Source organism: Bordetella genomosp. 5 (assembly GCF_002261315.1).
Taxonomy (GTDB): Bacteria; Pseudomonadota; Gammaproteobacteria; order Burkholderiales; family Burkholderiaceae_B; genus Bordetella.
On record NZ_NEVP01000009.1, the window covers coordinates 1 to 230,686 of the forward strand.

Here is a 230,686-nt window from a genome sequence, read left to right on the forward strand (position 1 = left end):
GACTGCGGTGGATGTTGCATTGCCACCGGAGCTGACGGTCTGCGTACCGCCTGAGCTAACGACAGTGGAGTTGGCATTGCCGCCTGAACTGACGGTTTGTTTGCCACCGGAGCTTACGACCGTGCTCTTGGTCGAGCCGCCGGAGCCCACGTTCTGCTGACCGCCGTTACCGACCTGCGTATTCGAGGCATTGCCACTGACATTCTGCGTGCCGCTGACTTGTCCGTTGTTGGCCGAGCCGCCGCTGTTGACGTTCTGTGTGCCGCCACTGTTGACCACGGTGGAGTTGGCGTTGCCGCCGGAGCTGACGGTCTGTGACCCGCCGGAGCTCACGACCGTGCTTGTGACCGAGCCGCCGCTTCCGACGTTTTGCTGGCCGCCGCTGGAGACTTGCGTACCGGAGGCGTTACCGCTGACGTCCTGCTTGCCACCGCTGCTGACGACGGTGGAGGTGGTATTACCACCCGAGCTGACGGTTTGCGTACCGCCGGAGCTGACGACGGTGTTCGTGGCGGAGCCGCCGCCGTCGACGTTTTGCTTGCCGCCATTGCTGACGACGGTGGAGTTGGTGTTGCCACCCGAGCTGACGGTTTGCGTGCCGCCGGAGCTGACGACCGTCTTCGTGGTCGAGCCGCCGGAACTCACGTTCTGCGTACCACCTGAGCTGACCACTGTATCGCTGGTTGTGCCGTCATTGCCCACATTCTGCTGGCCGCCGTTGCCGATCTGCGTGCCGGAGGCATTGCCGCCACTACTGACGTTGTGCGTGCCGCCACTGCTGACGATGGCGCCGGTGGTGATGCCGCCCGAGGCCACGTTTTCCTGGCCCCCGGCCTGCACGACCGTGCCGCTGGTGTAGCCGCCCGAGCTTACCCATTGATTGCCGCCCGAGCTGATAACGGTATGGATCGCGCTGCCGCCAGCCTCAACGGTCTGTTTCCCGCCGCTCGAGATCTGGGTGGACGTTGTCGATCCGCCAGACTGAACGGACTGCGAACCGCCGGTGTTGATGATGACGCCGGAAGCGTGGCCACCGCTGCTCACGGTTTGTTGGCCGCCGCTATTGATCACTGTGCTGTTGGCAACGCCGCCCGAATGGAGGTTCTGTACACCGCCGCTTCCGACGCTGGTCTCGGTGACAGTCCCGCTGACGTTCTGGGTGCCACTGACTTGCACGTTGCTGGCCGAGCCGCCGCTGTTGACGTTTTGCGTGCCACCGCTGCTCACCACGGTGGAGTTGGCGTTACCGCCCGAGCTGACGGTTTGCGAACCGCCGGAGCTGACGACCGTGTTGGTGGCCGAACCACCAGAGCCCACGTTCTGCTGGCCACCGTTGCCGACCTGCGTGCCCGAAGCATTGCCGCTGACGTTTTGGGTACCGCCGCTACTGACGGCGGTGGAGCTTGCATTGCCACCGGAGCTGACGGTCTGCGTACCGCCTGAGCTGACCACAGTGGAGTTGGCGTTGCCGCCCGAGCTGACAGTCTGTTTGCCGCCGGAACTGACGGCCGTGCTCGTGACCGAACCACCGGAGCCCACATTCTGCTGGCCACCGTTGCCGACCTGCGTGCCCGAAGCATTGCCGCTGACGTTTTGGGTACCGCCACTGCTGATGGCGGTGGAGGTTGCATTGCCACCGGAGCTGACGGTCTGCGTACCGCCAGAGCTGACCACAGTGGAGTTGGCGTTGCCGCCCGAGCTGACGGTCTGTTTGCCGCCGGAACTGACGACCGTGTTGGTGGCCGAGCCACCGGAGCCTACGTTCTGCTGGCCACCATTGCCGACCTGAGTGCTGGAAGCATTGCCGCTGACGTTCTGCGTGCCGCCGCTGCTGACTGCGGTGGAGGTTGCATTGCCGCCGGAGCTGACAGTCTGCGTACCGCCTGAGCTGACAACGGTGGAGTTGACGTTACCGCCCGAGCTGACGGTCTGCGAACCGCCGGAGCTGACCACAGTGGAGTTGGCGTTACCGCCCGAGCTGACAGTCTGTTTGCCGCCGGAACCGACGACCGTGCTCGTGACCGAACCACCGGAGCCCACGTTCTGCTGGCCACCGTTGCCAACCTGCGTGTTGGAGGCATTGCCGCTGACGTTCTGGGTTCCACTGACCTGCGCGTTGTTGGCCGAGCCGCCGCTGTTGACAGTTTGCGTACCACCGCTGCTGACCACGGTGGAGTTTGCGTTGCCACCCGAGCTAACGGTCTGCGAACCGCCGGAGCTGACGACCGTGTTAGCGGCCGAACCACCGGAGCCTACGTTCTGCTGGCCGCCGTTGCCGACCTGCGTATCTGAAGCATTACCGCTGACGTTTTGCGTGCCGCCACTACTGACGGCGGTGGAGGTTGCATTGCCACCGGAGCTGACGGTCTGCGTACCGCCTGAGCTGACCACGGTGGAGCTGGCGTTACCGCCCGAGCTCACAGTCTGTTTGCCGCCGGAACTGACGACCGTGCTCGTGACCGAACCACCGGAGCCCACGTTTTGCTGGCCACCGTTGCCGACCTGCGTGCCGGACGCATTGCCACTGACGTTCTGCGTGCCGCTGACTTGTCCGTTGTTGGCCGAGCCGCCGCTGTTGACGTCTTGGGTGCCACCGCTGCTGACCACAGTGGAGTTGGCATTACCGCCCGAGCTGACGGTCTGTTTGCCACCAGAGCTCACGACCGTGCTCGTGACCGAACCGCCGGAGCCCACGTTTTGCTGACCACCGTTGCCGACCTGCGTGTTGGAGGCATTGCCGCTGACGTTCTGCGTACCGCTGACCTGCGCGTTGTTGGCCGAGCCGCCGCTGTTGACGTTCTGCGTGCCGCCGCTGCTGACTACCGTGGAGTCGGCGTTGCCGCCCGAACTGACGGTCTGCTTGCCGCCGGAGCTCACGACCGTGCTCGTGACCGAACCGCCGGAGCCCACGTTCTGCTGACCGCCGTTGCCGACCTGAGTATTCGAGGCATTGCCACTGACATTCTGCGTGCCGCTGACTTGTCCGTTGTTGGCCGAGCCGCCGCTGTTGACGTTTTGCGTGCCACCGCTGCTGACCACGGTGGAGTTGGCGTTACCACCCGAGCTGACTGTTTGCGAGCCACCGGAGCTGACGACCGTGTTCGTGACCGAGCCACCGGAGCCCACGTTTTGCTGGCCACCGTTGCCGACCTGCGTGTTGGAGGCATTGCCGCTGACGCTCTGCGTGCCACTGACCTGCGCGTTGTTGGCTGAGCCGCCGCTGTTGACGGTTTGCGTACCACCGGAACTTACGACCGTGAAGTTTGCATTACCCCCCGAGCTGACGGTCTGCTTGCCACCAGAGCTCACGACCGTGCTCGTGACCGAACCGCCGGAGCCCACGTTCTGTTGACCGCCATTACCGACCTGCGTGTTGGAGGCATTGCCACTGACGTTCTGTGTACCGCTGACTTGTCCGTTGTTGGCCGCGCCGCCGCTGTTGACGGTTTGCGTACCACCGCTGCTCACCACGGTGGAGTTGGCGTTACCGCCCGAGCTGACGGTCTGCGAACCGCCGGAGCTCACGACCGTGCTCGTGACCGAACCGCCAGAGCCCACGTTCTGCTGGCCACCGTTGCCGACCTGCGTGCCCGAAGCATTGCCGCTGACGTTTTGGGTACCGCCGCTACTGATGGCGGTGGAGCTTGCATTGCCGCCGGAGCTGACGGTCTGCGTACCGCCTGAGCTGACAACAGTGGAGTTGGCGTTACCGCCCGAGCTGACGGACTGCTTGCCACCGGAGCTCACGACCGTGCTCGTGACCGAACCACCAGAGCCTACGTTCTGCTGGCCACCGTTGCCGACCTGCGTGCCCGAAGCATTGCCGCTGACGTTTTGGGTACCGCCACTGCTGACGGCGGTGGAAGTTGCATTGCCACCCGAGCTGACGGTCTGCTTGCCACCAGAGCTCACGACCGTGCTCGTGACCGAACCGCCGGAGCCCACGTTCTGCTGACCCCCGTTACCGACCTGCGTGTTGGAGGCATTGCCACTGACGTTCTGCGTGCCGCTGACTTGTCCGTTGTTGGCCGAGCCGCCGCTGTTGACGTTTTGCGTGCCACCGCTGCTGACCACGGTGGAGTTGGCGTTGCCGCCCGAGCTCACGGTCTGCGTGCCGCCGGAGCTGACGACCGTGCTCGTGACTGAGCCACCGGAGCCCACGTTCTGCTGGCCACCGTTGCCGACCTGCGTGCCGGAAGCGTTACCGCTGACGTTCTGCGTGCCGCTGACCTGCGCGTTGTTGGCCGAGCCGCCGCTGTTGACGGTTTGCGTGCCACCGCTGCTGACCACGGTGGAGTTGGCGTTACCGCCCGAGCTGACGGTCTGCGTGCCACCAGAACTCACGACCGTGCTCGTCGCCGAGCCGCCGGACCCCACGTTCTGCTGGCCACCGTTGCCGACCTGCGTGCCCGAAGCATTGCCGCTGAGATTTTGTGTACCGCTGACTTGTGCGCTGTTAGCCGAGCCGCCGCTGTTGACGTTCTGCGTGCCGCCACTGCTGACGGTGGTGGAGTGGGCGTTACCGCCCGAGCTCACGGTCTGCGTGCCGCCGGAGCTGACGACCGTGCTCGTCGCCGAGCCGCCGGACCCCACGTTTTGCTGGCCACCGTTGCCGACCTGCGTGCCCGAAGCATTACCGATGAGGTTCTGCGTGCCGGTGACTTGTGCGCTGTTAGCCGAGCCGCCGCTGTTGACGTTCTGGGTGCCGCCACTGCTGACGGTGGTGGAGTGGGCGTTACCGCCCGAGCTGACGGTCTGTGTGCCGCCGGAGCTGACGACGGTGCTAGTCGCAGAACCGCCGGATCCGACATTCTGTTGGCCACCGTTGCCGACCTTCGTGCCCGAAGCGTTGCCGCTGACGTTCTGCGTGCCGCTGACTTGTGCGTTGTTGGCGAAACCGCCACTGTGGACGTTCTGTGTACCGCCGCTGCTGACGACGGCGGAATTGGCGCTGCCGCCGGAACTGACGGTCTGCGTGCCCCCGTAGCTGACGATCGTGCCGAGGGCCGCCCCGCCTGAGCTGACGTGTTGCTGCCCGCCGCTCGATACCTGGGTGCCCGAAACGTAAGTCCCGCTGCTGACGTATTGATTACCGCCACTGCTCACCACGGTACCCGTGGCGCTGCCGCCAACGGCGATGTGTTCCTGGCCGCCGGCCTGCACGACCGTGCCGCTGGCTTGCCCGCCCGAGCTCACCCACTGATCGCCGCCCGAGCTGATGACGGTATGAATCGAGCTGCCGCCCGCGTTCACGGTCTGTTGTCCGCCGCTCGAGATCTGGGTGGACGTCGCCGCGCCGCCAGACTGGACGGACTGCGAGCCGCCGGTACTGATGATGGCGCCGGAAGCCTGGCCGCCGCTGTTGATGGTTTGCGTACCACCGCTGCTGACGACCGTGGAGTTGGCGTTACCGCCCGAGTTGATGGTCTGCTTACCGCCGGAGCTCACGAAAGTGCTGGTGGCAGAGCCGCCTTCGCCCACGTTCTGCTGACCACGGTTACCGACCTGCGTGTTGGAGGCATTGCCACTGAGGTTCTGCGTGCCACTGATCAGCCCGTTGGTGTCCGAACCGCCGCTGTTGACGTTTTGCGTACCGCCGTTGCTGACGACCGTGGAGTTGGCGTTACCGCCCGAGTTGATGTTCTGCGTGCCGCCGTAGCTGACGACGGTGTTCGTAGCAGAACCGCCCGAGCCCACGTTCTGCTCCCCCTCGTTGGCGACCTGTGTGTCGACGGCATTGCCCATGACGTCCTGCGTGCCGCTGACCTGTGTGCCGCTGGCATTGCCGCCCGAGCTGATCGTCTGCGTGCCGCCGTCGCTGACGACGGTACGGGTGGCCGAACCACCGCTGGAGATGGTTTGCTGACCCCTGTTGGAGACGTTCGTGTCCCACGCCCTTCCGCCTGAGGTGATGGTCTGCGAACCGCCCGCCAGTACCCGAGTCGATAGTGCGGAGCCGCCGCTGTACACACGCTGATCGCCGCCAGAGCCGACGTTGGTGGAGGTGGCGGTGCCGCTGTCCTGCAGATACTGTCGGCCCCCGGAGGATATGACGGTATTCGTGGCCGAACCGTCCCTCTCGACCCATTGTGCGGCTCCGCGGCCCGAGATCTGTGTGCGATGCGCGCTCCCTCCGGAGGACACGCTCATTGTGCCGCTGGCGTTCACCACGGTGTCTCGCGCGGCGCCGCCCGAGAGGGTCATGATGCCCGCCGAGTTCACCGTTGTGTTGAGTGCCCACCCGCCCGAATCGACGATCTGGAAGCCGCCGCTGTCGAGGAAGGTCGACGTCGCCTGCCCGCCGGACGCGATGTTCTGAAAGCCCCTGCCGCTCGCGGCGAGGGTGCCGGAGACTGTAGTGCTCAGTGCCGAACCGCCGGACTGGATGTTCTGCGTGCCGCTGTTCACGGTGGTGCTGAGCGCGCGACCTCCATTTTGAATCGTCTGTGTGCCACCGGCGCTCACGGTCGTGCTTGTGGCAGACGCACCGCTCCCGACGTTCTGCTGGCCACCGTTGCCGACTTGCGTGCCGGAGGCGTTGCCACTGAGGTTTTGCGTGCCACTGATCAGTCCGTTGGTGTCCGAACCGCCGCTGTTGACGTTCTGCGTGCCGCCACTGCTGACGGTGGTGGAGTGGGCGTTAGCGCCCGAGCTCACGGTCTGCGTACCGCCGGAGCTGACGACGGTGCTTGTCGCAGAACCGCCGGAGCCGACGTTCTGCTGCCCCCTGTTGCCGACCTGGGTGCCGGAAGCATTGCCGCTGACGTTCTGCGTGCCGCTGACTTGTGCGTTGTTGGCGAAACCGCCACTGTGGACGTTCTGTGTACCGCCGCTGCTGACGACGGCGGAGTTGGCGCTGCCGCCGGAACTGACGGTCTGCGTGCCCCCGTAGCTGACGATCGTGCCGAGGGCCGCCCCGCCTGTGCTGACATGTTGCTGCCCGCCGCTCGATACCTGGGTGCCCGATACGTAAGTCCCGCTGCTGACGTATTGATTACCGCCACTACTCACCACGGTACCCGTGGCGCTGCCGCCAACGGCGATGTGCTCCTGGCCGCCGGCCTGCACGACCGTGCCGCTGGCTTGCCCGCCCGAGCCCACCCACTGATCGCCGCCCGAGCTGATGACGGTATGAATCGAGCTGCCGCCTGAGTTCACGGTCTGTTGTCCGCCGCTCGAGATCTGGGTGGACGTCGCCGCGCCGCCAGACTGGACGGACTGCGAGCCGCCGGTACTGATAATGGCGCCGGAAGCCTGGCCCCCGCTGTTGATGGTTTGCGTACCACCGCTGCTGACGACCGTGGAGTTGGCGTTACCGCCCGAGTTGATGGTCTGCTTACCGCCGGAGCTCACGACCGTGCTGGTGGCCGAGCCGCCATCGCCCACATTTTGCTGGGCACCGCTGGCGACCTTCGTGTCGGAAGCGCTGCCGCTGACATTCTGCGCGCCACTGAGTTGCACGTGGCTGGCCGAACCGCCACTGTTGACGTTTTGCGTACCGCCGCTGCTGACGACCGTGGAATCGGCGTTACCGCCGGAGTTGATGTTCTGCGTAGCGCCGGAGCTGACAACGGTGCTGGTGGCCGAGCCGCCATCGCCCACGTTTTGCTGGGCACCGCTGGCGACCTTCGTGTCGGAAGCGCTGCCGCTGACATTCTGAGTGCCACTGACTTGCACGTGGCTGGCCGAACCGCCGCTGTTGACGTTTTGCGTACCGCCGCTGCTGACGACCGTGGAAGTGGCGTTACCGCCGGAGTTGATGTTCTGCGTAGCGCCGGAGCTGACGACGGTGCTGGTGACCGAGCCGCCACCGCCCACGTTTTGCTGCCCACCGCCGGCGACCTTCGTGTCCGAGGCGTTGCCGCTCACGTTCTGCGTACCACTGACCTGCACGTTGCTGGCCGAACCGCCGCTGTTGACGTTTTGCGTACCGCCACTGCTGACGACCGTGGAAGTGGCGTTACCGCGGTTGTTGACGTTCTGTGTACCGCCGGAGCTCACAACGGTGCTCGTGGCCGAGCCGCCATCGCCCACGTTTTGCTGCCCCCCGCTGGCAACTTTCGTGTCCGAGGCGTTGCCGCTCACGTTCTGCGTACCACTGACCAGCACGTTGCTGGCCGAACCGCCGCTGTTGACGTTTTGCGTACCGCCGCTGCTGACGACCGTGGAGGTGGCGTTACCGCGGTTGTTGACGTTCTGTGTACCGCCGGAACTCACAACGGTGCTCGTGGCCGAGCCGCCATCGCCCACGTTCTGCTGCCCCCCGCCGGCAACCTGCGTGTCGGAGGCAGTGCCGCTGACGTTCTGCGTGCCGCTGACTTGCGCGTTGTTAGCAGAACCGCCGCTGTTGACGTTCTGCGTGCCACCACCGCTGACTACCGTTGAATTGGCGTTGCCGCCAGAGCTGACGGTCTGCGTACCTCCGGAGCTGACAACCGTGCTCACGGCCGAACCGCCGGACCCCACGTTTTGCCGGCCACCGTTGCCGAGCCGCGTGCCGGAGGCATTGCCGCTGACGTTCTGTGTGCCACCGGAGCTCACGGTCGTACTCGTTGCAGACGCTCCGCTTCCGACGTTCTGCTGGCCACCGCTGTTGATCCACGTGCTGGAGGCGTTGCCGCTGAGGTTCTGTGTGCCGCCGTCACCGATGAATGTGGAAACGGCGGTGGCGCCCGAACTGACGTTCTGGGTGCCGCTATCGTAGACGTATGTGGTAGTGGCGCTGGCACCCGAACTGACCGTCTGCGAGCCGCCAGCAAGTGCGTTTTGGGTGGCGACGCCGCCTGAATTGACGGTTTGCTTGCCGCCCGAGCTGACGGTGGTGTCCGCGGCGGAGCCGCCGCTGCCGATGTCCTGGTGACCTCCGCTCGTAATGGTCGTCCTCAACGCGAGGCCACTGACATTCTGTGTGCCGCTTGCATTCACCCTGGTGTCGGTTGCCGTGCCTCCCCGTACAACGATTTGCAAGCCGGTCTGGACGACAGAGCCGGACGCCGAGCCGCCGCTGTGGACGTCTTGTCGGCCAGAGTTGGTCACCAGCGTCGAGATCGCTAGTCCCCCAGCTCTCACGACCTGGACGGCGCGCGCGGACCCATTGTTCGTGAGCAACATCTGCGTTCCCCTGGCGACGGACCCAGAGTTGACGATTTCTTGCCCACGCAATTGGGTGTTTCTGGTATTCCCACCCTCCAGACTCAGGTGGTTGCCGAATTGAACGACCGTATCCAGGAGCTCGCCACTCGTGAGATGCACGATCGCGTTGTTCCCGGGAAACGAGGTCAGAAACCCGGTGCTGCCGCCCACCCAGAAGCCTGCTCCGATCGGCTGTTCGTCCGCCCATCCCACCTGCGCCGCGGCATTCTGCATGACGGATACCGATGCAAACGCGATCATCATGTTCAGCATGAGCGGCCGCAGGCGAGTGGGACGGGGGCGGCTCCTCAATGCTTTCGCCACCACGACCGCCGAAGCCACCTGGATGGCTCGACTGACAGACAATCTCCGTCCGCCGCTGCGGACCAGTTCGGACACCACCAGCCAGCATTGACGGGCTTCGGACCAAACGATGTTGAAGATCTTGTTCATGGTTTCAGCGATATGTGAGGTCAGGCCGCACTGGCAGGTGGGATGGCTGACGTAAAGAGAGAATGGGTCAGGCCGCTACATGGACAGAGATGAGCCATTGCGCGGCCTGGTGGTCGATCAGGCGACGTTTGGGATTACCGGCCCGCGTGTGATCGCTCGGGCGCCTTCGAATGGGCGACGCGGATCTTGGGCGGGCGGACACAACGGCCGGTCGTGATGATCGAAGCTCTCGTGGGTGACCTCCGTGCCGCCACGGCAGGCGGCCTCGTACAGGCAGTCGCCTGATTCGGTGTCGATGAGCGCTGGCTTCCTGTGCGCCTCGCGCAGGTACGCGCGTGCCCGCGCGATGACGTAAAGGCCCATGACCTCAGGGCCGAGCTGAGTTGGAAGGCGAGCGGATCGATGAATGGCGTCATGCAGTACGAATGAAATGTGAGCGTTGTCGACGAGTTGCGGATACCGGGTCGTGGCTGGAACTTTATGTAGGAGAGCCCGACCGGAGAATCGCTAACCTTCGAGTGTTTGCTCATCGCGGATCGTCGGACTTCGTAGAAGCGACGACGCGGGAGAATCGTGTTGCAAGAGGCAGGTGGGTTTGCGCACTGAAAACCGAAGAATTTCTATATTCCGCGGGCTGATGTCTCAATAGGCTGCGCATGTTCACTAAAGCTTTGGAGCATCGCCATTCTTCGCGGTCAGCCGGACACGTTCGCCCACGTCGTCAACCGGCCCTTTATTTCAGCGTCTCGACATTCGGCCCGCGATTTCGCCCAGGCTATGAGGCTGGGCGAGCTGATCCTGGTCTATCAGCCGATTCATGACGTCGCCTCCGGCGCCATGGTGGGGCTCGAAGCGCTGGCCAGATGGCGCCGTGACGGTGCCGATGTCGCCACGCCCGACACCTTCATCGCCCTGGCCGAGCAAAGTGGGCTGATCGTCGAATTCGGGCGGCAGGTTCTGCGCATGGCGTGCAGACAGCTGGCGCTCTGGTCGGGCACCCGCTACGAGTCGGTGCCCGTCAGCGTGAACATCTCTCCGCAGCAGCTTCAAGATCCCGACTTCGTACAAGACGTCTGCGGCAGCTTGCAGGCCCATGCCGTCGACGCGCGCCGCCTGGTGATCGAGATCACCGAACGGGAGCCCCTGGGCGACAGCCTGTACGCCGCCAGCGCGATCGCGGCACTGCGCGAGATAGGCGTGAAAGTCGTGCTCGACGACTTCGGCGGGGGATACATGAACCTTGCCGTGTTGCTGAGATACGGCATCGATGGCCTCAAGCTCTCGCTCGATACGCCGTGGGGCGAGGGGGCTCAGACCGATCCACGTGCCTGGGAGGTGATCAGGGCGGTCGCCCAGATGTGCAGGGGCATCGGCATCTCACTGGTGGTAGAGCGGGTCGAGACCCTGCGCCAGTGGGTGTTGTTGCAGGGCCTCCCCGAGGTGCGGGCGCAAGGTTACTTGCTCGGGAAACCCACGATGCCCGACGCCTTGCCGTAGGGTCGCATCGCCGCTCGACGATGATCCGCGCCATTCGCAAATGTTTTCAGTCCACACCCCGATAAGCCCCTGAGCGCGGAGAAAGCCTTGATCGTCAATAGAAGGTCCTATAACGAGCGGCGCTGGATCAGAATCTTCGACAACGAATGGGACCGCCTCGGTTTAAAGAGGCAGCGGCGCGCAAAAAGAAGCTTGCTACCGGGGTGGTCTTCCGCGTGTCGCGTGATCATCGCCGACGACCATCCGCTGGTGCCGGTTGCCGTGGCGAAGTCTTTATCGTCGTCAGGCGACTTCTGCATCGTGGCCATCGTGAATTCCGGTGATGCGCTGCTGGAGCGCCTGGCCATCTCGGCCGCGCCGTGCGACCTGATCGTGACAGACTTCGCGATGCAGTCCGACGAAACCGAACGAGTGGGCCTCGATGGCGCCCGATTGCTCGGCCTGCTCCAGCGCAACTATCCCGACATTCCGGTCGTGGTGCTCACCATGATCAACAATGGTGGCATGCTCCGGTCCATGCTGCGCGAGGGGGTACATGGCATCGTCAGCAAAGATGAACCCCCCAATGTCCTTGCCCAAGTTTGCGCAAAGGTCATGATCGGGGCGCAGGTCCCCGTCCTCAGCCCAAAGGTGGCGAATCGCCTGGAGCCCGAATCGGGAGGCGTCTCGGTGCGGCGCGGCCGAGAGCCCGTGTTGTCGCAGAAAGAGAGCGAGGTGGTGCGGCTGTTCGCCCAGGGCTATTCGCTGACCGATATCTCGCATCAGCTCAGCCGGGCCATCACCACCGTGGCCACGCAAAAGCGCTCGGCCATGCGCAAACTCAATCTGAACACCAACGCCGACCTGATCCGCTACGCCTCCGAAGCCGGGATGGTCTGACGGGCAGTCCCAGCCAAGCGTCCGCCCCGGACGGCACTAGTCGAATGTCACTACCCGGACGTCACTGTCCGGGCGTCACTCCCCGGGCGTCACTGCCCGAGCGTCACTCCCCGGGCGTCACTGTCCGGATGTCACTGCCCGGTCGGGCTCTCCCGACGCGCCGAGTGTGGCCAGGCGAACGGTTCAATTTCTGTCTTGACAGAAATTTCAGAAATCAAATACAGTGTCTCCATGACACTGACACCGATCGCCGAACGATTCATTCTGCACTGGGGAGAGATGGGTTCTCGCTGGGGCGTGAATCGCACCGTGGCCCAGATCCATGCCTTGCTATATCTGGTGGGCAAGCCCCTGCATGCGGAAGAGATCGCCGAGACGCTGGGTGTGGCGCGTTCGAATGTCAGCACCAGCATCAAAGAGCTGCAGTCCTGGAAGCTGGTCAAGGTAGTGCACGTGATGGAAGATCGTCGCGATCATTTCGAGACCTCCACCGACGTCTGGGAACTGTTCAAGCTGATCGTGGAAGGGCGGCGCCAGCGCGAGGTGGACCCGACGCTCACCGTGCTGCGCGATAGTCTCGTAAGCCCCGAGATCAAAGACGAACCCGAGACCGAGGAGCGCATTCGCAAGACGCTCGAGTTCATGGAGATCCTGACGACCTGGTCGGACGAAATGCTGCGCATGAAGCCCGAAACCCTGATGAAAACGCTGGGCATGGGCGCCAAGATCAGCAAGACCATGCGTCGCGGCAAGTGAGCGTGGCGTCCGGCGCGTAGGCAGGAAGCAGACGCAGGACACGCAGCGAGCAATGAGAACGACCAGGCGAACTCGATTCGAGCGAGCAATGAGAAGGACCAGGCGAACTCGATTCGAGCGAGCAATGAGAAGGACCAGGCGAACTCGATTCGCCTGTTTTTGGGTCAACAATTTCTGTCTATACAGAAATAACTGAAACGACAGACGAGCGATGGACCTGAGCGGAGCGGGATCGTGAACATTCTGGTGTGCGGGGCGAGCGGGTTTATCGGGACGGCGATCTGCGCGGCGCTTGCGCGGAACGGGCATCGTGTCGTGCGCGGCGTGCGCCACGCGACCCTGCCGGACGAGGTCGAGGTCGACTTCACGCGCGACGTCGAGCCCGCGCATTGGCAACCGTTGCTCGAGGGCGTTGACGTTGTCGTGAACGCCGCCGGGATCCTGCTGGAACGAGGCGCGCAGTCGTTCGAGGCCATTCATCGGCGCGGGCCGATCGCGTTGTTCGACGCGAGCGTGGCGGCGGGTGTACGCCGCATCGTGCAAGTGTCGGCGCTTGGCGCCGATCAGGGCAGCACCGCTTACTTTCGCAGCAAGCGTGCCGCCGACGAACATCTGCTCGCGCTGCCGATCGCGCACCACGTCGTGCGGCCGGCGCTGGTGTATGGAGAGCAGGGCGCGTCCGCGCGGTTTTTCCGGCGGCTCGCATCGCTGCCGGTTCATTTTCTGCCCGGGGCGGGCGAGCAGCGGTTGCGGCCCGTGCATGTGGCCGAGCTGGCGGAGGTCGTGTGCCGCCTTGTCGAGAACAGTGCGAAGGCGCCCGCCATCCTCGATCTGGTGGGCGGCACCGAAGTGTCTTATCGCGACATGCTGGGCACATATCGCAGCGCCATGGGCTTCGCGCCGGCATGGCGCATCGCGGTGCCGGCGTGGCTGATCGGTGGAGCGGCGGCGCTGCTGGATCGTGTGCCGCGCTCGCTATTGACGCGGGATACCTGGGCCATGCTGCAGGCCGGCAACACGGCCGATGCCGAGCCCACCGCCCGTGTGCTGGGACGACAGCCTGCCGGCATCGCGGATTTCATCGGGCCCGCGGATGCGCTGCGCCTGCGCGCGGCGGCCCTCTCGGCGTGGCGGCCTGGCGTGCTGCGCGCGGCGCTCGCCTTCATCTGGATCTGGACGGCGTTCTGCAGCGCGGTCTGGTATCCGCAGCAAGACAGTCTGGCGCTGCTGGCACCCCTGGGGCTGCATGGCACCGTCGCGCTCGTTGCACTGTATGGCGCGAGCGCCCTCGATCTGCTGCTGGGCGTGCTCACGCTATGGCGGCCCGGCCGGCGGCTCTGGGCGTTTCAGCTCGGGCTGGTCACCGTCTATTCCCTGATCGTCGCGATCGCCCTGCCGGCGTTTCTCTGGCATCCGTTCGCGCCGCTCATCAAGAACGCAGCCGTCATTGCGCTGCTGGTCACGCTGCTCAGCGAGGAGGTTGAATCATGAACATGTATCTCACCGTCAAGACGTTGCACATCATCTCGTCGGTGCTCATGGTGGGCACGGGCTTCGGCACGGCGTTTTATCTGTTTTTCGTGAACCGCACGCGGTCCGTGCCGGCCATCGCGGCGGTGTCGAGGCTGGTGGTGCGCGCGGACCTGTGGTTCACCACGCCGGCGGTGATTTTTCAGCCGCTGTCGGGCCTGTGGCTGGCGCATGCGGTGGGCTGGTCGTGGACCACGCCGTGGCTGGCGACCTCGATCGGGCTGTACATCCTGGCCGGCGCGTGTTGGCTGCCGGTGGTGTGGCTGCAGGCCGAAATGGCCAAAATGGCGCGCGTGGCGCACGCCGAGGGCAAGAGCGAGCTGCCGGCCACGTACTGGCGCTACGCAAAGTGGTGGGAGGGCCTGGGCTACCCCGCGTTCGTCGCGATGGTGGTGGTGTACTTCCTGATGGTGCTCAAGCCGGCGTTCTGAGCGGGTGGAAGCGCGATTGCTCGATCGCAACCTCGCACCCGCGACATCGGCGCACGCAGCGTCCGCGACATCGGCGCATGCAGCATCCGCGGCAGCGGCTCACGCGGCGCACGCGGCATCCGCGGCAGGCCCGCGGGCCTGACCGGCTCAGACCGGGGTGACCGCGCCCCGGCCCGAGAAGTGGCCGTCGACGTTGTCCAGGAAGATGCTGAACTGCGCCGCGATCGCTTCGGGAGACCAGCCCGCCAGGTGCGGCGTCAGGATCAGGCGATCGAGGTCGATGAGCTCGGCGGGCGCATCGGGTTCACTCTCGTAGACGTCGATGCCGGCGCCGCCCAGGGTGCCGGCGCGCAGCGCTTCAGCGAGCGCCTGCGTGTCGACGATGCTGCCCCGGCCCACGTTCACCAGGAAGCCTTCGGGGCCCAAGGCCTTCAGGACGGCGGCATCGACCAGGTGATGCGTGGACGCACCGCCGGGCGCGGCGCAGACCAGCACGTCGCACCATTCCGCGAGTGCCAGGACATTCTCGAAGTAACCATGCGGCGATCCGGGCTTGGCATTGCGGTTGTGATAGCCGATGTCCATCCGGAAGGCGCGCGCACGCGTTGCGATTTTTTCGCCGATGGTGCCCATTCCCAGGATGCCCAGCCGCTTGCCCGAGACGTTGGGCGGCAGCGCAATCTTGGTGCGCCATACGCCCGCGCGGCACAGCTGGTCGAGCTTGCGGAAGTCGCGCATGCAGGCGATCAGCAGCCCCATCGCGTGGTCCGCGACGCATTCGTCGTTGGCGCCCCGGCCGTTCGTGACCACGATGCCGCGCGCCTTGGCGGCGTCGACGTCGACATTCTCGTAGCCGGCGCCGTGGCACGACACCAGCTGCAACGCGGGCATCGCGGCCATTTCGGTCGCCGTGAGTCCGATCGTGCCGATCGTCAGCACGGCCTGGATGCGCGCGCCGTGGGCGGCGATCGCATCGCCACGTTCGGCGGCGGTGGGTGCGTAGACGAGGTCATAGCGCTCCGCAAGCACGTCGAGATTGTCGGCGTTCACGGGGCAAAGGACGAGCAGGGGAGTTTTCATCGCGGTGCTACCTGAGGCGAAATGCGCCGCGACGAGGCGCGGCGGGAGAGGGTGTGGGGCGCGCGGCGCGGGCAGGGCGGGCACGGCAGGGCCCGAGACGGGATGCGGCAGGCATCGGGTCTCGTGCCGTGCGGCTCACGGACGCCAGCCGAGCTTGTGAGAGATCTCCTGCGCGCAGGCAAGCAGCGGGCGGGCGATCTCGCCATTCCAGGAAACGTCGAACAGCCCGGACGGGCCGATGCTCGTCAGGGCCAGCACGAGGTTGCCGGTGTTATCGAACACGGGGACCGACAGCGCGTCCACGCCGGGCAGGGGATTGCCGACGGCGCGCGCCATGCCATGCACCCGGATGTCGGCCAGCACGGCCTGCAGCGTCGTGGGATCCGTGGTGATCTTGGGGCTGTGGCTCGCGATCACCGCGGTATCGCCTTCTTCGCGTGCGATGTAGTGGTCGGCCACCTTGGGCGGCAGCCAGGCCGCGAACACCAGGCCGGTTGCAGTGTGCAGCATCGACATGACCGTGCCCTTGCGCATGTTCACGTGCACCGGGTAACTCGCCTCGGTGATGTGGATCATGGTGGGGCCGTGCGAACCGAGCACGGCGATGCCGAGCGTGTGGCCGATCCGCGTTTGCAATTGCGCGACCTCGGGCATGGCCACGCGCACCGGGTCGAGGCGCTGCAGACTGACCAGGCCCATTTGCAGGGCAAAGGGGCCGAGCTCGTAGTGGCTGGTGATGGCGTCCTGCTGCACCAGGCCCACGCGCACGAAGCTCACCAGATACGGGTGGGCCTTGGCGGAGGTCATGCCGGCGCCGGCGGCCAGATCGCGCAGCGACAGGGGCCGCCCGGCGTCGACGAGCGCGGCCAGCAGCGGGAAACCTACTTCGACCGACTGGATGCTGCGCCGGCCGTCGTTGGCGGCGTGCGCAGCGGCGTGCGCAGCGGCGGGCCTGGCGGCGGCCGCGTCGCTGGCTGCCGAAGTGGTGGCCCCACCGGCGGCCGCCTTTTTCACGGCCTTTGCGGGCGTTTTGGATGCGGGCATGGCGAAGGCGCGGATTCAGCGGTTGCGGCGCGCGGCCAGCAGGCGTTCGGCCATTTCGACGAAGCCTTCACCGCCGCGCTCGCTCGCCACATAGGCGGGGCGATGCTTGATGCGATGCAGCTGCGACTGAATGTTGGCCACGCCGACGGACAGCGGGAAGAAATGGAACATGGGCTCGTCGTTGGGCGAGTCGCCGATGAAGAGGGTGGAGTCGAGCGCCTGCTCGACCGTCTGGCCGAGCTCGCGTTCGAACAGCGTGCGCGTCATGGACAGCTTGTCGTAGTCGCCGAACCAGCCGTTCACATGAATCGAGCTCACCTTGGCTTCGGCGCCCGCGTCGCGGAAGATCTGCACGATCTTGTTGACGGCTTTTTCGGGCAGGGCGGGCACGTCTTCGCAGAAGTCGATGGCAAGGTCGGCCACGCGATAGGCCTGGTCGCTCGCGAGCGCGGTGCCCGGCACTTCCTGGAGCACGCGGTCGCGGATTTCGTCCAGGCGCAGCCGGTCCGCGGCGCGGGTGGCCTCGTCGGCCCAGTAATGCGTCTTCATGCGGTGGGCGCTGCGGTCGTAGGCGAAATAGAACGCGCCGTTTTCGCCGACGACGGCGCGCACCGGCCACATGCGCACGAAGTGGTCGCACCAGCCGGCGGGGCGGCCGGTGATCGGAATCACACGGATGCCGGCGAGCTCGAGGCGCTCCATGGCGGCATAGGCGGCGGCGGGAAGCCGGCCGTCGGTGGTCAGGGTGTCATCGATGTCCGTCAGGACGGTACGTACCGAGGCTGCGACGGAGGCAGGCATGGCCGCCAGGGCTTGCATGGGGAGATCCTTGGTTATGCGTTTTCGTTCTGGGAAGTTTCCTGGGCGCAGTGTAACCGTGGCGAGTGCGCCCGCGCGCGAGGTGCCGCGAGGCGGTAAAATCCGTGTTTTCCCGCCTAGACCAGGTCCTGCCGTCCATGTCTGCCCAGATTTCATCCGTTGCCCCGGTCGCCGCGCCGGATTCGTTCGGTATCGTGCCGGTGCCCGAGATCATCGCCGAGCTGCGCGCCGGCCGCATCGTGATCCTGGTCGACGAAGAAGACCGCGAAAACGAGGGCGATCTGGTCATGGCCGCCGAGTTCGTGACGCCCGAGGCGATCAATTTCATGGTCACGCATGGCCGTGGCCTGGTCTGCCTCACGCTCACCGAAGACCGCTGCCGCCAGCTCGACCTGCCGCTGATGGCCAGCCGCAACGGCACGCGATACGGCACCAATTTCACTCAGTCGATCGAAGCCGCCGAAGGCGTCGAGACCGGCATTTCGGCCGCCGACCGCGCCCGCACCATCCAGGTGGCGGTGGCGCGCGACGCCAAGCCCGCCGATCTGGTCCAGCCGGGTCATATTTTCCCGGTGCGTGCCGTGCCCGGTGGCGTGCTGGTGCGTGCCGGGCACACCGAGGCGGGCTGCGACCTGACCGAGATGGCCGGCCTGACGCCCGCCGCGGTGATCTGCGAGATCCTCAAGCCCGACGGCACGATGGCGCGCCTGCCCGACCTGGTCGAGTTCGCCCGCGAACACAACCTCAAGATCGGCACCATTGCCGACCTGATCCAGTACCGCAGCGAGCACGAGTCGATCGTGCAGCGCGTCGGCACGCGTCTCATGCAAACGCCTTGGGGCGAGTTCGAGGCGATCGCCTACCGCGACGACGCCACGGGCGCACCCCATCTGGCGCTGGTGCATGGTAATGTCGAAGCCGAACGCGAGACTCTGGTGCGCGTGCACGAGCCCGCGTCGTTGCTCGACGTGCTCGACACGGGCGCCAGTTCCCACAGCTGGACGGTCGGCACGGCACTGCAAACCATCGCGGCGTCGCCCGCTGGCGTGCTGGTGCTGATGAATTGCCAATCCTCGGTCGAGCATCTGTTCGGTCAGATCGCCCACTGGACCGACCCGGCGCAGCGCCCGGCCCAGCCCGACGGCGAGCGTTTCGGTCTTCGTACCTATGGCATCGGCGCGCAGATCCTGCGCGATCTGGGCGTGGGTCAGATGCGCCTGTTGGCGCGGCCGCGCAAGATGCCGAGCATGGCCGGCTTCGCCCTCACGATTACAGGTTACGATTGCGCCCCTGCGCAAGCTTCCCGCAACAACGAATAAGGCCGACTCATGAACCCCTATATCCTCACTCCCGACCTGAACGGCGAAGGCCTGCACATCGGCATCGTGCGGGCGCGCTTCAATGAAGAGGTTGGTCAGGCCGAGCTGGCCGCCTGCCTCGAAGAACTGGCCAAACTGGGCGTCGACGAGCGCGACGTCATGGTCGCCACCGTGCCGGGCGCACTCGAGCTGGGCGTGGCGCTGGCCCGCATGGCCGAGTCGTTCGAGTTCGACGCCCTGATCGCGCTGGGCGCGGTCATCCGCGGCGAAACCTATCATTTCGAAGTGGTCAGCAATGAGATGGCCACGGCGATTTCCCGAATTTCCCTCGAGACCGGCATCCCGGTCGCCAATGGCGTTCTGACCGTCGACACCGACGAGCAGGCCCAGGCGCGTGCCGAAGGCAAGGGCCGCGATTGCGCCCAGGTCGCGGTCGAAATGGCCAACCTGTGCGCCGCGCTGGAGCCCGAAGAGGAAGACGAAGACGAAGACGAGGACGAAGATTTTGACGACGAAGAAGACGACGACGACGACCAGCGCTGATAGCGCCGTCCAGGCACGCGCCAACGCGCGCAGCGCGCGCCGCCGTGCGCGCGAGTTTGCGCTGCAAGGTGTGTACGCCTGGCTGCTGCGTGGTGGCGAAGGTACCCAGGACGCGGGCGAGATCGATGCGCACCTGCGCGACGCCGAGGATTTTTCCGAGGCCGATGCGCAGTGGTTCAAGACCTTGCTGCACGGCGTGCTGCGCGAGGCGCCCACCCTGCGTGAGCGTTTCACGCCCTACGTCGACCGCCCGCTGGCCGAGCTGTCGCCGGTCGAGCACGGCATTCTGCTGATCGGCAGCTTCGAGCTGGTGCATCACGTCGAAGTGCCGTACAAGGTCGCCATCAACGAAGCGGTCGAACTGGCCAAATCGTTCGGCGGCACCGACGGCTTCAAGTTCGTCAACGGCGTGCTCGACAAGCTGGCCGCCGACGTGCGCCCGGCCGAGGTCGAGGCCGCCGCCAAGCAGCGCCGCTGATTCAGTGAGGGCCGGCTCGCGCCGGCCCGCGCTGCCTTCGGCCATGGCCGACTCACCCCCCGGAGTCCCCGTGCCATCCGAATTCGACCTGATCGCCCAGTATTTCACCCGCCCCGCGCCCGATGGCATGTTGGGCGTCGGTGACGACTGCGCGCTGTTTCCGGTGCCGGCAGGCATGCAGGTGGCCACGAGCAAGGATCTGCTCGTATCGGGCCGCCACTTCTATCCCGACGTCGATCCCCGGGCGCTCGGACACAAATCGCTGGCGGTCAATCTGTCGGATCTGGGCGCCATGGGCGCGCAGCCCATCGGCTGCCTGCTCGGCCTGGCCTTGCCCTCGGCCGATGCCGCGTGGCTCGCCGCGTTCGCCGACGGCTTTCATGCGCTGGCGGCGCGCCATGGCTGCGCGCTGATCGGGGGCGACACGACCCGCAGCCCGCAGGATCTGGTCATCAGCGTGACGGTGTTCGGCGCGGTCGCGCCGACGCGTGCGCTGCGGCGCGACGCGGCACGTCCCGGCGACGATATCTGGGTCTCGGGCGAGCTCGGCGCGGCGGACGTCGCCTACCGGCTTCTCGACGGCCAGATACCCCCGGACGCCACGCTGCTGGCCGCTACCCGGCGGGCACTCGAATGGCCCGAACCTCGCGTCGCGCTCGGCCAGGCGCTCGGCGGCATCGCCCATGCCGCCATCGACCTCTCCGATGGTCTCGTGCAGGACCTGGGCCATATTCTGAAGGCGAGTGCCGTGGGCGCTCGCATCGACTACGCCGCATTGCCTGTCGCCGCCGCGATCGCGGCGCTGCCCGAACCGGTGCGCCGACGCGCCATCCTGGGCGGTGGCGATGTCTACGAACTCTGCTTCACGGCCCCCGCGTCGGCCCGCGACGCCGTGGCCGACGCCGCCAGGCGCGCCGGCGTGCCGGTGAGCCGGATCGGCGCCATCGTGCCAGAGGCGGGCATCGAGGTGCGCGAGGCCGACGGCCGCCTGATGGAAGCGTTGCCCGGCGGCTTCGATCACTTCGGCGCCGGGTAGGCCTGCTACCATCGCGCCACGGCGTGTGCCGTGCCATCCTGCCCCGCCAATGTCTGCCTCCAACGAGCCGAAGTCTCCGTCCATGCGCGAACGCGCGCGCGCCATCTATCCGTCCTGGCTGTGGGTACGCACGGATCCACACCGGCTGCTCGCGTTCGGTCTGGGCAGCGGACTGGTGCGGCCGGCCTCCGGTACGTGGGGCACGCTGCTTGCTTGGGCGATCTGGGTGCTGGTCCCTGCCATGCCCGACGCGGCGATGGCTGTCCTGCTCGTCCTCACCTTCGCGTATGGCTGTTGGGCGTGCGAGCGGGTCGGCCGGGAACTCGGCGTGTCCGATCACGTCGGTATGGTATGGGACGAGATGGTGGCGTTCTGGCTGGTGTTGTGGCTCACCCCCGCGACATGGACCGCGCAGGCCCTGGCCTTCGGGTTGTTCCGGCTGTTCGACATCGTCAAGCCCCCGCCGATCAAGTATTTCGATGCGCGCCTGAAAGGTGGGTTCGGCGTGATGTTCGATGATCTGCTGGCCGCCGCCTACACCTTGCTGGTGATGGCGATCCTGTTACGTACCGGAGTGATTGCATGACCGTGCTCGACAATAAAACACATGACGGATTGGCACCGGCTTCGGTGAGTGAGGCGACCCTGAACGGGCTGGCAGAAATGCTGGGTCAGGCCTTGATGGAAAACGATTGGATGATGGGGACGGCCGAATCGTGCACCGGTGGCCTCGTGGCCGGCGCCGTGACGGCGGTGGCGGGCTCGAGCAACTGGTTCGACCGCGGTTTCGTCACCTACAGCAACCAGGCCAAGATCGAACAGCTCGAGGTGTCGGCCGAGACCCTCGACCTTTTTGGCGCCGTGAGCGAACCGATCGCGCTCGAGATGGCCAACGGCGTGCTGCTCGCGAGCGGCACGGCCCACGTGTCCGTGGCGACGACCGGCATCGCCGGTCCCGACGGGGGTACGCCGGGCAAGCCCGTGGGGATGGTGTGCTTTGGATTCGCGATGCGCGCCGCGGGCGGGATCTCTTCGCGAGCGGTCACGCATGTGTTCGAAGGCGACCGCACGCAGGTGCGGCGTGCGGCGGTGGAAGTCGCGCTGCGCGGCCTGCTCGAACTGGTGGGTTCGCCGGCGGACCGCCGCTGAAGCGCGATTCCGGTCAGCGCACCGCGTTGATCGCGTCGCGCAGGCCCTGAGCGGCCTGCGCGGCCGCTTCGCGCCAGTCGTCGCCATTGCTGGCGTAGATGATTGCGCGCGACGAGTTGATCATCATGCCGCTGCGGGCCTGGTTGGCCCCGGCATTCACGGTGGCGTTGATATCACCGCCCTGGGCGCCGATGCCGGGCACCAGCAGCGGCACGTCGTCGCCGATACGTTGGCGCACCGCCGCGAGCTCGTTCGGGAAGGTGGCGCCCACCACGAGGCCGCACTGGCCCTGCGCGTTCCAGCGATCGGCCACCAGGCCGGCCACGTGCAGATAGAGTGGCTCGCCGCTTTCCATCTTGAGGAATTGCAGGTCCGAGCCACCGGGGTTGGAGGTGCGGCACAGCACGATCACGCCGCGGTCGCCCCAGGCCAGGTAGGGCTCGACCGAGTCCAGCCCCATGTACGGGCTGACCGTGACCGCGTGCGCCTGATAGCGTTCGAATGCCTCGCGGGCGTAATTTTCGGCGGTGGAGCCGATGTCGCCGCGCTTGGCGTCGAGCACGATGGGCAGGTCGGGATGCTGGCTGCGGATGTGATCGCACAAGGCCTCGAGCTGCGCTTCGGCGCGATGCGCCGCGAAGTACGCGATCTGCGGCTTGAAGCTGCTGGCGTAAGGCGCGGTGGCATCGACGATGTCGCGACAGAACTGGAAGATGGCATCGGGCTTGCCATCGAGTTCGCGCGGAAAGCGCTGCGGATCAGGATCCAGGCCCACCTGCAGCAGGGAGTTGCGGGAGGTCCAGGCGTGGTCGAGGCGTTGTTTGAAATTCATGGGTATCGGGGCAACGGGGCAGATGGGCCGGGGCGGACCCCGGCCGGGCTCAGTGCAGCTTGACGCGCGGACGGGTACGCCGCATCAGCAGGCGTGCCAGGGCCAGGGAGGCCGTGCGCGAAACACCCAGCACCGCGCGGTGGTGCATCAGGTGCAGGCTCATGTACATCAGGCGCGCCAGTGTACCGCTTACAAAGAGACCCCGTCCGGCCAGCTTGCCCATCAGGCTGCCGACGCCGGCGTCCTGGCCCAGCGAGACCAGCGAGCCGTGATCGCGGTAGACATAGGGTTCGTCGGGTTCCGGCTGGTTGCGCAGGCGCGCCGTGAGCTTCTTGGCGAGGTAGTCGGCCTGCTGGTGCGCGGCCTGCGCGCGGGCCGGCACGGTGCGCTCGGCACCCCACGGCGCCGCGCAGCAATCGCCCAGCGCCAGGATGTGGGGATCGGGCGTTTCGAGGCGATCGGTAACAATGACCTGCCCTGCGCGATTCAGCGGCATGTCGAGCGTGGCCAGCAGGGCCGGGCCCTGGATGCCGGCCGCCCACATGCACAGCGACGCCGGGAACGCCCGGCCGTCGGCCGTCTTGACCGAATCGGCGGTGATCTCGGATACGCGGCAGCCGGTCTCGACCTTGATGCCGAGCTCGAGCAGCCGCGCCGTGGCCGCCGCGGAGATTTTTTCGGGCAAGGCCGACAGGATGCGCGGCGCGCCTTCCACCAGCGTGATCGCGAGATCGCGTTCGGCGCGGAAGTTGGGCAGGCCGTAGGCGCTCACCACGTGGCTGGCTTCGGTCAGCTCGACGGCGAGCTCCACACCGGTGGCGCCGCCACCCACGATCACCAGATCGAGGCGGGCCGCGGGATCACGCACCTTGGCCTGATCGACCAGCGCCATGGCCTTGAGCATGGTGAGGCGGAACTGCTCGGCGTTTTCGGTGGTGTCGAGCGTCACGGCGTGTTCTGCCGCACCCGGGGTGTTGAAGAAATTGGACGTGCTGCCCAGTGCCAGCACCAGCGTGCCATAGGCCAGATCACGGCGCGGCAGCACCTCCTGGCCGTGCGCGTCGGACACGGCGTCGATCGTGATGCTGCGCTGTTCGCGGTTGACGCCCAGCAGGCGCCCCTGCGCGAAGCTGAAGTGCGCCAGGTGGGCCAGCATCAGGTAGGACAGACCTTCCTGGTGGATGTCGAGCGTGCCGGCGGCCGCTTCGTGCAGGGAGGGCTTCCAGATGTGGAAGGGGCGGGCATCGACCAGCGTGACGCGGTCACGGCCGTGTTTGCGGCCAAGCTGGGCGGCCAGCTCGAGGCCGCCGGCGCCACCGCCGACAATGACGATACGGTCGGTATTTGAAGTCGCGTTGGGCATCATGTAAATCAGTATAAGTGGGCCACGCGACGATGGGGAGCCTACGCAAGTGTGATTGCGCTCGAGCTCCCGACCTCAGTTCATGACGAAGCGGCTGATGGCGACGCCCACCCACACCGCAATGGTGAACAGGAGCATCAGCATCACCGCGGCGCTGCCAAGATCCTTGGCGCGGCCCAGCAGGGGATGAGTTTCGACCGACAAGGCGTCGGCCAGTGCCTCGATTGCCGAGTTCAGCAGCTCCACCACCAGCACCAGGATCACCGAGGCGATCAGGAAGAACACCTCGTCGGTCGTGCGTCCCAGGAAGAACGCCGCCGGAATCAGCAGGATGGCCAGCGCCAGCTCCTGCCGGAACGCCGCCTCGTACTTGATCGCCGCCTTCAGGCCCTGCAGCGAGTAGCGCAACGCATTCAGGATGCGGCGCAGGCCACCGGTGCTTTTGTAGGGCGAGGGATGCGGCGAGTGCGTCATGGGCAGGAAAAATTTTGGCCAGGGGTGGCGGCTTTTTACCAGATAACCATGGCACCCGTATTGGAATGCGGGCGGGGGCGGGCGGGTGGAAAGGCTGAAGCCCGGATCGATCGAATTAGTATAAACCCTAATATGACGCAGATTCGGACGAGCGCAAACTTCCGGTCAATTGGTAAGGCCACTTTACCGAAATCGGGGCAGTATCTCCGCCCCTTGCAGCGCCGTCTCACGCAGCACGCCGTTCGCCATCCCGTACCTCCTGTACCGCCCGTACCGCCCGTTTCGCCCTTTCCGCCCGTAGCGCCTCACGTCGTTTGCAGTCCTGCATCGCCCGGTCCGTTTCACGTCGTCCCCAGTCCCGCCCCATGCCTATCCAGACCATCGAACCTCGTCGCCTGTACCGCCAGATCGCCGATCAGCTGCGCCTGCTGATCGAGGCGGGCGAGTTTCGCGAGGGGGCGCGCCTGCCTCCCGAGCGGGATCTGGCGCTCAAGCTGGGTGTGTCGCGGCCGTCGGTGCGCGAGGCGCTGATCGCGCTCGAGGTCGAGGGCTGGGTCGAGGTGCGCATGGGCTCGGGCATCTATGTGAAGCGCTCCACCGAACGCGCAGGCGACAGCCTGGTGGCCGAGAGCCCGCTCGAGACCATCCGGGCGCGTCAGATGGTCGAGGGTGAGCTGGCCGCCGAGGCCGCGCGGCTGATTGCGCCCGGCGCCGTCGCGGGGCTGCGCGACGCGGTCGCGCTGATGCAGGACGAGGCGGACAGCGGCAACGTGCCGATACGCGGCGACCGGCTGTTCCATGTGCGGGTGGCCGAGATGGCGCACAACTCGGTGTTGGTGCGCGTCGTGGGCGAGCTGTTCGATGAGCGGCACAACCCGATATCGATGAAGCTGGGCGACTACTTCGAAAACCCCGCGAGCTGGGCCGCCGCAATCACCGAGCATCGCCGCGTGATCGATGCGATCGCACGCGGCGACGCGGCCGGCGCGCGCGAGGCGATGCGCCATCACCTGTCGTGCTCGCACGATCGTCTTACCGCCAATTGGGCCGCGCCCGATGGCGTTCCGGCCGTTTCAGGCCGCGCTGCCGCGGAGTCTTCATGATGAGCCTGACCTGTCGCATTCATGGCGCGCGCGATCTGCGCCTGGAGTCGGATTCCGCCGGCGCACCGCTCGCGCCGCACGAGGTGGAGCTGCGCCTGGGCGCCGCCGGCATCTGCGGTTCGGATCTGCATTACTTCCTGCACGGCAAGGTCGGGGCATTCGTGATTCGCGAACCGCTGATTCCGGGGCACGAGGCGTCGGGGATCGTGCTGCGGGTCGGCGAGGCCGTGACCCGCGTGGCACCCGGGATGAAGGTCGCCATCAATCCCTCCCACCCCTGTGGCCAGTGCGATTACTGCCGCGGCGGCCGCGACAACCTCTGCCGAAATATGCGTTTTCTGGGGAGTGCGAGCGTCTATCCCCACGTGCAGGGCATGTTCCGCGAGCGCTTCGTCATGGGCGAACGTCAGCTCACCGCGGTGGACGAAGACATCTCGCTGGGCGAGATCGCCTGTGCCGAGCCGCTGTCGATCGGTCTGCATGGCGTGAACCGCGCCGGCAACCTGCTCGGCAAAACCGTGCTCGTGACCGGCGGCGGCACGATCGGCTGCATGAGCGTGATCGCAGCGCGGCTCGCGGGCGCCGCCCACATCATCGTGAGCGACATCGCCGACCGCGCGCTCACGATGGCCGCGCAGGTCGGCGCGGACACCTGCGTGCGCGCCGACACCGGCGAGCCGCTCGCCGACGTGGCCGATGTCGCCATCGAAGCCGCCGGCAGCCCGGCCGCGCTCGCTACCTGCCTGAGTGCCACGCGGCGCGGCGGGCGCATCGTGCAGGTGGGCACGCTGCCCGCCGAAGGCGTGCATTTTCCGGCCAACAACATCATGGCGCGCGAGCTCGATTACGTGGGTGCCTTTCGCGCGGGCGTGGAATTCGATTGGGCCGTCAGCTACCTGCGCACGCGCAAGGTGGATGTGCGGCCGTTGATGAGTGCGCAGCTGCCGCTGGAACGCGCCGCCGAGGCGTTCGAACTGGCGGCCGACCGTACCCGTAGTACCAAGGTGCAACTCGTATGTGAATCATGACCTCAGCGGGGCCGGCGGCGCATAACGACCCGACAAGGGCAGGCCGCCGGCGACCAACACCTCAGGAGAGGAGACAACATGAAACAAGGCAACGCCAAGGTGCTGTTCGCTATCGCCGTGCTCGCCCTGTCGGGTAGTGCGCTGGCGCAGAACAAGTTGAAGTGGGCCCACGTGTACGAGACCTCCGAGCCCTTTCATACCGCGTCGGTATGGGCGGCGCAGGAGATCGGCAAGCGCACGAACGGACGCTATCAGATCGATGTCTATCCGGCCTCGCAGCTCGGCAAGGAAAACGACATCAACCAGGGCCTGACGCTCGGTACCGTCGACATGATCATTTCCGGGTCGAGCTTCGCGGCCAAGACCTTCCCGCGCATCGGCGTGACCTACTACCCCTACATCTTCCGCGATCCCGAGCATCTGCTCGCCTACACCAAGAGCGATATCTACAAAGAGCTCACGCGCGGCTACGACGAAAAGAGCGGCAACCACATCGTCGCGACGACCTACTACGGCACGCGCCAATCGACCTCCAACCGGCCGTTCAAGACGTGTGCCGAGATGAAGGGCCTGAAGATGCGGGTGCCGGACGTGGCCGCCTATCTGGCGATGCCGCGGGCGTGCGGCGCGAACACGGCGCCGATTGCCTTCGCCGAGGTCTATCTGGCCCTGCAGAACGGCACGGTCGAGGCGCAGGAAAACCCGCTCACCACGATCGAGGCCAAGAAGTTCTACGAGGTGCAGAAGAACATCATCCTGACGGGGCACATCGTCGATCACCTCAATACGGTGATCTCCGGCAAGCTCTGGAAGAGCCTGTCGGACGAGGACAAGAAGGTGTTCACCGAGGTGGCGCAGCAGGCCGCCGAGAAAGCCTCCAAGGAGGTGGCCGAGAGCGAGAAAAAGATGGTGGCGGTGTTCAAGCAGCGTGGGCTGACGGTGACGGAGGTCAACGTGGAGGACTTCCGCAAGACGGTGCTGGATAAGGTGCCGTTCAAACAGTACGGCTACGAAAAAGCCGACTGGGATCGCATCCAGGCCATCAAGTAAGGGGGGCGGCGCGGGTCCGCCCCGCGCCGTGCCGTCATGCCACCCGAGGGGGAGCCCATGTACTCCAATGCCAAGACGGCCGGTCTGCCCGGTCATGAGCCGGCGCGCCTGGCCGCGGCCGACACCACCGCCACGCCACAGGGCGCGGCGCACCCGACCGCGTCGGTGCAGGACATCGTGCAGAGTTTCGAAGAGGCCGACGAGGTCGTGCAGCACGTCGACCTGTCCGGCTATCGCTTCGAAGACTGGGTCTGCCTCGCGCTGTTCTGGTCCATGGCCGGATTGGTTTTCCTGCAGTTCTTCTCGCGCTACGTGATGAACGACTCGTACGCATGGACGGAAGAGCTGGCGGTGTACTGCCTGATCGGCGTGGTCTTTCTCGGCGCCTCGATGTGCGTGCGGGCCTGCCGCCACATCCAGGTCGACTTTCTCTATCGCTACCTGCCCAAGCCGGTCGGGCGCGTGTTGTCCACGCTGATCGACGTGATCCGCACGGCGTTCTTCGCCTATGCCATCTGGCTCGTGTACCGCTACATCTCGCTGGTGGGCGACGAGCCCATGACCACGCTGTTCTGGAACAAGGCCTATGTGTACTGGCTGGCATTCGCCGGCTTCGTGATGATGTTCGTGCGCTCGGTGCAGGTATCGGTGCAGAACTGGCGTCAGGGCTATTCCATTCTCGAAAACCCCTCGGCCTACGACGCGGTCGACTGAGCCCGGCCGCGACGCCACCCACCCATTCGGTGCCATTGCGGAGCGAACCATGGCAATACTGATCGGTACCTTTCTGCTGTTGATGATCTTCGGGCTGCCCGTGGCGGTCTCGATGGCGGGCGCGGCCCTGCTGTTCGTGCTGGTGTCGGGCAGCGTGCCCGACGTGGTGGTGGCGCAGCGCATGATCGCGGGCGTCGAGTCGTTTCCGCTGCTCGCCGTGCCGTTCTTCATCCTGGCCGGCAATCTGATGAACATCGCCGGCATCACCGGCCGCATCTACAACTTCGCGGTCGCGCTGGTGGGCTGGATGCGTGGCGGCCTGGGTCAGGTCAACATCATCGGCTCGGTGGTGTTTGCCGGGATGTCGGGCACTGCCATCGCGGATGCGGCGGGCCTGGGCACCATCGAGATCAAGGCCATGAAAGACCATGGCTACGAAACCGAATTCGCCGTGGGCGTGACGGCCGCATCGGCCACGCTGGGCCCCATCATCCCGCCGTCGCTGCCGTTCGTGATCTACGGCATGATGGCCAACGTCTCGATCGGCTCGCTGTTTCTGGCCGGCTTGATTCCAGGCGCCGTGCTCACGGTGCTGATGATGTTCACCGTTGCCTACTACGCACGGCGCAACAACTGGGGCGGCGACGTTGCCTTCAGCTGGAAGCGGCTGGGCGGCGCGGCGCTCGAAGTGCTGATCGTGCTGGCGTTTCCGTTCTCGATCTGGGTGATGGTGGAGATGGGCGTGACGCCCAACATCGCCACCGGCATCGCGTTCGCGGCGCTGCTCATCCTCGACTGGACGTTCAACTTCTCGGCCGTGATGGCTCTGATGGCGCCGGTGATTCTGATCGGCGGGATGACGCTGGGCTGGTTCACGCCCACCGAGGCCGCCGTGGCCGCCGTGATCTGGGCGCTGTTCCTCGGTCTGGTGCGCTATCGCTCCATGACGCTGCGCACCTTGGCCAAGGCATCGTTCGACACCATCGAGACCACGGCATCGGTGCTGTTCATCGTGACGGCGGCCTCGGTGTTCGCCTGGCTGCTGACCACCACGCAGGCGGCACAGACGCTCACCGACGCCATCCTGAGCGTGACGCAGAACAAGTGGGTGTTCCTGCTGATGGCGAACCTGCTGATTCTGATCGTGGGCTGCTTCATCGACACGATCGCCGCGATCACGATTCTCGTGCCGATCCTGCTGCCCATCGTGCTGAAGCTCGGCATCGATCCGATTCACTTCGGCCTCATCATGACGCTCAACCTGATGATCGGCCTGCTGCACCCGCCATTGGGCATGGTGCTGTTCGTGCTCGCGAGAGTGGCGCGGCTGTCGGTGGAGCGCACCACGATGGCCATTCTGCCGTGGCTGGTGCCGCTCTTCATCGCGCTGATCGCCATCACCTACATCCCGCAGATCACGCTGTGGCTGCCCACCACCATGGGTATGGGAGCGAAATGATGCCCGGACGCCTGCAAGGAAAGACGGCGCTCGTGACCGCGGCCGGCCAGGGGATCGGCCGCGCGACCGCCGAGGCCTTTGTGCGGGAGGGCGCGCGCGTGCTGGCGGCCGATATCAACCCCGACCTGCTCGCCGGGCTGCGCGAGTGCGACACGCGCGTGGCCGACGTGACCGATCCGGGCGCGGTCGAAGCGCTGGCGCGCGCCGCGGGCCCGCTCGACATTCTGTTCAACGGCGCGGGGTACGTGCACGCGGGCACCATCCTCGAATGCGACGACGCCGCCTGGGATTTCTCGTTCGAGCTGAATGTGCGTGCCATGTATCGGCTCATCCGCGCCTGCCTGCCGGGCATGCTCGAGCGCGGCGGCGGTTCGATCATCAATATGGCCTCGGCGGCATCGAGCGTGAAGGGTGTGCCGAACCGCTTCGTGTATGGCACCACCAAAGCCGCGGTGATCGGGCTGACCAAGTCGGTTGCGGCCGACTTCGTCGCGCGCGGGATCCGGGCCAACGCGATCTGCCCCGGCACGGTCGAGTCGCCGTCGCTGCGGTTGCGGATGGCTCAGCAGTCGGCCGCGAGCGGGGTGCCGATCGAGGCCGTGGAGGCGGCGTTCGTCGCCCGCCAGCCCATGGGCCGCATCGGCCGTACCGAAGAAATCGCCGCGCTGGCCGTGTATCTTGCGAGTGACGAATCCGCGTTCACTACCGGCACCGTGCAACTGATCGACGGTGGCTGGTCCAACTGACTCACGAGAAGGAGCTCACCATGAAATTGCTGCGCCATGGCGCCAAAGGCCAGGAAAAGCCGGCATTGCTCGACGCCGAGGGTCGTGTGCGCGACTTGTCCGGCGTGATCCCGGACCTGACGGCCGCGGGCCTGGGCCGCGCTGCGCTCGAACGCCTGCGCGCGCTCGACCCGGCCAGCCTGCCGCTGGTGGAGCGGCCCGGCCGCATCGCACCGCCCTGGTCGGGCATGGGCAAGTTCATCTGCATCGGCCTGAACTACGCCGACCACGCGGCCGAGGCCGGCCTGCAGGTGCCGGCCGAGCCGGTCGTGTTCATGAAGGCCACGTCGGCGCTGGTCGGCGCGAACGATGCGGTCGTGCTGCCGCAGGACTCGGTCAAGACCGATTGGGAAGTCGAGCTCGGCGTGGTCATCGGCGAGCGCGCGCGTTATGTGTCGGAGGCCGATGCGCTGGCGCACGTGGCGGGCTATTGCGTGGTCAACGACGTCTCCGAGCGCGAGTTCCAGATCGAGCGGGGCGGCACCTGGGACAAGGGCAAAGGCTGCGACACCTTCGGCCCCGTCGGCCCCTGGCTCGTGACGGCCGACGAGGTGGCCGATCCGCAGGCGCTCGACATGTGGCTGGAGGTCAACGGCAAGCGCTACCAGAACGGCAGCACGCGCACGATGGTGTTCGGCGTGGCGCAGCTGGTGAGCTACGTCAGCCGCTTCATGACGCTCTATCCGGGCGACCTGATCAGCACCGGCACCCCGCCCGGCGTGGGCATGGGCCAGAAGCCGGCGCCCGTGTATCTCAAGGCGGGCGACGAGATGAAACTGGGCATCGCGGGCTTGGGCGAGCAGCATCAGCGCGTGCATGCCTGGGATCCGGCGCGCATCGACGATTAGCTGGCCCTGAGGGGGCGCCATGACGACACAGACACAGCAGGCGGCGGTGATCCGGATCCATCCGGCGGACAACGTGGTGATCGCCCGGCGTCAGCTGGTGTCGGGCACCCGGATCGAGGCAGAAGGCGTGACGGTGTCCGGCCTGGTGCCGCCCGGCCATAAGGTGGCCGTGCGCCCCATCGCGGCCGGTACGCCGGTGCGGCGCTACAACCAGGTGATCGGCGTAGCGCGCCAGGACATCGCGGCGGGCCAGCATGTGCACAGCCACAATCTGGCGTTCTCGGATTTCGAACGCGACTACGCCGTGGGCGCCGACGCGCATCCGACGGATTTCGCGCCGGTGCCGGCCACGTTCGACGGTATCGTGCGGGCCGACGGCCGTGTCGCCACGCGCAACTACATCGGCATCCTCACCAGCGTGAACTGCTCCGCGACCGTGGCGCGCGCGATTGCCGACCATTTCCGGCGCGACGTGCATCCCGGCGCGCTCGCGGCCTATCCCGAGGTGGACGGCGTGGTGGCGCTGACCCACGGCGCGGGCTGTGCGACCGGCAGCGAGGGCGAGCCGCTGCGCGTGCTGCGCCGCACGCTGGGTGGCTACGCGCGGCATCCCAATTTCGGCGGGCTGATGGTGGTGGGGCTGGGCTGCGAGACCAACCAGATCGGCGGGCTGATGGCGCAAGAGGGCCTGCACGAAAGCGGGCTGCTGCATACGTTCAACATCCAGGACACCGGCGGCACCCGCAAGACCGTGGCGCGCGGCATCGAACTGGTGGAGTCCATGCTGGAAGCGGCCAACCGCGTGCGCCGCGAGCCGGTGCCCGCGCGCCATCTGGTGGTGGGCCTGCAATGCGGCGGCTCGGATGGGTACTCGGGCATCAGCGCGAATCCCGCGCTGGGCGCCGCGGTCGACATCCTCGTGAAGAACGGCGGAACCGCCATCCTGTCGGAGACGCCCGAGATCTATGGCGGGGAGCACCTCCTCACACGGCGGGCGCAGAGCCAGGCCGTCGCCGACAAGCTGCTGGCGCGGGTGCGCTGGTGGGAAGGCTATTGCGCGCGCAACGATGCCCAGATGGACAACAACCCGTCCGCCGGCAACAAGGCGGGTGGCCTCACCACCATCCTGGAAAAGTCCTTGGGCGCGATCGCCAAGAGCGGCACCACCAATCTGACCGACGTCTACGAGTACGCCGAGGCCGTCGGCACGCCGGGGCTGGTGTTCATGGACACGCCGGGCTACGACCCGGTGTCGGCCACCGGACAGGTGGCGGGTGGCGCCAACCTGATCTGCTTCACCACGGGGCGCGGCTCGGCGTACGGCTGTGCGCCCGCGCCTTCGCTCAAGCTGTCGACCAATACCGCGCTGTGGGAGCGGCAGGCCGACGACATCGACATCAATTGCGGTGAGGTGGTCGACGGCGCGCAGAGCGTGGCGGAGATGGGCGAGCGCATTTTCCGGTTGATGCTGCAGACCGCGTCGGGGCGCCGCAGCAAGAGCGAAGAACATGGTTATGGCCAGAACGAGTTCGTGCCCTGGCAGTTGGGCGCGGTGATGTAGCAACCCTCATTCATCGAAGGCACGTCTATTCATGAAGATCACTCAAGCCCGCGTCATCGTCTGCAGCCCGGGACGAAACTTCGTGACCCTGAAGATCGACACCGACGAGGGGCTGTCGGGCATCGGCGACGCCACCCTCAACGGCCGTGAGCTCGCGGTCGCAGCCTACCTCACCGAGCACGTGATTCCCTGCCTGATCGGACGCGACGCGCACCAGATCGAGGACATCTGGCAATACCTCTATCGCGGCGCCTATTGGCGGCGCGGGCCGGTGACCATGTCGGCCATCGCCGCCGTCGATACCGCGCTGTGGGACATCAAGGCCAAGGCGGCTGGCATGCCGCTGTATCAATTGCTGGGCGGCAAGAGCCGCACGGGGGTGATGGTGTACGGCCATGCCAACGGGCGCGACATCCCCGAGACCGTCGAAGCGGTGTTGCGCTACCGCGAGATGGGCTACCGCGCGATCCGGGCGCAGAGCGGTGTGCCGGGCCTGAACGCCGTGTACGGCGTCGGGCGCGGGCGGATGTTCTACGAGCCCGCCGACGCGGATCTGCCCTCCGAGCACGACTGGTCCACCGAAAAATATCTGGACCATACGCCGCGGCTGTTCGAGGCCGTGCGCGACGCGGTCGGGTGGGACACGCATCTGCTGCACGACGTGCATCATCGGCTCACCCCCATCGAAGCGGCGCGGCTGGGCAAGTCGCTCGAGCCCTACCGGCTGTTCTGGATGGAAGACGCGACGCCGGCCGAGAATCAGGACGCCTTTCGCCTCATTCGTCAGCACACCGTCACGCCGCTGGCGGTGGGCGAAATTTTCAACACGCTGTGGGACTGCAAGGACCTGATCCAGAATCAGCTGATCGATTACATCCGGGCCACGGTCGTGCATGCGGGCGGGATCACGCATCTGCGCCGCATCGCCGATCTTGCCGCGGTGTATCAGGTGCGCACCGGCTGCCATGGCGCCACCGATCTCTCACCGGTCTGCATGGGCGCCGCGCTGCACTTCGACCTGTGGGTGCCGAACTTCGGTGTGCAGGAATACATGCGCCATACCGAAGAGACCGATGCCGTGTTTCCGCACGCCTACACCTTCGACGACGGCATGATGTTTCCGGGCGACGTGCCCGGCCATGGCGTGGAGATCGACGAGGCCCTGGCCGCGAAGTATCCGTATCAGCGTGCCTACCTGCCGGTGAACCGGCAGGCGCACGACGGCACGCTCTGGCACTGGTGAGCGCGATGGCCGTCCGTCTCTCGCCCACCTCACTCGCGCTCCTGGCCGCCGGGGTCGAACGGCCCGCGCATGCGCGCGAACGCCTGCGCCCCGGTATCGTGCACCTGGGGATCGGGGCCTTTCATCGCGCCCACCTCGCGGACGTGACCGACCGCGTTCTCGCCGATCCGGCGCAGGGCGACTGGGGCATCATCGGGGTGTCGCTGCGTCATGCCGACACGCGCGATGCCCTCGCGCCTCAAGGCGGGCTCTACACGCTGGCGTTGCGCGAAGGCGCGGCGGGTGGCGCGATCCGCGAGCGATTGCGGGTGGTGGGCTCGGTGCTGCAGGTGCTCGTGGCGCCCGAGGATCCGCGGGCCGTGCTGGAGCGCATCGCGCATCCGGATACCCGCATCGTGAGCCTCACGGTCACCGAGAAAGGCTACGCGCACGATCCCGCCACGGGCCAGCTGCGTTGGGAAGACCCGGACATCCAGCACGATCTCGACGCGCCCGACGCGCCACGCAGCGCGATCGGCATGATCGTGCATGGCCTCGCGTTGCGCGAGGCGCGCGGCCTGCCGCCCGTCACGCTGCTCTCGTGCGACAACCTGCCGGCCAACGGCGCGACGCTGCGCGGCCTGGTGCTCGCCTTTGCGCAGGAGTACGACCCGGATCTGGCGCGGTGGATCGGATTGCATTGCACGTTTCCGTGCAGCATGGTGGATCGCATCGTGCCGCGTACGACCGAGGCCGACCGCGCGCGCATCTCGGCGAGTCTGGGCGCCGACGATGCCTGGCCCGTGGTCGGAGAGCCCTATCTTGCATGGGTGATCGAAGATCGCTTTGCGCAGGGGCGGCCGGCCTGGGACCGCGTGCCCGGCGTACGCTTCGTGCCGCATGCCGAACCCTACGAACGCGTGAAGCTGCGCATGGTGAACGGCGCGCATTCCACGCTGGCCTATCTGGGCGCGATGGCCGGACACCAGACGGTGCCGCAGGCCGTGGGCGATCCGCATCTGCACGCGTTGATCGACCGCATGCTGAATGACGAGGTCGCGCCCACGCTCGGCGTCGTCGACGGCCTGGACTCGCGTGCCTATGCCGCCGAGCTGATGGCGCGATTCGCGAATCCGGCACTGCCGCATCGCACGCGGCAGATCGCCATGGATGGATCGCAGAAGGTGCCGCAGCGGCTGCTGAATACCTTGCGCGACCGCCTGCGCGCCGGTCAGCCGGCCACGCTGCTGGCGCTGGGCGTGGCGGGCTGGCTGCATTATCTGCGGGGCTACGACGAAACCGGTGCGCGCTATGAGATCGACGATCCCCTGGCCGGCGAGCTGGCCGAGCACCTGGCCCTGGCCGCAGCGCAGGCCCAGGCGGGGCCGCTGGCCGAGGCCGCCTGTCTGCTGACATTCCGTCCGGTGTTCGGTGATCTGGAAGGTAACGAGGCGCTCGCGAATCTGCTGGCGCGCCATCTCGGCGCGCTGCGCGTGCGCGGCGTGGCCGCGACGGTCAGGGAGGTGCTGCCATGAACGAGGCGTTGATACGCCGGGTGCCGGCCGCGGCGCTGCGGGACTGGGCCGTGGGCTGCCTGCGCGCGCACGACCTGGATCAGGACGATGCCGTGTGCCTCGCCGATAGCCTGGTGCAGACCAGTCTGTGGGGGATCGACTCCCATGGCATCGCACGGCTGCCGCACTATCTCAATCGTCTTTCGCATGGCTCCATCCTGGCGCGGCCCCGTATCCGCGTGACCCGCAGCGGGCCCGCCACGGCGCAGGTCGACGGCGGGCAAGGGCTGGGCATCATCGTGGGGCACCGTGCCAACGCGCTGGCCATCGAGCTCGCGCGGGAAGCGGGTGTGGCCGCCGTCGGCGTGAGCGACAGCTCGCACTGCGGAGCCGTCGGGCTGTACAGCCGCCGCGCCGCGCAGGCCGGCCTGATCGGGCTGGCCTTCACGCATTCCGACGCGATCGCCGCGCCCTTTGGCGGCCATGTGCCGTTCTTCGGCACCAACCCGATCTCGATCGCGGTGCCGCGCGAGGGCGGCGAGCCGCTGTGCCTCGATATGGCCACTACGGCGATTCCCTGGAACCGCGTGATGAACGCGCGGCGCGAGCAGCGGAGCCTGCCGCCGGGTGTGGCGCTGGACGAGGCGGGCGAGGACGCGACCGACGCGCAGTCCGTGCGGGCATTGCGTCCGCTCGGCGGGACCGAGTACGGCTACAAGGGCTACGGGCTCGCCATGATGATCGAGGTGCTCTGCGGGCCCTTGAACGGCAATCCCTTCGGGCCGCATATATCGCCGATGTACGAGCGGCTGGATGAGCCGCGTCGGCTCGGCGCCTTTTTCATCGTGATCGACCCGCGGCGTTTCGCGGGCGGCGCCGTGCTGGCCGGTGTCGTGGCGCTGATGGCGAGCGAGCTGGCGCAACAGCCCGGCGCCCCGCAGGTGCCGGGCCAACCCGAGGCGCATACGCAGCGCGAGCGCGAAACGGGCGGCATTCCGGTGGAGGCCGGGCTCTGGCGCGAGATCCAGGCGTGGAGCGCGCGATTGCGCGTGTCGCCGCCCGCCTGAATCAGGGCAGGTCTTGGCGTGGCGGCGCGGACGGCGTCTGGGGCACCGTGTTCGTCTGCGGGTGGGCGGTGCCCGGTGCGGTCTCCGGCGTCATGGGGCGGGCGGTTGCGGGATCCGCGGCGGGCGATCCTGCTGGCGGCACCGGGGTCGCCCCTGTGGGCGCGTCTCCGGTGGCCGCGCCTTGTTCGAGGCGCTCGGCCCGCAGCGAGTACTGCCGCGTGAATACCGCACCGAAGAAGAAGATCTGCGCGGAGTAATAAATCCACAGCAGCAGGGCGATCAGGGAGCCGGCGGCACCATAGGCCGAGGTGGCGGCGCCGTTGCCCAGGTAGAGCCCGATGCCCCATTTGCCGATCAGGAACAGCGCGGCCGTCACGACGGCGCCGGGAATGACATGGCGCCACAGCACATTGGCGCTGGGCAGCAGCTTGAAGACCACCGCGAACAGCGCCGTGACCACCGCGAAGGAAAACAGGCTGGAGATCCATTCGCCGATGATGGCGACGTAAGAGTTGGTCCAGAGGTCGCCGTAATAGCCGCGCGCCACGCCCATCGCGGCGTTGACCATCAGCGACAGCAGGAGGAAGAGGCCCAGCACCAGCACCAGCCCGAAGGACAGCATGCGGCTGCGCACCAGGCCCTGGATGCCGCTGCTCTGGTCGGGGTCGGCCTCCCAGAGTTCGTCCAGACTGGCCTTGAGTTCGGCGAACGCCGTGGTGGCGGAGAACACCAGCACCGAGATCGAGAACAGGGCGGCAAGCCAGCCCTTCCCCGACTCGTGGGCGCTCGCCAGCACGGTCTGAATCACCTCAGCGCCACGCTCGCCGGTCAGATCGCGCACCTGGCCGAACAGCTCCGAGCGCACCGCCTCTTCGCCGAAGAACGCGCCCGCCACCGCGATCACGAGGATCAGCATGGGCGCGAGCGAGAACACCATATAGAGCGATAGCGCGGCACCTTTGCTCGAGGCCCGATGACGGGACCACTGATTCGCCGAGTCTTTCAGCAAGCCGAAGAGCTCTCTGGGGCGGAGGAAGCGGAGCAGGGTGGGCGCGCGCAGTCGCATGGGTACAGTCCGTGTTTGCTGCAATGCTGCAGGGGCAGGCTTGAATCAAGCCGATCTGAGTCCAAGCCCCATTTTAGGGAAGCCGATCCGGCTTCGTGTCAGCCTGCCCAGCACGATGCGTGCCCGGCCCCTCAACGCTGCGATGACGCCGGGGTGGCAGCGGTGTCGGCGGGCGGCGAGCGGTTGTCCCACTGCACCACCGCCATGCCCAGCAGAATGAGCGTCACGCCCGCGAGGCGCGCCCCGCTCGTCGGCCGCACCGGCAGCCCCATCAGACCGAAATGGTCCAGCACCAGCGATGCCAGCATCTGGCCCGCGATCACGCAGACGATGAAATTGGCCACGCCCAGGCGCGGCGCGAGGACGAGCGCCGCCGTTACGTAGACCACCCCGGCGACACCGCCCAGCCACAGCCAGGTCGGCCCGCCGGTGGCCTGGGCGAGGGTGGGGGCCGACACGCGGGCGGCGAGCAGCACGGGCGCCAGTACCGCCACGCTCACCAGCAGCGAGCACAGCGTGGCCCACAGCGGATGGCCCAGCGCGCGGCCGAGGGCGGCGTTGCTGGCCGCCTGAAGCGGGACGGCGGCGCCGGCAAGCACGGCGATGAACAGAGGCACGAGCGCGGGCATGAGGGATTTCCTGGTTCGGTTTCGACCCAGACAGCGTGAACGATGCTCCACATGAATGGAAATTCTTATTTCTAACGTGCATTATTCGTCGCATGGATGAATTGCGACGCATCGACCTGAATCTGCTGCTCACGCTGCATGCCCTGCTGACCGAGCGCCACGTCACGCGTGCCGCCTTGCGGCTGCACAAGAGCCAGCCGGCCGTGAGCCACGCGCTGGCGCAGCTGCGCGCCCATTTCGGCGATCCGTTGCTGGTCAGGCGCGAGGGCGGCCTGCAGCTCAGCGCGCGGGCTCAGGAGCTGTTGCCGCCGTTGAGTCAGGCCTTGTCGGGACTCGACGATGTGCTGCGCACGCCCGCCTTCGAGCCCGGTGCCGCGCGGCGGCGCCTGCGGCTCGGCATGTCGGATTACGCGGCCCGGCTGGTACTGCCGCCGCTGATGCGTCAGTTGCGCGCGCAGGCACCGGGCATCGATCTGGCCGTGAGCCAGGCCGGGCGCGCCACCATGCTGGGCCAGTTGGACGATGGCGAGCTGGATCTGGCGCTCGGCGTGTTTCCGGCGATGCCGGATCACCTGCGCCGCCAGGTGCTGTTCGAGGAGCATTTCACGAGCGTGGCCGACGCCGCGACCCTGCCCGCGCGTGGGGGGCTGTCGTGGGGGCCGTGGCTGGCGCGGCCGCATGTGCTGGTGGCGATGCGGCCGGATGGCGACAACGACATCGACGCCGCGGTGGCCGCGCGCGGCGGGCGCCGCCATGTCGCGCTGGTCTTGCCCCACTGGAGCGCCGCGCTGGATGTCGTGCCGGGAACGGATCTGGTGCTGACCGTGGCCGCGCGCACCGTGGCGGCCGGCCGCTTGCCCCAAGGTTTACGCCGCTTCGCGCCGCCTCTGGCGCTGCCGGCCTTTGCGTTCGAGCAGGTGTGGCACCCGCGCCGCGATGGCGATGCGGCGCTGGGTTGGTTGCGCGCACAACTGGCCGGACTTTGCGGCTGAGCCGATCTCAGCGAGCGGCGCGCACCACGCCCCGTAGCGGCGTGCCCGCGGCGAGCGCGCGGATGTTGTCGGCGATGAAGGCGTAGCGGCGTTCGAGCAGGCCGGGCGTGAGCGCGGACACATGGGGCGTGCAGCGCACATTGGGCAAGGCATGAATGGGAAACGCCGAGGGCGCCACATCGACCTCGCCTTCCGCGGGATAGCGATACCAGACATCGAGCACCGCCCGGCCGAGCCGGCCGTCGGCGAGGCACGCGTAGAGCGCCTGTTCGTCCGCGACCTCCGCGCGTGCCACGTTGATGAGCAGCCCGTCCGGACCCAGGGCCTCGAGCGCGGCCGCGCCCACGCGTCCGCGTGTTTCGGGCGTGAGCGGGCAGCAGAGCACCAGCGCCGCGCAACGTGGCAGCACGTCTTCGAGTTGGGCGGTCGTGACGATCTCATCTGGCACGATGTCGGCATCGACCTTGCCGCTGCGCGTGACGGCGATCACGCGCATGCCCAGCGCGCGCACGCGCCGCCCGATCTCTTCGCCGATGTGGCCGTAGCCCAGGATGGCGACGGTGCTGCCGGCGGCCTCGCGGTGATAGGGCCGAGCGGCATACACCGCCGGCCATGCGCGCGCGTCGAGTTCGGTCGGCAGGCGCCAGGGCTGCAGGAAATGATCGAGCAGCGCGTGCGTCACATACTCGGCGATGGGGATTTCGTGTCCGTGCACGTTGCAGACCGGGCAGGCCGCGGGCAGGGCATCCTGCGAGATCGCGTCGACGCCCGCGCCGGGCACATGCACCAGACGGCCCTGGAACCGCGCGGCTTCGTCGGCGCCGAGGCGGTTGGTGACCAGCACATCGGCTTCGATGGGCCCTTGCGCGGGCAGGGCGCTGGCGGCCTGCACGTCGTGGTCGGCGCCCAGCAGGGCGGCCAGGCGCGGTGCGTTGGGGGCATGCAGCCCCGCAACCAGAATCTTCATGTCGGACGTCCTCAGGAAACGTGGCTGGCGCGCACCAGGAGATCGGTGCGTGCCTTGAAAGCAGGAGACAGGCGCGTGCCCAGGCCATGGCCCGTGGGCGGCAGGGCCACGCCTGCGTCGATATGCGGCAGGTCGGTGACGAGGTCACGGTACCAGGTGGCCAGCGTGGCGCGCACGACCTCCTGGTAGATCGCCGTGGGCGCATGCAGCGCCAGATGCAGGCCGGCCATCAGCGCGACCGGACCGGTGCAGTCGTGCGGCGCGAGCGGCTTGGCGTAGGCCTGGGCCAACGCGGCAATCTTGCGCGCGGTGGTGATGCCGCCGCACCAGCACAGATCGAGCATCACCACGTCGAGCGCATTGGCGGCGAGCAGGTCGCGGAACACCGGCAGGCCGGCGAGCGATTCGCTGCCGCAGATCGGCGTGCGGGTGCGGCTGCGCAGGTCGGCAAGCGTATGGACGTCGTCCATCTTGGAGATCGGATCCTCGGCCCAGAATACGCCGTAGTCTTCGAGGGCCTGGCAGATGCGCAGCGCGGCGTGGTTGCCCCACAAGCCATGCAGCTCGCACATCACCTCGATGTCGTCGCCCACCGCGTCGCGGATGCGCTTGAAGGGCTCGAGCCCGGTTTTCAGGTCTTTGAGGCTGATGGTCTGGCCCTGCGTCTTGGGCGCATAGATGTCGAACGGCCAGATCTTCATCGCCGCGTACCCTTCGTCGCGCAGGCTGGTTGCCAGGGCGCCCGCGTCGCGCATGAAGGCGACCTGATCGTCGTAAGGGCCGGTCGACACATCGGCCGCGCCGATGTCGCGGCGCTTGCCGCTCGTGTTGAAGGCGTAGCCCGCGCAGGTGTTGTACACGGGGATGCCGGTGCGGGCGGCACCGCCCAACGCCTGATACAGCGGCACCTGCTGGCGCTGGCCGGCCAGGTCCCAGAGCGCGATATCGACGGCGCTGGCGGCGCGGATCTCGGCGCCGGAGGCGTTGTAGCCCACATAGGGTTGGGTCAGCAGCGCGTTGATGCTTTCGATGGCGCTGGCGTCGCGCCCGAGCAGTTGCGGCGCGATTTCTGCGTGGATCATGGTCTCGACCGTGGCCGCGCCGCGGAAGGTCTCGCCCAAGCCGGTGAGGCCGTCGTCGGTGTCGATCTCGAGCCAGAGCAGGCTGGGCCGGTCGGGGTGGCGATACGTGCGCAGTTGGGTGATGCGTGACATGGCGAGACGGCCTGATCGGGGAAGCGGGCTTGTAGTGTCGGCAATGCTGTAAAATCTGTCAATAGAAGTTCGTTTTGCTTTACAGCTTTTGGCGCGGCGCCTTGCTCGCGGCAGTGGCTTGCTTCAAACTCCCGCCCCATGAATCACGCATCCACCGACCGGCTTCTCAGCGACAAGGTCTACGAACAACTGCTGGCGCTGCTGGGCAGCGAGGGCTTCGAGATCCACGCCCGCCTGCCCGGCGAGATCGAGCTGGCGCGCCGCCTGTCGGTGTCGCGGCCGGTGCTGCGCCAAGCCTTGGCGCGCCTGCGGGCCGAGGGGCGCATCTCCGCGCGCAAGGGCTCCGGCAACTATGTCGAGGCGCTCAAGCCGCAGGCCGAGATCGTGGAGTTCGGCTCGCTGTCGAGCATTCCGGACATCCAGTCGTTCCTGGATTTCCGCTGCGCCCTCGAAGGCGAAATCGCCGCGCGCGCGGCGGCCCGCCGCGATCCGGAGGCGGTGGCCGAGATCGTGCGCAGGCATGCGGGGTTCGAGCGCGCGCTCCAGGCGGGCAACCCCGGCATCGACGAGGACATCGCGTTTCATGCCGCCGTGGCGGCCGCCTGTGGCAATCGCTTCTTCGAGATGACGATGACGGCCTTGGTGGCGCAGACGCGCTTCAGCATCGATCTCGTGCGCCAGCTGTCGGGCCCCTTCTCGGCCGAGCGGCGCCAGCGCGTCGTTGCCGAGCACGGCGCCATCGTGCAGGCCATCGAGGCGGGCGACGCCGAGCGCGCGCGGGCGGCCATGGTGGCGCATCTGCAAGGCGGGATCGCGCGGCTGTTCGGCGGCCGTGGCGCTGCTGGATAACCCGCATTCGCGCAATCAGCTATTGACAGATTTTACAGCTTAAGCGGAAGATGTCTCCGCCGTGTCCTCCAGGGCCGGCACGGGCACACGCCGTCTCCAGTCGGCCGCGCCCGCATAACGACAAGGAGACATCATGTTCTTGCCTTCCCGGCCGGCCGTCGTGCCCGCCAAGCGGCGCACGCTGGCGCGCCTGGTCGCCGGCCTTTGTGCGGCCCTCGGCGCCAGCGCCGGCAGCACCGCCTTCGCCGCGGATCCTGCCGCGGCCTATCCCCAGAAAGTCATTCGTATCGTCGTGCCCAACCCCGCGGGCGGCGCGTCCGACGTAATGGCACGCCTGATCGGCAAGAAGCTCACCGAACGGTGGGGGCAGGCCGTGGTGGTCGAGAACAAGGCGGGCGCCAATGGCAGCATCGGCGCCAGTTACGTGGCCAAGTCGGATGCCGACGGCTACACGCTGCTGTTGATGGACTCGGGCAGTCTCACGATCTCGCCGAGCATCATGAAGCTGAACTACAGCCCGACCGAAGACCTCGCGCCGGTCTCGGTGGTGGCGTACTCGCCGCACATCCTGGTGGTGAGCAACAAGCTGCCCGTGCACAACGTGCAGGAGCTGATCGATTACGCAAAGGCCAACAAGGGCCGTCTCAATTTCGGTGAAACGCCGGGGTCGATCACGCACCTGGCCGGCGTGTTGTTCGCCAGCCAGACCGGCATCGACTGGAACTACATCGGCTACAAGGGTGGCTCGCAGGTCCTGTCGGACCTGGCAGGCGGACAGATCGACGTGGCGATGAACAGCTTCCTGGCCACCTATCCGCTGGTCAAGGGCGGCACGATCCGCATGCTGGCGGTGGCGAGTCCGGAACGCTTCGCGCCGATTCCCGACACACCGGCTTTGTCCGAGCGCCTGCCGGGCTTTGTCACCGGCTCCTGGCAGACGCTGATGGCACCCGCCGGCACGCCGCCCGCCATCGTCGAGAAGCTGCACGCGACGATCGCCGAGATCGTCAACGAGGCCGACACGAAGCAGCGCTTCGCGGAGCTGGGTTCCGAGCCGGTGAAGATGACGCCGGCCGAGATGGGCCAGTGGCTGCGCAAAGAAACCGATCACTGGGCGCGTGTCGTGAAAGAGGGCGACATCAAGGTGTTCTGAGCGGGATCGTCGGATCACCGCCTCGGCCCGCGCTTCGCGCAATGAAAAAAGCCTCGCAAGGCGAACCTTGCGAGGCTTTTTGGTGCTTGGGCTGCCCCCGGTGAGGCGGGGGCGCCGGCAGTGCAGCGGGACTTAGAAGTCCATGCCGCCCATGCCGCCCATGCCACCCATGCCGCCGGGCATGGCCGGAGCAGCGGGCTTGTCTTCCACCAGCTCGACCACAGCGGCTTCAGCCGTCAGCAGCAGGCTGGCCACCGACGCGGCGTTTTGCAGAGCGGTGCGGGTCACCTTGGTGGGATCCAGCACGCCTTGCTCGACCATGTCGACGTACTCGCCGGTCGCGGCGTTGTAGCCGTAGTTGCCCTTGCCGTTCAGCACGTTGTTGACAACGACGCTGGACTCTTCGCCGGCGTTGGCGACGATGGTGCGCAGGGGCTCTTCGACAGCGCGCAGGATCAGCTTGATGCCGGCGTTCTGGTCGGGGGTGTCACCCTTCAGGTCGGTGATGGCTTGCTTGGCACGCAGCAGAGCCACGCCGCCGCCAGCCACAACGCCTTCTTCCACTGCGGCGCGGGTAGCGTGCAGGGCGTCTTCGACGCGAGCCTTCTTTTCCTTCATTTCGACTTCGGTGGCAGCACCGACGCGAATCACGGCAACACCGCCAGCCAGCTTGGCCACGCGCTCTTGCAGCTTTTCACGGTCGTAGTCGGAGGTGGCTTCTTCGATCTGGGCACGGATTTGCTTCACGCGTGCTTCGATCGAGCGGCCGTCGCCGGCGCCGTCGATGATCGTGGTGTTTTCCTTGGCCACTTCGATGCGCTTGGCTTGACCCAGTTCTTGCAGGGTGGCCTTTTCAAGCGACATGCCGGTTTCTTCGGAGATCACCGTGCCGCCCGTCAGGATGGCGATGTCTTCGAGCATGGCCTTGCGGCGGTCGCCGAAGCCAGGCGCCTTGACGGCGGTGGTCTTCAGGATGCCACGGATGTTGTTGACCACCAGGGTCGCCAGGGCTTCGCCCTCGACGTCTTCGGCGATGATCAGCAGCGGACGGCTCGACTTGGCGACTTGCTCCAGCACCGGCAGCAGATCACGGATGTTGCTGATCTTCTTGTCGTAGATCAGAACGAACGGATCGTCCAGAGCGGCAACTTGCTTCTCGGGCGAGTTGATGAAGTAGGGCGACAGGTAGCCGCGGTCGAATTGCATACCTTCGACGACGTCCAGCTCGTTTTCCAGCGACTTGCCGTCTTCGACGGTGATGACGCCTTCCTTGCCGACCTTGTCCATCGCGTCAGCGATGATCTGGCCGATGGAGCTGTCGCTGTTGGCCGAGATCGAGCCAACTTGAGCGATTTCCTTGCTGGTGGTGACCGGCTTGGAGATCTTTTGCAGTTCGCCGACGGCGGCGGCAACCGCCTTGTCGATACCGCGCTTCAGGTCGATGGGGTTGAAGCCAGCGGCAACGTACTTCAGGCCTTCTTGAACGATGGCTTGAGCCAGCACGGTGGCGGTCGTGGTGCCGTCACCGGCGTTGTCCGAGGTCTTCGAAGCCACGTCCTTGACGAGCTGGGCGCCGATGTTTTCGAACTTGTCCTTCAGTTCGATTTCCTTGGCGACGGAGACGCCGTCCTTGGTCACGGTCGGGGCGCCGAACGAGCGCTCCAGCACGACGTTGCGACCCTTGGGGCCCAGGGTGGTCTTAACAGCGTTGGCGAGAACGTTCACGCCACGCACGATGCGCACGCGGGCGTCATCGGCAAACAGAACTTGTTTGGCAGCCATTTTGTCAGCTTCCTTCTTGAAATCGGTTTCGCAGTTACTGGATCACGGCGAGGATTTCTTCCTCGCGGATGACGAGCAGCTCTTCGCCATCGACCTTGACGCTCTGACCGGCGTACTTGCCGAACAGGACCTTGTCGCCGACCTTCAGGTCGACCGGCAGAACCTTGCCGTCTTCCGTCTTCTTGCCGGGGCCGACAGCCACGACTTCGCCTTGATCAGGCTTTTCAGCGGCGCTGTCCGGAATGACGATGCCCGAGGCGGTTTTGCGCTCGTTGTCCAGGCGTTTGACGATCACGCGATCGTGCAGGGGACGCAGGGCCATGAGGAACTCCTGTTTCTAAAGAAGAGAGAAATGATCGGTTTAGCGCGGGAGCGCTGTTAGCACTCACCGGCGACGAGTGCTAATTATAGGGATGAGTTCTGAGGGTTCAAGGGGGAGGGGCGGTGCTGTTACATCTTTGGTGGGGCGGGGAATTGGGGTCGGTGTCGAAGTTCATTGAACTTGCGATTTGGTTCACAGAACTTGGAGCTCCAAAAATGCGGTGGGAGCCCTATCCATGCGGGCCCACACGACTTTTTGCGGTCGAGGTCCCACTAAGCCGCCGCAGGGGGGCCGTGATCTACCCTATGAGATCTCGGGTTTTTGGTTCACTGAAGTTGGTTTTCGGCGAGAAAAGTTCACTCAAATTGAAGTTCTCCCCAAAAAGTTCATTCAACTTTGACGCTCATTCGCAGAAATCTGTCCCCTCCCAGCGGCAACCCGCGCGACGCCACAGCTTTAGTTAGCTGCGAATGCCTCTGGATGCGCCACTCCATACGCAGCGCCTGTCCACTGGGCTCGATCCCATAGGTCACTGGTGTCGCACAGAGGGCTGTCGTGCTTCTTGGTCTGATTCCAATCCGAATCCACGGCGCGCAAGTGGGACGCATGCGTGCGTTGTTGCGACCGTAGAGTTGACGGGATGAGCGGAAATCAGAGGCTACAAAACACCAATCCGACGCAGCTCCGCTATCCGCACACTGTCCAGGCCGAGTTCAGCCAAAATCTCTTCATTATGCGCGCCGAGGGCGGGCGGGGCGGTTTCTCCCGACACCGGCCCGCCGTTGTAATGAAAAGGCGCTCCCACATACTTGATGCCCGACGCCTCCGGAACCTCTACCAGCACCTGCCGATGAGCGACCTGGGGATCTTGCGTGACCTCCGGAATGCTGTTGATGGGACTGCACGGCACATCGGCCGCTTCAAGACGTTCCAGAAAGTCGTCCCGCCGCCCTTGGGAGAAAACGGCATTGAGCAGCGGCTCCAATTCCGCGTGCCGCGCGGCGCGCATCGGACCATCTGCAAAGCGCGGATCGTCTAGTAGCGCTTCCACCCCCAACGCGTGACAGAAGCGGTGCCATTGAGGTTCGGTATCCACGCAAATGGCAATGGGCTGATCGGCCGTATTGAAGGACTGGAACGGCGCGATCAGCGGATGGCGGCTGCCCAGGCGGACAGGGACTTCGCCAGCATTCAGATACCGCGAAACCGCGTTCTCCATCAGCGCCAGCTGGCAATCCATCATGGATACGTCGACGAACGCGCCTTCGCCGCTCTTATGGCGGCCCTCGACGGCCGCAAGCACCGCGACGGCGGCGAACAGTCCGGACGCGATGTCGCCGATGGACACGCCGACGCGAGCGGGAGGCCCGCCCTCCTGGCCCGTGATGCTCATCATGCCGGACACCGCTTGTGCGATCACGTCAAATGCCGGCTTGTGCCGGTACGGTCCGGTCTGGCCATAGCCGGAGATAGACGCGTAGATCAGTCGGGGATTGATCGCGCGGGCATCCTGGTATCCCAGACCTAGTCGGTCCATGACGCCGGCGCGATTGTTCTCCACGAGAATGTCGCTCTGCGCGATCAGGTCGCGCAGGATCTGCTTGCCTTCTTCCGTCTTGAGATTGAGCGTGATACTGCGCTTGTTGCGGTTCACGCTCATGAAGTACAGGCTTTCGTCATCCCGGAACGGCGCAATGGCACGGGCAAAATCCCCTTCGCCCGGCCGCTCGACCTTGATGACGTCGGCCCCCATCAGGCCGAGCATCCATGTGCAGTAGGGGCCCGCCAACATATGGGTGATGTCGAGGACCTTCAGCCCTTGCAGCGGCTTGTCTTGTGCAATCTGTGCATTCATTTTGCGGTATGGAGCGCGATGCCCCGTGAGGTGTACATACAGGCATGTTGAGGCTATGCACAGATGACAACAATCGCTTAGTTTGCAAGGAACCGTGCATGAAAAGCACGGATTCGAAAGCCGCGTGATTGCCCGAAGCCGACGGGGCGCGACGAGCCCATCGTGGGCTGCCGGGCTATCTGCCTTGCCAGACGGGACGCCGCTTCTCCATGAACGCGCGAACGCCCTCCTGGAAATCCGCCGACATGTAGCAGGCGGACAAGAGGTCGTCGTCCTGGACACCCAGCAGCGAGGCATCGCGCAAACGAAGCAGGGAGGTCTTGGTGGCCCATAGCGTCAGCGGCGCCAGGGTCTGCACGTGCTCCGCAATCTCCTGTGCTCGCGAATGCAGTCGGTCGTCTTCGACGACTTCGCGGATCGTGCCGGCTTCGCGCAGATCGTTCGCACTGAGCAGGCTCGCTGAAAACACCATGTCGCGGACACGCGCCACACCAAGATTTACCGTTAGGCGAGCGTAGTTCTTCGCGCTCAGGCAATTGCCCACGGTGCGCGCGATCGGGAATCCGAACTTCAACGAAGGGCTAGCAAGCCGAATGTCGCAGCTCATGGCAAGCAAGGCGCCTTGGCCCACGCAGGCGCCTGCGATAGCAGCGACGGTGGGCTTGCGCAGGCCTTCGATGGTCTCGAGCAGCGTCTCGCTGCTGCGCTCCAGCGCCACGAACTCTGCAGAAGTGGTGGCGGATTCGAGCTCGCCGAAGTCTGCGCCGGCCATGAAGGCAGGTTTTTCCGCCGGCGCACCGGCGAAAATCACCGCCTTGACGGCCTCATCATCGGCCGCGCGCTGGCACAGAGAGAGGATCTGATGTTCCATGTCCGTTGTCATGGCATTGCGCGCCGAAGGGCGGTCGAACATGATCCACAACGCGCCGTTCTTCAGCTCGCTGCGAATGTGGGAATGCGGGACAGTCAACATTGACTCCTAGGTCGCGGAAAAGCTCAAAAGCTGGCAGTGCGAAATCGGCAGGCTCACTTCGGTCTGCTGGCCCATTTCGATGTTTGCGGCTGGGTCGACAAATGCACGAACCATCAGGCCAGGGCGCACCTCGATCAGCACGTCGCGGTACTCGCCAAGATAGGCGACGCGCGTTACCGTGCCGGAAAGTTGGTTCGCGTGTTCGTGCCGTCCCAAGCGCACGGCCGAGGGGCGGATGCAAAGGCATGCGTCGCCGCCGGGACGGGCGTTGCTCCGATCTTCGCCGTGCAGCGTGATATCCCCGCATTGCAGCGTGCCAGGCGCGGACAGCGTGCCGCGCAGTTCGTTGTTATTGCCGATGAATGACGCCACGAAGGTGTTTGCGGGCCGCGTGAACACGTTGACCGGACTGTCGAACTGCTGGACCTGCCCGCCCTGCATGACGGCGATCTTGTCCGCCGTCACCAGCGCCTCGCCCTGATCGTGGGTGACGTAGACGGTCGTCAGGCCCAGCATGTCATGCACCTGACGGATTTCATGGCGCATTTCCTCGCGCAAGTGCGCATCCAGATTGGACAAGGGCTCGTCGAGCAGCAGGATGTCCGGCTCGACGACCAGCGCTCGTGCGAGCGCCACGCGCTGCTGCTGCCCGCCGGAAAGCTCCGAAGGGTAGCGGTGCGCCAGCGCCGTAAGCCGTACGGTGTCCAGCGCCTTCTTGACGCGCGCCTCCAGATCGGCGCCGGAGACCTTCCGCACCTGCAGGCCAAAGGCGACGTTCTCGAATACGGTCTTGTGCGGCCACACCGCGTAGTTCTGGAACACCAGAGAGATGTTGCGGCGCTCGGGCGGGATCATGACGCCTTTACCTGACACTTGGCGTTCGCCGATCCAGATCGCGCCGTCGGTGGGCTGATCGAAGCCCGCCAGCATCTGCAGCGTGGTCGACTTGCCGCAGCCCGAGGGCCCCAGCAATGCGAGCAGCTCGCCCTGTGCCAACTCCAGGTCGATGCCGCGCAGCACCTGATGCGCGCCGAAGTTCTTGGTAAGTCCTTGAATTCGAATAGCCTTCACGAGCCGACTCCGAGAGAAACAGGTGCGGCACGACGGCGGCGTGCCAGATCCGACAGTACCCTGCCCAGCAGGACGATGAACATCGTGCCCACCAGCAATACGATGCTTGTGGCGCACACGGCTTCGTAGTTGCCGCCGTCCTTGTAGTTGTAGATGAGCGTGGTCATGACATTGGTCTGCGGGGTGATGAGAAACACCGCCACCGACAGCTCGCGCATGACCGGTATGAAGATCAGCATCCAGCCCGAGACCAGCCCGGGCTTCATCAGAGGCAGTGTGATGCTGCTGAAGGTCCGGACCTCGCCGGCGCCAAGAATGCGCGAGGCTTTTTCCAGATCGGGGCCGATGGTCTTGATGATCGAGCCGCCATGCGAGTACGCGATGGGAAGGAAGGTCGCAATGAATGCGAGCACAAGCAGGGCGCCGCTGCCGTACAACCCATAGATGGGTTGCGTGAAGGCGGAAAAATAGCCCACTGACAATACGATGCCGGGAATGATGATGGGCAGCGTTGCCGTGGCGCCCAACAACGAGGCTCCGCGGAAGAGCCGGCGCTCGACCATGTACGCCACCACGACGCCGAGCAGCAGGCAGAACGTTGCCGCCACCGTGGCGTAGCTCAAGGAATTGACGATGGCCGATTGCGTCTGGGGATTGTCCAGCACGGCCCAGCGATACCAGTGCAGCGTCAGGTTGTCCCATGACGGTCCCTGGCCCCAGGCCTTGCTCAGCGACACCAGCGCCAGCGCGGCGTAGGGCAGGAACACCGTCACCAAGGGAACGATCAGTGCCACAGCCAGTGCCGGCCAGCGCCATTTGCCCAGGCCGACCAAGCGCGATCCGCGTGCCTTGCCGCCGATCATGACGTACTGCCGGCGCCCGAGAATGCGTTTGCGCAGGTAGAACAAGGCGCCGGTCATCAGCAGCATCGGCATGCAATAGGCCGCAGCCAGGTTCAGTTCAGGCGGAAAGGTCTGATAGAACTCCGCCAGCTTGGTCGTCACCACCGGCACGCGAGCCGGCGTCAGGAGAAATGCTGGCACCCCGAACAACGTCATCCCCTGGATGAACGACAGGATGAATCCGACCACGATGGCGGGCATGACCAGGGGCAGCGTGATGGTGCGCATGGTGCGCAGGATGCCGCCGCCCAGCATGGCCGAGGCGTCCTCGAGTTCGACCGCCATTTCATCGAGCGCAGTCGCCGCAATGGTGAACGTAAAGGGAACCGTGTACACGGCGCATACGAAGACCGCGCCCCACATGGAATAGATGTTGAGTGGCGATTCTCCCCCGAACAACGGCCGTAGCAATTGATTCAGCCAGCCCGAATTGGGCGCGGCCAGCAGGATCCAGCCCAGTGCGCCAATGAACGACGGTGTGATGAACGCTGCAAGCACCAGCACGCGCACGGTGCCTCGCCCTGGCAAGTCGGTGCGCGCGACCAGCCAGGCCATCGGTACGCCCAGCAGCGTGGCCAGGACCGCCGTGCTGCCCGCCAGAATCAGCGAGTTGAGCATCGGCTCGATCAGCGCAGGCGAGCTGAAGATGCGCGCATAGTTGACGATCGACCAATCGCCCGTGAGGTCGTCGCGCCATCCATTGAGGACGATCCAGCCAACCGGCTGCAACACCAGCAGCGCCAGCGCGACGGCCACGACCAGCGCCACGAGTGCGGCGGGATTGAAGCGGTGCGAAGTCCGGGCGGCCTGTGCAGGCCTCCCGGTAAGTACCATAGACATGGATTTCCCTCTTGTGTCTTGAGGCAGGGCGGGTCAGCCTACCGTCGAGCGCCACAAGGCGATCGTGTCGTTGACCTGGCGGGCCAGATCGTCCGTCGGATTGCGGTACCACTTGATGTTCTCGAGGCTGCGGCCATCTGCCCAAGGGACATCCGCGCGCAAGGTCGGCCAGAAGTTGCGCGAAAGGATTTGCGAGACCTCGGTCGTGTACAGAAAATCCGTAAACAGCTTGGCGGCATTAGGGTGCGGCGCCTTGGCTGGTATCGCGGTCAGGCCCAGATTCAGAATCGCGTCATCGGTCGGCACCTTGACGTCGACGGGCTGCCCGGCGGCCTTCTGCGTCAGGGAATAGCTGAACGGCGCGGCGGCGCCCACCACGCGCTCGCCTGCCAGGATGTCGGTCACCGTGTCCACATTGGACTGGCCCACCTTGGGCTTCTGCGCGGCGAACTTCTTGAAGAAGTCGTCACCGTACTTGTGACGCATCGCCAGCGCCCAATGCGCCACGTCGCCTGACGAAGCCGGACTGCCCACGGTGATCTTGCCGCGCCACGCCTCATCCAGAAGCGCCTGCCAGCTGTCCGGCGGAGTGGCGACCTTCTGCGGCTGAAAGTTGATCGACGTCAGGCTGATCGCGCCCACGTGGAACATGTTGTCCGGATCCAGCGCGCGGAAGGCTTGCGGCAGATGCTCCACACCTGCGGGCTGATAAGGCATCAGCGCATTGATCTTCTTGAGTTCGGTGTAGTGAAGCAGATTGGTAGTGCCGAGCGAGTCGCAATTGGCGGCGTTGTTCTGCAGCTCGAGCCTGAGACGCGTGTAGACGGTTTGCGATCCTTGCCGGAGCAGATTCACCTGGATACCCGGATACCGATTGACGAACGCATCGCGGATGTCTTCGATCGTCTTCTGTTCGTACGATCCCCAGTACAGGTTCAGGGCGCCTTCCTTGCGGGCAGCCTGGTACAGCGGATTGTCCTGAGCGCGAACGGGCAGCAGCGCGCTGCCCGCCATGACTGCCGTTGCGGACATCCCAAGCCGCAACACTTCCCTGCGCGTGTAGTGCTTCATCATTTTTCCCTTTGATATCGTTAGAAGTGGCTTTCAGTAATCGCCGGTGGTGGCGCCACCGTCCACAACCAGGGTCTGGCCGGTCATGTAGCTGGCATCGTCCGACGCCAGAAAGGCGATGACCGACGCAATTTCCTCGGGCTTTGCAGTGCGTTTGAGCGGCATCTTCGCCTGCCAGCCCGCGCGGACTTCCGCAGGGACGTCGGCCAGGATCGATGTCTCGACAATGCCGGGCGCCACCGCGTTGACCAGAATGCCGCGCTTGGCGCCTTCGAGCGCCGCCGTCCGCGTAAGACCGACGATGCCCGCCTTGGCAGCCGAGTAATTGGCCTGGCCGTACGCACCGAAGATCGCGGTGGAGGCCACGTTGACGACTCTGCCCCAACCGCGCTCCGCCATCCAGAGAAACGCGTGCTGGCAGCCCAGCCAGGTACCGCGCAGGTTGACTTCGATGACGGCGCTCCATTCCGCGTCCGACATCTTAAGGAGCGACCGGTCGCGGACGATGCCTGCCACGTTGACGACGATGTCGACGTCCCAGCCTTGTGCGTCGATCGCGCGCTTTGCGGCGCCCCAGCTGTGCCGGTCGGCCACGTCGAGAAAAATGCCGATTGCGTCGTCGCCCAGCTCGGCGGCTGCAGTGGCGACGCGCTCCTCACCGATATCGCCGACGACGATACGCGCGCCTTCATCGCGCAACCGCCGGCACACGGCCAGGCCAATCCCGCCCGCACCACCCGTGACCAACGCTACCTTGCCTTTCATGCGTTGCTGCAACTGCATTCAATTCTCCTCGGCGTTGGCGACCGCGAATACGTCTTCGCCTTCCTGCACCACGACGCCGTCCTGGTTCTTCAAACGGATGGAAACCCGGACCACGCCAAACGGTTTGCTGCGGCTGGGTCGGACCTCGGACACTTCGGCTTCGTAGTTCACGGTGTCTCCGGCAAGGATCGGCGCGGTGAAGCGGCGCCGTGTTTCCATGAAGGCGACAATCTCCCAGTCATCGATGGGCGAGCGCAGACCGGTGCTGAGCGAGTGTCCCAGCATGCCGTGGGCGATGCGTCTGCCGAATCCGTTCTCGCGGGCGGCAACTTCGTCCATGTGCAAGGGATTGAAGTCGCCGGTCAATCCCGCAAAGCCGACGATATGGCTTTCGGTGACGGTGACGCGAGAGGAAACGTAGCGTTCCCCGACTGTGATGCGATCGACGGATACGCGCATTCAAGACTCCACGGGAGCAAAAACGGGCAAATGGAGGCCGTCGCCCAGCGTGGCGAACTGCACCTGCATGGGCATGCCGACGCGAAGGCCGTCCAGGACGGGGCAACGGGTGAGCATGAGCGGACCTTCTTCTAGCTCGACCAGCACACAGGCATACGGCGCCTTCTGGACGCCGCCACGATGAATGATCGTGTACGAGAACAAGGTGGCGCGGCCGCACGCCGGCACCCACCGGGGCGCGACTCTCGGATCCGTCACGCTGTGCGCGCGGGGATACCATTGATAGACCCCGGTCGAAGGGCATTGCTGAATCAGGAGACGCGCTTCATTGGCGGCGTCCCAGAACGGCTGACTAGTGGCATCGCGTACCGGAACATGGCTGATGTCGAACATGGCTGTCTCTCAAATTGTCAGGATGGCGGTCGCGGCGGCGCAGAACGTGCCACCCAGGCCGTGTACGAGCGCGGTCCGCGCGTCCGGCACCTGCACGCCGGGGCCTTCACCGCGAAGCTGGCGCGCGCCCTCGATCAGCGCGAAGATGCCGCGCTTGCCGGGATGATTCGACGAAAGGCCGCCGCCATCCGTGTTGCAGGGCAGGGCGCCGCCCAGCGTCAGCTGGCCGGCTTCGGCGAAGGCGCCGCTTTCGCCGCGCTGGCAGAACCCCAGGTCCTCCAGCGCGAGAAGTGGGGTGATGGTGAACGCGTCATAGAGCTGCGCGACGTCGATGTCGCTTGGCTTCAGGTTCGCCATGGCGAATGCCGCTGGGCCGGACAGCGCCGCGGGCGTCTTCAGGTCAGTATCGATCTGGCTGAGCTGCGTGCGCACTGTCGCGGAGCCAAATCCCGACAGCAGCACCGGCTTCTGGCGCAGATCGCGGGCGCGCTCGGCGCTGGTCATCACCACCGCGCCACCGCCATCTGTCACGACGCAGCAGTCCAGGCGATGCAGCGGGTCGGCGATCATCGGGGAGGCCAGCACTTCGTCCACGGTGATCGGGGCGCGCAGCCTTGCGTCGGGATTGGCTAGTGCGTGGGACCGAAACGTGACTGCCACGCTCGCGAGTTGCTCTGGCGTGGTGCCGTAAAGGTGCATGTGCCGGCGTGCATATAGCGCGTAGGCCGAGATCAGCGTCGGACCATAGGGCAGCTCATACTGGCCCGGTCCGGCGGGCAGGACGAAGGGGTCGAACGAGGGGGTGGTGAGCGGCCACCAGCGCGGCGTCGCCGCATAGCTGATCACCACGACCTCAGCCAGGCCGGCCGCAATCGCCGCCGCGGCGTGACCGGCATGAACGATGTAGGAGCAGCCGCCCACGTCCGTGCTGTTGAACCAGGTAGGACGCAATCCCGCGTACTCGGCAAACTCGGTGACGCTGTTCACGCCGCCGCCTTCCGCCCAATCTCCCGCGGCCACGCACAGTCCGTCGACATCGGCCAATTCCAGGCCGGCATCCGCCAGCGCGCCCATGACGCATTCCATCTGGATCTGATACGGATGGACCTGAGGCGCATCGCGCCGGGCAGATTCGTACACGCCAACGATGGCTGTCCGACCGGAAATGTTCATGACTTCCCCCGATAGGTGCTTTGGTGGTCTCGAGTGGGACCTAGCATGGCGGCAAGAATGGCGGAATCCAAATAGGCCAACAAGCAGTTTGGAGATCACGAATTGGTGCTTCTGATGAACACGATATGCAGCCCTATTGCTTTTAGGGGATAACACCTATTGTGAGGAGGTAGCGCGAAATGGCTGTATATAAGGCTTTCCCGGTGTCCAAGATTCAAAATGAGCTATCGACGTCTGCCGCCATTGATCGCGGTCCGTGCATTTGATGCGTTCAGTCGCAGTGGTAGCGTGCGGGCAGCAGCCGATATGCTGGCTATCTCACATACCGTGGTGTCGCGCCATATCCAGAACCTAGAGGAGGCGGTCGGAACCGAATTGGTCAGAAAGGATGGTCGCGGTCTGACCTTGACGCGTGAAGGCGAGAGATTTGCCGCGAAGACGCAACGCGCGCTCGACCTCATCGCCGACGCCTGCGGCGAACTCGTCCACGGCCGGGGCGACGCCATACACGTCTGCTGCATGGCCGGGCTTGCGTCGCGCCGCCTTCTGATGCGTTTGCCAGAACTTGAGAGCCGGCTGGACGGGAAGGAATTGATTCTCCAGCCGACCACCGCGCGTCCCGATTTCAGCAAGGATGAGGCCGATGCCGAAATCATTTATCTGGAGCAGCCTTTGATTGGCGAAGGCCTGCGTGCCGAGATATTCGCAAGACCCCGCATCCTGGCAGTCTGCAGTCCGGCGTTTCGCGAACGCTTTCCCGAAGTCGATGACCCGCAGGACCTCGTGACGGTGCCGCTGCTGCACGAACAATCGACCGACCAGTGGGAGAAATGGCTGCGCGCCGTCGGCGTTTCCCAGTTGCCCATCCTTCGCGGGCCCAGGTTATGGCACGGGCACCTGACGATGGAGGCCGCGCAATTGGGGCAGGGCGTGGCGCTTGTGAGCGAGCTGCTCGCCAATGACAGGATCGCCCGCGGCGATCTGGTGGATATCCTGCCGAATATCTCGGTGCAGATGGGAGGCTATTACTTTGTCGCGCCGGAACGCAAATGGAATGATTCCGCCATTGCCGCCGTCAGGCAATGGCTCACCGAAACCCTTGCATGAAGCCCATGAGCACATTACCTACGCTTGATTTGACCGTCGACCCGCAGTGGATCGACGAGTATGGCCACATGAACGCCGCGCATTATGTCGGCGTATTTGACCGGCACGGCTTCGAACTGCTCAAGGCGTTCGGCGTCGGGCTGGACTACACCGCAGCGTCGAATTGCGGCATCTACACGATGCGCATCGATGTGAACTACCTGCGCGAGGTCGTCTTGGGAGACCCCTTGCGGTTATGCGCAAGGGTGCTGGAAGCGGACGACAAACGGCTGCTTTGCCTGCTGGAGCTATGGCAAACGCGCGGAAACTATCTGGCCGCCACGATGGAGCAGTTGTCGTTGCACGTTGATCTGAGCGCCAGGCGCGCAATCCCCTTCCCGCTGGAGTTGGCAGAGCGGCTGGCCCGACTGGCGCGCGAACATGCGCATCATTCCCTGCCAATCGGGTTTAGAAGGAGTTTGCCGCTGGCCAGGCAGCCCTAACGCCACCAGCAGACGCATGCGAAAGGGTAGGAAAGTTAGAAGCAGCCCAGCCCGGGGCGTGAGGTGGCCGGAGGCGGGGGGCGGGGCGACGGTACCGTCTTTATGGTGTCAGACTGCGTTTTCGATGAGTCGCAAACGAATCGAAAACGCATGCCGACACCTTATTTCCGCACCTCATTTCTTTGCGTTCAGCTTGGTCTGGAACAGCCAGTCGCGGTAGTCGTCGAGGTCGCCGTCGAACGGGGCGACCTTGCCGTCGGCGACGATGACGAACTGGTCTGTGGTGGCACGCAGCAAGTGGCGGTCGTGCGAGACCAGCACCAGGGTGCCCTCGAACTGCGCCAGCGCCATGGTGAGCGCTTCGCGGGTTTCCAGGTCCAGGTGATTGGTCGGTTCGTCCAGCAGCAGCAGATTGGGCCGTTGCCAGACGATCAGCGCCAGGGCCAGGCGGGCTTTCTCGCCGCCCGAGAAGGGCGCGATGCTGCTGGTTGCCATGGCGCCAGCGAAGTTGAAGCCGCCTAGAAAATTACGCAGCTCTTGTTCGCGCGTGCCGGGGGCCAGCTTGACCATGTGCCACAAGGGCGATTCGTCATGGCGCAGCATCTCGACCTGATGCTGGGCGAAGTAACCGATCGACAGGCCTTTGCCGAAAATCGCTTCGCCGCCCAGCGCCTGCAGTTCTCCGGCGATGGTCTTGATGAAGGTGGACTTGCCCGCGCCGTTCACGCCCAGCAGACCGATACGCTGGCCGCCCTGGAGCGAAAAATTGATGTCCTTGATGATGATCTTGTCGGCACCGCCGTCGTCCGCGGCGGGGTAGCCGGCCAGGACGGCGTCCATGCGCAGCAGTGGATCGGGGGCGCGGTCCGGCTCCCGGAATTCGAACGAAAACTCTGCCGCGGCGCGCAAGGGGGCGAGCTCTTCCATCTTCGCCAGTGCCTTGATCCGGCTTTGCGCCTGGCGCGCCTTCGAGGCCTGGGCCTTGAAGCGATTGATGAACGATTCCAGATGCGCGCGTTGGCGCAGCTGCTTTTCCATGGCGCCGGCCGCCAGTTCGAGTTGCGCGGCGCGCTGGCGTTCGAAGGCGGAGTAGTTGCCCGCGTAGCGCTTCAGTTTGCGCTCATCGACGTGAACCACCACGTTGACCACTTCATCGAGGAAGTCGCGGTCATGCGAAATCACCAGCAACGTGCCGGGATAGCGCTTCAACCAGTCTTCCAGCCACAGGATGGCGTCCAGATCCAAGTGGTTGGTGGGTTCGTCCAGCAGCAGCAGTTCGGACGGGCACATCAGCGCCTGCGCCAGGTTCAGCCGCATCCGCCATCCACCCGAAAAGCTGGTCAGGGGCTGGTCCATCTGCTCCATCGAGAAGCCCAGGCCGGTCAGCAGCTGTTCCGCGCGCGAGCGCACGGTGTAGGCGTCGGCATCCGCGAGGGCGCCGTACAGCTCACCGATCAGCAGGCCGTTTTCGGGCGTGTCGTCAGCGGCTTCGACCTCGGCCAGCCGGGCTTCGAGGCGGCGCAGTTCCACGTCGCCGTCGATCGCGTAGTCGATCGCCGAACGCTCGAGCGCAGGCGTTTCCTGCGCCACGTAGGCCACGCGCCAGTTCGGGGGATAGCTGAGATCGCCCTGGTCGGCGTGCAGTTCGCCGCGCAGCAGGGAGAACAGGCTGGACTTGCCGGCGCCATTCGCGCCGATCAGGCCGATCTTGTCGCCGGGGTTGAGGATGAGATCGACTTTTTCCAGCAAGGGCTTGACGCCTCTTGCTAGCGAGACTTGTTGAAACCGGATCATGCAGGGAGGGGCCGCGAGGGCATAGAAGTGATGCCGCAAACCGGCGGGAGCGAGGATAACCGATTCAGGTGAGGGCTGCCCGTAACGTGTCCGGGTAATGGGCGTGCCGCATCAGGTCGTGCGGCATCGAAGGCGTGAACGATGCGCGGTCGTGCGAATACGGGTTCGCGTCGAGGCCATGAAATTCGTCGCCTGAAGGCGAGTACCAAAAGAGGCTATCGATTTGCTAAGGTGTGCCCCCCTGCGACTCTGTTTCCTCACCGGACCATGAACGACAAAAAACGCCCGTCCTTGCGGGGTACCGCCATTCTGATCATGGCGCTTACCGTTCTTATTTGGGCGCTGGCCTACCCTATCGGGGCAAGCTTGCCCGAGAACTCGCTGAAAGAGCCGCTCAACTCTTCGTATGGAGTGTTGAACGTCCTGTTCACTGCGTTGGCGTTCGGCGGTGTCGTTATTACCCTGATTTTCCAGGTGAACCAGGCGAAGGAGGCACAGCAGGAGTCGGTCGAGCGATCGATCTCCGAGATGTTCCAGATCTTCACGAGCGCCGAATTCCAGGAAACCAAGGATGCGGCGTTCCGGGTGTTGATCCCCGCGATCAGGCACAGGGCGTATGCGGAATTTGTGGCGAGCCGCCTGTACGCGGTGGCGCAGTTGCCGTTTCCCGCTTCGGAGTCGATCAAACAGTCCATCATGGATCTGGAGGGAAACGCCGAGCGAGCCAAAACGATGGAATTCTGGAAGATGGAGCGTGCGGACCGGCTGAAGCTGGACGACATCTTCAACTTCTTCGCGATGCTGGCGCAGCGGAACTCGGCATCGGACGTCATCAAGCACGTGGACTTTGCCTATGACTGGTGGCGGCCCGCCCTGCTGTTGATTGCGCAGATGCAGGTGGAGCATCGGGAGCGGCACCCGGAAATCGGGGAGTACTGCAAGGGACGACCGGTGATCGAGACGGTGCAAAGGCTGGACGTGGTGTTTGGCCACAAGCCTTTGACGTCACGGAATGAAATCTGGGCCTATCTGGCGAAGCATCCCAAGATGATCGGGTTTGGAATGGACGCCTGCTTTTCGGCGGCACCTGGCGAGGCGGGGTCTACGAGGAAATCGTAGTCTGACTCCGATTTGCCGATTTGCCGATTTGCCGATTTGCGCGATTTGGTCGAATTTTCGGCGGCACCTGGCGAGGCGGGGTCTTCGAGGAAATCGTAGTCTGACTCCGATTTGGTCGGGTCGACGCCCACGCGCCTTCACCGGCTCAGCGCGGCACTCGTTTTTGCATGGCCACACCCAGGGCCACGACGGACAGGGCCAGCGGGATGAACGATACCCAGAGGACAGTGTTCCAGCCGAACGCCGACAGCAGGCCGCCGGACGAGAAGGAGCCGATCGCCATCAGGCCGAAGACGAGGAAGTCGTTGAGGGACTGCACGCGCGTTTTTTCCTCGGGCCGGTGGCACTCCAGGACCAGCGCGGAGGCGCCCAGAAAGCCGAAGTTCCAGCCGACGCCGAGCAGGATGAGCGACCACCAGAAGTGCATGACGTCGATACCGCCCAGCCCCACCGCGGCCGACACGCCGATCAACACCAGCCCCGAGGTCGCGACGCGTCCCGCGCCAAAGCGGGAGATCAGCCTGCCGGTGAAGAAGCTCGGCGCGTACATGGCGATGACGTGCCACTGCAGTCCGAGGTTGGCGGACTCTTGTGAGTGGCCGCAGATGTGCATGGCCAGCGGGGCTGCCGTCATGAGGAAGTTCATGAGCATGTACGAGACGGCGCCTGCGATCACCGCGCCGATGAAGCGCGGTTGCAGCGCGATCTCGGACAGCGGGCGTCCGCCTGCGACTTCCGCGGCGGTGGGTGGGGGCAGCCTGACCCCGAGAAGGATGAACGCGGCGATGGCGGCAACCGCCGCTTGCGCCAGAAAGGTGGCGGCAAACATGTGCGGCTGCCATAGGTTCATGGTCCAGGTGACGAGCTGTGGCCCGACGACCCCGGCGGCGACGCCTCCCGCCATGACCAGCGAGAGCGCGCGCGCCCGCCGCTTGGGCTCGACGCCGTCCGCGGCGGCGAAGCGGAACGACAGGACCACGGCCGCATAGATACCGCCGAAGAACGTGGCCAGGCTGAACAGCCAGAAGCTTTCGATCATGACCGCCAGCATCCCCAGCAGGCCGGTGAGTATGCCCGCGCCGGTGCCCAGCAGAAACGCCGCGCGCCTGCCGTGGCGTCTGGCGACGGCGCCCAGGGGCAGCGTGCATGCCGCCATGCCCACCACGAAGATGGAGATCGGGAGCGTCGCCAGCATGGGCGTCGGGGCGAGCATATTGCCCACGATGGATCCTGTCGCGAACACCACGACCGAATTCGCGCCGGCCAGTGCCTGGGCGGTGCTCAGCCGCCAAATGTTGCCCTGTTGAACGCTTTCGGGCAGAACATCGGGGCGATCATGCCCGGGAGAGACGTGACTTTGGCTCATGGCTGAGAACGGCGTGCGGCGGGAACAGGGAAGCTGGCATTACAACGCAAGCTTATATTCTTGGTCTATCGACAGATTGCCAAGCTATATAGAATCCGCGACATATGAACGCGCTCATACCGTGGGAAGCCATCACCGCGCCGCCGGATGTCCTGCCGCCTGCACCGATCACCCTGAGGGTGCAGTCGATCGGCGCGCGCAATTACTTCGCGCCGCATACGCACGCGTGGAACCAGGTCGTGTACGCGGTCTCGGGCGTCCTCATGGTGACGGCGGACGGGCAGTCTTTTGCGATATCGCCGAACCAGGCGGCGTGGATTCCCGCCGGGACCGTCCATCGCGTCGGTTCTTTCCTGGGCGCCGAATACCGTAGCCTTTGGCTCGCCGATCATCCCGGCGGAACGCTTTCCGCGAGTGAGGTCGCGGTGTTTGGCGTGTCTGCGCTACTGAAGGCGCTCGTCGTCGAGGCGGCGGCAGTTCAAGGGCAGACGGACGAGGATGGCTATTTCGGCCGGTTGTATCGGCTGCTACTCGACCAGCTCCGCCGTGCGACGCCGATTTCACTGGTCCTGGCATGGCCGACCAGCGCGCCGCTACTGACGCTGTGCGAGACCTTGTACAACCACCCGGCCGATTCCCGAGGGCCCGATGAGTGGGGCCGCGAGCTGGGGATGTCCGGCCGGACACTGGCCAGGAAGTTCGTCGCGGAAACCGGCCTGACGTTGAGCGATTGGCGTCGCCGGCTGAAATTGTTCAGAGCCATCGAGCTGCTGGAAAGTGGTCGCGACGTAACCGGGATCGCGCTCGAGCTCGGCTACAGCTCCGCATCGTCGTTCATCTTCGCGTTCCGCTCGGAAATGAAGTGCAGCCCGATGGCTTACAAGCGGGAGCGGGCGCCAGATCGTGCCGCCGGGCCCGTCGACGACGTGCCGCCGCACGTGGATCTGCCCCGGCCGCTGAAAAGATAACCGCGTGCGCATACCGCCGGTGCGGGCGCGACAAGTGGCTGTGCGTCCCGCAGCCAGGTCGTGGTCGCTGCGCCGCTCGGCGCGCGGCATGGCGCGGGTAGTGCGCCGACCCGCGCCGACCCGCGCCGACCCGCGCTGGCCACCCGCTACCGCGGGTGGGCGAGGGCCGGCAGGGTTACGCGAGCGTCAGGCGCCCGCGTAATCGCGGGCCAGCCGCACCACCGTTACGCCGGGCTTCAGCTGCCGCAGCGACGGCATGATCAGCGTGCAGTTGTCGTAGGGCGTGACGACCGGTTGCTCGTCGGCCCAGCCGATCAGCGAGCCGGCCTGTTCGAAGGTTTCCAGGCCCGACCAGGGGCCGGCAAAACGCACGTTCATCGACGGGGCCACCACGGCGTCGGTCACTTCGAGGATGCGTTGTGCGTCGGGGGCGGGCAGCAACCAGCCGGCCGGCAGGTCCGAGGCGTCCAAGACGCCGGATTCGACCAGCATCCGAGCCACCATGTCGCGTGCCACGTCGCGCGATGAGAGGTCGCCGTGGAAGCCGCATTCGATCAGCAGCGCGCACGCGTCGTCGCGGGCGGGGTCGCCAAAGTGTTCGAAGTCGCGCATGCGCACGCCGTCCTTGTGGCCGGCGTCCACGATGACGTGCTGCGGCGCCTTCAGGCGGCGCGCCAGCGCGATATTGCGCGGCAGGACGCCCGTCAGCAGCAGCGGTGCGCCCGGTTCGTGCATCGAGTGCAGGTCCAGCAGCCAGTCGGCGCGCCGCACCCAGGGGCGCAGCGCCGCGCCGCGCTGGCGATCGGGCGTCGTGGGCGAGTCCAGGCGCTCGGTGCTCCAGACGCGATTCATGTCTTCCTGCACGAAGCGCGAGGCGTCGTGGTTCGCGTGATCGAAGCGGTCGAACGCCTCCAGATTGCAGAAGGCCAGTATCAGCTTGCCGCGACGCGGGCGCAGCCCCGACGCCAGCAGATCCTTCAGCGCCCACGCGCCGCACAGCTCGTTGCCATGCACGAGTGCGCTCACCATGAGCGTCCGTCCCGGGACTCCCGATTCGAAGTGCCATACGCCGGGGGTGTCGGTGTTGCCGACGCTTTCGGCGGAGATGTCGGGAACGGGAAGCTTGAATTCCATGGTGTATCCGGTGGGTGCTGGGTCGGTCGGTGGCGTCGGGGCGGGCCGCGTTATTGCGCCTCGATCTTGGCGGCGGTGACCAGCGCGCCGTACTTCTTGGTCTCTTCGGCCTGGAAGGCCACCGGGTCCACGCCCGGCTTGGCGACTTCGCCGCCGGCGTCCTGCATCTTGGCGCGGAACGTGTCCGACGTCAGGCTCTCGTTCAGCGCGGTGCGCAGCTTGGTCGCGACCGGCTCGGGCAGGCCGGCAGGGCCGTACAGCGCGAACCAGAGATTGATGTCCACCGATTCGAAGCCCGGCGTCGCGGCCAGCGGCGCGATCTCCGGCGCGGCGGGGGAGGCCTTGTTCTCGGTGAGGCCCAGCGCGACGATGTTGCCGCTGCGCACCTGCGGCAGACCCGAGGACAGCACCAGCATGCCGTAATCGAGCTGACCGCTCATCAGGTCGGTCACCAGCGGCGACACGCCGCGGTAGGGCACGTGCTCGGCGCGCGTGCCGGTGGCCTGATTGATCATCTCGCCGGCCAGGTGCAGCGTGGTGCCCACGCCCGACGATCCGTAGTTGAACGCGCCCGGCGCGGCGCCCTTGAGCTTTTGCAGGTAGTCGGCGGCGGACTTGACGCCCGAGTTCTTGCTGGCGGCCAGCAGCATGGGCTGCGACGCCACGATGCCCAGCGCGGTGAAGTCCTTGGCGCTGTCGTACTTCACGGCGGTGTTGATCATGCGGGCAATCACCATTTCATTGGTCGAGCCCAGGAAGATGGTGTAGCCGTCGGGCGCGGCGCGCGCCACACGCTGCGCGCCGATGGTGCCGCCTGCGCCGCCGACGTTCTCGACCACGACAGTCTGGCCCAGACGCTTGCCCAGCTCTTCGCCCAGCAGGCGCGCGGTCAGGTCCAGGCTGCCACCGGCGGGGTAGCCCACGACCAGCGAGATGCTGCGGGCCGGATAGTCGGCCGCGCTCGCGGCAGGCGCCGCGGCGAGCGCGGACACGGTGCACGCTGCGATCAGCGCCGCGCGCAGCGGATTGAAGATGGATTTCATGACTTTCTCCCTGGGGTGCTGTGTGGACGGCGAAGCCGTCTCATTGGAATGAGGGGCCCATTTTCGAGCCCGCCCCAGGGTCGGTCCGTGCCAAAACGGCACATTCTCGTGCTAATAGGATTCTTGGCCCGCGATTACGCTTTGCGATTGGCCGTGGCTTCCCATGCGGCTTCCGCCAGGTCCGTCAGCCGGGCTCGCGAGCGGTACAGGCGCACTTCGAAGCTGATTTCGTCGCTGCGGCCGCCCAGCTCGGCCAATGCGCCGCGCCGGCAATCGGCCGCGACCATGGACCACGGCAGCCAGGCGACGCCGATCCCCTTCGCCACGGCGCCGTGCGCCGCGTCGAGCGAATCGCTGCGCACGAAAGGGGTAAGCGCATAGGGCGTGGCCTCGAGCCGGTCGCCCACGATGCGCTCCATTGCGAGGCCGCCCGTGTAGGTGATCAGCGGCACGGGGGCGCCGCCTTCGCGCAACAGATAGCGGGGCCGGCCGCGGGCGTCGACCTGGCTGACGGGTACCAACTTGTCGGTCGCCAGCGTCATGTAGCGGTAGCGCGAGGGGCTGAGCGGCACGGACAGCGCCGGATGCTCGTAGCAGCACAGGAGATCGACCTTGCCCTGTTCGAGTCGCACCACCAGATCCTGCGCCTTGCCGGTGTACAGCTCCACCTGGGTGCCGTCTCGCAACACTTTGGGCGTGCGGTGGCGCAGCCGTGCGATCCAGTCGGCCACCAGCGTGCGGGCCAGGCTGCGTCCGGTCGCGATGCGCAGCACGGCCTCGCCGCCGGCGCCCGAACTGCGGATGCGATGGCGCACCAGTCCCATTTGCTCGATGACCTGGCTCGCGGTCTTGAGCAGCGCTTCGCCTTCAGGCGTCAGCGTCACCGGCAGCCGCTGGCGGTCCACCAGCGGCGCGCCTGCCCACGACTCGAGCGCGCGGATGCGCCGGCCGAAGGCGGGATGCGTGACGTGCCGCAGCTCGGCCGCGCGCACGAAGCTGCCGGTCTGCGCCAGCGCGATCAGGTCTTCGAGAAGTTTCAGGTCAGCCATGGGCGACAAGCTTACGGCATTGGGCTCAAGGATCGCACCCGTGATCCTGGCATGATGCTGCCCGCATCACCATGTGTACTTCACGCCGATCCTGCCCACGTATTGACGGTAGTCTTGTGCGCCCCAGCTGCCGGAGGCGTTGACCCAACCGGCCCAGCCTTTGCGGAAGTCGGCATGCAGGCCCAGCTTCAGCTCGTATCGATCCCTGGGGTACAAGTCGCCGACGGGGAGTTGATTGAAGGATACGGAGCTGTCGACGTTGCTGCGCCACCAGTTCACGGTCGCGAAGGGTTGGACCGTGCGCTTGTTGCCCAAGTCGAACGTGGTGAAGGTGCGTACGCCGAGTCGGGTGATGGCGCCGTTCGCGTCGGCGCGATCCACGCGGGTGCCGTTCTGTTCTGTGATGCTGTCGGTGTCTGACTTCACGTAGATGAGTTGAGCCTGCGGTTCCAGCGTCCAGTTTTCACGCAGCTTGAATGCGTAGCCGGCCTCCGCCGATATCGCCCAGGCCCGCGAGTCGTAATCCACGCGCGGCAGTTCGTCGCCTTGCACGCGGTTGTTGAACCATCCGTACTGGAACCAAGTGTCCACGTAGGCGCCGAGTCGGGTCGCGTCGTTCTGGAACCATGTCCCGTACACGCCGGCGCTGTAGCCGTTGACGCGGCCTTTGGCCTTGTACGGATTCCCGTCGGCGCGGGCAGTGCTGTCAGCCGTGCCGTAGCCGAGCATCGCCCCCAGGTGCAGGCGATCCGTTTCTGAGAAGAGCTTCCATTGCGCAAGATCGCCGCCGCCCTGCAGCAGGAAGAGGTCGGTGCGCACGTCGAAGTTGCCGTCGCGGCTATGGCTGCGTTCCCACTTTCCCGACGTGCGCAGCCAGAGCGAACTGCGCCGGCTGCCGTCGGCCGCGAACGGCTGCGACTCGATGAACTGCGGTTCACCCAGACGGTCGTGCATGCTCTGCACGAACATCTCACCGACCAGTCGCTGATTGGCCAGGTACGCCGCGACCTCGGGTCGATAGAGGGGTTCGGGCGCCGGGCCGGGGCCGGGATCCGGATCGGGCTCGGGACCAGGATCAGGGCCGGGATCGGGATCCGGACCGGGGTCCGGGTCCGGGTCCGGGCCAGGATCAGGATCAGGATCAGGATCGGGCGGCGGAGGCGGTGGTGGCGGCGGAGGAGGTGGAGGCGGGGGCGGTGGCGGCACGTCCTTTTGGGACCGCAGGTACCAGCTCTGATCGGACGGCGCAGCGGCGGTCCCCTGGTACAGCCGATACTCGTAGGGGCCGGCCACCGCGCGGCCGGACAACGCGAACGCGCCCGCCGCGGAGGTTCCGCCGTTGACGACTTCGACCACCTGAATCCCGCCTGCCGTCGTCAGCGCGCCGGGACCGCCCGCGTTCTTGATGCGCAGTTGCGATGCGCCGGTGGCGCTTCCCCCATCGATGATGAGTTTGTCCGTCGGGGAGCTGTCATTGCCCAGATACGTGTTGAGCGCGATGACGCCGTTGCCGCCGTAGTTCTGCGTCGTGATGGTCTTGTAGCTGCCTGCCTGCGGAGGCGCGAAGTCGATGAGGCTGTCGGTGTTGAGCAGGTTCGTCAGGTTGGAGTTCCCCGTCACGACCCAGGTGCTGTCGTTGCTCATGGACAGGTTGGTCGTGCTGCCCGGCTGCGTCAGCACGCGCCCCTGGATCGAGGTTCCGCTGGCGGTGACGTCCGCGGAGGCGGCCGATGTGGCGCCCACGTTGAGGGCGGCGTTGCCGCCCGTGATGGCGGAGCCCGTCAACGATACGAGGGCGGGGCCGCCCGTCAGGTGGATGGCGTCGGCTTGGGCCGAGGTGATGGTGGTGTCGACCAGGCTGTACGTCTTTGCCGCGGCGCCCGTCGTGCCGGTCAGATGCAGGCCCTGGGCATTGGCGCCGGCGGTTTGCAGCGTCGCGCCGGTGGCGCTGAAGCGCGTGGCATTGGCCGACACGCGTACGGCATCCGCGTCCGCGCCCTGGGTGTCGACCAGGCTGCCCGTCTCGCCGTCGCGGCCAAGATTGACGGTGCCCCAGCCCTCGACGTGTATGCCGTACGCCGCCTGGCCCAGCGTGCTTATGCGGGTGCCATTGATGTTCGCCACGCCGCCGGATTGGGTGCGCACGGCCACCGAACGGTCGGTCGCCGTCAGGATCTGCCCGCCATCCACGGTCCCGGGTGTCCCGCCGTTGACGAACAGCGCGAACGAGCCGGTGGCCAGCGTGGTGACTTGCGTGTTCTTCAGTGCAAACGTGCCGCCGTTGACGTACATGCCGTAAGCGCGATCGGACTGGATGCTCATCCCGTCGGCCTGGAATATGCCGTTGGTGAAGACATAAACGCCGATCGCGTTCTGCGCGCGTACGGATGTCCCCGTGCCCGCAAAGGTGCCGTAGTCCTGCACCAGAACGCCATAGGACGTCGTGCCTGCGGTCGTGATCGAGCCGTTCGTGGTGCGCAGTTCGCTGCCGGGCTCGAAGACGTGCGCGCCGTGCGAACTCGCGCCTTGGGTCAGGATGACGGTGTTGCGCAGGTCGGCCTTGGCGCCCCGCCACACCTCGGCGCCTTTCGAGCCGCTCTGCAGCGTGGTCAGGGTCGAGTCCCGCATCAGGGTCCGGGCGTCTGCGCCATACGTACGCAGGGCATGGGAGGCGGCGAAATCCGTGGTGATGTACGCGTTCGCGCCGTCGAACTCCGAGGCCTGACCCAGCGACCCGACGTTGTAAAGGCCGCGCACGCTGCCGCCGGTGGCATAGACGTACACGCCTCCCGGCCTGAGCACCATCTTGCCGCCGCTTTTGACATACAGGCCATCGATGGCGTCGCCGTTGACGCTGATGCGGATGGGCGTGCCGTCGCCCAGCGAGGGATCGAGAATGGCGAGGCCGCCCTGGACCTGAATACCCGTGCCGCCCAGTTGCAGCGGGTAGGGCGGCTTGGGCGTGATGACCGTGCCGCCGACGAACGTCAGTTCCTGGCCGGCCCTCACCTGGAAGGGGATCGTGTAAGTGTCCTGCGGGATGACTTCAGCAAAGGTCGCGGAGCCGCCGAGCGTCGCGGCAAGCCCGACCGCGACACGCGCCGCGAGCTTGGGCGAGGGAAGATCCGGGGGAACGATTTCATGTTCTGCGCATTTCACGAGCGGCTCCTGCCAGACGAAAAGTGACCGGGAAGTCAATCTGGACGCTGCAGGAACATCGATGCGTCGTCCTTTCGAGCAGACACAACATGAACGCGATGAAAAGCTACTACTACTTTGTGATTAACGCAAATATGCGATTTACAGTAGCGCGTGTTTATGGATCAGAAAATTGAGGCGTGGGTTGGATGATGAGGTGTTGAACACGGCATTTATGCCGCGGACACCGAGACCTCCATGAATCGGGGAAGGCCACCGTCCCGTCACTGATGGCGCGTTCTCGTTTTTCCATAACGCGAGCCGTCAGGTCGGCATGAATTTCGGAGATTCGATGTGCGGTAGGATGCGCACACGGCTGTCCGGCAGACCGGTCCTTTGACGCGAGTCTGACCGACAGAGTGATTATTCTTGCGAGCCTTGCGCCGCGAGGGAAGCGGCCGCGTTCGCTGGTTCGGATCGCGAGGTGATATCAGTACTGGTGAAGGGGATGTGATGGCTTTGAAAGCAGTTGCGTTTGATGCCTTTGGAACGCTCGTCCACATTGGCAAGCGGCGTGCCCCATTTCGCAAACTGATGCGTTGGGCGCAGGAGCAGGGACATGCGCCGCAAGACGGCGCTGCGGAGGTCGTGATGGCTCGCGCGCTGGATCTTCGTGCGGTTGCCACTGAGCTCGGTGTAATGCCTCCTGCCGAGCTGCTCGAACAGTGGGAACATGAAATCCAGGAAGAGTTAAGCAGTATCCGCCTGTACCCGGAATCGCTGGACGTCGTTTATCGACTGCAGCAGTCGGGGCATCGGGTGGGCCTGTGCTCGAACCTGGCCTTGCCTTATGGGGCGCCGGTTCGCGCGCTGCTGCCCATGCTCGATGCTTACGCCATGAGCTATGAGGCTGGTGCGGTGAAGCCACAGCCGCGCATTTATCAGTTCCTGCTCGAGCAGTTGGGCTGCGAGGCCGATGAGGTGCTGTTTGTCGGGGATACCGCTGCCGCCGACGTGGAAGGGCCGCGCGCCTGCGGCATGCAAGCCGTCCTTCTCAAGCGCGCATCAGGTCAAACGCTTGCCGATGTCATGCCCGCCGACATGTGCGTGGGCGGGTAGCTGGAGCCGCGCCTGGCAGTGCCGACGCTGGCGCCTCTTTCGGGGGCGGTCGGAGGCCGGGCGGATGTGGCCGATGAGCGAGCACTGTATATCAGCGCCGTCTCATCGGCCCGCAACATTAAAACTGATAGCGCGCCGACAGCATGAAGTTGCGCGGATCGCCGTAGACGTTGCTCGGGAAGCCTACGCTGCCGGAGAGGGCGTTGTAGTACTTCTTGTCGAACAGATTGTTCACGTTCAACTGCAGGTCCAGCTGCGGCGTGGCCTGCCAGCCCACGACCAGGTCCGCGATGGTGTAGCTGCCCTGACTGATCCGGAACGGCACGCCGCTCGTGACGCCTTTGTTGTAGATGGCATCCTGGTGGTAGATCGAGCCGCCGACGCGCCAGCCCTGCAGGGGCCCCGACAGCCTGTACATGGTCGAGAGCTTGAACAGATGGCGGGGCGTGTCGGTATCGAACAGCGCGCCCACATTGCTGGCGTTGGCATCCTTGCGGTAGCGCGCGATGGCCACCGTGTAGCCGAGGCTCACCTGCCAGTTGGGCGTGACCGCGCCCTGAAGTTCGAACTCCACGCCCTGGCTGCGCACCTCGCCGGCGGCCGAGTAGCAGGTGACCGTGGGGTAGCCCGCGCACTGGCTCTGGTCGGTGCTACGGAAGGCGCGGTTTTTCTGGTCCATGCGGAACAGCGCGGCGGAGGCGTTCAGCGCGCCATCGAAGTACTCGCCCTTGATGCCGACCTCGTAGTTCTGCCCCACCACCGGGTCGAGCAGCTTGTTGCTGGCATCCAGGTAGTTCTGAGGCTTGAAGATGTCGGTGTAGCTGGCATACACCGAATGCTGCGCGTTCAGGTCGTAGATCAGCCCGGCGTATTTCGTGAATTGGCTGTTGATGCTGTAGCGGTTGCGGGCGGTGACAGACGGCGTGTTGGCGGCGAAGTTCGGGTAAGTGTTGACGGTGTCGTCGTAGTCGAACCAGTCCAGTCGGCCGCCCAGGATCAGCTTGAGCCGGTCGGCCAGATTCAGGCGTGTGGTGGCGTATACGCTTTGCTGGGTGATCTTGGCGTCCATCCAATCCCGCAGCGGGATGTGGGGATCGGCCACGGCGCTCGGGTCGAAGTGGTAGAGATCGAGGTTGCTGTTGAGCACCAGGCCTTGACGGCTGTTGCCGTCGAAGTCGACGTTGCGATAGCTTGCCCCGAGTACGAGCTCGTGCGTGCGGCCAAACAGATCGACGGGCCCGTTCGCAAAAAGATCCACGCTGCTCTGCTTTTCTTTGTGCGCGTTGCGCGCGCCAAGCTGGCTGTACCGGCCGGTGGCCATGGCGTAGCTCAGGTAGTGGCCTTCCATGTCGACGTCGGCCTGCGCGTAATAGGCCGAGAGGTGCACGCGCCAGTCGTTGTCGAATCGATGGTCGAGCCCCGCGAAGGCCGAGTTGGTCGTCTTGTTCCAGTGTTCCCAGTCGTTGGCATACGACGTGGACCGGGGCAGCCCCAGATCGCTGCCGTCGCGGCCGACGGGCAGGCCGGTGAAACCGTTGCCGTGCAGCCGGTTCTCCTGATGCAGGCCGCTGAGCGTAAGCGTGGTGTTGGCGCCCAGATCTTTCTCCAGGATGCCGTAGAAGGTCTGGCCGTTACTGCTTTCGCCGCGCTTATAGCTGCCGTAGTCCTGCGTGGCCACCACGCCACGGCCGCGCAGGCTGCCGTCTTCGGACAGCGGGCCCGAGGCGTCGACCTCCGCGCGGTAGCGATCCCAGCTGCCTGCGCTTACGGCGAGGGACACTTGCGGCGCTGCGGTCGGCCGCTTGCGCACCAGATTGATGGCGGCCGACGGGTTGCCCGCGCCCTGCACCAGGCCGGTGGCACCGCGCACGATTTCCACGCGGTCGTAGATGGCCATATCGGTGGCCAGCAGGTCCTGCGACAGGTTGGAGCTGTCCAGGCCCACGGGCAGGCCGTCGTACATGATGTTGTCCACGTACATGCCGCGAGAGAAGAACGATGCGCGCTCGGGCCCGAAGCGTCTGAAGGTCAGGCCGGTGGCGGTCTGCACCACGTCGTTGACGGTCGCGAGCCCCTGATCCTGAATGCGTTGGCGCGTGACGACCGTGACCGATTGCGGCGTCTCGCGCATCGACAGATTCAGCCGCGTGGCGGTGCTCATGCTGCCGGTGGTGTATGACTGCGTGGCCTCGGTCGTGCCGTCGGCCGCACCGGCGCCGGTGACCATCACGGCGGGCAGCGTGGCGGCCTCGGATGCGCCGGACGCGGGCTTGGGAGCAGGACGCAGAACGAATGCGCCGGTGTCCAGTTGCACGGCCTCCAGCCCGCCGCCCGCCAGCAGTCGAGCCAACGCCTCGGTGGCCGAGTATCTGCCGTTCACGCCCGCCGTGACTCTGCCCTCGGTTTGTTCCGCGGTGAACGTCAACATGATGCCGGCCGTGCTGGCCAGCTGGCGCAGGGCGGGCGCCAGCGGGCCGGCGGCGATCCTGAAGTCGGCCACGGCGGTCTCCGCATCCCGCGCGGCGGATTGGGCGCGCACGGACTCCGGCGCGGCGGCCACGAGGGCGACGATCAGCGCCAGCGGGGCAAGCGCGAAGCGGGATGGATTTGGGCGCCCCGAGGCTCGGGTGCGGTGCGGGTTCGGCATGTGCTTCCTCTTGATTGGACCTCCGGAAATTCCGGTCCCTCAGTAGGTAGGTGCCGCGAAAATGCCGATCGGGCAGTCGATGCGAAAAAAAATTTCGCCCGAGCCCTAATCGGCCGGTACGACCGTCGCCCAGAAACGCGTTCGCCACTGCACGCGCACGGGCAGCACGCTGGGCAGCGTGGCCAGAATACGGCCGGTATCCGCCAGGGGAAACACGCCCGAAAAGCGCAGCGCGGCGATTCGCGGGTCGACCCGCAACACGCCCGACCGGTAGCGTTCCAGCTCCGCCAGAAAGTCGTCCAGGCGCTGTTCGTCGGCCACGAGCTGTCCTCGGGCCCAAGCGTCCGCGTGCTCGCCGGCCGGGCGCGGCGGCTCGATCGCGTCGCGGCTGAACCGGGTTTGTTCGCCGGCGCGCAGCAGGCGCGTCGTGCCGGATGCGGCCCACGGCGCAATCTCCACGGCGCTTTCCAGCACCGCCACCCGGGTGTGACCGGCACGTTGCGATACCGTGAACCGGGTGCCCAGCGAGCGGATGGTGCCTTCGGCGGTCGCCACCAGCAGCGGCCGCGCATCGGTCTGCGCCGGCCCGTGGCGCGTGGCGATCATGATTTCGCCCGCCACCAGCAGGATGCGGCGCTCGCGCGCATCGAAGCGCAGATTCACGGCGCTGTTCGTATTCAGCGTGAGCTGGGTGCCGTCTTCCAATGTCAGGTCGCGTCGCTCGCCGGTGCCCGTGCGCAGATCGGCCGTGGCGGCCTGCCAGGTGCCGGTGCGTGTTGCAAACAGGCCGGCACCGGTGGCGATCCCGCCCCAGAGCAGCAGACGGGTCGCCCGGCGGCGTGCGGCGGAGCGCGGCTGGCCCGCCGCGCCATACGACGAGAGGGCGGCGTAGGCGGGCGCGCGCTCCAACGATTTCACGCGGCCCGTGAAGGCCTCCAGATGCTGCCACGCGGCTTCGTGGTCGGCATGCGCCTGACGCCATTCGCGCCACTGGCGTTGCTGTTCGTCATTTGCCTCGCCCGACATCAGCAGCGTGAGCCAGTCCGCCGCGGCATCCGCGGTGGCCCGGCTGATCAGCCGTCCACCGGGCAGGGTCAAGGTGTCTGCGCGCGCGGCCACGAGCTCAGGCCGCCCACGCGAACATGCATTCCCGGTTGGCCCGGGTCAGGTATTGCTTGACCGAGCTGGTCGACACGCCCAGTCGCTCCGCGATCTCGGCATAGCTCAGCTCCATCAGGTGCGCCAGCAGAAAGGCTTCCCGCACCTTGGGAGGCAGGCCATCGAGCACTCGGTCGATCTGTTGCAGGCTCTCAACCGCGATTAGCCGCGCTTCGGGCGAGGGCGCCACTTCCTCCGGCAGGCACGCGAGCGCCTCGAGGTAGGCGGTTTCGAGCAGCTGCCGGCGGTGCCGGTGCGCGAGGAGCCGCCCGGCGATCGTCGCGAGGAACGGGCGCGGACTGCGGATCTCGGTCGTTGCGGTCTTGCGGTCGAGCAGGCTGAGGAACGTGTCCTGTGCCAGGTCGGCCGCGGCGAAGGTGTCGCCCACGCGCCGGCGCAGCCAGCCCTGGAGCCAGTTGCTGTGCTCGACATACAGCCCGGCCAAATCATCGGTGGCAGGTTGATTCTGGGCGGGCATGGGGACCGGACGATGGCTAAGTGCAATGAGAATTGATCTCATTGTACATAAAGCATGGTCCGGTCAGTGGCTGCGTGGGTCGGTGGCTGGTCAGGTTCCTGCCTCGACGGGCAGGGCGACGCTCACCTGCCGCGGGGCGCGGGCGGCTGCTGCAGGCCGCGCGGGCTGATCGGCGTCGACATCACGATCGACGTGCGCGTCTCGCCGTAGAGATTGATGCGGCCGATGAGGCGTTCGAGATCGGCAAGGCTCAGCGCCACGAGCCGCATCACATAGGAGTCCGCGCCCGTCACGTGATGGCATTCGAGTACCTCCGGTATCGCCTCGAGAAACCTCAGGAACTTTGCCTTGGCGGGCTGGGGCACCGTGATGCCGATCAGGGCGCTGACCGCATAGCCCGCGGCGGCGACGTTGATCCGTGCGGTGTAGCCCTCGATGATGCCCGCCTCTTCCAGGCGTTTGACGCGGTCCGTGACCGCGGGCACCGATAGCCGCACCTGGCGGCCAAGATCGGTGTAGGTCATGCGCCCGTTTTGCTGTAGCAAGGCAAGCAGCTTCCAGTCCAGATCGTCCATGGCGGCGTCTTTATTAAGGTGGAATCCGCATCTTCCCTTAAAACCTCTATTCCTGCACGCGCGCCCGCTGCCTACCATGCGTAGGCATATGTAGCGTGTGTCGAGGTGAAGCGATGTTGTTCATGCAATCAATGGCGATCGGTCTTTTTATTGCCGTGCCGGTCGGGCCCATCGGCATGCTGTGCATTCAGCGCAGCCTGAGCCGGGGTTTTCGGGCGGGCTTTGCAACGGGCATGGGGGCGGCGTGCGCCGATGCCGTCTATGGCCTGCTTGGCGCGCTCGGCGTGGCCGGAGTGGTGACCGCGCTGCCGACGCTGGGCGTGGCGCTGAAAATCGGCGGGGGCCTGTTTCTGCTGTGGTTGGCGTGGGGCATCGCGCGGGAAGCGCCGCCTGCGCGCGACGTTTCGCGCGCCCTGCCGAAAACAAGTGCCGCGCGCGATTTCCTGACGACCTTCGGCCTGACCCTGTCCAACCCGATGACGATTCTGTCTTTCGTGGGGGTCTTTGCCGCGCTCGGCCCGATGACGGATTCTCAGGAAGGTCTGGGCGGGGCTGCGGTGCTGGCCATGGTCGGCGGGGTACTCGTGGGCTCGGCCGCGTGGTGGCTGTGTTTGAGCACCGCGACCGCGACGGTGCGCAAGGCCATACCCGACGCCTGGCTGCGCCGGTTCTCGGGCATATCGGCCCTCGTCGTGGCCGTGTTCGGAGCGGCGCAGATCTACTCCGGGGTGGCGAGCCTTCTAGAATGAAGGCAAGCCGATGAGTGCCGCCCCGATGACTGTCGATCTGCGGGTGGCGACCAAGAAGGAGCATCAGAAGCATGAGCCAAGCTGTAGCGCGGCCCTCGTCCCAGGGCGTGGACACGATCATTTTCGACCTGGGTAATGTCCTCATTCAGTGGGACCCCCGCCACCTGTACCGAAAGATCTTCGGTGCCGACGAGGCCGCCATGGAGCGCTTCCTGTCCGACGTGTGCAACGCCGAATGGAACGAGCGGCAGGACTGCGGCCGTCCGTGGAAGGAGGCGATCGCCGAGGCGGTGGCAAGGTATCCGGAGCATGAATCCAACATCAACGCCTATTTCGATCGCTGGTCCGAGATGATGCCGGGCGCGATCGAGGAGACGGTGAAGGTGCTCGATCAGTTGCGCAATGTGAATGTCCGCCTGTTGGCCCTGACCAATTGGTCGGCCGAGACTTTTCATTTCGCCGAAGCGCGCTTTCCGTTCCTGACCTGGTTCGAGGGCATTGTCGTGTCCGGCCGGGAGCGCCTGGTAAAGCCGGATCCCGCCATCTTCAGGTTGATCATCGAGCGCTACGATCTGCGGCCTGAAACCACGGTGTTCATCGACGACAGCCTGCGCAACGTGGAGGCGGCAGAACGCGAGGGACTACGCGCCGTGCATTTCGATAACGCCACCGCGTTGGCGGGCCGTCTGCGTGCGATGGGAATCGATCTGCCTTGAGTCGGGTACATAAGGCGCAATTCGTGCGAGGCGGGCGGCTCGCCCGTGCCAGCGCTCGCGGGGTATCGCGACCCGGCATCGATGGCGCCGGCGCGTGACGCAAGACGGCCTCCAGATGTTTTTCCTATGGCTGCATAGGAAAGCGGTATTTGAACCGGCAAACCGAAGTTCCTAGGATGACGATCCAAGCTGATCGCAGCCAATACAAGAACGCCTCGACGCGTTTATCCAAGGGAACACTATGCTGGTCGTCAACATTCCGCGCGCACTCTGCCAGGCTCTTTTGACCGGCGCCATCAGCGCAATCGCGTTGCCGGCCTCGGCGCAGGCCACCTTTCCCCAGCATCCGATACGCCTGGTCGTGCCGCAGTCGGCGGGTTCGGGCGGCGATGTGGTGGCGCGCCTGCTGAGCGAGAAGGCGGGCGCCGCCCTGGGTACCTCGATCGTGATCGAGAATAAGCCCGGTGCCAACGGTATCGTGGCGGCCTCGTCGGTGGCCAAGGCCGCGCCCGATGGCTATACGCTGATGCTGACCGGCGTGTCGCAGATGAGCTTCAATCCCAAGCTCTACAAGCAGCTGCCCTACGATCCGGACAAAGACTTCACCTATGTGGCGCCCGTGGTCGATACGCCCTTCGTGCTGGTGGCGGGCAAGGTCAGCCCTGACAAGACGATGGCGCAGATGCTGGCGCGGGCGAAGGCAGCGCCGGACACGATTACCTACGCCAGCGCCGGCGCCGGCAATTCCACGCATCTCTCGACCGAGATGATCGCGTCGGTGGCGGGCATCAAGCTCAAGCACGTGCCTTACAAGGGCTCCGGTCCGGCGCTGAATGCCGTGATCGGCGGGCAGGTGGACCTGATGACCAGCGTGCTGGGCTCGGCGCTGCCCCAGATCCAGGGCGGCAACGTGATTCCGCTGGCGGTGCTGGCGCCGCAGCGTGCCGCCGACCTGCCGCAGGTGCCGACGCTCAAGGAGGCGGGCGTCGACGCGCCCACCATGCCTGGCTGGTTCGCCGTGGTCGGGCCCGCCGGGCTCGACGGCGCCCTCGTCGCCCGGCTCAATGCAGCCTTCCAGCAGGCGATCGCGGATCCCGAGACCAACAAGAAGCTCAAGGACCTGTATTTCATTCCGCTGACCGGCTCGGCCGAGCAGATGCGCGATCGCGCCCTGGCCGATGCCAAGGTGTGGGGCGAGTTCATCGATCGCACCGGCGTGCGGGTCGACTGAGTATGGCGTCACGCTGGATGCGGTCGACCGCTACGTGGCGGGCGACTCCGTCGAACAGGGGCGTGTGTTGCGGGCCGGGATTACGCCGGAATGAGCGTCGTGTCGGAACCCGCCTGCCAGGTCACGCCACGCCAGGCGCCGCTGGTCACGAGCTCGTGCGCGACGTCGATCACGGCCTGATGGACATGGGTGCACACCACACTCTTTTCGTTCGAGAGCGACATGCACAGCGAAACCCTGCGGGAAAAGCCGGGCGAATCGATGCGGGTTGCGACGATGCGCTTGTCGGGCAGGCCGGCCAGCGCCGACCAGGGCAGCAGCGTCCAGCTCCTGCCGTTGGCGACCAACGCCAGCAGCACCGATACGGCGCTCGTCTCGACCACGAGGTTGACCGACAGCATGGCCTCGGCCAGCGTGCGCGCCATCAGCACCCGGATCGAGTTCGGAAAGCTGGGCAGCACGAGGGGCAGGTCGCACATCTGCGCCAGGCTCACCGAGCCGGTCTTGAGTTTCTTGCCCACCAGGTACACCTCTTCGACCAGCAACGGCGTGGTGGTCATGCGGGCCGGCTGGGGCTGCACGTCCATTGCGATCGCCAGATCCATGCGATGCAGCGACACCGCCACCGCGAGGTCGGCGCTGCTGCCCTCGATGATCTCGAGCAGCACGTCCGGATAGCGTCGCGCCACCTCCTCGATCAAGGGCACCGCCAGCACACGCGAGGTGCTGGTGGGCAAGCCGATGGTGACCTTGCCGGCCGGCGTGTCGCGACCGTGGCGCAGCGCCGACTTGGCCTCGTCGATCTGGCGCATCACCATCTTGGCGTGACGGTAGAGCAGCTTGCCGGCCTCGGTGGGGCGCACGCCGCCCGGGCCCCGCACCAGCAGCCGGGTCTCGAGCTCGGCCTCGAGATTCGCCACGTGCTGGCTGAGCGAGGGCTGCGCCACATGCAGGGTTTCGGCGGCGGCGGTGATGCTTTCGACCTCGACGATCCGGGTGAAGTACTTGAGTTGTCGCAGGTCCATATGTTTTCGCTATACCCAATTCGAATCCGCCTATTCAAACCCAGCGTGGCGGTGCTGGCGATCCGAACTATCCCGAGTTTTGCGGGGGCGCCCGGCGACATCGCCGAATCCTATGGCTGCCATGCCAATCCTTTTCGGGCATGGCCGCAAAGCCTGCCCGCTCTGACATTCAATCCGGATCAGCGCGTTCCGGTCCTCTGAAGGAAGTCTCGAAGTGCCACAGTCCTCCACCTCCGGCGCCTGGCGCGTCTCGCCCCAGCAATATGCGGCCCAGCGCCCCGCGGAATTCGCCGTGCCCGAGCCGAGCTCGCGCTATCTGCCCATGCGCGACGGCTGCCGGCTGGCGATCGACGTCTACCTGCCCGCACCGGCCGAGTCGGGCCGACGTTTTGCCACCATCGTCCTCTTCACGCCGTACTACCGCCGCTTCGCCCTGAAGGCCGGTGGCAGCGGCGAGCGCGCGCCCAACATTGCCAAGCTGCGCGACTACTTCGTGCCCCGCGGCTATGCCGTGGTGGTGATCGACGTGCGCGGCACGGGCGCGAGCTTCGGCACGCGTGACAGCTTTCGGTCGCCGCGCGAGCGCGAGGACAGCAAAGAGGTGGTCGACTGGATCGTCGCGCAGCCCTGGTCGAACGGCGTGGTCGGTGCCACCGGCATCTCTTACCTCGGCGCCGCGTCGGACTTCCTGGCCAGTACCCGCCACCCGGCCGTCAAGGCGATCGCGCCGCTGTTCTCGGTGTGGGATACCTACACGGACAACTACTATCCCGGCGGCATTCTGCTCAAGTCGCTGACACAGAGCTACGACGATCTGATGGTGGCGCTGGACCACGACCGGCGCGAGATGTTGCATCGCTTCGTGTATTACGCCAATCCGGATTTCGCGGGCCCGCAGCCGGTCGACGAAGATGCCGATGGCGTGCTGGTGCAGGCTGCGGTGCACGAGCATCTGGGCAATTTCCGTCAGACCGAGTTCATGCCGGAGTTCCGGTTCCGCGAAGACCCGCTGCCCTACGATCCGGATTTCAGCTCGGCGACGTTCAGCCCTTACAGCCTGGCGGCGCAGATCCCCGAGCACATCGCGGTGCTGTCCGTGTCGGGTTGGATGGACGGCGCGGGCTACATGAACGGCGCGATCTCGCGCTACCTCACCCTGGCCAAGAATCCCCGTCATCTGATGTTGGGCCCCTGGGACCACGGCGCGCGCATCGATGTGTCGCCCTGGCGAGAGACCATGATGGCCGAGCCGGTCTGGCTGGCCGAGGTGTTGCGCTTCTTCGATCATTACCTGCTGGGCTTGCCCACCGGCCTGGACGCGGAATCGCCGGTTCACTACTTCGCGCTGCATGCCGAGCAATGGCGCGAGGCGAGCCAGTGGCCGCCGGTGGCGGACGCCGGCGCGCTGCATCTGCGCGCGGACCAGACCCTGGGCGCGGCCGCGGGCGAAGGCCTGGATGATCATGTGGAACATCAGGTCGATTTCTCGATCGGCACGGGTGCCGAGACCCGCTACGAACGCATCGCGGCGATCAACAGCACGCAGTACTACACCGACTGGCAGGGCCGCACCGACCGCATGTGCAGCTTCACTTCGGCGCCGCTGGCCTGCGCGCAGGAGCTGGCGGGTCATCCCGTGGCGGAGCTCTGGGTGGCGTCGAGCGAGCGCGATGGTGCGCTGTTCGTCTACCTGAGCGAGATCGAGGCCGACGGCAGCGAGCGCTACGTGACGGAAGGGCTGCTTCGACTGCTGCATCGCCAGACGGCGCCGTGTCCGCCGACCTATCGCACCACGTGGCCGTTCCGGTCGTTCTCGCGGGCGCAGGCCCGGCCCATGCAGCCGGGCGTGTTCGAACCCGTGCGACTGGCGCTGTTGCCCACGGCCTGGCGGTTCTCGGCCGGCAGCCGCATTCGTGTGTCGATTGCCGGCGCCGACAAGGACCACTGCGGCCAAGTGCCGCACGGGCGGCCGCCGCGGCTCAGCATCGGCACCGGCGGCGACATGCGTTCGCAGCTCGTGCTGCCGCTGCGCGACGTGTCGCCGTGAGCGATTCCATTATCGCGCTCGCGTAGGCGCGCGGCGGGGCCTCGATCGCCGGGATTCAGACATGCGGTCCGGTGCGAGTGCAGGCAGGCATGCAGCGCGTTGGTGGCTCCAGGGGCGATGCTAAGATCGGATGCATTCGTCAACAACCGAAGGCCCTCGAGCGGGCCTTCTCTTGGAGCGACGGGCTTCTTTCATGAATGTCGAACTGATTCCCGCGGATTACGCGCCCTATGCCGCGCCGGGGCTGCCGCCGCTCTACGGACCGCGCCAGGGATGGTGCGTCTGGATGACGGCGCTGCCACTCACGCACCTGGCGCGCTTTCGCGCTGCCGGGTCGCCAGCGCCCTCGAAGGGATATGCGCGCGACGACCTGATCGCCGAGGCGGGCGAGGTGATCGCCTATTTCGAGAACGATGATGGCTCGTGCGATGCGCCCGAGCGCATGATGCTCGACGCGGCCCGCTGGCTGGTTGCCCACGATGCCGCGTTCCATCGCGCCGTGCGCGACACGCTGCTGGCCGACCTGCCGCGCCTGCGTGCGGAGCAGGACGGCATCGTGCTGCCCGACGACGCGTTCGTGTTGCCGCCCAAATGGGACGAAGCCACCCTCTACGGCTTGATACGCCTGAACAGCGTCGCGTTTCACGCTGTCGCCGGTGCGCCCTATATCGGCCTGGATTTTGGCTGCGTGTGGGACCCCGAGCACGGCTACGGCATGATGATGGCCGGCACCGATATCGTGGAAACGGGCGGCGCGGATGTCGGCGGTTTGTCGTGGATAGCCTCGCGCCATGCCGAGTCGATAAAGACGGCGCCCTGACGCTCCGCTCACGCCGCTTTTGCTCCTGCGCCTTACTCACTTTCTGGCGCCACGGCCTCGTGGCGCCGCGATGACGGATTGACCGATGCGAATTCACGTTGCGCTTCTCCTGTTGGCATTGAGTTCGCCGCTGGCTCACGCCGCCGCGCCGACATCGAGCGACGATGCGTTCGCTCGGGGCTACGCGGATTACCGGGCTGCCAACTACGCAGGTGCGCTCGAACACTGGCGCGCGCTCGCCGAGGCGGGGCATGCCAAGGCGCAGTACGGGCTGGGCCTGATGTACGCGAGCGGGCAGGGCGTGGAGAAGGACGAGGCGCAGGCGGTGCAGTGGCTGCGCCGCGCCGCCGAGCAATCGGAGGCCAACGCGCAGTTCAACCTGGCCGTGATGTACGCCAACGGGCGCGGCGTGGCGCAGGATTATGGGCAGGCCGCGCAGTGGTGCGAGAAGGCCGCGGCGCAAGGCAATGCGCAGGCTCAGACCATGCTGGGCCAGCTGTACAGCCGTGGACAGGGTGTCGCGCCTGACGATGCGAAGGCTTTGCAATGGTGGCGTAAGGCCGCCGAGCAGGGCCATGCCGAGGCTCAGTTTCTGCTGGGCGACCATTATTTCGATGACCGCTCCGGCGCCCGCGATGATGCGCAGGCGCAAAAGTGGTTCGCCCTCGCCGCCGCGCAGGGGCACGCGGAGGCGCAAAACAACCTGGGCACCATGTATGCCGAGGGCCAGGTCAAAAGCGGTCAGGACTACGGCAAGGCGGTCGAGTGGTTCAAGCGGGCGGCCGAGCAAGGGCTGGCCAAGGCGCAGATCAATCTTGGGGCGATGTACGTGGAAGGGCACGGCGTGCCCCGCGACGATGCCGCGGCCGCCGCCTGGTGGCGCAAGGCGGCCGACCAGGGCAACGCCGAAGCGCAGGACCTGCTGGGCGCCGCCTATCTCGCGGGACGCGGCGTGCCCGAAGATGCCGCGCAGGCCGCGACGTGGCTGCGCAAGGCCGCCGAGCAGGATCATGCGTCGGCCCAGGACATGCTCGGCATGCTTTATTACCAGGGGAAGGGCGTGCCGCAGGACCAGGACCAGGCCTTGCATTGGTTTCGCCGCGCCGCCGAGCAAGGCCTGGCGTCCGGGCAACTCCATCTCGGGCAGCAATACGATGAGGGCCGCGGCGTGCCACGCGACCTCGCGATCGCCCGGCAGTGGTACACGAAGGCGGCCGAGCAGGGGCATCCTTCGGCGCAGTTCAACCTGGCCGCGATCTATGCCAACGGCGACGGCGTGCCGGTGGACGATGCGCAGGCCATGCGTCTCATGAGGCTGGCGGCCGCGCAGGGACATCGCGAGGCCACGTTCAGCCTGGCGGTGCTGTACACCGAGGCCCGCGGCGCCCCGCGCAATTTCCCGGTTGCTTACGCGCTGGTGGCGGCGCTTCCTTCGCCGGACGCGCCGATGACGGAGTACCGCCAGCGGCTCTTCGTGGAGATGACGCCGGAGCAGCGTGAGCGGGCGCAGAAGCTTGCCGATGCGCTGCGCGCCGACGGGATCAACGAAGAGACGCTGCGCCGCATCGAGCGTTGATTGCGGGGCGAACGCCATGCCACCGAGCGGCTGGAAACGCGAAATTGCAGTCTGACACCTTAAAGGGGTGCGGCGCGGGATAGGATGTCTGCTCCAACAACGGGAGGCATCATGGATTGCTCAGTCGAAGGCAAGGTTGCGTTTGCGGATGGTCGTTCGTATCACTTCGCCACGGTGGACGCCGCGCTCGCGTTCGCCGAATGCGTGAAGGGCGGCGGCAGCCCCGGGCAGTGTGCCTCGCAGCATGGCAGCACCAGCCAGGTCAAGCTCGAAGACGTGGCGGCACAGGAAGAGGCCGAGCGCCGCGAGGACGAGGGGCCGCGCGCTTGAGGCGTGCGTAAGCTCTCCTGCACCTGCCAACGAGGGCATCGACTGTCCTGCTCGCACGCGCGTTCAGACCGCGCCGTGGTAGACGGCTTCGACGTTGTAGCCGTCGGGGTCGAGGATGAAGGCGCCGTAGTAGTTGGGGTGATACTTCGGGCGTACGCCGGGGCCGCCATTGTCACGGCCGCCCGCGGCGAGCGCTGCGCGATGGAAAGCGTCGACCTCATCGCGATTGCGCGCGCGAAACGCCACGTGCACGCGCGGCGTGCTGGGCGTGCCTTGATGGATCCAGAATTCGCCGCCCGGGTCGCCGGCGTCGTCGGCCTCGCCGGCCTCGCCAACGCCGAAGCCGGTGCCGGTCGGCAGCGTTTTGCGCGCGACGTAGCCCAACGGCGCGAGCGCGCTCAGGTAAAAAGCCCGGCTACGCTCGAAGTCGCTCACGTGAATTTCGAGATGGTCCAACATGTCGCCTGCTCCATAAGGAGGCCGCCACGGCCGATCAGGTCAGCATAGGCCCATAGGGAGGGCGACCAGGCTTCGATTTGCAACCGGGCGCGCGGCTCCGGGATACACGCATAAAGCCGTGGCGGGCGCGGTTGCCGCGCCCGCCACCACCACGACTTCGTTTCGTCAGCGCACCGCGAACCATGCGCCTTCGAGGCTGCCGTTCATGCCGCAGAAAGGCGGTCCGAAACCGTCGGGTGTCACGCCAGGGGGCGGCGTTTCGTGCGTGACGATCACGGCGCCGCGGCGAGTGAGCGTGAGCGTCCAGGGCTTGCCGTCCTGATAGGTGATCTTCAGCGTGTCGCCGGAGACCTCGGCCTTGCCGCTCAGATCGCAGACCCAGCGGCCGCTGTAGGGCCGGGCGGAGTTGGCCGCGACCTGCAACTGTCCGTCGGCGCCTTTCGTGATCTCGATTTCCCCTTCGACGTTGCGCCATTTGCCGACGAAGCCGGCGGCCGGCTTGGGGGCGATGGACTTCAGGAAGGCCAGGCGCGAACGCATGAGGGTCGTGATCGCCTCGAAAGGCGTGCTGTTCACGTAGGGCTCCTCGTAGGCGTTGTCGCGCACGCCGAGGAAATACTTTTGATCGGCGGTCAGGGCTTTGGCGGCTTCCGGGTCGAGCTGTTCGCGCACCGCCTTGTATTGCTTCGCGATGGCGGCATCCTGATCGCCCAGCTTCGAATTGCCGCAAAGGGACTTCTCGACCGGCGTGGCGGCCTTGGCGCAGTCGAACGAGGGGGCCGCCGCGGCACTGCCTGCCATGGCCAGTGATGCAACTAAGGCCAGATGACGAATCATGGGTGAAGCTCTCCGGAAAGAATGTGAAGCCGGTCAGGCGGGCACCGGCCGGCGCGTCGTGCAGCGCTGCGTGCGCGCCGACGTCGCCGTGGTTATGGCGGGGCGATCTCGTACCGGCCGATACAATAGCGGCCATTCGTAAGCGCATGTTTTCTGGTTGTGACAGGGCCCGACAGTGACAGTATTCCCCGACGATGACAGCACCCCGCGACGACGTGTCGCGCCGGATGCCGCGGCATGAAGGGCCGCCAGGAAGGAACGATCAAAAGCTGGAATGACGCCCGCGGGTTCGGCTTCATCGCGCCGGCCGAGGGCGGCAGGGCCGTGTTCGCGCATATTTCCGCCTTCGAATCCGGGCGGCCGCGGATGGCGCAGCGCGTGCGCTTCGTGGCCGAGACCAGTGCCGATGGCCGGTTGCGGGCGAGCAAGGTGCAGTTGCTCGATGTGGCCTTGCCTCCGGCGAGCGAGCGCATCCGTGCGGCGACCGGCCTCGATCGCACCAGCCAGCTCGTGCTTGCCCTCTTGGTGGCGTGTCTGGCCGCGGCGATCGGGCTGGGCGGTCTGCCCTGGTGGATTGCGCTGGTGTATGGCGGCCTGAGCGGGCTGACGTTTCTGGTGTACGCGGCCGATAAGTCGTCCGCCCGCGCCGGCGCACGGCGCATTTCAGAGAGCACGCTGCATCTGCTGGCGCTCGCGGGCGGCTGGCCCGGCGCGCTCGTGGCGCAGCAGGTGCTGCGCCACAAGTCATCCAAGACTTCATTCCTGGCGGTGTATTGGGCCACCGTTGCGCTGACTGCGCGGGCTGTGCGCTGCTGGTGCTGCCGGCGGGAAGGGCGTGGCTCTGGTCGTGGGCGCAGGCGCTGCCGTGACGCCTTCACGGCAATCACCGGCCCGGTGCGAGGTGTCTCGGAAAGAGTCGGAGCCGAGTCAATAAGGATGCAATGGAAGATCTGCTTCGACCGAGCGAGCCCATAAAAAAACCGGCCGCTGCGCAGCGGCCGGTTGGCTTCTGTCGTCGCGGGCAGGGCCCGCTCGTGCTTTAGAAGTCGATCTGCGCCGACAACAGGAACGTGCGCGGGGCGGCCGCGGTGGCGACGGTCAGCAGCGTGCTGCTGGAGAGCCAGTAGTTCTTGTTGAACAGGTTTTCGACGTTGGCGCGGAAGGTGACGGGCTTGCCCATCACTTCGGTGCGGTAGCGTGCGCCGAGGTCGTAGCGCGTCCACGAGGGCAGCGTGAGCGAGTTCTCGGCATCGTACGGCGACGAGGCGGTGTGGATGGCGCGCGCGTTGACGCTCAGGCCTTGCACGCCGGGGATGTCCCAGTCGACGCCGAGGTTGTAGGTGCGCTTGGGTACGCCCGGCGCGCGGTTGCCCTGGTTCAGGCCGCCGGCGGTTTCGGTCAGCTTGGCGTCGTAGAACGTGGCGCTGGCCATCACGCGCAGGCCCTTGGTGATCTCGCCGACGGCGGCGAGCTCCAGGCCGCGGTTGCGTTGTTCGCCGTCGAAGCTGTAGACGTTGGTGATCGGATCGGTCAGCGAGTTGGGGCGGTCGATCTGGAACACCGAGACGGTGGTCATGACCTTGCCCCAATCGACCTTCACACCGGCTTCGTACTGCTTGGACTTGTACGGTGCGAACACTTCGCCGGCGTTGGCCGCGGTCGCCGGTGCGGTGCCGCCGCGGGTCAGGCCCGAGGTGAAGTTGCCGTACAGCGCGACGTTTTCCCAGGGCTTGAGCACGATGCCGGCGATCGGCGAGACGGCGCTTTCGTCGTACGACGACGTCACGCTGCCGGCGGCATTGAAGTTGTCCAGCTTGACGTTCTGGTGGCGCAGGCCGCCGGTCAGCAGGATGCGGTCATTCGCGAACGACAGCGTGTCGGTGATCGCGAGGCTGGCCAGATCGGTCTCGGAGTTCTTCGTGCGCGCACCGCGATGGCCGGTCATGGGCGTGAGCTTGACCGGATCGTAGATGTTGGAGTTCTGCGCGGAGCTGGCCGGTGCCGACAGGAAGAAGCTGCCCGCTTCCATGGCCAGGATCGAGCCCGAGACGCTGAGCGTGTGTTTCACGCCGAAGGTGTCGAAGCGCGCGCGTGCGCCGATCTCGGCGGTCTTGTTGCGGGCATAGGCGTCGTACCAGGCGTTGGTCACGCGGAAGTTGCCGTGCTCGTCCAGGCCGTTGATCGTGCGCGCGGAGGGGAAGTCCTGCTCGGTGCCGCCGTAGCGATAGCCCGCGGCGCCGTAGACCATGAGGTTGTCGGCGATGTCGTACTCGATACGCGAGGCCACCACGGAGTCGTAGCTCAGCAGATCGGCGCCGTCATAGATGGCGCGATGGCCGGACGGGGCCGACGGCAGGTACGAAATGCCGGGGGCAAAGCCCGTTTGCGCACGGAAGTTGTCGAGGTTCTCGCGTTGCGAGTAGGCATCGAGCGACCAGCGCAGCTTGGGCGAGCGGTAGTCGAGCGCGACCGCGCCCATGCCCATGGCCTGGCGGCCGCCGTCGAGGCTGGTCTGGCCGTTGCGGTACTGGCCGTTGACGCGGATGCCCCATTGATTGTCGTCGCCGAAGCGGCGGCCCACGTCGAGCTGCGTGCCGAGCACGGACTTGCTTTCGTAGGTGGTGGTGAGGCGCGTGAGCGGCGTGTCGCCCGCGCGCTTGGTCACGATGTTGATGTTGCCGCCGATGCTGCCGGTCGGGCTGATGCCGTACATCAGCGTGCCCGGGCCCTTGAGCACTTCCACGCGTTCCATCAGCGCGGCGGGCATGCGGTTGCTGGACGTCAGGCCATACAGACCGTTCAGGCCGATATCGCCACTGGGCACGTTGAAGCCGCGGATCTGGAAGTCTTCGCTGAAGCTGCCCGTGGACGTCATGACGCGCACCGACGCCTCGTTCACGACCACGTCGGCCAAGGTGCGGGCCTGCTGGTCCTGCAGCATCTGCGAGGTGTAGTTGGTCGTGCTGACGGGGATGTCCATCACATCGCCCGTGCCGAGAATGCCGAGGTTGCCACCGCGTGCGACCTGGCCGCCGGCGTACGACTCGGGCAGTTCGTTGAGCAGCGGCGCGGACACGGTGACCGACGGCAGGGTCGACACATTCGCGGTCGGGGTCTGCGCCTGCGCGGCGCTGCTCGCGACGAGGCCCCAGAAGGCAGCGCTCAGTGCCGTGGCCAGGGCGGTTCGTCGGTGAGTGAAGGGGCTGGTGCGTGCGGACGCCGCGGCAACGTGCATGGTCAAGAATCCTGGGTGAGTGATGTGTTCACTAGCCATGACCCGCGAGATCGAAAAAGGGATCAGGATTCTCATTCTCATCGATGAAACAATATGTATCTGGCGGATGGCGTCGGACGGAACCCGCGGGCCCATGTCGTTACTCACCTGTATTCCGCCACGCCAGGTCCCGTCACCATGTCTCATCGTCGATCGAAGTTCTCCGCCCCCCGCTTCACGCCGCGGCCGCTGACGTTGGCGCTCGCCGCCGCGCTCAGCCTGGGCGCGGCTGCCACCCCGGCCAAGGCGGGCAATCTGCTGATCGGCGAGGGCGGCGACGGCGGCGCCGCCGACCTGTCGTCCTTGTATGTCGGGGGCGGTGGCGGCGGCGGCATTGGCGGCGGGGGCGGCGGGGGCGGCTATCTGAAAGCGGGTGGCCGAGGTGGCGACAGCCTCGTGGGCGGGGCCGGCGGCGCGGCGGTCATCGGCGTGGCGGCCACAGGCGGCAGCGGCGCCATCGGCGGCCGGGGGGGCGCTGGCACCCTGGCCGGCGGCGACGGCGCGCCATTGCTGAACCTCTCGGGAATGCCGCCCGATACCCACGCGGGCGCAGGCGGCGGTGATTGGTCCACCTATTCATTGCATGGCGGCGTCATTTCCAACCCGGTGGGGCAGTTCGACTACGTGGGGATAGGCGGCGGTGGCGGTGGCGGCGGCATCTCCGCAGGCAGCGCCGGGACATCGGGCACTTTCCTTGTCGACGTCGGTACCCTGAGCGTCAGTCGTTCGATGTTCGTGGGCGGCGCGGGCGGTGGTGAGGGCGGCGCGTACAACCTGCCGGCGACGGCGGGCGGCGATGGCGGCACCGGCGAGCTCAGCCTGCAACAGGCGCGGGTGTATGTCGACGGGAGTCTCTACATCGGGGGCGCGGGGGGCGGCGGCTTTGCCGGCGGGCGTGGCGGCATCGGCACCGTGACGCTGACCGCCGGTTCGACGCTGCAGGCCGGCGTGAGTGACCCGTCGGCCTCGATCGTGGTGGGCGGAGGCACCAACGGCGGCGCGGGCATTCTGAACGTAAGCCAGTCCACGGTGGCGATCTCCGGCGCCAACCAGCGCCTGTTGATTCAGAGCAACGGCGTACTGAACATCGGCAATGCCACACGCGCCGGGGCGACGTCGGGGGGCATCAGCACGTCCAACGCGATCACCAATCACGGTCAGATCAACTTCAATCAGCAGGACGCGGCCTACGAATTCTCGCCATCCATCGAGGGCTCCGGCTCGGTGACGGTAAATGGATTCGGCTATACGCGGCTGACCGGTACCAACGTCCACACCGGCGGCACGACCGTTCGGTCTGGCAGCGTGCTGCAGATCGGTAACGGCACGAGTGGCTCGGTCGCGGGTGACATCGTCAACCAAGGCAGCGTGGTGTTCCGTCGCACCGATAACGTGACGTATGCCGGCCAGATGAGTGGCGGCGGCCTGCTCGTGAAGGACCAGGGAGGCACACTCACGCTGACCGGCGATAACACCATGACCGGAGGCATCCGCATCGATGGCGGTACGCTGGCGCTGGCGGGGACCGGCGCGCGCCTGGGCTCGGCAATATCCACGCTCGACACGGCCTACACGGCGTCGTCCAACCTGGCCTTGTCGGACGGCGCCGCTCTCACGACGAGCAGCGCGTTCATCGGCCGGCAGGCGGGCGCGTCGTTGCTAAGCGCCATTACCGTGGAGGGTCTGCTCACGACGTGGAACACGCAGAGCCTGGTGCTGGGCCATGCGAGCGCCGGTGAGTTGACCATTCGGTCGCGCGGTCGCGTTCAGGGCGGTAACGCCATCATCGGAGACACGGCCCGCGGCACCGTTTCCATCGAAGGATCGGGATCCTCGCTGGAAATGGCCAACACGTTTGTCATCGGAAACGTGCCAAACAGCGTGGGCACGGTGAACCTGCGCAATGGCGCAACCCTCCAGACGAGCGTTCTGCGCATGGGTGCGAACGGAGGCGCAGGGCATCTGACCCTGACACGTTCCGGCGCCGGCGACGCGCCGGTCGTGTTGGCCTCTCAGATCATCAGGCAGGGCGGCGCGAGCGCCGCCACGATCGACGTCGACGGCGGCATCTTCCGGGTGCTGTCCGCGCAGCCCCTGTTTTCGGGGTTCTCCGCCGGAGACATCACGATCGGCGCCGGCGGCATGACCCTCGACAATAACGGCCGGACCGACGTGCATATCGCGACGCCGCTTGCCGGTGCGGGCCGGCTCACGCTGGTCGGCGGCGGCTCTTTCAGCCTGACCCTGCCCAACACGCACACCGGCGGCACGTCGGTGGAAGACGCTGCGCTGGTCGTCTGGGGCGCAAATCTACTCGGTCCGGGCAACCTGACGGTGCAGGGCAGCGGGATCGTGGACCTGCGTGATTCGCAGAACGTGAGCTCGCTGGCCGGGACGGGTGCGATCTTCGGTTCGGCGGCCAACCTGCTCACGGTGGGCAGCGACAACACCTCCTCCACGTTTTCGGGGCAGATCAACGGCGTATCCAGCCTGCGCAAGGTGGGCACGGGCACGCTCACGCTGTCGGGCACGAACGCGTATGTGGGCAGCACTGCCGTCGACGCGGGCACGCTGTATGTCAGTGGCTCGGCGGCACAATCCAGCTTCACGATCGGCAACGGCGCCACGCTGTCGGGTACCGGGCGCGTGGGCAGCATCACGGCGCAATTGGGTGGCACGCTCGATCCCGGGGCGGCAAACGCCAACCTGCGCGTCGACGGCTCGCTGAGTCTGCTGCCCGGCAGCACGCTGGTGCACACCCTGGGCGCGGCAGGCACCACGCCCTCGCTGGGCGCAAGCTCGCATCTGGCGGTGGCCGGCAACGTATCGCTCAACGGCACCCTCGCGTTGCGGGATCCGGCGGCTTTGGCAGGGCCGGGCTACTACCGGCTCATCAGCTACGGCGGCAGCCTGCTGGCCGACAACCTGACCGTTCCGGGCACCTTCGCGGGACAACCGCTGAGCGTGGTGAGCAGTCTGCCGGGCTTCATCGACCTGCGCCTGGGCAGCGTGGGCTCCGATCAACTGCAAACCTGGTCGGGCGGCAGTGGCACATGGAGCGACACGTCGCTGCAATGGACAAACGAGAATGGCAATGTGGCCCAGCCCTGGGGTGCCAAGACCGCGGTGTTCAACGCGGCGGGTGGCGGCACGATCACGGTCGAGGGCAACCAGGCCTTCGATAGCCTGCAGTTCGTGGCCGATGGCTATCGGCTCGAGAGCGCCGTGCACGGCAACGGCACGCTGGGCGGCCTCGATGTGCGTGCCAGCGGCGGCGCGGTCTCCGTGCTGGCGGGCGTGAGCGCCGATATCGGCGCGGTGATCGGGGGCGCGGGTGGCCTCGACAAGACCGGAGACGGCACGCTGGTGCTGTCCGGCTCGAACATCTATCAGGGCGAGACGCGCCTGTCCGGCGGCACGCTGGCCGTGGCGAGCGATGCCAGCCTCGGGACGGCGGGGGCGTTGCGATTCGAGGGGGGCGCGCTGCGCATTCTCGGCAATCAATATGCCTCGACCGGCCGCGCCATGCACTGGAGCGCGGTGGGCGGCGGATTCGACGTCGACGATGCCTCGCACACCTTCACGGTCGGGCAGGATCTCGTCGGCGGAGGCAACCTCGTCAAGCGCGGCGCGGGCACCCTGATGTTGACTGGCGCGAACAGCTACGGCAACACGGTGATCGAGGCCGGCACGCTGGTGGGCAACGCCGACAGCATCAGTGGCGCGGTGGCCAACGACGGCACTGTGATTTTCGACCAGAGCAGCAACGCGATACGCACGAACGACGTGCTCGGCGCAGGCACGTTCAGCAAGCGCGGCATGGGCACGCTGCTGCTGCAGGGCGATGCGCGCCAGCAGTCGTGGCGCGTCGAGGCGGGCGAGCTCGGCGTCATTGCCAACCGCTTCGCGGGCAACGCCGATCTCTCGGCCGGCGCGACGCTGCGCCTGGACGGCGCGATCGATGCCACCTACGCCGACCGCATCACAGGCAGCGGCACGCTACTGAAGCAGGGCGCGGGCGGGCTTGCGCTCACGGGCGACAGCAGCAGCTTCGCCGGCCACACCGACGTGCAGGCGGGCACCCTGAGCGTGGGCATTGCGGGCGCCGGCAAGCTGGGCGGCACGCTCGCCATCGGCGACGGCGCGACGTTGCAAGGCACGGGCCAGGTCGGGTCCACCACGCTGATGAGCGGCGCCACCATCGCACCGGGCAACTCGATCGGCACCCTGACCGTGGCGGGAGACCTGACGTTCGCGCCGGGATCGACCTATCGCGTCGAAGCGGATCCCGCATCGAGCCTCAGCGATCGTATCGATGTGAGCGGCACGGCGCGGCTTGCCGGTTCTGTCGTGCATGTGGGCACGGCGGGCGGGTTCTCGTCGACGCAGCGCTATACCATTCTCACAGCCAACCAGATCCAGGGCACGTTCTCGACGGTGGCGTCGGACTACGCGTTCCTGACGCCGGCGCTGGCCTATGACGCTCAGCAGGTGACGCTGGAGCTCGCGCGCAAGCAGGTCGATGGCGGCTCACCCAATCCCCCGAACCCCACCGAGCCGGGCGCGCCGCCGACGCCGACCGAGCCCGGTGTGCCCACCAACCCGGGCAACCCCACCGAGCCGGGCACGCCCCGGCCGCCGACGCGTCCCATCGCATTCGCCGATGCGGCGATCAGCGGCAATCAGCGCGCCACGGCCCGCGCGTTGGACACGCTGCCCACGGGCAGCGCGCTGCACGAGTACATCCTGACCCTGCCCAACGGTGCGCCGCCCGCGGTGTTCGACAGCCTGTCGGGCGAGGCGCATGCCGGGATCGCCGGCACGTTGATGGGTCTGGGTTCGACGGTGCGCAGCGTGCCGCTCAATCGGCTGCGCGCCAATCTGAATGCCGGCATGCGGGCGGGCGCGCCGATGGCGCAGGCAGGCTCGGCCGCCATGCCGGCGTCCGGGCTTCCGGCGTCCAACGCGCTGCCGGCCTGGGCGGAGCTCGTCGGCAATTGGCAAACGATCTCGGGCAACGACAACAACGCCGAAGTGCGTCAGCGCACCACGGGCGTGTTCATCGGCACGGACCAGCCGGTGGGCAACGGCTGGCGCGTGGGCGGCGCGCTGGGCTACACCGATGGCAAATCGCGGGTGGACGGCCGGGCTTCGCAGGCCGATGTGTCGAGCTACAGTGCCGCGCTCTACGGCGGCAAGTCGTTCGAGGCAGGCCGGGGCCGCCTGAACGTGATGGCCGGCGCGGCCTACACCTGGCACGACATCAGCACCGAACGCACGACGAGCGTGGCCGGCGCCACCGAAAAGCTGAGCGCGGATTACGGCGCGAGCACGGCGCAGGTGTTCACCGAACTGGGCTACGAGATCGCCGTGTCCGACCGTGCCAGCGTCGAGCCGTTCGTCGGCGTGTCGTACAGCGATCTGCGCACGCGCGGCTTCAACGAATCCGGCGGCCTCGCCGCGCTGAGCGGCCGCGGCGAGAGCCAGGATCAGGTGGCGAGCACCGTCGGTCTGCGTGGCCGCACGACATTCAAGCTGGGGAGCACCGAAGGCACGCTGCGCGGATCGCTGGGCTGGCGCCACGCCTTCGGCGATGTCACGCCGCAGACCACGATGGCCTTCGATGGCAGCCAGGCCTTTACGGTGGCAGGCGCGCCGATCGCACGCGACGCGGCCATCGTCGAGTTCGGCGCGGACGTCGCCGTATCGCGCGCCGCCACCATAGGCGTGTCGTACTCGGGCCAATACGGCAACGGCAGCCGCGAACACGCCGGCTCCCTCAACCTCCGCTGGAGATATTGAGCGGCCGGCGATCCGCGGGCCGGCGGACCGGGAGCTGTCCGGCTGCCGTGATCCCCGCGGCGGGACAATTGGCAACATATCTACGAACAGTTTCATGGCACGATGACTTCGTGACCGTCGCGAAACATGTCGTTGTTCGAGGCGGCCCTGATCAGCTTCCGGTCGCGTGCGCCCGCCGCCCCACGGATGCTTTCACCATCAGGAGCGAGCCGTGGGTCCCATGCCATCCGACTTCGAGCGCGCTGCCCACCTGGATGCAGAGCAGCGGCAGGCACTGCTGCTGGTCGCATCGGGCGCGGCGATGGAGACGTGCCTGGATGCGCTCACGGACGCGGTGGCTCGTCTCGTGCCCGGCACGCGCGCCTGCGTGCTGCTTGCGAATCCCGATCGCTCGGCTATCGGGAATGGTTATTCCGCGCACTTCGCCCCGTCTTTTGCCGAGGCGGTCAGGGGCTTGCCCATCGGCGAGGCGCTGATCGGCACCTGCGGCGCGGCGATTTACGCGGGCAAGCCGGTGGTGTGTGCCGACGTCGAGCACTCCACGCAATGGGCCGCGCCCTGGCGCTCCCTGTGTCTCGCCAACGATATCCGTGCGTGTTACTCACACCCGGCGATCGGGCCGAACGGGCTGGCCGTCGGCTCGTTTTTCCTGTGTCTGTCGGAAGCGCGCGAACCCAATGACTGGGAGAAGCGCGTGGCCGAGTTCGGTGCACTGACCGCCAGCATCGTGGTGGAGCGCGACCGGTCGACCGCGTACATGAACACCGAGTTGCAGTCGCTCATTCGGCTGCAGGCACTGAGCGCAGAGGTTGTCGGACCTGGCGCGTTCGAGCCCATGCTCAAGAAAATCCTGGCGGCGGCGGCGGATATCTCGGGCACCGACAAGGGCAACATTCAGATCTTCAATCCTGCCACGCAGACCCTGCGCATCGTCGTGCATCAGGGCCTGAGTCAACGGCTGGTCGAGCATTTCGCGGACGACGGCTGGGACGCGAGCTGCGGCGAGGCAGCGCGACAGATACAGCGGCTCGTGGTGCACGACGTCGAGAAGCTCGATGGCCTGCAGGGCACCCTCGGGCTCGAGATCGTGCTCGAAGACGGCATTCGTTCGATTCAGTGCACGCCGCTCATGAGCCGCGACGGTCGGCTGTTGGGCATGCTCAACAATCATTACCGGTGGGCGGGCGGGCCCAGCCCACAGGCCTTGCGCTACATTGATTTGCTGGCGCGACAGGCGGCCGAGTTGATCGAGCGGCATCAGGTCGACGCCGAATTGGCGCAGGAGCGTCTGCGCAAGGACGAATTCCTCGCCGTGCTGGCCCACGAGCTGCGCAACCCGCTGGCGGCGTTGCGCAATATGCTCGAGGTGCAGAGGCGCGCAGCTCAGGACCCCGCCATGACACGGCGCGCGCAGGACGTGATGGATCGTCAGGTGCGGCAGCTGGTGCGCCTCGTCGATGACCTTCTGGATGTGAACCGCATCAATCGCGGCAAGCTCGAGTTGCGGCTCGAGTCTCTCTCGCTCGACGTCGTGCTGCGCCATGCCGTCGAGGCGTGCAGGCCGCTGCTGGATCAACAGGGGCACCGCCTGAAAGTCGTGCAGCCTGAGACCGACATCACGTTGCGAGGCGATCCGGCCCGCCTGACTCAGGTGTTCGGCAACCTGCTGTCGAATGCGGCGAAGTACACACCGCCCGGTGGGGACATCGAGCTGCGGGTGATCCGGCCCGATGGTCACGTCGAGGTGCATATTCAAGACAACGGCTCAGGCATTCCGCCCGATCAGCTGGATCGAATCTTCGAGATGTTTACGCAAGTCAACCGCACCGAAGAACGGGCCCAGGGAGGCCTGGGCATCGGGCTGATGCTGGTCAAGCGCCTGGTCGAAATGCATGGCGGCACGGTGCGCGCCGAGAGTGCCGGCCTGGGGCAGGGCAGCGACTTCATTGTCTGGTTGCCGGTGACCGAGGTGCCGGATGTCGAGCCGCTCGCCGGGCCCCACGCGCGCGCGAGCGAAGCGCGCCGCGTGCTGGTGGTCGATGACAACCGTGATGCGGTCGAGTCGCTGATCGCGCTGCTCGAACTCGAGGGGCACGAGGCCCGACTGGCCTACAGCGGCGCCGAGGCCATCGAGATCGGCGCAGTGATGCGGCCGCAGGTGATTCTGATGGACATCGGCATGCCGGGCATGAGTGGTCACGAAGCCTGCCGTCGCATCCGCCAGCTCGATTGGGGCAAGGACGTCACGATCGTGGCTTTCAGCGGCTGGGGACAGGAAGAGGACCGTCGCTCCTCGCACGAAGCCGGTTTCGATGCGCATCTGGTCAAGCCCGTGGACCTCGACGCGCTCATCACACTGCTGGCGGACGTGTCGCCCGGCTCGACATAGCAGACCGCGAACGCCCGGCGCGAAACGGCCCTCGCACGACGGCCACGCGTGTCAGACCGCTTGCACCAGCGCATCCCAGCCGCGCATCGCGAACATCGCGGTGCGCGCCAGCTCGTCCCGGCTGACGCCGTCGCGCGCCTGGATCGACATGCCGTACTGCACCGTCTGCACATAGCGCGCCAGCGCGGCGATGTCGGTCGATGGCGGAATCTCGCCATCGGCCACGCCGCGCTCGAAGCGCGCCTTCAGGAGTTCGAAGCCTTCGTTGCGCGCCGCGCGCACCTGCGCTCCCAGCCCGGCATGGCCTTCATCGCCGACCGCCGACAGGGTCACCATGCAGCCACGCGGGATGTCGGCGCTGCAGCCCGTCAGGGCCGCGGCCGAATCCATCAGGAATGCCGCGGTCGCCTCGCGGGCCGTCGCCGCGTTCGCGAAATTACCCCACACCAGGCACGAATACTTCTGCGCGTAGTGCTGCAGCGCCTCGGCGTAGAGCGCTTCTTTGGAGCCGAACGCCGCGTACAGGCTGGGCGTGCCGATCCCCATCGTCTGCGTCAGGTCGGCGATCGACGTGGCCTCGTAGCCCTTCACCCAGAACAGGCGCATGGCCTGCTCGAGCGCGGCCTCGCGATCGAAGGCGCGTGGACGGCCGCGGCCGCGGGCAGGCTTGGCGGACGAATCGGGGACAGGGGCGGATGAATTCTGCATTGATCGTTATATAAACCCTCGCAACCGGCTTGGCAAGTGCTATCGACAAATATATATCGATCACTATATTATTTTGACGCGGCGGGACTTTCCCTCTAAGATTTGTGTATCGATCGATACATAAATAGTCCCGCTCGCCAGCCAGCGCCCCTTGCTGATGGCGGGTCTCCGGGTTCGGCGCCTCCGGCGCGGCCCGCCCTACCGTCAACGCGTCGTGCAGACGCAAGCAAGGAACAACCATGAACGACCTCATCGGAAAGCGCGCCCTCGTCACCGGCGCCTCGCGCGGCATCGGCGCCGCCATCGCCCGTGACCTGGCCCGCCGTGGCGCGGCCGTCGCCATCACCTACGAACACTCCGCCCAGCGCGCCGCCGAGGTCGTGCAGACGATCGAGAAGGCGGGCGGCCGCGCCGTGGCCATCCAGGCCAACAGCGGCGAGCCCACCGCCATGCGGCAAGCGGTCGATGAAACCGTGCGCGCGCTCGGCGGTCTGGACATCCTGGTCAATAACGCCGGCATCGCGCGTCAGGGCTCGCTGGAGCAGATGAGCCTGGCCGACATCGACGCGCAGCTCGATGTGAACGTGCGCGGCGCGATCCTGGTGGCCCAGGCCGCCATTCCGCATCTGAACGCGGGCGGCCGCATCATCTTCATCGGCTCGTCGCTGGCGGACCGCATCGTGTCCACCGAGGTCACCGTGTACTCGGTCACCAAGTCGGCGCAGGTCGCCCTCACACGCGGTCTGGCCCGGGAACTGGGCCCGCGCGACATCACCGTGAACCTGGTGCAGCCCGGCGGGACCGACACCGACATGAATCCCGCGGTGGGTGAGCACGCCGATGCGCTGCGCGCGCTGACCGCGCTGGGCCGCTACAACGAGCCCGAAGATGTTGCCGCCGCGGTGAGCTTCCTGGCCAGCCCCGCCGCGCGCCAGATCACCGGCACGGCGATCACGGTGGATGGCGGTCTGAACGCCTGACGACGTGGGCGAGGCGGTGCGCCCTGACCGGCGCCGCCTCGTTCGTTGCGTGCGCAACCGTCGGCAAAGCGCGTGGGCCGTCGCACGACTTTGCGCGGGGCGTTTCAGCGCGCTTTGAAGTAACGCGCTGGCGTGTTGCCGAACATCGTTCTGAAGGCGGCGACAAAGCTCGACGCGGATTCGTAGCCGACATCGAGCGCGACGTTCGTCACACTCTCGCCGTAGGCGAGGTGTTCCATCGCCGTCAGAAGACGTTGGCGCTGGCGCCAACTGCCGAACGACAGACCGGCCTCTTTTCGGAAAAGGCGCTCGATCGTGCGGGAACTCGATCCCACGCGATGCGCCAGGACGTCGAGCGGCTCGCGGTTGGCCGGATCCTCGCGCAGGATGTTGGCCAGATGGACCGCGCGCGAGTCGGCGGGAAACGGCAGGTCGACGGAGGCATGCTCGACGGCGCGCACCTGGTCGATCAGCACGGTGGCCAGGCGCGCCTCGGGCGAGTCGATCGCATAATCCCAGGGGGCAGCGGCGCAGGTCGCGATCAATTCGCGCAACAGCGGGTTGATCGCGACGACGTAGCAGTCTGGTCCCGGCGGCGCCGGATGCGCCTGGGGATCGATGTAGAGCACGCGGGTGTCGGCGGGCCGTCTGACACGGGTGGCGTGCAGCGTGCCACTGCCGATCCAAAGGGCGCGTGTGGAGGGCAGCACCCACTCGCCGAGCGAGGTCGTAACGTGGATCACGCCGCTTGCCGTGCACAGGAGCTGATGCCGGCGGTGGCTGTGAGGCGCCTGGTGGCCGGGCACCCAGGGTTCGATGAGACCGACGACAGCCGCCGTGGCGCGGTCGGGGTCGCGGGGCTCGCGGTGTCGGGTCGCGTGTTGGCGGGTTTTCGACATAATCCGGCCAAGTATAGACAGAATGTGCTGCGTGCTCTTGATATGGTCTAGGCCTCTCGGCTAGGCCTTGTTCTCAGGAGTTTGTTGTGTCGCAGGTCGATGTGTTCACGCGCAGGGATTCCCACGTCGCTCCCGTCCCGCTTTCCACGCTGCGTGCGCCCCGACGCGCGACGCAGCTGTCGTTCTTCATTGCGGGCTTCGGCCTCTCTTCGTGGGCCCCGCTGGTGCCCTATGCGCAGCAGCGGCTGGGTGCCGATTCGGCAACGCTGGGCACCGTGCTCTTGTGTCTGGGCCTGGGCGCCGTGATCGGCATGCCGGGAGCGGGTGCGTTGGCGGGCCGCGTAGGCTGCAAGGCCTTGATCGTCGGCGCGGGTGCCGGGTTGGCGATTGCGCTGCCATTGCTCGCGTTGGCGCCCTCGCCCTTGCTGTTGGGCCTATGCCTGATGCTGTTCGGGGCGGTCATCGGTGCGATCGATGTGGCGGCCAACGTGCACGGCACGGAGGTGCAGCAGCGCGCCGGGCGGCCGCTCATGTCGGGATTTCACGGGCTGTACAGTGTCGGCGGGCTCGTCGGGGCTGCCGCGATGACGGGTGTCCTCGCGGCGGGTCTGAGTGCTGCGCTCGCCGCGCTGGCCGCGGGCATCGTGATCGCCGGGGGCGTGTGGGTCGCCGCGCCGGGCTTTCTTGCGACTGCATCCCCGGAGAAGGTTCCTCTGCTGGTCATGCCGCGTGGACGCGTGCTCGCGATCGGCGTGCTGGCCATGGTGATTTTTCTCGCCGAGGGCGCGATGCTGGATTGGAGCGCGCTCCTGCTGTCGCAGGAGAAGGGGATCGATGTCGACTACGCCGGGGCGGGGTTTGTCGTGTTTGCGAGCACGATGACCTTGATCCGGGTCGTGGGCGACCGCATCGTCTCACGCGTCGGCGAGCGCGGCGTGTTGATGGCGGGCTTCGTGCTGACCGCGGGGGGCCTCGCGCTGGCGGCGTCGAGCGGCCATCTGGTCGTGGTGTTCACCAGCATCGCCTTGGCGGGCGCCGCCGCCGGCAATGTGGTGCCCATCCTGTTTTCCTTGGCCGGCCGCCAGACCATCATGCGGCCGTCCCATGCCATTGCGGCGGCCAGCATGCTCGGCTACCTGGGCGTGTTGCTCGGCCCCGCGCTGCTGGGCTATGCGGCGCATGCGGCCGGACTGGTCGCGGCCTTCCAGGGAATGGCGCTGCTGGTCGTGCTGGCGGCTTGCGGGATTCCGGCGGTGTTGCGGGCCAGGAAGCCCGCCTAACCGCCGTTCATCGGTTACAGATCCACCTTCACCTTGCCCGCCTGCACCAGCCCTGCGACGGCGCGGATTTCGGCCAGCAAAGCCTCCTGCAGCTGCGCCGGCGTGCCGCCCGTGGGCTGGAATCCCTGTTCGGCCAGCTTGCCGCGGATCGCATCGGTTTTCAGCGCTTCGTTCACGCCGCGGTTGAGCGTGGCGATCGTGGCTTCGGGTGTGCCGGCCGCGCAGTAGGTGCCGAACTGAATCTGCGCAGAGAAGTCCGGGAAGCCGCTTTCCGCCACGGTGGGAATGTCCGGGTACTTCGGCAGCCGGGTGGCGCTGGTCACGGCCAGCACGCGCAGGCGGTCGCTCTTGAGATACGGCTCGACGGCAGCGACGGTGGCCACCACGACCTGGATCTGGCCGCCGAGCAGGTCCGTCATCATCGGGCCGGTGCCGCGATAGGGCACGTGCAGCATCTCGATGCCGCACGCGGCCTGCAACAGCTCGGTGGCCAGGTGCTGCGGCGTGGCGTTGCCCGGCGTGCCGAAGGTCAGCCCCTTCGGACTGCGCTTGGACAGCGCCAGCAGGTCGGCCAGCGTGCGGGCCGGCACGTCGCCATTGACGGCCACCATGTAGGGCGAGCGTGCGATCGGGCAGACGGGCGCCAGCTGCTTGAGCATTTCTTCGGCGGGCTGCGCGTAGTAACGGACCGAAGGAACGAGGCCGGCAAACAACAGGATGCTGCCATCCTTGGCGCCGTTCGCCGTGAAGTCGGCGCCCAGCATGCCGCTCGCGCCCGGCTTGTTCTCGACGACGACCGGGCGCGCCATCGTGTCGCCCAGCGAGGCGGCGATGACGCGGCCGAGCACATCGGTGCCGCCGCCCGGCGGGAAGGGCACGATCACGCGCAACGGTGTCTCGCGCGCCACGGCATAGCGGCTGGCGGTGGCGGCCAGCGATGCGATCGGCAACGCGGCCAGGGTCTTGATCAAGGTTCTGCGGTTCATGTTGTTGTCTCCGTTTCCACCTGGGTGGATCTTGCGCCGATCGTCTCTATGCGGCGGACGATTCGGGCGTGCGCGCCAGAAAGAAGCTGCGCAATGCGGTGGCCACGAGAGCGGGCTGCTCTACCGGCAGCATATGCCGTTGGCCGGGCACGATGTGGGCGCGGCCATCGGGCAAGGCCTGGGCCAGCTCCCGCGTCATGCGAGGATTCGATCCGACGTCGTCCGCGCCCGTCATCACCAGCACGGGGCAGGTGATCCGCGGGGCGGCCTCGGCCAGAATGCGGTCGCCGCCCGCGAACAACGCATACGCGGACAGGAAGCTCGCGCGGTCGTTCTCGAGCAGGCGCCGTCCCACGCGGTCCACGCGCTCCGGCCGCGTCACCTGGAAGTCGGGGGTGAACCAGCGTGCCAGCGAGACCTGCGCGGCGGCGTGGGGATCCTGCGTGGCCGCCGCCGCCAACCTGCCCTGGACCGCGGCGGACTCCTCGGCGGTACGCCGGAACACGGTGCTCAGCAGGGTGAGCCGCCGGACCCGCGCCGGCCGGGCCGCCGCATAGGCGCCGGCGATCAGGCCGCCCATCGAATAGCCCAGCACATGCGCGTCGGCCCAGCCGGCGCGGTCGAGCTCGCCGTCGAGCTGCGCGATGAAGTCGTGGATATCGGCGGTGCCGCGCAGGGCGGGCGCCTTACCGTGTCCGAGCAGGTCGTAGCGCAGCACGTCGAAGTCGGGTTTCAGCTGCGGTGCCAGGTCGTCCCACAGGGTGTGGTCGAGACCGACGCCATGCAGCAGGACCAGCGGCTCGCCCTGGCCGGAACGCCGCGATTGCGCGTTCATTTGGCTTGCGCCTCCTGCGCCAGTTCCTGGAGGTCGGAGTAGCGATTGCCGATCCGATGGTGGGGCCGGCCGGAGGTGGCGGCGCCCAGGGCGATCACGATCTCGTCGGGCGCGGGCGCATCGTTGATGGTGGTCTGGACGGTGAGGTAATGCGAGCGCAGGCCTTCATCGAGCTTGTGCATGAGCGGAATCGAGATCACGCAGCCCGGCCCGCCACGCATGTTGGTGAAGCTCAGGTAGCTGGTGCCGCCCACGGCGTTGCGATAGGCGTTGCCAAAGCGCAGCGTGTGGATCAGGGCCGAGGCGTGCTCGACCTCACCGGACGTGCCCACGACGGCGGCCTTGCCGTAGGCCTCGACCTTGTCGGCGGAGCCGGCCTGGCGCAGGATTTCCGCGACCAGCAGCTCTCCCAGCGGTGGGGCGGCCTCCAGGATGCCGGGGCGCAGGTCTTCCTGGAACGGCAGGCCCGCCCACGGATTCTTGATCACGGCGGCCGCCACGATCATCACCAGCGGCTGCGGCGCCTCACGGCCACCCTCGATGAGGGTCTTTTCGACATAACTCACTACCTTGCGCACTTGCAGAGACATCGCGCTGCTCCCGATCCAATGTGGAAAAACGATGGCTCATTGTTGGGTGCGGGGACGAATTTTGACAATCCAAATTAACGCAAGTTAACTTCGGAAAACCTGAACTCGATGCCGACCGCCGCCATGTCCGTTCCTCTGAAGATCCAGCACCTGCGGCAGTTCCTGATGGCCGCGGATCACGGCAGCTTCCGGCTGGCCGCCGAGGGCACGTTCCGGTCGCAGGCGGCCGTGTCGGCGGCCATGCAGGATCTCGAAGCCAGGATCGGCGCGCCGCTGTTCGAGCCGGGCAAACGCGCGCAGCTCACGCCCCTGGGCATTGCGGTGGCGCCGCTGTTGCGCGAGCTGCTGCTCACGCACGATCGCGTGCTCGACGCGGCGCGGCGTCTCGGCACGGGGCATCAGGGGGCGGTCGCGTTGGCGGTCATGCCCTCGCTGGCCGACGAGTGGCTGCCGCGTCTGCTGGAGCGTTATGCACGCGGGCATCCGGACGTGCGCATCCGCGCCGTCGACGAGCCGTCGCCCGACGTGCACCGGCTGGTGTTGTCGGGCGAAGTGCAGGTGGGCGTGGCGGGTCAGGTGCCGCGCACGGCGGAAGTGGCCTTCACGCCGGTCGCGCGCGACGCCTACGGACTCGTGTGCCGCAAAGGGCATGCGCTGGCACGCCGTCGCGGGCCCGTGACCTGGGCCGCGCTTGCCGGCGAACGCCTCATTGGCAACGCCACCTTCGAAACCCTGAAGAACCGGCAGCTGGGCAGCGCCATCGATGACCCGGCCATGGTGATATCGAACCGCGCCTCGCTGCTGGCGAGCGTGGTGGCCGGGCTCGGCGTGACCATCCTGCCGGTACTCGCGCGGCCCGCCGCCGACAGCGGGCTTGTGTTCGTGCCGCTGGCCGAGCCGACGGTGGAGCGCATCGTCGGCGTGCTCACGCGCAAAGAAGAAACGCTGCTGCCGTCGGTGGCGGCGATGCATGCGCTGGCCCTGCAGTCGCTGTCGCAGTTCACCAGGCGCAAGGGGGCCGTGCGGGTGTAGCCTCGGCCGCCAGACAGGAATGGTTGCGGACGCGACAATCGGTTGCGCCGGCGGCGAGCAGGTTTGCTGCGCAGGGATTAAGATTCACGCCACTTCCGACTCCGCCCTCCAAGGACCCCTCATGAAGTCGTCGACAATGCGCGTTGCCCTGTCACTCCTCACGCTTGCGCTCGGGCTGTCGGGCTGCGCCGTGCCTGAGCCTTCCGGCAAGGGCACGCCGGACGATCCGCGCTATGCGAAGCTGGTGGACCTCATCGGTGAGGCGCTCAAGGCGAATATGTCGGTGGTGCTGGTCGCCGACCTGAACCCGCACAAGTCCCTGAAGTATGCGGAGTCGTTTGCCGAGTGGACGCCCAACGTGATCTGGACGCATGCCGACAAGCCGGAGATCACCTTCGGCCGCAAGTTCCAGAACAATTATCTGCAACGCGATCCGAACACGACGTACCTGTTCAAGGCCTTCGAGGTCCACATTCTGCCGCCCGGCAAGTATCTGCTGACCGGCGGCGACGACTATAAGCTCGACGCCTCGCTGGACAAGATCAAGGCTGCCAAGGGCGCGGCCGGCTCGGGGCGCGGCGCCTATGGCACGGCGTTCCTGTCGGCCGAGCTCTACCGCGAATACTACAAAGAATCCAACTGGAAAGACGCGACCCAGCACACGCAGATCAAGTCGCGGCAGGTCTGCACGGCCGTGCATCGCGCGTCGGGCAACTGCGTGGCGTGGGGCGAGGAGCAGTACAGCGAGACCACGCAAGGGATGGGCGCGGGCTACTACGAAGAAACGGCGTCGCGTGACGTGCCCGTCATCAAGGTGCAGACGCGCGTGCCGCCGCAGCACGCCCTGGCGAGCTTCTCGCTCAAGGGCGGCCAACTGGTGCTGGCGCAGCGCATGCATCTGCGCACGCCGAGCTACAAGTTCCGGCAGGCGGGCTGCCGCGCCACGGACAGCGTCAAGATCGAATGCCCGCTCGAAGACTTCACGGTCTACACCGGGCCGGCGCCGATGGACTTCACGCAGCGCTATCTGGCGCAGCGCACGCTGAGCGACGCGCACCGCGCGTTGCTGTCGCGCATCGAGCCGATGAAGATGACGCCGCTGGGCAGCGTGGGCACGGAAGACCCCGTCTGGGGCGTGCCGCTCTCGCTGCGCAAGGGCCGATAGCCCCTGCGTGACCGGGCCTGGCGGTTTTAAGCGCGCGCCCCGCGTCGTGCGAGGCCGCGCTGACGCAGGGATGTCTGCGGCAGCGCGGCCGTCGGCCCGTCAGGCGCGCGGCTTGTCCAGGACGTCCGGGTCGCGCGCTTCCTGCGCGTCCCGGGCCTCGCCTTCTTCCCGTGCCTCGAGCTCGTTGCCGAGCACCTCGGCCGAGTCCGGCGCGGGTTCGGCGCGTTGCAGCGGGCGCCGCGTGTGGCCCGCGGCGCGGGCATTCTCGCCCTCGTCTGCGCGTTCCTGCTGCACGGCCACGTTGGCCGGCGGCGCGTAACCCCGCTTGTCCTGCCCGAAGTAAACGACGGTGTGCGGGTAGGGCAGCTCGATGCCGGCGGCGTCGAAGTGCTTCTTGAGCAGGCGGTTGTAGCCGCGCTGCACCGCCCACTGCATGCCGGGGGTCGTCTTAATGAGGATCCGGATGGTCACGCCCTTGTCGTTGACCGCCGTGACGCCAGCCACCGTCATGTCTTCGAGAATCTCGGGGCCCAACACCGAATCGGTCATGAGCTCCGCGAACGCGGCGCGCAGATGATCGATGGCGTCGTCCACGCTCTCGCGATGCGCGATGGTGTATTCGCCCAGATGGTAGGAGAAGTCGCGCATGTGGTTGGCCACGACGTCGACCGACGAGAACGGCACCAGGTGATAGCCGCCATCGAGCGTGCGGATTCCCACCGACCGTATCGTCATCTTCTCGACCGTGCCGAACACGCCCGCCACTTGGACCACGTCGTTCTCGTTCATGCCGTTTTCGAGCTGGATGAAGACGCCGGTGATGATGTCCTGCACCAGCTTCTGCGCGCCGAAACCGATGGCCAGGCCGACCACGCCGGCGCCGGCGATGAGCGGGCCCACGTCGATGCCGATCTGCGAGAGCAGCACCATCAGCGTCATCGTGACGATGACGATCAGGGCGGCGTTGCGGAACAGCGCCAGCAGCGTGCGCTCGCGCGCGGTGGGCATGCCGCGCCCCTCGCTCTGGCTCAGGCGGTGCTCGATGATGCTGGCGATGACGGTCCAGGCCAGCGCCGCGATCAACAGCACGATGGCAATGTTCACCACCATCTTGATGGCCGCCGCGCCTGCATCCGAGGCCAGCCAGCGCGACAGGTCGAAGGCCTGCCAGGCATCGAGGATGAGCAGCACCATCACGATTCGGATGATCCAGCCCACCATTTTGAGCGTGGCCGGCACATAGGCGTTCACGCGCGCCTCGAGCAGCGGCAGGCGGCGGCGCATCTCAGCCGAGAGCTGGATCGGCTTGGCCAATATCGTGTTCAACAGCAGAATCAGCAGGCTGCCCACGCCGATGACCAGCAGGGTCTGCGCCGTGGCGCGGGCCATGAAGGGCAGGGCGTTGTCGGGGTCGATCTGACTCACCACCAGCAGAATGGTGAAGTACAGAATGCCGAGGATGTGCCAGACGCGCGACAGGAAGCGCAGCCGCGAGCCCATGAAGGTGGCGGCGCCGGCGGCGCTGCGATCCAGCCGCTCGCGCACGGTGCGGCGGTTTTGCCAGATCACGCGGACGGCATACACGTAGACCGCGAGCATGATGATCATGCTGGTCAGGCGCCCCAACGCGGGCGAGAGCGCGGCCGACATGACGGGATCGATGAGCAGCGTGCCGTAGCCGGCCGCCGTCACGATGCGCACCAGCCAGGCGTTCCAGTATTTCGCCAGTTCGTCGGACATCGGCAAGAGGCGCAGATGCGGATGACGGACGGCGAACACCGTACGGATCAGCACCTTGACGATCTCCACCGCGACGAAGGCCTGAATGAAGATGGCCGCCAGCGCGTCCAGCGTGCCGCGTCCCGGCGTGCTCCAGAGCGCGGCGGTGCCGCCCGCCATGGCGGCGAGCAGCACGACGCCGACGTCGATCGCCAGCGCGCCCACGATGGCGCCCGCGCGGCGCCACAGCACACGCATCGACAAGGGCGCGCCGCGCTGCGGCGTCGGTTCGGTGACGCAGGTCTGCTCGGCCACCCAGTGATCGATGCGGGCGTAGATGCGCATGGCGATCATGCGCAGCAGGATGAACGCGAGAATCGTGGCGACGGCGGCCAGCCCGAGCGGCAGCAGGGCGTTGCCCGCGGTGCCGCTGTCCATCCGCAGGCTGCCTCCGGAGGCCAGGGTCCGCATGTCGTCCACGCCCTGGCCCATATCGGCGGCCACGCCGGTCAGAAAGCGCTGAACGCCATCGGCCATGCGTTCCTGCAGGCCGGGCTCGGCGGGTTCGGCGGGCACGGCGGCGGGAGCGGGCGGCTTTTTGCCCGATGCCTGCGCACGCAACTGGTCTGTCAGGGTCTTGCGTACCTCGGGGTTATCGAGCAGGTCCGCCAGCGCGGCCGGGCTCAGCGCGGGGGCCGTGGCCGGGTCCTGCGACGCGGCCTGCGCCGGTTGCGCGCCTGGAAGCACGGCGTGCGCCGGCCAGGAGAGCATCGCGCAACACAACATCACCATCAGCATCAGGCTTGCCAGCCAGGGCCTCTCCCGTCCGCGCCACCAGAGCCTGGTGGCGTGATGGCGGGTCAGGACGGAAGGGGATGTTGTCGTTGCGGATCGAACCACTAATAAATCTCCTGTGGGAGCAAGGCGAAAAACGGGTGCGCGTGACCGGGCCGCGGCAGGCGCTGCTGCCTAGATGATAAAGCCCCGCCGCCGCGGGGTGGCCCGAGGCCCTTTGCCGGGGTGCTTCCCGCGCGCGAGTCGCGGTGCCATACTGGATCATCGAACGAGGGCGCGAAAGCGTAACCATCATGACCCACGACGATCTCAGCAGCTTGTATGCCGGAGGTGCCGCCCGGCTGGATGCGCGCACACTCGCCGACGCCGGCCTGGATGATCAGGCCTGTGCCTGGCTCTGCGAACCCGGCGTGCCGGTGCAGCCCGTGCCGCCGATTTCGTTGATCGAGTTCGTGCCGCCCGCCATGCGGTCGTTCGGCGATGGCGCCGGCATGGTGATCGCGCGCGAGCCCTGGGGCGAAGCGCTGTGGCTGGTGGTGTTGCCCGACGGGCACGTCATGACGGCCGGGCCAGGCGAAGCGCACCTGTATGTCAACGCGCGCCTCGAGAATTTCCTGCATTTTCTGGTGGCCTACCAACGCTTTCAGGCGATGGCGAGCGTGGCCGACGCGGGCGCGAAGGTCTATAGCCAGGCCGATATGCAGGCGCGGCTCGAAGCCTTCCGGCGCGGCGAGGTCGGCGCCGAGCCGCAGGCCGAGGCCGGCTTCGATCGTGCCGCGGCGCTGGGCGAGCTGGAGCGGACATGGCGCAAACGCGACGCCGCCGCGCTCGAGCGCGGGGCGTGGTGGCACCGCATTCGCGAGCAACTGCGCGACGGGTTGTTGTAGGGAGTGCCCGGCTAGGGTGCCTCCAGCCGGGCTAGGGGCACTTAGCGCAGGCGCCGTTCGGCAGCCGCCCCTCGCACGCTCAGCCGCCCCTCACACGCTCAGCCAGGTGATGAGGGGAGATAGCGCCAGCAGCAGGCCGACCCAGGCCACTTTGCTGTCATAGCGGTAGATGGCGTACACACCGCAAACCAGTCCGAGCACGCCCGGGATCAATTCGAAGACGATGTAGGGCCACATCGCTTCGTTCATGACCAGATACCAGTGCAGGTAGGCGTTCGCCAGGCCGCACAGCAGGGTCACGACGCTGGCGAAGGTCCAGGCGGGCTGGCGTCGCGCCGGCGCCTTGATGCCGGGCTGCCGCGCCCGGGCGGCAACGGCGGCCTCGGGGGCCGCCGCTTCCGATGCCGCGGCGCCGCCGCGCTCTGCCGGCCGCTCGCCGCTCATGCCTCTTCGGCGTCGGACAGGTCATCGAAGTTGACCAGCTGGTCGCCTTCGAAATTGGCCAGCACGCCGTAGGGCTGGCAGATCGGGAAGGCGCCCTCGGCGAACAGAATCGACCAGCTCGTGCCGCCCCAGAAGGTCAGCTCTTCGCCCCACAACAGCAGGCCGTTGTGGCCGACCTCTTCCGGTGTGCCCAGGGCTTCCTGCAGGTGGCGGGTGGCCGCCTGCGTGAATTCATCGAGCCGGGCCAGGCGTTCGAGAACGAACGTGGGTTCGGCGGTGAGCTGGTGCTGCGCGTCGAGCATGATGGTGTAGAACACCTCGCGCTCTCCCTGCTGCCAGGTGGCCTGGGCGTAGAGTTGGCCTTCCTCGTCGGTGCTGACGGCCAGCGTGCCGAGCGGCGTTTCGATATGTTCCATGGCTGCGTGCCTCGCGGTTTGGATTGTTGTTGGAAGCCCGGAGGCCGGGCGTTGTTCCATGATAGCGGGGCGTGGCGGGGCACAGCAGGCGTATATGCGTTCCGGCACCCCAGGCTTGAGTTAGCGAATGTTGCGCTGCGGTTGCGCTTGTTACTTTCTTGGCCTGCGCATTCGCCGGCGCGTCGGGCTCGCGGGCGATCGTTGCGGGCGCAAGCGCTGGCACCGATGCCGGGCCGTCGAGCCGCTTCATTGCTGCGTTTCGCGGCGATGGGTGCGCAAGGGCGCGCTTGCGCTAGGCACTTTGGCGCGCGCGGCACGGCCGCGTTCGGCGATGATGCGCCGCCCGGGCTTTGATACGCATCCGGCGCCGCGCGCCGAATCGGCCGCCGCCGAAGCCGCTCAGCGCGCGGGTTTTGTGGTCGAATTCGCATGCTTTCGTCCCGCAAGCAAAGACCTGGGGCGGCCTTCATGAACACGATCGGAGTCTTGCACGCATGAAATTCACCGCAGCGACCCTGGCCCTGCTGAGTGCGAGCGCCACGTATGTGGGCGCCGTGCACGCCAGTACCGCTCAGCCCGCCGCGGGTGGCGCGCCTGCCAGTGCGACGGTCAACGACGTGTTCAACGGTTCGATGCTGGGCGTGGACCAGCGCTATTTCGAATCGGTGGCGGGCATTGCGCGCGAATCCTTCGGCAAAGACCACGTGTTCGTCGTGAAGAACTGCCGCATCACCGCGACGATCGACAACGGCAAGGTGTCGGCGCTGAGCCTCGTCACTGCGAACGGCTGCGACGCGGACCTGCGTTCCTTCATCGGCGAGGATGCGCCGACGCCCGGCCAACCGATCACGCCGCGTGCGTTCGGATCGGGGATGCGTTACACCGCCAGCTGCCTGGCGGGTTGCGGCAACGCGGTGGATCCCGCCGCCTATGCGCTATGGCAGGCGCCGCGCTCGTCCGGCGGCATGGAAGTGCTGCTCGAGATGCTGCTGGTCGGCGGCAAGGCGTCGAGCGCCGCCCACGGCTGGCGCGAACACATGAACAAGTCCGCCGGCGAAGATTACGTGCTGCAAACCAAATTCAATTGCGAGACCCGTTTCGACACCTACGCTGCGAAGCTTTTCGCGGATGTCCCCGTCACGGCCGTCACGATCGGCTACGGGCTGCCGCAACAGAAGTGTCGTTGAGCAGGGCCGGCGCGCGGGCTGCATCGCCCTTCCCATTTCTGACGCGATCATGCGATCGGGCCGTGCACAGGCTGCGCAGCCCGATCCGGCGCGCGCATTCTCGTTGATATCAGGAGCCATCGTTGTCTTCCACTCCCCCGTCTTCCGAACCCGGCGTCCTGGCCTGGCGCGCCGCCTCTCGCAAATCCGGTTGGAAATGGCCGGCCATCCTGGGGGTGGGGGCGTTGATCGCAGGGGCGATCAACGGCCTGACGTCGGTGGCCTGCCTGGGCGGCATTCTCGCCTTCGCAACCTTCCCCGTCTGGTACTACGTGACGGGGCGCGTGGCGCGCGGTCAACCACGGCCTGCCCTGGTCAAGCAGTGGCTTGCCAGCATCGTGCTGCTGTTGGTGGGCACCGCGCTGAGCCCGAGCTTCCAGGTGTATTGGCTCAATACGTGGGGCGACCCGACGGTGTCTACTTTCCTGACCAAGCGTTCGTTGCTGGAGTCGGTGCGGCAGCCGTTCTATAGCCTGGACGAACTCGCGTGGGGGCAGAACAGTGCCTCGGTGGACGTGGTGCCCTCGACCCTCCTGTGCCCGCGCTACAGCCTGCGCCGCTATCCGCTGTTGACGATCGAGCGGCGTCTGTACCCGATGAATCCGCTGGCCTCCAGCCGCGACAGGTCGGGCGGCAAGCCGCCTGCCGAGCTCGTGGCCAGCACGCTGGCGCGCTGCGAAGCGGACAGCCAGGCAATGATCGCGGCCGGGCTGACCAAGGAAGCGGCGCTCGCTCAGGGCAATCTCGATCTCTTTTTCGAGCGCGCGTTGATCGAACGCGGCAATGACATGAGCCCCGTGATGCTCGAGGATGCCGACATTCCGGCCGAGATCCTGGCCAAGGTGGAGGCGTTCCTGGGCGAGGATCCGGAGCGCATCTTCTGGCACACCTCGTACAACCTGTCGGGCGAGGATCCGGTCAAGCGCGCCGACAAGTCCGACGCGCCCGGCACGCCCGACGTCGTGCGGCGCCTGCGCACCATCGCCTTTGCCGCGGCCTACGGGCGTCAGGATGTGGTCGAGGTGCTCAAGGAACGCAGCCAATGAGGTAGGCCGCGCGCGGGCCACGCCCGCCCGCGGCGGCGGCGGCGGGCGGGCGCGCCGCCTGGCTGGTCTGAGAATTTTGTGCAACCCTGGCACTTAACGTCAGGCCGGTGCGGGCGCATGATGACGTTCTTCCGAGCGAGAGGTCTTTCATGTACGTACCCGAGCATTTCGCCGTCGCCGACGAGGCGTCGTTGCACGAGCTGATTCGCAGCCATCCCATGGGCACGCTGATCACCCACGGCGCCGCCGGTCTGGACGCCAACCACGTGCCGTTCGAGCTCGAGGTGGCCGGCGGCAAGACGATCCTGCATGCGCACGTGGCCCGCAATAACAGCGTGTGGCAGGACGTGCGCGACGGCGACGCGGTGCTCGCGGTGTTTCGGGCCGGCGATGCCTATATTTCGCCGAACTGGTATCCCAGCAAGCACGAAGCGCACCGGCAGGTGCCCACCTGGAATTACCGCGTGGTGCATGCGCACGGCACGATCACGGTGCGTGACGACGAGCGCTATGTGCGCGGGGTGGTGGCCCGCCTCACGCGCACGCACGAGGCCACGCAGCCCAAGCCCTGGAAAATGACCGACAGCGCGCCCGAGTACATCGACGCGCTGCTCAAGGCGATCGTGGGGATCCAGATCGATGTGACGCGCCTGGTCGGCAAGGACAAGCTCAGCCAGAACAAGGACCGCCGCGATCTCGAGTCGGCGGGCCATGCGGTGCAGGCGCAGGGCGGCGCCGAGATCGGCGCGGCCATGCTGGCCTGTGCGAAGGCGAAACCCTAGCCCAGCGTCTCGGCCGGCACCCGCACGGTGCCCTCCATCAGCACCCGCGCGCTACGGCTCATGATGGCCTTGGTGACCTTCCATTGGCCGTTGTTGTCGAGCTGCGCCTGGGCGCCCACGCGCAGCGTGCCCGAGGGATGGCCGAAGCGCACGGCTTCGCGTTGGCCGCCCCCGGCGGCCAGATTGACCAGCGTGCCCGGAATGGCGGCGGCGGTGCCGATGGCGACCGCGGCGGTGCCCATCATGGCGTGATGCAGCTTGCCCATGGAGAGTGCGCGCACCCGCAGATCGATGTCGCCGGCCTTGACCGCCTTGCCGCTGGACGCGACGTAGTCGGCGGGGGCCGCGACGAACGCGATCTTGGGCGTGTGCTGGCGCTTGGCGGCCTCGGCGACGTCCTGGATCAGGCCCATGCGCACGGCGCCGTGGGCCCGCAGCGTCTCGAAGCGCGCGAGCGCCTGGGCGTCGCCGTTGATGGCGTCCTGGAGCTCGCTGCCGGTGTAGCCGATGGCCTCGGCATTGACGAAGATGGTCGGGATGCCGGCATTGATGAAGGTGGCCTCGAGCGTGCCGAAGCCGGGCACCTCGAAGGTGTCCACGACGTTGCCGGTGGGGAACATCGCGCCGCCCGCGTCGCCTTCGCCTTCGTCGGCCGGATCGAGGAACTCGAGCTGCACTTCGGCGGCCGGGAAGGTGACGCCGTCGAGTTCGAAGTCGCCGCTCTCGACCACCTGACCGTCGGCCATGGGGATGTGGCCCAGGATGGTCTTGCCGATGTTGGCCTGCCAGATCCGGATCACGGCCGTGCCGTCGCGCGGCACGCGCGCGGGGTCGACCAGGCCGGCCGAGATCGCGAACGCGCCCACGGCGGCGCTGAGGTTGCCGCAGTTGCCGCTCCAGTCGACGAAGGCGCTATCGATCGACACCTGGCCGAAGAGATAGTCGACATCGTGATCGGGCCGCGTGCTGCGATCGAGGATGACGGTCTTGCTGGTGCTGGAAGTGGCGCCGCCCATGCCGTCGATCTGCTTGGCGTAGGGATCGGGGCTGCCGATCACGCGCAACAGCAGCGCATCGCGCGCGGGGCCGGGCTTGCGGGCGGCTTCCGGGAGGTCTTGCAGACGGAAGAACACGCCCTTGCTGGTGCCGCCGCGCATGTAGGTGGCGGGAATACGAAGCTGGGGTAGAAAGGCCATGTCGGGAGTCCTAGCGGACGGAGGCGGCCGCTCGGGCCGCCTCCGGTGAGGTTCAGGCTGCTTGAGTGGATTCGAGGAAGTCTTGTGCGAAGCGCTGCAACACGCCGCCCGCTTCGTAGATCGAGACTTCTTCGGCGGTGTCGAGGCGACAGGTGACCGGCACATCGATGCGCTCACCGTTGCGGCGATGGATCACCAGCGTGAGCGTGGCGCGCGGCACGCGCTCGCCCACGACGTCGAACGTCTCGGTGCCATCGATCGCGAGGGTCTTGCGGTCGGTGCCTGCCAGAAACTCCAGCGGCAGCACGCCCATCCCGATCAGGTTGGTGCGGTGGATGCGCTCGAAGCCCTCGGCCACGATGGCCTCGACGCCGGCCAGACGCACGCCCTTGGCGGCCCAGTCGCGCGACGAGCCCTGGCCGTAATCGGCGCCTGCCACGATGATGAGCGGCTGGCTGCGATCCATGTAGGTTTCGATGGCTTCCCACATGCGCACCACCTTGCCCTCGGGCTCGATGCGCGCGAGCGATCCCTGCTTGACCTGGCCGCCGACCACCGCCATCTCGTTGATGAGCTTGGGATTGGCGAAGGTGGCGCGCTGTGCGGTGAGGTGGTCGCCGCGGTGCGTGGCGTAGGAGTTGAAGTCTTCTTCGGGCAGACCCATCTTCGCCAGGTATTCGCCCGCGGCGCTGTCGGCCATGATGGCGTTGGACGGCGAAAGATGGTCGGTCGTGATGTTGTCGCCGAGCACGGCGAGCGGCCGCATGCCGCGCAGCGTGCGCTCGCCGGCCAGCGCGCCTTCCCAGTAGGGCGGGCGACGGATGTAGGTGCTTTGCGGCCGCCAGTCGTACAGCGGATCGGTCTTGCCCGTGTCTTCTTTGGTGAACGTGAACATCGGCTCGTACACCTTGCGGAACTGCTCCGGCTTGACGCTGGCCGCGACCACGGCGTCGATCTCGGCGTCGCTGGGCCAGATGTCCTTGAGCGTGACGGGCTTGCCGCTGGCGTCGGTGCCCAGCACGTCGCGCTCGATGTCGAAGCGCACCGTGCCGGCGATGGCATAGGCGATCACCAGAGGCGGCGAGGCCAGGAAGGCCTGCTTGGCATAGGGATGGATGCGGCCGTCGAAGTTGCGATTGCCCGACAGCACGGCGGTGGCGTACAGGTCGCGGTCGATGATCTCCTGCTGGATCACGGGGTCGAGCGCGCCGCTCATGCCGTTGCAGGTGGTGCAGGCGAAGGCCACGATGCCGAAGCCGAGCTGCTCGAGCTCGGGCAGCAGGCCGGATTCTTCGAGGTAAAGCTGGACGGCCTTGGAGCCGGGCGCCAGAGAGCTCTTGACCCAGGGTTTGCGGGTGAGGCCGGCACGATTGGCGTTGCGCGCGAGCAGGGCGGCCGCGATCACGTTGCGCGGGTTGCTGGTGTTGGTGCAGCTGGTGATGGCGGCGATGATGACCGCGCCGTCGGGCATCTCGCCCGGCTTTTCTTCCCAGGCCCCGGCGATGCCGCGCGCGGCGAGATCGGAGGTGGGCAGGCGCTTGTGCGGGTTGGACGGGCCGGCCATGTTACGCACGACGCTGGACAGGTCGAAGCCCAGCATGCGCTCGTATTCGGCGTGCTTGAGGTCGTCGGCCCAGAGGCCGGCCTGCCTGGCGTAGGTTTCGACCAGCTTGACCTGTTCGTCGTCGCGGCCGGTGAGGGTGAGGTAATCGATGGTCTGGCCGTCGATGTAGAACATCGCGGCGGTGGCGCCGAACTCCGGCGTCATGTTGGAGATCGTGGCGCGGTCGCCGATGGTGAGCGCGCTCGCGCCTTCGCCGAGGAACTCGATGTAGGCGCCCACGACCTTTTCGCGGCGCAGGAACTCGGTGAGCGCGAGCACGATGTCGGTACAGGTGATGCCGGGCTGGGGGCGGCCCGTGAGCTCGACGCCGACGATGTCGGGCAGGCGCATCCAGGAGGCGCGGCCCAGCATGACGTTTTCGGCTTCGAGGCCACCCACGCCGATGGCGATCACGCCCAGCGCGTCGACGTGCGGCGTGTGGCTGTCGGTGCCCACGCAGGTGTCGGGAAAGGCCACGCCGTCGCGCACCTGCACCACCGGCGACATCTTCTCGAGATTGATCTGATGCATGATGCCGTTGCCGGGCGGAATCACGTCGACGTTGCGGAAGGCCTGCTTGGTCCAGTTGATGAAATGGAAGCGGTCTTCGTTGCGGCGGTCTTCGACGGCGCGGTTCTTCTCGAAGGCGTCTTTGTCGAAGCCCGGGTATTCGACCGCCAGCGAGTGGTCGACGATCAGCTGAGTGGGCACGACCGGATTGATCTTGGCGGGGTCGCCGCCGGCATCCGCGATGGCGTCGCGCAGACCCGCCAGATCCACCAGCGCCGTCTGGCCGAGGATGTCGTGGCACACCACGCGCGCCGGAAACCACGGGAAGTCCATGTCGCGGCGGCGCTCGATCAGCTGCTTGAGCGAATCGGTGAGCGTGGCCGGATCGCAGCGGCGCACCAGGTTTTCGGCGAGGACGCGCGAGGTGTAGGGCAGCGTGGCCCAGGCGCCGGCCTGGATGTCTTCGACGGCCTGGCGGGCATCGAAGTAGTCGAGCGAGGTGCCGGGCAGGCGTTTGCGGTAATGCGTGTTCATGGCGGGCTTCCTATCCTTGGCGACGGAGCGCAAGAAGACCTCCCGCGCGGGATAGGCGGGGGAGGCCGTCGGCGAACATGATCAGTGTCGCTTATCCGGACGGGTATCGTCCAGACGCAATCGACCAGTGTAGTAGGCCCGGCGCCGGAAAGCAGCTTGCACCGCAGCAGGACCGGACGGCGCCGGGGTGGAGCCGGCCGGGCCGCCCCTCCCGTGCAACGAGCCGTCCGCAGCTCGCCGCCTGCGACTGGCCATCCGCGACTGGCCGTCCGCGACTGGCCGTCCGCGACCAGCTGTCCGCGACCAGCCGTCCGCGACTAGCCGTCCGCGACTGGCCGTCCGCGACTAGCCGCCCGTTGCGCCCAGGCAATCGGCGTGGTGCGGATTCTTGAGCGTGCGGCGCGCGTAGTAGTCGAAGGCGATCGCGTTGCGCTTGGGGCGCAGGATCCAGTCATGGGCTTCCTTGCCGAGCACCGGGTCGATCGGCTTGACCTCGCCCGCGGCCATCGCGAGCAGCTGCATGCGGGCCGCGCGCTCGAAGGCGATGGCCAGCACGCAGGCCTCTTCGACCGAGCTGCCGGCAATGAGCAGGCCGTGATGCGACAGCATCAGCGCGCGCTTCTGGCCCAGTGCGCCGGCGATCAGTTCGCCTTCTTCGTTGCCCACGGGCACGCCGGGCCAGTGGCCCACGAACGCCACGTCGTCGTACAGCACGCAGTTGTCCATGTGCGAGACGATCAGCGGGGTTTCGAGCATGCCCAGCGCCGCGGTGTGGACCGCATGCGTGTGGATGATGCAATTGACATCGGGCCGCGCCCGGTACACCCACGAATGGAAGCGGTTGGCCGGGTTCGGCATGCCGTCGCCCTCGAGCACGTTGAGGTGTTCGTCGACCACCAGCAGGTTCGCTTCGGAGATTTCGTCGAAGCCCAGGCCCAGCCGTTGCGTCAGGAACTGCCCGTCGACGCCGGTGCGGCTCGTGATCTGGCCGGCCAGCCCCGAGTCGTGCCCGTTATCGAACAGAATGCGGCAGGTGAGCGCCAGCTTCTGGCGCAGGGTATAGGCGCTGTCATCGAAGTGCGCGTCCATCTTGCTGGTGGATTGGGACACCAGCGTGGCTTTGTCCAGATTGAAGGTATCGGATGCGTTCATGATGGGATCTCAGGCGTGTTCTGCGGTGGATAGATTGCGGTCGGGCTGACCCGGAAACAGCGGCTGATAGCCGGGCAGGGCCTCGAGACGGCGGAGCCAGCGGCCGATGGCCGGGTAGGGCTCGAGCGCGATGCCGCCCATGGGCGCCATGCGCGTATACGGATAGAGTGCCACGTCCGCGATGGAAGGATGCGCCGCGGTGGCCACCCATGCCTGTTCGCCCTGACGCGCGAGCTGCGCGTCCAGTGCGGCCAGTGCGGCGCGCGCGGCGTCGGCATAGCCGCGGAACAACGCGCTCTGCGGATCGGCATCCTGGTGCAGGGCGAGGTGCAGCCGCAATTGCGCCAGGGGCTTCATGTGGCGGTCCTGCTCGAAGCCCATCCAGCTGAGCACGCGCGCCTGCTCCAGCGGGGTGGCCGGCCACCAGGGCGTGTCCTGGGCCAGGTAAAACAGAATGCCCTGCGATTCCGGCAAGTGCGAGCCGTCGGGCAACTGCAGCACCGGAACATGCGCAAGGGGCGCCACGTCCAGGAACGCCGGCCGGGCCAGGTCACCGCGGTCAATCGACAGGGTGCGGCGCTCGAGCGGGATGCCCGCGAAGGCGGCCATCAGACGGGCTTTCCAGGCATTGCCGGATCGCAGGGTGTCGTAAAGAATCATCGTCGTCTCCGTTCAGTCGAGGCGGGTGCCCGCGGCCGCGATCACCTTGGACCATTTTTCGGTTTCGCGCGCCACGTGTTCGCGATACGCCGCCGGACCGGTGGCCATCGGCTCGATGCCCATGCCGGCCAGCCGGGACACGACTTCGGGGCGTTGCAGCACGCGCGTCAGGGCCTGGTTCAGAATCTCGACGCGGTCGGCGGGAGTGCCGCCCGGCGCCAGCAGCGCATTCCACGAGCCGATCTGGAATGCCGGAATCCCCTGCTCGACACTCGTGCGCACCTCCGGTTCGGCGGCGTTGCGCTTGTCGGCGGCAATGCCGAGCACGGTCAGGCGTCCGGCTTTGGCCTGCGGCTGGATCACGGGAATGGCGTCGATCACGATGTCGACCTGCTTGCCGATGGCGGCATTGACGGCCTCGGCGCCGCTCTTGAACGGCACGTGCATGATGTCGGTGCCGGTAGCGAGCTTGAACAGCTCGATACCCAGGTGCGGCGAGCTGCCATTACCGGCGGAGCCGAAGTTGAGCTTGCCCGGATTGGCCTTGGCCTGCGTGACCAGGCCCGGCAGGTCCTTGGCGGTCACGCCTTCGCTCACCGCCAGCACGTAAGGCGAATTGCTCACCAACGACACAGGTGTCATGGCGGCGGGATCGTAATTGAGCTTGGAGTACAGCATCTTGTTGACCACCTGCGTGCCGACCGTGCCCAGCAGGATCGTGTAGCCGTCGGGCTTGGCGCTCACTAGCGTCTGGGCGGCGATCGCGCCACCCGCGCCGGGGCGGTTTTCCACCACGACCTGCTGCTTGAGCTCCTCGCTCAAATACTGGCCCACGAGCCGTCCTGCCACATCGGTGATGCCGCCCGCGCCGAACGGAATGATCAGGCGCACCGGCTGGGCCGGATAGGTGTCGGCCGCGGCGATTTGCGGGACGAGCGCGGTGGTGCTAAACAGGGCTGCGAAAATGAGGGGTGTGCAACGGTTTCCGAACGCCATGACATTGTCTCCAGGGATTGTGTCGAATAGGAACTTTGTTGTTTGAATGACACAATACATATTCTAGGACACAAGTGTCCTAAAGGAAAGAAATGTCCGTCAAGCTGAAATTGCTGCGGGTGCAGGCCGGCAAGACCCTGGAGGAGCTCGCGCAGGCGGCGGAGCTGACGCGCAGCTACCTGTCCAAGCTGGAGCGCGGCGTGTCCACGCCGTCGATCGGCGCGGCGCTGAAGATCGCGAAGGCGCTGGGCGTCACGGTGGAGGAGCTGTTTTCAGAGTCGGGCGAGGACGACCCGGTGGCGATCTATCGCGCACCCACGGGGCGCAAGCGCGCCGAGCCCGGGCCGCGGCTGGTGTCGGGCACGCAGCGCGGACACAAGCTGGTGGCCTTCGTCTTGTCGCCCACGGACGAGCCGGTGCGCAATCACCCCATGAGTCATCACAAGGGGGAAGAGATCCTGTACGTGCTCAAGGGCAAGGTCACGCTGCAATTGGCGCGGCGCACGGAGCAGCTCGGCGCGGGCGACAGCGCGCATTTCAATTCGAGCATTCCGCACAAGATCACCTCGGTCGGTGCGCAACCGGCCGAGGTGCTGCTCGTGATCGCAAGCGAGGAGTAGGGCGGCGGGCCGCGCGCCCGTCTGTCAGCCCGGGGTCGGAAGCCTGACGTCGAACTTGAACGGAACGCGCTCGACCTTGCCGCGCTCGATGGTTTCCAGCGTTGCGACGTCGCCCTGGAAGTAATGCACGATCGAGGTGTTGCCCGATTCGGGATCGTTCAGCGCCATGCGGCCGGTCAGGACCAGATAGCGGCCGGTGGCGTCCTTGGCCAGCCACAGCATGCCCGCGGTGTCGTACGGATGACGTGAGGTGTCGACCGTGACCATGTTGCGGTCGATCTCGATGCCATCGGGCAACTTGCCCGGGGTCAGGGTGCGGCGCGGCAGATCGGCGACGCGGCGCGGCGCAATCTGCCCGGCGGCGCGTACCGGCACGCCGCTGAATCCGCCGGGATCGTAGCCGATGCCTTCGTCCACCCGGCCCCACGCGCGGCCTTCCTCGCCCGCCAGCGGCTTGCCCGCGGCATCGTAGAAGGTCACCGACACGGACTCGGCGTCTTCGAGACCGAAACGCACCGGCGTCTGGAAGAAGCGGTTGCTCAATACATCGGGGTAAGAGAAGCGCACGACGGGATAGCCGTCGAGCTGCACGACGTCGACCTTGATCCGCTTGGCCATCTCCTTGCGCTCGATCTCGAGCGGACCATCGCGCAATTCGGTGGCGAGCTCGTGATCGTAGGCCGCGCCGGCCAGCTTGAGCGGTGTCATGCCTTCGGCATTCACGCCGCGGTTGATGGGCAGCACCGGCGTGGCGAGGTCGCGCGTCACGGGCGTGAAGTGCTCGCCTTCGCGCACCATCATCGTCACGCGCACGGAATCGACCGTGCCCTTGAAACCCAGGCGGCCGCGCATAGTGGCGGGCGCGTCGCGCCAGCCGGCCTTCTGCAGCAGATCGGTCGTGTCTTTGGCGCGGAACTTGCCGGCGCGCGCCTGGGCCGTGAGTTCGTCGAGCTTGATCAGGCCGCGCTGGAACTGATCGGGCACTTCCCACAGCCGCGCGTGCAGACCGAGAAACTTGCCGCTGGTATCGCGCGCCTCGACGATCACGCCGTCGCTGGCGAAATCCGGAACGCCGCCATCGCGATGCCAGGTCTCGAGCTCGACGCGATGACCCTCGATGGCCGTCAACTTGAAAAGATAATCGCCCGCCGCCTTGACCTCGCCGATCTCGTTGCGCGAGAACGCGATTTCCGCCACGCTCTTGGGCATCTCGACATTCAGCCGGCCCGTCATGACGGTGGGGACGGCGCCCTCCGGATCGGTGGCGGGCACGACCACGCCGCGCGCCTTCGGGTTCTTGCGTTGCAGGGTGACGGCCGGTCCTTCCTCGCTTTCGGCAGGAATGTCGGGGCCGCCCGAGTACGAGATCGTGCGCCAGTCGAAGGTGTGCAGATAGGGCAGCGTGAAGGGCGGAATGACGCTGATGCTGCCGTCGGGCTCGACACCGCCCACGATACCGGCGGCGTACACATCGATCATCGTCTGTGCGTCGGGGTAGTCGGACAGCACGGCGAGGCGCGACGGCGCATAGACCGTCTGGCCCGGCGCCTGCCGGTAGGGCAGCTCGACGCGCTGCATGTGGCGCAGGATGCCGAGCATGTCGGCCAGCGCGTTGCGCGTTGCCTCGTCCTTGACCGCCGCGATCGCCTGTTCGCGCGCTTCGGTCATCACCGGCGCCAGCGGATCGATGTTCGCCACCGCGGGATCCCGCGCCTGCGGCTGCGCGAGAACGGGGCCGGTGACCAGCACGAGGCCGAGCAACAGGGGAGCGAGCGAGCGGGGGAGTGCCTTCTGTCTCATCGAGTACATCGTTCCAAGCGGTGAGCGTCCGTGGCGGCGCCGGGGCGCATCTCGCGCCCCGGCCTGCGAAGTGTCCCCGAATGTACTACGCAGCCATCGGGCCCGCGCCCGGTCGAAACCAGCCGTTGCAAACCGGCGGGGATCGACATGGGGGCGCGCGAAATTGCGTGTAATAGGCGTTGTTCTTGCGGCGCCTGGTTGTGAGCGCAACCAATCCGATCTTGCAGGGACCGCGGCGCGCAGTCGCAAGCGCGACGGCGTGCAGGCGCCCGCTAAGCGTCCTGATGCGCCTTCATCGTCCTATAAAAAGAACGATGAAGGCGAAAAGAGCAGTCTATCGCCGGATTGTTCGCGGGAATATAGTTCCGGTCATGGCAGCTCACTGCTGCACGCCTCACCCCTGCCATCCCTGATCTGGAGCCTCCCATGAACGCCGCCGCCGACCGCCTCGCCGCCGAACCGCCGCCTTCCTCGCCCTTCGCTTACTCCGCGTTCACCGTCATCTGGATCGCCACCGTGCTGTCCAATATCGGCACGTGGACGCACGACGTGGGCGCCGGCTGGCTGATGACCTCGCTGTCGCCGTCGCCGTTCTTCGTGGCGCTGGTGCAGACGGCCGGCGCGTTGCCGGTGTTTCTGCTGTCGCTGCTGGCGGGGGCGCTGGCCGATACGATGGATCGGCGCCGCCTGCTGCTGATCGTGCAGATCGCGATGGGCATCGTGGCGCTCGCACTCGGCCTGATCGTGTGGGCAGGGCTGACGACGCCGTGGGTGCTGCTGGGTTTCACGCTGCTGATGGGGGTGGGCACGGCGCTGTCGGCGCCGGCCTGGCAGGCGATCGTGCCGAGCCTCGTGCCGCGCGCTTCGCTGCAGCAGGCGATCGCCACCAACAGTGTGGGCATCAACGTGAGCCGCGCCATCGGCCCGGCCCTGGCCGGCATCATCATCACGAGCCTGGGCGTGGCGATTCCGTTCTTCGTCAACGCGCTGAGCTTCATCGTCGTGGTTGCCGCGCTCTTCTGGTGGAAGCCGCCGGTTGCCGCCGACAAGCGTCTGCCGCGTGAGCAGCTGTTCTCCGCCATGCGTGCCGGTGTGCGGTTCGCCCTGCACAGCGCGCCGCTCAAGGCCACCCTGCTGCGTGCCGTTGCGTTCTTTCTGTTCGCCAGTGCCTATTGGGCGCTGCTGCCGGTGATCGTGCGTCAGGTGCTGCAAGGCGGCGCGATGCTCTACGGCATCATCCTGGGCTGCGTCGGCGCGGGCGCCGTGATCGGTGCGATGGTGCTGCCGCCGCTGCGCAAGAAGCTCGGTCCCGATCGCAGCGTCATGGCCGGCACGCTGGGCACGGTGCTCACGCTGGTGGTCTTCGCGGTGGTGCCGCATCCCGTCGTAGCCGGTGTGTTCAGCTTCCTGGCCGGTGCGTCGTGGATCATGGTGCTGACCTCGCTCAACGTCTCCGCGCAAGTGGCTTTGCCCGACTGGGTTCGTGCTCGCGGCCTGTCGATCTTCGTGACGGTGTTCTTCGGTTCGATGACCGCGGGCAGCATGATCTGGGGGCAGGCCGCCGTGCAACTGGGCGTGCCCGCCGCGCTGCTGGCCGCCGCCGCGGGTGCCGTGATCGCCATGCTGCTGACCCGCAAGGCCAAGCTGCAGATGGGCGCCGACCTGGATCTGGCACCGTCCATGCACTGGCCCGAGCCGCTGATCGAGAAGGAAGTCACGCATGATCGTGGTCCGGTCATGATCACCGTGGAATACCTGATCGACCCCGCCCGTGGTTCCGAGTTTGTCCGTGCCATGCATCATGTGCGCGCCGAACGCCACCGCGATGGTGCCTACGCCTGGGGCATTTTCGAAGACACGGCCCAGCCTGGCCGCTATCTCGAGTACTTCCTGGTGAGCTCGTGGCTCGAACACCTGCGCCAGCATGAGCGTGTCACGCATGCCGACCAGGACCAGCAGGAAGAGGTGCGCGCGTTCCACATCGGCGACGAGCCGCCGCGGGTGTCGCACTTCATCGCACCCCAGCAGTAAGCGCCGGGCATCGGGTGCAACGACGACGGGGAGGGGCCGAGGCCTCCTCCCCGTTGTCGTTTGAGCGTGTCAGGCGGCCGCTTTCCGACGCGCCTCGGCATACCGGCGCGCGGCATCAAAGTCGGCGTCGGACGCGAAGGCGCGGCGCGGCAGGATCAGGGCCTCGCGCTTCGAGATGGCGAGAAACGTGTGGCGGGCATCGCCGATGACGCGCTTCACGCTGGCCCAGGGCAGGCGGGTGTCGGCGACGTTGGAGGTGGCATCGACGCCGTCGTCGGTGAGCACGATGGTGATCGTGGCGCCCGCCGAGGCGAGCTGGCGGTAATAGAGGAACGAGATGCCCCACGAGAGCCAGTGGCCGAACAGCATGAGCAGCGAGGCGAACAGCAGCGCGCCACCGACCCAGGTCGCGCCGCCGCTGGCCACCAGGACCCGTGCCAGCAGGGCGGGATTCCACAGCGAGGTCAGGCAGGCGAGTGCGAACCAGAAGATGACGACCCAGACCGCCAGCGTCAGGATACGCCGCGTCCAGGAGCGGCGCGTGAGCGCGACGGTCATGGCGGCGTAGTCGCCCGGCGTCAGGGTGTAGGTGGCCTGCGGTGTCATGGGGCTCGCTTTCGGAAAAGGACAGCGGCCATTGTCACCGCGCAGGCGCCCGCGCTCAAGCCTGGACGCCGGCGTGGCTCTGCGCCTGGAAGGCGCTGGGCGCCATGCCGAAATGACGCCGAAAGGCCAGCGTGAAGGCGCTCTGGCTCGCGTAGCCGCACGCCAGCGCCACCTGCAGAATGCTGTCGCCGGCCATCAGCCCCTGCAGCGACGACAGCAATCGCGCGCGCAGCCGCCACTGGCCGAAGCTCGTGCTCGTCTGTTTCTGGAAGTGCCGCTGGAAGGTCTTGACGCTCATGGCAAGGGCGTCGGCCCAATGCGCGGCGTCCCAGTCGCGGCGCTCGCCCTCGACCGAGAGCGCCTCGCAGACCTGACGGATGCGCTTGTCGGTCGGCCACGGAAGATGGAACGCCGGATCCATGGGGGCACTGAGCTCCTCGCGCAGCAGGTGCGCCATCAGGCGGCCGCGGCGCGTCTCGATGGCCTGCAGGCCGAGCGACGCGAGTTCGTCGATCACCGCGCGCAGCAGCGGCGACACCGGAATCATGCCGTCGGTCGCGGGGAGCCCCAGCACGCGCTGGCTGTCGACGAAGAGACTGCGGATGCGCGCGGGGCCGCGCACGCTCATGCGGTGTTCGACCCACGGCGATATCCATACCGCGCGCGCCGGCGGCACGAGCCAGCGGCCTCCCGGCGTGTCCACGCGCATGAGACCCTCGACGGCATAGAGAAGCTGGCAGCGGGCATGGCAGTGGAACGGCGTCTCGTGCCCTTCGGTGAAATTGGCCGCCGCACCGGTCAGGATCGATGTCGCGGTGTCGTAGGGCTTGGCGTCCTGGCCGTGCACGATTGTCTCTTTCTCTACAAAAGTCGACCCATTCTATAGAAACGGCGGCGCGCCGGCTTCATAAGATCGCTTCATAACACGCCATACCCTTGTCATATGCGTGCCTGCGCCGCTTTCTCGCTTCGGCCCGTCCGCGGCGTCACCAGCGGCCATGCCCGCCTGCCGACACCGGCCCGCCAACGCTACGTCCGTTGCCAGCCGCCGGTGCCGGTGATTCACCCGCGCTCCGATGGTCGTCCAGCCTCACACCAAATATCGTCCCCTCGCTCCCGTCGCGCTGAGCGACAGGCAATGGCCTTCCCAGACCCTCTCCGATGCACCGTGCTGGCTGTCCGCCGACCTGAGCGATGGCAATCAGGCGCTCTTCGAACCGATGGACCGCCCGCGCAAGCTGCGCCTGTTCCGCGAGTTGGTGCGTATCGGCTTTCGCGAGATCGAGCTGGGCACGCCGGCCGTCTCGCAGACGGATCATGAGCTGGTGCGTCATCTGATCGATCGCGATCTCATTCCGCGTGGCGTGACGCCGGCCTTGCTGACACCGCTGCAGCCGGCCGCGATCCGGCAGACCGTGGCGTCGGCCCGGGGCGCGCGCCGCGTCATCGTGCATCTGTTCAATCCGGTGGCACCCGCCTGGCGCGAGCTGGTGCTGGAGCAGAGCGTGGAACAGATCGTGACCGCGGTGCGGGAGGGGGTGGAACTCCTGCGCGAGCTCACGGACGCCCAGCCCGACACGGAATGGACGTTGCAATATTCGCCCGAGACCTTCTGCCAGGCCGAGCTCGAGGTGTCGCTGGCCGTGTGCGCGGCGGCCATCGAGGCGTGGGACGCGGGCCCGGGGCGGCCGATGATCGTCAATCTGCCCGCCACGGTCGAAGTCGCCATGCCGAACGTCTTCGCCGATCAGGTGGAGTGGATGCATCGCCACCTGCCGCGGCGCGCCGATCTGGTGTTGTCGGTCCATCCGCACAACGACCGTGGCACCGCCGTGGCCTGCGCGGAGCAGGCCCTGCTGGCGGGCGCTCAGCGTGTCGAAGGCTGCCTGTTCGGCAATGGCGAGCGCAGCGGCAATCTCGACCTCGTCACGCTGGCGCTCAACCTCTACACGCAGGGGATCTGGCCGGGCCTCGATTTCTCGGATCTCAATGCCGTGGCGCGGGTGGCCGAGGAGAACACCGGCCTGCGCGTGCCGGCACGTCATCCCTATGCGGGCGATCTGGTGTTCACGGCGTTCTCGGGCACGCATCAGGAGGCCATCGCCAAAGGCCTGGCCGCGCAGGATCCCGAGGGGCCCTGGCGCGTGCCGTACCTGGCGATCGATCCGCGCGATGTGGGCCGGTCGTATGGCGGCATGGCCCGGGTCAATGCCGCGTCGGGCAAGGGCGGCATCGCCCATGTGCTGGAACGTGACCACGGCATCGTCATGCCGCGCCGCATGCGCATCGAGTTCGGCGCGGTCGTGCAGCGGCTGGGCAGCGCGAGCGAGGCCGACCTCGATGCCGACGAGGTGTGGCGGCTGTTCCAGCAGACCTACGAGGCGCCGCTGCTGGCCGGCCGTCTGCGCCATCTTTCGCATGAGCTCTACGATGTGCCGGGCGGTCAGCGCATCCGTTGGCGCCTGTCGGATGCCGGCGTGATCGGCGAGCGTAGCGGGCGAGGCAGCGGTCCGCTGGCCGCGGCCGCCGACGCGCTGGGCATGCGGGTGGACTACGTGCAGCACAGCCTGGGGCAGGGGGATCAGGCTCGGCCGCGTGCCGTGGTCGAGGCGGCGCTGCCGGGACGCTCGGGGCCCGTGTTCGGGGTGGGCATGCACGAGGACCTGGCCACGGCCGAGATCCTGGCGCTGCTCTGCGCGCACAATCGCGTGCTGACCTGATGCCGGGCCGCGCGGCCGGCGCGTCGTGCGGCGGCGTCGTCAGATGCCGCGCATGCGTTTCAGGAACTCGAGATAGATCGGATCTTCGTCTTTGAAGACTTTCTCGCCGGCGCCGCGATAGGCGAGCAGCAGCTCATCGCCGGCGACGTCGAACGCGTCCTGGTCGTAGGCCACCTGACCCAGCCGCAGATGCAGAAGCGGGTTGTCCTTGCCGCCGGGGCACGACTGCGCATCGCGATAGGCCTGCGCACTGCCTTCGAAATCGTCCAGCATGTGGCAGGTGTCGCCGATCGCGACCATGATCCAGGTGGCGATGTCCCAGCGGACTTTGGGCTCGGGCAGAAGATCCCAGGCGGTTTCATAGGCTTCGAGCGCGGGTTCGTATTCTTCGCGCTCGAAGTGTTCGTCGCCTTGCACGCAGTAGGCTTCGACGATGTCGTGCAGGGCCGCGTCCAGTTGCATGATCGCCTCCGTTGCATTCTCAAATGGGCGCTCAGTGTAGTGTCGATATGGCCGCCGCAGCCTCGGCAATGGTCGCCTGAGCCGAGGTCTCGTCCGAATGTGTGAGGTGGGTTGCGGGAATGCAAGGGCCGCGGGTAAGCGCAGCGCACGGATCGATGCGCCGGCCTGCGGATTGCAATGCACGGTGTACGCACGCAGCGGACTGCCGCGCGCGCCGGGTCTATTCGCCCAGGCCGAGCTTGTAGAAGGCCTGACTCGCGATGAGGGTGGCCCCGCAAGAGGTGCGCATGCCCTCGAGCGCGGCCTCGCGATCGGAGCTCACGCCGGGCAGGCCCTCGACGATGGTGTGGGTGCCACCGCACTGCGGGCAGGTGACGCGATCACCGACCCGGGCCATGGGCTGGCCGAAGATGATCACGGTTTCGTCGCCCGTGACGACCACGCCGCCGTGCGACGTGCGATCGCCTTTGCGGATGACGGCGCGTTGGCTCATGGCGTGGGCGTTGGGGGTATTACAGGTAGGTGCCGTCGGGCGCCATGGCGGGCTCGCCCACCACGAACGTGCCGTCCGGCGCCATGCGGATCGGGCCGCCCGAGCCCTTGTACGAGCCATCGGGCGCGCGTTGCGGCGTGCCGGCCACGTAGGTGCCGTCGGGGGCGCGCGTGATGGGGCCCGTGCCGCTTACGTAGGTGCCATCGGGCGCACGGCGCGCGGCGCCCACCATGAAATGACCATTGGGCAACATGCGGATCGTTTTCGTCGTCATGAGCGAGTCCTGTTCAGGTGGCGACATGATAGCGGCCACGCGTGATGCGCTTTGTAATAGGAGGTGTCATATTTGAACGTACCTTGAAAGCGGGTATGAGATCATCCCAGCGATTCGTGCGCCGCCATGGGGGCGGGACGCCGCTTTCTACGCATCCTCATGACCGATATCGACGCCCTGTTGCAGCCCGTGCCCGGTGACGATCCCTGCGGGATCGACCTGGTTTTCTCGGCCGAATTCGACGCCATCCGCGAAGCGCGCCGCCACGATGATCCGCAGCTGGATCAGGGCGATTGGGTCATCGACCTCAAAGAGGCCGATTGGCCCGAAGTCATCAAGATCTGCACCACCGTGCTGCGCGAGCGCAGCAAAGACATCCGCGTGGCGTCGTGGCTGGCCGAAGCCTGGGCCAAGACCCGCGGTTTCGCCGGGCTGCGCGATGGTTATCTGCTGATCGACGGTCTCTGCCGCGACTTCTGGGAGGGCCTGCACCCGGTGCCCGAAGATGGCGATGTGCAGCAGCGCGTGGGCAATCTGGCATGGCTGCTGTCGCGCTCGCAACAGCTCGTGGGCGAGATTCCGCTGACCCAGGCCGATGGCGCGCGCTATGGCGCCGTGCTCTGGGAGGCCGCCACGCAGCTGGCCAACGCGGTAAAGCGTTCGCCTGACAACGCCAACGAGATCACCCGCGGCAAGCTCACGCTCGACCGTTTCGACGCCGCGCGCCGCGACACGCCGCCCGCGTTCTATTCCGAGCTGGAAGTCCAGATCGAAGGCTGCGTGCAGGCGCTCGCGCGCCTGGAGCAGACCCTGGACGCCCGCCTGGGCAGCGAAAGCCCGGCGTTTTCCCGCGTCCGCGAGGCGCTCAAGAACGTGACCGAACTGGTGCATCGCTTCGCTCGCGATGCCGGCCTGCTGGTGCGCGCGGATCTGGCCGCGACCAGCCTGCCGCCGGTGTCGTCCGCGTCCTCCGCTCAACCTGTCCGCATGGAGCCCACCTTGCCCGCTGCCGACATCGATCCCATGCCCCAGGGTGCGCCGGCTGGCGCCGTGACGCACACGCTGCGCGGCCCGATCCAGACGCGTGACCAGGCCCTTGCGCAGTTGCGCGAGGTGGCCGACTTCTTCCGCCGCACCGAGCCGCACAGCCCGGTCGCCTATCTGGCCGACAAGGCCGCGAGCTGGGGCGAGATGTCGCTGCATCTGTGGCTGCGTACGGTGGTCAAGAACGACGAGACCATGGCCGGCCTCGAAGAACTGCTGGGCATCAAAAAGGCCGGCGACAACGGTTGATCCGTTGGCCGCCGGCCTGCGTCGCGTCGTGCTTCAGCGCGCGGCGCGGAACTCGATCCGACGATTCTTGGCGCGGCCCTCGGCCGTGCCGTTGGTCGCGACCGGCTGGTCGGGCCCCGCGCCCATGGCCTCGAAGCGCGAGGCGGGCAGTCCCTTGTCGACCAGGTAATCGCGCACCGCATCGGCGCGCGCCTGGCTGAGCACCAGGTTGGTGGTGCGGCTGCCGGAGCTATCGGTGTGACCGATGATCTGGATCTTGTCGGCGCGCAGCTTGGGCACCACGTCGGCCACTTCATCCAGCAACTCGCGGCCGCGCGTGGTCAGCCGTGTGCTGCCGGTCTCGAACTCCACCACCCGATTGCTGAGCAGGTTGTCGAGTACGCCCTGTTCGTTCTTGTCTGCCGAGACACGCAGGCCGTTGATGATCTTGTAGGTCGGGTTGAGGGAGGTGGCGAAGGTGCTGGCGATCTGCTGGCGCGAGGCCTCGTTGTCGACCTCGCCGCGCAAGCGGATCTGGGTGCCGTCGATCTCGAGTTGGCCCCGGTTGATCTGCTTGAGCGGCGTATCGAGCAGCTTGCCCACGTGCTCCGACCAGTTGGCGGGGGCGACCACGCCGCCTACGTCGATGCGGTCGATGACGTTGCCCACGCCATAGATCTTCTGCAGGCGCGCCAGCACGTCGGCCTTGGTGGCCTCGTCGGGCACGGCACCGCTGGCCACGACCTGGCCCGGCTGCGGAATCACGTTGGCGGGCACCACGGTCGCGCCATCTTGCGCGTAGGCCGAGCAGCAGAAGGCCGCTGCCAGGGCGAGGAGTCGGATACGCATGCTTCAGGCTCCGATGAAGACTTCGCGGAAGGTGTCCTGCGCCTGGCGCAGGGACAGCCGCGGTTGATCCAGATAGCTCGACAGCTTGGCCAGCCCGTAGCTGGCGCGCACATGCTCGCGTACCCACGGCGCTTCCTCGAGCACGATGTAGTGCTGGGCCAGGGTCTGCGGCGTGGAAAGCAGGCTTGCGAGGCTCTGCGGCGATGCGCCGCGAAAGCCCACGACGAGCCGATGCGTGCCGGCGATGCGGCCGATGAAGAGCGCGATCTCGAAGTCGGCGCGTGCGAGGAACGGCGCGATCAGCGCCATCCAGTAGCTCGCCACCAGATTGATATAGAGCGGGTCATCCGGCAGGGGCAGGGCGAGGCCGGTGTCGAGCTGCGACGAGCCGCTGGACATCACCGGTTCGAGCAGGATGCCGAGCGCCAGCACGATGTCGTGCATGTTGGCGGCGTGCTGATTGCCGCGCAGCATGGCCTCGACACGCTCGAGCGTCTGCAGGTCGATGAAGGCGTCGAAACCATCGTCGGCGGCCGTGCGGATCTCGCCGCCCAGATCGTTGAGCGCCTGCAGCGCGGCGGCCTGATCGCCGTCCTGCATGAGCTGGCTCGCGGCCGTGCCCATGCGGTTCCACATGCGGCTGAAGGCGAGCGGGCTGCGCGCGATGAACTCGAGCGGCCGCGCGACTTCGATCGAGGTGGCGCTGATGAACGGGAAGCGCCGCCCCGACAGATCCCGGCTCGGTTGCAGGTGCCCGGCGATGCCGAGCTTGCCACGCGATCCCAGGATCGCGAACTGGATGGGCTGGGCCTCGTCGTAAAGCGCTTTCCAGTGTGGATCCTGCGCCAACGCTTCCATGGTGTTGGCCACCCAGTCATCCAGCGTGCTCATGAGCTGCGGATGCGAGGTGTTCTTCACGAAGTCGCCACGCGACGGGATCTTGCCGAAGTAAGCCGTACGGAACATGGGTGACTGCAAGGTGCTCATTGCGCCGCTCCAGCGGACGTCGAGGCGACGGCGGGTGGGTTGGGGGAGGCGCCCACGACCGAAGTCGGCAGGCGCAGATTGCGCAGGCCCTGGCTGCCGGGCTCGGCGCCGCCCGCGGCCGCGGCCTGGGCGTTGCTGATGATGCGCAGCTTCACGGGCACGGTGACGTTGGACTTGGTCCAGCTCATCTCGAAGCTGCCGTCCGGCGCGGGCTTGCGCTGTGCGCCGGAGATCAGGCGCTCCAGGCCGAAGCGGCCCGGTTCGTTGACGATCTCGACCACGGTGCCATCGAAGGTGGTGGCGGTGATGCGCGCGCCAGGGGCGCCTTGCGCATTGGGCCAGACGAAGTTGACCCACTGCGCGGGCGTGTTGCGGTAGCGCAGCTGCTGGCCATCGATCTCGATCGTGTATTCCGTGACCCCACCCGCGGGACGCGGCTGGATCTGGAACAGCGTCTGCGGCTGGGCCGCGCCGCCCGCGCCCGAGGCGCCACCGGAGAGCGGTGCCACCCACTGTGCGAAGTTGGCGGTGAACGAGGGCTGCAGATCGATCCCCATGTCGCCCCACGTGCGTGCGGTGAGGATGTCGCCCCGGCGCACGGTGAGCGGTCCGAGGGTCTCGTTCACGTAGCGCGCAATGCTGCCCTGCGGACCGAAGACCTGGCCGATCTCCTCGCCGCTGGCCTCGACGCCGGCTCGCGTGGAGAACGGATACTTGTCGGCCAGGGTCTGGCTGAAGGGCTGGTAGACCTGGGCGTTCCAGACCTTGTTGAGCTCGAGCTGGGCCGGCTGCATGGTGACGGCGTAGGCCTGGATGAGCGGCCGGATCAGCAGCGGCCGCAGCGTCTCGCGTTGCGCCGGCGTGAGGCCGGCCAGCATCTGTTCGTCGACCAGTTTCAGTGCGTCGGCGAGCTCCGACTCCTTGCCTTCGAGTGTCTGACGCATCAGCGCCAGCGCGCCGGGGCCGGGGTCGCCCTGATTGTTGATCTGATTGAAGCGCGTGCGGATCTTCGACAGCGCGTTCATGTAGTTGCCCAGCAGCGATTGGTTTTCGCGCGTGACGACCAGGCGCGCCACGTCGGAGAACTCGCGGCCGACCGGGCCCATCGGCACCTGGCTCGCGCCTGCCGCGGCTTCGGTGGGTTTGGGCGGTTCCTGGCGCAGGATGTTGCGCTTGAACCAGGCCACCACGCCCGTCTGCGCCTGCGAGATGCCGGTGTTGATCAGCGACGGGTTATCCCAGGAGGTCTGCTCGTACGTGGTGTTGATGAGCTTGGCGAGCGGCGAGTTCTGCGGATCGCCCAGGCGGTTCATGCCCTGCACCGCCTGATCGAAGTTGTTGAACGGCTTGATCGTGACGCCGCGCAGCAGCTTCTGCCACTCTTCGGCGTACTCCGTTTTGTACATCGTGGCGAGGCTCTTCTGGATCTGCTCGGGGCTGCCTTCCAGCGTGAGGTCGTCGCGCACGTTCACGCCCAGCACCCAGTCGGTGGTCTGGACTTCGCGGCGCGCGGCCTCGCCGATGGCGGGCTCGATGTACTGCTCCCAGGCCTCGCGCGTGAAGGTGCCGGGCACGGCGTAGCTGCCCGCCACCACGGCGGCGTCGTTCTCGCCCACGATGCGGGCGACGGTCATGGCCGGGTAGCGCGTGGCGGCGCGCGCCTTGAGCGTGGCGTAGGCGCGCTCGCGCGCCGGCATGCCCTGCATCACGGCCCGCAGGCTGCCGCGCGTGCGTTCCACGGTCGCGAGATTGGTCTCGATCTCCGGCCAGTCGGCATCGGCCGAGCGCGCCACATAGAAAGAGATCAGGCGCTCGGCGCTGCGGATCAGCTGGTCGCGCGGCATGGCGCCGCGGTTGGTCTCGAGCCAGCCGCGCCAGAAGCGCGTGATCTGATCCGACAGGTGCGTGGGCTCCACGTGCTGGCGGTTCGCCATCATCAGATAGGTCTTGAGCGCGTTGTAGGCATCGTCCACGCTGGTGGGCGAGGCATCCTGGAACAGCATGTCGCCTTGCGCGCGGGAGGGCGGCGTGGGGGCGGCGGGGGCCGCCGTGCCGGTCGCGCCGGACGCGCTCACGTCGACCTTGCCGAGATAGTCTTCCAGGCTGGCCTTGACGGGCGTCAGCATGAACTGGCTCAGGCCGTTGTAATACTCGGCCAGCAGGCGCTGCTTGAGCACATCGCCCTGATACAGGCCCATGCCCAGCGACAGCGGCCGGCTCGACGAATAACGGTCGAGCTGTTCGATGCGGTCCTGCAGGATTTCCATCGCCTCGAGGCGGCTCTGCAGATCGGTGCGCTCGCTTTGCAGCCGCACGACCTTGTCGAGGTCGGCCTGCACGTTGTTGGCGAGCTGGCGGTTGCCCAGATACGACCAGCTCCAGCCGCCCAGCAGCAGGCCCAGCGCCAGCACGAGGCCGAAGAAGGTGGCGTAGCGCATGCGGATCTTCGCCGGGCTGGCGTGCTGCCGCACAAGCTTCTTGTCGGCGAAGATCACGTTCGAGAACAGGTCGCGCAGGAAGAAGCCGTTGTGCGAGGCCACATTGCGCGCCGTTTCGCGCGAGGCCGGCTTGAGGCTGAAACGCTCGGCCAGCTTCTCGGTCGAGGCGCTGCGCGACGCGCCTTCCTGCAGCGCGCTGGTGAAGTAAAAGCCCCGGAAGACCGGCTTGTACTGGAACGGATTGGTCTCGAACAGCGTCGACAGGAAGGTGCGCAGCGCGGGCTTGATCGCGGCGAACTCCAGCGGGAAGGTGAGCAGCCCCGGAGGCAGGGGCCCCTGGCGGCGCAGCGAGATCTGCGCGGTGCCCATCTCCTTCAGGCCCTCATAGAGCTCGTCGAAGCGCTCGTCGAACAACGACAGCACATCGCGGCCTTCTTCGACGCCATAGGGCAGGGACGCGCCCCACACCCGGTTGCGCTCGTGCGCATCGGAGTCGGCGAAGAATTCCGCGAAGCCGGCGATGAGGTCGGCCTTGGTGAAAATCACGTACACCGGCGCGAACACTTCGAGGCGGTCGGTGAGCTCCTGCACGCGCTGGCGCAGATTCTTGGCCAGATTGATGGCGAACTCGGGGCCCGAATCGGTGAGCTCGCTGATGCTGGCTGCCACGATGATGCCGTTGATCGGCGCCTTGGGCCGATGGCGCTTCAGCAGGTCGAGAAAGCCCATCCATTCGTTGCGGTCTTCCTCGTGCACCGAATAGCGGCCCGCGGTGTCCAGCAGAATGCCCTCGGTCGTGAAGAACCAGTCGCAGTTGCGCGTGCCGCCCACGCCGCGCACCGCCGCCCCGTTCTTGTCGGCGAACGGAAACTGCAGCCCCGAGTTGATGACCGCGCTGCTCTTGCCGGCGGCGGGGTTGCCGATGACGATGTACCAGGGCAGCTCGTAGAGCGCCTCGTTGCCCGACATCTGACCGATCTTGGATGTCTTGATCGTGCGTACGGCCTGCGTCAGGCGGGTACGCAGTGCCTCGACCTCGGTGCGATGCGCCGAGGCGCTCGCGGCCGCGCCGGTCTGCACCTGCTGCTCGAGCATGTCGCCCAGCTTCTGGTTGGCGCGACGCGTGCGCCGGCGGCGCCAGAGGTAGACGCACAGCCACAGAAACAGCAGCACACCCAGCAGCAGGCCAGCCCAGACGAAGGCGATCTGCAGCGTGTCCGCGAAGAGGAACAGGAACACGATGAGCGCGATCAGGCCGATCACCATGAAGGTGCGCGGATTGGCCAGGATTCGCGATCCCCAGTGACGGAGGTCGCTGAGCATGCTGGACAGGCTGGAGAGGAAACCGGAAGGGCTACGCATGGTGTGTCGCTGTTATTGTGGTTCAGGCGGTGACGCTGGCGGCGGCTGGCTGAGTGACCAGCGCCGCGCAGCGCAATGCGGGGTCTTGCAGTGACAAGGCCAGGATCGGATGCGCGAACTGCACGCATGCTTCGCTGGCCAGGGCGAGCGTCAATAAGGTGCTGGCCGCACCGGTGTGGCCACAGGCCACGCCGAGCGCCGTACAGTCGGTGGCGGGATCGAGGTGCGGAAACATCCGTGCCGCGAGGTCCACGGGCTCGAGCGGGCGGCTGCCGCGATGGTCGGCGTCGCTGAGGATGCCACCGACGGCGGTGGTCTCGAGCGTCTCGGCCTCGAGCAGGGTCGCGATGCTGTCGGCCAGCGCGGGCTCGGCCAACGCGCCGCGGGCATCGGCGGGCTTGGCGCGGCGCACGAACGGAGAGAACGCGACGCGCACCTGCGCCTGCGCGGAGTCGGGTCCGATGAGCAGGCCCGCCGCGGCTTCGCCCGGCACGCGGCCTTGCGGATTGGTGGGCGTGAGCAATCGCGACTCTGCGTCCCATTGCGCCACGCGTGTGGCGTCGACGTAGCCGTCGGCCGCGAGGACGATGCGCCACACCGCGTTGGCGCCCGGCTGATCCGCGCCCGGCCGAGGGGCCGTGGGCGCACGCAGGGCCGCGATCTCGCGCAACAGGCTGTCGGCGGCCGTCGCATCATGCACGGGGTGCACGGTCACGCTCACCCGCTCGTCGGGCCACACGCCGGCAGCGCCGAGAATTTCGCCGCGCGCGTGTTCGCGCGCGGCCTCGCTCCAATCGTCGGGCAGCAGCAGCATGAGGGCCAGGGTGGGCCAGTCGGCATCGCGCGCCGGGATGTCGAGCGCGGTGACGTGACGATGCGCCTCGCCGACGAGCGGACGCGCGGTGTCCACCAGCAGCCGCAGTGCGCGCAAGAGGCCCGGCGCGCGCACGCTTTCGTCCAGGCCGCGTTCACGCGCGATGGCGCCGAGCTCGTCATCGTCGAGGTGCGGCGCGCGGGCCGCGAACACGGGGTAGCCGCTGCCGGATTTCAGGCCGGGGTCCAGCTCGGGCCGTTTCTGCTCGATGGCCGCGGCCAGCAACGAGGCGCTGTCGCTGCCGGCCCAGGCCTGGGCCGCCACGGCCACGATGTCTAGACTGGCGGGGCCCTGGGGCGCTGCCACGGCCTCGGCCGGCGCCGTATCGCCGGGCTCGGCTTCGGGCTTGGGCGCACGCGCCGCGCGCACGAGCTTCGTGCCCAGCCAGAGCGTGCCCAACAGCGCGAGGGGCAGGGCGAAGAGGTACAGCGCGATGTCCACGCCGGTCGGCAGCGTGCGCGACTCCTGCCACCAGATGATGATGGCGAGCCACACGATGCCGAACACGGCCAGAACGAGTAGTCCTTTCTTCAGAAATCGCGCCATGGGTCTCGAGGTGTCATCTTGTTCGTATCGCCTTGCGTCATTGCGCGGCAGCGCCGTTGCGCCGCATGACGCCGGGCTTGCGCAGCTCCACGTGACCGAAGTCCATCATCTTCCAGCGGCCGCCCCAGGTCAGGCCGACGAGCTCGGCGGTTTCGCCGAAGAGCTCATAACCGCGCATGGCCCAGGGATCCTTTTCCGAGATCACGAGCTTGCCGTCGCGATAGAACGCGCTGTCGGCCGCGAGCCCGTACTGGTGCCAGCTCTGGAACGCGCCGGCGTTCGTGACGTGCGAGCCCATCGCCGCGAGCTCGGCCTGACGCTCGGGGCTGCGATAGCCCTCGATGAGCGCCATCTCGTAACCGTGCTGATCGCGCATGATCTGATAGGCCAGCAGCAGACGCTGACGGAAATCGGCATCGAGCAGATCCCAGTTGCGGCTGGCGCCACCGAGCTTGGGCCGCACCAATTCCACCTCGCGTGTGGTGAAGGCTTCGGGCGGCAGCGCAGGCGGCGGCACGAGGCGTTCGCCTTCGAGCAGGGCATGAATTCGACGGTCCGGACCGGTGGTTCGTGCATCGTAAAAAAATGTGTGATTGTGTCGCATCAGGAAAGCGAAAATCGACGGCAGCAGCACCACGGCAAGACCGATTGCAACTTGCCACCGATGCCGCGCCACCCAGCCTGCCGACTGTCTTGCGCCATGCCGCAACGCACCCGCGGTACCGCCCACCGCCCCGCCCGCGTGCGTCGCGCCGCGCGCGGCCCCTCTGGAAATGCCTTGTGCACACGCGCGCAGACCCCGGACCGCGCCCTGGCGCAGACCCGGAAAAAACAGCAGCGCGGAGACGCCCACCGCCAGTAAAAAATACAGGGGCAGTAGTAGTAACAATTCAGTCCCTCAGGTGAAGGCGTAATCTTTTGTTCTATTCGCGCCTGAGGCAAGTCATCCGGGGTTGCAAACAGCGTCTGACCCTTAGAAATCGTAACAAGGCGCAATGTTCGAGATATATGTATGCGTTATTCTCGGTCGCCTTGGTTACAGGGGGGCTGCTCGCCTCCTGCTGACACGGGATTACGCATGGCAGAAGACAAAGAAAAAGCCCGCCCTACGACCTCCGCGCCAAGCTTGCTCAGTCCTTCCTCGGCCTCTCGCGGCGAGGCGGGCGCCCCGCGCATCCTGGCCGCGCTAGAAGGCCGTGCGCCCGATGCCGAAGCCAAGCATCTTCCGAACAAGCGCCGCGCGCGCCCCGTGCGCTGGGTCGTGCTGGCATTGCTGTTGGCCCTGTTCGCCGGTGCGGCGACCTGGCTGGTGGTCGAAGACGGCGCCGTGCCACTCATGGCGCAAGCGCCTGCGTCCGACCCGCAGGCACCGGGCGGCGCGGCCGCCAATCAAGTTGCGCCCGCAACCAATCCCGATCTGATCGCCCGTGCGCCCGCGGCGCCATCGGCCGACGCTGCGCCGGCGCCCGCGACGGCGGCGATCGTGGATGAGACGCCGCCCGCCGCGGATCCGAATCTGGGTCGAGGCGATCGCGAGCCGGACGGCGAGCCCACGAATCCGCTGTCGGTGCTCGCGATGACTGCTCCGACGCCCGGCGCATCGACGCCCGGCCCGGTGGCCGCCCGGCCCGTCGCGCCGGGGCCGACGCGTCAGGCCGCCGAGCAGCAGCGCAAGCAGGCCGATAACGGCGCGCGTCAGACCAAGCCGGCCAAGGCCTCGCCGTCGCGCAAGCCCGCCGATAGCGATGCCGCGCTGCTGTCCGCCCTGATGGATTACGGCCTGCCGCCGGCTTCGCCGCCAGGCACGCGCGTGTACAAGACCGACGGCATGTTCATGCGGGTGATGCCCGGCTCGCCGTTGGCCGATCGCCTGAGCGAGTGCCGCAAGCTGAGTTTTCTCGAAGGCGAGCAATGCCGCCTGAGGACATGCGCGGGCCATTGGGGCACCGCGCCCGAATGCCCCACGCCGCAGGCCAATATCGAGCCCTGATCCGCCCGTCGTTCCGTTCTCCCCTGTCCGTCGCGAGGTTTCTGTTTTATGGCCGTCAACGCAAACGCCGGCAGTTCCAACACCGAGTCCCGCCTTTACCGGCTTGAGGGCGAGGGCGCGCTGTCGTCATTGCGCGTGGAAGGCTGGGTCGCGCGCGAGGGCCTGTCCGCGCTGTCGCAGCTGCGCGTGGTGGCGCTGGCCGAAGATGCCGCGCTCGATCTCGACGACATGGTGTCGCGGCCGGCCACGTTGTGGGCGGTACGCGCCGATGGCAGCGAAGTGGGTCGCAGCGGGGTGGTGCGCGCGGCCGAGATGCTGGGCGGCAATGCCGGCATGGCGCGTTATCGGGTCACGCTCGCGCCCTGGCTCTGGCTCGCCACGCAGCGGCGCAACAGCCGCATCTATGAGAATCAGTCGGTGCTGGACATCGTGCGCCACGTCCTCGACAGCTACGAGGGCTACGCCTACAAGCTGGCCGACGATGTCAGCGCGCATCTGGCGGATCTGCCGGTGCGCCCCTACACCACGCAGTACCGCGAAACCGATTATGCGTTCCTGTCGCGCCTGTTCGTCGAGGCGGGGTTGGGCTGGACCTCCGTGGAAGACGATGAAGCGCCGGCCCGGCACGCCGTGCTGATCTTCGCCGACAGCCGCGCGCTACCCGAAGACCTCGAGTCGGCGGGCGCGGGCGTGCGCTTTCAGCGCGCGCATGCCACCGAGACCCGCGACGGGGTGCAGGCCATCGCACGGCGCCGCCGGCGCGGCGTGGACCGCGTGACCGTGCTCGGATGGCACGAGAGCGGCAAGCATGCCGTCACCGGCGAAGCGCTCGCGACGCCCTCGGGCGATGACGCCGGCCTGGAATGGTTCGAGCCGCTGGGCCATGGCGGTTTCGTGAACGAGGCCCACGCGCAGTTTCAGGCCAATCTGATGATGGAAGCCGTGCAGGCCCGCGCGGAGACGTTTCTGGGGCGCGGCAACGTGCGTACGTTCCGGTCCGGTACGCGTTTCACGCTGCAGGAGATGTCGCCGCTCGGCCCGGCGGGCGAAGCCGGCTTCGAACCGAAGTTCGCGCTCGACCGTCTCGAGCATGTGGGCATCAACAACCTGCCCGGCAACGAAGACGCCGCCCTGTCGCAGCGGCTGGGCGCGCTCGACGATTTCCTGGATTTCGATGACGATGAGCCGTTCGACGATCAGCCCGATGCCGCCGGTGAGCCGGGTCGGCCCGAGCCTGCGCTGCTGACGCGCGCGCACGAGGTGGGCTATGCGAATCGCTTTCGCGCCGTGCGCTGCGATCGACCGTGGCGCGCCGCGCCGGCGGACGCGCGGGGCGCGCGCCTGAGCGGCGGCGCGTCGGCGGTGGGGGTGCACACCGCCATCGTCACCAGCGCCGACGGCGGCATCGAGGCCAGCGACGGCAGCGAGATCTATCGCAATGCGCGCGGCGACGTGCGCGTGCGCTTTCATTGGCAGGCAGCGGGCGAAGGCCTCGCCACGAGCCGCTGGGCCCGGGTGGCGCAACGTCAGGCCGGCGCCGGCATGGGCATGAGCTTCGTGCCGCGCATCGGCCAGGAAGTGCTGGTGCGGTTCCTCGACGAAGACGTCGATCAGCCGCTCGTTGTCGGCGCACTCTACAACGGCCGGGGCGAGGGCGGGATTCCGGCCACGCCGGGCGGCAAGGGCGGCGCGCAGACCGAAGATGACGTCTACGCCGCGGCTGCCGATGGCAAGCCCAGCGCGCAGGCCAATCTCGCCAGCGGCAACGCGCCGGCGTGGCATGGCGCGGGCGGTGGCGATGCCCAGCATCGCAACGCGGCCGCGCTCAGCGGCTTCAAGAGCAAGGAATTCGGCGGCAACGGCTACAACCAGATCGTCTTCGACGACACGGATAGCCAGTTGCGCATGCAGATCAAATCGAGCCTGGCGGATACCGAGCTGAACCTGGGCCATCTCATCCACCAGAGCGGCAATTTCCGAGGCAATGTGCGCGGCGTGGGCGCGGAGTTGCGCACCGACGCCTATGGCGCGGTGCGTGGCGGCAATGGCGTGTTGCTGACCACCTACGCCGCCCAGGGCGCCGACCCGGCCGGCGACGCCACCGCGCAGCTTGCGCTGGCCGGCCAGGCCGGCATCATGGCCGCGTCGTTCGACGGCGTGGTGGGGGCGCACCAGGGCGTGCGGCTGGCGAGCGCACGCGGCACCGCTTCCGAAGGGGCGAGCCGCCTCGACAGCGAGCGCGCGCCGTTGGCCGCCATGGAACATGCAATCAAGGGCACCGTGTCGGGCGAGGCGCTCGGCGGCGCCCGCGAAGATGCGTCGGTCAAACACACCGAGGCCGCCGAAGGCAAGGTGCCGCACTTCACGGATCCCCTGGTGCTGATGGCCGGCCGTGCCGGTCTCACGCAGGCGGCCGGACGCAATCTGCAGGTCAATGCGGGCGAGCTCGTGCACTGGTCGGCCGGCAAGGACCAGAACCTGGCCGTGGTCGGATCGCTGCGCATGCATACCGGCCAGGCGCTGGGCGTGGTGGCCGGCGTGCAGAAGGGCGGCGCCGAGTCGGGCCTGGATCTGATCGCGGGCAGCGGCGAGGTCGACGTGATCTCGCAACATGACATTCTCACGGTGCAGGCGCAGCAGGATCTGCGCATGGTCAGCGCCAACGCCGGTATCGAATACGCCTCGCCCACGCGCATCCGCATCGCCAACGCGGCAGGTGCGAGCATCGTGATCGAGGGCGGCAACATCACGGTCACCGCGCCGGGCCGCATCGACGTGAAGACCGGCAACAAGCAGTTCGCCGGGCCCACGCAGATGCCGTATCCGTTTCCGCAATTCACCGTCTGCAAGACCTGCGTGCTCGACGCCCAGGAGTCGGTGCAGTCGATCACCGACAAGGCTTGAGGGGGCGCGCCATGACAGCATCCTGGCAGGCCGGGCTTATCGAACTGTTCGACCAGCTGCCGCATCATCGCGGCCCATATGGCGAGGCGGCCCGCGCCTTCGTGGTGGTGGATTTTCGTGGCCATCCGGATCTGCTCGCCCAACTGTCCCGCGCCGAGGACCTGAGCTTCGGCTCGGTCTGGGCCCGGACGGGGCTGGATATCTACGGCGACGTGGCGCCCATGCTGATCGAGGTGGATGGCGCCTCGCAGGGCGTGCTTCGCGGCCCCCGCTATGACGACTTCAGTACGGTGCTGGTGCGGGTGCTGGAAGCGCTGCACGAGCGCGCGGGCGGCCGTTATGCGATGACGGGCTTCGTGTCGACCTCGCCGCTGGAGGCGCTGATCGGCCACTTCGGGCACTTCTGCGATTACGCACTGCCCGATGGCCAGGAATTTTTCCTCCACTGGTACGACAGCCGCATCCTGCACCGCGCGCTGCAGGTGTGGGACGCGTCGCAGCGCGGGGATTTTCTGGCGCCCATGATCGCGTTGCACTATCCCCTGCGCGATGGCACGGTGGCGCGCCTGCCAGGCGGCGCGCGCAGGCCTGCCGCGCACGAGGAAATCCAGCGTCTGACGCCGGAGCAGCATCAGCTGTTTTTCGATCTGGATTATCCGGACAAGCTCGCCGTGCAGTTGCGGCGGCTGTATCCGGGTCTGCTGCCCGGCAACCCCGACCAGGATGCACTGGTTCCGCGGGTCCAGACGCAACTGGAGCGGGCCCGTGCGTATGGCGTGCGCGGCGATCAGGATACGTTCGATTATGTGGCCTGCGGCGTGTCGATCTCGCCGGTGTTCGACGAGCACCCGCTGATCCAGGCCGGGCTGCGGAGCTACCGCCCCGGCCTCGAAGGCGGCCTGTCGGCCGCGCTGGCGCATGTGCCCGACTCGGTGTGGGACACGTTGCCGCGGACGGACGCCGGGCGCGACGAGGCGGAGCGCGCCCCGCGTTTGAGCGTCAATTGAGGGCGCCAGGGATGTACGCCGCGCGCCGAGCTCCACACCATATCGCTTATCGATCGCATCCGGAACGAGTCATGCGCATGGTTCGCATGGCCGGCTTGATGTGGATCGCTCTGCTGGCTGGCTGTAACGGCGAGCCGGTTTACAAGGGTGTGGGGTTCATTGCCTACAACTACACGCAATATGACATCGACTGGGTAAGGCTTTCCGATAGCGACGGGGGGCGTGCGGCGACGAGCCAGGTTAGCGTCGGCGCGGGAGGCGGCTCGGTGAGCTGCTGCTACACGCTCCGCGGCACGGACTTGAAAGCAGAGTGGCGTGCAGTGGATTCCGAGGTGTTGCGTAATCACCTGGACGACAAAGATGTCGATAAGCACTTCTTTGTCAGGAAGAAGGACGTCAGCTTTCCGGCCACGGAGTCGCCCGACGGCGATGGACCGCTCTATCTCGAAATGCATATCTATCCGGACGAGCACGTCGAGGTGGCGTTGAGCCGCAAGCTGATGAACAACCGATTGCCTATCGTCGACACTGCGCGCTGGATGTGGCGAGAGCATCGGCCGGCCCTGCAGGATTTTCGCGATGGTGTCGAGCTCATGCGAGTGATCGCGCGCGTGACCAGGACCTCGTGGGGCAAGTACGGCATCGAGGACGCCGCCGATATGCGTCAGTACATGCGTCTGTACTTCACGGTCGCGTCGGACTTCGACAAGGACCCGGAAATCGCGGCCGTGCTGCAGAGGCAGGACCGCCAGCCCGGCGAGTTTGCCCGAGCAGTCGAAGCGCTGTCGGCGCAGCGCATCGCTGGGTTGAAGGCATCGGGCACGCCACCGGGAGATAAGAATGTCTAATCTCAGCGGCCGGGCGTCGGTGGAGGGCTTGCTGCGGTGCTGGCGAACGTGCCCGATTCGGTATGGGACGCCTTGCCGCGCTGCGAGGATCAGCGGCGCGAAGCCGAGAGTCGGCCGCGCCTGAGCGTGGCTTAAGAGAACACGGCGCAGCGGAGGATGGCAATGCGCCGCGATCGCGACAACGCGATCTCATTTGGAGCGAGTATGCGCAGAGTATTGATGGCGGTCCTGATGTCTTTCGGGCTGCTGGCAGGATGCGAGAGCGAACCCGTTTATCGCGGTGTCAGCTTCATCGCCTACAACTACACGCAGTATGAGATGGATCGGGTCACCCTGTCCGATGAAGAGGGAGGCCGGGCGACGAGCATGCAGGTTAGTGTGGGTGCCGGTGCGGGGTCGGTGTCGTGCTGCTATACGCTCAGTGGTACGAAATTCAAGGCGGAATGGCGAGCGATCGACCCCTTGGATTTGCATCGGTCTGGCAAAGACTTTGACAGCCTCGTTTTCACGCGCGAGAAGAACGTGACTTTTCCTGCCACCGAGCCACCGCCCGGCGAAGGGCCGCTCTATCTGGAAATGCATATTTATCCGGATGAGCATGTCGAAGTGGCGTTGAGCCGCAAGCTCGTCAACACGCGCTTGCCTATCGTCGATACCGCGCGCTGGCTATGGCGCGAGCATCGTCCGGCGCTAGGTGAATTTCGCGATGGTGTCGAACTCATGCGCGTGATTGCAAGGGTCACCAAAACATCCTGGGGGAAGTATCGTATCGAGGATCCGGACGACATGCAGCAATACATGAAGATGTACTTCACGGTGGCGTCAGATTTTGACAAGGATCCTGAGATTGCAGCGGTACTTCAGCAGAAGGATCGCAAGGCTGGAGAGTTTGCACGCGCGATAGAGGGGCTTTCTGCCAGCCGGCTTGCCGCAATAAAGCAGTCCGGAACGCCTGCGGGGGACAAAAATGTCTGAAACGAGCGCAGAGAACTCAACGGCAGATCGCACGCCTGCCTCTGTGCTAAAGGGCATGGCGCAGAATGAGGCAGCATATCCCAAAGATGATTGCCGCGAGTGCGGCGCCGTCATCCGCATGGGATTCTTTTTCGATGGATTTGGCCGGAGCCGCGATGTCGACGAGGGGAATCCGACTTTCTACTCGAACGTCAGCCGTCTATGGGAAGCACACTTTACCCAGAACGACTTCGACCGGCCTAAGCATCAACACTGGTTCCGCTTTTATTACTCCGGTCTTGGCACGGAACTGAACGAGGACGCGAAGAATGACGATCTGATCTACGCGGCAACCACGGCGGGCGCGAAGCTGGCGACCGAGGCGGGGAAGCGTGTCGTGGATGCCGCGAAAAACGTCACGCGTGTGGATGAGGTGCCCGAGCACGACATGCTTAAGCGCTTGCGTAGCGCAACGCAGAAAGCCGTTAAGGAGGGATCGTATCAGCCGCTGGTCAAGGCGTATAAGGATGTCGTTAAGGATGTAAACACGCTGCCCCAGAAGGCCGTGCGGATCTGGAACGTGATGGACGGCGAGCGCTTGAGCAATCGGGTGCGCGGCGTGTTGCGGGGCGCGTGGTCGAGTTTTAAGAAGAATCCGCTCAAGGTGGCCTGGACCGGTGTCAAAGAGACGGCAAAGGCAACGCTGCTCGAAGGTGTGCCTGTGATTCGCGACAATGAAACGGTCGCTTATCTTATGGGCACCGGCGTGGATGTCCGGGTGGACGCGGCAATCCGGCAATTCAAGGCTGCCTATGAGACAGTGAACGCAGAGAGTCACGTCGTTAAAATCGAGGTCACTGTCTTCGGCGGTGATCGTGGCGGCGTCATTGCCAAGCAATTTGTGAACGATCTCGTGAAGAAGTTCAAGGGGCGTAGCGAGGTGGATCTCGCTGTCGTGGGCGACCCGACCGCCAACAGGCCCAATACGCCAATTTCCATACGCTTCGTGGGCCTGCTGGATTCTGTCGCTTCGATCATGGACGAGAGCACGTTTTTGGGCTTTCTGCCGTTCACAGACCTGCTCAAGCAGACCCACAAAGATCGGACCTTGACGATTCCGGCTGCGGTAGAGCGCTGCGTGCACTTTGCCGCGGCACACGAGCTGCGACGCAATCAGCGCATGGACAGCCTTGAGAAGACGCGCGGCGAGCAGTATCTGTATCCCGGGTCGAGCGGCGACGTGACTGGCGTAAGTCCGGAAGGCGCGCTGGGCATTCGAGCAGAGTTGTCGCGTGTGGCGCTACGCGACATGCTCAACCAGGCGCTGAGCAGTGGCGCCGCCATGTACAGTATCGAAGCGCTCAAGACGAAGCGCGAATTTACGTTCGAGAAATTCAAGCTCGGCGAGGCGATTCACGCGGATGGTGAGAGCTTCGAGATCAGGGAGCTCGTAGAAGCCTATCGGGAGGTCGTGCCGTACAAACCGGGTGCTGACCTGATGCCGCACATGGAGGTCTTTCTACGCTGGCTCGCGGTGCGGTATCAAGATCCCGTTTTCAAGACGGAGTTGGGCGATGCCGCGGAGGAATGGATCAAGGATCGCGACCACCATACGGTAAAGCAGGAGCTGGACGAGGCCGTGCGGGACATCACCATGATGGATGACGATGATCCGGCGCGGCCTGCCCAACTGCAGAAAATCAGGGAGTTGCAGGCGCTGCACGAGGAGCGTTGGGATCGGGCGGTGATGAGCCGGGGCGAGGCGCCGCCGCAGCGGTTCAAGCCGCTTTGGCAGCGGCTCGAAGAAGAAATTGAAACGCTCGAAAAATCCGAGAAATTCGTGCAAGGCATCGAGACGCACAAAGAATGGATGATCCAGAATCGGCCTGAGGCGGTGGAGCGCATCCTTCAGGGGCAAGCGGAGATGCAGCGTAGAGAGGATGCGCGCAATGCCCATATTCCGGTCGAGGATCGCCCCGCGCCTCAAAGCGATCCGTTCTCCGAAATGTTGGCCGAGCGAAAGCTGCAACACAAGTTGCTCAATGTTTGGCGCGAGGCCGCTACGGGTGCCAATCCGCTGCCGCCCAAGGTCATGACACTGTTCGATTGGCTCGTACACGACGCCATGCTCAGCAGTTGGCCCGATCACTTGTTGGCCAGCACGACGTTGTATTTCCGCCTGCGCGACAAGGACATCTTCGGCAAGACGGATTTCAAGAAGGAGATGCAGCAGCGGGGGCAGGATATGCAGGATGCGCAGCGTGTCGACGATCTCATGAAGCGCCAGGAACAGTTGACGCAACCACGCCCGATGGCGAGCGCGCCCTGATGGGCAGGCGCAAGCCGCCGTTCCCTCCTCTGCGTCTCGCAAACGAAAAGCGCCTGGTGAAAACCAGGCCCTTTGCATTGCGGGGTGCGTGGGACGATCCCTACTTCGCTTCTTCGACCTCGATGTTCACCTGATTCGAACGGATCCCGTCCACCTCGATGTAGACCTCGTAATTGGCCGGACGCGTGGGCAGGTTGAGCGTGCGCACCATGTCGGTGGAGAAACGCGTCTCGACGGTCAGGCCGGGCGGAAGCGGGACCTTCTTGAAGGGGCGCGGCTCCGAGGGGTCGACCTCGACGTTGTCGAGCGGCGGGCGCGAGTAGTCGAACGCGATGCCGCGATAGACCTTGCCGCTTTGCACATCCTTGGCGACGAAGCCGGGCTTCTGCGGGTCTTCGACGGCCGGCAGGATGCCGCGGGCGCAGACGGGGATGGCGAGCGGATGGTCGGCGCGGATCCGCACCTTGGCGGGCGCGGCAATGCGCAATTGCGCGTCATAGCCCTGCAGGGGCGGCATGCAGACGTGCTCGGCCGTGGAATGCAGCGGTACCGAGGCAAAGTCGGCGGGTTCGATCCAGTCAGCGTTCATCGCGCGATCCAGCTATCAGAGAAGTGTCGTGAAAGAAGGCCAGCCTTCGGAGCAATCCACCTTGCGCATGGCTTTGGCGCAGCCGGGGCAGAAGTGGATGTTGGCGCAGGTGATGCCGTACATCACGCACTGGCCTATCTCCGAGCTGTACTCGCCGTTGCGGTTGGGCAGGCCGTAATAGCAGTGGCCGCCGTGCTTGTAATAGAAGTGCGGCGGCGGATCCAGCTTCGACATGTCGGCCGTGGGATCTTCGTTGGCAAGGCCCGGCCAGGTCGGACCGCTGGGCACCATGCCGAGCAAGTGACCCATTTCGTGGGCCAGCGTTTCGGTGAGGTAGGCTTGTGTATTGGGCTCGAAGCCGTCGAGCGTGCTCACGAACAGCAGGTTGGTGTCGTTGAGCGCGAGGCCGGCATAGCTGGCGGCGACGACGCGGAACTGGATGTTCAGCGTGCCGCGCACCGGCGTGGGGAAGAGGCGCGTGAGGTCGACCTTCACGGCGGAGCAGTCGCCCGGCACCGTATCGCGGATCGGGGTCATGAGTTCGCGCGGGATGTTGACGGTCCGCTCCACGCCCGATGCATCCGTATAGATGTAGCGCGCATGGATCAGCCAGTCTTCGCCCTCTTCGTAGTCGAGCCACAGGCGTGCCCAGGTACGGTCGTCGTTGAGCACCGGCACGTCCATGTTGCGTCCGCCCGGGCCGGCGGGCACGGGCATGCGCATATCGCCGCTCAGGCCCGGCACGGCGAGCCGATCGACGTGGCAGACCACCAGCGTGTAGGGCTCGCGCTCCCGCCCTTCGGAGGCGCTGTACACGGTGTTGATCTGCCGCATGATGGCCTGCTGTCCTTCCACCGAATCCGCGGCGTCCACGGAGCTGCGGCCCCGGAACGAGCGGCGCGCCAGCTGGACCATGTCGACGCCATGGATGGCGAACTCCGCGGTGACCGGCGTGACGTCATGCAGGTGCGGCGCCGGGTTGCGGCTCAGGCACATGATCTCCTGCACGTAGAGCCGGCGCGCCGTCTCGACGCGCTCGGTCTTGATGAGCTGCCCGCGTTCGTCGCGCACCTCGAACAGATAGACGTTGCGGCCGGCAGCCGGCAACTCGATATCGTCCACGATGAAAGTGCCGTCGGCCTTCGTGGTGTAGGGCCGGGGATTGGTATGCGGATCCTGGTAGCTCGGCCGGCGGCCGCGTTCGCGGCCGGTATAGGCGATGTTGCCGGGATCGGGTTTGACGGTGATCGTGAAGCGGTGCGCGCCGGGGCGATTGAACTCGACGTGGATGCGCGGCTTGCGCGATTGGCGCTCGGTGGTCGTGAGCGCGACGCCGTCGTTCCATTTGTCGTCGACCTCTTCGAGGTTCACGTACTGCAGCTTTGCGCCCGACATGCGGCCCTGGTAGGTCGATACGCTGGGCACGCCGCCCGCGCCGCTGCGCGTGGCGTCGCCCGTGCCACCTTCGCCGGGGACGCGCGCGCTGGTGCCGATGCCCAGCGTGCCGAGCACGTCGCGCGTGATCTGCGGCAGCGGCGAGTCGGCCACGCCGGGGATTTTCATCAACACATCGGCCACCCGAGGCAGCACTTCGGTACTGATGGTGGGCGAGTTCAGAATCGCCGTCAGCACCTTGGGCACGGACGCGCTCGACAGGCCGGACATGCCCAGGATGGCGCCCGCTACGGCGGGGATGTTGTTCTGGTTGACATCGGGCAGCGAGAACAGCGTGTTCACCGCATTGCCGAGTGCGCCGGCCTGGTTGCCGACGGCGGCCAGCGCCTGGTTCATCACCGGCGGAATCGCGGCCGCCACGCTGGCACTGATGCCGGTGGTGGCCAGGGTGGACACGCCGCCCAGCACATTCGATGCCGTGCTCGCGTGCGATGCGATGGCGGCGAGGCCGCCGCCACCGGACGCGCCCGCTGCCGCGCCCGCAGCCGCGGTGGTGGCCGCGCCCGCGCTGCTGGCCGCGGTGACGGCGGATAGATCGGTGGCGCTGGTGGCCGGCGTGCTGCCGGCAACGCCCGCTGCGCGCGCGGTTTCGCCGCCCAGCACGGTGTCGGGAGAACCCGGTGCGGTCGTGGCGCCCGGGGCAATGGGCGGCGTGCCGCCGTTGCCGAGGCCCGTGGTGGCGGTCGCCGGTGTCGCGGCGCCGGATGGCGCGCTGCTGGCGGACGCGGGGTTGGTGGAGGCGGTGCTGGTGGATGCGGCGCCCGCCGATGCGGCGGCGGGCGGCGCAGTGCCCGCCGATGCGGTGTCTGTCGGCGCAGTGCCCGCCGATGCGGTGTCTGTCGGCGCAGTGCCTGCCGGTGCCGTGCCCGCGTGCGCGGTACCCGACTGCGCGGGCGCGCCTGCCGCTGCTCCGTTCGCACCCGAGGGTGCACCTGCGGAGGCGTCCGCCGAAGCGCCCGCGTTCGGTGCCGACGCATTGCCGGTGTTCGCGGCCGATGTGTCGCCCGCGGCGTCGGCGCTGCGGGATGCAGCGGCGCCGTCGTTTGCGCCGTTGGCCGTGGTGGAAGCCGGCGCGGACCCGGCAGCCGCCGGTGCGCCGGCGGCGCCTGTCGCCGCGCCTGCCGTGGTGGTGGTTGGGGCGCCAGCAGCCGCGCTACCGGCGCTGCCTGCCACCGTGCCTGCGCCGGTAGCCACGCCCGCGCCGGAGGTGGCGCCGGTGGCAGCAGCGCCGGCCGCGCCTCCTGCCGCCGTCGTGCCCGCGCTCGAGCCTGCCGCGGTCGCGGTGCCGGCGCCGATCACGCCGCCGATGCCGCCGGCCGCTTCGCCGACGCCGCCGGGGATCGTGCTACCCGACGGGTCGATGCCAGCGGTATCGACGCCAGGCAGTGCGCCGCCCTGGGGCAGCGTCGAATTCGAGCCCGACAGAACGCCGGGCGATGTGAGCGGGGGCGTTCCGACCGAGGACGATGCGGCATCGAGGCCACCCATCGCGATGTCACCGCCTTCTGGAAGGGCTGTCGCGGGCGAGTTCGCCGTCGCGCCGATGCCTTCCGACCAGGTGCCGCCTGCCGCGCCTTCCAGGCCGGCGGGGGAGGACGTGTCTGCTCGCAGCAGTTCGGTGGCGTTCGCAGGATTCACCGCGGGACCGGCTGCGGAGGCCGCCTGGCTCGCGGCCTGCGCGGTCGCAGCGGCATCGGCCGAGGTCGAGGCGTGCGACGACGCGTTGTCCAGGCCTGCGCTCGCCGTGCCGGTGCGATCCAGTGCCTCGCCGGCGCCGTTCAGCGCGTCGCGGGCGCGCGCGGCCTGCTCCGCGCTTTGCGAGGCATCGCTGGCCGCGGCGCTCGCGGCATGCAGGACGGCGCCCGCGCCGGCAGCCAGCGCCGCCAGCCGCGCGGCGGTATCGAGGGTCTCGCGATGGTCACGCGTCTGCGTGTCCTTGGCGGCGTCGTTATGTGCGGGCGAGGTGGTGTCGGCTCGTCGGGCGTAGGGGGTGGCTTCGGCTTCTGCGTTGAGCGGCCGGGTGGCAGACCGCGCGTCGCCCGCGGCGGGCGTCGTGTGCAGGTCTCGCGGCGGCGCGCCGTGGCCGGCTTCAAGCTCGGTGTTGCGCGCGGGCGCGTGGTCGGACGCGCGTGTCGTATCGCCGGTTGTGGCCGATGCCGCGAGCGCATCGAGAATGCGCGGCGCTGCGGCGCGCGCGCTGTTCTGCGCGGAGGCGGCGAGGGCGCCGGCGTAAAGGGCGGCGCTCGCGCTGCGGGCGATGGTGTGCGTCGCAATGGGAGGCGTAGCATCGGCGACCGCTGCGTCGGCGGCCTTCGGCAGGGCTGTCGTCGTGCCGTCGTGATGCTTGGCGTCGGTGGCCGAGCCCCAGGCGGGATGGACGGGATGCCGCGCGGCGGTGTCGGCGCCGTTATCAGCGTCGAGGGTCCGCGACCCGGCGCGTGATCCGGCGTTCACCGTGCGCTGAGCCACATGCGCAATGGCGCCGAGTGCCGCGGTCGCCTGCGCGGCGCCGCTCGTGGAGTCGAGGGCCGCAGCTGCGCTCGCAGGGGCGGCATGGAACGGGCCGCTGTCCGGAGCGAACGCGGCCGACGGGTCCAGTGCAGCCATCGATGAGGACGCGGCTGCGTGACCGGCGGCGTCGATGGGCATGGAGACCGAAGCCTGCGCGGTGGTCGCGGCGAAGGTCGTCGCGGAGAGGTCCGCCGCGCCGGTGACGGCGGCATGTTGCCCCAACGCGGCCAGGCCCTCGCCCGATGCGAATGCCGAGGCCGTGATGTCGGCCGCGGCCGGTGCTTGCGTCGGCAGCGCGACACCGCTTCCCGTAAAGGCGGGTGTGGCGGCGTTGCCGACGCCGGAGGTCTGAGGGATCGACGTGTCCAGGCCGGGTATGCCGCCTGTGGCACTGGTCAGCGGCGACGCGCCGGACACGTTGGCCTGCAGGCCCGCGCCGATGCCAGGCACGGCGGCCGCGGGCGAGCTCGAGGCGAGCACCCCGGCACCCGCGGCTCCAAGGCCGGTGCTGGCTGCCGCGGCACCCACGCCGGGCGTCGCTACGCCGGGCGTCGCGACGCCTGCCGGTGCCGCCGCCGATGCCTGCATCGTGTTCGCGTTGGATGCGGACGCCATGCCTTCCGGCGATGCCGCCGCCGTACCGGAGGCGGCAACGCCGCTCGGCGCCATCGTGCCGCCCGCGGCGCCTGCCGGCGCGGAGGAAGGCGCGGCGCCAGCGGTGTTGATCGTGTTGGCGGACGACGCCGGCGTCGCGCCCGAGGCCGACGTGGCATCAGCGGCCGCGCCCGTCGTCGTCGAAGCTGGCGCCTGGGCCGAGGCGGCGCTGGCGGAGGCCGGGGTGGCTGCAGGCGCGGCAGTTGCCGCAGGCGCACCACCACTCGCGGCGACGTCCGAGCCGCCCTGTGCGACAGCAGCGCCGGCACCCGCAGAAGCAGTAGCAGCGCCAGCACCGGCAGAAGCGGTGCCAGCACCGGCAGAAGCAGTGCCAGCACCGGCAGAAGCAGTGCCCGCACCGGCAGAAGCAGTGCCCGCACCGGCAAAAGCAGTGCCAGCACCGGCAGAAGCAGTGCCCGCACCCGCAGTAGCAGCGCCGCTCGTGGCGGCGGTGCTTCCGCCTGCCACGGCGCCCGCGCCACCCGTGGATCCGCCGAACAGCCCGCCGCCCGCGGTGGGCGCGAAGCCGGGCGTCGCGCCGGGAGTCGCGGTGTTGCCCAGGCCGCCGCCCATGACGGCGTTGGCGCCCGCGGTCATGCCGCTGCTGAGCTTGCCCACCATCGGCGCCGCGCTGTCGGGGAGTGCCTTGCCGAGCATGTCGGTGGCCGCCGGCAGGGCCGCGATCGGATTCTTGATGAGGGCCGCCGCCTGCTGCGCCGTGCCGGCCAGCGCGGTGGCCTTGCCCACCATCGCCCCGGCGCCGGGCGCGACCGAGCCCAGCACTTTGGTTGCGGTCGGCAACGCGGACATCGGGTTGGCGATCATGGCCTGCGCCTGTTGCGCCATGCCCATCGCGTTCTTGGCCATGCTCATGGCGCCCTTGGCCTTGTCCATCAAGCCGCCCGCCGCGGGACTCATGCCGCCCAGCAGGCTGGGCGCGGACGACAGCGCGCTCATCGGATCCTTGGCGAGCGCGGCAAGCTGGTTGGCTTTGCCGGCCAGCTGCGACAACTGGCCCGCCGCACTCTTGGCGGCATCGCCGATGCCACCCAGGGTGTCGGCCATGCCGCTGGCGGCGGCGCCGCCGCCCGGGCCCGCGGCCAGCGCGGTCGCGGCACGCTTGGCCATGGCGGCCATCTTGCCGTCCTTGTGCACCAGTTCCGCGTTGACGATCAGCGGATCATCGACGTTGGTGCTCGGCAGCATCGGCAGTGCCGCGTTGTCGCTCGCCGGGCCCACGAAGTTGTGCGTGGCGCCCTTCACCGAGAACAGGCCCGGACCCTTGAAGATGATGTCCGCGCCATCGAGCACGACGGCGCCGCCCGCGGCCTGCAACGTTACGCGCTGCTGGCCGAGGATCTCGATGCCCTCGACGGACGAGGTCACGGTGATGTCCTGTCCGGCCAGCGCTTCGAGAATGTCGGTATGCGCGTGCAGCGACACCGGGGCCTGCGCCGAGATCGCGCGCAGCGGGCCCGACTGGGCGAAGAGGCTGGCCGACACCGCGGCCACCGCCGAATAGGTTTTGTTGGCCGCGATGTGCGCATCGGATTGCGCCGTGGCGTGCAGATGCTCGCCCGCGTGCAGCACGGCGCTGGCCGGCGTGGCGAGGTTGAGCGAGTTGGGGGCGTCCACCAGCAGGTGCGGCCCACCGATGCGCTCCACGGCGCTGTCGTCGGTGCGCTGGCCATTGGCCGCCTTGCCGGCCTGCTGGCCATTCACGCTGGCGTCGTAGCGGCCCTCCTGCTCGGGGTCCAGCGCCTTGAGCAGGTCTTCGTAACCGGCCGCGGCTTCGAGGGTGCGTGCCTTGTGCTGCGTGGCACTGTCGTTCAGACGGCGCGAGGCATCCTGCGCGCCGCGCAGCAGCAGCAGCGCTTCGCGCGCGTCGGCCTGCGTCGAGGCCGCCTGTGCGCGGGCCGTCGCGGAGATCAGCATGCCCTGGCCCGAGCGCACCACGGTCCAGGCGTCCGAGCGCAATTCGAAGCCGTTGCCGCGCCATGCGCCGCGGCTGGCGTCGTCGAGTCCCTGTTCGATCAGATAGCCCAGCCCCAGCTGACTGGCCGCCGTGGAGCTGGCCAGGCGCGTGCGCAGCTTGCCCTGCGTATCGTCGAACAGCCACTGGTTGCGTCCGTCGCCGTCCAGCCCCTGGCTGTGCCAGCCGCTCAATACGCCGGCGTGATTGCTGTCGGCGTTCTCGCCGGCGGTCCAGGGCGGCAGGTCCGCGTCGTTGTAGAGCTGGCCGGCCACCACCGGCTGGTCGATGTCGCCATCGATGAACTCGACGATCACCTCGGTGCCGCTGCGCGGCAGATGATTGGCGCCCCAGTTGGGGCCGGCCTGCGCACCGGCCACGCGCAGCCAGGTGCCCGAGCGCTCGTCGCCCGTGGCATTGCCCTCGCTGTCGCCGTGGGCGCGATGGGGCAGGCCGCCCTGCAGCGGGCGCTCGCCGCGTTGCCACGGGAACTGCACCTTGACGCGCAGGTCGCGGTCGGTGGTGATGGGCGCGTCGCTCGCGCTCACGACCACGGCGGCCAGGCCCTCGGGCGCCGTGGGGCGCGGCATCCAGGCCGGCATGAACGCGGCCGCCTCGGGCAGCGCGGTGAAGCGGTTGCGGTAGGTGCCGCGCTCCATGTCGGGCGTGTCGAGCACCTGGGCGGCTTGCGCGCCGAGATTGTTGGTGGCCTCGTGCACCACGTCGAGCAGCGCGTAGCGGTTGCCGCCGAGCTCGTCGATGCCGGCGCCGCCGCCCTGGGCGTAGCGCTCGTGCTGGCTCAAGGCGAACACATGACCGGGCGCGATTGCGCGCGCGGTGCCGGCGCCCTCGAAGCGCACGAAGGTGGACTCGAGGGCACGCAGCGCGCGCGTGGCGCCTTGCTCCGCGGCCTCGTCGTCCGGATAGCGGCCATGGCCGGCGTAATCGTAGTCTTCCAGATCGGGCAGCGACTCCACCTGCGTTTGCGAGCTGGCGTGTGCCGCGTGTGCCGTGAGCGTGCGTTCGTTCCAGGCGGCGCGGGCCACCGAGTTGGCGCGCACCGTCTGGCGCGAACCGAAGTGCGTGATGCTGTCTTCGGTTTCGGTGGCATCGCTGCGGTGAAAGCGCAACGTGGCGGGCTGCAGGTCGGGCCGTGCCGCGCCCGCGTCGAAGATCACCAGGCGATGGCGGGCACCGCCGGAGGCCGCGCCGTCATCCTGCTGGTGGTCGAAGCGCCAGCTCAGGCCGGCCTCGGCCAGGATGCGCGTGACGAACGCCAGATCCGATTCGCGGTACTGCGTGCACACCGCGCGCGGCTTGAGCGTCTCGCTCAGGTTGAACGAGAACGACGCGAGGGGATAGTCGGCCAGCACTTCGCTCACGATGTCCTGCACCGTGAGGTCCTGATAAATGAAACTGTCGCGGCGCATGCCGAGCGCGGCCAGCCAGGGCGCGGCATGCAGGCGGTAGCGTGCCAGGCCGCCGTCGGCCCCGAGCGCATCGACGCCTTCCACCACCGCGTGCCAGCGCCGCAGCGCGCCGTCGGCCTGCAGCAGGCTCACGGAGATTTCCTTGCCCAGCAGCGCTGCCACGTCGAGCTCGGCGCTGCCGGCCAGGCAGTCCAGCGTCAGGGCGAACAGAGTCGAGACGCCCTCGCGCAGTGTCATGTGCTCCGGCACCAGCTCGGCGTCCAGCGGCGTGCTCACCCGCAGGAGCCGCGCCTGTTGCGACAGCGTGGCGATGTTGAGCGAGGAATAGGCCGGGGCGTTCGAGGGCAGGGCGTTCATGGTGCGGGACGATGTTCGGGCTGCGATGCCGGGCGCGGGGGCGCCGGAGGCGGAGGCAGGTCGGGCGCCTGCCGCGGAAATTCTGGGATGCCGCTACGGTAGCGAGATGGTCAGATGCGCGGCGCGCGGGCCGAGCTTCACGATGTCGTGATACGGCGCCATCGCGGTCTGCATTTCGCCATTGAGAAAATGGCCCAGGCCGAGGTAGGCCAGCAGGCCCAGCAACGAGAACACGGCCATGATCGACCACAGCGGCACGTCGCGCTTGAGCGTGTGCGCGACCTTGTCGGGCAGCGCCCAGTGCGGGGCAAAGCCGGTGCGCTTGCCGCGCAGCAGCGCGATCTCGTCGCCCAGACGGGCGGTGAGATAGCCGAGCTTTTCCTGGCCTTCGATCAGATACTTGCCCTGGAAGCCCAGCAGCAGGCACATGTAATAGACCTCGAGCGACTGCAGCCGCTGCGCGCCCTGAGCACGCAGGTCTTCGAGCCGGGCGAAGAAGTTTTCGCCCGCGAGCTGCTCGCCGAACAAGGTGAGCTGCAGGGGCTGCAGCATCCAGGCGTCGCGGATCGCAAAGCGCGAGTTCAGCACCGACTCGTCGACCGCGGCGCAGAACGCGTATTTGGTCGCGTAGATGTCTTCCGCCGGGATGTCCATTTTCTTGGCGGTGCGCTCGTAGTCCGCGAGGAACTGCTGCACGCGCGCCGAGAAGGCCGCGGGATCGGTGGGCTCCTGCCCGCTCTTGAGCAGGAACAGCATCAGGAAGCCGTCGTAGAGCAGATCCAGCAGGGATTTGGCGGGCCGGCTGGCGTAGAAGTCGGCGGCACGCCCCGGGGGCAGGGCGGTACCGGACAGCAGGGAAGGCGTATCGGCGGTCATGGCAGTCTGTGTCGGTTCAGTGAGTCAGCTCGCGGGCGTTCAGCGGGTCACGGCGATCAGGTCCAGCTTGAGCTCGGGGATGCCGGCGGGCGCATAGATGGCGATGCTGCGTGCCTGCAGCATGCGGTCGTACAGCGAGCCGCGCGTCTGCAGCGTGAAGTAGACGGCGCCCGGTTTGACGGGCACCGCCGGCGGCACCTGGGGCGTGTAGGTGAGCTGCACGCCCGGCATGGCCGAGAGCACCAGCTTTTCGACGTCGTCGGGGGCGCCCACCTTGAAACGCATCGGGACCTGTTCGGAGACTTCGCTGGCGGGCAGCGCGGCCTGCACAGCGAGATACAGCGAGGTGGTCTCGTCGAGCTTGTCCGAATCGAGCCGGCCCACATGGAACGACGGGCGGACCTCGTCGAGCACGATCGAGAAATAGCGCGTGGAGATCACGGTCTCGAGCAGGTCGCGCAGGATCTCGTCGAGACGCGCGAACGCGGGGCCCGGCGCATCGTGGCGGTACACCGGCAGGTCGGCCAGCGTGTGCTCTTTCGAGAAGGTCATCAACGCACCGGCCAGGCGCGCCATCTCCTGGAACAGGCGCTCCGGGTGCAGCTGCGGATGATGGAACAGATGCGACAGCGCCGCGTATGCCTCGTTCGCCGTATGCAGCAGCCAGAACGACGCCACGTCGCCCGAGCGGAACTCGATGATGTTCTTGCTCGGCTCGCGATGAAAGCCGTAGAGCGCATTGACCTTGGCCTGCAGCGCGTCGAGCAGCCGGCGCAGCTGCTCGTGCAGCGCGCCGGACGCCGCCACCGACAGGCTCGGGCCGACAAACATATTGTCGATCTCGTAGCCCGCGCTGGCCGTGCGGCGCACGCGCGCCACCGGGATCGCGAGAAGCTCGTCGCGCGGTTCGAATTCGGAGATCAGCCGCACGTTCTTGCGCAGGTAGGCAAGCTCTGCGGTCGTGGCGGCGGTATAGAGATCGGGCGCGGGCTGGTTGCCATGGGTGTAGCGCGCGTCGAACACCTCGGCGGCCTGGCCGTCGCGATAGTTGCCGCCCGTTTCCTTGAGCGGGTGCAGCGCCAGATAGAACACGGCCTCGGTCACGCCATCGAGGGCGGTGAGGGCCACGGGCGGAGGCAGCGCATCGCCATGCGGCGCGTTGTACAGCTCGCCATCGGGGAACACCGCGGAGAGCTCCGTGGCACGCAGCATGCCGTTGGACAGCGCGGCCGCATCGAAGCGGATCGAGCGCAGGCCCCAGGCATATGGATGCAGCGCGCGCGCCATCTCCGCGAGCCGGTCTTCGTGATAAGCGTCTTGACGCTGGAAGTGTTGCGGGCGGAGCAACAGACCCTCGCCCCAGAGGATTTTGGCTGAGTAACTCACGATGGCGCTCTTATTGGTTTCTCTTGTGTTGCCTGCTTTTATTGGACTTGATCGCGTGGTCGCGCGAAGGCGATCAGCTCGGGCACTGCACGCCTGACAGGCGCGCCGGATCATAGGCAGGGATGCCGGGCGGCAGCGTGGGCTTGCCCGTGGTCACCGTGAGGGCGCAGGCATGCGCACCCAGCACGATGCCGGTGTCTTCGGCGTCCTTGACCTTGAACACGTACTTCCATCGCATCGGCGCCGGCGCATAGAAAAGCCCTGCGATACCGATGTAGTCGGCGGTCTTGGGGACCTTCTCGACGACCTCGTAACGCTGCCCCGGCGTGAGCGTCAGCTCGCGCGCACCCAGCACGGTTTCTCCGAGCGCGGCTTTCTCCTGCGCAGTGTCTATCAATTGCGTAAGCGGCGCACGCTGGAATGCCTCGGGACTCTTCAGATAGTATATTTTTGTAACCGCGGCCATCGCCTGCCCACTGCTGGCATTCAAATTTTCTCCGGCGTGAATGGCCAATTTCACTTCTATCGGCGCGTTTTCGGGCTTTTTCAGGCCCGCCATCTCAAGCGCGTTACCCGCCATCCCGGCCACGGCACCGACCGCCGAAACGGCCGCACACCCCGTAACGACGCTGGTTCCCGCGAGGCACAACGTAACTGCGAGGAAGCGAGATAAATGGATATGTTTGGACATGGCCCTTTATACCGGAACTGCGTTTAGCAATACAGATCGCAGCACGATGCGTGCAAGATAGACGCAAGTAACATGGGGTAATGCACTGTAGCGCTGTACTAACAAAAGGTTGATGAAATACGCCCCCTAGTTACAACCCTGCTACGTGCTCAGAAAATGTCTCTGTCCCGACTCCTCGTATACGCCGGCATAGTCGTTGTGATGGCCGGATGCGCCACCGTTCAACCCCAGTCGGATGACGACTATCGCAAGTCGATCGCCGCCGCCGAGAAGACGCTCGAGCAGAAGGGGGCGGACCAGGCGGTGGCCCAGTTCGAGGAGATTGCCGTTCGCAATCCTTCGAAGGGTGAGCCCTGGTCCTACATCGCAAAGATTCGATTCGACCAGCAGAAATACGGTGAGGCGATCGTCGCCGCCGACGAGACGCTGAACCGCGATCCGCAGGACTTCGTCGCCAAGACGGTGCGTGCCGTCGGCGGCCTGCGCGTGGCGATGCAATCGCTCGCGGACCTGCGCGCCGACACGCTGCTCGCTGGCAATGCCCGCGCCGACGCCGTCGCGCTGGCCGCCGCCATGCGCGAGACGCTGGGTCAGGATGTGTTGTTCCCCGAGGGCCGCCGTCCGCCGCCGCGGGGACCGCGTCCGCCGCGCGTGAATCCGCCGCCGGCCAATCCGCCGGCAGGCGCGCCCGCCGCCGGTACGCCGGCCGCCGGTACACCGGCCGCCGCTCCTTCCGCTGGTACGGCCGCGCCGTCCGGCAGCCGCACGCCCGCAGCTCAACCCGCCGCGTCGCAACCCGCGGCCAACACGCCGGCCGCGCAGCCGCCTGCCGGCCAACAGAACCGCACGCCGAACCCCTTCGGCGATCTGCTCAACAAGTGACCTGTACGGCGCGATGTCCCGCATCGCGCCGACCCCGACAGACACGACCTTTGCACGGAGCCGTTCATGGCCAAGAAAGAAAGCGTTCAGAAACGACTGCAGAAAGTCCGTCCGCCGCGCGTCCAGTTGACGTATGACGTGGAGAAGGGCGACGCCATCGAACAGAAGGAACTGCCCTTCGTCGTGGGCGTGGTGGGTGACTTCAGCGCGCAATCCGAAGTGGAGCTGCCGCGTCTGAAGGATCGCAAGTTTGTAAACATCGACGTCGACAATTTCGACGACGTGATGCGAGGGCTCGAGCCGCGCGCCGCGTACCGCGTGAAGAATCAGCTGACCGAAGAGCAGGGCTCGTTCGGTGTGGATCTGAAGTTCCGCTCGATCGAAGACTTCCGTCCCGAAGCCGTCGTGCAGCAGGTGGATCCGCTGCGCGAGCTGCTGGACATCCGCACCAAGCTGGCCGACCTGCGCAACAAGCTGGCCGGCAACGACAAGCTCGAAGACCTGCTGGGCGAAGTGCTCACCAGCACCGAGAAGCTGCAGCAACTGACCAGCGAGACCGACAAGGGAGGCCGCAATGAGTAATACCGCCGCCGCGAGCAATAGCGCCGCCGCCGTCACCGACGCGCCCGGCCTGCTGGACCAGATCGTCGATCAGAGCCGCGTCGCCAAGTCGAGCGCCGAGCACGACCGCGCCAAGGACATCATCGGCGAACTCGTGCGTGAAGTGATGAAGGGCACCGTCGTCGTGTCCGACAACCTGTCGGCTATGCTCGACGCGCGCGTCGCCGAGCTCGATCGCCTCATCTCCGCGCAGCTGAGCGAAGTGATGCACGCGCCCGAGTTCCAGAAGCTCGAGAGCACCTGGCGTGGCCTGCACTATCTCTGCCAGGAAACCGACACGAGCCCGATGCTCAAGATCAAGGTGCTGAACGCCACCAAGCGTGACCTGGTGCGCGATTTCCAGACCGCGATCGACTTCGACCAGAGCCTGATGTTCAAGAAGGTCTACGAAGAAGAATTCGGCACCTTCGGTGGCTCGCCGTTCGGCACGCTGCTGGGCAATTTCGAGATCACGCGCCAGCCCGAAGACATGTACTTCATCGAGCAGATGTCGCACGTGGCGGCGGCGGCGCACGCGCCGTTCATCGCCTCGGCCTCGCCCGAGCTGCTGGGCCTGGACAGCTTCGCCGATCTCGGCCGTCCGCGCGATCTGGCCAAGGTGTTCGACACCGTGGAATACACCAAGTGGCGCAGCTTCCGCGATTCGGAAGACTCGCGCTACGTGGGCCTCACCATGCCGCGCTTCCTGGGCCGCCTGCCGTACGACCCGGTCGAAGGCACGTCGGTCGAGGGCTTCAACTTCGTCGAAGACGTGGACGGCACCGATCACTCGAAGTACCTCTGGTGCAACGCGGCCTGGGCCTTCGGCGCCCGCCTGACCGCGGCGTTCTCCGACTTCGGCTGGTGCGCCGCCATCCGCGGCGTGGAAGGCGGTGGTCTGGTCGAGAACCTGCCGACCCATACCTTCAAGACCGACGACGGCGAGATCGCGCTCAAGTGCCCGACCGAAATCGCGATCACCGACCGCCGCGAAAAAGAGCTCAGCGACCTGGGCCTGATTCCGCTGGTGCATTGCAAGAACTCCGACTACGCGGCTTTCTTCGGCGCCCAGTCGGTGCAGAAGGCCAAGAAATACAACACGGACAGCGCGAACGCGAACGCGGTGTTGTCGGCGCAGCTGCAGTACATCTTCTCGGTATCGCGCGTGGCGCACTACCTGAAGGCGATGATGCGCGACAAGATCGGCAGCTTCGCGTCGGCGCAGTCCGTTGAGAGTTTCCTGAATCGCTGGGTGTCGCAGTATGTACTGCTCGACGACAACGCGACGCAGGAGCAGAAAGCGCAGTTTCCGCTGCGCGAAGCCTCGGTTCAGGTCGCCGAGGTCCCTGGACGTCCTGGCGTCTTCCGGGCCGTGGCGTTTCTGCGGCCGCACTTCCAGCTCGACGAACTCTCGATTTCGTTGCGTTTGGTCGCCGAACTCCCGGCACAGGCACAGAAATCCTGATCGTCATTGCGCTGAAACTCATCCATTAAAAGAGGTCATCAACAATGAAGGACATTTACGTCAAGTTCGGCAACCCCGCGCTCAAGGGGGAATCCCAGGACAAGGATCACCCGGACTGGATCGAAGTGAGCTCCTGGCGCCACGAGATCATCCAGCCGCGCTCGGCCACGGCCTCGACCTCGGGTGGCCATACCGCCGAACGCACCGAACATGGCGAGATGATCTTCACCAAGGATCTCGACGTGGTCAGCCCGCTGCTGTATCAGCACGCGTCGGGCGGCACGACCTTCGATGAAGTGACGATCGATTTCCTGCGCGCCGACGGCGACGGCAACCGCGTCAAGTACCTCGAGATCAAACTGAAGTACGTGATCATCGCCCGCGTGGCGCCGGAAGTCGTGAGCGAAGGCCTGCCGCACGAAATCTTCTCGCTGAAGTACGCCGCGGTGCAGTGGAAGTACACGCAGCAGAAGGTGGGCGGCAACCAGGGCGGTAACTCGCAGGGCGCCTGGAGCCTGACCAAGAACGACAAGACCTACTCGGTCTGATCGCGAACGCTGGCTGAAGGACTGCGGCCCGAGCCGGGTCGCAGTCTTTTTTGATTCGGAGTTCCGATGAAAGGGTTCGAGCCGAGTCTGTTCGACAAGCTCTTCGAGGGCGAGAGCCAATCGCCCTACGCGCTGCGCCGTCTGTCCATCGAAGAGATGAAAGAGACGGTGGCACGTGACATCGAGGCCCTGTTGAACACCCGCATGGTGTTCACCGAAGAGGGTCTCAAGCGTTATCCGAATTGCCAACGCTCGGTGCTGACCTACGGCCTGTCCGACTTTTCGGGCCGCAGCCTGGCCAGTCATTACGACCGGGAATTCATCTGCCGGTCGCTCGAGCAAGCCATCGCGCGGCACGAACCGCGGCTGACCCATGTGCGGGTCGTGCTGCAGGTCGACAGCCGGGCGACGTCGGTGCTGTATTTCGCGATCACGGCGATGCTCGATGTGGGCCCGGCCCACGAGCCCGTCACGTTCGACGCGACCTTGCAGCCGTCGACCCTGCAGTACTCCGTGACCAAGGGTTGGGCCAAGACGCCGGCCATGGTCTGAGAAGAACAACGGCGAGCCCGCGGGTGGACTCGCCGTCCAGGAAGACAACGATGGAAGAATTGCTGCCCTATTACGAGCGTGAGCTGGGCTTTCTGCGCAGCTCGTCGCGCGATTTCGCGGAACGCTATCCGAAGATCGCCGCGCGCCTGGGGCTGTCCGGCGAGACCTGTGAGGATCCGCACGTCGAGCGCATGATCGAGTCGTTCGCGTTGCTGGGCGCCCGCATCAACAAAAAGCTCGACGACGACTATCCGGAGTTCACCGAGGCGCTGTTCGAGGTGATGTATCCGCATTATCTGCGGCCGTTTCCGTCTTGCAGCGTGGCGCAGTTCGACCTGGGCGGCGCGGGCGCGCAGCTCACGGCGCCCGTGCGCATCGCGCGTGGCACCGAGCTCAAATCGCATCCGGTCCGTGGCGTGGCCTGCCGCTTCCGCACGGCCTACGACGTAACGCTAGCGCCGCTCGAAGTGCCGCACGCCGCCTTCGTGTCCACCGCCAACGCGCCCGCCACGGCCAAGCTGCCGACCGGCGTGACTGGCCGCTTTTCGATCCAGTTTGCGTGCCAGGGCGAGAATCAGCACTTCGGCATGCTCAACGTCGATCGCCTGCGCATCTATCTGCACGGCGAGCCCTCGTTCGTGGCGGCCCTGCGCGACGCGCTCTTCCTGCGTGCCGCGGCCGCCTACGTCGAGCTGCAGCCCGGCCGCTGGGACCGGCTGCCGGCCATTCCGCTGGGGCAGGTGGGCCTGGCCGAAGAGGATGCGCTGATCGATTTTCCGGCCAGCTCGCATCCGGCCTACCGTCTGCTGGCCGAGTACTTCGTGTTCTCGGAAAAATTCAATTTCGTCGACGTGGACCTCGCGGCGCTGCGGCCGTATCTGGGCACGGCGCGCCAGTTCACGCTGCACCTGCCCGTGACCGGGCTGCGCGCCGATTCGAATACCGCGCGCCTGCTCGAATCGATGAGCGCCGACAACATCCGGCTGGGCTGCACGCCGGTCGTGAACCTGTTCAATCAGCGCGCCGATCCGATCCGCGTGACCCACGCCGCCGCGTCGTATCCGGTGGTGGCCGATGCGCGCCGCGCCTTTGGCTACGAGGTCTATTCGATCGACCGCGTCCGCCAGGTGCGGCAGAACGCGCAGGGTGAGTCTGTCGTGGCGTTCCGGCCGTTCTATTCGCTGCATCACGGCGAATCGCCCGAGAATGCCAGCCATTACTGGACCATGCGCCGCGACGCGGCGGTGGCGCAGCGCAGCCCTGGCTACGAAACCGAGATCTCGATCATCGACATCGATTTCGATCCGGCCGTGCCGCAGACCGAGACCCTCAGCCTGGACCTGACCTGCACCAACCGCGATCTGCCGGCACAACTGGCCGTGGGGCAGGGCGGCGGAGATCTGTTCATGGAGGGCGGCACCGTGGCGCGGGCGATCCGCATGCTGCGCCGGCCCACGCACAGCCAGCGCTTCCAGCAGGGCCGCGCGGCGCATTGGCGCCTGATTTCGCATCTGGCGCTCAATCATCTTTCGCTGGTGCAGAGCGGCCTGCCCGCGTTGAAGGAAACGCTGCGCCTGTACGACCTGTCGAACTCGCCGGTGGCGGCGCGGCAGATCGAGGGCCTGGTGGGCCTGGATTACAAGCCCGCCACGCACTGGATGGCCGGCGAGCCGTTCGCGACCTTCGTGCGCGGCATCGAGATCCGCCTGACGGTCAACGAAGAGCACTTCGTGGGCACGAGCCTGCACACCTTCGTGGCGGTGATCAACCGATTCTTCGGACTCTACGTGCACGCCAACAGCTTCGTGCAGCTGGTCGTGTTGTCGCGCCGCGGCGCGGAAGAACTTCTACGGTGCCCTCCATGCAACGGCGACGCCATCCTAGCGTGATGAATGCGCTGCTGGCCGAGCCGCAGCGCTTCGAATTCTTCCAGGCCGTGCGGTTGCTCGAACGCTGGTTCGTGCGGCAGCAGGGCAACCCGTCGCGCAACACCGTGCCGGCGCGCATGCGCTTTCCGAACTCGCCCGGCCTGGGCTTCCCGCCGAGCGAGATCGTCGAGGCCATGGCCTACGACCACGAGGGCGAGCCGCTGACCGACCCGGCGGCGCGCGAGGCCGCGGTGGCCGACGGCAAGCTTTCGCGGGTGGACATCACCCCGGCGTTCTTCGGCCTGCTGGGCGGGCAGGGCGCGCTGCCGCTGCACTATTCGGAAATGCTCGCGATGCGCGAGAGCGTGCGGCGGGACCGCGGCGCGCGCGCGTTTTTCGATATCTTCTCGAACCGCGCCGCCGCGCTGTTCTACGAGGCGTGGAAGAAGTACCGCATGCCGGTGCGGCACGAGACCGACGCCGATCACCATTACCTGCCGCTTCTGCTGGCACTGGGCGGCATGGGCCACCCGGCGCTGCGCGACCGGCTGCGCAGCGGCGCGGGCGTCGTGCACGACGAATCGATCGCGCACTACGCCGCGGCCGCGCGCCAGCGGCCCGTGTCGGCGCCCTATCTGCAGCGGGTGCTGAGCGACTACTTCGGCGTGCCGCTGCGGGTCGAGCAGTTCGTGGGCCGCTGGTACAACGTGCCGCCGCAGAACCGCACCTATCTCGGCCAGCCGGGCGCCGTGCTCGGCGTGTCGGCGCTGGCGGGCGACCGCATCTGGCAGCGCGACCTGCGCATCCGCCTGTGGATCGGCCCGCTGTCTCGTCAGGCCTATACCGATTTTCTGCCCGGCGGCGCCCGCGCGCAGGCGCTCGAGAAGCTGCTGACGATGTTCGGCGGCCTCACCTTCGAGTACGAGGTGCGCCTGATCCTGGCGCGCGAGGCCGTGGGACCGAGCACGCTCGGCGAAGGCGCCGAGGTGCGCCTGGGCTGGAACTCGTTCCTCGCCACCGAGCCGGCCACCGAAGACCGCGACGACGCCAGCTACGAGCTGCATACCATTCACTGATCCGAGACCCTGACGATTCATGGCAACCCCGCTGAAAACCCTGATCGGAAAGCTGAACCAGACCTGCCGCAAGGCGGCCGAACGCGCCGCCAGCCTGTGTATGGCTCAGGGCAACTACGAGGTCGATCTCGAACACTTGTTCGTCGCGCTGCTCGAGCAGCCGGCGAGCGACGTGGCCGTCATCGCGCGGCGTTGCCGGATTCCGACCGATACGCTGGAAGCGGATCTGAAGGCCGAGATCGGCCGCTTCAAGAACGGCAACACGCGCACGCCGGTTTTCTCGCCGCATCTGCCCACGCTGTTCGAGCAGGCCTGGCTGATCGCCTCGCTGGATACGCAGACCACGCGCATCCGGTCGGGACATCTGCTGCTCGCGCTGCTGGTGGAGCCCGATCTGGCCCAGCTCGCGAAGCGCGGCTCGACGCTGTTCGAGTCGTTCCGGCTCGACGAGCTCAAGCGGGATTTCGCGGCGATGACCGAAGGCTCGGAAGAAGCGGGCCAGAGCGTGGGCCTGGCCGACGCGGCGGCACCCGCCGATGGCGTGCCCGCCCCGGGGCTGTCGCAGACGCCCGCGCTGGATCAGTACACCACCAACCTCACCGAGCGCGCCCGCGAAGGCAAGATCGATCCGGTGATCGGCCGTGATGCCGAGATCCGCCAGATGATCGACATCCTGACGCGGCGCCGCCAGAACAATCCCATCCTGACGGGCGAGGCCGGCGTGGGCAAGACGGCGGTGGTCGAAGGCCTGGCGCTGCGCATCGTGGCCGAAGACGTGCCGCCCGCGCTGGCCGGCGTGACGCTGCGCGTGCTCGACATGGGCCTGCTGCAGGCCGGCGCAAGCGTGAAGGGGGAGTTCGAGAACCGCCTGAAGAACGTGATCGACGAGGTGAAGAAGAGCCCCACGCCGATCATTCTGTTCATCGATGAAGCGCATACGATGATCGGCGCGGGTGGTCAGGCGGGGCAGAACGACGCCGCCAATCTGCTCAAGCCGGCGCTGGCCCGTGGCGAGTTGCGCACCATCGCCGCCACCACCTGGAGCGAGTACAAGAAGTACTTCGAGAAAGACGCCGCGCTGGCGCGCCGCTTCCAGGTCGTGAAGGTCGAGGAGCCCGACGAGGTGCTGGCCGCCGCGATGCTGCGCGGCATGGCGCCCCTGATGGAACAACACTTCGGTGTGCGCGTGCTCGACGAGGCGATCCAGGCCGCGGCCCGTCTGTCGCACCGCTACATCACCGGACGCCAACTGCCGGACAAGGCCGTCAGCGTGCTCGACACGGCGTGCGCCCGCGTGGCGCTCGGCCGCAGCGCGACGCCGGCGCTCATCGACGATGCGCGTCACCGCCTCACGCGTCTGCGCGCGGAGCAGTCCGCCTTGCAGCGTGAAGCCGCCGCCGGCGCACCTGCCGCACGTCTCGGCGAGCTCGTCCAGGAGATCAGCGCGGTCGAAGCGTCGCTGGCCGAGGCCGAGGCGCGGCATGCCGCTGAAAGCGATCTGGTGACGCGCATTCACGCGCTGCGCACCGAACTCGAGGCGGGCGACGCGGCCGCCACGGGCGAGGGCGCCGCCGCACCGGCCCCGACGAGCAAGCGCAAGGCCGCGCCGCCGGTCCTCACGCCCGAGCAGCAGCGCCTGGCCGGCCTGCAGGACGAACTGCGCGCGTTGCAGGGCGAAAATCCGCTGGTGCCGGCCTGCGTCGATGCGCAGGTGGTGGCCGAGATCGTGTCCGCCTGGACCGGCATCCCGCTGGGCCGCATGGTGAACGACGAGATTCGGACCGTGCTGGAATTGCAGCCCATGCTCGCCGAACGCGTGATCGGCCAGGACCACGCGCTGCACGCGATCGCGCAACGCGTGCGCACCGCGCGCGCGGGCCTGGAAGATCCGGACAAACCCAAGGGCGTGTTCCTCTTCGTCGGCCCGTCCGGCGTGGGCAAGACCGAGACCGCGCTGGCGCTGGCCGACATTCTGTACGGCGGCGAGCGCAAGCTGGTCACCATCAACATGAGCGAGTACCAGGAGGCCCACAGCATCTCGGGACTCAAGGGATCGCCGCCCGGATACGTCGGCTATGGCGAGGGCGGTGTGCTCACCGAGGCCGTGCGCCGTCAGCCATACAGCGTGGTGCTGCTCGACGAGATCGAGAAGGCCCACCCCGACGTGCTGGAGCTGTTCTTCCAGGTCTTCGACAAAGGCGTGATGGACGACGCCGAGGGCCGCGAGATCGATTTCCGCAATACGCTCATCATCCTGACCTCGAACGTGGGCTCGTCGGCCATCATGCAGGCCTGCCTCAACAAGCCCGCCGAGGAGCGGCCCACGCCGGATCAGCTGGCCGAGCTGCTGCTGCCGCAGCTGTACAAGGCGTTCAAGCCCGCCTTCCTGGGCCGCATGAAGACGATCGCCTACTACCCGGTGGACGACGACGCGCTGGTGCGCATCATCGCGCTCAAGCTCGGCCGCATCGCGCGCCGCGTCGAGACCACGCACCGCGCGGCGTTCGAGTGGGACGATGCCCTGGTCGAGGCCGTGCTGGCGCGTTGCACCGAGGTCGATACCGGCGCACGCAACGTCGACCATATTCTCAACGGAACGCTGCTCCCGGAAATTGCCGAGCACGTGCTGGGCCGCATGGCGCAGGGCGAGGCCATCGCGAAGATCCGCGTGAGCGCCGGCAAGAACGGTGAGTTCCGCTACCGCATGACCTGACGCCAGGAGACGCCGTCATGGCTATCGAACTCTCGGCCGGCTACACCCAGGCCGACCGCCTGCTCACCCTGTCGACCCCGCTGGGCCGCGACACGCTGCTAGCCGAGCGCCTGAGCGGCTCGGAGCGGCTTTCGGGCGGAGGCTTCGCGATCGAGGTCACGGCGCTGTCGGACGACGCGCACGTTCCGTTGAAATCGCTGCTGGGTCAGCCGGCCCAGCTCCTGCTGCAAACCGCCCTGGGCAAGGACGACAAACGGGCATGGTGCGGGCTGGTGTCGCAGGCGCGCTTCGAAGGCGCCAATGGCGGCTTCGCGCGCTACCGGCTGCGCATCGAGCCGTGGCTGGCGCTGCTGCGCCAGCGCCGTGACAGCTTCGTGTTCCAGGACGTGTCGGTGATCGAGATCATCGACAGCGTGTTCGGCGACTACAACGGGAACGGCGCCGTCGCGCCCCAATGGCGTTGGGAGGTCAAGGACAGGGCGGTCTACGGCAAGCGCAGCCTCACCATCCAGTATCGCGAGACCGACTTCGCGTTCGTGGAGCGGCTGCTGGCCGAAGAAGGCCTGTATTACTGGGTGGAGCACGAGCCCGCGGAAGACGCGCCGGGCACGCACACCGTGGTGATCGCGGATCACAACGGCGCCTTCGTGGCCGGACCGCAGGAGTCGGTGAAGTTTCAGCGCGCCGACGCCACCGAAACGGAAGACACGATTCAATCGTGGCGCCAGGCGCGCGCCTGGCGCACCAATGCGGTGGAGCTCGCGAGCTGGGACTATCGGGCCATGGTGGCGCGCAAGGTGAGCGCCCAGGCCGAGGACAAGCTGCCCAACAGCATCGATCTGGCCGATGTGGACTACCCCGGCCAGTACATGTACGAGGACAGCGACCAGGGCGATCGCCTGGCCCACAATGCGCTGGCCGCGCAACGCGTGGGCCGTTCCGTCTATCAAGGCGAGGGCACGGTCCGGTCGCTGGCGGCCGGACAGCGCTTCACGCTGGTCGATCACTTCTCGCCCTCGCAGGGTGAGGGCAGCGAGTTTGTCGTGCTGTCGATCCAGCACGAGGCCCGCAACAACTTCGACGAGTCCCTTGGCCTCGCCGTCGAGCAGGCGCTGGGCGCCGCGGGAGAGTCCGCGCTGACCGACGCCGAGTTCTATCGCAATCGCTTCGAGGCCATCGCTTCCAAGGTGGAGTATCGGCCGAGCACGCACGACGGTCACGGCGCGCGGCTGCATCCGCGTCCCACCGTGCACGGTGCGCAGACGGCGCTCGTGGTCGGCTCGAACGACCCCGTGCACACCGATCGCGATCACCGCATCAAGGTGCAGTTCCATTGGCAGCGCGGCAGCGCGTCGAGCAATCGCCAGAAGCATCCCGCGGGAGACGACAACGCGCCCGCCGGCGACAAGCTGGGCACCTGGGTGCGCGTGGCCGAGCCGGTCGCGGGTGCGGACTGGGGCGGGCACTTCGTGCCGCGTGTCGGCCAGGAGGTGCTGGTGCAGTTCCTGCATGGCGACATCGACCGGCCCGTCGTGGTCGGAGCGCTCTACAACGGCGCCGGCGCGGAGAATGCGGCCAACAATCAGGTGCAGGGCGGCGCGGCGAACGCCACCGGCAACGCGCCGGCCTGGTTCGCCGGCAGCGAAGAGGCGCACGCGCACAACGCGGTGCTGTCCGGCTTCAAGACCCAGGCGCTGGCCGACAGCGGCCAGGGCATGGGCGGCTATAACCAGCTGGTGCAGGATGATTCGCCCGGTCAGTCGCGCCTGAGCGCGGCCACCACGCAGGCCGACACGCGTTTGAGCCTGGGCCACCTGAAGCAGCAGCGCGATAACGAGCGCCTGTCGGATCTGGGCCATGGCGCGGAGCTGGCCACGCAGGAGGCGGTGGCCTTGCGCGGTGGCGCGGGTCTGTTGATCAGCGCCGACCGGCGCGAGGGCGCCGCGGGCAGTTTCCTCGATAGCGCGGAAGCGATCCGGCAGATGGAAGCCGCGTCGACGCAGGCTGCCGAGCTGGCCGAGAATGCCGTGCGCCAGGAAGCCATTCTGCAGGACGACAGCGCCAAGCCGCGCGCCCTGAAAGAGCTGGAGGCCGTGCGGCAGGTGGCCGAAGGCACGCAGACGGAAGACGGCACGTCGGTGGCCGCCTACACGACGCCCCACATTCAAGTGAGCGCGCCCAAGGGCATCGGCCAGTACACCCCCAAGAACGCCTACGCGGTCGCCGGGGCCAACCTGACGCAGATCGCGCCCGACGTGAACTGGGCCGCGGGCGCCAACATGGCCGTGTCGGTCGCGCAGGGCGTGTTGCTCTTTACGATGGGCCTGGGCGGCAGCGGCGGCGCGGTGCCCGAAAAGGGTATTCGCCTGCACGCGGCCGGCGGCGCATTGCGGCTGCAAAGCCAGAAGGCGCGCATGCGCCTGATCGCCGAGAAGGCCGTGACGATCGCGTCGGCGCAGGCCAGCGTGGAAGCCACCGCGTCCAAGAGCGTGCTGGCGACGGCGGCGGGCGCCTACATGCGCATCGAAGGCGGAGGCATCCAGCTGCACGCGCCGGGCAAAGTGGAGCTGCGCGCGGGCGTGCATAGCTGGGTCGGGCCGCAAAGCGGCGCGGGCCCCGAGGCTCCGCCCCAGGGCGCGCTGGAGGGCTGCGGCGCGGCGCTCGAGGACGCGGCCGGCAGCGGCGCGTTGGCAGCATGAGCGCGGCGCACGCGTTTCCTTCGGCCGAAGCGCGCCTCGAGGCCGCCATCGCGGGCATGCGTGCCGTGCTGGACAGGCGCGGCAGCCGGCGCCTGCTGCTGCTGTGCGACACCACGCTCGACGACCCGCTCGGCGACTACTTCGAGGCCGAGGGCCTCACGCGGCGCCAGGTCGAACTCATTTCGCAGGGCGCGTCACGCGCTCCGCTGTGGCTCGTGGAGGTGCCCGATGAAGAGCGCCACGAGCGTGTTGTCAACGCCAGCGTGCGCCTGGCGATCGCCGAGGCGATGCGGGCGGCGCCCGCGAGCCGCCGTCCGCGCAGCATGGCCGCGTGGCTCGCCACCGATCTGCCGCTCGCCGAAGTGGCGCGGCGGATGGTGCTGCGCGGCCGGCTGCGCGACGCGCAGGGCCGGGTGCGAATGTTTCGTTACTGGGATCCGCGCAGCACGCAGTTCCAGCGCGAGCTGTATGCCGGCGCCACGCCGGCGAGCTGGATCGCCGGAACGGTATGGATGTATGTGGATGCCTTCGCCCATTGGCACGCGCTGCCGGACAGCGTGGGCCCGATGCAGGAGGCGCTGCCGGACTGGGCCCGCCTGAACCGCCTGGGCTGTATCAACGCGGTGCTGCAACGACTCAATTCCGAGGGCCTGCGCTGCGTGCCCGAGGTGCTCGAGCCGGTGCGCCAGGCGCTCGACCGGGGCGCGGCATTGGCGCTGGCCGACGACGAAGACCTGAGTCTGTTCGCCGCATGGCGGGTGGTGCTGGATGCGCCGATCGAACGCGCGCCGTCGCTGCTTGCGCTGATCGAGGAAGTGCGCGAGGAGGGCGGACGGCTGCGTCACGCCGCGCGCGACATGGATGACGAGGATTGGCAGGCATTCGCGCAGGAGGCGCGCATGCCGGAGGGATTGCGAGCATGAGCAACGAGTACGAAAACCTGCCCTGCAAGGGCAAGTTCTGCGGCCGGCCCGGCCTGCCCATTCTGCCGATGCGCGTGAGCTACGTGCCCGAGGGGCGCAACGATCTGCCCGACGGCGTGTACATGTCGCCCGAGCTCTATCACAAGACGATGCGGGGCGGCGCCTACATGCTGCGCGCCATCACCGCGGGCTATGTGTTCGTCTGGGATCCGCGGCGCACCTATGGCTGGCGCGCATTCGCCGCCACCGCGGGCGGTCAGTTCAAGGAAGTGGAGGTGGACGACGCCGCGCGTCCGTCGGAAGAGCCCACGTTCACCTGCACGCGCGAAGGCCATGGCCTGGAAGCCGCGCTGATCAACATCGCACGGCCGGAGCGAGCGAATCGGCCGGTGTGGGTGGGCTACTCGCGCGTGTGGTGGACCGAAGACATCCGCAAGGAGCTGGCGCGCGACAAGGCCTGGCGCGAGAAGGTGATGGTGGCCGTGGACGCCAAGGCGGTCCATGGCGGTGGCCATCCCGATCGCGAAACGGGCTGCCGCGTGAACGAAGACGGCAAGCAGCTGCAGGATCATTCCATCGAGTTTCGTGACGCCGCGACGGCGCGCAAGTTGTTCGAGAACACGCTCACGCCGGGTGCGATGGGTTTCGGCGGGCGCGCGGCCGAGATGGCGGCCAAGATGCATGCGCTCTCGCCCAAGGGCGGCATCATGCTGGCGCTGCCGGATCCGGTGGGCATCCTGGCCGACATCTCCACCTGGCGCAACAAGAACATGGCCGAACTCGCGGCCTATCACCTCGACCCGGAGCGCATGTGGGACGTCAGCTCCGCCGAGCTGATCGACGGCGTGCGCAAGCAGACGCGCCCCGGCACGGACGAGTACCGGCGCATGTCGGATCGCCTCGATCTCAGCCGTGTCACCGACGTGCTCACCAAGAACAAGGCCGAGATCGAGAAGTTCCGTCAGCCCATCGAGGGCGCGGCCGACGATTGGGGCTGGTGGTTCGGCCGCGACCGTTTCTGGCTCGCGCTCGATACCTATAGCCCGGTCGACTCGCAGACCGGCGCACGCCTCGAAGAGGATTTTGCGCTGAGCGTGGATGGCGCCGGCGCGGTGACGGTGGAGCATGGCGCGATCGACGCCGTGCTCAAGGAAGAAAACGTCTACGGCAAGTACCGCGCGATGTGGCGCGCGCTGGCGAACAACGACGACAAGCTGCTGGAGTTCCTCAAGAAGGAGGTCACGACGAAATTCGTGCTGGACCGCGCCAATGACATCCGCAACTTCTGCTCCTCGTTCAAGCAGTGGATGCAGGACCGTCGCGGCAGCGGGGCCGCGGCTGCGGCCACCGCCACGGTGCGGCCAACCACGGCCATCGTTGGCCGGTTCGTGTCCACGCAACTGTTGCGCTACACCACGACCGCGACGCGGCCGCTCAACGGGCGCATCTACACGCGGGTCGCGGCCACCATGGCGTATCGGCTGGACATCGTGCTGTCGGTGCAGACGCACTCGACCACGGTGCCACGGTTCATTTCCGAGATGCACCAGATCACCTTCGGAACCTTGAACTACTCGATCTCGATAGCGCCGCCCACAGAGGGTTACTTCGCGTCGAATCCGATGACGGCGAGTTGGATGGGATCGCACATCGAGACGACGAGCGAGGTGCAGTTCACGTATCTCGTTCCCGAGCAGATCGCGGCTCGCCCGGGGCCCGCAGCCGCGCCGTCGAGCTCGCCCGCCGGCGCCTCGCCGCCCGGCGGTCCGCTGGTCCACCGGCCGCCTGGCACTGCGCTGCCGGGATCGTTGCCGGTGCCGAGCGTGCACACGCCCTCGCCGCTGGGCGGTCTGGTGCGTTGGGCCAAGAGCCTTGACGGAGCAAGCTCCGCCGCGGGCGGCGTGCTGACGCTGCTTGCGCTCAACTCCTCGGTCAATGACCTGAACAAATCGCTGGAGAAGAAAGACAACACCGAGCAGCGCAAGGCCATCTTCGGCATCGTGTCTGGCGTGCTGGGCGTGGGCGCGCTGGTCAGCGAGGTGATCGCGGGCGGGGTGGGCGCGCGCGTCACGCAGAACTCGCTTCTCACCATGAATCTGCGCCTGAGCATGCGGCTGGCGGCGCTGCGTACCGCGGGCGCGGCCTTCGCGGCCGCCGCCACGCTCACCGACGGCGTGAACAGCGCGCTCGATGCGATCGACCAGTACGACGTCAAGAATTACGAGGCGGGCAACGCCTATCTGGCCTCGTCGTTCTTCCTGACGCTGTCGGGCCTGTCGGGCGTGGCGGCCGCGGTAATCGGCGTGGGTGGCGCGCTCACGGCGGCGGGCGTGGTGGCCGGCTCCGGCGCGGCGGGTACGCTGGTCGCGCTCACGCAGGCGGGCACCGTGCTGCTGGGCATTCCCGTGTGGGGCTGGATCGTGATCGGTCTCGCCGCGCTCGCCATCGGCCTGTACTTCAAGTTCTGGGGCGACTCGGCCAAAGAAACCGATCTGGAGATCTGGTACACGCGCTCGCGTTTTCGCAGCGCCAAGTATCAGGAGGCCGACGAGGATCGTCCGGTGTTCGAATCGCGCGAGCACGAGATCGAGTCGTTCAACATGGCCGTGTTCGGCGTGAAGGCCAATCTTGAATGGCGCGGCTTCATGCAGGGCGAATTCGTGGGCCGCGATCGCGTCGTGCTCGAGCTCGTGCTGCCGGGCTACGGCAAGGGCAGCGATTATGCCTACAGCTTGAAGTTCACCGGCCCCGGGCGATCCGAAGTGGTGGCCAGCCGGGCCTCGCGCCTGTCGCAGGATCCCGACCTGCAGCCCAGGCCTCCGTCGCAGCAGACGGTCTCGGCCGCACCGGCGCGCGACGGCGTGCTGGACAAGATCGACGATTACGTCAGGGGCATGGGTGAGAAACCCGGCTGGGCGCGCGGCTGGCAGTGGCTGCGCGAAGACCGCAGCGCCCCCGTCGAGTTCGTGACCGAGCCCTTCGACCCCGCCGTGGACTTCACGGAGAATGAGGGCTATGCCGTGCTGAAGGCCGAGTTGCTGGTGGACGATGACGTGTTCAACGGCGCGGTGCTCAAGGTTGAGTATTGGCCCGACGCGGAGCGGATGCCGGAAGTCGTGTCGGTGCCCACCGGTGGGGGCGGCGCCAATTTCATTACCGCCAAGGACTGAGGAACGTACGCGATGATGCAGGGTATCAAGGTCAAGGCCTATACGCGCTGGCACCAGTGGTCGGTGCCGATCGGGCTGTTGATCGCATCGGCGGCGTTCCTCGGCCTGCTGTTCGGCCTGCAGCAACCGCTGTGGGCGATCGGCGTGGCGATCGTTTGTTTGATCGTGCCGCCAGTCGTGGCATTCCAGGGATTTCCGACCAGCAACGAAGCCCGCATCGACGCCGAGGGCCTGAGCTTCTCGCGCCGTGGCCCGGTGCTGTTTTCGGAAATCGGCAGCTGGAGCGCCGACGACTATCTCAAGCTCGCCCGGCCGGGCAAGCCCACGCTGCTGGTCGGCGCCATCGATGCGCCCAACAGAGAGCGCCTGTTGCGCGAGTTTCAGGCGGGCCTGGCGGCCTGGCAGACGCGCCAGCCCGGCGCCGGTCACGGCGCACGCCAGACCTACTTCTACGGCTCGTGGCGCGGCAGGCTGGTGGGCCTGCTGATCATCGCGCTCGGTGGCGCGGTGATGACGATGGCGCTGCGGCTGGCGGAGCCCAGCGTGATGCTGGCGGCCGTCGGTGCGCTGGGCGGTCTGTTCGGCGTGGCAATGCTGCTGGGCAAGCGGCGCTGAGCGTCAGCAGGGCGCCGTCCCGCTTTTGCGTCAGGTGTCTGCCTGTCTGGCTGCGATTACGCAAACGCGGCCTCCTGCGCTCGTTGAATTAGAAGTTCTTCTACATAACAGACCTTGGGCCTCGAATTAATTTGTAACCGTGGCCCGGAGTTGTAGTAGAACACTGCATAGCAGGCGCTCGATCGCGCTGTCGATCTCGCCGTTCCTATCCTGCATGTCCGGACCTTGTCTAAGACCAACAAGGAGTCTGCGCATGAAGCTGGAAAACAGGAAGGTGTCCACCCGTCTGGCGGTGGGATTTGGATTTTTGATCGCGGCCATGCTGGCCATCGCGGGTGGCGGGCTCTACGCCATCTCCGCACTGACCGGCAGCCTGCACGAGATCACCGTCGTCAACAACACGCAGCAGCAGCTCGCGCTCGCGATGCGTGCCGCGACACTGCGTCGCGCCATCGCGGTGCGCAGTGTCGCCATCAGCCGCGATCCCGCCGAACGCAAGGCGGCGCAGGCGGCTTTCGTGGAGGACGGCCTGCTCTACGATACGCTGCGCGACCGGCTGAGCGATGAGTTCCGCCGTTACGCCTCCACCACCGAGCCCGAGCGCGCGCTGTTGCGCGAGGTGATCGCCGATCAGAAGGCGATCGGGCCGCGGCTGGATGAGTTGATGCACGATCTGATGTCCGGCGACCCGGCGCGCGCGCATCCGACCTTGCTGAGCGAGCTCAAGCCGATGCAGGACGTCTGGATTCCGCGGCTCACCGAATTGGCCAACCTCGAAACGCAGCTCAACGAGGTGGTGATCGCGGAGGCGCAAAGCCTCTCGTCGACGCTGCGCGCCATGATCCTGTCGGTGTCCGTGGCCGCGTTGTGCCTGGGCGTGGCGGCGTCGTTTCTGATCGCCCGCAGCATCCTGCGCCAGCTTGGCGGCGAGCCCGTTCAGGCGCAGACGTTTGCACGCATGATCGCCGCCGGCGACCTCACGCACACGTTGCAGAGCGATGGCCGCAATCCCGACAGCCTGATGGCGTCGCTGGAGGCGATGCGCCGGCAGCTGGTCGGCATCGTGACCACCATTCAGGGCTCGGCGATTTCGATCGCCGACTCGGCCAGCCAGATCGCCGAAGGCAATGTCGACCTCTCGCGGCGCACGGAAGAACAGGCCGCCTCGCTCGAAGAGTCGGCCGCCAGCATGGAGCAACTGACCGCCACCGTGCGCCAGAACAACGATAGTTCGCGCGTCGGCAGCGAGCTCGCGCGGGTGTGTGCCGACACGGCCCGGGAAGCCGGCGTGTCCGTGGCGCAGGTGGTCGAGGCCATGGGCAAGATCGAAGCCTGCTTCGCCACCGTGGCGCAAGCCGTTTCCATCGTCGAACATGTGTCGTTCCAGACCAATCTGCTGGCCCTCAACGCCGCGGTCGAAGCGGCGCGCGCCGGGGAACATGGCCGCGGCTTCGCGGTGGTCGCCGCCGAAGTGCGGACGCTGGCACACCGCAGTGCCCAGGCGGGCAAGGAGATCAGGCAGGTGATCAGCGAGTCGGCCGAGGTCGTGAGCCATGGCAGCGCGCTGGTCGAGCAGGCCGGCCTGGGAATGCAGCGCGTGGTGGACTCCGTGGCCGAGGTGGCCGCCATTTCCAACGGCGTGGCCATCGCGTCGCAAGAGCAGACGCTGGGCATCGAACAGGTCAACGTCGCGGTGACGCAGATGGACGCGATCAGTCAGCAGAACGCCGCATTGGTCGAAGAGTCGGCTGCCGCGACCGAAGAGCTGGCCGGTCATGCCGCACAGTTGCGTCAGGCGGTCTCGGTGTTTCGGACCACCCCCGCGCCGGGCCAGGCCGGCACGGCGCAGAAGTGGGTGCTGCAACCCGACGCGAGCAACACGCTGGTGATGATGCCGGCCTGATGTAGACGGACGCACGTCGCCCCGAGGAACACCTGCGGGGCGACGCCGTGTCAGCGGCCCGGCGCGCGCGAGGTCAGCACATCGCCCGCGACCGGGCCGTGTTCGATCGCGCCGTCCGCGCCACGGCGGTACTTGATGCCCGCTTCGCAGGCCTTCGGACGCATCGTCCAGACCCAGCCATGCAGCCCCCGCCCGCTGCCCTCGGGCGAGAACAGCGGCATGTTCATGCGCAGCCCGTCGTCCTGGCCCAGGTCCAGCGTGCACATCACGGTGCCGCAGCCGTCGTCTTCTTCGTCCGGATTGATGTCCGCCACGTGCACGATGCGGGTCACGAGCGGCTCGGCCTGCACGCGCTTGCGCAGCGCCGGCGGCAGGTCATCGACCGGAAACGCCTCGCGGCCGTCGCTGGGCTCCTTCTCGAAGGGCTGATCGAGCCGCACACGCCGGAAGTAGTACTCGCTGCGGCCCATCAGGCCGCGATTGGTGATGGCTTCCGCCATGTCGCCGAACTCGTCGTCGCGCAGCAACAGGGCCTGGTCGCCCGACCGCATGAAGGTGAGATCGCTGTCGTTGGCATCGCTGCCGTGCGAGTCACGCCGCAGCCGGATGTCCAGCGACACCGTTTCGGCGCCGTCCTCGGCGCGCTGAGCGGTGTAGCTGCCTTGATAGACACGGATGTCGCCGCGCTCGAAGGTCTTGTGGTGGATGCGCCAGAACAGCAGGCGATAACGGCCATCGGGGGTGAGCGACAGCATGCGATGCCAGTCGATGTAGGTCGACATGTACAGGCCGGTCACGCCGTCGTTCCGATCCGGCGCGGCGGCCGCATCGGCGGCGAACTCGGCGCGATGCGCCACCGGCACGGCGTCCTGGACCGTTTCTGGCGGCGTGTCCTTGGGCTGAGGCGGGTCGACGGCGTCGCGCAGCCGCCGATGCAGCTCGAGCGCGTCGGTCTTCTCGGCGCGGAACATCTGCATCGTGAGATGCATCTGGTCGATCTCGTAGACCTCGCCGGGCGCGAGCGGCCCGCATTCTTGCCGCGCCGTGCGTACCATGTCCGCTTCGATCAGCAGATCCAGATCCTCCGCGTCGAGCAGGAATTTATTGAAGAACACGTCCAGGCTCCAGACCAGATCGCCGCTTTCCTTGGAGACCGGGTCGATATAGGCCACGTCCTCGTCGGTCTCGGTGAGCTTGCGGTAATAGAGCAGCACGCCCAGGGGCGTCAGCCCGATCGGAATGCGTTCGAGCGTGGGGCGCGGCGACACCAGCCAGCGGTCGAGCACCGGCTGCCAGATCCGCGGATCGATCAGGGCCAGCTGCCATTCGCCGTAGAACCCCAATCCCTTCTTGCGCCACAGCTCGAGCAGGCTGGCGGGCAGTCTGCCTTCGTAGGCGGCCAGCAGATCGGCCGGCGCCGGTCGATTGGACCGGTGCGGCGGATGCGCCTTGATGAAGGGTTCGAGCGCGAGGCGACGAAAAAAGACCATGCCGTGTTCCTTCGAGGTGGAGTGTCCGGGTCCGCCGCATCATAGGTGGCTTCGGCATCTCGACCTTTGCAGTCTGTCACCGGGCATGTGCGAATTCGAAAGGGCGTTCCGACACGCGGAATCCCGCGCCGGAACCCGGCGGTTGCACGCGCAACCGGGGCGTTTTGGCGTGGCGTCAAGCCGCTTGTTGTTTTGGTATGGATTATTAACATTTGAAGCATTTGCCTGACTTTCGGACGGATATATTTCACCCTTCCATGTCCCGGCCCGCGCGCCGTCCGGCGAGTCAGCCCGGGCAGGCGCCCGCCAGTACCGCTGAAGCCCGCGCTTCATGTCGACATGTTTGTATCGAGCTACACAGCCTAAAAAGAGAATTCGGATGCATTTACGTGGCGTCGCCCTGCTTCTGGCCCTCGGAGTCTGCGCGTTTCCCGCGCATGCCGAGTTTGAACAGCAACTCGGTCCGCTGGCCGGGGCCGTGCGCCAGCAAATGACGCAAGGCTGGACCGCCAGCGTGCAGGACGGCTGGTTCACGCTCTACAACGCCAACAAGTCCGGCAGCGAACAGACGCTCTACCTGCAGGCGGGGCCCGCGCCCAGCGGCGGACGCATCACCGACGTGAACGTCGTGGTGCGCTCGCAGAGCCCGAAGGCCGCCATCGGCCTGGCGCTCACCAACCGCGCCAACAAGGCGATCTGCCTGCTCGAGATCACGGCCGACAAGAACACCCATCTGTTCTGTGTGAACGGTCAGTCGCGCAAGAACATCGCTACCGTGCCCAACCTCGCCAAGCTCGACGGCTCCGATCGCATCCGCCTGATCGAGGCCGATGGCGCGGCCCGTTTCATCCTGAATGGCCAGAAGGTGGGCGACATTGCCGACGAGCCGGCGATGAACTCGGAGCTGGGCATCATGGCCTACGACGTGGGCACGTTCGGCATCGCGGACTTCGGCATTGCCAACAACGTGCTCGACCGGCCCGCCGACGCGCAGCCCCAGGGCCAGCCTTCGCGCGGGGGCGGCGCGCAGCAGGCGCCCCGGCAGCAGCCGGCCGCCGAGCCGCCGCGCCGACGTTCGCCCGACAGCGACAACGTGCTGCCGGGCGAGGGCCCTTACCCCCGCTTCGGTGGCGATACGGTGCGCGTGGTCTCGGTGTATCTGGGCCTGATGCGCAGCATCTTCATGCACGAATTCGGCCACGCGCTGATCGGCGAGCTCGAGCTGCCGGCGACCGGCGCCGAAGAAGACGCCGTGGATATCTATTCGGCCCTGCGCATCGTCGAGCCCAGCATGTACCCGTCCGGCGATCGCGAGCTCGACGAGATCGCGCGCGGTTCGGCCACGTATGCCGCCCTGCAGTGGTATTACAGCGGCAAGATCGGCGAGGCCAAGGGCTCGACCTCGCCCTGGCAGGACGAGCATACGGGCGACCTCAAGCGCTTCCGCAACATGTTCTGCATCATGTATGGCGGCAATCCCGAGGCCTTCGAATCGCTCGCGCAGAGCGTGAAATTCGAGGATCGCACCAAGGCGCGCTGCATCGACGAGTTCAACAAACAGAACCGCGCCTGGCGCCGGATCCTGGCGCCGCACACCCGCGTCGGCACCTGGGAACCCGACGGCCAGCAGCCGGCCAACGCGCCCGGCGCGCCGGTGAACGTGACGTTCGAGCCCTCGTCGCGCAAGATCGGCAACTTCTATGGCGGCACGCTCGCCAAGGCGCTGACCGACAACATCCAGAACCTCGGCAAGACCTATGTGCTGCCGCGCCCGATCAATGTCACGTTCAAGGACTGCGGCAAGCTCAACGCCTGGTACAGCCCGCGCGAAGGCTCGATCACCATGTGCTACGAGCTGATCGAGCACCTGGCCGTCATGATTTCGGACATCGAGATGGGCACCGTGAACGGCGAGGTGGTGGACCGGACCGGCGCCGCGCCGGGCCGCCAGCAGACCTCCGCCCCGCCGGCGCCGCGTCAGGGCAGCACCGCGCCGGGCAACCCGCCCGCCAATGCCTTCAACGAGCTCGAGGATCGCGGCGTGCCGCCCAGCGCGCTGCTGTTCACCTCGCCGTACAAGGGGCCGACGCCGAACAAGCATTACAACGCCAAGGTCGTGCGCACCTCCGAGGTGGCGGACATGATCCAGAACGACCGCAAGCTCATCATGGTGGACACGAGCGGCCTGCTCGAGACGATTCCGCAGTCTTATTCGTTGATCGACGCGGGCTCGGACGGCAGCGTGCGTGACTCCCTGCAGAGCGCGCTCGACGGTTGGCTGACCAAGCAGAGCGGCGGCGACCGCAACGCCACGCTGGTGTTCTTCGGCGCGGGCATGAACGACCGCACCAGCTACAACGCGGCGCTGCGCGCCGCCACGCTGGGCTGGCCTACCTACTGGTATCGCGGCGGTATCGAAGCCTGGAAGGCCAACGGCCTGCGCACGGTGTCGGTCAAGCCGATGCAGCAGAAGCCCCAACAGTGATCGGGGCAGGGCGGCGCGCCTGAGCGTCCGCCGCCCACTCGCCGCGCGGCCGTCCCGTTGCGGCGCGCTCGCGTTTCGCCCCGGGGGCGGACCTGCCGCCCCGGCCGGTCAATCGACCAGCTTCCCCGCGCGCTCGATCGCCTTGGGCTCGTCGTCCGTCGGCGGCACGTCCAGGCCCACGTCGGCGCGCACCTGGGCGTGGCTGATGAGGGCGAAAATGAAGGTGCCGCCCACGATGTTGCCGAGCAGGGTGGGCAGCACGAAGCGCGACAGGCTTTCCGAAATCGTGGCTTCGCCCAGCAGCACCAAATACGTGACCTCGATCGTGCCGACCACCACGTGGGCCACGTCGGAGATGCCCATCAGGTAGGTGATCAGGAAGATGAGCAGCACGCGGCCGGTCTCGACCGCGTGGATCATCCACACCAGCAGGGCGATCAGCCAGCCCGCCAGCACGGCGGTCGCGAACGACTTGTCATTGGGCACCTCGAGCAGGTGGTGGCCCATCGCCAGAAACTCCTTGTCGACCTCGGGCGAGAACATCGGCAGGTAGGCGAACACCGCGGCGGCGATCAGGCCGCCCACGAAATTGCCCAGCATCACCGTGCCCCACAGCCGCAGCAGCTTGATGAGCTTGAGCCAGGTCGGCTGCGACATGAAGGGCAGCACCGGCGTGATGGTGTTCTCGGTGAAGAGCTGCTGACCCGCCGTGATCACGAAGATGAAGCCCAGGGTGTAGCCCATCGCCTCGATCAGAATCGCCCAGGGCGCGTCGGGCAGGTAAGCCTGCAGCACGCCGCGGCCCAGCATCGAGGTGCTCATGATCAGGCCGCCAGCGATGGCGGACCAGAACAGGGCGAAGAAGTCGCGCCGCATCTCCTTCTCGCCTTCTTTGCGAATGATCTCGTGGACCGCGGCGGCCTTGGACGGCAGCTTCTCGGTCAGTTCTTCCGCGGATTCTTTTTTGTCGTTCGAGGCGGCGTTTTCGGCCATGGTGCGCTCCGGAGGGCGGTATCGGGTCTGCCCCTGTGGCAGGTGATTTCAACCATATGTCAGGCGGGCGGGAAGAAAAAGGGGCCGATTGGTGTCCAAGGCAAGCAGACGTAAATCCCGCTACGGCGGCCCGCCGTTCTGCATCATCCGTAAGCAGGCGATGCCGGGCGCGCCGACGGGGTAAACTGGCTGTTGCTCCGGGGTGCACGCCAGTGCTGAGATTCAGACCCGCGAACTTGAACCGGCTCATACCGGCGTAAGAAGAGCATCGACCTCAACAGGCCGCGCCGCAGCGGGCCGCCAGGGGCGGGCTTCGGAGCTTTCACAGGAACACGAAAGCCCATGAGCCCGATCGCACCGCCCGAGGCGGACATCCTCGAATTCATTGCCCAGGACGGCTGCACCGACGCCCAGTTCGACGCGCTCGCGCTGCGCCTGTTCGCGTATCAGTACGGCGCCAACCCCGCCTACCGCAGCTTCTGCCAGCGTCGCGGCGCCACGGTGCGCACCGTCAAGACCTGGAGCGACATTCCCGCCGTGCCGATCGACGCCTTCAAGGCCATGGAGCTGCGCTGCGAGCCGTCCGTGCCCGGCGAGCGTGTCTTCATGACGAGCGGTACCACCCGCGCCGACACCCGGGGCAAGCATTTTCATCCGCGGCTCGATGTGTACGACCTGTCGATGACGCGCAACTTTGCCGTGCGCGTGATGCAGGGCGTGCCGCGCCTGCCCATGGGCATTCTGTTTCCCGACGAGATCGCCATGCCGAACTCGTCGCTGGCGCATTATCTGGCGCTGGCCAAATCCGAATTCGGCACGCCCGACAGCCGCTATTTCATGTCGCCGCAAGGGATCGACCTGGCCGGCCTGTGGCAGCGCCTCGAGCAGGCCGAGCGCGAGGGCGAGCCTTACGCCCTGCTGGGCGCCAGCTATAGCTTCGTGCACGTGATCGACGCGCTGCGCAGCGAGGGCCGCTCGTTCCGCCTGCCGCCGGGCAGCCTGCTCTTCGACACGGGCGGCTACAAGGGCCAGTCGCGCGAGCTGCCGCTGGATGCGTTCTATGCGGCGCTGTCGGAGCTGCTCGGGGTGCCGCGTGCGCGCTGCATCAACATGTATGGCATGACCGAGCTCAGCACGCAGTTCTACGACAACGGCAATGCCACGGTGCCCTCGGTGAAATCCGGCCCGCACTGGATCCGCTCGCGTCTGGTCGATCCTGCCACGGGCCAGACCGTGCCTGCCGGCGAGCGCGGCATCCTGGCGCATTGCGACCTGGGCAACTTCAATTCGGTGAGCACGATCCTGACCGAAGACGTGGGCGAGCCGGCCGACGGCGGCTTCCTGTTGCTGGGCCGCGCCGAAGGGGCGCAGGCCAAGGGCTGCTCGCTCGCGGTCGAAGAATTCATCCGCTCGGCCGCGCCATGACGCCGCGCCGGATCGAGGCGGGCTACCTGCCCGGCCTGGCGGCCGCCGACGTCCAATGGCAGATCCTGCCGTTCGGCGAAGGCGTGGATCGCGTCGAGGTGGCGGTGCCGGTGCTCACGGCCGCGCAGATGACCGCGCTGGCGGCGCGCGTGCGCGCGGCGGCCGCGCGCCACCTCAAGACGATGAGCGTGTCCGACATCATCGCCGTGATCGATCGCGCGGTCGCGCGCCTGCTCGACCCGCACGATCCCGTCCGGCGCGACGCCGATGCGCTGTTGCCGCGGGTGAGTGGCTACGACGCCGAAATGGTGCGTCTGGGCCTGACCGGCTTTCTCAGGACGTTTCGCGCCCCGCAGCTGCACCGGTTCGTGGCCGAGGATTTCGCCAACCCCAAGGTGCTCGACGGCTTTCAGCCGGCGGCCAAGGGCGGCGCCGTGCGGGCCTACGGGCCCGATCTGCTGGTGCACAGCTGGGCGGGCAACGTGCCGGCGCTGGCGCTCTGGAGCCTGGTGTGCGGCCTGCTCGTGAAGGCCGGCAACGTCGGCAAGCTGCCCACCGCCGAACCGCTCTTCGCCGGCTGGTTCGCGCGCGTGCTGGCCGAGGTGCATCCGCCGCTGGCCGACTGCCTCGCGGTGGTGTGGTGGCGGGGCGCGGGCGGCGAAGATGCCGAAGCACTCTACGCGCAGGCCGACACGGTGGTGGCCTATGGCGGCAACGCTGCGCTGCAGGCCATCCAGCAACGCCTGCCCGTGACCACGCGCTTTCTGGCGCACGGCCACAAGCTGGGCTTCGGCGTGGTCAGCGCGCAGGCGCTCGATGCCTTGCAGGCGCCCGCGCTCGCGCGCCGGGCCGCGTGGGATGTGATGCGCTACGACCAGCAGGGCTGCTACTCGCCGCATGTGTTCTATGTTCAGCGGGGCGGCGAAGTGTCGCCGCGCGATTTCGCGGCCTATGTGGCCGCCGAGCTGGCCAATCTGCAGCGCCGCTTTCCGCGGCGCGCGCTCGATCTCGACGAGTCGGCGGGCGTGGCCAAGTGGCGTCAGGCGATCGAATGGCAGCCCGCGCGCGCGGGGGCGGACGACGGACTGATCGGCGACCCCGGCGCGGCCTGGAACGTGGCCTACACCGATCGCGCGCCGGCGCTGGCGCCGACCGCCCTGCAACGCACGATCGTGGTCGCCGCGATCGATACGCTGGATCAGGCGGTGGACGCCGTCGCGGGCCTGGCCCGATATCTGCAGACCGCCGGCGTCGCCGCCGCGCCGCACGAGCTGTACGCATTGGCCGAGCGGCTCGGCGCCGCGGGCGTCACCCGCATCAGCGCGCTCGGCGCCATGAGCGTGCCGGAGGCGGGCTGGCATCACGACGGACGCTTCAACCTGCTGGACCTGGTGCGCATGACGGAGATCGAATCGTCCGCCGAAGCCGCCGCCGAGCCCTACGCTTCGTATGAACCCTGAACCCGCACACCCGGCGCCGCCGCCCTTTCTGGATATCCGGCAGGCCGTCTATGCCTACCCGGGCAGTCCGGCCATCGTCGACGGCGTGGACTGGCGGCTGGAGGAGGGCGGCTTTCACACCCTGGTGGGCCGCAGCGGCTGCGGCAAGACCACGCTGCTCAAGCTGGCTGCCGGCCTGCTCGCGCCGCAGCGCGGCCGCGTCGTGCAGGCCGACGGCAGCGCCGCCGCGCCGGGGCCGCAACTGGGGTATGTGTTCCAGGCGCCCACCTTGCTGGACTGGCATCGCGTGATCGATAACGTGCTGCTGCCGGTATCGCTGCAGCGCCGACCCGGCGCCGACGACCTCTCGCGCGCGCAGGACCTGCTCGCGATGCTGGGCCTGGCCGACCATGCACGACGCTATCCGCGCCAGCTTTCCGGCGGCCAGCAGAGCCGCGTGGCGCTCGCGCGCGCGCTGATTCTCGAGCCGGCGCTGCTGTTGCTCGACGAACCCTTCGCGGCCCTGGATGCCATCACGCGCGGCGAGCTGCAGGATGACCTGCTGCGCATGTGCCGGCTGCGCAGCACGACGGTGCTGTTCGTCACCCACGATATCGGCGAGGCGGTTTACCTCGGCGATCGCGTCGGCGTGATGCATCGCGGCAGGCTGGTCGCCGACATCGGCGTCGACCTGCACTCGCCTCGCCACCCGTCGATGCGGCATGGCGCGCCCTTCAATGCCTGCTGCGCGCGCGTCTACGACGCCATGACCGGAGGTACGGCATGAGCCGCTTGTTACGTGGCCGCCGCGCCAGCGCGCGCCTGATGTCGCTCGCGCTGCTCGTCGCGCTCGTTGGCATCTGGGAGGCCGTGGTGCGGCAGACCGGCATTTCGGCCCTGGTGCTGCCCGCGCCGTCGGCCGTGGCGGCCACGCTCTGGAACACGCTGGCCTCGGGCTACCTCTGGCCGCATATCGGCACGACCGTGGCCGAGATGTTGCTCGGCCTTGCGCTCGGCGCTGCGGCCGGGTTGGTGATCGGCGTCGCGCTGGCCGAGTCGGCGTTGCTCGACCGCGTGCTCAAGCCCTATGTGATCGTGAGTCAGGTGGTGCCCAAGCTGGCGCTCGCGCCGCTCTTCGTGCTGTGGTTCGGGTTCGGCATGGCTCCCACCGTGGTGATGACCGCGCTGATCTGCTTCTTTCCGCTGATGGAAAACACCCTGACCAGTCTCCGGCAGGTCGACTCCAATCGCTTGCAGCTCTTTGGCATGCTGGGCGCGTCGCGCACCCAGACACTGCTGCGCCTGAAGCTGCCCGCCGGCCTGCCCGGCATTCTGGCCGGGCTGCGCGTGGCCGTGGTGCTCGCGCTGGTGGGGGCGGTGGTCGGCGAGTTCATCGGCGCGAGCCGCGGCCTGGGCGCGGTGATCATCGCCGCGCAGGGCATGATGGACACGCCGCTCATGTTCGCCGCGCTCACCGCCATCGCCGTCATCGGCCTGGTTTGCTATCAGGCCACGCTGTGGCTCGAACGCCGCCTGCTGCGCCCCTATACCGATCAACCATGACATCAACCAGGACGCTCACCATGCTGCCGTCTCTTCAACGCCGTGCCCTGCTGGGCGCCGCCGCCGGCCTGGCCGGGCTCGCCGCCTTCGGTCCGCTGGCGCGCGCGCAGGGCGCCGCCAGCGGCAGGATCACGCTGGCCGGCTGGAGCAAGCCGATCGCGGAGATCACCAACCTGCTCGCCGAGCCCGACAAGGGCTTCTTCAAGGCGCAGGGCGTGGAGCTCGTCTACCTGCCCGGCGCGGGCGGGGGCGACGCCATCCGCAACATCCTCAGCGGGCAGGCGGATGTGGCCTTCACCGACCCGGGCTCGCTGTTCGCCGCGCTCGACAAGGGCGAGCCGCTGCGCGCCATCTACGACATCTATCCGCAGAACGTCTTCAACGTAGTGTCGCTCAAGTCCGCCAACATCCGGCGGCCGGCCGACCTCAAGGGCAAGCGCATCGGCGTGTACAGCCTGGCCAGCGGGACGCGCCAGAATCTGCTCGTGATGTTGCATCAGGCGGGGCTGACCGAAGCCGATGTCGAGATCGTGGTGACCGGCGTGCTGAATTTCGCGCCGCTCCTGCAGGGCCAGGTCGACGCGACCGCCGCCACGGACACCGGCCTCGCGGTGGGCCGGCGCCGCGGATTGGGCGAGGTCGATGTGATGGAAGTGCGCGACGTGATCAACGTCTCGAGCGATCTGTTCGTCGTGCGCGAGTCGGTGCTGAAGGAGCGCACCGCGTTGCTGCGCGCGTTCCTGAAAGGCTATCGCGACAGCGCCGCCTGGATGATCGCGAACCCCGAGGAAGCCGCCACGCTGGCCGGCAAGCGCGCCATCGACGGTACCGACCGCGCCATCAACCTCGAAGTGATCAAGCTGCGCAATGCCTCGAGCCTGGCCTCGCCGGGCGCGGGCGGCGTAGCGCGGCCGCTGGGCACCTTCGATGTCGACGCGCTGCAGCGCGCCGCCGACGCCTACCGCGCGCTCGGGTTGATCAAGCGTCCCATCGACGTGGCCAGCGTGGTGGACACCAGCCTGTTGCCGGGAGCCTGACATGAGCGCGGATCGCAAGTTTGCCGGGAAAGTCGTGCTCGTGACCGGCGCCAGCCGGGGCATCGGCGCCGAGATCGCACGCGCTTTCGCGCGCGAGGGCGCCACGGTGGTCGTGAACTATCTCAGCAACGCCAGCGCCGCGCAGGCCGTGGCCGAGCAATGCCAGGCGTTGGGTGGCGATGCGTGGGCCGTGCAGGCCGACGTGGGCTCGGCGCCAGCGGTGCAGGCCATGGTGGACAGCATCGTGCAGGAAACGGGGCGGCTGGACGTGGTGGTCAACAACGCGCTGCGTCATTACGCCTTCGATCCGCGCCGCCGCACCGCGTTCGATGCGCTGTCCTGGCACGACTATCAATCGCAGTTCGATGGCGCGGTCGGCGCCGCGTTCAACGTATGCCAGGCGGCCGTGCCGCATTTCAAGCGGCGCGCGCAGGGCTGCATCGTGAACATCGCGAGCAATCTGGTCGAGCATCCGGTGGTGCCGTACCACGACTACACGACGGCCAAGGCCGCGCTGGTGGCCTTCAGCCGTAATCTCGCCGCCGAGCTCGGTCCGCACGGGGTCCGCGTCAATTGCGTGGCGCCCGGCCTCGTCTATCCGACCCAGGCCAGCGGCGAGACGCAGGCCGCGTTCCGCGAAACGTTGATTACCGCCACGCCGCTGCGCCGCATCGCCCGCCCCGAAGACGTGGCTGGTCCGGTGCTGTTTCTGGCGTCCGACTGGAGCGGATTCATGACGGGCCAGGTGCTGTTCGTGGACGGCGGTCTGGTGATGCGCTGACACATGGGGAGAGCGGCAACGCCGCTCGCCGTTTGTATCGAGTACCGCGCGGCGTGTGTCGAGTACCGCGCGGCAGGTGCGGCGTGTTTCGGGTGGCGCGCGGCGCGCCAGCTCAGGCGGTGCGGCCTGGCTCGGGCACGAGCTCGAACACCGCATGCAGCGAGCGGCCGCCTGCGTCCACCGCCACGGTCACCGGCATGTCCCGCACCACGAATTCGTAGATCGCTTCCATGCCCAGATCGGCGAACGCCACCACGCGCGCGGCCTGCACGCTGCGCGCCACCAGATAGGCCGCGCCGCCCACGGCGATCAGGTACGGCGCGCCATGCGCGCGGATGGCGGCGCGCGCTTCGGCGCCCCGCTCGGCCTTGCCGATGGTCAGCAGCAGACCGGTGCGCGCGAGCAGCTGCGGCATGAACTTGTCCATGCGGGTCGCCGTGGTGGGGCCGGCCGGGCCCACCGCCTCGCCGTCGACGGGATCCACGGGGCCGACGTAGTAGAGCGCCCGGCCCTGCAGCGGCACGGGCAAGGGCTGGCCCTGATCGAGCAGGTCGGCCATGCGCTTGTGCGCGGCATCCCGGCCCGTGAGCAGCTTGCCCGACAACAACAGGGTTTCGCCGGCCTGCCAGCTCGCGACGTCGTCGCGCGTGAGCGTGTCGAGATCCACGCGCCGGCCCGATCGGTCGGGCAGCGCATCGGGGATGCCGTCCCACACGGCGGGATCGGTCTCGGGCAGATGCGCCGGACCCGCCAGCGGCATGTCGAATGTGACATGACGGGTGGCCGCGCAGTTGGGCACGAGCGCCACCGGCAGCAGCGCGGCATGCGACGGCGCGGTGGCCACCTTGACGTCGAGCACGGTGGTGTCGCCGCCCAGGCCCTGCGCACCGATGCCCAGTGCGTTGACCCGGTCGTGCACCTCGACGCGCAGGGCCTCTTCGGGCGTGGCGGCGCCGCGCGCGAACAGTGCCGGCATGTCGATCGGCGCGAACAGTGCGCGTTTGGCGAGCGCCATGGCCTGCTCGGGCGAGCCGCCCACGCCCAGACCCAGCACGCCGGGCGGGCACCAGCCCGCACCCATGCCCGGCAGCTGCGCCACGACCCAGTCCGCCACGCTGTCGCTGGGGTTGAGCATGGCATAGCGCGCCTTGACGTCGCCGCCGCCGCCCTTGGCCACGACGGTGAGCCGCAGGTCTTCACCCTCGACGAGCTCGACCTGCACGATGGCCGGCGTGTTGTCGCGCGTGTTGCGCCGCGCGCCGAGCGGGTCGCGAATGATGGAGGCCCGCAGCGGATTGGTGGAACAGGTATAGGCGCGCGCGACCGCCCGGTTGGCCAGCGTCTGCAGGCTGGGCGTGGGCCCCGCGTCATCGTGCATGACGCGCACGTCCATACCCATGCGCACATACACGTGCACCACGCCGGTGTCCTGGCAGACGGGCCGGCGCGCCGCCGCGGCCAGTTTGCTGTTGACCAGCAGCTGCAGCAGGGCCTGGCGCGCCGCGTCGCGGGTTTCGCGTGCATGCGCGGCTTTCAGCGCCTGCACGAAATCCGCCGGGTGGGTGTGGCTGATCGATTGCAGCGCGCTGGCGATGCTGGTCTCGATGTCCGCGGCTTGCACGACGCGCATGACGGGATCCTATTGCAGCGTGATGCCGGCCTGCTTGATCACCTGCGCCCAGCGCTGGATCTCTTCGGCCGTGAATTGCTGGAAGGCCGCCGGCGCGTATTGCGCGGGCTGCAGCAGCTGAATGCCCTGCTCGCTCATGCGCCCCGTGAAGGCCTGATCCTGCAGCGCTTTCTGCCAGGCCTGGTACATCGTCTGCACCACCGCGTCGGGCGTGCCCTTGGGCGCATAAAGGCCGTACCAGGTCGAGACCTGGAACCCGGGGATGGCCTTCTCGCCCATCGTGGGCACCTCGGGGAACTGCGGCATGCGCTCGCTCGACGTGAGACCGAGCGCGCGCACCTTGCCGCCCTGGGTCTGCGGCAGGGCGGTGTTGGTCTGGTCGAACATGGCGTCCACCTGATTGCCCATCAGGTCGTTGAGCGCCGGGCCCGCGCCCTTGTAGGCGATGGGCGTGATCTCCATGCCGGCCTGGCTGGCGAACATGGCCGCCACCAGATGCGAGGTCGAGCCCACGCCCGCGTTGCTGAAGTTGAGCTTGCCGGGGTTCTGCTTGCCGAACGCGATCAGATCGGACACGGATTTATAGGGCGATTTTTCGCCGACCAGCAGCACCAGCGGCGTATCGGGGAAGCGGAACACCGCCTGGAAGTCGCGCGCCGGGTCGTACGGCAGGCGGGCATACAGCGAAGGCGCGGCGGCCATATAGCCGATGTGGCCGACCAGGAAGGTGTAGCCGTCGGGCGTGGACTTCGCGGCCTTGGCCGCGCCGATGGTGCCGCCCGCGCCGCCGACGTTCTCGATCAGGATGGTCTGCTTGAGCTCCTGCGCGACCCGGTTGGCCACGTTGCGCGCCATCGCGTCCGTGGGGCCGCCGGCTGCGAACGGCACGATCCAGGTGATGGCCCGCGAGGGGTAGTTGTCTTGCGCTTGCGCGCCCAGCGGCAGGGCGAACGCGCCCGCGACGGTCAGTGCCGCCATCCAGTTCTTCATGGTTTGTCTCCGTGTGTTCTTGTGCTGTGTGGGGTGGGCGCCGGTCAGGCCGGCGAATGGGGAACGTAGGCGTGGTCGCGCATGCGGTCGACCATGGCGGGGGCCGCGCCGAGATAGTTGGCGGGGTCGCACAGGCGTTCGATGGCATCGCCGTCCAGGCGCTGCGTGACGCGCGGATCCTCGCGCAGCACGTCGGCCAGGCGGCGGCGCGCGGTGGCCGCGGCGCGGCAGGCGTCATAGACGACGTCGTGCGCGGTCTGGCGGCCGATGTGCGGCGCGAGGCCCATCATGACGGCCTCGGCCACGATGAGGCCGCCCGAGAGGTCGAGATTGCGGCTCATGCGGGCGGTGTCCACTTCGAGCCCGCCCAACATGAAACGCGCCTGGCGCAATGCGCCCGCGGTCAGCACGAAGGCCTCGGGCACCGCGGTCCATTCGACATGCCAGGGGCCGGTGGCGCGCTCGAAGTCCTGCAGCATGGCGTCGAGCGCCAGTCCGGCGTGCTGGCGCACGGTCTTGGAGGCGCTCCACATCAGTTCGCACGAGATCGGATTGCGCTTCTGCGGCATGGTGCTGGATGCGCCGCGGCCTTTCACGAAGGGCTCGAACGCCTCGGCGAATTCGTTGGTCATCATCAGCATGATGTCCACGGCGATCTTGCCCAGCGAGCCCGCCACCAGGGCCAGGAATTGCACCGTTTCGGCCAGGCCGTCGCGCGCCACGTGCCAGGTGACCGGCGTGGCGCCGAGGTCCAGCTCCTGCATGAGTGCCGCGTGCACGGCCAGGCCCTCGTCGCCCAGCGACGCGAGGGTGCCCGCCGCGCCGCCGAACTGGCCGATCAGCACGCGAGGCCGCAGTTGTTCGAGGCGCTCGCGATGGCGTCGCACCATCAGCAGCCAGACGGCCGCCTTGTAGCCGAAGGTGATGGGCAGGGCGTGCTGCAGATGGGTGCGGCCGGCCATGGGCGCGTCGCGATAGCGCAGCGCCAGCGCATCGAGAATGCCGTCGAGCGCGGCGAGGTCGTCGTCGATGATGGCCAGCGCGTCGCGCACCTGCAGCACCGTGGCCGTATCCATGATGTCCTGCGTGGTGGCGCCCCAGTGCAGGTATTCGCCCTCGGCGCCGCACTGGTGCGCGAGCTGGTGCACGAGCGGCAGGATGGGATAGCCCACGATCTCCGTCTCGTCGCGCAGCCGTGCCATGTCGATCGCGGCCGCGTCGGCGCGCGCTTCGATGGCGGCCGCGGCCGCGGCGGGGATGACGCCGAGGCGGCCCTGCACGCGGGCCAGCGCCACTTCGGTGTCCACATAGCGCCGCACGGTGGCCTCATCGTCGAACACGGCGCGCATCGCGGCGGTGCCGAACATATCTTTGAACAGGGCCGATTCGAGGACTGAGATGGGCATAAATGTACGCTCTTAATAAGTTGTACGTACATTTAAGCAGGCGCTTGGTCCGGCGTCAACGCCGGGGATTACCCGTAGCGGAGGAGCCGGTGGGAGCAGCAGATAGAATGGAGTCCGTCTCCCATTTCCCCCCTGCCATGTCCATCACGCTGTACACCCGCATCTCGGAAGAACTGGCGCGACGGATCGCGAGCGAGGTGTATCCCGTGGGCACGCTGCTGCCCGCCGAGCATGCCCTGGCCGAGGAATTCGACGCCAGCCGCCATACCGTGCGCGCCGCGCTGCGCCAGCTGCAGGACCTGGGCCTGATCGCGCGCCGCCGGGGCAGCGGCACGGAGGTGATCGCCGCGCGGCCCAGGACAGGCTTCAGCCAGTCGCTCGGCTCGCTCGAAGACCTGGTGCAGCTGGCCGCCGAGACGCCGCGCACCATTCATCAGACCCAGGAAGTGGTGGTGGATGTCGGTCTCGCGCTGCAACTGGGCGTGGGCCCGGGCACGCGCTGGTTGAAGTTTTCGTCCACACGTGGCGCCGAAGGCCAGCCGCGGCTGGTCTGGACCGAGCTGTATGTCGATGCCCATTACAAGGGCGTGCGCAAGCTGGCCCGCGAGCATCCCGACCGCCTGGTGTCGGACCTGATCGAAGCGCACTACGGACGCCGCATCGCCTCCGTGGCGCAGACGATCTCGGCCTGCGCGCTGCCCGCAACGGTGGCGCGCGAGCTCGCGGTGGCCGCGGAATCACCGGGCCTGTTCATTCGGCGTCAGTACAAGGATCAGGCAGGGCAGATCGTGGAGGCGTCGCTGTCGTATCACCCGGCGGGCCGCTACGAATTCACGACCACGCTGATCCGGGAACACTGAGCGGCGCGGGCGTCAGCGGCTGCTGGCGCGGCGCAGCCGTTCGAGTTCGGCCTGGTTGAGCCGGCGCGCTTCCTGCTCGGCGTAGGCGCGTTCGCCGGATTCATAAGAGCCTTCGAACATGCAGCGGCTGCGGAACCAGCCGCAGTCGTTGGCGACGCGGCCATCCTCGGCGCGTGTCTGGCCGTGCCCGTCGGGCGCGCTGGGCTTGCTCGAACAGCCGGCCAGGGCCGCGAGAAGAATCACCGCGGCATAGCGGCTCGACGTGAAGACAGACATGGACTGCGCCCCGAAAGAGTTGCTGCAGGCATAGTTATAGCAAGCCTCGCGCCCGCGGCCGTGCGCTGGTATCGTGGCGCCAGCCATTTGTGCGCTCGATCCTTCCATGCAGACAGACATTCTTCGCGATTCGTTCGCCGGGCTGACGGCGTTCATCGCCGTGGCCCGCGAGCGCAGCTTCACGCGCGCTGGCGCGCGGCTCGGCCTGTCGCAGGCCGCCGTGAGCCACGCGGTGCGTGGCCTCGAGAAAAAACTCGGCGTGCAGCTGCTGGTGCGTCATTCGCGCAGTGTGGTCCCGACCGACGCGGGCGAGCGCCTGCTCGCCACGGTGGCCCCGCAACTGACGGCGATCGACGCCGAGCTGGCGGCGCTGGCCGAGTTGCGCGAGAGCCCCACCGGCACGATCCGCATCACGGCTTCCGACCACGCCATCCGCCAGGTGCTCAGCCCCAAGTTGAAGGCCTTCCTGCCCAAGTATCCGGGCATCCGCGTAGAGCTTGCGGCCGACAATGCATTCACCGACCTGGCCGCGGCGGACTTCGACGCCGGCGTGCGCCTGGGCGAATCGGTGGCGCAGGACATGATCGCGGTGCGCATCAGCCCGGACATCCGCTTCGCGGTGGTCGCGACCCGGCAGCACTTCACGCCGCGCAGCCTGCCCAAGACGCCCGAAGACCTGATGCGGCACAACTGCATCAACCTGCGGCTGCCCACCTACGGCGGCCTGTGGGCCTGGGAGTTCGACAACGGCAAGCGTCAGGTGAACGTGCGGGTCGAGGGGCAGCTCACCTACAACAGCATCTATGACTGCTTCGACGCGGCCGTGGCCGGCCTGGGCGTGTCGTACGTGCCGCAGGAACTTGCCGCGCCCTATGTGAAGACCGGCCACCTGATCAGCGTGCTGGCCGACTGGGCCCCGCGGTGGTCTGGATTCCATCTGTACTACCCCAGCCGGCGCCAGAGCTCGGGCGCGATGGCGCTGCTGGTCGCCGCGTTGCGGGAAGACGGCTGAGCGCAAGCGCCGGCCCATTTATCAACGCCATTCATGGTTGCATGCGCTTTATGCGGGTTTTTCGTCGCCCGCCGAGCGCCTACAGTAGCGCCTTGCCGTCCGCCACCGGACAGCCTGTATCTGCAAGGACTACGCTCATGACCGTCAAAGCCTACGGCGCCCACGCCGGCGACCAGCCTCTCGAATCCATGGACATCGAACGCCGCCCGGTCGGGCCGCACGACGTCCAGATCGACATCGCCTACTGCGGCGTGTGTCATTCCGACTTGCACCAGGTGCGCGCGGAATGGGCCGGCACCTTGTTTCCCTGCGTGCCCGGCCACGAGATCGTGGGCCGCGTCGCCGCCGTCGGCGCGCACGTAACCGGCTTCGCGCAGGGCGACCTCGTCGGCGTGGGCTGCATCGTCGATAGCTGCAAGCATTGCGACGACTGCGGCGTGGGCCTGGAGAATTATTGCGACGGCATGATCGGCACCTACAACTTTCCGACGCCCGATGCGCCGGGCTGGACGCTGGGCGGCTACTCGCAGCAGATCGTGGTGCACGAGCGTTATGCCCTGCGCATCCGTCATCCCGAGTCGCAGCTTGCGGCGGTCGCGCCGCTGTTGTGCGCCGGCATCACGACGTATTCGCCGCTGCGCCACTGGAACGCGGGTCCGGGCAAGAAGGTCGGTATCGTCGGCATCGGCGGGCTGGGCCACATGGGCATCAAGCTCGCCCACGCCATGGGCGCGCATGTCGTGGCGTTCACCACCTCCGAGTCCAAGCGCGCCGATGCGCTCGCGCTGGGTGCCGATGAGGTGGTGGTGTCGCGCAATGTCGAGGAGATGGAGGCGCATGCCAGGAGCTTCGACCTCATCGTCAATACGGTGGCCGCACCGCACGACCTGGACGCGTTCCTCGTGCTGCTCAAGCGGGATGCCACCCTGACGCTGGTGGGTGCGCCGGCGACGCCGCATCCCTCGCCCGAAGTGTTCAACCTGATCATGAAACGCCGCTCGCTGGCGGGTTCGATGATCGGTGGCATTGCCGAGACCCAGGAAATGCTGGATTTCTGCGCCGAGCACGGCATCGTCGCCGACATCGAACTCATCCGCGCCGATGAGATCAACGAGGCGTATGAGCGCATGCTCGCCGGCGACGTGAAGTATCGCTTCGTGATCGACAACGCAACGCTGGCGGCCTGAGCGGTGGCCTCGTCTGCTACGCCGAGCCGGCACGCCGCCTGGGGGGCCGTCCTCGCCATGTCGCTGGGCGCGTTCGCGCTCGTCGCCTCGGAGTTCATGCCGGTCAGCCTGCTGACGCCGATCGCCGCTGACCTCGGCATCAGCGAGGGCCAGGCCGGCCAGGCGATCGCCATCTCCGGTGCGTTCGCGCTGGTGACCAGTCTTTGCATCTCGTCGGTGGCCGGCCGACTGGATCGCAGGAGGCTGCTGCTCGGGCTCATGCTGCTGATGATCCTGTCGGGCACGGTCGTGGCGTTCGCGCCCAACAACCTCGCCTTCATGGCGGGCCGAGCGTTGATCGGCGTGGCGATCGGTGGGTTCTGGTCGATGTCGGCCGCCACCGTCATGCGCCTGGTGCCACCGCTGCAGGTGCCGCGCGCGCTCGCGGTGCTCAACGGCGGCAATGCGCTCGCCACCGTGCTCGCCGCGCCGCTGGGCAGCTTTCTGGGTGGCATCGTGGGCTGGCGCTGGGCCTTCTTCGCCGTGGTGCCCGTGGCTGGCGTGGCGCTGCTGTGGGCCCTGGCGACGCTGCCCCGCCTTCCGGCCCGCGTGCCGTCGCGCCCCGGAGGCGTCATCGCGCTGCTGCGGCGGCCCATGGTGGTGCTGGGCATGCTGGCATCGGGCATGTTCTTCATGGGCCAGTTCGCGCTGTTCGTGTACCTGCGGCCGTTCCTCGAGACCGTCACGCATCTCGACGTGACCGGCATTTCGCTGGTGCTGTTGCTGCTGGGCGCGTCCGGCCTCGCTGGCACGTTCCTGATCGGCCGCTATCTGTCGGGCCCCGGGCTCTATCGCACCTTGTGCGTCATCCCCATGGGGATGGCCGTGATCGCGGTCGCGTTGATGGTGCTGGGCGGCTCTGCGGGCGGCACCGCGTTGCTGGCCGGTCTGTGGGGCTTGCTCGCCACGGCGGCGCCCGTGGGATGGTGGACCTGGCTGGCGCGCACGTTGCCCGATGACGCGGAGGCGGGCGGCGGGTTGCTCGTCGCGATCGTGCAGCTGTCGATTACGCTCGGCGCGACGGTCGGCGGACTGCTGTACGACATGAACGGCTATCGCGGCACATTTACGGCCAGCGCCCTCATGCTGGTAACGGCCGCCGTGCTCGCGCATTGGGTGGGACGCCGCGCGCGCCAGGGCCACGACGCCCCGGCGGCGGCGTTGGCCGGCGAGCATGGCGCGATGGGCAGCTGACGTAACGCGGAGTAGCATGGCGTGGTGCGCCGGCGCCCGCGAAGGACGGATCTCATGTCGCAAACCCAATTCAGTGAATTGCTTGCACTGGGCGCGGTGGCCCGCGAGCGCAGTTTCACGCGCGCGGCCGCCCAGCTGGGGATGTCGCAGTCGATGCTGAGCCACACCATCCGCAAGATGGAAGAGCGCCTGGGGGTACGGCTCCTGACGCGCACGACGCGCAGCGTCTCGGTGACCGAGGCGGGCGCACGGCTGCTGAGCGCGGTGACGCCGCGGCTCGCCGACATCGAATCCGAGCTGAGGTCCGTGGCCGAGCTGGGCGCGACGCCCTCGGGCACCATCAGGTTCACGGCAACCGATCACGTGATCGACACGGTGCTGTGGCCCCGCCTGGCGCCGATGCTGCCCGTGTATCCCCGGATCAAGCTCGAGATGCACTCCGATTACGCGCTGAGCGATCTCGTGCGGGGCCGCTACGACTTCGGCGTGCGCCTGGGCGATGTGCTGGCCAACGATCTGTCGGCGGTGCGTATCGGCCCGGACCTGCGGCTGGTGATCGTGGGCGCGCCGGCGTACTTCGCATCGCGGCCGATGCCCGCGAGCCCGCAGGATCTCATCTCGCACGACTGCATCAACCTGCGCCTGCCCACGCGCGGCACCCTGTATGCATGGGAGCTGAAGAAGGGCACGCGCAGCATGAATGTGCGGGTCGATGGCTCCCTCATCTTCAACGGGATCTATCAGATCCTGAACGCCGCGCTGTCGGGCCATGGCCTGGCCTATGTGCCGGAAGATCTGGCGCAGCCGCACTTCGACAGCGGCCGGCTGGTGCCCGTGCTGAAGTCGTGGTGGCGCACGTTCCCGGGTTTTCATCTTTTCTATGCGCGCGGGCGGGAAACCTCGCGTGCGATGCAAGTGGTGATCGAGACCCTGCGCCATCCCGGCTGATGGGATCACGGTCTTATCGTGGTGGGCTGTCGGCAGGATTTGATGGAGTCGTGGCGCGGTGCGCCGTGATAGCTTTCGCAGCATCGATGATGCGCGGTCTCGTCGGCCGCGCGATGTGTGCGCCGGACCTCCGGCAAACCAAATCAGGCACAGGAAGAACAGCATGGAACTGGATATCAACGGCAAGACCACGGCGGTCTCCGCGGACGCCGACACCCCTTTGTTGTGGGTCATTCGCGACGAGCTGGGCATGACCGGCACGAAGTACGGCTGCGGTCTCGCGCAGTGCGGCGCCTGTTCGGTGCTGGTCGACGGCGTCGCCATGCGCTCCTGTGTGGTGCCGGTGGAAGGCATGGCCGGACGCAAGATCACCACCATCGAGGCGATCGAGAATGACGAGGTGGGCAAGCGTGTGGTGGCGGCCTGGGTGAAGCATCAGGTGCCGCAGTGCGGCTATTGCCAGTCGGGCCAGGTGATGGCGGCCACGGCGCTGCTCAAGCAGATTCCGAACCCCACCGACGCCGACATCGAGGCCGCGATGATCAACCTCTGCCGTTGCGGCACGTACAACGCCATCAAGGCGGCGGTGCACGATCTGTCAGGGGCCGCGTGATGCATCCCATGTCCAAGCTTCCCTGGCTCGAGGCCGACCCGCTGGGCGCCGCCCTGTCGATGGCGGAACCCGTGAACGTGTCTCGCCGCCGCTTCCTGCTGACCTCGGCGGGCGCCGCCGCCGGCTCCCTGGTGCTGGGCTTCGGCCTGCCGCTGGGCAAAGCACGCGCCCAGGGCGCCGCGGCCGCGGCCGAACCCGGCACGCAGGTCCCTGCCTTTCTGGAGATCCGTCCGGACAGCACGGTGCGACTGCTCAGCCCGTTCATCGAGGGCGGGCAGGGCACCTTTACCGCGATGGCGCAGATCGTGGGCGAGGAGCTCGATGCCGATCCGGCCACCTTCGTCGTGGACAGCGCGCCGCCGGGCAAGGAGTTCGTGGTGATGCAGAACGGCATGCGCATCACCGGTGGCAGCATGTCGGTACGCTTCGGCTATGCCGCCATGCGCCGGCTCGGAGCACTGGCCCGGCAGATGCTGCTGCAGGCTGCGTCCGCGAAATTGGGCGTCCCGGTGGCCGAGCTGAGTACCGAACCCGGAAAGGTCCTGCACGCCGCCTCCGGCCGCAGCCTGAGCTATGGCGAGCTCGCGCCCGCTGCGCTCGACCTGCCGGTGCCCGACCCCGCCAGCGTCACGCTGCGCGATCCCGCTCAGTTCCGGTGGATCGGCAAACCGGTGGCGCGGCTCGACGCGCACGACAAGTCCACGGGCAAGACGGTCTACACGATCGACATGAAGGTCGACGGCATGCTGCATGCCGCCGTGCAACATGCGCCGCGGCTCGGCATGACTCTCGGCGCGCTGCGCAACGAAGCGCAGGTTGAAGGTATGAAGGGCGTGCATTCGGTGCACCGCCTGCCGGGCGCGGTCGCGGTGTTGGCCGAGCGCTGGTGGGATGCCAAGCGGGCGGCCGAGGCCGTGCAGGCCGAGTGGATCGAGCCCGCGGAAGGCGCGGAGGGCCGTCACATGCCGGCTGATTTCTCCACGGCGGCTTTCAAGGAGCGGCTGGCCAACGAGCCAGGCGAGGGCGAGCAGGCCGAATCGGTGGGCAACGCCGCCGAGGCGTTGAAAGCCGCCAAGACGGTTGTGAGCGCAACGTATTACAGCCAATACCTGAATCACGCGCAGCTCGAACCCTCGTCGGCGCTGGCGCGCTTCAACGACGACGGCACGCTCGACCTGTGGGCGCCCAATCAGGCGCCGGATATGTTCCGCGCCGACGTGGCCAAGCGCACCGGGCTGACCCCCGAACAGATCCGGATCCATTCCCCGCTCCTGGGCGGCTTCTTTGGCCGGCATTTCCTGTACAACACCGCCAATCCCTATCCCCAGGCCATCGCGCTCGCGAAAGCGGTGGGCCGTCCGGTCAAGCTGATCTGGAGCCGCGAAGAAGAGTTCCTGCGCGATACGCTGCGCCCGATGGCCGCGGTGCGTTTTCGCGGGGCGCTGGATGCGGATGGCAACCCGGTGGCCCTCGACGTGGTCAGCGTGACCGAGGGACCGACCGAAGGCATCAACAACAAACGCGGTGCCAAGCTCGATCCCACCGCGCTCGAGGGGCTTACGCACAAGGAATACGCAATCGCCAATCGCCGCGTGGCGCAGCTCTACGTGAAGCAGCCCGCGATGCTGGGCTATTGGCGCTCGGTGGGCAACTCGCTCAACGACTTCATGTACGAGGCCTTTCTGGATGAGCTGGCCGACAAGGGCGGCAAGGATCCTTACGAACTGCGCCTGCATCTGCTGCAGGGCAACGCCCGCCTGACCACCTTGCTGCGCGCCGTGGGCGAGCTCTCGGGCGGCTGGAAGCGCGGCCCGTATACCGCGGCCGATGGCTCGCGGCGGGCGCGTGGCGTCGCCATGGCATCGCCGTTCGGCACAGAGGCCGCCGTGATCGCCGAGGTGTCGATCGCGCAAGGCCAGGTGCGGGTGCACGATATCTGGCAGGCCATCGATCCCGGCAGCATCGTGAATCCCGCCATCGTCGACGCCCAGGTCAACGGCGCCGTGGCGCTCGGCCTGTCGCAGGCGCTGGTGGAAGAGGCGGTCTACAAGGGCGGCATGCCCGCGGCGCGCAACTACGATCTGTATCCGATCCTCACGCCCGCCCAGATGGCGCGCGTGCATGTGCGCGTGATCGAGAGCGGCGCCAAGATGGGCGGCATTGGCGAGCCGCCGCTGCCGGCGGTGGCGCCGGCCGTGGCCAATGCCGTGGCGGCTCTCACCGGCGAACGCCTGCGCAGCATGCCGTTCTCGCAACACACCTTCAAATCCTGATCCCGCCCGCGATGCCCAACGCAATGAATAACAAACGGTTGAAAAAGCGGTATGTCGCGCTGGTGGTCTGTACGGGCGTGGCGGCAGGCCTGGCGTGGTTCGTGACACGCACCCCGGCCTCGTCGTTCGACGGCGAGGCGGCGCAAGCCAGCACGCCCGTGGCGCCGCCCGCGGGCCAGGCACCCGCGTCGCCCGCCCTCGCGGCCTCGCCCGACAGCGCCGCCGAGGCCATGATCCGCCGAGGCGAGTACGTGGCGCGGCTGGGCGATTGCGTGGCCTGCCATAGCGTGCCCACCGGGGCGCCGTTCGCCGGCGGCCTCGAGATGGCCACGCCGCTGGGCTCGATCTACGCCACCAACATCACGCCGGATCGTGAAACGGGGATCGGCGCCTACACGCTCGCGGACTTCGATCGCGCGGTACGTCACGGCGTCGCGCCGGGCGGGCGCCGGCTCTATCCGGCAATGCCGTATCCGTCGTACACCAAGATGGACGACGACGACATCCGCGCGCTGTACGCCTATTTCATGCAGGGTGTGAAGCCCGCGCATCAGCCCAATCCGCCGAGCGAGATTCCCTGGCCGCTGAACATGCGCTGGCCGCTCGCCCTCTGGAACGCGGTGTACACCCAACCGGGTGTATACGAGCCCAAGGCCGGCGGCTCACCGCTCTGGAACCGGGGCGCGTATATCGTGCAGGCGGCGGGCCATTGCGGCAGCTGCCACACGCCGCGAGGCGTGGCGATGAACGAACAGGCGCTCGACGAGCTGAGCCCGATGTACCTGTCGGGCGCGTTGCTCGACGGCTGGTATGCCCCGAGCTTGCGCAATGACCACAACACGGGCCTGGGACGCTGGAGCGAAAACGATATCTACCGCTTCCTCAAGCATGGCCGCAACGAACACGCCGTGGTGTATGGATCGATGACCGATGCGTTCAACAACTCCACGCAGTTCATGACCGATGGCGATCTCAAGGCCGTGGCGCATTATCTGAAATCCTTGCCCGGCGATCCCGGACGCGACGGCACGCCGTGGCAATACGATGAAACCACCACGCGTACGCTGGCCTCGGCCGAGCGCCTGAAGGTCCCGGGTGCGCAGACCTATGCCGCCAAATGTGCGGCCTGTCACGGCATGGACGGACGTGGCCAGGGCCAGTGGATCCCGCCCCTGGCGGGGGCGGTCTCGTCGCTCACCAGTGAGAATGCGTCGGCCATCAACATCACGCTCAACGGCTCGGGCCGGATCGTGGCCAACGGCGTACCCGACGCCTATCGCATGCCGCCGTTCCGCAATCAGCTCGACGACCGGGAGATCGCCGATGTGCTGAGCTTCGTGCGTACGGCGTGGGGCAACTCGGGTGGCATGGTCACGGCCGAGGACGTGGCGCATCTGCGCGAGCGAACCGACCCTGCCAGCAGCGACGTGATCATCCTGCAGATGCGCTGAGCTTCAATGCTTGCCCGTCTCGGGGCCGTGCGCCCCGGGCGGCAGCCAGCGCCAGAAGACCGAGGCCGCGATCAGGCCCAGCAGGCCCACGCCGACCGAGCCCGCGCCCAGCGAAATGAGGGCGGCCAGCCCGGAGAGCACCACCGGGCCGCCGCTGGTGCCCAGGTCGGCCATCAGGCGCCAGATGCCCAGGAACTTGGTGCGCGCGCCGGCCGGCGCGGCGTCGGCGCCCAGGGTCATCACGATGCCGGATCCGATCCCGTTGCCAAAGCCCAGCAGCAGCGACACCACCACGAAGCTCACCACCCCGGTCGTGAGCGGAATCGCCATCAGGCTCAGGCCCATGATGAGCGAGCAGGGCAGCGCGACCCACAGGCGGCCGTAGCGGTCCATGACGCGGCCCGCCGGATAGAACACCGACATGTCCACCGCTGCCACGAGCCCGTAGATGAGCGATGTGGTGGCGGCGTCGAGGCCGAGGCTGGCGGCCCAGAGGGGGATCACCACCTGACGCGAGGCGCGCAGGGCGCTGATCAGCATGATGCCGACGCCCAGCGTGGCGTAGACCTTGCGATGATCGCGGGCGATCTGCGCCATGCCGAGCGCGGGCGTGGCGGCGCCGGCCGTCGGCCGCACGTCCAGGTCGGGGGCGGCGAGCGCGATGCCGCCCGCACCGAGCATCGCGGCGATCGCGATCCAGTACGCGCCGTCCAGCCCGATCAGGTGGATCAAAGCCGCGCCGGCGAACGGGCCGATGAACGTGCCGATACGTGTCGTGCCGCCCAGCGTCGACAGCGCACGGGCGCGGAACGAGAACGGCACGAGCTCGATCAGGTAGCTCTGGCGCGCCAGTTGGAACACCGATTGAGCGACGCCCTGCATCAGCATCGCCAGCGCGAGCACCCACAGCAGCGGCACGAAGATCACCAGCAGCAGCCCGGTCACGCTCAGCAGCGCGGCGCCCGCCATCGCGCGCTTCTCGCCGTAGCGCTGCGTGAGCAGCGCGGAGGGGATGTTGGAGAAGAGCGAGCCGACGCCGATCAGCGCGGTGATGAGACCGGCTACGGCGACCGATGCGCCCTCGTTGTGCGCGGTGAGCGCCACCACCGGCAGGATGGCGCCGTTGCTGATGCCGTAAAGCAGGGAAGGGCCGAACGCCGGAACGGCGATCTTCTTCAGATTGAAGGTGTCTGGTTGCGACATGTCGGGGCTGCGGGTCGAACTCGAGGCGCCGAAGCAGAAGCGCCCGAGGCTGCATCAAGGCATGCGCGCCCACGGCAGGCGGCGCAAGGCACACGATCCCGCGGCGCGTAGCGCCCTCTCCGTGCGGCTGCAGTCAGCAGACTGTCAGCCGCCGAAGACGGTATCGAAGGCCCGCGTGAGTGTAGTGCTGTCGGCCGCCGGGACCAAACCGGGCGCGCCGCGCGCCATGGCCGCGTGCAGCAGCGCCGAGCAGGCGCCGTCCCAGGGGGCGGCGAGCGACTCTTCGATCTCGCCGTCTTCGTCTTCGGTGCGCAGGATCGCATCCGCGCCGCCGATGGCCTGCGCCCGCTTCCAGAGCTGGCCGTGAATGAGCAGGAAACCGCCGTGCACGGGCGAACGCGCAGCGCCGCCGCGGGACGACGCGGCGAGCGTGCCAGCCCAATCCTGCGCAGGCGTGGCGGCGGATGCGGGCGTGCCCTCCGACCAGTGAGCCCAGGCGCGGCCATATGCCGCCTCGGCGTCGGGCGCGAGCGCGTTCGCGTTCGACAGCGCCGTTGCCTGCGCGACAGACAGGCTTTCGATGCGGGCGAGCACGTCGAGCACCGCGTCGCCGTGCGGGCCGAACAGCGCCGACAGCGGCAGCGCGTCGATGAGCTCGATCTCGCTTGCGCGCCAATAACCGGGCTCGGCGACGAGGCCCGACATATCGCCCAGCACGGTCACGCGCACGCGCCACAATCGGCCCGGCCAGTGGCTGCCGATGGTGATGGAGGCGATGTGCTGGTCGACCACGATCCAGGGCGGCCCCGAGGCGGCGCGGCGCACGCGTGCGCCCTCGCGCACGAGCTCGGTGCGCGGGTCGGTCGCGTCGTACCAATAGCCTTCACGAGCGGGAGGGAGAGCGGTCATGGGAACAGAAACAGGATGCCGATACGGTGACGTAGCGTCATGGACGTGTCACGAAACCCCCGCAGAATCCCACGGATTATCCAAAAAAGGAAGCGCGGGGATCATGAAGAAACTGCTCAGCCTCACCCTCATCGGCATGGCCTCGTTGGCCGCCACCTCGGCCAGCGCCGCCGACTGCGAGCGCGGCACGCTCGACAAGAAATTCTGCGATGCCAACGGCGACATGGTCGCCGATGCACCCACCGATCCCAAGCAATGGATCGATCCGGCGACGCTGATCTTCGCCTACACGCCGGTCGAAGACCCGGAGGTCTACCGCGGCGTGTGGGATGAGTTCCTGCGCCATATGGAAAAGACCACGGGCAAGAAGGTGCAGTTCTTCCCGGTGCAGTCCAACGCAGCCCAGCTCGAAGCCATGCGCGCCGGCCGTCTGCACGTGGCCGGCTTCAATACCGGCAGCAATCCGCTGGCCGTCAACTGCGCCGGCTTCGTGCCGTTCACGATGATGGCGAGCAAGCAGGGCGCCTACGGCTACGAGATGGAAATCATCGTGCCGGCCGACAGCAGCGCGAAGAAGATCGAAGACCTGAAGGGCAAGACCATCGCCTTCACGTCGCAAACGTCGAACTCCGGCTACAAGGCCCCCTCGGCGCTGCTGGCCAGCGCCTACGGCCTGCAGGCCGACAAGGACTACAAGACCGCGTTCTCGGGCAAGCACGACAACTCCGTGATCGGCGTGGCCAATAAAGACTACGACGCCGCGGCCGTGGCCAACTCGGTAATGAACCGCATGATCGCGCGCAAGGCGGTGGACGACACCAAGATCCGCAGCATCTACAAGTCGCAGTCGTTCCCGACCACGGGCTATGGCTACGTCTACAACCTCAAGCCCGAGCTGGCCGAGAAGGTGCGTCAGGCCTTCTTCACCTTCAACTGGGAAGGCACGCAGCTGCTGAAGGAATTCGGCAAGGCCGAGCCGGCGCAGGAAGCCTTCATCCCCATCACCTACAAAGAACACTGGGCGGTGGTGCGTGAGATCGATCAGGCCATGAAGGTGGCCTATACCTGCCAATGAGCGGCGCGCGCGACGCGGGGGGCGATGCCCCCCTGCTCAGTCTGCAGAAGTTGGTCAAGCGCTATCCCACGGGGGATCTCGCGCTCGACCACGTGGATCTGAGCGTGCCGCGCGGTCAGGTGCTCGCGCTGATCGGCCCGTCCGGGGCCGGCAAGAGCACCTTGATCCGCTGTATCAACCGCCTCGTGGAGCCCTCGGGCGGTGACGTGCGCCTGAATGGTCAGAGCCTGCCCACGCAGTCGGCGCGCGAGTTGCGCCGCACGCGGCGTCAGCTCGGCATGATCTTCCAGGAGTACGCGCTGGTCGAACGGCTGACGGTCATGGAGAACGTGCTGTCGGGCCGGCTCGGCTATACGGGTTTCTGGCGCAGCTGGGCGCGCCGCTATCCCGCCGCCGACGTGCAGCAGGCGTTCTATCTGCTGGACCGCGTCGGTCTGGCGGGTTTCGAGAACAAGCGGGCCGACGCGCTGTCGGGCGGGCAGCGCCAGCGCGTGGGCATCGCCCGCGCCCTGATGCAGGATCCGCAACTGCTGCTGGTCGACGAGCCCACCGCCAGTCTCGATCCCAAGACCTCGCGCCAGATCATGCGTCTGCTCTGCGAGATCTGCCGCGAGCGCGGTCTCTCGGCCATCATCAACATCCATGACGTGGCGCTCGCCACGCAGTTCGCCGACCGCATCGTCGGACTGCGCAAGGGTCAGCTGGTCTATGACGGCGCGCCCGCCGGGCTGGTGCCGCAGGTGCTGACCGAGATCTACGGCATGGAAGACTGGCATCACGACGCCGGTGTCACGGACGAGCCGGCGCAGGCCGAGCCCGCCGCGGCCCATCCGCCGCGCGTGGACACCTTGCGCGTTGCACAGGCCGCCGCATGAGCACGGCCCTGCAATGGCGCAAGCCGCCTTTCATCCGCTCGGCCCGCACGCGTGCGCTGCTCTGGCTGCTCGCGGGCCTGTATCTGTATGCCGCGCTCAACTCGGTCGCGGTCGACTGGAACCGCGTGGCCGAAGGGCTGGTGCGAGGCTGGCGCTTCGTCGCCGCGTTCGCCCAGCCGGATTTCGTGAGCCGCTGGCGCGAAATCAGCGAAGGGCTGATCGAGAGCCTGGCCATGACGGTGGTCGCCACCGCGCTCGGCATCGTGCTGAGCATTCCGGTGGGCCTGGGCGCCGCGCGCAATATCAGCCCTGCGCCGATCTATGCGCTGTGCCGGGGCTTCATCGCGATCTCGCGGGCGTTTCCGGAGCTCATCATCGCCATCCTGCTGGTCAAGATGTTCGGCTTCGGGCCGCTGGCCGGCATGATCACGCTGACCATCGCCTCCATGGGGTTTCTGGGCAAGCTGCTCGCCGAAGAGATCGAGACGGCCGACCGCTCGCAGCTCGAGGCCGTGCGCGCCACCGGCGCCGCCTGGCCGCAATGGATCGTCTACGCCGTGCAGCCGCAGGTGATGCCGCGTCTGATCGGCCTGTCGATCTATCGCCTGGACATCAACTTCCGCGAGGCGGCCATCATCGGCATCGTGGGCGCCGGCGGTATCGGCGCCACGCTGAACACCGCGTTCGACCGCTATGAGTTCGAGACGGCCGCCGCGATTCTGCTGCTGGTGATCGCGATCGTGATGATGTGCGAATACCTGTCCGGTCACGTGCGCAGGAGGTTCCTGTGAACGCCGCGCCGCCGCTTTGGCGGCGTCATGCGCCGGGATCGCAGCGCTGGAACTGGCTGCTCTGGATGTTCGGCGCGCTGGTGTTCATGGTCAGCTGGAAACAGATGTCCGACAACACGATCTGGGCCTTCGCGGCGGATGCGCCGGCGGCGGGCTGGGATCTGGTGTCGCGCATGTGGCCGCCGCGCTGGAGCTATGTGCCCCAGCTGCTGCAGCCGCTCTGGGACACGCTCAACATCGCCACGCTGGGCACCGCCATCGGCACCGTGATCGCCGTGCCGGTCGCCTTTCTGGCGGCGCGCAACACCACGCCCAGCCGCGCGCTGCTGCGTCCGCTGGCTCTGGGCATCATCGTGGCGTCGCGCTCGATCAACTCGTTGATCTGGGCCATGTTGCTGGTCACGGTGGTGGGCCCGGGCGTGCTGGCAGGCATCATCGCAATCGCGCTGCGCTCGGTGGGTTTCATCGGCAAGCTGCTGTACGAGGCCATCGAAGAAATCGACGCCAAGCAGGTGGAGGCCATCTCCGCCACCGGCGCCACCGCGCCGCAGGTGCTGGTATACGGCGTGGTGCCGCAGGTGTTGCCTTCGCTGGTAAGCACCACGGTCTATCGCTGGGACATCAACATCCGCGAGTCCACCGTGCTGGGCATCGTGGGGGCGGGCGGGATCGGCCTGCCGCTCGCGGCGTCCGTCGACACGCTGGCCTGGCCGCAGGTGACCGTGATCTTCGCGGCCATTCTGGGCACGGTGTTCATCGCGGAATGGGTATCGCGCAAGGTGCGCGAGGCGCTGATCTGAGGCGCCGCGGGCGCAGGATGTGAATGGGCCCCTGCGAGCCGGATGCCGATCCGGTATGCAGGGGCCCGCTTCGTTCAGGCCGTGTCGCCCGGGCTCGCTTACTGCGGCGCGGCGTTGCGCGCCCAGTCGGGCATCTCTCCGGCCACGGCACCGAAGAACGTGATCAACAGCCAGTAGCCCAGGCCCGTGATCACGAGCAGCGACAGCACATTCATCAGGAAGCCGTGCTTCGCCATTTGCGGGATGGTGATGTAGCCCGAGCTGAACACGAGCGCATTCGGCGGCGTGGCCACCGGCAGCATGAAGGTCATCGAGGCGGCCAGCGTAGCGGGCACCATCAGCAGCAGCGGGTTTTCGCCGAGGTTCATCGCCAGACCCGCCACGATCGGAAGGAACGTGGCGGCGGTGGCGGTGTTGGACATGAACTCGGTCATGACGAGCACGACGAGCGCCACCAGAATGACCACGCCGAACGTGGGCAGGGCGCTGGCGTAACCGCCGAGCTGGCCACCGATCCATTCGTCGAGGCCGGTGCCGACCACCGCGGCCGACAGGCTCAGGCCGCCGCCGAACAGCACGAGGATGCCCCACGGCAGGTTTTTGGTCATCGCCCAGTTCACGAGTGCGCCGCCATCTTTCTCGCCCGACGGAATCACGAACAGCGCGATGGCGGCGAGCACCGCGATCGAGGCGTCCGACAGGCCGGGGATGTACTGATCGAGCACGCTGCGGAAGATCCACGCCGTGGCCGTCACGATGAAGACGCCGGCCACGCGGCGTTCGGCCTTGGACCAGGCGCCGAGCTCATCCAGCTGCGAGCGGAACAGTTCGTCGGCGCCTTCGAGTGTCTTGCGGTCCAGGCGGATCGACACGCGCGTGAGCAGCAGCCAGGCGCCGAACAGCATCACGAGCATGATGGGCATGCCGAAAATCATCCACTGCGCGAAGCCGATGTCGTAGCCATAGGTGCGGCTGAGCGCGCCGGCCAGCAGCGCATTCGGCGGCGTGCCGATCAGGGTGCCGATCCCGCCGATCGACGCGGCATAGGCCACCGACAGCATCAGCGCCAGCGGAAATTTCGACGATCCGCCCTTCTGGCTGATGAGGCCCGCGACGGAGAGCGCGACGGGCAGCATCATCACGGCGGTGGCGGTGTTCGACACCCACAGGCCACAGAACGCGGTGGCCAGCATGAAGCCGCCCACGATGCGATGCTGCTGCGAGCCGGTGCGCGACACGATATTGAGCGCGATGCGGCGATGCAGGTTCCAGCGCTCCATCGCCATCGCGAGGAAGAAGCCGCCCATGAACAGAAAGATGATGGGGTCGCCGTAGGGGGTGGTCGCCTCGCGCGCCGTGGTGGCGCCCACCAGCGGGAACAGCGCCACCGGCAGCAGGGCAGTGACCGCGACGGGCACGGCCTCGGTGATCCACCACGCGATCATCAGCACGGCCACCGCCAACAGACGCCACGCCTCGGGTGACATGCCTTCCGGCGCCGGCAGCATCAACAAGATGCCGCACAGCGCGGCGCCCACGGCGACCGGAATCGGTTTGACGCGGGATTTTTCCTGGGGACTCGGCGCGGCCGTTTGTGGGGGTGAGGGGTGGCGTGCTGCGTCGGCCATGCGGTCTCCATTCTGGGTTTAAGGGGTATGTAAGGTTTGTATAACCTCATGGCGATGGAGTTGCGGCAGGGTGTAACGAAGCTTGGCGGGGTGCCACGGTTACGCGGACGCCGGGCCCCGTGCGGGCGCGCCGCTGCCCACCATGGCCTGCGCCCGTGCAATGGCCTGCGCGATGGCGGCGGTGATTTCCTCGCGCGCGTTCTCGCCAGTGGCGCGCAACGCATAGGAGGGGTGCCAGGTGGGTAGCAGCCACGCGTCGCCCAGCCACACCGGCGTGTGCAGGTGCTCCTGCAGCGCCGCGTGACGGCCGAGGATCGCATGCAGCGCGGTGGCGCCGAGCGTCACGATCACGTCGGGGCGGACGCGCGCCCGCTCTTCCTCGAGCCAGTGCAGACAGGCATCCACCTCCTGTTGCGCCGGCGTCTTGTGCATGCGGCGCTTGCCGCGCGCCGTCCATTTGAAATGTTTTACCGCATTGGTGAGGTAGAGGCTGTCGGGCTCGGCCCCGGCTCGGCGCATGGCCTCGGCCAGCACCTGCCCGGCCGGACCGACGAAGGCGCGGCCGGCGAGATCCTCCTGGTCGCCCGGCTGCTCGCCCACCAGCATCACGCGCGCGGTCTCGGGACCCCGACCCGGCACGGGCTGCGTGGCGTGGCGCCAGAGCTCGCAGCGGCGGCATTGATCCAGCGTCGTGGGCAGGGCACGCTCGGGCAGGGCGCGTTGCGCGTCGACGGCCACGACCTTGCCCGGCATCGCGCTCACCGTCTGCGCCTGACCCACGCGGCGCGCGCCCGCGCGGGCGTCGGCGATCATGCCCGGAATCAGCCGGCCTTCGGGCAGGCCTTTCCAGAAGCGCGCCGGCATGTGCTGGTGCAACGCGGTTTCGTTCAGGCGCGCGGGATTGAATATGCTCTGGTAGTAGGCCAGCCAGAGCGGTTCGATCCGGTCGGTGCCGATGGGCACGATGCTGGCGTCGGCCGGAGCATCGCTGAAATGCATGGTCCGTCCGTCCCACAACGCGGCGCCCTGCGGCGTGCCGATCCACCAGCTTTCGCGGCCCATGCGCCGCGCGAAGTGATCGGCCACGGCATGCAGCACGTCGTGCTCGGGCTCGTACCAGGCGAGATAGCGCGGCAAGGGCAGTGCCTCGGGCATCGCGAGCGCCGGCGTGGGGGCGTCGGGGCCGAGCGCATTCGGATCTTCGCGCCGATGAAAGCGCACGTACGCGATCATGTCGTGGTGGGCGCGCCTCACCGATTTGGCCATGGCGTGCAGCCGCGCACCATCGGGGTCGGCGGCCGACTCGGCCGAGCGGTCTCCTTCGCACCAGCGCCACAGCACGCGATAGAGCAGACCCCAGCGATCGGGCGAGCGATAGTGCGCGGCCTCCTGGAGTAGCGTGGCCAGGGAGCGGGAGATGCGCACGGTGGACGGCGACGGCGCAGGGTGGGCGGCGCTCGCGTCCGCGTTGGGAGCGTCGTCCAGGGCCATCTGCATCTGCTCGGCGCCGGCGATGCGCTCGTCCCAGGACAGGCTCTCGGGCGCGCGGCGCTCGGCCAGCGCCTGCAGCGCGAGCGCGCGCCAGCCGGGGTAGCCGCCCTCGACGCGTACGGTGGCCGGCAGCCGTGCGGTCATAGCAGCGCCAGCTGTTCGGGCGGTGGCGCCAGCGCGCGCCGCAGTTGCGCCGACGAAGGTTCGGCCAATGGCGGCTTGTAATCCTGCACCACGATGAAGGGCTTGACCTTGTCCATCGCGCAGCGCAGCCGCGCCACGTCCTGGTAGCGGATCGCGCGCATGCGGCGCAACTCGACCAGACGCTCGGCATTGCGCATGCCGATGCCGGGCACGCGCGCGATCATCCGCTGCGGCGCGCGATTGAGGTCCACCGGAAAAGACTCGCGATGCGACAGCGCCCACGCGAGCTTGGGATCGATGTCCAGCGGCAGATTGCCGCCCGCCTGCAGCAGCTCTTCGGCCTGGAAGCCGTAGCCGCGCATCAGGAAATCGGCCTGATAGAGCCGATGCTCGCGTTGCAGCGGGGGCGGTTGCTGCGGCACGGATGCCGGGCTGTCGGGAATGGGGCTGAAGGCCGAGTAGTAGACGCGCTTGAGCTTGTAGGCGCCATAGAGGGTCTGCGCGGTCTGCAGAATGGTGTGGTCGTCGGCCTCGTCGGCGCCCACGATCATCTGGGTGCTTTGGCCGGCCGGCGCCTTGCGTGCGGCCTCGGAGGCGCGCGGTTTCGCCGGCGTCTCGTGCTCGGCTTCTTCCTGGGCCAGGCGGATCGACCCCATGGCCCGCTTGATGGTGTGCGCGCTCTTTTCGGGCGCGAGCCGCTGCAGCCCGCCCTCGGTGGGCAGCTCGATGTTCACGCTCAGGCGGTCGGCATACACACCCGCCAGCGTGATGAGCTCGGGCGACGCATCCGGAATGGTCTTGAGGTGGATATAACCGCGGAACGCGTGTTCCTCGCGCAGCGACTGCGCCACGCGCACCAGTTGTTCCATGGTGTAGTCGGCATTGCGAATGATGCCCGAGCTCAGGAACAGCCCGTCGATGTAGTTGCGGCGATAGAAGTCGAGCGTGAGATCCACCACTTCGCTCGGCTGGAATCGCGCGCGCGGTACGTTGCTCGTGCGCCGGTTGACGCAATAGTGGCAGTCGTACTGGCAGAAGTTCGTCAGCAGGATCTTGAGCAGCGACACGCAGCGGCCGTCGGGCGTGTAGCTGTGACAGATGCCGGCGCCGGTGCTGGCGCCCAGGCCTTCGCGGCCGCGCGAGTCGCGCTTGGGCGCGCCGCTGCTGGCGCACGAGGCGTCGTACTTCGCCGCGTCGGCCAGGATCTCGAGCTTGGTGAGCAGTTCCATGGCGGTTCAATAGCTGGATATATATCCAGTATTGTACGCGCTCTATCGGACTTGTCCGATGGGCCTGCAAGGCACTTTAGGGGACGGTTCAGCAGGGTGCTGCGGCGCGCCGGCGGTGTCGGCCGGCGCGGCCTCGATGCGTGGCCCGCGACCTCAGCGGCTCAGCGCGAAATGTCGCTCGAGCAGCTCGCCGAAGCGATCGTAGGCCGCGTTGGCGCCGGCGATCACGGCGTCGTGCGCGCGCGGGTCGAGCGCCTCGTCGTCGAGCGAGGCGACGAACCGGCGCCACACGACAGCGCGGCCTTCGGGGTAGGCCGCCAGGTTGCGCGCGCCGAATTCGGCCGACAGCCCCAGGTTGGCCTGCGCCTCTTTGAAGAGAAACGCGGCACCCAGCGTCGAACCCTCGGACACATACAGCCAGCCCAGCGCTTCGGGCATGGCCACGTCCGTGCTGGCGACACGGTCGACCGGCACGTCGGCATTCAGGTCGCGCAGGTCGGCCAGCGAGGCGGATGCGCGGCCGCGCGCGTCGAGGTCGGGCACCGCGGCCTGGACCTCGGCATTCTGGAACAGGTGTTCGACGTCGAGCTGGAACAGGTATTGAGCGGCGACGAAGCGAGCGTACGATTCGCGGCTCGAGAACGGCGCGGCGCGCTCCATCAGGCGATGCATGCGCTCGTGCTGGTCATTCGTCTCGACCTTCAGGCGTTGCGACAGCCGCGGGCGATCGAGAATTTCGGTGGTCATGATGTTCGGTATCCGGGTAATGCGGGCCGCCGGTGTGAATCGACGGAAACGTGCGTCATTCTTTCCTGGCTGCAGGGAATGGCACGTCAAAGTTACTGAAGAACGGGCGTTCGCGCCAGCGGCACGGGTGACGGGGAGGGGGCACGACGGGACCGGGGCGGTGTCCCGCCGGTGCCGGGCGCGCCATTTGCTGGATGTGAGGCTTTCCAGGAGACCACCATGGCACACCAACCCGAAGGACAACGCGAACATCTCGGCGCCAAGATTCAGGAGCTCGAAGCCGAGGGCAAGGTCCCGACCACCGCACCCGACGGCAGCACCTCGCGAGAGATTCCGGTGGATCCGTCGGCCGATCCGGCGCCGGACGAGGCAACGGAAGGTCAGCCCAACCGCGATCCCGACAGCAATTCCGGTTATCCCGCGGGGGGGCATCGTAACCCGCCGGGCCGCGATGCGTACGATCGCCCGCGCGATGCCGAGCAGGATCAGGCGGAGAAGATTCCGTCGGATCGCACCATGGCGCCTTGACGCCGCATGGCGACGAGCGCGGCGGCGTCGATCGCCGCCGCGCTCGCGTCGTCACCATTCCCCCTGCCAATGTGTGAACAGGCACGGCAGTTGCAGCCCTGTGATCACCGCGCCGCCTTCGGGCGGCGCCACCCGATACGCACTGGCCGCCACGCGGCCAACCCATCCGGAGATCACGATGAAAGCACTCTGCTGGCAGGGCAAGCACGACGTTCAATACGACACAGTTCCCGACCCCACGATCGAGCACGGCCGCGATGCCATCGTGCGCGTCAGCGCCTGCGCGATCTGCGGTTCCGACCTGCACTTGTTCGACGGCTTCATGCCCGAGATGCACAAGGGCGACATCCTTGGCCACGAGTTCATGGGAGAGGTGGTGGAGGTGGGCCGCGACAACACCGCGCTCAAGGTCGGCGACCGCGTCGTCGTGCCGTTCACCATCACCTGCGGCGAGTGCGATCAGTGCCGCGTCGGTAATTTTTCCGTGTGCGAACGCACCAACCGCAACGCCAGCATGGCCGCCAAGATGTTCGGCCACACGACGGCTGGCCTCTTCGGCTACACCCATCTGACCGGCGGCTATGCCGGCGGGCAGGCCGAGTATGTGCGCGTGCCGTTCGCGGACACGACCCACATCAAGGTGCCCGACGGCGTATCCGACGAACAGGTGCTGTTCCTGGGCGACATTCTGCCCACTGGCTGGCAGGCCGCGGCGCAGTGCGAGATCAAGCCCACGGACACGGTGGCCATCTGGGGCGCCGGTCCGGTCGGCCTCATGACCGTGCTGAGCGCGATCCTGCAGGGCGCCCGCCAGGTGATCTGCATCGACCGCGTGCCGGAGCGGCTCGCGATGGCCGCCCAGGCGGGCGCGCTCACGATCAACTTCGACGAGCAGAGCGTGGTCGAGTGTCTCAACGAAATGACCCAGGGCAAGGGCCCGGAAAAATGCATCGACGCGGTGGGCCTCGAAGCGCACGCCGCCGGCTCGTTCGATGCGATCTACGATCGTGCCAAACAGGCGGTCGGCGCGGAAACGGACCGGCCCCACGTGCTACGGGAAATGATCTACGTGTGCCGGCCGGGTGGTGTGTTGTCGATTCCGGGCGTCTATGGCGGCGTGGTCGACAAGATTCCGTTCGGCGCGTCGATGAACAAGGGGCTCACCTGGCGCATGGGCCAGACGCACGTGCGGCGCTGGACGGACGATCTGCTCGCGCGCATCGTCGAGGGCGAGATCGATCCGTCGTTCATCATCACGCACACCGCGCCGCTCGCCGAGGGGCCGGAGCTGTACAAGACCTTCCGCGATAAACACGATGGCTGCGTAAAGGTCGTGCTGAAGCCGTAGCGACGCCTGCGTGCAGAAAGCGGTGAGCACACGTGCCACCGCTTTCTGTTCCGCGACCGCTCAATAGCTGTAGCTGATGCCCAGTTGCGCGGTGCGCGGCGCGCCCGGGTAAACGTAGGTGTTGAAGGCGCCTTCGTCGTAGTTGCGGTCGAACAGGTTGGTGATGTCCAGGTTCACGCGCAGGTTCTTGTTGACCTGATAGAAGCTGAAGAGGTCCACGGCCACGTACGAGCCCATGTCGTAGGAGGTGGCGGCGGTCTGGCCTTTGCGCTCGTCTACATAGCGCACGCCCACGCCCAGACCCAGACCGCGTGCCGGACCTTCGTGGAACTCGTACATGTTGAGCAGACTCAACGTGTTGCGCGGAATGTTGGCCAGGCGCGTGCCCTTGGGCAGCGTGTTGTCGCGCGTGACACGGGCGTCGACGAACGAGTAGCCACCGATCACCCGCCATTGCGGCGTGATGTTGCCGGCGACGTTCAGGTCGAAGCCGCGGCTGCGCACCTGGCCGGCCGCCACACGATAGTTCGAGTCCACGGGGTCGACGGTCAGCACGTTCTTCTTGTCGATCTGATAGACCGACGCGTCGATGCTGAGCTGACGATCCAGCGCTTCCCACTTCGCGCCCACTTCGTACGATTTGCCCTTTTCGGGGCTGAAGCCGGTACCCTGACGGTCCGCGCCGGTGTTCGGTTTGTAGGAGCGCGCCGTGTTCGCATACACGGCCACGGTGTCGGTCAGGTCGTAGGTCACGCCCAGACGCGGCGTGACGGCGGTGTCGGTGCTGCGCCAGTTGCGGCCGCCCGGCAGGCGGTCATGGTAGGTGTGCTCGAAGCGCTCCAGGCGCAGGCCGGCCAGCACCTTGAAGCGCTCGGTGAGCGCCACCTGATCCTGCACGAAGGCGGCCCAGGTCTTGAGGTTTTCCTTGTCGTGCGTGGTGGTGCGGGTGAGCGCCGGGCGGGGCTGGCCGAGGATCGGATCGAACAGGTCGATCGGATAGGCATTGGCGCCCGCGGCGGAGCGCCGGATGATCGAGCGGTAATCGTAGTCTTCGTACTCCACGCCGGTCAGCAGCGTATGACGCAACGCGCCGGTGCTGAAGTTGCCGGTGAGGTTGAGCTGCAGATCGCGATCGGTCCAGTCGAGCTTGCGCCAGTTGAAGTTGCGGCCCAGCGTGCGGCCGTTCGCCTGCAGGGCGTTGGCCTCCACCGCATTGCCTTGCAGCGTGCCGTCGAGCCACTGCGCACCGCCGCCGAGCTTCCAGTCGTCGTTCAGGTCGTGCTCGAAACGCAGCTGCACCATGTTGTTGTCGTTGTGCAGCTTGTTGTCGGTGCCCGTTTCCCAGACGTTGGTGTCGCGCGAGGCGCGGCCGCTCTGGTTGGCGTACGCGGTGAGGCCGCGATCCAGCGGATGATTGTTGCGCATGAAATCGGCTTCGAGCGTGATGCGGGTGGCGCCGCTGGGCTGCCAGCGCAGTACCGGCGAGATGCCATAGCGCTCGGTGCTGACGTCGTCACGGAAGCTGTCGCCGCCTTCGGCCAGGCCATTGATGCGATAGGTGAGGCTGCCGTCCTCGTTGAGCGCGCCGGTCGAGTCGAGCGTGGCGCGGCGCATGCCGTGATTGTCGAACTGCGTGCCGACCGTCACGCGCGATTCCGCCTCGGGCTGCTTGGTGACCACATTGAAGGTGCCGCCGGGATCGCCGCGTCCGTACAGGCTGCTGGCGGGGCCGCGAATCACTTCCACGCGCTCGATCGTGTACGAATCGGGGGCGTTGGGATAACCGCGGTTGATCGGAAAGCCGTTGCGGTAGAACTCGCCCGTCGTGAACCCGCGCACCGTGAAGGTGGTGAGGCCCTGGCCGCCGAAATTGTTCGCCCGGCCCACGCCGCCCGCGTAGTCCAGCACCTCGTGCAGACGGGTCGCGTTGGTGTCGTCGACCACGTCGCGCGGCACGACCGTGATCGATTGCGGCACTTCGTGCAGGGCGGTGTCGGTGCGCGTGGCGCTCATCGACCGGGTGGCGCGGTAGCCGAGGACCGGGCCGTCGGCGCGCTCGGACACGCCATACACGTTGACGGTCTCCAGCTCGACGGGGTTGGCGGGCGGCGCTTCGTTGGCGTAGGCCAACGGGAGTGCCGGGTTGAGGAGACAAGCAGAAAGAAGGACGCGCCGCATTCCAGGATCCGAGAATTTTCACAAAAGCGGGCCGAAGCTTACTGGGAATGCTATCGATTCGCATTAGCGGAATTGTGTCGGCGTTCGACTGTCGGGTTTTCCCCACATAGGGCTGGGCAAGCCGCTGATTTAATTCTGAATTCTGGCTGAATTTCCGTGCGCGCCAAGCCGCGCTGCCGTGGCTCGGGCACGCCAATTGCCGGGTCAAGGGGACATATCCGATCCGGGGCTTGGTCTGATCCGGGGTCGAACAACAGGGGACGCCCATGAGCGATTCGACACGCCGCATAGCAGCCACGGAGGCCTGTCCATGACGGCGCCGCACGCCTGGGTGATCGGTGATGTCCATGGCTGTCATGCCACGCTGCAGGCACTGCTCGCCCATCCCGAACTCGCGGGCGACGCCGGGGCAAGGCTCTGGTTCACCGGCGATCTGGTCAATCGCGGACCGGCATCCGCGGCCACCTTGCGCACCGTGCGCGCGCTGGGCGAGCGCGCCGTTGTGGTACTGGGCAATCACGATCTGCGCGCGCTCGCGTTGGCCTGCCGGGCGGTGGCGCCAGGCGCCCAGGACACCCTCGAGGATTTGCTCGATGCGCCGGACGCGGTAGAGCTGCTCGATTGGCTGCGTCAGCGGCCGCTGGCGCATGCCGAGGGCCCGTATCTGCTGACCCATGCCGGGCTGTATCCGCGCTGGGATGCCGCGTCGGTGCCGCTGCTGGCCCAGGAAGTGGAGACGGTACTGCGCGATGCGCGATGGCGCGGCAGCATGAGCGCGCTGCTGCAGCGCACGCCCGGCACCTGGTTCCGGCATCGTCACGGGCGCCGGCGCGTGGCGTTCATCGCCAACGCGCTCACCCGCATGCGGCTGTGCGGCCCGGACGGCGGACTGTTGTTCAAGGCAAGCGCCACGCCGGGACTCTGGCCGCCGCACGCGCGGCCCTGGTTCGATATCCCGCGGCGTACCGTCGAGCCCGCGGTCACGACCGTGTTCGGCCATTGGGCCACGCTGGGCCTGATGCTGCGCGACGACGCTGTCTGCGTCGACACCGCGTGCGTGAGCGGCGGCATGCTGAGTGCATTGCGTCTGTCGGATCGCAAGCTGGTGCAGGTGCGCCGCATCGACAGCGCGCGCGGGGTGTTGGCGGCGGCGTGAGGGGCGGCTGCCGCGGCGATTGGCGTATTGCGCGAGGGCCGCTCCGCGATCGAGAAGTGGCCTGATTTACCGTGGCTGGAGCCCTCGTCGGCATATTTTTCCGGCGGCGTGCGACGCCCCGGCGCCCGTCCTCCGGCCATGAAGCAGGAACAGCAGTTGCTGCGATTACGGGTTCGACCCAAGCAATGCGACAGGAGGCCGCGATATGAAGATTCGACTGAAACCTCTCAAGGAACAGGTGGTGGTGATCACGGGTGCCGGTAGCGGCATCGGTGCGGCAACCGCGCGCCTGGCGGCGTCGCGGGGCGCACGCGTGGTGCTGGCGGGGCGCGGCGAAGACGCGCTCAATGCGGTGGCCCATGAGATCGAGGCGCAGGGCGGCAAGGCGCTCGTCGTGACCGCAGACGTGGGCGTGGAGCAGGACCACGAGCGCATTCTCGAGCAGGCGATGGCCGCGTTCGGCCGCGTCGACACCTGGGTCAACAACGCCGGCGTGTCGATCTTCGGTACGCTCGAGCAGGTGCCGCTTGCCGATCAGCGCAAGCTGTTCGACACCAACTACTGGGGCGTCGTGTACGGCTCGCTGACCGCCGTGCGTCATCTCAAGAGTCAGGGTGGCGGCGCGCTGATCAATATCGGCAGCGAGGTCTCGGATCGCGCCATCCCGCTGCAGGGCGCCTACTCGGCGACCAAGCACGCCGTGAAGGGCTACACCGATGCGCTGCGCATGGAGTTGCAGGAAGAGGGCGCGCCGATTTCGGTCACGCTGATCAAGCCTGCCGCGGTCGCGACGGGCTACACGGCGCATGCGCGCAACTACATGGACGTGCAGCCGCAGCTGCCGCCGCCGGTCTATGCGGCCGATCAGGTGGCGCAGGCGATCCTGCATGCCGCCGAGCATCCCGTGCGCGACATGTTCGTGGGCGGCGCGGCGCGCGCGATCTCGGCGCTGGGCCGCACCATGCCGGGCCTGTCCGACCGCATGGCCGGGTGGCTGTTCCGCAATCAGCGCGGCAAGATGCCGGCCGGCGGCGGCTCGGATTCGCTGTTCGAAGCCGGCGGTGAACATCCCGTCGATCCCTTGCAGGAAGGGCGCAAGAGCGCCTATACCCAGCTCGCCATGCATCGCGGCGCCTCGATCGTCACCGGTGTTCTGCTGGTGGGCGGCGCGGCGTTGTGGGCATTGCGGCGCCGTTAAAGGAGTGCGCGTCATGAGCAAACCCCATTCTCACCAGGATGATCCCGCCGACGCCGACCGCAAGCCGGTCGTGCCGGGCGAGCGGACCTTGAGCGACCGGCCCGCCGATCCCAACCGCACGGGCGCGGGCCGGCAGTTTCCGCCCGGCATCCACCCCGACGATGCGCGCGACCCGGGCAACGCGACGCCCGACGCGCCACCGGTGGACAACCGCTCGTGACGACAGGGAAGGCCGCCCCGGGCAAGGGCGGCCTTTTCGATTCTGTGCTCGAGTGCTGCGCGCTGGACGCGGCTTGGGGGCCCGGGCCCGAGGCGGACGCCGTTTGCTGAGCGGGCGCTTCTAGCCGGCCGCCGTCAGCGCCCTCGGCCAGGTGGCTACAATATCGCCTGGCCGTCGATCTGCGCACGGCCGCGTGTAAGCCAGGAGCTCGAAGTGCTTGATAACAAGATGATGCCCGTGTTGATGTCGATCGGCGTTGTCGCCCTGATGTTCGTGTGCGTCGCCATCTACGTGACCGTGGCCCCGCTGTCGCCGGCGCAGGTCAACGAAGTGCTGAAGACGATGGCGATTTCGGGCCTGTGCATCCCGCCCGTGCTGGCGCCGGCCATTATGCTCTATCAACGCAGCCGCGCCAGGAAGCGCGCTGCCCGCGAGGCGGCAGCGCCCGTGGCGGGCCGCAAGGCCTGACAACCGCCGTATCACGGAGCGCCGCGTTTTTCGCGGCATGCCACATGACAGAGGCCGCGCGGATCGCGATCCGCGCGGCCTCTTCTTTTTTCGGGCACGCCCCTCACGTGGCGGGCGCTGCCTTTACATCCGATAGCGCAGCGTCAGCATGGCGTTGCGGGGATCGCCGTACAGGTTGTAGAAGATGCCGTAGCCCGGCGTGCGCAGATACTCGCGATTGAACAGGTTGTTCACCGACAGCGCCGCGTCCCAGTTCTTGTCGATCTGGTAGCCCACACGCGCGGACACCGTCGCGTAGCCGCCCTGATACACCGACGCGGTCTGTACGTTGCTCTGCGCCTGCATGCCCATCCCCACGCGCCACCCCACCAGCGCGCCGCCGAAGTCGTCGCGATTGAAGCGGTACTGGGTCCAGAGCTTGAACAGGTGCTTGGGCAGCACGTCGGCGCCGAAACGCTCACCCACGTTGGCCGGATCCGAGTCGCGCAAGTATTTGGCGTTGGTGTAGGTATAGCCCGCCACGATGTCCCAGCCCGGCGTCGGGCTGCCGCTCACTTCGGCCTCCCAACCCTGGCTCTGCACCAGGCCGGCCGCACGGCTGCAGGTGCCGGTCGGCGTGCCGCCACAACCGATGTTCTCGGTGTCGGTCACGGCGCGGTTCTTGTCGCGGATGCGGAAGAACGCCAGCGACGCATTCATGCGGCCATCGAAGAACTCGCCCTTCACGCCGGCCTCCGATTGCCAGCCCACGCGCGGCTTGAGCGTATTGCCGCTGATATCCTGCGCCGTCTGCGGTACGAAGATGTCGGCATAGCTGGCATACAGCGACACCTGATCGTTCAGGTCCCACACCATGCCGCCGTAGGGCGTGAACTCGTTGTTCACGTTCGCATTGCTGCGGGTCCAGTCCGAACGCTCTGGCGCGTAGGTGCGGCTCTTTTCGCGGTAGTCGGTCCAGCGGCCGCCCACGATCAAGGTCAGCGGGTCGGCCAGCTTGAAGCGGCCCGCCGTGTAGATGCCGGATTGCTCGGTGCGGGTGTTGCTGCGGTTGACGACCGGCAGCTCGTAATAGCTGTCGAAGTCATGATCGTCGAGGGGCGCGACGTCGGGCAGCACGCTGAAGCGGCTGCCCGTGATGGAGTCGTAGCGCGCGAGGTCATAGCCCAGCGTCAGCGTGTGCTCGCGGCCCAGGAAGGGCACCGGTCCGGTGACATGCACGTCGGCCTGGTCCCACGCGAAATCGTTGGCAATGCGGCCGACCGACATGCCGACCCGGCCCGTATCCCGGGGAATGGGACCGCTGGTGAAGCCCGAGTAGCCCCGGTAGCGCGAATCGCGATGCAGATAGGCTGCCTTGAATTTCCAGTCGTTGGCGAAGCGGTGCGTCAGGTCGGCACCCACGTCGTAGGTGTCGAAGTTGGACACTTTGGACGGTCCGACATAGCTGTCGCGATCGGGCACGGAGCCATCGTCGTACAGCGGCAGGCCATTGAAGTTGCGGAAGCGCCGCTTGTTGTAGGCGGCGGTCAGGCCCACGGTCGTGTCGGGCGTGAGGTCATATTCCAGCACACCATAGAGCGTGCTCGGCTGCGAGTACCCGAGATCGTAGAACTTGTCCTCTTCCTGCACGGCGCCAACGACCCGTCCGCGCAAGGTACCCGACGTGTTCAACGGACCGCCGCCATCGAGTTCCAGCCGGCGCGTGTCCCAGGAGCCCACCGTGGCCGCGCCCTCGAAGTGCGCCACGTCGCGCGGGCGCTTGCGCACGTAGTTGATCGCGCCGCCGGGCTCGCCCGTTCCGGTGAGCAGGCCGGAGGGGCCCCGCAGGACTTCCACGCGGTCGTAGATGGCCAGATCCATGTGCGGGCTGTAGTCCTGCTGCGGCAGGCCGTCGTACTGCGCGCTGGTCGAGAATCCGCGCGCATTGAAGCGCTCGGTGCCTTCGTAGTCGGAAGGCGTCAGGCCCGTCACATAGCGCATGGCCTCGGCAACGGTGACGAGCCCCTGGTCATCCATCTGCTGGCGCGTCATGACCGAGACCGACTGCGGGATCTCGCGCAGCGACTGGCCGTCTTTGGTGATCGTGACGGCGCGCGCGGCATAGGAGTCCAGGCCGTCGGTCGTGGCGCCCAGGCCCACGCCGTCCACGCGCACGGCGTCCAGTGTCACGGCGGCGTCGCGGTTGGCGGGGTCCGGTACCAGCACGTAGCCGGCGGCCGTTGCGCTGGCGCGATAGCCGGTGCCGCGCAGCAGCGCCACGAATCCGTCGGCCACGCCATAGCGGCCGCGCAGACCCGGCGTGCTCAGGCCTTGCAGACGGCGCACGTCGATGACGATGTCCGCACCGGAGAGCTGCGCATAGCGGCTGAGCGCGGGTGCGAGGGGTCCGGGTGGAATGTCGTACTGCGCGGCGGTGGCGGCGCTGCTCGCGCCCACAGGCTGGGCCAAGGCGCCGGGGCCGACGAGCGTGGTGCAGACCAGCGCCAGCACGAGCGGCAGTGGACGGGCAAGCATCGGAGCGAGGCGGGCAGGGGTGCGGGCGGCACCGCGGAGAGTGTGGGCTGAGGCCATGAAGCGGCTTCCTGTTCGTGGGTTCTATGGGTTTGACGGACGAGCCGCCCGAACCGGAACCCGGCCGCGACATTATTTTTGGTGAGACGCGGCCTGCGCGGGATCGAGGTCCACGCTGAGGAAGTACGGCGTGTAGCTGCGGACGCGCAAACCAGGAAGGCTTGCCGCCAGCAGTTGCAGCGCGCGGTCGGTGTCGTCCAGCGGCAGCACGGCGGAGACGCGCACCTGGCTCAGCGCGGCGGCGTCGAAGCGCATCACGCCGGGGCGATGGCGCGCGAGCGTGTCCAGCACTTCATTCAGCGGCCGGTCATCCGCAAAGAGACGGTGCGTGCGCCAGGCGTCCTCGATGCGGCCGGGTTCCACGGCGATGATCGGCCCGAGGCCGTCTGGCCGCAGCCGCACCGCCTGGCCCGCTTCGATCACCCATTGAGCGGAAGGGCGGCGGGCCGCCTGCACGGCGACGCGGGACTCGATCACGGTGAGGAGCGTGGAGTCGGCCGACCTGTTCACCACGAAACGCGTGCCCACTGCCCGCATGCTGCCGTCGGGGGTCTCGACCACGAAGGGGCGGTGCGGATCCTTCGACACATCGATGAACACTTCCCCGCGCAGCAGTTCGAGCGCGCGCCGGCTGGCGTCGTAGCGCAGATTGACGGCACTGCCGCTGTTGAGTGTGATGCGTGTGCCATCGGGCAGGACTTCGGTCTTCCATTGACCGGTGCTGGCGCGCACGTCGGCGAGCAGATAGGAAGGCGGATAGGCCTGCCAGGCCATCCAGCCCGGCACGGCCAGCACGCAGGCCAACGCCAGCGTCGCGCCGAGCCGGCGGCCTCGTCCCGCCCGGGCGTGGCCGAGCGCAGCGGTCACGGCCGCGCGGCCGGCGCCGCCGCCCGTCTGGCGCACGTCTTGCACGTGGCCCAGCAGGCGTTCCATGGCGGTGGCGGCCGCGGCGTGACGCGGGTCGGCCGCTTTCCAGGTCTCGAACAGGCGGGCGGCTTCTTCGCGCTGTGCGGCATCGTCGCCGCTGAGTTGCACGAGCCAGTGCGCGGCTTGCGCGTCGAGCGAGGCGGTCGGGTCGGGATGCAGGGCCATGGAGCGGACGCCGGGCTTCAGGCCAGGCGTTGATGGCAGTGCAGGAGTACCTGCACCAGATACTTCTGCACCATGCGGACCGACACGCCGAGTTGTTCGGCCACCCGCGCATGGGTCTCGCCCTCGAGATAGTGCAGCAGGAACGCCGTGCGAGCCTTGGGCGCCACACCGGCAAGTACCTGACAGATCTCGTCCAGCGCCTGTACGGCCACCAGCAACTGTTCCGGCGATGGATGATGCGGCAGCTCGGTGGACAAGGCCGCGAGTTCGGCCAGATAGGTGCGCTCGAGGACCTCGCGGCGCGCGCGGTCGATCAGCAGATGGCGCGCGGTGGTGGTGAGCCAGGCGCGCGGTTCGGCCAGGGTCGGCCGCGGCCCGAGCAGCGCATCGCGCGAGACGAGCAGACGTTCGAAGGTGTCGTGCGCCAGGTCGGCCGCGTGGTGCGAACAACCGAGGCGGCGGCGCAGCCAGCCAAACAACCAGGAATGATGATCGCGGTACAGCGCATGAACCTGCTGCTGCACCCCCGAGTCGGTGACCGACATGCCTCTCCGCAGACGTCTTTTAATCTAAATGAGAATGGTTTGCGAATGTAAAGCAAAAGCGCCCGCCGTGCAATGTGCGCCGGCCGACGGGTGGGCAGGGGGCGTCTCCCGTGCGGCACATCCCGCGCGGCCACGGGGGCCACGGCCTGCGATTCCGGGTTAACCCTGTCCGGGTATTTGCTGGGCTAGCCTGGCTTGTCCTGCCCCCGCAATTACTTGTTTGTCAGCGTTCGGTGACGAGGCACATGATGGTGCCGCCCGTGGACGAGCGATCGCGCATCGTCCACCCAGACTCACCGAAGACGGCAGACCATGACAGAACCACACGCAGCATGCAGGGCCGGCGTCGACATCGGCGGCACGTTCACCGATGTCGCGCTCGAGCACGAAGGACGCCTCTACACCGCCAAAGTGCTCACGGACTACGAGAAGCCCGAGCGCGCCATCGTGCGCGGCCTCGCGCTCGCCGCCGAAGAGGCCGGGATTGCGCCCGCCACCATCCAATCGGTGGTGCACGGCACGACCCTGGCCACCAACGCGCTCATCGAGCGCCGCGGCGCGCGCACCGCCTTCATCACCAGCGAGGGCTTTCGTGACGTCATCGAGATGCGCAACGAAGGCCGCTTCGAGCAATACGATCTGTCGATCCAGTTGCCGGCGCCGCTGATCCCCCGCTGCGACCGCTTTCCGCTGGCCGGCCGTCTCGATGCGAGCGGCAAGGAGCTGGTGCCGCTGGACGAAGCCGGCCTGGACCGCATCATCGAATCGATCCGCGCCGCCGGCTACACCAGCGTGGCGGTCGGCCTGATGCACAGCTACCGCAACGGCGCGCACGAACGTCAGGTGCGCGACCGGCTGCGGCGCGCGCTGCCCGATGTGTCGGTGTCGATCTCGTGCGAGGTGTCGCCGCAGATCCGCGAATTCGAACGCTTCAACACGGTGTGCGCCAACGCCTACGTCAAGCCCTTGATGTCCTCGTACCTCGGCCGCCTGGCCCAGGCGCTCGAGGCCGAGGGCATGCGTTGTCCGCTGTACATGATTCACTCGGGCGGCGGCCTGATGTCGCTCGAAAGCGCGGCCGAGTTTCCGGTGCGGCTGCTGGAGTCCGGTCCCGCGGGGGGCGCCATCTACGCCAGCCACGTGGCCGCGCGCTACGGCATGGAACGCGTGCTGTCGTTCGACATGGGCGGCACCACGGCCAAGATCTGCCTGATCGAAGACCTGCATCCCAAGACGGCGCGCACGTTCGAGGTCGCGCGCACCTATCGTTTCAAGAAGGGCAGCGGGATGCCGATCTCGATCCCGGTGATCGAGATGGTGGAGATCGGTGCGGGCGGCGGCTCGATCGCCCATGTGGATGACCTGAAGCAGGTGCGCGTGGGCCCGGAGAGCGCGGGCTCCGAACCCGGGCCGGCCTGCTATGGCCGCGGTGGCGAGCGCCCCACGGTCACGGATGCCGACCTGGTGCTGGCCAAGCTGGACGCCAAACGCTTTGCCGGGGGCTCCATCACGCTCGACACCGATGCGGCGAAGACGGCCGTGCGCGTGCACGTGGCGGATCCGCTGCAAGGCGAGACCGTGCAGGGCGCCTATGCGGTGGCCGAGATGGTCGACGAGAACATGTCCAACGCGGCGCGGATGCACGCGGTGGAAAGCGGGCGCGACCTGAGCGAGTTCACCATGATCGCCTACGGCGGCGCGGCGCCGCTGCATGCCGCCCGCCTGTGCGAGAAGCTCGGCATGGATAGTCTGGTGGTGCCGCCGGGGGCGGGCGTGGGCTCGGCGATCGGCTTCCTGCGCGCGCCGTTCGGCTACGAATCGCTGCGCAGCGCGGTCATGCGCCTGTCGCGCTTCGATACCGGCGTCGTCAACCGCATGATCGGCGAGATGAACGAAGAGGTGTCGCGTTTCCTGGCCGAGACCGGTCATCGCGGCCAGACGGTGCGCGAGCTGCGCGCCTATATGCGCTATGCGGGCCAGGGCTGGGAGATTCCGGTCGAGGCGCCCGACGGCGAGCTCGACGGCGCGACGCTCGAGCGTCTGCGCGTGAACTTCGTCGAGGCCTACACGCAGCTCTTCGGCCATGAGGTCGCGGGGCTCGACGTGGAGGTCGTCAGCTGGGCGTTGTCCCTGCGCAGCGAGGCCGTCGCGCCCGAGCGCGTGCAGGCCAGCGCCGGCGCGGCGAGCGCCACGCGGGCCGAGTGCCCGCCGATCGACAGCCGCCAGGTGTTCGACGCCAAGACCGGCGCGTTCCTCGATTGCGCCATCTACGATCGCGCCAGTCTGCCGCGCGACACCCGCCTCGACGGTCCGCTGATCGTCACCGAGAAAGAAACCTCCACCTACGTCAGCCCGGATTTCGGCCTGGTGCTGCAGGCGGACGGCTGCCTGCTGATTCAACGCCGACAAGGCAAAGGGGCCTGAAATGAGCCAGACCATACGCGTACGCGAACAGATCATGTGGAACCGGCTCATCGCGGTTGTCGAAGAGCAGGCCGTGACGCTGATCCGCACCGCCTTCTGCACCAGCGTGCGGGAAGCGGGCGACCTCTCGGCCGGTGTGTTCGACGCCCAGGGCCGCATGATCGCGCAGGCCGTGACCGGCACCCCGGGCCACGTCAATTCGATGGCCGAATCGGTCGGACACTTCGTGCGGAAGTTCGGGGATCGCCTCGAACCCGGCGACGTGCTCGTCACCAATGACCCGTGGATGGGCACCGGCCACCTGCACGACATCACCATGGTCACGCCGGTGTTCCGCGCCACCGGGGGCGGCGCGCCGCGCCTGATCGCCTACTTCGCGTCGACCGCCCACGTGGTCGACATCGGGGGCCGCGGCTTCGGGCCGGATGCGGGCGAGGTGTACGAGGAGGGCATCTGCATCCCGCTGATGAAGTTCTACAAGGCCGGCGTGCTCAACGAAGACCTGATCGACATCCTGCGCACCAATGTACGTGAACAGGACCAGGTGATCGGCGACTTTCATTCGCTGGTGGCCTGCAACGACACCGGCCGCCGCCGTCTCGAGGCGATGATGGACGAGTTCGGTCTGGCCGATCTGCAGGAGCTCGCCGGCTTCATCTTCGACCACAGCGAACGCGCCACGCGCGAGCGCATCGCGGCGCTCGATGCCGAGCGCGAGTCGTACGAGATGCGGGTGGACGGCTACGAGCAGCCGATCGACCTGCGCGTGAGCGTGCAGGCACGCGAGGGCACGCTGTACGCGGACTTCACGGGGACGTCGGGCCCGAGCCGCTACGGCATCAACGTGCCGCTCACCTACACCAAGGCCTATGCCTGCTACGCGCTGAAGTGCGCCATTGCACCGGATATTCCGAATAACTGGGCGTCGCTGCTGCCGTTCGAGATCAGCGCGCCCGAAGGGTGCATCCTGAACGCACCGCGGCCCGCGCCGGTGGCCGTGCGGCACGTGTTGGGGCATCTGATTCCCGACGTGGTGCTGGGGGCGTTGCAACGCTTCCGCCCGGACCTGATCCCGGCGGAAGGCGCGAGCGCGCTGTGGAACCTGCAGATGCGCTTTCAGGGGGCGCGGGACGACAACCGTCAGTCGCGCCACGAGATGCTGATCTTCAACACCGGCGGCACCGGTGCGCGCCCCGCCAGCGATGGCCTGAGCGCCACGGCGTTTCCGAGCGGGGTGCACACCATGTCGGCCGAGGTCACCGAGAGCATCGGGCCCATCGTGGTCTGGCGCAAGGAGCTGCGGCCGGACTCCGGCGGCGCCGGGCGCTGGCGCGGCGGACTGGGCCAGCGTATCGAGATCGGTGCGCACGAGGGCTACGAGTTTTCGCTCAATGCGATGTTCGATCGCGTGGCCTTCCCGGCACGCGGACATCGCGGTGGCGGCAGCGGCGCGGCCGGCAAGGTCGGCATGGACGACGGCACGGTCATGAAGGCCAAGGGCACCCAGCACATCGGGGCAGGCCGCCGACTGGTGCTCGACCTGCCGGGCGGCGGCGGCTACGGCGCGCCGGGCGAGCGCCCCGCCGAGCTGGTGCGGCGCGACGTCGACTATGGCTACCTGTCGGAAGACCAGGCCCGCCGCGACTATCCGCACGCCTTCGATTGATTCGCGGGCGCGGACCCGGGCACGGCGCGGCACCATGCCGCGGCCGTGCCCCGATAACCAGGGGAATAACGATGAGTAGCAACGTAATCAACGCGACCGCGGCGCTGGACCGCCCGGTCGCGGGCGCCGGCACGGGTCAGACCAATGGGGCCGGCACCGCGCAGGCGGGCGGTCCGCCCACGCCGCGCAAGGTCGGCAAGCAGGAGCTGAATCGCGTGGTGCTCGCCTCCGTGGTGGGCAGCTTCGTCGAGTGGTTCGAGTTTTCGGTGTACGGCTATCTGGCCGCGGTGCTGGGGCAGGTGTTCTTTCCGAGCAGCGAGCCGGGCGTCCAGCTCATCGCGTCGCTGGCGGCGTTCGCGGTCGCGTTCTTCGCCCGGCCGTTCGGCGGCTTCATCTTCGGTCCGATCGGCGACCGCTTCGGCCGCAAGCATGTCCTGACCGTCACCATCCTGATGATGGCGGTGGCCACGTTCGCGATCGGCCTCGTGCCCTCGTACCAGACGATTGGCATCGCCGCGCCCATCCTGCTGGTGCTGCTGCGCCTGCTGCAAGGCATCTCGGCGGGCGGCGAAGGGAGCGGCGCCGCGATCTTCGTGGCGGAGTACTGCTCCGACAAGCGCCGCACCGCCGTCACCAGCTGGATCGAGGTCGGCTGCATCAGTGGCTTTGCGTTCGGCGCCACCATCACCACGGTGCTCACCGTGTTCTTCTCGACCGAGCAGATCCTCGAATGGGCCTGGCGCGTGCCGTTCCTGCTGGCCTTGCCGCTGGGCGCGATCGGTCTGTACATCCGCAACCGGCTCGAAGAAACGCCCGCGTTCGAAGCGGTGCGCGAGAATCGCGAGTCGCATCCGAAGTCCAGCTGGAAGCATTTGTTCTCCACGCATCGCGCCGAGCTGCTGCAATCGTGCGGCTTCATCATCGTGACCAACGTCACGCTGTACACGGTCACGACCTACATCCCCACGTATCTGAACAACACGCTCAAGATGCAGGCCAACACGAGCTTTCTGCTCTCGCTCGGGCCTCAGCTCTTTCTGATCGCGATGATTCCGGTGATGGGTATCCTGGCGGATCGCATCTCGCGCAAGACCACGATGCTGCTTGGCAGCGTGGGCATTCTGCTGCTGGCGATTCCCTGCTTCCACCTGCTGGCCGAAGGGACCTATGCGGTGAAGGTGGCGTCGCTGCTGATCCTGAACCTGTGCCTGGCCGCGCTGCTGGGCTGCATCTTCGCGGCGGTGCCGGCGCTGTTCGACACCAAGGTGCGGTTCTCCGGCATGGCCATCAGCTACAACGTGGCGGTCGCGCTGTTTGCCGGTACCGCGCCCATGCTCAATGCCTGGATGATCCAGCGCACGGGCAATTACATGGTGCCGGCCTACTACCTGATGTTTGCCGCGGTGGTGGGGATCGTGGCGCTGCTCTACAGCCGCGATCGCACCGGCGAACCGATGCCGGGCGACGCGCCCAGCCCCGACTGACGCGGCCTGAACGCGTCAGCCCTGCCGCAGCAGGGCCGTGCCGTCGGACTCCTCGTCGGGAGCCTGACGGCACGTCGACACAAAGCCGCTCACCGCTTCGGTGCAGACCTCTTCGAGCAGCCAGCGCGTGAACTGGCGCAGCACGGGCGAGTAGGCCTGGTCTGGCCGCACCAGCAGGCTGAAGCGCGGCATCTGTTGCGGTGGCAACTGTTTGAGCAGATCCATGCCGAACGGCGCCACCAGCCGGCCCGACTGCACGCCGCGCACGGCGTCGGCCCACGAGATGAAGCCCACTCCCAGCCCGGCCAGCACGGCCTCCATCATGGCGGCATGGGTGTGCAAACGCATCACCGGCTGCGCCGGCCGCTCGTGCACGCCCAGCAGGGTAAGCGTGTCTTCCCACAGCGTGTTGGTCACGAGCGACGAGATCACACTGTGCGCCAGCAGATCGCGCGGCTCGTTGACCGGCAGCCGCTGCAGCAGGCTGGGCGTGGCCACCAGCACCTTGAGATCGTCGATCAGCGGCGTTTCGGCAAAGCCCGGCGGTGCCTGGTAATGCCAGTGAATGGCGGCGTCGAGCGATTGCGCATCGAGCTGCACCGGCTCCACGCCCACCGCCATGCGCAGATCGAGGTCGGGCACGGTCGAGGTGAACTGACCGAGCCGCGGCACCAGAAATTCCGTCGCGAAATACGGGCTGACATAGAGCGAAAGCTGGGGCCGCGCCGGCGCCACCTGCACCGCCTGCACGCCATCGGCGAAACGGTCCAGCCCATCGCGCACATGCAGATAGAAGGTCTGGGCGGCGGGCGTGGGCTTGAGGCTGCGCACGTCGCGCTGGAACAGCTGCAGATCGAGATGCGCTTCGAGGTGCTTGAGTTGCTGGCTCACGGCCTGAGGCGTGAGGCAGAGCTCGCCGGCCGCCTGGCGTATGGAGCCGTGGCGCATCACGGCTTCGAAGATGCGCAGGGAGTTCAGGGGAGGAAGTCGATACCGCATGAGTGCCGC

Annotated in this window: 180 protein-coding genes, 2 pseudogenes and 1 riboswitch; of the genes and pseudogenes, 99 read left to right on the forward strand and 83 right to left on the reverse strand. The window is 67.3% G+C overall.

Annotated elements, in window-relative coordinates; all coding sequences use genetic code 11:
• Positions 1 to 8,886, reverse strand: an 8,886-nt coding sequence (locus CAL25_RS14525) for a beta strand repeat-containing protein (protein WP_249279091.1), incomplete at its 3' end; no start/stop codon positions are given.
• 21 nt (positions 8,887 to 8,907) lie between these two features.
• Positions 8,908 to 9,585: pseudogene (locus tag CAL25_RS24590) on the reverse strand (ESPR-type extended signal peptide-containing protein); the annotation flags it as partial.
• 735 nt (positions 9,586 to 10,320) lie between these two features.
• Here CAL25_RS24590 and CAL25_RS14545 point away from each other — a divergent pair.
• From CAL25_RS14545 to CAL25_RS14565, 5 genes are all read left to right on the forward strand, one after another.
• Positions 10,321 to 11,082 carry an EAL domain-containing protein gene (locus CAL25_RS14545; protein WP_283162764.1) on the forward strand — a complete coding sequence of 254 codons (762 nt, stop codon included), beginning with the start codon at positions 10,321 to 10,323 and terminating at the stop codon, positions 11,080 to 11,082.
• Between the two features lie 87 nt (positions 11,083 to 11,169).
• Positions 11,170 to 11,961, forward strand: coding sequence for a response regulator transcription factor (locus CAL25_RS14550; RefSeq protein ID WP_249279093.1), 792 nt, complete (start codon positions 11,170 to 11,172; stop codon positions 11,959 to 11,961).
• A 231-nt stretch (positions 11,962 to 12,192) separates the two neighbouring features.
• A complete protein-coding gene (locus tag CAL25_RS14555; RefSeq protein ID WP_094801254.1) occupies positions 12,193 to 12,717 on the forward strand; it encodes a GbsR/MarR family transcriptional regulator in 525 nt (174 codons plus the stop codon).
• A 234-nt stretch (positions 12,718 to 12,951) separates the two neighbouring features.
• Positions 12,952 to 14,208, forward strand: a complete 1,257-nt coding sequence (locus tag CAL25_RS14560) for an SDR family oxidoreductase (RefSeq protein ID WP_094801256.1) — start codon at positions 12,952 to 12,954, stop codon at positions 14,206 to 14,208.
• Entirely contained in the window at positions 14,205 to 14,678 is a 474-nt protein-coding gene (locus CAL25_RS14565) for a DUF2269 family protein (protein ID WP_094801258.1), read from the forward strand. The genes CAL25_RS14560 and CAL25_RS14565 overlap by 4 nt, the downstream gene beginning before the upstream one ends.
• Positions 14,679 to 14,825: 147 nt before the next feature.
• Here the strand turns inward: CAL25_RS14565 and CAL25_RS14570 are convergent, their stop codons facing one another.
• The 3 genes from CAL25_RS14570 to CAL25_RS14580 form a co-directional block, all read right to left on the reverse strand.
• Positions 14,826 to 15,758 (reverse strand): 2-hydroxyacid dehydrogenase, encoded by a 933-nt coding sequence (locus CAL25_RS14570; RefSeq protein ID WP_094801260.1) that lies wholly within the window; start codon positions 15,756 to 15,758, stop codon positions 14,826 to 14,828.
• A gap of 135 nt (positions 15,759 to 15,893) precedes the next feature.
• The gene (locus CAL25_RS14575; protein ID WP_094801262.1) at positions 15,894 to 16,802 is read right to left on the reverse strand and encodes an IclR family transcriptional regulator; all 909 of its coding nucleotides are present in this window, start codon (positions 16,800 to 16,802) and stop codon (positions 15,894 to 15,896) included.
• Between the two features lie 15 nt (positions 16,803 to 16,817).
• Positions 16,818 to 17,621 carry an HAD-IIB family hydrolase gene (locus CAL25_RS14580; protein WP_094801264.1) on the reverse strand — a complete coding sequence of 268 codons (804 nt, stop codon included), beginning with the start codon at positions 17,619 to 17,621 and terminating at the stop codon, positions 16,818 to 16,820.
• 137 nt (positions 17,622 to 17,758) lie between these two features.
• Here CAL25_RS14580 and ribBA point away from each other — a divergent pair, with 137 nt between their 5' ends.
• From ribBA to CAL25_RS14610, 6 genes are all read left to right on the forward strand, one after another.
• Positions 17,759 to 18,940 carry a bifunctional 3,4-dihydroxy-2-butanone-4-phosphate synthase/GTP cyclohydrolase II gene (gene ribBA / locus CAL25_RS14585; RefSeq protein WP_094801266.1) on the forward strand — a complete coding sequence of 394 codons (1,182 nt, stop codon included), beginning with the start codon at positions 17,759 to 17,761 and terminating at the stop codon, positions 18,938 to 18,940.
• 9 nt (positions 18,941 to 18,949) lie between these two features.
• Positions 18,950 to 19,483, forward strand: coding sequence for a 6,7-dimethyl-8-ribityllumazine synthase (gene ribH, locus CAL25_RS14590; RefSeq protein WP_094801268.1), 534 nt, complete (start codon positions 18,950 to 18,952; stop codon positions 19,481 to 19,483).
• Positions 19,446 to 19,961 carry a transcription antitermination factor NusB gene (gene nusB, locus CAL25_RS14595; RefSeq protein ID WP_094801270.1) on the forward strand — a complete coding sequence of 172 codons (516 nt, stop codon included), beginning with the start codon at positions 19,446 to 19,448 and terminating at the stop codon, positions 19,959 to 19,961. The genes ribH and nusB overlap by 38 nt, the downstream gene beginning before the upstream one ends.
• 43 nt (positions 19,962 to 20,004) lie before the next feature.
• On the forward strand, positions 20,005 to 20,997 hold the full coding sequence (thiL, locus tag CAL25_RS14600; protein WP_094801272.1) for a thiamine-phosphate kinase: 993 nt from the start codon (positions 20,005 to 20,007) through the stop codon (positions 20,995 to 20,997).
• A gap of 82 nt (positions 20,998 to 21,079) precedes the next feature.
• Entirely contained in the window at positions 21,080 to 21,583 is a 504-nt protein-coding gene (locus tag CAL25_RS14605) for a phosphatidylglycerophosphatase A family protein (protein ID WP_094801274.1), read from the forward strand.
• A complete protein-coding gene (locus CAL25_RS14610) occupies positions 21,580 to 22,146 on the forward strand; it encodes a CinA family protein (protein ID WP_094801276.1) in 567 nt (188 codons plus the stop codon). The genes CAL25_RS14605 and CAL25_RS14610 overlap by 4 nt, the downstream gene beginning before the upstream one ends.
• Before the next feature lie 13 nt (positions 22,147 to 22,159).
• Here CAL25_RS14610 and pyrF read toward each other — a convergent pair whose 3' ends face one another.
• The 3 genes from pyrF to CAL25_RS14625 all read right to left on the reverse strand — a co-directional run bounded on the left by pyrF (position 22,160) and on the right by CAL25_RS14625 (position 24,815).
• The gene (pyrF, locus tag CAL25_RS14615; protein WP_094801278.1) at positions 22,160 to 22,978 is read right to left on the reverse strand and encodes an orotidine-5'-phosphate decarboxylase; all 819 of its coding nucleotides are present in this window, start codon (positions 22,976 to 22,978) and stop codon (positions 22,160 to 22,162) included.
• Positions 22,979 to 23,027: 49 nt separating this feature from the next.
• Positions 23,028 to 24,344, reverse strand: coding sequence for an NAD(P)/FAD-dependent oxidoreductase (locus CAL25_RS14620; RefSeq protein ID WP_094801280.1), 1,317 nt, complete (start codon positions 24,342 to 24,344; stop codon positions 23,028 to 23,030).
• A gap of 72 nt (positions 24,345 to 24,416) precedes the next feature.
• Entirely contained in the window at positions 24,417 to 24,815 is a 399-nt protein-coding gene (locus tag CAL25_RS14625) for a diacylglycerol kinase (RefSeq protein WP_094801282.1), read from the reverse strand.
• A gap of 365 nt (positions 24,816 to 25,180) precedes the next feature.
• On the opposite strand from CAL25_RS14625, the gene CAL25_RS14630 reads away from it, so the two are divergent.
• The 11 genes from CAL25_RS14630 to CAL25_RS14680 all read left to right on the forward strand — a co-directional run bounded on the left by CAL25_RS14630 (position 25,181) and on the right by CAL25_RS14680 (position 37,166).
• On the forward strand, positions 25,181 to 25,918 hold the full coding sequence (locus CAL25_RS14630; protein WP_094801284.1) for a FadR/GntR family transcriptional regulator: 738 nt from the start codon (positions 25,181 to 25,183) through the stop codon (positions 25,916 to 25,918).
• Positions 25,915 to 26,946, forward strand: a complete 1,032-nt coding sequence (locus CAL25_RS14635; RefSeq protein ID WP_349290553.1) for an L-idonate 5-dehydrogenase — start codon at positions 25,915 to 25,917, stop codon at positions 26,944 to 26,946. The genes CAL25_RS14630 and CAL25_RS14635 overlap by 4 nt, the downstream gene beginning before the upstream one ends.
• Before the next feature lie 78 nt (positions 26,947 to 27,024).
• Positions 27,025 to 27,996 carry a sialic acid TRAP transporter substrate-binding protein SiaP gene (locus tag CAL25_RS14640; protein WP_094801286.1) on the forward strand — a complete coding sequence of 324 codons (972 nt, stop codon included), beginning with the start codon at positions 27,025 to 27,027 and terminating at the stop codon, positions 27,994 to 27,996.
• Between the two features lie 57 nt (positions 27,997 to 28,053).
• Positions 28,054 to 28,710, forward strand: a complete 657-nt coding sequence (locus CAL25_RS14645) for a TRAP transporter small permease (RefSeq protein ID WP_094801288.1) — start codon at positions 28,054 to 28,056, stop codon at positions 28,708 to 28,710.
• Between the two features lie 49 nt (positions 28,711 to 28,759).
• Positions 28,760 to 30,169, forward strand: a complete 1,410-nt coding sequence (locus tag CAL25_RS14650; RefSeq protein WP_094801290.1) for a TRAP transporter large permease — start codon at positions 28,760 to 28,762, stop codon at positions 30,167 to 30,169.
• Positions 30,169 to 30,915, forward strand: a complete 747-nt coding sequence (locus CAL25_RS14655) for an SDR family oxidoreductase (RefSeq protein ID WP_094801292.1) — start codon at positions 30,169 to 30,171, stop codon at positions 30,913 to 30,915. Before CAL25_RS14650 ends, CAL25_RS14655 begins: the two co-directional genes overlap by 1 nt.
• A gap of 20 nt (positions 30,916 to 30,935) precedes the next feature.
• On the forward strand, positions 30,936 to 31,802 hold the full coding sequence (locus tag CAL25_RS14660; RefSeq protein ID WP_094801293.1) for a fumarylacetoacetate hydrolase family protein: 867 nt from the start codon (positions 30,936 to 30,938) through the stop codon (positions 31,800 to 31,802).
• Between the two features lie 19 nt (positions 31,803 to 31,821).
• Positions 31,822 to 33,363: a UxaA family hydrolase gene (locus tag CAL25_RS14665; RefSeq protein WP_094801295.1), complete on the forward strand. Its 1,542-nt coding sequence runs from the start codon at positions 31,822 to 31,824 to the stop codon at positions 33,361 to 33,363.
• A gap of 31 nt (positions 33,364 to 33,394) precedes the next feature.
• Positions 33,395 to 34,606 (forward strand): D-mannonate dehydratase ManD, encoded by a 1,212-nt coding sequence (gene manD / locus CAL25_RS14670; protein WP_094801297.1) that lies wholly within the window; start codon positions 33,395 to 33,397, stop codon positions 34,604 to 34,606.
• A 5-nt stretch (positions 34,607 to 34,611) separates the two neighbouring features.
• Positions 34,612 to 36,120, forward strand: a complete 1,509-nt coding sequence (locus CAL25_RS14675; protein ID WP_094801299.1) for a mannitol dehydrogenase family protein — start codon at positions 34,612 to 34,614, stop codon at positions 36,118 to 36,120.
• The gene (locus CAL25_RS14680; protein WP_094801301.1) at positions 36,117 to 37,166 is read left to right on the forward strand and encodes an Ldh family oxidoreductase; all 1,050 of its coding nucleotides are present in this window, start codon (positions 36,117 to 36,119) and stop codon (positions 37,164 to 37,166) included. Before CAL25_RS14675 ends, CAL25_RS14680 begins: the two co-directional genes overlap by 4 nt.
• A 175-nt stretch (positions 37,167 to 37,341) precedes the next feature.
• On the opposite strand, the pseudogene CAL25_RS14685 reads toward CAL25_RS14680, so the two are convergent.
• Positions 37,342 to 38,232 (reverse strand): annotated as a pseudogene (locus tag CAL25_RS14685) (YihY/virulence factor BrkB family protein); the annotation flags it as partial.
• Between the two features lie 131 nt (positions 38,233 to 38,363).
• On the reverse strand, positions 38,364 to 38,861 hold the full coding sequence (locus CAL25_RS14690) for a DMT family transporter (protein ID WP_094801305.1): 498 nt from the start codon (positions 38,859 to 38,861) through the stop codon (positions 38,364 to 38,366).
• Between the two features lie 92 nt (positions 38,862 to 38,953).
• On the opposite strand from CAL25_RS14690, the gene CAL25_RS14695 reads away from it, so the two are divergent.
• Positions 38,954 to 39,853 carry a LysR family transcriptional regulator gene (locus CAL25_RS14695; protein WP_094801307.1) on the forward strand — a complete coding sequence of 300 codons (900 nt, stop codon included), beginning with the start codon at positions 38,954 to 38,956 and terminating at the stop codon, positions 39,851 to 39,853.
• A 7-nt stretch (positions 39,854 to 39,860) separates the two neighbouring features.
• Here the strand turns inward: CAL25_RS14695 and CAL25_RS14700 are convergent, their stop codons facing one another.
• Together CAL25_RS14700 and CAL25_RS14705 are read right to left on the reverse strand one after the other, a co-directional pair.
• The gene (locus tag CAL25_RS14700) at positions 39,861 to 40,820 is read right to left on the reverse strand and encodes a 2-hydroxyacid dehydrogenase (protein WP_094801309.1); all 960 of its coding nucleotides are present in this window, start codon (positions 40,818 to 40,820) and stop codon (positions 39,861 to 39,863) included.
• A gap of 11 nt (positions 40,821 to 40,831) precedes the next feature.
• Entirely contained in the window at positions 40,832 to 42,034 is a 1,203-nt protein-coding gene (locus CAL25_RS14705; protein WP_094801311.1) for a mandelate racemase/muconate lactonizing enzyme family protein, read from the reverse strand.
• A 138-nt stretch (positions 42,035 to 42,172) separates the two neighbouring features.
• Between CAL25_RS14705 and CAL25_RS14710 the strand changes: the two genes are divergently transcribed.
• On the forward strand, positions 42,173 to 42,883 hold the full coding sequence (locus tag CAL25_RS14710; RefSeq protein ID WP_094801313.1) for a FadR/GntR family transcriptional regulator: 711 nt from the start codon (positions 42,173 to 42,175) through the stop codon (positions 42,881 to 42,883).
• A gap of 133 nt (positions 42,884 to 43,016) precedes the next feature.
• On the forward strand, positions 43,017 to 44,036 hold the full coding sequence (locus tag CAL25_RS14715; RefSeq protein ID WP_094801315.1) for a Bug family tripartite tricarboxylate transporter substrate binding protein: 1,020 nt from the start codon (positions 43,017 to 43,019) through the stop codon (positions 44,034 to 44,036).
• 132 nt (positions 44,037 to 44,168) lie between these two features.
• Here the strand turns inward: CAL25_RS14715 and groL are convergent, their stop codons facing one another.
• The 11 genes from groL to CAL25_RS14770 form a co-directional block, all read right to left on the reverse strand.
• Positions 44,169 to 45,818 carry a chaperonin GroEL gene (gene groL / locus CAL25_RS14720; RefSeq protein ID WP_094801317.1) on the reverse strand — a complete coding sequence of 550 codons (1,650 nt, stop codon included), beginning with the start codon at positions 45,816 to 45,818 and terminating at the stop codon, positions 44,169 to 44,171.
• Positions 45,819 to 45,852: 34 nt separating this feature from the next.
• Positions 45,853 to 46,140: a co-chaperone GroES gene (gene groES, locus CAL25_RS14725; RefSeq protein ID WP_094801319.1), complete on the reverse strand. Its 288-nt coding sequence runs from the start codon at positions 46,138 to 46,140 to the stop codon at positions 45,853 to 45,855.
• A 658-nt stretch (positions 46,141 to 46,798) separates the two neighbouring features.
• Complete coding sequence (locus tag CAL25_RS14730) at positions 46,799 to 47,995, reverse strand: CaiB/BaiF CoA transferase family protein (protein WP_094801321.1); 1,197 nt, start codon at positions 47,993 to 47,995, stop codon at positions 46,799 to 46,801.
• 175 nt (positions 47,996 to 48,170) lie between these two features.
• Complete coding sequence (locus CAL25_RS14735; protein ID WP_094801323.1) at positions 48,171 to 48,968, reverse strand: enoyl-CoA hydratase; 798 nt, start codon at positions 48,966 to 48,968, stop codon at positions 48,171 to 48,173.
• Between the two features lie 6 nt (positions 48,969 to 48,974).
• On the reverse strand, positions 48,975 to 50,039 hold the full coding sequence (locus tag CAL25_RS14740; protein ID WP_094801325.1) for an ABC transporter ATP-binding protein: 1,065 nt from the start codon (positions 50,037 to 50,039) through the stop codon (positions 48,975 to 48,977).
• A complete protein-coding gene (locus CAL25_RS14745) occupies positions 50,036 to 51,781 on the reverse strand; it encodes an ABC transporter permease (RefSeq protein WP_094801327.1) in 1,746 nt (581 codons plus the stop codon). The genes CAL25_RS14740 and CAL25_RS14745 overlap by 4 nt, the downstream gene beginning before the upstream one ends.
• Before the next feature lie 33 nt (positions 51,782 to 51,814).
• Entirely contained in the window at positions 51,815 to 52,852 is a 1,038-nt protein-coding gene (locus tag CAL25_RS14750) for an ABC transporter substrate-binding protein (RefSeq protein ID WP_094801328.1), read from the reverse strand.
• Positions 52,853 to 52,885: 33 nt separating this feature from the next.
• Positions 52,886 to 53,635, reverse strand: coding sequence for an SDR family oxidoreductase (locus CAL25_RS14755; protein ID WP_094801330.1), 750 nt, complete (start codon positions 53,633 to 53,635; stop codon positions 52,886 to 52,888).
• Positions 53,636 to 54,076: a MaoC/PaaZ C-terminal domain-containing protein gene (locus CAL25_RS14760; protein WP_094801332.1), complete on the reverse strand. Its 441-nt coding sequence runs from the start codon at positions 54,074 to 54,076 to the stop codon at positions 53,636 to 53,638.
• The gene (locus tag CAL25_RS14765; protein WP_094801334.1) at positions 54,077 to 54,469 is read right to left on the reverse strand and encodes a Zn-ribbon domain-containing OB-fold protein; all 393 of its coding nucleotides are present in this window, start codon (positions 54,467 to 54,469) and stop codon (positions 54,077 to 54,079) included. It abuts the gene before it with no gap.
• A 9-nt stretch (positions 54,470 to 54,478) separates the two neighbouring features.
• The gene (locus CAL25_RS14770) at positions 54,479 to 55,642 is read right to left on the reverse strand and encodes a thiolase C-terminal domain-containing protein (RefSeq protein WP_094801336.1); all 1,164 of its coding nucleotides are present in this window, start codon (positions 55,640 to 55,642) and stop codon (positions 54,479 to 54,481) included.
• Positions 55,643 to 55,861: 219 nt separating this feature from the next.
• Here CAL25_RS14770 and CAL25_RS14775 point away from each other — a divergent pair, with 219 nt between their 5' ends.
• Positions 55,862 to 56,749 carry a LysR substrate-binding domain-containing protein gene (locus CAL25_RS14775; protein ID WP_094801338.1) on the forward strand — a complete coding sequence of 296 codons (888 nt, stop codon included), beginning with the start codon at positions 55,862 to 55,864 and terminating at the stop codon, positions 56,747 to 56,749.
• A gap of 5 nt (positions 56,750 to 56,754) precedes the next feature.
• Positions 56,755 to 57,231, forward strand: coding sequence for a thioesterase family protein (locus tag CAL25_RS14780; protein ID WP_094801592.1), 477 nt, complete (start codon positions 56,755 to 56,757; stop codon positions 57,229 to 57,231).
• Between the two features lie 174 nt (positions 57,232 to 57,405).
• Here CAL25_RS14780 and CAL25_RS14785 read toward each other — a convergent pair whose 3' ends face one another.
• Positions 57,406 to 59,025, reverse strand: a complete 1,620-nt coding sequence (locus tag CAL25_RS14785) for an ABC-F family ATP-binding cassette domain-containing protein (protein ID WP_094801340.1) — start codon at positions 59,023 to 59,025, stop codon at positions 57,406 to 57,408.
• 267 nt (positions 59,026 to 59,292) lie between these two features.
• Here CAL25_RS14785 and CAL25_RS14790 point away from each other — a divergent pair, with 267 nt between their 5' ends.
• Positions 59,293 to 60,144: a hypothetical protein gene (locus CAL25_RS14790; RefSeq protein ID WP_094801342.1), complete on the forward strand. Its 852-nt coding sequence runs from the start codon at positions 59,293 to 59,295 to the stop codon at positions 60,142 to 60,144.
• 145 nt (positions 60,145 to 60,289) lie between these two features.
• Here the strand turns inward: CAL25_RS14790 and CAL25_RS14795 are convergent, their stop codons facing one another.
• Positions 60,290 to 61,510, reverse strand: coding sequence for an MFS transporter (locus CAL25_RS14795; protein ID WP_094801344.1), 1,221 nt, complete (start codon positions 61,508 to 61,510; stop codon positions 60,290 to 60,292).
• 104 nt (positions 61,511 to 61,614) lie between these two features.
• Between CAL25_RS14795 and CAL25_RS14800 the strand changes: the two genes are divergently transcribed.
• Positions 61,615 to 62,478: an AraC family transcriptional regulator gene (locus CAL25_RS14800; RefSeq protein WP_094801346.1), complete on the forward strand. Its 864-nt coding sequence runs from the start codon at positions 61,615 to 61,617 to the stop codon at positions 62,476 to 62,478.
• 186 nt (positions 62,479 to 62,664) lie between these two features.
• Here the strand turns inward: CAL25_RS14800 and CAL25_RS14805 are convergent, their stop codons facing one another.
• From CAL25_RS14805 to CAL25_RS14820, 4 genes are all read right to left on the reverse strand, one after another.
• Complete coding sequence (locus CAL25_RS14805) at positions 62,665 to 63,612, reverse strand: succinylglutamate desuccinylase/aspartoacylase domain-containing protein (protein ID WP_094801347.1); 948 nt, start codon at positions 63,610 to 63,612, stop codon at positions 62,665 to 62,667.
• Positions 63,613 to 63,662: 50 nt separating this feature from the next.
• Complete coding sequence (locus CAL25_RS14810; RefSeq protein ID WP_094801349.1) at positions 63,663 to 64,655, reverse strand: Bug family tripartite tricarboxylate transporter substrate binding protein; 993 nt, start codon at positions 64,653 to 64,655, stop codon at positions 63,663 to 63,665.
• 134 nt (positions 64,656 to 64,789) lie between these two features.
• Positions 64,790 to 65,704, reverse strand: a complete 915-nt coding sequence (locus CAL25_RS14815; protein ID WP_094801351.1) for a LysR family transcriptional regulator — start codon at positions 65,702 to 65,704, stop codon at positions 64,790 to 64,792.
• Between the two features lie 66 nt (positions 65,705 to 65,770).
• Positions 65,771 to 68,863: an autotransporter outer membrane beta-barrel domain-containing protein gene (locus tag CAL25_RS14820; RefSeq protein ID WP_094801353.1), complete on the reverse strand. Its 3,093-nt coding sequence runs from the start codon at positions 68,861 to 68,863 to the stop codon at positions 65,771 to 65,773.
• 492 nt (positions 68,864 to 69,355) lie between these two features.
• Here CAL25_RS14820 and CAL25_RS14825 point away from each other — a divergent pair, with 492 nt between their 5' ends.
• Positions 69,356 to 69,961: an HAD family hydrolase gene (locus CAL25_RS14825; RefSeq protein WP_094801355.1), complete on the forward strand. Its 606-nt coding sequence runs from the start codon at positions 69,356 to 69,358 to the stop codon at positions 69,959 to 69,961.
• A gap of 118 nt (positions 69,962 to 70,079) precedes the next feature.
• Here CAL25_RS14825 and CAL25_RS14830 read toward each other — a convergent pair whose 3' ends face one another.
• The 4 genes from CAL25_RS14830 to CAL25_RS14845 form a co-directional block, all read right to left on the reverse strand.
• Complete coding sequence (locus CAL25_RS14830) at positions 70,080 to 72,461, reverse strand: TonB-dependent siderophore receptor (protein ID WP_249279096.1); 2,382 nt, start codon at positions 72,459 to 72,461, stop codon at positions 70,080 to 70,082.
• Between the two features lie 252 nt (positions 72,462 to 72,713).
• Positions 72,714 to 73,706: a FecR domain-containing protein gene (locus CAL25_RS14835; protein WP_249279097.1), complete on the reverse strand. Its 993-nt coding sequence runs from the start codon at positions 73,704 to 73,706 to the stop codon at positions 72,714 to 72,716.
• A 25-nt stretch (positions 73,707 to 73,731) separates the two neighbouring features.
• Positions 73,732 to 74,244 (reverse strand): sigma-70 family RNA polymerase sigma factor, encoded by a 513-nt coding sequence (locus tag CAL25_RS14840; protein WP_170948504.1) that lies wholly within the window; start codon positions 74,242 to 74,244, stop codon positions 73,732 to 73,734.
• Between the two features lie 122 nt (positions 74,245 to 74,366).
• Complete coding sequence (locus CAL25_RS14845) at positions 74,367 to 74,819, reverse strand: Lrp/AsnC family transcriptional regulator (protein ID WP_094801361.1); 453 nt, start codon at positions 74,817 to 74,819, stop codon at positions 74,367 to 74,369.
• Between the two features lie 113 nt (positions 74,820 to 74,932).
• On the opposite strand from CAL25_RS14845, the gene CAL25_RS14850 reads away from it, so the two are divergent.
• From CAL25_RS14850 to CAL25_RS14860, 3 genes are all read left to right on the forward strand, one after another.
• On the forward strand, positions 74,933 to 75,568 hold the full coding sequence (locus CAL25_RS14850) for a LysE family translocator (protein WP_094801363.1): 636 nt from the start codon (positions 74,933 to 74,935) through the stop codon (positions 75,566 to 75,568).
• 71 nt (positions 75,569 to 75,639) lie between these two features.
• Positions 75,640 to 76,284 (forward strand): HAD family hydrolase, encoded by a 645-nt coding sequence (locus tag CAL25_RS14855; RefSeq protein ID WP_094801365.1) that lies wholly within the window; start codon positions 75,640 to 75,642, stop codon positions 76,282 to 76,284.
• Positions 76,285 to 76,525: 241 nt separating this feature from the next.
• Positions 76,526 to 77,515 (forward strand): Bug family tripartite tricarboxylate transporter substrate binding protein, encoded by a 990-nt coding sequence (locus CAL25_RS14860; RefSeq protein ID WP_094801367.1) that lies wholly within the window; start codon positions 76,526 to 76,528, stop codon positions 77,513 to 77,515.
• An 80-nt stretch (positions 77,516 to 77,595) separates the two neighbouring features.
• Here the strand turns inward: CAL25_RS14860 and CAL25_RS14865 are convergent, their stop codons facing one another.
• Positions 77,596 to 78,540 (reverse strand): LysR substrate-binding domain-containing protein, encoded by a 945-nt coding sequence (locus CAL25_RS14865; RefSeq protein ID WP_094801369.1) that lies wholly within the window; start codon positions 78,538 to 78,540, stop codon positions 77,596 to 77,598.
• 214 nt (positions 78,541 to 78,754) lie between these two features.
• Here CAL25_RS14865 and CAL25_RS14870 point away from each other — a divergent pair, with 214 nt between their 5' ends.
• The 4 genes from CAL25_RS14870 (at position 78,755) to CAL25_RS14885 (ending at position 83,313) form a co-directional block, all read left to right on the forward strand.
• Positions 78,755 to 80,587: a CocE/NonD family hydrolase gene (locus tag CAL25_RS14870; protein ID WP_094801370.1), complete on the forward strand. Its 1,833-nt coding sequence runs from the start codon at positions 78,755 to 78,757 to the stop codon at positions 80,585 to 80,587.
• A 193-nt stretch (positions 80,588 to 80,780) separates the two neighbouring features.
• Positions 80,781 to 81,407: a DUF6985 domain-containing protein gene (locus CAL25_RS14875; RefSeq protein WP_249279098.1), complete on the forward strand. Its 627-nt coding sequence runs from the start codon at positions 80,781 to 80,783 to the stop codon at positions 81,405 to 81,407.
• Positions 81,408 to 81,492: 85 nt separating this feature from the next.
• Positions 81,493 to 82,983 (forward strand): tetratricopeptide repeat protein, encoded by a 1,491-nt coding sequence (locus CAL25_RS14880; protein ID WP_094801372.1) that lies wholly within the window; start codon positions 81,493 to 81,495, stop codon positions 82,981 to 82,983.
• 111 nt (positions 82,984 to 83,094) lie between these two features.
• A complete protein-coding gene (locus CAL25_RS14885; protein ID WP_094801374.1) occupies positions 83,095 to 83,313 on the forward strand; it encodes a hypothetical protein in 219 nt (72 codons plus the stop codon).
• Between the two features lie 63 nt (positions 83,314 to 83,376).
• Here the strand turns inward: CAL25_RS14885 and CAL25_RS14890 are convergent, their stop codons facing one another.
• The gene (locus CAL25_RS14890) at positions 83,377 to 83,772 is read right to left on the reverse strand and encodes a VOC family protein (protein WP_094801376.1); all 396 of its coding nucleotides are present in this window, start codon (positions 83,770 to 83,772) and stop codon (positions 83,377 to 83,379) included.
• Positions 83,773 to 83,937: 165 nt separating this feature from the next.
• Positions 83,938 to 84,609 (reverse strand): lysozyme inhibitor LprI family protein, encoded by a 672-nt coding sequence (locus CAL25_RS14895; protein ID WP_094801378.1) that lies wholly within the window; start codon positions 84,607 to 84,609, stop codon positions 83,938 to 83,940.
• 237 nt (positions 84,610 to 84,846) lie between these two features.
• Here CAL25_RS14895 and CAL25_RS14900 point away from each other — a divergent pair, with 237 nt between their 5' ends.
• Positions 84,847 to 85,584 (forward strand): DUF1294 domain-containing protein, encoded by a 738-nt coding sequence (locus tag CAL25_RS14900; protein WP_094801380.1) that lies wholly within the window; start codon positions 84,847 to 84,849, stop codon positions 85,582 to 85,584.
• A gap of 64 nt (positions 85,585 to 85,648) precedes the next feature.
• On the opposite strand, the gene CAL25_RS14905 is transcribed toward CAL25_RS14900, so the two are convergent.
• Positions 85,649 to 87,844 carry a TonB-dependent receptor gene (locus tag CAL25_RS14905; protein WP_170948505.1) on the reverse strand — a complete coding sequence of 732 codons (2,196 nt, stop codon included), beginning with the start codon at positions 87,842 to 87,844 and terminating at the stop codon, positions 85,649 to 85,651.
• Between the two features lie 177 nt (positions 87,845 to 88,021).
• Here CAL25_RS14905 and CAL25_RS14910 point away from each other — a divergent pair, with 177 nt between their 5' ends.
• Both CAL25_RS14910 and CAL25_RS14915 read left to right on the forward strand, forming a co-directional pair.
• Entirely contained in the window at positions 88,022 to 93,685 is a 5,664-nt protein-coding gene (locus CAL25_RS14910) for an autotransporter domain-containing protein (protein WP_141217937.1), read from the forward strand.
• 220 nt (positions 93,686 to 93,905) lie between these two features.
• Complete coding sequence (locus CAL25_RS14915; protein WP_094801386.1) at positions 93,906 to 96,074, forward strand: ATP-binding protein; 2,169 nt, start codon at positions 93,906 to 93,908, stop codon at positions 96,072 to 96,074.
• A 51-nt stretch (positions 96,075 to 96,125) separates the two neighbouring features.
• On the opposite strand, the gene CAL25_RS14920 is transcribed toward CAL25_RS14915, so the two are convergent.
• Positions 96,126 to 96,782, reverse strand: a complete 657-nt coding sequence (locus CAL25_RS14920; protein WP_094801388.1) for a TetR/AcrR family transcriptional regulator — start codon at positions 96,780 to 96,782, stop codon at positions 96,126 to 96,128.
• 239 nt (positions 96,783 to 97,021) lie between these two features.
• Between CAL25_RS14920 and CAL25_RS14925 the strand changes: the two genes are divergently transcribed.
• Positions 97,022 to 97,762, forward strand: a complete 741-nt coding sequence (locus tag CAL25_RS14925; protein ID WP_094801390.1) for an SDR family NAD(P)-dependent oxidoreductase — start codon at positions 97,022 to 97,024, stop codon at positions 97,760 to 97,762.
• 104 nt (positions 97,763 to 97,866) lie between these two features.
• Here CAL25_RS14925 and CAL25_RS14930 read toward each other — a convergent pair whose 3' ends face one another.
• Positions 97,867 to 98,661: an AraC family transcriptional regulator gene (locus tag CAL25_RS14930; RefSeq protein ID WP_094801392.1), complete on the reverse strand. Its 795-nt coding sequence runs from the start codon at positions 98,659 to 98,661 to the stop codon at positions 97,867 to 97,869.
• 86 nt (positions 98,662 to 98,747) lie between these two features.
• Here CAL25_RS14930 and CAL25_RS14935 point away from each other — a divergent pair, with 86 nt between their 5' ends.
• Complete coding sequence (locus CAL25_RS14935) at positions 98,748 to 99,941, forward strand: MFS transporter (protein ID WP_094801394.1); 1,194 nt, start codon at positions 98,748 to 98,750, stop codon at positions 99,939 to 99,941.
• 14 nt (positions 99,942 to 99,955) lie between these two features.
• On the opposite strand, the gene CAL25_RS14940 is transcribed toward CAL25_RS14935, so the two are convergent.
• From CAL25_RS14940 to CAL25_RS14950, 3 genes are read right to left on the reverse strand one after another with little or no spacing between them, the layout of a single operon-like run.
• Entirely contained in the window at positions 99,956 to 100,927 is a 972-nt protein-coding gene (locus CAL25_RS14940) for a Bug family tripartite tricarboxylate transporter substrate binding protein (protein WP_094801396.1), read from the reverse strand.
• Between the two features lie 46 nt (positions 100,928 to 100,973).
• Positions 100,974 to 101,762, reverse strand: a complete 789-nt coding sequence (locus CAL25_RS14945; RefSeq protein ID WP_094801398.1) for an alpha/beta fold hydrolase — start codon at positions 101,760 to 101,762, stop codon at positions 100,974 to 100,976.
• Positions 101,759 to 102,352 carry an amino acid synthesis family protein gene (locus tag CAL25_RS14950; protein ID WP_094801399.1) on the reverse strand — a complete coding sequence of 198 codons (594 nt, stop codon included), beginning with the start codon at positions 102,350 to 102,352 and terminating at the stop codon, positions 101,759 to 101,761. Before CAL25_RS14950 ends, CAL25_RS14945 begins: the two co-directional genes overlap by 4 nt.
• 123 nt (positions 102,353 to 102,475) lie before the next feature.
• Between CAL25_RS14950 and CAL25_RS14955 the strand changes: the two genes are divergently transcribed.
• Together CAL25_RS14955 and CAL25_RS14960 are read left to right on the forward strand one after the other, a co-directional pair.
• Positions 102,476 to 103,384, forward strand: coding sequence for a LysR family transcriptional regulator (locus CAL25_RS14955; RefSeq protein ID WP_094801598.1), 909 nt, complete (start codon positions 102,476 to 102,478; stop codon positions 103,382 to 103,384).
• A gap of 121 nt (positions 103,385 to 103,505) precedes the next feature.
• The gene (locus CAL25_RS14960) at positions 103,506 to 104,549 is read left to right on the forward strand and encodes a hypothetical protein (RefSeq protein WP_094801401.1); all 1,044 of its coding nucleotides are present in this window, start codon (positions 103,506 to 103,508) and stop codon (positions 104,547 to 104,549) included.
• 99 nt (positions 104,550 to 104,648) lie between these two features.
• Here the strand turns inward: CAL25_RS14960 and CAL25_RS14965 are convergent, their stop codons facing one another.
• On the reverse strand, positions 104,649 to 107,039 hold the full coding sequence (locus CAL25_RS14965; protein WP_249279099.1) for a mechanosensitive ion channel domain-containing protein: 2,391 nt from the start codon (positions 107,037 to 107,039) through the stop codon (positions 104,649 to 104,651).
• Between the two features lie 317 nt (positions 107,040 to 107,356).
• On the opposite strand from CAL25_RS14965, the gene CAL25_RS14970 reads away from it, so the two are divergent.
• The gene (locus CAL25_RS14970; protein WP_094801405.1) at positions 107,357 to 107,950 is read left to right on the forward strand and encodes an SUKH-4 family immunity protein; all 594 of its coding nucleotides are present in this window, start codon (positions 107,357 to 107,359) and stop codon (positions 107,948 to 107,950) included.
• Positions 107,951 to 108,040: 90 nt separating this feature from the next.
• Here the strand turns inward: CAL25_RS14970 and CAL25_RS14975 are convergent, their stop codons facing one another.
• A complete protein-coding gene (locus CAL25_RS14975) occupies positions 108,041 to 108,394 on the reverse strand; it encodes a hypothetical protein (protein ID WP_249279100.1) in 354 nt (117 codons plus the stop codon).
• Positions 108,391 to 108,810: a hypothetical protein gene (locus CAL25_RS14980; protein ID WP_094801407.1), complete on the reverse strand. Its 420-nt coding sequence runs from the start codon at positions 108,808 to 108,810 to the stop codon at positions 108,391 to 108,393. Before CAL25_RS14980 ends, CAL25_RS14975 begins: the two co-directional genes overlap by 4 nt.
• Before the next feature lie 494 nt (positions 108,811 to 109,304).
• Here CAL25_RS14980 and CAL25_RS14985 point away from each other — a divergent pair, with 494 nt between their 5' ends.
• The 3 genes from CAL25_RS14985 (at position 109,305) to CAL25_RS14995 (ending at position 111,864) form a co-directional block, all read left to right on the forward strand.
• Positions 109,305 to 109,997, forward strand: a complete 693-nt coding sequence (locus tag CAL25_RS14985; protein WP_094801409.1) for a hypothetical protein — start codon at positions 109,305 to 109,307, stop codon at positions 109,995 to 109,997.
• Positions 109,998 to 110,119: 122 nt separating this feature from the next.
• Entirely contained in the window at positions 110,120 to 111,082 is a 963-nt protein-coding gene (locus CAL25_RS14990; protein ID WP_141217938.1) for a hypothetical protein, read from the forward strand.
• Between the two features lie 149 nt (positions 111,083 to 111,231).
• Positions 111,232 to 111,864 (forward strand): FMN-binding negative transcriptional regulator, encoded by a 633-nt coding sequence (locus tag CAL25_RS14995; RefSeq protein ID WP_094801413.1) that lies wholly within the window; start codon positions 111,232 to 111,234, stop codon positions 111,862 to 111,864.
• Here CAL25_RS14995 and prpF read toward each other — a convergent pair.
• From prpF to CAL25_RS15020, 5 genes are all read right to left on the reverse strand, one after another.
• Positions 111,861 to 113,060, reverse strand: coding sequence for a 2-methylaconitate cis-trans isomerase PrpF (gene prpF / locus CAL25_RS15000; RefSeq protein WP_094801415.1), 1,200 nt, complete (start codon positions 113,058 to 113,060; stop codon positions 111,861 to 111,863). The two genes, CAL25_RS14995 and prpF, sit on opposite strands and share 4 nt — an antisense overlap.
• A 52-nt stretch (positions 113,061 to 113,112) precedes the next feature.
• Positions 113,113 to 115,707, reverse strand: a complete 2,595-nt coding sequence (gene acnD / locus CAL25_RS15005; protein ID WP_094801417.1) for a Fe/S-dependent 2-methylisocitrate dehydratase AcnD — start codon at positions 115,705 to 115,707, stop codon at positions 113,113 to 113,115.
• 345 nt (positions 115,708 to 116,052) lie between these two features.
• Complete coding sequence (locus tag CAL25_RS15010; protein ID WP_094801419.1) at positions 116,053 to 116,859, reverse strand: aldolase; 807 nt, start codon at positions 116,857 to 116,859, stop codon at positions 116,053 to 116,055.
• Positions 116,860 to 116,868: 9 nt separating this feature from the next.
• A complete protein-coding gene (locus CAL25_RS15015) occupies positions 116,869 to 117,519 on the reverse strand; it encodes a glutathione S-transferase family protein (RefSeq protein WP_094801421.1) in 651 nt (216 codons plus the stop codon).
• Positions 117,520 to 117,531: 12 nt separating this feature from the next.
• A complete protein-coding gene (locus tag CAL25_RS15020) occupies positions 117,532 to 118,515 on the reverse strand; it encodes a Bug family tripartite tricarboxylate transporter substrate binding protein (RefSeq protein WP_094801423.1) in 984 nt (327 codons plus the stop codon).
• A 92-nt stretch (positions 118,516 to 118,607) separates the two neighbouring features.
• Between CAL25_RS15020 and CAL25_RS15025 the strand changes: the two genes are divergently transcribed.
• Positions 118,608 to 119,135 carry an XRE family transcriptional regulator gene (locus tag CAL25_RS15025; protein WP_094801425.1) on the forward strand — a complete coding sequence of 176 codons (528 nt, stop codon included), beginning with the start codon at positions 118,608 to 118,610 and terminating at the stop codon, positions 119,133 to 119,135.
• A gap of 24 nt (positions 119,136 to 119,159) precedes the next feature.
• Here the strand turns inward: CAL25_RS15025 and CAL25_RS15030 are convergent, their stop codons facing one another.
• Positions 119,160 to 120,935 carry a hypothetical protein gene (locus tag CAL25_RS15030; RefSeq protein WP_141217939.1) on the reverse strand — a complete coding sequence of 592 codons (1,776 nt, stop codon included), beginning with the start codon at positions 120,933 to 120,935 and terminating at the stop codon, positions 119,160 to 119,162.
• 426 nt (positions 120,936 to 121,361) lie between these two features.
• Between CAL25_RS15030 and CAL25_RS15035 the strand changes: the two genes are divergently transcribed.
• Positions 121,362 to 122,966 carry an MFS transporter gene (locus CAL25_RS15035; protein ID WP_094801429.1) on the forward strand — a complete coding sequence of 535 codons (1,605 nt, stop codon included), beginning with the start codon at positions 121,362 to 121,364 and terminating at the stop codon, positions 122,964 to 122,966.
• A 69-nt stretch (positions 122,967 to 123,035) separates the two neighbouring features.
• Here CAL25_RS15035 and CAL25_RS15040 read toward each other — a convergent pair whose 3' ends face one another.
• Positions 123,036 to 123,572 (reverse strand): YcxB family protein, encoded by a 537-nt coding sequence (locus CAL25_RS15040; RefSeq protein ID WP_094801431.1) that lies wholly within the window; start codon positions 123,570 to 123,572, stop codon positions 123,036 to 123,038.
• Between the two features lie 55 nt (positions 123,573 to 123,627).
• A complete protein-coding gene (locus CAL25_RS15045) occupies positions 123,628 to 124,419 on the reverse strand; it encodes an AraC family transcriptional regulator (protein WP_094801433.1) in 792 nt (263 codons plus the stop codon).
• A 229-nt stretch (positions 124,420 to 124,648) separates the two neighbouring features.
• Between CAL25_RS15045 and CAL25_RS15050 the strand changes: the two genes are divergently transcribed.
• Positions 124,649 to 126,292, forward strand: a complete 1,644-nt coding sequence (locus tag CAL25_RS15050) for a 2-isopropylmalate synthase (protein WP_094801435.1) — start codon at positions 124,649 to 124,651, stop codon at positions 126,290 to 126,292.
• A gap of 39 nt (positions 126,293 to 126,331) precedes the next feature.
• On the opposite strand, the gene CAL25_RS15055 is transcribed toward CAL25_RS15050, so the two are convergent.
• The 3 genes from CAL25_RS15055 to CAL25_RS15065 form a co-directional block, all read right to left on the reverse strand.
• Positions 126,332 to 126,754 (reverse strand): hypothetical protein, encoded by a 423-nt coding sequence (locus tag CAL25_RS15055; protein ID WP_094801437.1) that lies wholly within the window; start codon positions 126,752 to 126,754, stop codon positions 126,332 to 126,334.
• Between the two features lie 220 nt (positions 126,755 to 126,974).
• The gene (locus tag CAL25_RS15060) at positions 126,975 to 127,247 is read right to left on the reverse strand and encodes a PAAR domain-containing protein (protein WP_094801439.1); all 273 of its coding nucleotides are present in this window, start codon (positions 127,245 to 127,247) and stop codon (positions 126,975 to 126,977) included.
• A gap of 19 nt (positions 127,248 to 127,266) precedes the next feature.
• Positions 127,267 to 127,521 (reverse strand): hypothetical protein, encoded by a 255-nt coding sequence (locus CAL25_RS15065; protein ID WP_094801441.1) that lies wholly within the window; start codon positions 127,519 to 127,521, stop codon positions 127,267 to 127,269.
• Between the two features lie 159 nt (positions 127,522 to 127,680).
• Here CAL25_RS15065 and tssA point away from each other — a divergent pair, with 159 nt between their 5' ends.
• Positions 127,681 to 128,814 (forward strand): type VI secretion system protein TssA, encoded by a 1,134-nt coding sequence (gene tssA / locus CAL25_RS15070; RefSeq protein WP_094801443.1) that lies wholly within the window; start codon positions 127,681 to 127,683, stop codon positions 128,812 to 128,814.
• Positions 128,815 to 128,847: 33 nt separating this feature from the next.
• Here the strand turns inward: tssA and CAL25_RS15075 are convergent, their stop codons facing one another.
• From CAL25_RS15075 to CAL25_RS15095, 5 genes are all read right to left on the reverse strand, one after another.
• Complete coding sequence (locus CAL25_RS15075; RefSeq protein WP_094801445.1) at positions 128,848 to 129,642, reverse strand: OmpA family protein; 795 nt, start codon at positions 129,640 to 129,642, stop codon at positions 128,848 to 128,850.
• A 3-nt stretch (positions 129,643 to 129,645) separates the two neighbouring features.
• Positions 129,646 to 130,629, reverse strand: coding sequence for a type VI secretion system-associated protein TagF (gene tagF, locus CAL25_RS15080; RefSeq protein ID WP_094801447.1), 984 nt, complete (start codon positions 130,627 to 130,629; stop codon positions 129,646 to 129,648).
• Positions 130,626 to 134,390 (reverse strand): type VI secretion system membrane subunit TssM, encoded by a 3,765-nt coding sequence (tssM, locus tag CAL25_RS15085; protein WP_249279109.1) that lies wholly within the window; start codon positions 134,388 to 134,390, stop codon positions 130,626 to 130,628. The genes tagF and tssM overlap by 4 nt, the downstream gene beginning before the upstream one ends.
• A gap of 61 nt (positions 134,391 to 134,451) precedes the next feature.
• A complete protein-coding gene (locus CAL25_RS15090) occupies positions 134,452 to 135,849 on the reverse strand; it encodes a hypothetical protein (RefSeq protein WP_094801449.1) in 1,398 nt (465 codons plus the stop codon).
• Positions 135,850 to 135,886: 37 nt separating this feature from the next.
• Positions 135,887 to 136,738 carry a M15 family metallopeptidase gene (locus CAL25_RS15095; RefSeq protein ID WP_094801450.1) on the reverse strand — a complete coding sequence of 284 codons (852 nt, stop codon included), beginning with the start codon at positions 136,736 to 136,738 and terminating at the stop codon, positions 135,887 to 135,889.
• 237 nt (positions 136,739 to 136,975) lie between these two features.
• Here CAL25_RS15095 and CAL25_RS15100 point away from each other — a divergent pair, with 237 nt between their 5' ends.
• The 6 genes from CAL25_RS15100 (at position 136,976) to CAL25_RS15125 (ending at position 145,881) form a co-directional block, all read left to right on the forward strand.
• A complete protein-coding gene (locus CAL25_RS15100; RefSeq protein ID WP_094801452.1) occupies positions 136,976 to 137,839 on the forward strand; it encodes a hypothetical protein in 864 nt (287 codons plus the stop codon).
• A gap of 48 nt (positions 137,840 to 137,887) precedes the next feature.
• Complete coding sequence (locus tag CAL25_RS15105) at positions 137,888 to 140,743, forward strand: type VI secretion system Vgr family protein (protein WP_094801454.1); 2,856 nt, start codon at positions 137,888 to 137,890, stop codon at positions 140,741 to 140,743.
• An 11-nt stretch (positions 140,744 to 140,754) separates the two neighbouring features.
• Complete coding sequence (locus tag CAL25_RS15110) at positions 140,755 to 141,750, forward strand: DUF4123 domain-containing protein (RefSeq protein ID WP_094801456.1); 996 nt, start codon at positions 140,755 to 140,757, stop codon at positions 141,748 to 141,750.
• A 71-nt stretch (positions 141,751 to 141,821) separates the two neighbouring features.
• Positions 141,822 to 142,598 carry a DUF3304 domain-containing protein gene (locus tag CAL25_RS15115; protein ID WP_094801458.1) on the forward strand — a complete coding sequence of 259 codons (777 nt, stop codon included), beginning with the start codon at positions 141,822 to 141,824 and terminating at the stop codon, positions 142,596 to 142,598.
• 162 nt (positions 142,599 to 142,760) lie between these two features.
• Positions 142,761 to 143,573 (forward strand): hypothetical protein, encoded by an 813-nt coding sequence (locus CAL25_RS15120; protein ID WP_249279101.1) that lies wholly within the window; start codon positions 142,761 to 142,763, stop codon positions 143,571 to 143,573.
• Positions 143,566 to 145,881, forward strand: coding sequence for a DUF2235 domain-containing protein (locus CAL25_RS15125; protein WP_094801462.1), 2,316 nt, complete (start codon positions 143,566 to 143,568; stop codon positions 145,879 to 145,881). The genes CAL25_RS15120 and CAL25_RS15125 overlap by 8 nt, the downstream gene beginning before the upstream one ends.
• A 100-nt stretch (positions 145,882 to 145,981) precedes the next feature.
• Here the strand turns inward: CAL25_RS15125 and CAL25_RS15130 are convergent, their stop codons facing one another.
• From CAL25_RS15130 to tssJ, 5 genes are all read right to left on the reverse strand, one after another.
• A complete protein-coding gene (locus CAL25_RS15130) occupies positions 145,982 to 146,470 on the reverse strand; it encodes a hypothetical protein (RefSeq protein ID WP_094801464.1) in 489 nt (162 codons plus the stop codon).
• Positions 146,471 to 146,485: 15 nt separating this feature from the next.
• Positions 146,486 to 154,849, reverse strand: a complete 8,364-nt coding sequence (gene tssI, locus CAL25_RS15135; protein ID WP_094801466.1) for a type VI secretion system tip protein TssI/VgrG — start codon at positions 154,847 to 154,849, stop codon at positions 146,486 to 146,488.
• A gap of 93 nt (positions 154,850 to 154,942) precedes the next feature.
• Positions 154,943 to 155,725, reverse strand: a complete 783-nt coding sequence (gene icmH, locus CAL25_RS15140; RefSeq protein ID WP_094801468.1) for a type IVB secretion system protein IcmH/DotU — start codon at positions 155,723 to 155,725, stop codon at positions 154,943 to 154,945.
• 39 nt (positions 155,726 to 155,764) lie between these two features.
• A complete protein-coding gene (gene tssK, locus CAL25_RS15145; RefSeq protein WP_094801470.1) occupies positions 155,765 to 157,111 on the reverse strand; it encodes a type VI secretion system baseplate subunit TssK in 1,347 nt (448 codons plus the stop codon).
• Between the two features lie 73 nt (positions 157,112 to 157,184).
• Positions 157,185 to 157,802, reverse strand: a complete 618-nt coding sequence (gene tssJ, locus CAL25_RS15150; RefSeq protein WP_094801472.1) for a type VI secretion system lipoprotein TssJ — start codon at positions 157,800 to 157,802, stop codon at positions 157,185 to 157,187.
• A gap of 201 nt (positions 157,803 to 158,003) precedes the next feature.
• Between tssJ and CAL25_RS15155 the strand changes: the two genes are divergently transcribed.
• From CAL25_RS15155 to CAL25_RS15215, 13 genes are all read left to right on the forward strand, one after another.
• The gene (locus CAL25_RS15155; protein ID WP_094801474.1) at positions 158,004 to 158,684 is read left to right on the forward strand and encodes a tetratricopeptide repeat protein; all 681 of its coding nucleotides are present in this window, start codon (positions 158,004 to 158,006) and stop codon (positions 158,682 to 158,684) included.
• A gap of 66 nt (positions 158,685 to 158,750) precedes the next feature.
• Complete coding sequence (tssB, locus tag CAL25_RS15160) at positions 158,751 to 159,266, forward strand: type VI secretion system contractile sheath small subunit (RefSeq protein ID WP_094801476.1); 516 nt, start codon at positions 158,751 to 158,753, stop codon at positions 159,264 to 159,266.
• Positions 159,259 to 160,749, forward strand: a complete 1,491-nt coding sequence (gene tssC / locus CAL25_RS15165) for a type VI secretion system contractile sheath large subunit (RefSeq protein ID WP_094801478.1) — start codon at positions 159,259 to 159,261, stop codon at positions 160,747 to 160,749. The genes tssB and tssC overlap by 8 nt, the downstream gene beginning before the upstream one ends.
• Before the next feature lie 44 nt (positions 160,750 to 160,793).
• Positions 160,794 to 161,297, forward strand: coding sequence for an Hcp family type VI secretion system effector (locus CAL25_RS15170; protein ID WP_094801480.1), 504 nt, complete (start codon positions 160,794 to 160,796; stop codon positions 161,295 to 161,297).
• 66 nt (positions 161,298 to 161,363) lie between these two features.
• Positions 161,364 to 161,849 carry a type VI secretion system baseplate subunit TssE gene (tssE, locus tag CAL25_RS15175; RefSeq protein ID WP_094801482.1) on the forward strand — a complete coding sequence of 162 codons (486 nt, stop codon included), beginning with the start codon at positions 161,364 to 161,366 and terminating at the stop codon, positions 161,847 to 161,849.
• A gap of 50 nt (positions 161,850 to 161,899) precedes the next feature.
• Positions 161,900 to 163,738, forward strand: coding sequence for a type VI secretion system baseplate subunit TssF (tssF, locus tag CAL25_RS15180; RefSeq protein WP_094801484.1), 1,839 nt, complete (start codon positions 161,900 to 161,902; stop codon positions 163,736 to 163,738).
• Positions 163,702 to 164,793: a type VI secretion system baseplate subunit TssG gene (tssG, locus tag CAL25_RS15185; RefSeq protein WP_432759242.1), complete on the forward strand. Its 1,092-nt coding sequence runs from the start codon at positions 163,702 to 163,704 to the stop codon at positions 164,791 to 164,793. Before tssF ends, tssG begins: the two co-directional genes overlap by 37 nt.
• A 19-nt stretch (positions 164,794 to 164,812) precedes the next feature.
• Positions 164,813 to 167,506: a type VI secretion system ATPase TssH gene (gene tssH / locus CAL25_RS15190; RefSeq protein ID WP_094801488.1), complete on the forward strand. Its 2,694-nt coding sequence runs from the start codon at positions 164,813 to 164,815 to the stop codon at positions 167,504 to 167,506.
• Between the two features lie 17 nt (positions 167,507 to 167,523).
• The gene (locus CAL25_RS15195; protein ID WP_094801490.1) at positions 167,524 to 170,205 is read left to right on the forward strand and encodes a type VI secretion system Vgr family protein; all 2,682 of its coding nucleotides are present in this window, start codon (positions 167,524 to 167,526) and stop codon (positions 170,203 to 170,205) included.
• Positions 170,202 to 171,128: a DUF4123 domain-containing protein gene (locus CAL25_RS15200; protein WP_249279102.1), complete on the forward strand. Its 927-nt coding sequence runs from the start codon at positions 170,202 to 170,204 to the stop codon at positions 171,126 to 171,128. Before CAL25_RS15195 ends, CAL25_RS15200 begins: the two co-directional genes overlap by 4 nt.
• Positions 171,125 to 174,298, forward strand: a complete 3,174-nt coding sequence (locus tag CAL25_RS15205) for a T6SS effector BTH_I2691 family protein (protein WP_094801492.1) — start codon at positions 171,125 to 171,127, stop codon at positions 174,296 to 174,298. The genes CAL25_RS15200 and CAL25_RS15205 overlap by 4 nt, the downstream gene beginning before the upstream one ends.
• Positions 174,299 to 174,310: 12 nt before the next feature.
• Positions 174,311 to 174,913 carry a hypothetical protein gene (locus tag CAL25_RS15210; RefSeq protein ID WP_094801494.1) on the forward strand — a complete coding sequence of 201 codons (603 nt, stop codon included), beginning with the start codon at positions 174,311 to 174,313 and terminating at the stop codon, positions 174,911 to 174,913.
• 253 nt (positions 174,914 to 175,166) lie between these two features.
• Positions 175,167 to 176,816 carry a methyl-accepting chemotaxis protein gene (locus CAL25_RS15215; protein ID WP_170948507.1) on the forward strand — a complete coding sequence of 550 codons (1,650 nt, stop codon included), beginning with the start codon at positions 175,167 to 175,169 and terminating at the stop codon, positions 176,814 to 176,816.
• Between the two features lie 50 nt (positions 176,817 to 176,866).
• Here CAL25_RS15215 and CAL25_RS15220 read toward each other — a convergent pair whose 3' ends face one another.
• Positions 176,867 to 178,306, reverse strand: a complete 1,440-nt coding sequence (locus CAL25_RS15220) for a GAD-like domain-containing protein (protein WP_094801497.1) — start codon at positions 178,304 to 178,306, stop codon at positions 176,867 to 176,869.
• 379 nt (positions 178,307 to 178,685) lie between these two features.
• Between CAL25_RS15220 and CAL25_RS15225 the strand changes: the two genes are divergently transcribed.
• Positions 178,686 to 180,791 carry a DUF4344 domain-containing metallopeptidase gene (locus CAL25_RS15225; protein ID WP_094801499.1) on the forward strand — a complete coding sequence of 702 codons (2,106 nt, stop codon included), beginning with the start codon at positions 178,686 to 178,688 and terminating at the stop codon, positions 180,789 to 180,791.
• A 108-nt stretch (positions 180,792 to 180,899) separates the two neighbouring features.
• On the opposite strand, the gene CAL25_RS15230 is transcribed toward CAL25_RS15225, so the two are convergent.
• A complete protein-coding gene (locus tag CAL25_RS15230) occupies positions 180,900 to 181,784 on the reverse strand; it encodes a formate/nitrite transporter family protein (protein WP_094801500.1) in 885 nt (294 codons plus the stop codon).
• A 188-nt stretch (positions 181,785 to 181,972) separates the two neighbouring features.
• Positions 181,973 to 182,064: riboswitch (TPP riboswitch) on the forward strand.
• A 62-nt stretch (positions 182,065 to 182,126) separates the two neighbouring features.
• Here CAL25_RS15230 and CAL25_RS15235 point away from each other — a divergent pair.
• From CAL25_RS15235 to CAL25_RS15260, 6 genes are read left to right on the forward strand one after another with little or no spacing between them, the layout of a single operon-like run.
• Complete coding sequence (locus CAL25_RS15235; RefSeq protein ID WP_094801501.1) at positions 182,127 to 183,209, forward strand: long-chain fatty acid--CoA ligase; 1,083 nt, start codon at positions 182,127 to 182,129, stop codon at positions 183,207 to 183,209.
• Positions 183,206 to 184,669, forward strand: a complete 1,464-nt coding sequence (locus tag CAL25_RS15240; protein ID WP_094801502.1) for an acyl-CoA reductase — start codon at positions 183,206 to 183,208, stop codon at positions 184,667 to 184,669. The genes CAL25_RS15235 and CAL25_RS15240 overlap by 4 nt, the downstream gene beginning before the upstream one ends.
• On the forward strand, positions 184,659 to 185,435 hold the full coding sequence (locus CAL25_RS15245; RefSeq protein ID WP_094801503.1) for an ABC transporter ATP-binding protein: 777 nt from the start codon (positions 184,659 to 184,661) through the stop codon (positions 185,433 to 185,435). Before CAL25_RS15240 ends, CAL25_RS15245 begins: the two co-directional genes overlap by 11 nt.
• A complete protein-coding gene (locus tag CAL25_RS15250; RefSeq protein WP_094801504.1) occupies positions 185,432 to 186,211 on the forward strand; it encodes an ABC transporter permease in 780 nt (259 codons plus the stop codon). The genes CAL25_RS15245 and CAL25_RS15250 overlap by 4 nt, the downstream gene beginning before the upstream one ends.
• The gene (locus tag CAL25_RS15255; protein WP_249279103.1) at positions 186,208 to 187,248 is read left to right on the forward strand and encodes an ABC transporter substrate-binding protein; all 1,041 of its coding nucleotides are present in this window, start codon (positions 186,208 to 186,210) and stop codon (positions 187,246 to 187,248) included. Before CAL25_RS15250 ends, CAL25_RS15255 begins: the two co-directional genes overlap by 4 nt.
• Before the next feature lies 1 nt (position 187,249).
• Positions 187,250 to 188,029 (forward strand): 3-oxoacyl-ACP reductase, encoded by a 780-nt coding sequence (locus CAL25_RS15260; RefSeq protein ID WP_094801506.1) that lies wholly within the window; start codon positions 187,250 to 187,252, stop codon positions 188,027 to 188,029.
• Positions 188,030 to 188,141: 112 nt separating this feature from the next.
• Here CAL25_RS15260 and CAL25_RS15265 read toward each other — a convergent pair whose 3' ends face one another.
• Genes CAL25_RS15265 through CAL25_RS15275 form a run of 3 tightly spaced genes read right to left on the reverse strand, consistent with a single transcriptional unit; the run spans position 188,142 to position 192,055 of the window.
• Positions 188,142 to 189,659 carry a fumarate hydratase gene (locus CAL25_RS15265; RefSeq protein WP_094801508.1) on the reverse strand — a complete coding sequence of 506 codons (1,518 nt, stop codon included), beginning with the start codon at positions 189,657 to 189,659 and terminating at the stop codon, positions 188,142 to 188,144.
• A gap of 9 nt (positions 189,660 to 189,668) precedes the next feature.
• Entirely contained in the window at positions 189,669 to 190,649 is a 981-nt protein-coding gene (locus tag CAL25_RS15270; protein ID WP_094801510.1) for a Bug family tripartite tricarboxylate transporter substrate binding protein, read from the reverse strand.
• A 44-nt stretch (positions 190,650 to 190,693) separates the two neighbouring features.
• The gene (locus CAL25_RS15275; protein ID WP_094801512.1) at positions 190,694 to 192,055 is read right to left on the reverse strand and encodes a class-II fumarase/aspartase family protein; all 1,362 of its coding nucleotides are present in this window, start codon (positions 192,053 to 192,055) and stop codon (positions 190,694 to 190,696) included.
• Positions 192,056 to 192,162: 107 nt separating this feature from the next.
• Here CAL25_RS15275 and CAL25_RS15280 point away from each other — a divergent pair, with 107 nt between their 5' ends.
• A complete protein-coding gene (locus CAL25_RS15280) occupies positions 192,163 to 192,915 on the forward strand; it encodes a GntR family transcriptional regulator (protein ID WP_249279104.1) in 753 nt (250 codons plus the stop codon).
• Positions 192,916 to 192,927: 12 nt separating this feature from the next.
• Here the strand turns inward: CAL25_RS15280 and CAL25_RS15285 are convergent, their stop codons facing one another.
• Entirely contained in the window at positions 192,928 to 193,191 is a 264-nt protein-coding gene (locus tag CAL25_RS15285; protein ID WP_094801515.1) for a hypothetical protein, read from the reverse strand.
• Between the two features lie 106 nt (positions 193,192 to 193,297).
• Between CAL25_RS15285 and CAL25_RS15290 the strand changes: the two genes are divergently transcribed.
• The 7 genes from CAL25_RS15290 to CAL25_RS15320 all read left to right on the forward strand — a co-directional run bounded on the left by CAL25_RS15290 (position 193,298) and on the right by CAL25_RS15320 (position 201,908).
• Complete coding sequence (locus tag CAL25_RS15290) at positions 193,298 to 194,203, forward strand: LysR family transcriptional regulator (protein WP_094801517.1); 906 nt, start codon at positions 193,298 to 193,300, stop codon at positions 194,201 to 194,203.
• A 137-nt stretch (positions 194,204 to 194,340) separates the two neighbouring features.
• The gene (locus tag CAL25_RS15295) at positions 194,341 to 195,390 is read left to right on the forward strand and encodes an NAD(P)-dependent alcohol dehydrogenase (RefSeq protein WP_094801519.1); all 1,050 of its coding nucleotides are present in this window, start codon (positions 194,341 to 194,343) and stop codon (positions 195,388 to 195,390) included.
• A gap of 57 nt (positions 195,391 to 195,447) precedes the next feature.
• Positions 195,448 to 196,623 (forward strand): MFS transporter, encoded by a 1,176-nt coding sequence (locus CAL25_RS15300; protein ID WP_094801521.1) that lies wholly within the window; start codon positions 195,448 to 195,450, stop codon positions 196,621 to 196,623.
• A gap of 54 nt (positions 196,624 to 196,677) precedes the next feature.
• The gene (locus tag CAL25_RS15305; protein ID WP_094801523.1) at positions 196,678 to 197,571 is read left to right on the forward strand and encodes a LysR family transcriptional regulator; all 894 of its coding nucleotides are present in this window, start codon (positions 196,678 to 196,680) and stop codon (positions 197,569 to 197,571) included.
• A gap of 163 nt (positions 197,572 to 197,734) precedes the next feature.
• On the forward strand, positions 197,735 to 198,184 hold the full coding sequence (locus tag CAL25_RS15310; RefSeq protein WP_094801525.1) for a (2Fe-2S)-binding protein: 450 nt from the start codon (positions 197,735 to 197,737) through the stop codon (positions 198,182 to 198,184).
• 8 nt (positions 198,185 to 198,192) lie between these two features.
• On the forward strand, positions 198,193 to 200,457 hold the full coding sequence (locus tag CAL25_RS15315) for a xanthine dehydrogenase family protein molybdopterin-binding subunit (protein WP_094801606.1): 2,265 nt from the start codon (positions 198,193 to 198,195) through the stop codon (positions 200,455 to 200,457).
• 38 nt (positions 200,458 to 200,495) lie between these two features.
• Positions 200,496 to 201,908, forward strand: a complete 1,413-nt coding sequence (locus tag CAL25_RS15320) for a c-type cytochrome (RefSeq protein ID WP_249279105.1) — start codon at positions 200,496 to 200,498, stop codon at positions 201,906 to 201,908.
• Between the two features lie 3 nt (positions 201,909 to 201,911).
• On the opposite strand, the gene CAL25_RS15325 is transcribed toward CAL25_RS15320, so the two are convergent.
• Both CAL25_RS15325 and CAL25_RS15330 read right to left on the reverse strand, forming a co-directional pair.
• Positions 201,912 to 203,111 carry an MFS transporter gene (locus CAL25_RS15325; protein WP_094801529.1) on the reverse strand — a complete coding sequence of 400 codons (1,200 nt, stop codon included), beginning with the start codon at positions 203,109 to 203,111 and terminating at the stop codon, positions 201,912 to 201,914.
• 144 nt (positions 203,112 to 203,255) lie between these two features.
• On the reverse strand, positions 203,256 to 204,020 hold the full coding sequence (locus tag CAL25_RS15330) for a hypothetical protein (protein ID WP_094801531.1): 765 nt from the start codon (positions 204,018 to 204,020) through the stop codon (positions 203,256 to 203,258).
• Positions 204,021 to 204,123: 103 nt separating this feature from the next.
• Here CAL25_RS15330 and phnD point away from each other — a divergent pair, with 103 nt between their 5' ends.
• Genes phnD through phnE (CAL25_RS15350) form a run of 4 tightly spaced genes read left to right on the forward strand, consistent with a single transcriptional unit; the run spans position 204,124 to position 207,561 of the window.
• Entirely contained in the window at positions 204,124 to 205,095 is a 972-nt protein-coding gene (phnD, locus tag CAL25_RS15335; RefSeq protein ID WP_094801533.1) for a phosphate/phosphite/phosphonate ABC transporter substrate-binding protein, read from the forward strand.
• Positions 205,092 to 205,970: a phosphonate ABC transporter ATP-binding protein gene (phnC, locus tag CAL25_RS15340; protein ID WP_212590909.1), complete on the forward strand. Its 879-nt coding sequence runs from the start codon at positions 205,092 to 205,094 to the stop codon at positions 205,968 to 205,970. The genes phnD and phnC overlap by 4 nt, the downstream gene beginning before the upstream one ends.
• Complete coding sequence (phnE, locus tag CAL25_RS15345) at positions 205,967 to 206,761, forward strand: phosphonate ABC transporter, permease protein PhnE (RefSeq protein ID WP_094801534.1); 795 nt, start codon at positions 205,967 to 205,969, stop codon at positions 206,759 to 206,761. Before phnC ends, phnE (CAL25_RS15345) begins: the two co-directional genes overlap by 4 nt.
• Entirely contained in the window at positions 206,758 to 207,561 is an 804-nt protein-coding gene (phnE, locus tag CAL25_RS15350) for a phosphonate ABC transporter, permease protein PhnE (RefSeq protein ID WP_249279106.1), read from the forward strand. Before phnE (CAL25_RS15345) ends, phnE (CAL25_RS15350) begins: the two co-directional genes overlap by 4 nt.
• A gap of 98 nt (positions 207,562 to 207,659) precedes the next feature.
• Here phnE (CAL25_RS15350) and CAL25_RS15355 read toward each other — a convergent pair whose 3' ends face one another.
• The 4 genes from CAL25_RS15355 to CAL25_RS15370 form a co-directional block, all read right to left on the reverse strand.
• Entirely contained in the window at positions 207,660 to 209,189 is a 1,530-nt protein-coding gene (locus tag CAL25_RS15355) for an SLC13 family permease (RefSeq protein ID WP_094801536.1), read from the reverse strand.
• A gap of 99 nt (positions 209,190 to 209,288) precedes the next feature.
• Positions 209,289 to 210,824, reverse strand: coding sequence for a UdgX family uracil-DNA binding protein (locus tag CAL25_RS15360; RefSeq protein ID WP_094801538.1), 1,536 nt, complete (start codon positions 210,822 to 210,824; stop codon positions 209,289 to 209,291).
• Positions 210,821 to 212,053: a putative DNA modification/repair radical SAM protein gene (locus CAL25_RS15365; RefSeq protein ID WP_094801540.1), complete on the reverse strand. Its 1,233-nt coding sequence runs from the start codon at positions 212,051 to 212,053 to the stop codon at positions 210,821 to 210,823. Before CAL25_RS15365 ends, CAL25_RS15360 begins: the two co-directional genes overlap by 4 nt.
• Before the next feature lie 153 nt (positions 212,054 to 212,206).
• Positions 212,207 to 212,800, reverse strand: coding sequence for a biliverdin-producing heme oxygenase (locus CAL25_RS15370; RefSeq protein WP_094801542.1), 594 nt, complete (start codon positions 212,798 to 212,800; stop codon positions 212,207 to 212,209).
• Positions 212,801 to 213,019: 219 nt separating this feature from the next.
• Here CAL25_RS15370 and CAL25_RS15375 point away from each other — a divergent pair, with 219 nt between their 5' ends.
• Positions 213,020 to 213,328, forward strand: a complete 309-nt coding sequence (locus CAL25_RS15375; RefSeq protein ID WP_094801544.1) for a hypothetical protein — start codon at positions 213,020 to 213,022, stop codon at positions 213,326 to 213,328.
• 178 nt (positions 213,329 to 213,506) lie between these two features.
• Positions 213,507 to 214,676: a zinc-dependent alcohol dehydrogenase gene (locus tag CAL25_RS15380; protein ID WP_094801546.1), complete on the forward strand. Its 1,170-nt coding sequence runs from the start codon at positions 213,507 to 213,509 to the stop codon at positions 214,674 to 214,676.
• A gap of 60 nt (positions 214,677 to 214,736) precedes the next feature.
• Here CAL25_RS15380 and CAL25_RS15385 read toward each other — a convergent pair whose 3' ends face one another.
• Entirely contained in the window at positions 214,737 to 216,806 is a 2,070-nt protein-coding gene (locus CAL25_RS15385) for a TonB-dependent siderophore receptor (RefSeq protein WP_212590910.1), read from the reverse strand.
• Positions 216,807 to 217,164: 358 nt separating this feature from the next.
• On the opposite strand from CAL25_RS15385, the gene CAL25_RS15390 reads away from it, so the two are divergent.
• From CAL25_RS15390 to CAL25_RS15405, 4 genes are all read left to right on the forward strand, one after another.
• Positions 217,165 to 218,010, forward strand: coding sequence for a symmetrical bis(5'-nucleosyl)-tetraphosphatase (locus tag CAL25_RS15390; RefSeq protein ID WP_094801549.1), 846 nt, complete (start codon positions 217,165 to 217,167; stop codon positions 218,008 to 218,010).
• A 205-nt stretch (positions 218,011 to 218,215) separates the two neighbouring features.
• Entirely contained in the window at positions 218,216 to 219,208 is a 993-nt protein-coding gene (locus CAL25_RS15395) for an SDR family oxidoreductase (protein WP_094801551.1), read from the forward strand.
• Between the two features lie 13 nt (positions 219,209 to 219,221).
• Positions 219,222 to 219,428, forward strand: coding sequence for a hypothetical protein (locus tag CAL25_RS15400; protein ID WP_094801553.1), 207 nt, complete (start codon positions 219,222 to 219,224; stop codon positions 219,426 to 219,428).
• Between the two features lie 213 nt (positions 219,429 to 219,641).
• On the forward strand, positions 219,642 to 219,896 hold the full coding sequence (locus CAL25_RS15405; protein ID WP_141217940.1) for a hypothetical protein: 255 nt from the start codon (positions 219,642 to 219,644) through the stop codon (positions 219,894 to 219,896).
• 123 nt (positions 219,897 to 220,019) lie between these two features.
• Here the strand turns inward: CAL25_RS15405 and CAL25_RS15410 are convergent, their stop codons facing one another.
• The 3 genes from CAL25_RS15410 to CAL25_RS15420 all read right to left on the reverse strand — a co-directional run bounded on the left by CAL25_RS15410 (position 220,020) and on the right by CAL25_RS15420 (position 224,104).
• Positions 220,020 to 222,410, reverse strand: a complete 2,391-nt coding sequence (locus tag CAL25_RS15410; protein WP_094801557.1) for a TonB-dependent siderophore receptor — start codon at positions 222,408 to 222,410, stop codon at positions 220,020 to 220,022.
• A 129-nt stretch (positions 222,411 to 222,539) separates the two neighbouring features.
• Entirely contained in the window at positions 222,540 to 223,559 is a 1,020-nt protein-coding gene (locus CAL25_RS15415; protein WP_094801559.1) for a FecR family protein, read from the reverse strand.
• Positions 223,560 to 223,576: 17 nt separating this feature from the next.
• Complete coding sequence (locus tag CAL25_RS15420; protein WP_094801561.1) at positions 223,577 to 224,104, reverse strand: sigma-70 family RNA polymerase sigma factor; 528 nt, start codon at positions 224,102 to 224,104, stop codon at positions 223,577 to 223,579.
• Positions 224,105 to 224,416: 312 nt separating this feature from the next.
• On the opposite strand from CAL25_RS15420, the gene CAL25_RS15425 reads away from it, so the two are divergent.
• From CAL25_RS15425 to CAL25_RS15435, 3 genes are all read left to right on the forward strand, one after another.
• Positions 224,417 to 226,528, forward strand: a complete 2,112-nt coding sequence (locus CAL25_RS15425; protein WP_094801563.1) for a hydantoinase/oxoprolinase family protein — start codon at positions 224,417 to 224,419, stop codon at positions 226,526 to 226,528.
• Position 226,529: 1 nt separating this feature from the next.
• Positions 226,530 to 228,194 carry a hydantoinase B/oxoprolinase family protein gene (locus tag CAL25_RS15430; RefSeq protein ID WP_094801565.1) on the forward strand — a complete coding sequence of 555 codons (1,665 nt, stop codon included), beginning with the start codon at positions 226,530 to 226,532 and terminating at the stop codon, positions 228,192 to 228,194.
• A 71-nt stretch (positions 228,195 to 228,265) separates the two neighbouring features.
• On the forward strand, positions 228,266 to 229,678 hold the full coding sequence (locus CAL25_RS15435; protein ID WP_094801567.1) for an MFS transporter: 1,413 nt from the start codon (positions 228,266 to 228,268) through the stop codon (positions 229,676 to 229,678).
• 15 nt (positions 229,679 to 229,693) lie between these two features.
• Here the strand turns inward: CAL25_RS15435 and CAL25_RS15440 are convergent, their stop codons facing one another.
• The gene (locus CAL25_RS15440) at positions 229,694 to 230,677 is read right to left on the reverse strand and encodes a LysR substrate-binding domain-containing protein (RefSeq protein ID WP_094801569.1); all 984 of its coding nucleotides are present in this window, start codon (positions 230,675 to 230,677) and stop codon (positions 229,694 to 229,696) included.
• Positions 230,678 to 230,686: the final 9 nt, after the last annotated feature.

Excerpts from the sequence above, each read along its gene's own strand:
- CAL25_RS15270 (WP_094801510.1), bottom strand. The coding sequence starts at position 190,649 with ATGAAGAACTGGATGGCGGCACTGACCGTCGCGGGCGCGTTCGCCCTG.
- CAL25_RS14860 (WP_094801367.1), top strand. The coding sequence starts at position 76,526 with ATGCTGGTCGTCAACATTCCGCGCGCACTCTGCCAGGCTCTTTTGACC.
- CAL25_RS14610 (WP_094801276.1), top strand. The coding sequence starts at position 21,580 with ATGACCGTGCTCGACAATAAAACACATGACGGATTGGCACCGGCTTCG.
- CAL25_RS14780 (WP_094801592.1), top strand. The coding sequence starts at position 56,755 with ATGAGCACATTACCTACGCTTGATTTGACCGTCGACCCGCAGTGGATC.
- CAL25_RS14970 (WP_094801405.1), top strand. The coding sequence starts at position 107,357 with ATGACCCACGACGATCTCAGCAGCTTGTATGCCGGAGGTGCCGCCCGG.
- CAL25_RS14915 (WP_094801386.1), top strand. The coding sequence starts at position 93,906 with ATGCCATCCGACTTCGAGCGCGCTGCCCACCTGGATGCAGAGCAGCGG.
- CAL25_RS15380 (WP_094801546.1), top strand. The coding sequence starts at position 213,507 with ATGAAAGCACTCTGCTGGCAGGGCAAGCACGACGTTCAATACGACACA.
- CAL25_RS14750 (WP_094801328.1), bottom strand. The coding sequence starts at position 52,852 with ATGAAGCACTACACGCGCAGGGAAGTGTTGCGGCTTGGGATGTCCGCA.
- CAL25_RS14765 (WP_094801334.1), bottom strand. The coding sequence starts at position 54,469 with ATGTTCGACATCAGCCATGTTCCGGTACGCGATGCCACTAGTCAGCCG.
- tssM (WP_249279109.1), bottom strand. The coding sequence starts at position 134,390 with ATGCTCAGCGACCTCCGTCACTGGGGATCGCGAATCCTGGCCAATCCG.
- CAL25_RS14910 (WP_141217937.1), top strand. The coding sequence starts at position 88,022 with ATGTCTCATCGTCGATCGAAGTTCTCCGCCCCCCGCTTCACGCCGCGG.
- CAL25_RS15280 (WP_249279104.1), top strand. The coding sequence starts at position 192,163 with ATGGAGTCCGTCTCCCATTTCCCCCCTGCCATGTCCATCACGCTGTAC.
- CAL25_RS14900 (WP_094801380.1), top strand. The coding sequence starts at position 84,847 with ATGAAGGGCCGCCAGGAAGGAACGATCAAAAGCTGGAATGACGCCCGC.
- CAL25_RS14645 (WP_094801288.1), top strand. The coding sequence starts at position 28,054 with ATGTACTCCAATGCCAAGACGGCCGGTCTGCCCGGTCATGAGCCGGCG.
- phnD (WP_094801533.1), top strand. The coding sequence starts at position 204,124 with ATGAAGAAACTGCTCAGCCTCACCCTCATCGGCATGGCCTCGTTGGCC.
- CAL25_RS14825 (WP_094801355.1), top strand. The coding sequence starts at position 69,356 with ATGGCTTTGAAAGCAGTTGCGTTTGATGCCTTTGGAACGCTCGTCCAC.
- CAL25_RS14885 (WP_094801374.1), top strand. The coding sequence starts at position 83,095 with ATGGATTGCTCAGTCGAAGGCAAGGTTGCGTTTGCGGATGGTCGTTCG.
- CAL25_RS14715 (WP_094801315.1), top strand. The coding sequence starts at position 43,017 with ATGTTCTTGCCTTCCCGGCCGGCCGTCGTGCCCGCCAAGCGGCGCACG.
- CAL25_RS15430 (WP_094801565.1), top strand. The coding sequence starts at position 226,530 with ATGAGCCAGACCATACGCGTACGCGAACAGATCATGTGGAACCGGCTC.
- CAL25_RS15120 (WP_249279101.1), top strand. The coding sequence starts at position 142,761 with ATGCGCCGCGATCGCGACAACGCGATCTCATTTGGAGCGAGTATGCGC.
- CAL25_RS15365 (WP_094801540.1), bottom strand. The coding sequence starts at position 212,053 with ATGGAACTGCTCACCAAGCTCGAGATCCTGGCCGACGCGGCGAAGTAC.
- CAL25_RS15130 (WP_094801464.1), bottom strand. The coding sequence starts at position 146,470 with ATGAACGCTGACTGGATCGAACCCGCCGACTTTGCCTCGGTACCGCTG.
- CAL25_RS14695 (WP_094801307.1), top strand. The coding sequence starts at position 38,954 with ATGGATGAATTGCGACGCATCGACCTGAATCTGCTGCTCACGCTGCAT.
- groL (WP_094801317.1), bottom strand. The coding sequence starts at position 45,818 with ATGGCTGCCAAACAAGTTCTGTTTGCCGATGACGCCCGCGTGCGCATC.
- CAL25_RS14890 (WP_094801376.1), bottom strand. The coding sequence starts at position 83,772 with ATGTTGGACCATCTCGAAATTCACGTGAGCGACTTCGAGCGTAGCCGG.
- CAL25_RS15250 (WP_094801504.1), top strand. The coding sequence starts at position 185,432 with ATGAGCCGCTTGTTACGTGGCCGCCGCGCCAGCGCGCGCCTGATGTCG.
- CAL25_RS14580 (WP_094801264.1), bottom strand. The coding sequence starts at position 17,621 with ATGCAAGCCCTGGCGGCCATGCCTGCCTCCGTCGCAGCCTCGGTACGT.
- CAL25_RS14925 (WP_094801390.1), top strand. The coding sequence starts at position 97,022 with ATGAACGACCTCATCGGAAAGCGCGCCCTCGTCACCGGCGCCTCGCGC.
- CAL25_RS14710 (WP_094801313.1), top strand. The coding sequence starts at position 42,173 with ATGAATCACGCATCCACCGACCGGCTTCTCAGCGACAAGGTCTACGAA.
- icmH (WP_094801468.1), bottom strand. The coding sequence starts at position 155,725 with ATGACCGCCGATACGCCTTCCCTGCTGTCCGGTACCGCCCTGCCCCCG.
- CAL25_RS14795 (WP_094801344.1), bottom strand. The coding sequence starts at position 61,510 with ATGAGCCAAAGTCACGTCTCTCCCGGGCATGATCGCCCCGATGTTCTG.
- CAL25_RS14845 (WP_094801361.1), bottom strand. The coding sequence starts at position 74,819 with ATGGACGATCTGGACTGGAAGCTGCTTGCCTTGCTACAGCAAAACGGG.
- CAL25_RS14810 (WP_094801349.1), bottom strand. The coding sequence starts at position 64,655 with ATGAAATCCATCTTCAATCCGCTGCGCGCGGCGCTGATCGCAGCGTGC.
- CAL25_RS14985 (WP_094801409.1), top strand. The coding sequence starts at position 109,305 with ATGAAATTCACCGCAGCGACCCTGGCCCTGCTGAGTGCGAGCGCCACG.
- CAL25_RS15375 (WP_094801544.1), top strand. The coding sequence starts at position 213,020 with ATGGCACACCAACCCGAAGGACAACGCGAACATCTCGGCGCCAAGATT.
- tssE (WP_094801482.1), top strand. The coding sequence starts at position 161,364 with ATGAAAGGGTTCGAGCCGAGTCTGTTCGACAAGCTCTTCGAGGGCGAG.
- CAL25_RS15010 (WP_094801419.1), bottom strand. The coding sequence starts at position 116,859 with ATGAACGCATCCGATACCTTCAATCTGGACAAAGCCACGCTGGTGTCC.
- ribBA (WP_094801266.1), top strand. The coding sequence starts at position 17,759 with ATGTCTGCCCAGATTTCATCCGTTGCCCCGGTCGCCGCGCCGGATTCG.
- tssB (WP_094801476.1), top strand. The coding sequence starts at position 158,751 with ATGGCCAAGAAAGAAAGCGTTCAGAAACGACTGCAGAAAGTCCGTCCG.
- CAL25_RS15090 (WP_094801449.1), bottom strand. The coding sequence starts at position 135,849 with ATGGCGCGATTTCTGAAGAAAGGACTACTCGTTCTGGCCGTGTTCGGC.
- CAL25_RS15410 (WP_094801557.1), bottom strand. The coding sequence starts at position 222,410 with ATGCTTGCCCGTCCACTGCCGCTCGTGCTGGCGCTGGTCTGCACCACG.
- CAL25_RS15330 (WP_094801531.1), bottom strand. The coding sequence starts at position 204,020 with ATGACCGCTCTCCCTCCCGCTCGTGAAGGCTATTGGTACGACGCGACC.
- CAL25_RS14945 (WP_094801398.1), bottom strand. The coding sequence starts at position 101,762 with ATGAACGCGCAATCGCGGCGTTCCGGCCAGGGCGAGCCGCTGGTCCTG.
- CAL25_RS14955 (WP_094801598.1), top strand. The coding sequence starts at position 102,476 with ATGTCCGTTCCTCTGAAGATCCAGCACCTGCGGCAGTTCCTGATGGCC.
- CAL25_RS14895 (WP_094801378.1), bottom strand. The coding sequence starts at position 84,609 with ATGATTCGTCATCTGGCCTTAGTTGCATCACTGGCCATGGCAGGCAGT.
- CAL25_RS14640 (WP_094801286.1), top strand. The coding sequence starts at position 27,025 with ATGAAACAAGGCAACGCCAAGGTGCTGTTCGCTATCGCCGTGCTCGCC.
- groES (WP_094801319.1), bottom strand. The coding sequence starts at position 46,140 with ATGGCCCTGCGTCCCCTGCACGATCGCGTGATCGTCAAACGCCTGGAC.
- CAL25_RS14630 (WP_094801284.1), top strand. The coding sequence starts at position 25,181 with ATGCCTATCCAGACCATCGAACCTCGTCGCCTGTACCGCCAGATCGCC.
- CAL25_RS15265 (WP_094801508.1), bottom strand. The coding sequence starts at position 189,659 with ATGCGCGTCGTGCAAGCCGCGGACATCGAGACCAGCATCGCCAGCGCG.
- CAL25_RS14655 (WP_094801292.1), top strand. The coding sequence starts at position 30,169 with ATGCCCGGACGCCTGCAAGGAAAGACGGCGCTCGTGACCGCGGCCGGC.
- CAL25_RS15035 (WP_094801429.1), top strand. The coding sequence starts at position 121,362 with ATGAACGCCGCCGCCGACCGCCTCGCCGCCGAACCGCCGCCTTCCTCG.
- CAL25_RS14930 (WP_094801392.1), bottom strand. The coding sequence starts at position 98,661 with ATGTCGAAAACCCGCCAACACGCGACCCGACACCGCGAGCCCCGCGAC.
- CAL25_RS15195 (WP_094801490.1), top strand. The coding sequence starts at position 167,524 with ATGGCTATCGAACTCTCGGCCGGCTACACCCAGGCCGACCGCCTGCTC.
- CAL25_RS14995 (WP_094801413.1), top strand. The coding sequence starts at position 111,232 with ATGTACGTACCCGAGCATTTCGCCGTCGCCGACGAGGCGTCGTTGCAC.
- tssJ (WP_094801472.1), bottom strand. The coding sequence starts at position 157,802 with ATGTCCAAACATATCCATTTATCTCGCTTCCTCGCAGTTACGTTGTGC.
- CAL25_RS14805 (WP_094801347.1), bottom strand. The coding sequence starts at position 63,612 with ATGGAATTCAAGCTTCCCGTTCCCGACATCTCCGCCGAAAGCGTCGGC.
- tssA (WP_094801443.1), top strand. The coding sequence starts at position 127,681 with ATGACCGATATCGACGCCCTGTTGCAGCCCGTGCCCGGTGACGATCCC.
- CAL25_RS15355 (WP_094801536.1), bottom strand. The coding sequence starts at position 209,189 with ATGGCCGACGCAGCACGCCACCCCTCACCCCCACAAACGGCCGCGCCG.
- tssI (WP_094801466.1), bottom strand. The coding sequence starts at position 154,849 with ATGAACGCCCTGCCCTCGAACGCCCCGGCCTATTCCTCGCTCAACATC.
- CAL25_RS15055 (WP_094801437.1), bottom strand. The coding sequence starts at position 126,754 with ATGCAACTGGACGCGGCCCTGCACGACATCGTCGAAGCCTACTGCGTG.
- CAL25_RS15220 (WP_094801497.1), bottom strand. The coding sequence starts at position 178,306 with ATGGTCTTTTTTCGTCGCCTCGCGCTCGAACCCTTCATCAAGGCGCAT.
- CAL25_RS14775 (WP_094801338.1), top strand. The coding sequence starts at position 55,862 with ATGAGCTATCGACGTCTGCCGCCATTGATCGCGGTCCGTGCATTTGAT.
- pyrF (WP_094801278.1), bottom strand. The coding sequence starts at position 22,978 with ATGAATTTCAAACAACGCCTCGACCACGCCTGGACCTCCCGCAACTCC.
- CAL25_RS14665 (WP_094801295.1), top strand. The coding sequence starts at position 31,822 with ATGACGACACAGACACAGCAGGCGGCGGTGATCCGGATCCATCCGGCG.
- CAL25_RS14850 (WP_094801363.1), top strand. The coding sequence starts at position 74,933 with ATGTTGTTCATGCAATCAATGGCGATCGGTCTTTTTATTGCCGTGCCG.
- CAL25_RS15040 (WP_094801431.1), bottom strand. The coding sequence starts at position 123,572 with ATGACACCGCAGGCCACCTACACCCTGACGCCGGGCGACTACGCCGCC.
- phnE (WP_094801534.1), top strand. The coding sequence starts at position 205,967 with ATGAGCACGGCCCTGCAATGGCGCAAGCCGCCTTTCATCCGCTCGGCC.
- CAL25_RS15225 (WP_094801499.1), top strand. The coding sequence starts at position 178,686 with ATGCATTTACGTGGCGTCGCCCTGCTTCTGGCCCTCGGAGTCTGCGCG.
- CAL25_RS15200 (WP_249279102.1), top strand. The coding sequence starts at position 170,202 with ATGAGCGCGGCGCACGCGTTTCCTTCGGCCGAAGCGCGCCTCGAGGCC.
- manD (WP_094801297.1), top strand. The coding sequence starts at position 33,395 with ATGAAGATCACTCAAGCCCGCGTCATCGTCTGCAGCCCGGGACGAAAC.
- CAL25_RS15210 (WP_094801494.1), top strand. The coding sequence starts at position 174,311 with ATGATGCAGGGTATCAAGGTCAAGGCCTATACGCGCTGGCACCAGTGG.
- CAL25_RS14950 (WP_094801399.1), bottom strand. The coding sequence starts at position 102,352 with ATGTCTCTGCAAGTGCGCAAGGTAGTGAGTTATGTCGAAAAGACCCTC.
- CAL25_RS15050 (WP_094801435.1), top strand. The coding sequence starts at position 124,649 with ATGGTCGTCCAGCCTCACACCAAATATCGTCCCCTCGCTCCCGTCGCG.
- CAL25_RS15390 (WP_094801549.1), top strand. The coding sequence starts at position 217,165 with ATGACGGCGCCGCACGCCTGGGTGATCGGTGATGTCCATGGCTGTCAT.
- CAL25_RS15285 (WP_094801515.1), bottom strand. The coding sequence starts at position 193,191 with ATGTCTGTCTTCACGTCGAGCCGCTATGCCGCGGTGATTCTTCTCGCG.
- CAL25_RS15325 (WP_094801529.1), bottom strand. The coding sequence starts at position 203,111 with ATGTCGCAACCAGACACCTTCAATCTGAAGAAGATCGCCGTTCCGGCG.
- CAL25_RS15395 (WP_094801551.1), top strand. The coding sequence starts at position 218,216 with ATGAAGATTCGACTGAAACCTCTCAAGGAACAGGTGGTGGTGATCACG.
- CAL25_RS14570 (WP_094801260.1), bottom strand. The coding sequence starts at position 15,758 with ATGAAAACTCCCCTGCTCGTCCTTTGCCCCGTGAACGCCGACAATCTC.
- CAL25_RS15170 (WP_094801480.1), top strand. The coding sequence starts at position 160,794 with ATGAAGGACATTTACGTCAAGTTCGGCAACCCCGCGCTCAAGGGGGAA.
- CAL25_RS15420 (WP_094801561.1), bottom strand. The coding sequence starts at position 224,104 with ATGTCGGTCACCGACTCGGGGGTGCAGCAGCAGGTTCATGCGCTGTAC.
- CAL25_RS15305 (WP_094801523.1), top strand. The coding sequence starts at position 196,678 with ATGTCGCAAACCCAATTCAGTGAATTGCTTGCACTGGGCGCGGTGGCC.
- CAL25_RS14705 (WP_094801311.1), bottom strand. The coding sequence starts at position 42,034 with ATGTCACGCATCACCCAACTGCGCACGTATCGCCACCCCGACCGGCCC.
- CAL25_RS15015 (WP_094801421.1), bottom strand. The coding sequence starts at position 117,519 with ATGATTCTTTACGACACCCTGCGATCCGGCAATGCCTGGAAAGCCCGT.
- CAL25_RS15415 (WP_094801559.1), bottom strand. The coding sequence starts at position 223,559 with ATGGCCCTGCATCCCGACCCGACCGCCTCGCTCGACGCGCAAGCCGCG.
- CAL25_RS15060 (WP_094801439.1), bottom strand. The coding sequence starts at position 127,247 with ATGAGCCAACGCGCCGTCATCCGCAAAGGCGATCGCACGTCGCACGGC.
- CAL25_RS15370 (WP_094801542.1), bottom strand. The coding sequence starts at position 212,800 with ATGACCACCGAAATTCTCGATCGCCCGCGGCTGTCGCAACGCCTGAAG.
- ribH (WP_094801268.1), top strand. The coding sequence starts at position 18,950 with ATGAACCCCTATATCCTCACTCCCGACCTGAACGGCGAAGGCCTGCAC.
- CAL25_RS15125 (WP_094801462.1), top strand. The coding sequence starts at position 143,566 with ATGTCTGAAACGAGCGCAGAGAACTCAACGGCAGATCGCACGCCTGCC.
- CAL25_RS14855 (WP_094801365.1), top strand. The coding sequence starts at position 75,640 with ATGAGCCAAGCTGTAGCGCGGCCCTCGTCCCAGGGCGTGGACACGATC.
- CAL25_RS14745 (WP_094801327.1), bottom strand. The coding sequence starts at position 51,781 with ATGTCTATGGTACTTACCGGGAGGCCTGCACAGGCCGCCCGGACTTCG.
- CAL25_RS14760 (WP_094801332.1), bottom strand. The coding sequence starts at position 54,076 with ATGCGCGTATCCGTCGATCGCATCACAGTCGGGGAACGCTACGTTTCC.
- acnD (WP_094801417.1), bottom strand. The coding sequence starts at position 115,707 with ATGAACACGCATTACCGCAAACGCCTGCCCGGCACCTCGCTCGACTAC.
- CAL25_RS15295 (WP_094801519.1), top strand. The coding sequence starts at position 194,341 with ATGACCGTCAAAGCCTACGGCGCCCACGCCGGCGACCAGCCTCTCGAA.
- CAL25_RS15240 (WP_094801502.1), top strand. The coding sequence starts at position 183,206 with ATGACGCCGCGCCGGATCGAGGCGGGCTACCTGCCCGGCCTGGCGGCC.
- CAL25_RS14675 (WP_094801299.1), top strand. The coding sequence starts at position 34,612 with ATGGCCGTCCGTCTCTCGCCCACCTCACTCGCGCTCCTGGCCGCCGGG.
- CAL25_RS15440 (WP_094801569.1), bottom strand. The coding sequence starts at position 230,677 with ATGCGGTATCGACTTCCTCCCCTGAACTCCCTGCGCATCTTCGAAGCC.
- CAL25_RS14635 (WP_349290553.1), top strand. The coding sequence starts at position 25,915 with ATGATGAGCCTGACCTGTCGCATTCATGGCGCGCGCGATCTGCGCCTG.
- CAL25_RS14700 (WP_094801309.1), bottom strand. The coding sequence starts at position 40,820 with ATGAAGATTCTGGTTGCGGGGCTGCATGCCCCCAACGCACCGCGCCTG.
- CAL25_RS15230 (WP_094801500.1), bottom strand. The coding sequence starts at position 181,784 with ATGGCCGAAAACGCCGCCTCGAACGACAAAAAAGAATCCGCGGAAGAA.
- CAL25_RS14660 (WP_094801293.1), top strand. The coding sequence starts at position 30,936 with ATGAAATTGCTGCGCCATGGCGCCAAAGGCCAGGAAAAGCCGGCATTG.
- tssC (WP_094801478.1), top strand. The coding sequence starts at position 159,259 with ATGAGTAATACCGCCGCCGCGAGCAATAGCGCCGCCGCCGTCACCGAC.
- CAL25_RS15110 (WP_094801456.1), top strand. The coding sequence starts at position 140,755 with ATGACAGCATCCTGGCAGGCCGGGCTTATCGAACTGTTCGACCAGCTG.
- CAL25_RS14690 (WP_094801305.1), bottom strand. The coding sequence starts at position 38,861 with ATGCCCGCGCTCGTGCCTCTGTTCATCGCCGTGCTTGCCGGCGCCGCC.
- CAL25_RS14875 (WP_249279098.1), top strand. The coding sequence starts at position 80,781 with ATGAATGTCGAACTGATTCCCGCGGATTACGCGCCCTATGCCGCGCCG.
- CAL25_RS15310 (WP_094801525.1), top strand. The coding sequence starts at position 197,735 with ATGGAACTGGATATCAACGGCAAGACCACGGCGGTCTCCGCGGACGCC.
- prpF (WP_094801415.1), bottom strand. The coding sequence starts at position 113,060 with ATGGCCTTTCTACCCCAGCTTCGTATTCCCGCCACCTACATGCGCGGC.
- CAL25_RS15025 (WP_094801425.1), top strand. The coding sequence starts at position 118,608 with ATGTCCGTCAAGCTGAAATTGCTGCGGGTGCAGGCCGGCAAGACCCTG.
- CAL25_RS14960 (WP_094801401.1), top strand. The coding sequence starts at position 103,506 with ATGAAGTCGTCGACAATGCGCGTTGCCCTGTCACTCCTCACGCTTGCG.
- CAL25_RS15425 (WP_094801563.1), top strand. The coding sequence starts at position 224,417 with ATGACAGAACCACACGCAGCATGCAGGGCCGGCGTCGACATCGGCGGC.
- phnC (WP_212590909.1), top strand. The coding sequence starts at position 205,092 with ATGAGCGGCGCGCGCGACGCGGGGGGCGATGCCCCCCTGCTCAGTCTG.
- CAL25_RS14735 (WP_094801323.1), bottom strand. The coding sequence starts at position 48,968 with ATGTTGACTGTCCCGCATTCCCACATTCGCAGCGAGCTGAAGAACGGC.
- CAL25_RS14625 (WP_094801282.1), bottom strand. The coding sequence starts at position 24,815 with ATGACGCACTCGCCGCATCCCTCGCCCTACAAAAGCACCGGTGGCCTG.
- CAL25_RS15235 (WP_094801501.1), top strand. The coding sequence starts at position 182,127 with ATGAGCCCGATCGCACCGCCCGAGGCGGACATCCTCGAATTCATTGCC.
- CAL25_RS14565 (WP_094801258.1), top strand. The coding sequence starts at position 14,205 with ATGAACATGTATCTCACCGTCAAGACGTTGCACATCATCTCGTCGGTG.
- CAL25_RS14755 (WP_094801330.1), bottom strand. The coding sequence starts at position 53,635 with ATGCAGTTGCAGCAACGCATGAAAGGCAAGGTAGCGTTGGTCACGGGT.
- CAL25_RS14770 (WP_094801336.1), bottom strand. The coding sequence starts at position 55,642 with ATGAACATTTCCGGTCGGACAGCCATCGTTGGCGTGTACGAATCTGCC.
- CAL25_RS15435 (WP_094801567.1), top strand. The coding sequence starts at position 228,266 with ATGAGTAGCAACGTAATCAACGCGACCGCGGCGCTGGACCGCCCGGTC.
- CAL25_RS15400 (WP_094801553.1), top strand. The coding sequence starts at position 219,222 with ATGAGCAAACCCCATTCTCACCAGGATGATCCCGCCGACGCCGACCGC.
- CAL25_RS14605 (WP_094801274.1), top strand. The coding sequence starts at position 21,080 with ATGCGCGAACGCGCGCGCGCCATCTATCCGTCCTGGCTGTGGGTACGC.
- CAL25_RS15075 (WP_094801445.1), bottom strand. The coding sequence starts at position 129,642 with ATGCGTATCCGACTCCTCGCCCTGGCAGCGGCCTTCTGCTGCTCGGCC.
- thiL (WP_094801272.1), top strand. The coding sequence starts at position 20,005 with ATGGCCGACTCACCCCCCGGAGTCCCCGTGCCATCCGAATTCGACCTG.
- CAL25_RS14790 (WP_094801342.1), top strand. The coding sequence starts at position 59,293 with ATGAACGACAAAAAACGCCCGTCCTTGCGGGGTACCGCCATTCTGATC.
- CAL25_RS15205 (WP_094801492.1), top strand. The coding sequence starts at position 171,125 with ATGAGCAACGAGTACGAAAACCTGCCCTGCAAGGGCAAGTTCTGCGGC.
- CAL25_RS15215 (WP_170948507.1), top strand. The coding sequence starts at position 175,167 with ATGAAGCTGGAAAACAGGAAGGTGTCCACCCGTCTGGCGGTGGGATTT.
- CAL25_RS14815 (WP_094801351.1), bottom strand. The coding sequence starts at position 65,704 with ATGGCTGACCTGAAACTTCTCGAAGACCTGATCGCGCTGGCGCAGACC.
- CAL25_RS15300 (WP_094801521.1), top strand. The coding sequence starts at position 195,448 with ATGTCGCTGGGCGCGTTCGCGCTCGTCGCCTCGGAGTTCATGCCGGTC.
- CAL25_RS15245 (WP_094801503.1), top strand. The coding sequence starts at position 184,659 with ATGAACCCTGAACCCGCACACCCGGCGCCGCCGCCCTTTCTGGATATC.
- CAL25_RS15360 (WP_094801538.1), bottom strand. The coding sequence starts at position 210,824 with ATGACCGCACGGCTGCCGGCCACCGTACGCGTCGAGGGCGGCTACCCC.
- CAL25_RS15315 (WP_094801606.1), top strand. The coding sequence starts at position 198,193 with ATGTCCAAGCTTCCCTGGCTCGAGGCCGACCCGCTGGGCGCCGCCCTG.
- tagF (WP_094801447.1), bottom strand. The coding sequence starts at position 130,629 with ATGAGCACCTTGCAGTCACCCATGTTCCGTACGGCTTACTTCGGCAAG.
- CAL25_RS15105 (WP_094801454.1), top strand. The coding sequence starts at position 137,888 with ATGGCCGTCAACGCAAACGCCGGCAGTTCCAACACCGAGTCCCGCCTT.
- CAL25_RS15115 (WP_094801458.1), top strand. The coding sequence starts at position 141,822 with ATGCGCATGGTTCGCATGGCCGGCTTGATGTGGATCGCTCTGCTGGCT.
- CAL25_RS15155 (WP_094801474.1), top strand. The coding sequence starts at position 158,004 with ATGGCCGGATGCGCCACCGTTCAACCCCAGTCGGATGACGACTATCGC.
- tssH (WP_094801488.1), top strand. The coding sequence starts at position 164,813 with ATGGCAACCCCGCTGAAAACCCTGATCGGAAAGCTGAACCAGACCTGC.
- CAL25_RS15275 (WP_094801512.1), bottom strand. The coding sequence starts at position 192,055 with ATGCCCATCTCAGTCCTCGAATCGGCCCTGTTCAAAGATATGTTCGGC.
- CAL25_RS14730 (WP_094801321.1), bottom strand. The coding sequence starts at position 47,995 with ATGAATGCACAGATTGCACAAGACAAGCCGCTGCAAGGGCTGAAGGTC.
- CAL25_RS14880 (WP_094801372.1), top strand. The coding sequence starts at position 81,493 with ATGCGAATTCACGTTGCGCTTCTCCTGTTGGCATTGAGTTCGCCGCTG.
- CAL25_RS14980 (WP_094801407.1), bottom strand. The coding sequence starts at position 108,810 with ATGGAACATATCGAAACGCCGCTCGGCACGCTGGCCGTCAGCACCGAC.
- CAL25_RS14905 (WP_170948505.1), bottom strand. The coding sequence starts at position 87,844 with ATGCACGTTGCCGCGGCGTCCGCACGCACCAGCCCCTTCACTCACCGA.
- CAL25_RS14650 (WP_094801290.1), top strand. The coding sequence starts at position 28,760 with ATGGCAATACTGATCGGTACCTTTCTGCTGTTGATGATCTTCGGGCTG.
- CAL25_RS14575 (WP_094801262.1), bottom strand. The coding sequence starts at position 16,802 with ATGCCCGCATCCAAAACGCCCGCAAAGGCCGTGAAAAAGGCGGCCGCC.
- CAL25_RS15260 (WP_094801506.1), top strand. The coding sequence starts at position 187,250 with ATGAGCGCGGATCGCAAGTTTGCCGGGAAAGTCGTGCTCGTGACCGGC.
- CAL25_RS14680 (WP_094801301.1), top strand. The coding sequence starts at position 36,117 with ATGAACGAGGCGTTGATACGCCGGGTGCCGGCCGCGGCGCTGCGGGAC.
- CAL25_RS14785 (WP_094801340.1), bottom strand. The coding sequence starts at position 59,025 with ATGATCCGGTTTCAACAAGTCTCGCTAGCAAGAGGCGTCAAGCCCTTG.
- CAL25_RS14865 (WP_094801369.1), bottom strand. The coding sequence starts at position 78,540 with ATGGACCTGCGACAACTCAAGTACTTCACCCGGATCGTCGAGGTCGAA.
- CAL25_RS14620 (WP_094801280.1), bottom strand. The coding sequence starts at position 24,344 with ATGATGCCCAACGCGACTTCAAATACCGACCGTATCGTCATTGTCGGC.
- CAL25_RS14920 (WP_094801388.1), bottom strand. The coding sequence starts at position 96,782 with ATGCAGAATTCATCCGCCCCTGTCCCCGATTCGTCCGCCAAGCCTGCC.
- CAL25_RS14965 (WP_249279099.1), bottom strand. The coding sequence starts at position 107,039 with ATGCTCTCCTGGCCGGCGCACGCCGTGCTTCCAGGCGCGCAACCGGCG.
- CAL25_RS15290 (WP_094801517.1), top strand. The coding sequence starts at position 193,298 with ATGCAGACAGACATTCTTCGCGATTCGTTCGCCGGGCTGACGGCGTTC.
- CAL25_RS15065 (WP_094801441.1), bottom strand. The coding sequence starts at position 127,521 with ATGACGACGAAAACGATCCGCATGTTGCCCAATGGTCATTTCATGGTG.
- CAL25_RS14800 (WP_094801346.1), top strand. The coding sequence starts at position 61,615 with ATGAACGCGCTCATACCGTGGGAAGCCATCACCGCGCCGCCGGATGTC.
- CAL25_RS15020 (WP_094801423.1), bottom strand. The coding sequence starts at position 118,515 with ATGGCGTTCGGAAACCGTTGCACACCCCTCATTTTCGCAGCCCTGTTT.
- CAL25_RS15030 (WP_141217939.1), bottom strand. The coding sequence starts at position 120,935 with ATGAGACAGAAGGCACTCCCCCGCTCGCTCGCTCCCCTGTTGCTCGGC.
- CAL25_RS14840 (WP_170948504.1), bottom strand. The coding sequence starts at position 74,244 with ATGCCCGCCCAGAATCAACCTGCCACCGATGATTTGGCCGGGCTGTAT.
- tssF (WP_094801484.1), top strand. The coding sequence starts at position 161,900 with ATGGAAGAATTGCTGCCCTATTACGAGCGTGAGCTGGGCTTTCTGCGC.
- CAL25_RS14940 (WP_094801396.1), bottom strand. The coding sequence starts at position 100,927 with ATGAACCGCAGAACCTTGATCAAGACCCTGGCCGCGTTGCCGATCGCA.
- CAL25_RS14975 (WP_249279100.1), bottom strand. The coding sequence starts at position 108,394 with ATGAGCGGCGAGCGGCCGGCAGAGCGCGGCGGCGCCGCGGCATCGGAA.
- CAL25_RS15255 (WP_249279103.1), top strand. The coding sequence starts at position 186,208 with ATGACATCAACCAGGACGCTCACCATGCTGCCGTCTCTTCAACGCCGT.
- CAL25_RS14555 (WP_094801254.1), top strand. The coding sequence starts at position 12,193 with ATGACACTGACACCGATCGCCGAACGATTCATTCTGCACTGGGGAGAG.